Origin of the sequence: Bradyrhizobium sp. WU425 (assembly GCF_021052305.1) — a bacterium.
Lineage (GTDB): Bacteria > Pseudomonadota > Alphaproteobacteria > Rhizobiales > Xanthobacteraceae > Bradyrhizobium > Bradyrhizobium canariense_D.
In genome coordinates this window covers 4,539,842-4,761,920 of the sequence record NZ_CP088089.1, presented here as the reverse complement: position 1 = coordinate 4,761,920, position 222,079 = coordinate 4,539,842, and the positions used below count along the sequence as shown (strand labels likewise).

225 protein-coding genes and 3 pseudogenes (2 of these 228 cut by a window edge) are annotated in these 222,079 nt (G+C 63.7%); 118 read left to right on the top strand and 110 right to left on the bottom strand.

The window, feature by feature from the left end; genetic code table 11:
- The 4 genes from ppx to BcanWU425_RS23175 all read right to left on the bottom strand — a co-directional run.
- On the bottom strand, positions 1-278 hold the start of the coding sequence (ppx, locus tag BcanWU425_RS23190) for an exopolyphosphatase (protein ID WP_018456273.1). 1,225 nt of this gene lie to the left of the window's left edge; only the first 278 of its 1,503 coding nucleotides appear in the window; its start codon is at positions 276-278; the stop codon falls past the left edge of the window.
- Between the two features lie 15 nt (positions 279-293).
- A complete protein-coding gene (locus BcanWU425_RS23185) occupies positions 294-2,486 on the bottom strand; it encodes an RNA degradosome polyphosphate kinase (protein ID WP_026233127.1) in 2,193 nt (730 codons plus the stop codon).
- A gap of 128 nt (positions 2,487-2,614) precedes the next feature.
- Entirely contained in the window at positions 2,615-3,292 is a 678-nt protein-coding gene (locus tag BcanWU425_RS23180; RefSeq protein ID WP_026233128.1) for a DnaA ATPase domain-containing protein, read from the bottom strand.
- A 92-nt stretch (positions 3,293-3,384) separates the two neighbouring features.
- Complete coding sequence (locus BcanWU425_RS23175; RefSeq protein ID WP_026233129.1) at positions 3,385-3,927, bottom strand: CDP-alcohol phosphatidyltransferase family protein; 543 nt, start codon at positions 3,925-3,927, stop codon at positions 3,385-3,387.
- A 155-nt stretch (positions 3,928-4,082) separates the two neighbouring features.
- Here BcanWU425_RS23175 and purM point away from each other — a divergent pair, with 155 nt between their 5' ends.
- Complete coding sequence (gene purM, locus BcanWU425_RS23170) at positions 4,083-5,156, top strand: phosphoribosylformylglycinamidine cyclo-ligase (RefSeq protein WP_085352944.1); 1,074 nt, start codon at positions 4,083-4,085, stop codon at positions 5,154-5,156.
- Between the two features lie 14 nt (positions 5,157-5,170).
- Complete coding sequence (gene purN, locus BcanWU425_RS23165) at positions 5,171-5,824, top strand: phosphoribosylglycinamide formyltransferase (protein ID WP_204511004.1); 654 nt, start codon at positions 5,171-5,173, stop codon at positions 5,822-5,824.
- 96 nt (positions 5,825-5,920) lie between these two features.
- Here the strand turns inward: purN and BcanWU425_RS23160 are convergent, their stop codons facing one another.
- A complete protein-coding gene (locus BcanWU425_RS23160; protein WP_007591938.1) occupies positions 5,921-6,127 on the bottom strand; it encodes a cold-shock protein in 207 nt (68 codons plus the stop codon).
- A gap of 378 nt (positions 6,128-6,505) precedes the next feature.
- Here BcanWU425_RS23160 and BcanWU425_RS23155 point away from each other — a divergent pair, with 378 nt between their 5' ends.
- Positions 6,506-7,666, top strand: a complete 1,161-nt coding sequence (locus tag BcanWU425_RS23155) for an autotransporter outer membrane beta-barrel domain-containing protein (protein ID WP_204511005.1) — start codon at positions 6,506-6,508, stop codon at positions 7,664-7,666.
- 78 nt (positions 7,667-7,744) lie between these two features.
- Here the strand turns inward: BcanWU425_RS23155 and BcanWU425_RS23150 are convergent, their stop codons facing one another.
- Positions 7,745-8,785, bottom strand: coding sequence for a LysR family transcriptional regulator (locus BcanWU425_RS23150; RefSeq protein ID WP_018456281.1), 1,041 nt, complete (start codon positions 8,783-8,785; stop codon positions 7,745-7,747).
- 71 nt (positions 8,786-8,856) lie between these two features.
- Between BcanWU425_RS23150 and BcanWU425_RS23145 the strand changes: the two genes are divergently transcribed.
- The 5 genes from BcanWU425_RS23145 (at position 8,857) to BcanWU425_RS23125 (ending at position 12,412) form a co-directional block, all read left to right on the top strand.
- Entirely contained in the window at positions 8,857-9,474 is a 618-nt protein-coding gene (locus BcanWU425_RS23145) for a hypothetical protein (RefSeq protein WP_026233132.1), read from the top strand.
- Positions 9,461-10,081: a GNAT family N-acetyltransferase gene (locus BcanWU425_RS23140; RefSeq protein WP_018456283.1), complete on the top strand. Its 621-nt coding sequence runs from the start codon at positions 9,461-9,463 to the stop codon at positions 10,079-10,081. Before BcanWU425_RS23145 ends, BcanWU425_RS23140 begins: the two co-directional genes overlap by 14 nt.
- A 25-nt stretch (positions 10,082-10,106) precedes the next feature.
- Positions 10,107-10,670: an isochorismatase family protein gene (locus BcanWU425_RS23135; protein WP_018456284.1), complete on the top strand. Its 564-nt coding sequence runs from the start codon at positions 10,107-10,109 to the stop codon at positions 10,668-10,670.
- A gap of 30 nt (positions 10,671-10,700) precedes the next feature.
- A complete protein-coding gene (locus tag BcanWU425_RS23130) occupies positions 10,701-10,871 on the top strand; it encodes a hypothetical protein (protein ID WP_007609402.1) in 171 nt (56 codons plus the stop codon).
- Between the two features lie 158 nt (positions 10,872-11,029).
- A complete protein-coding gene (locus tag BcanWU425_RS23125; protein WP_018456285.1) occupies positions 11,030-12,412 on the top strand; it encodes an aspartate aminotransferase family protein in 1,383 nt (460 codons plus the stop codon).
- Positions 12,413-12,519: 107 nt separating this feature from the next.
- On the opposite strand, the gene rnd is transcribed toward BcanWU425_RS23125, so the two are convergent.
- Positions 12,520-13,671 carry a ribonuclease D gene (gene rnd / locus BcanWU425_RS23120; RefSeq protein WP_018456286.1) on the bottom strand — a complete coding sequence of 384 codons (1,152 nt, stop codon included), beginning with the start codon at positions 13,669-13,671 and terminating at the stop codon, positions 12,520-12,522.
- 374 nt (positions 13,672-14,045) lie between these two features.
- On the bottom strand, positions 14,046-14,945 hold the full coding sequence (locus BcanWU425_RS23115; protein ID WP_018456288.1) for a LysR family transcriptional regulator: 900 nt from the start codon (positions 14,943-14,945) through the stop codon (positions 14,046-14,048).
- A gap of 103 nt (positions 14,946-15,048) precedes the next feature.
- Between BcanWU425_RS23115 and BcanWU425_RS23110 the strand changes: the two genes are divergently transcribed.
- Positions 15,049-16,038: a zinc-dependent alcohol dehydrogenase family protein gene (locus BcanWU425_RS23110; protein WP_204511006.1), complete on the top strand. Its 990-nt coding sequence runs from the start codon at positions 15,049-15,051 to the stop codon at positions 16,036-16,038.
- Positions 16,039-16,124: 86 nt separating this feature from the next.
- Here BcanWU425_RS23110 and BcanWU425_RS23105 read toward each other — a convergent pair whose 3' ends face one another.
- Entirely contained in the window at positions 16,125-17,600 is a 1,476-nt protein-coding gene (locus tag BcanWU425_RS23105) for a protein adenylyltransferase SelO (RefSeq protein ID WP_204511007.1), read from the bottom strand.
- A gap of 194 nt (positions 17,601-17,794) precedes the next feature.
- Here BcanWU425_RS23105 and aspS point away from each other — a divergent pair, with 194 nt between their 5' ends.
- Entirely contained in the window at positions 17,795-19,567 is a 1,773-nt protein-coding gene (gene aspS / locus BcanWU425_RS23100; RefSeq protein WP_018456291.1) for an aspartate--tRNA ligase, read from the top strand.
- A 145-nt stretch (positions 19,568-19,712) separates the two neighbouring features.
- Here aspS and BcanWU425_RS23095 read toward each other — a convergent pair whose 3' ends face one another.
- On the bottom strand, positions 19,713-21,662 hold the full coding sequence (locus BcanWU425_RS23095; protein ID WP_204511008.1) for a hypothetical protein: 1,950 nt from the start codon (positions 21,660-21,662) through the stop codon (positions 19,713-19,715).
- A 245-nt stretch (positions 21,663-21,907) separates the two neighbouring features.
- Here BcanWU425_RS23095 and BcanWU425_RS23090 point away from each other — a divergent pair, with 245 nt between their 5' ends.
- Together BcanWU425_RS23090 and BcanWU425_RS23085 are read left to right on the top strand one after the other, a co-directional pair.
- Complete coding sequence (locus BcanWU425_RS23090; RefSeq protein WP_018456292.1) at positions 21,908-24,217, top strand: NADP-dependent malic enzyme; 2,310 nt, start codon at positions 21,908-21,910, stop codon at positions 24,215-24,217.
- Between the two features lie 296 nt (positions 24,218-24,513).
- Entirely contained in the window at positions 24,514-24,966 is a 453-nt protein-coding gene (locus tag BcanWU425_RS23085) for a DoxX family protein (protein ID WP_204511009.1), read from the top strand.
- An 11-nt stretch (positions 24,967-24,977) separates the two neighbouring features.
- Here BcanWU425_RS23085 and BcanWU425_RS23080 read toward each other — a convergent pair whose 3' ends face one another.
- From BcanWU425_RS23080 to BcanWU425_RS23065, 4 genes are all read right to left on the bottom strand, one after another.
- Positions 24,978-25,529: a dihydrofolate reductase gene (locus tag BcanWU425_RS23080; protein ID WP_204511010.1), complete on the bottom strand. Its 552-nt coding sequence runs from the start codon at positions 25,527-25,529 to the stop codon at positions 24,978-24,980.
- Between the two features lie 8 nt (positions 25,530-25,537).
- The gene (locus BcanWU425_RS23075) at positions 25,538-26,563 is read right to left on the bottom strand and encodes a polysaccharide deacetylase family protein (RefSeq protein WP_204511011.1); all 1,026 of its coding nucleotides are present in this window, start codon (positions 26,561-26,563) and stop codon (positions 25,538-25,540) included.
- Between the two features lie 165 nt (positions 26,564-26,728).
- Positions 26,729-27,298, bottom strand: coding sequence for a glutathione peroxidase (locus BcanWU425_RS23070; RefSeq protein WP_204511012.1), 570 nt, complete (start codon positions 27,296-27,298; stop codon positions 26,729-26,731).
- Between the two features lie 92 nt (positions 27,299-27,390).
- Positions 27,391-28,974 (bottom strand): L,D-transpeptidase, encoded by a 1,584-nt coding sequence (locus BcanWU425_RS23065; RefSeq protein ID WP_204511013.1) that lies wholly within the window; start codon positions 28,972-28,974, stop codon positions 27,391-27,393.
- Positions 28,975-29,182: 208 nt separating this feature from the next.
- Between BcanWU425_RS23065 and BcanWU425_RS23060 the strand changes: the two genes are divergently transcribed.
- The gene (locus BcanWU425_RS23060) at positions 29,183-29,731 is read left to right on the top strand and encodes a CreA family protein (RefSeq protein WP_085352963.1); all 549 of its coding nucleotides are present in this window, start codon (positions 29,183-29,185) and stop codon (positions 29,729-29,731) included.
- A 55-nt stretch (positions 29,732-29,786) separates the two neighbouring features.
- On the opposite strand, the gene BcanWU425_RS23055 is transcribed toward BcanWU425_RS23060, so the two are convergent.
- On the bottom strand, positions 29,787-29,996 hold the full coding sequence (locus tag BcanWU425_RS23055) for a hypothetical protein (protein ID WP_204511014.1): 210 nt from the start codon (positions 29,994-29,996) through the stop codon (positions 29,787-29,789).
- Positions 29,997-30,402: 406 nt separating this feature from the next.
- Here BcanWU425_RS23055 and BcanWU425_RS23050 point away from each other — a divergent pair, with 406 nt between their 5' ends.
- The gene (locus tag BcanWU425_RS23050; RefSeq protein WP_018456302.1) at positions 30,403-30,567 is read left to right on the top strand and encodes a hypothetical protein; all 165 of its coding nucleotides are present in this window, start codon (positions 30,403-30,405) and stop codon (positions 30,565-30,567) included.
- Positions 30,568-30,602: 35 nt separating this feature from the next.
- Positions 30,603-30,965 (top strand): hypothetical protein, encoded by a 363-nt coding sequence (locus BcanWU425_RS23045; RefSeq protein ID WP_085352965.1) that lies wholly within the window; start codon positions 30,603-30,605, stop codon positions 30,963-30,965.
- 3 nt (positions 30,966-30,968) lie between these two features.
- On the opposite strand, the gene BcanWU425_RS23040 is transcribed toward BcanWU425_RS23045, so the two are convergent.
- Together BcanWU425_RS23040 and pdxR are read right to left on the bottom strand one after the other, a co-directional pair.
- Positions 30,969-31,217 carry a DUF6719 family protein gene (locus BcanWU425_RS23040; protein WP_085352966.1) on the bottom strand — a complete coding sequence of 83 codons (249 nt, stop codon included), beginning with the start codon at positions 31,215-31,217 and terminating at the stop codon, positions 30,969-30,971.
- Positions 31,218-31,283: 66 nt separating this feature from the next.
- Positions 31,284-32,756, bottom strand: a complete 1,473-nt coding sequence (pdxR, locus tag BcanWU425_RS23035) for a MocR-like pyridoxine biosynthesis transcription factor PdxR (protein ID WP_204511015.1) — start codon at positions 32,754-32,756, stop codon at positions 31,284-31,286.
- Positions 32,757-32,830: 74 nt separating this feature from the next.
- Here pdxR and BcanWU425_RS23030 point away from each other — a divergent pair, with 74 nt between their 5' ends.
- From BcanWU425_RS23030 to BcanWU425_RS23000, 7 genes are all read left to right on the top strand, one after another.
- Positions 32,831-33,556 (top strand): pyridoxamine 5'-phosphate oxidase family protein, encoded by a 726-nt coding sequence (locus BcanWU425_RS23030; RefSeq protein WP_085352969.1) that lies wholly within the window; start codon positions 32,831-32,833, stop codon positions 33,554-33,556.
- A gap of 54 nt (positions 33,557-33,610) precedes the next feature.
- Positions 33,611-34,888, top strand: a complete 1,278-nt coding sequence (locus BcanWU425_RS23025) for an ArgE/DapE family deacylase (protein ID WP_204511016.1) — start codon at positions 33,611-33,613, stop codon at positions 34,886-34,888.
- A 216-nt stretch (positions 34,889-35,104) separates the two neighbouring features.
- Positions 35,105-35,914 carry an alpha/beta hydrolase gene (locus BcanWU425_RS23020; RefSeq protein ID WP_204511017.1) on the top strand — a complete coding sequence of 270 codons (810 nt, stop codon included), beginning with the start codon at positions 35,105-35,107 and terminating at the stop codon, positions 35,912-35,914.
- A 33-nt stretch (positions 35,915-35,947) separates the two neighbouring features.
- Positions 35,948-36,787 (top strand): tryptophan 2,3-dioxygenase, encoded by an 840-nt coding sequence (kynA, locus tag BcanWU425_RS23015; RefSeq protein ID WP_018456311.1) that lies wholly within the window; start codon positions 35,948-35,950, stop codon positions 36,785-36,787.
- Between the two features lie 8 nt (positions 36,788-36,795).
- Complete coding sequence (gene kynU, locus BcanWU425_RS23010) at positions 36,796-37,998, top strand: kynureninase (RefSeq protein ID WP_204511018.1); 1,203 nt, start codon at positions 36,796-36,798, stop codon at positions 37,996-37,998.
- Positions 37,999-38,169: 171 nt separating this feature from the next.
- A complete protein-coding gene (locus BcanWU425_RS23005) occupies positions 38,170-38,571 on the top strand; it encodes a PaaI family thioesterase (protein WP_204511019.1) in 402 nt (133 codons plus the stop codon).
- A 149-nt stretch (positions 38,572-38,720) separates the two neighbouring features.
- A complete protein-coding gene (locus BcanWU425_RS23000) occupies positions 38,721-39,350 on the top strand; it encodes a GNAT family N-acetyltransferase (RefSeq protein WP_204511020.1) in 630 nt (209 codons plus the stop codon).
- An 80-nt stretch (positions 39,351-39,430) separates the two neighbouring features.
- On the opposite strand, the gene BcanWU425_RS22995 is transcribed toward BcanWU425_RS23000, so the two are convergent.
- Positions 39,431-39,736, bottom strand: coding sequence for a hypothetical protein (locus tag BcanWU425_RS22995; RefSeq protein WP_204511021.1), 306 nt, complete (start codon positions 39,734-39,736; stop codon positions 39,431-39,433).
- Positions 39,737-39,832: 96 nt separating this feature from the next.
- Positions 39,833-40,519 carry a DUF2161 domain-containing phosphodiesterase gene (locus tag BcanWU425_RS22990; RefSeq protein WP_204511022.1) on the bottom strand — a complete coding sequence of 229 codons (687 nt, stop codon included), beginning with the start codon at positions 40,517-40,519 and terminating at the stop codon, positions 39,833-39,835.
- Positions 40,520-40,662: 143 nt separating this feature from the next.
- Between BcanWU425_RS22990 and BcanWU425_RS22985 the strand changes: the two genes are divergently transcribed.
- Positions 40,663-41,010: a GrlR family regulatory protein gene (locus BcanWU425_RS22985; protein WP_018456317.1), complete on the top strand. Its 348-nt coding sequence runs from the start codon at positions 40,663-40,665 to the stop codon at positions 41,008-41,010.
- Here BcanWU425_RS22985 and BcanWU425_RS22980 read toward each other — a convergent pair whose 3' ends face one another.
- From BcanWU425_RS22980 to BcanWU425_RS22970, 3 genes are all read right to left on the bottom strand, one after another.
- Complete coding sequence (locus BcanWU425_RS22980) at positions 41,011-41,691, bottom strand: SDR family oxidoreductase (protein ID WP_026233139.1); 681 nt, start codon at positions 41,689-41,691, stop codon at positions 41,011-41,013. It lies immediately after the preceding gene.
- 40 nt (positions 41,692-41,731) lie between these two features.
- A complete protein-coding gene (locus BcanWU425_RS22975; protein ID WP_204511023.1) occupies positions 41,732-42,475 on the bottom strand; it encodes a tyrosine-protein phosphatase in 744 nt (247 codons plus the stop codon).
- 168 nt (positions 42,476-42,643) lie between these two features.
- Positions 42,644-42,844, bottom strand: a complete 201-nt coding sequence (locus BcanWU425_RS22970; RefSeq protein ID WP_371261365.1) for a DUF2735 domain-containing protein — start codon at positions 42,842-42,844, stop codon at positions 42,644-42,646.
- Positions 42,845-43,386: 542 nt separating this feature from the next.
- Here BcanWU425_RS22970 and BcanWU425_RS22965 point away from each other — a divergent pair.
- The 5 genes from BcanWU425_RS22965 (at position 43,387) to BcanWU425_RS22945 (ending at position 47,977) form a co-directional block, all read left to right on the top strand.
- Positions 43,387-44,421 (top strand): glutamine synthetase beta-grasp domain-containing protein, encoded by a 1,035-nt coding sequence (locus tag BcanWU425_RS22965; protein WP_018456321.1) that lies wholly within the window; start codon positions 43,387-43,389, stop codon positions 44,419-44,421.
- A gap of 194 nt (positions 44,422-44,615) precedes the next feature.
- Positions 44,616-45,317, top strand: coding sequence for a GrlR family regulatory protein (locus tag BcanWU425_RS22960; RefSeq protein ID WP_085352980.1), 702 nt, complete (start codon positions 44,616-44,618; stop codon positions 45,315-45,317).
- Positions 45,318-45,335: 18 nt separating this feature from the next.
- Complete coding sequence (locus BcanWU425_RS22955; protein ID WP_085384882.1) at positions 45,336-46,019, top strand: substrate-binding domain-containing protein; 684 nt, start codon at positions 45,336-45,338, stop codon at positions 46,017-46,019.
- Positions 46,020-46,051: 32 nt separating this feature from the next.
- On the top strand, positions 46,052-46,873 hold the full coding sequence (locus BcanWU425_RS22950; protein ID WP_231188583.1) for a tetratricopeptide repeat protein: 822 nt from the start codon (positions 46,052-46,054) through the stop codon (positions 46,871-46,873).
- Positions 46,874-47,272: 399 nt separating this feature from the next.
- Positions 47,273-47,977: a GrlR family regulatory protein gene (locus BcanWU425_RS22945; RefSeq protein ID WP_018456325.1), complete on the top strand. Its 705-nt coding sequence runs from the start codon at positions 47,273-47,275 to the stop codon at positions 47,975-47,977.
- A gap of 150 nt (positions 47,978-48,127) precedes the next feature.
- Here BcanWU425_RS22945 and BcanWU425_RS22940 read toward each other — a convergent pair whose 3' ends face one another.
- Entirely contained in the window at positions 48,128-49,387 is a 1,260-nt protein-coding gene (locus tag BcanWU425_RS22940) for a hypothetical protein (protein ID WP_231188581.1), read from the bottom strand.
- A gap of 552 nt (positions 49,388-49,939) precedes the next feature.
- On the opposite strand from BcanWU425_RS22940, the gene BcanWU425_RS22935 reads away from it, so the two are divergent.
- Entirely contained in the window at positions 49,940-50,758 is an 819-nt protein-coding gene (locus BcanWU425_RS22935; RefSeq protein WP_204511025.1) for a methyltransferase domain-containing protein, read from the top strand.
- A 411-nt stretch (positions 50,759-51,169) separates the two neighbouring features.
- On the opposite strand, the pseudogene BcanWU425_RS22930 reads toward BcanWU425_RS22935, so the two are convergent.
- A pseudogene (locus BcanWU425_RS22930) lies at positions 51,170-51,885 on the bottom strand (DUF418 domain-containing protein).
- Between the two features lie 612 nt (positions 51,886-52,497).
- Here BcanWU425_RS22930 and BcanWU425_RS22925 point away from each other — a divergent pair.
- From BcanWU425_RS22925 to BcanWU425_RS22905, 6 genes are all read left to right on the top strand, one after another.
- Entirely contained in the window at positions 52,498-53,112 is a 615-nt protein-coding gene (locus tag BcanWU425_RS22925; RefSeq protein ID WP_231188579.1) for a hypothetical protein, read from the top strand.
- A gap of 31 nt (positions 53,113-53,143) precedes the next feature.
- Complete coding sequence (locus BcanWU425_RS22920; protein WP_026233144.1) at positions 53,144-54,127, top strand: alpha/beta hydrolase family protein; 984 nt, start codon at positions 53,144-53,146, stop codon at positions 54,125-54,127.
- 10 nt (positions 54,128-54,137) lie between these two features.
- Positions 54,138-54,260 (top strand): hypothetical protein, encoded by a 123-nt coding sequence (locus tag BcanWU425_RS37435; protein ID WP_018456331.1) that lies wholly within the window; start codon positions 54,138-54,140, stop codon positions 54,258-54,260.
- Positions 54,261-54,473: 213 nt separating this feature from the next.
- The gene (locus tag BcanWU425_RS22915) at positions 54,474-54,791 is read left to right on the top strand and encodes an ArsR/SmtB family transcription factor (RefSeq protein WP_018456332.1); all 318 of its coding nucleotides are present in this window, start codon (positions 54,474-54,476) and stop codon (positions 54,789-54,791) included.
- Positions 54,788-55,273: an SRPBCC family protein gene (locus tag BcanWU425_RS22910; protein ID WP_204511026.1), complete on the top strand. Its 486-nt coding sequence runs from the start codon at positions 54,788-54,790 to the stop codon at positions 55,271-55,273. The genes BcanWU425_RS22915 and BcanWU425_RS22910 overlap by 4 nt, the downstream gene beginning before the upstream one ends.
- Before the next feature lie 45 nt (positions 55,274-55,318).
- Positions 55,319-55,732 (top strand): MAPEG family protein, encoded by a 414-nt coding sequence (locus BcanWU425_RS22905; RefSeq protein WP_204511027.1) that lies wholly within the window; start codon positions 55,319-55,321, stop codon positions 55,730-55,732.
- Between the two features lie 104 nt (positions 55,733-55,836).
- Here BcanWU425_RS22905 and BcanWU425_RS22900 read toward each other — a convergent pair whose 3' ends face one another.
- Both BcanWU425_RS22900 and BcanWU425_RS22890 read right to left on the bottom strand, forming a co-directional pair.
- Positions 55,837-56,460 carry a class I SAM-dependent methyltransferase gene (locus BcanWU425_RS22900; protein WP_204511028.1) on the bottom strand — a complete coding sequence of 208 codons (624 nt, stop codon included), beginning with the start codon at positions 56,458-56,460 and terminating at the stop codon, positions 55,837-55,839.
- A gap of 1,223 nt (positions 56,461-57,683) precedes the next feature.
- Positions 57,684-58,481, bottom strand: coding sequence for a helix-turn-helix transcriptional regulator (locus BcanWU425_RS22890; protein WP_204511029.1), 798 nt, complete (start codon positions 58,479-58,481; stop codon positions 57,684-57,686).
- A gap of 424 nt (positions 58,482-58,905) precedes the next feature.
- On the opposite strand from BcanWU425_RS22890, the gene BcanWU425_RS22885 reads away from it, so the two are divergent.
- The 3 genes from BcanWU425_RS22885 to BcanWU425_RS22875 all read left to right on the top strand — a co-directional run bounded on the left by BcanWU425_RS22885 (position 58,906) and on the right by BcanWU425_RS22875 (position 62,365).
- A complete protein-coding gene (locus BcanWU425_RS22885) occupies positions 58,906-59,088 on the top strand; it encodes a hypothetical protein (protein ID WP_204511030.1) in 183 nt (60 codons plus the stop codon).
- Positions 59,089-59,627: 539 nt separating this feature from the next.
- The gene (locus tag BcanWU425_RS22880) at positions 59,628-60,542 is read left to right on the top strand and encodes a hypothetical protein (RefSeq protein ID WP_204511031.1); all 915 of its coding nucleotides are present in this window, start codon (positions 59,628-59,630) and stop codon (positions 60,540-60,542) included.
- Positions 60,539-62,365: an autotransporter domain-containing protein gene (locus BcanWU425_RS22875; protein WP_204511032.1), complete on the top strand. Its 1,827-nt coding sequence runs from the start codon at positions 60,539-60,541 to the stop codon at positions 62,363-62,365. The genes BcanWU425_RS22880 and BcanWU425_RS22875 overlap by 4 nt, the downstream gene beginning before the upstream one ends.
- A gap of 117 nt (positions 62,366-62,482) precedes the next feature.
- On the opposite strand, the gene BcanWU425_RS22870 is transcribed toward BcanWU425_RS22875, so the two are convergent.
- The 3 genes from BcanWU425_RS22870 to BcanWU425_RS22860 are packed head-to-tail and all read right to left on the bottom strand — an operon-like array spanning position 62,483 to position 66,401.
- Positions 62,483-63,100, bottom strand: a complete 618-nt coding sequence (locus tag BcanWU425_RS22870; protein WP_018456341.1) for a hypothetical protein — start codon at positions 63,098-63,100, stop codon at positions 62,483-62,485.
- Between the two features lie 8 nt (positions 63,101-63,108).
- Positions 63,109-63,633 carry a (2Fe-2S)-binding protein gene (locus tag BcanWU425_RS22865; RefSeq protein ID WP_204511033.1) on the bottom strand — a complete coding sequence of 175 codons (525 nt, stop codon included), beginning with the start codon at positions 63,631-63,633 and terminating at the stop codon, positions 63,109-63,111.
- Positions 63,630-66,401 carry a xanthine dehydrogenase family protein molybdopterin-binding subunit gene (locus BcanWU425_RS22860; protein ID WP_204511034.1) on the bottom strand — a complete coding sequence of 924 codons (2,772 nt, stop codon included), beginning with the start codon at positions 66,399-66,401 and terminating at the stop codon, positions 63,630-63,632. Before BcanWU425_RS22860 ends, BcanWU425_RS22865 begins: the two co-directional genes overlap by 4 nt.
- Before the next feature lie 232 nt (positions 66,402-66,633).
- On the opposite strand from BcanWU425_RS22860, the gene BcanWU425_RS22855 reads away from it, so the two are divergent.
- A complete protein-coding gene (locus tag BcanWU425_RS22855; RefSeq protein WP_231188572.1) occupies positions 66,634-68,241 on the top strand; it encodes a multicopper oxidase family protein in 1,608 nt (535 codons plus the stop codon).
- A gap of 19 nt (positions 68,242-68,260) precedes the next feature.
- On the opposite strand, the gene BcanWU425_RS22850 is transcribed toward BcanWU425_RS22855, so the two are convergent.
- Complete coding sequence (locus tag BcanWU425_RS22850; protein WP_051112997.1) at positions 68,261-70,174, bottom strand: autotransporter family protein; 1,914 nt, start codon at positions 70,172-70,174, stop codon at positions 68,261-68,263.
- Between BcanWU425_RS22850 and BcanWU425_RS22845 the strand changes: the two genes are divergently transcribed.
- The 3 genes from BcanWU425_RS22845 to BcanWU425_RS22835 all read left to right on the top strand — a co-directional run bounded on the left by BcanWU425_RS22845 (position 70,173) and on the right by BcanWU425_RS22835 (position 73,042).
- Complete coding sequence (locus BcanWU425_RS22845; RefSeq protein WP_157642966.1) at positions 70,173-70,640, top strand: hypothetical protein; 468 nt, start codon at positions 70,173-70,175, stop codon at positions 70,638-70,640. The genes BcanWU425_RS22850 and BcanWU425_RS22845 overlap by 2 nt on opposite strands.
- Before the next feature lie 261 nt (positions 70,641-70,901).
- On the top strand, positions 70,902-71,243 hold the full coding sequence (locus BcanWU425_RS22840) for a hypothetical protein (protein WP_157642967.1): 342 nt from the start codon (positions 70,902-70,904) through the stop codon (positions 71,241-71,243).
- A gap of 176 nt (positions 71,244-71,419) precedes the next feature.
- On the top strand, positions 71,420-73,042 hold the full coding sequence (locus BcanWU425_RS22835) for an ABC-F family ATP-binding cassette domain-containing protein (RefSeq protein ID WP_204511036.1): 1,623 nt from the start codon (positions 71,420-71,422) through the stop codon (positions 73,040-73,042).
- 163 nt (positions 73,043-73,205) lie between these two features.
- Here the strand turns inward: BcanWU425_RS22835 and BcanWU425_RS22830 are convergent, their stop codons facing one another.
- Positions 73,206-73,739, bottom strand: coding sequence for an REP-associated tyrosine transposase (locus tag BcanWU425_RS22830; RefSeq protein ID WP_026233149.1), 534 nt, complete (start codon positions 73,737-73,739; stop codon positions 73,206-73,208).
- A 133-nt stretch (positions 73,740-73,872) separates the two neighbouring features.
- On the opposite strand from BcanWU425_RS22830, the gene BcanWU425_RS22825 reads away from it, so the two are divergent.
- Positions 73,873-74,748: an MBL fold metallo-hydrolase gene (locus BcanWU425_RS22825; RefSeq protein WP_018456348.1), complete on the top strand. Its 876-nt coding sequence runs from the start codon at positions 73,873-73,875 to the stop codon at positions 74,746-74,748.
- A 128-nt stretch (positions 74,749-74,876) separates the two neighbouring features.
- Here BcanWU425_RS22825 and BcanWU425_RS22820 read toward each other — a convergent pair whose 3' ends face one another.
- The gene (locus BcanWU425_RS22820; RefSeq protein WP_026233150.1) at positions 74,877-75,968 is read right to left on the bottom strand and encodes a type II asparaginase; all 1,092 of its coding nucleotides are present in this window, start codon (positions 75,966-75,968) and stop codon (positions 74,877-74,879) included.
- A gap of 223 nt (positions 75,969-76,191) precedes the next feature.
- The gene (locus BcanWU425_RS22815; RefSeq protein WP_018456350.1) at positions 76,192-76,440 is read right to left on the bottom strand and encodes a hypothetical protein; all 249 of its coding nucleotides are present in this window, start codon (positions 76,438-76,440) and stop codon (positions 76,192-76,194) included.
- A gap of 203 nt (positions 76,441-76,643) precedes the next feature.
- Here BcanWU425_RS22815 and BcanWU425_RS22810 point away from each other — a divergent pair, with 203 nt between their 5' ends.
- Positions 76,644-77,114, top strand: a complete 471-nt coding sequence (locus BcanWU425_RS22810; RefSeq protein ID WP_018456351.1) for a cupin domain-containing protein — start codon at positions 76,644-76,646, stop codon at positions 77,112-77,114.
- A 15-nt stretch (positions 77,115-77,129) separates the two neighbouring features.
- Here BcanWU425_RS22810 and BcanWU425_RS22805 read toward each other — a convergent pair whose 3' ends face one another.
- Positions 77,130-77,693, bottom strand: a complete 564-nt coding sequence (locus tag BcanWU425_RS22805; RefSeq protein ID WP_018456352.1) for a TetR/AcrR family transcriptional regulator — start codon at positions 77,691-77,693, stop codon at positions 77,130-77,132.
- A 100-nt stretch (positions 77,694-77,793) separates the two neighbouring features.
- On the opposite strand from BcanWU425_RS22805, the gene BcanWU425_RS22800 reads away from it, so the two are divergent.
- Positions 77,794-78,165: a nuclear transport factor 2 family protein gene (locus BcanWU425_RS22800; protein ID WP_018456353.1), complete on the top strand. Its 372-nt coding sequence runs from the start codon at positions 77,794-77,796 to the stop codon at positions 78,163-78,165.
- A gap of 46 nt (positions 78,166-78,211) precedes the next feature.
- Here the strand turns inward: BcanWU425_RS22800 and BcanWU425_RS22795 are convergent, their stop codons facing one another.
- Positions 78,212-79,174 (bottom strand): alpha/beta hydrolase, encoded by a 963-nt coding sequence (locus BcanWU425_RS22795; protein WP_026233151.1) that lies wholly within the window; start codon positions 79,172-79,174, stop codon positions 78,212-78,214.
- Positions 79,175-79,302: 128 nt separating this feature from the next.
- On the opposite strand from BcanWU425_RS22795, the gene BcanWU425_RS22790 reads away from it, so the two are divergent.
- Both BcanWU425_RS22790 and BcanWU425_RS22785 read left to right on the top strand, forming a co-directional pair.
- Complete coding sequence (locus BcanWU425_RS22790; RefSeq protein ID WP_026233152.1) at positions 79,303-79,980, top strand: nitroreductase; 678 nt, start codon at positions 79,303-79,305, stop codon at positions 79,978-79,980.
- 131 nt (positions 79,981-80,111) lie between these two features.
- Complete coding sequence (locus tag BcanWU425_RS22785; protein WP_018456356.1) at positions 80,112-80,315, top strand: hypothetical protein; 204 nt, start codon at positions 80,112-80,114, stop codon at positions 80,313-80,315.
- A 26-nt stretch (positions 80,316-80,341) separates the two neighbouring features.
- On the opposite strand, the gene BcanWU425_RS22780 is transcribed toward BcanWU425_RS22785, so the two are convergent.
- The 3 genes from BcanWU425_RS22780 to BcanWU425_RS22770 are packed head-to-tail and all read right to left on the bottom strand — an operon-like array spanning position 80,342 to position 82,928.
- Positions 80,342-81,463 (bottom strand): HD-GYP domain-containing protein, encoded by a 1,122-nt coding sequence (locus tag BcanWU425_RS22780; protein ID WP_085353014.1) that lies wholly within the window; start codon positions 81,461-81,463, stop codon positions 80,342-80,344.
- Positions 81,464-81,513: 50 nt separating this feature from the next.
- Complete coding sequence (locus BcanWU425_RS22775; RefSeq protein WP_018456358.1) at positions 81,514-81,834, bottom strand: PilZ domain-containing protein; 321 nt, start codon at positions 81,832-81,834, stop codon at positions 81,514-81,516.
- Positions 81,831-82,928 (bottom strand): DUF2336 domain-containing protein, encoded by a 1,098-nt coding sequence (locus BcanWU425_RS22770; protein ID WP_204511037.1) that lies wholly within the window; start codon positions 82,926-82,928, stop codon positions 81,831-81,833. The genes BcanWU425_RS22775 and BcanWU425_RS22770 overlap by 4 nt, the downstream gene beginning before the upstream one ends.
- A 296-nt stretch (positions 82,929-83,224) precedes the next feature.
- Here BcanWU425_RS22770 and BcanWU425_RS22765 point away from each other — a divergent pair, with 296 nt between their 5' ends.
- Together BcanWU425_RS22765 and BcanWU425_RS22760 are read left to right on the top strand one after the other, a co-directional pair.
- On the top strand, positions 83,225-84,172 hold the full coding sequence (locus BcanWU425_RS22765) for an AraC family transcriptional regulator (RefSeq protein WP_231188566.1): 948 nt from the start codon (positions 83,225-83,227) through the stop codon (positions 84,170-84,172).
- A 51-nt stretch (positions 84,173-84,223) separates the two neighbouring features.
- Positions 84,224-84,814 carry an NADPH-dependent FMN reductase gene (locus BcanWU425_RS22760; protein WP_085353019.1) on the top strand — a complete coding sequence of 197 codons (591 nt, stop codon included), beginning with the start codon at positions 84,224-84,226 and terminating at the stop codon, positions 84,812-84,814.
- A 4-nt stretch (positions 84,815-84,818) separates the two neighbouring features.
- Here BcanWU425_RS22760 and BcanWU425_RS22755 read toward each other — a convergent pair whose 3' ends face one another.
- Together BcanWU425_RS22755 and BcanWU425_RS22750 are read right to left on the bottom strand one after the other, a co-directional pair.
- Complete coding sequence (locus BcanWU425_RS22755; protein ID WP_204511039.1) at positions 84,819-86,900, bottom strand: methyl-accepting chemotaxis protein; 2,082 nt, start codon at positions 86,898-86,900, stop codon at positions 84,819-84,821.
- 87 nt (positions 86,901-86,987) lie between these two features.
- Entirely contained in the window at positions 86,988-87,428 is a 441-nt protein-coding gene (locus tag BcanWU425_RS22750; RefSeq protein WP_204511040.1) for a DUF1810 domain-containing protein, read from the bottom strand.
- Between the two features lie 212 nt (positions 87,429-87,640).
- On the opposite strand from BcanWU425_RS22750, the gene BcanWU425_RS22745 reads away from it, so the two are divergent.
- The 3 genes from BcanWU425_RS22745 (at position 87,641) to BcanWU425_RS22735 (ending at position 90,174) form a co-directional block, all read left to right on the top strand.
- Complete coding sequence (locus tag BcanWU425_RS22745) at positions 87,641-88,591, top strand: DUF2778 domain-containing protein (RefSeq protein ID WP_204511041.1); 951 nt, start codon at positions 87,641-87,643, stop codon at positions 88,589-88,591.
- Positions 88,592-88,670: 79 nt separating this feature from the next.
- Positions 88,671-88,928 (top strand): hypothetical protein, encoded by a 258-nt coding sequence (locus BcanWU425_RS22740; protein WP_007609546.1) that lies wholly within the window; start codon positions 88,671-88,673, stop codon positions 88,926-88,928.
- Between the two features lie 154 nt (positions 88,929-89,082).
- A complete protein-coding gene (locus BcanWU425_RS22735) occupies positions 89,083-90,174 on the top strand; it encodes a TRAP transporter substrate-binding protein (protein WP_018454553.1) in 1,092 nt (363 codons plus the stop codon).
- A gap of 155 nt (positions 90,175-90,329) precedes the next feature.
- Here BcanWU425_RS22735 and BcanWU425_RS22730 read toward each other — a convergent pair whose 3' ends face one another.
- The 6 genes from BcanWU425_RS22730 to BcanWU425_RS22705 form a co-directional block, all read right to left on the bottom strand.
- Entirely contained in the window at positions 90,330-91,112 is a 783-nt protein-coding gene (locus BcanWU425_RS22730) for an ABC transporter ATP-binding protein (RefSeq protein ID WP_018454552.1), read from the bottom strand.
- Positions 91,100-92,155 carry a dihydrodipicolinate synthase family protein gene (locus tag BcanWU425_RS22725; protein WP_018454551.1) on the bottom strand — a complete coding sequence of 352 codons (1,056 nt, stop codon included), beginning with the start codon at positions 92,153-92,155 and terminating at the stop codon, positions 91,100-91,102. The genes BcanWU425_RS22730 and BcanWU425_RS22725 overlap by 13 nt, the downstream gene beginning before the upstream one ends.
- Before the next feature lie 6 nt (positions 92,156-92,161).
- The gene (locus BcanWU425_RS22720; protein WP_018454550.1) at positions 92,162-92,983 is read right to left on the bottom strand and encodes a GNAT family N-acetyltransferase; all 822 of its coding nucleotides are present in this window, start codon (positions 92,981-92,983) and stop codon (positions 92,162-92,164) included.
- Complete coding sequence (locus tag BcanWU425_RS22715) at positions 92,970-94,007, bottom strand: NAD-dependent epimerase/dehydratase family protein (protein WP_018454549.1); 1,038 nt, start codon at positions 94,005-94,007, stop codon at positions 92,970-92,972. Before BcanWU425_RS22715 ends, BcanWU425_RS22720 begins: the two co-directional genes overlap by 14 nt.
- A gap of 18 nt (positions 94,008-94,025) precedes the next feature.
- Complete coding sequence (locus BcanWU425_RS22710) at positions 94,026-94,796, bottom strand: ABC transporter permease (RefSeq protein ID WP_026232760.1); 771 nt, start codon at positions 94,794-94,796, stop codon at positions 94,026-94,028.
- A gap of 84 nt (positions 94,797-94,880) precedes the next feature.
- Positions 94,881-95,528, bottom strand: coding sequence for a TetR/AcrR family transcriptional regulator (locus tag BcanWU425_RS22705; protein ID WP_018454547.1), 648 nt, complete (start codon positions 95,526-95,528; stop codon positions 94,881-94,883).
- A 100-nt stretch (positions 95,529-95,628) separates the two neighbouring features.
- Here BcanWU425_RS22705 and BcanWU425_RS22700 point away from each other — a divergent pair, with 100 nt between their 5' ends.
- From BcanWU425_RS22700 to BcanWU425_RS22680, 5 genes are all read left to right on the top strand, one after another.
- Positions 95,629-96,645 (top strand): ABC transporter substrate-binding protein, encoded by a 1,017-nt coding sequence (locus tag BcanWU425_RS22700; protein ID WP_018454546.1) that lies wholly within the window; start codon positions 95,629-95,631, stop codon positions 96,643-96,645.
- A 273-nt stretch (positions 96,646-96,918) separates the two neighbouring features.
- The gene (minC, locus tag BcanWU425_RS22695) at positions 96,919-97,617 is read left to right on the top strand and encodes a septum site-determining protein MinC (protein ID WP_026232759.1); all 699 of its coding nucleotides are present in this window, start codon (positions 96,919-96,921) and stop codon (positions 97,615-97,617) included.
- Positions 97,618-97,636: 19 nt separating this feature from the next.
- The gene (gene minD / locus BcanWU425_RS22690) at positions 97,637-98,452 is read left to right on the top strand and encodes a septum site-determining protein MinD (protein ID WP_007591740.1); all 816 of its coding nucleotides are present in this window, start codon (positions 97,637-97,639) and stop codon (positions 98,450-98,452) included.
- Positions 98,449-98,730 carry a cell division topological specificity factor MinE gene (gene minE, locus BcanWU425_RS22685; RefSeq protein ID WP_007591739.1) on the top strand — a complete coding sequence of 94 codons (282 nt, stop codon included), beginning with the start codon at positions 98,449-98,451 and terminating at the stop codon, positions 98,728-98,730. The genes minD and minE overlap by 4 nt, the downstream gene beginning before the upstream one ends.
- 174 nt (positions 98,731-98,904) lie before the next feature.
- Positions 98,905-99,090, top strand: coding sequence for a hypothetical protein (locus BcanWU425_RS22680; protein ID WP_231188565.1), 186 nt, complete (start codon positions 98,905-98,907; stop codon positions 99,088-99,090).
- 13 nt (positions 99,091-99,103) lie between these two features.
- On the opposite strand, the gene BcanWU425_RS22675 is transcribed toward BcanWU425_RS22680, so the two are convergent.
- The 4 genes from BcanWU425_RS22675 to BcanWU425_RS22660 all read right to left on the bottom strand — a co-directional run bounded on the left by BcanWU425_RS22675 (position 99,104) and on the right by BcanWU425_RS22660 (position 101,577).
- Positions 99,104-99,355 (bottom strand): hypothetical protein, encoded by a 252-nt coding sequence (locus BcanWU425_RS22675; protein WP_018454543.1) that lies wholly within the window; start codon positions 99,353-99,355, stop codon positions 99,104-99,106.
- A gap of 109 nt (positions 99,356-99,464) precedes the next feature.
- Positions 99,465-99,854: a hypothetical protein gene (locus BcanWU425_RS22670; RefSeq protein ID WP_204511042.1), complete on the bottom strand. Its 390-nt coding sequence runs from the start codon at positions 99,852-99,854 to the stop codon at positions 99,465-99,467.
- A gap of 92 nt (positions 99,855-99,946) precedes the next feature.
- Complete coding sequence (locus tag BcanWU425_RS22665; RefSeq protein WP_007591727.1) at positions 99,947-100,177, bottom strand: DUF6894 family protein; 231 nt, start codon at positions 100,175-100,177, stop codon at positions 99,947-99,949.
- Between the two features lie 377 nt (positions 100,178-100,554).
- On the bottom strand, positions 100,555-101,577 hold the full coding sequence (locus BcanWU425_RS22660) for a hypothetical protein (protein WP_204511043.1): 1,023 nt from the start codon (positions 101,575-101,577) through the stop codon (positions 100,555-100,557).
- A 366-nt stretch (positions 101,578-101,943) separates the two neighbouring features.
- Between BcanWU425_RS22660 and BcanWU425_RS22655 the strand changes: the two genes are divergently transcribed.
- Positions 101,944-102,561, top strand: coding sequence for a L,D-transpeptidase (locus BcanWU425_RS22655; RefSeq protein WP_018454540.1), 618 nt, complete (start codon positions 101,944-101,946; stop codon positions 102,559-102,561).
- Between the two features lie 7 nt (positions 102,562-102,568).
- On the opposite strand, the gene BcanWU425_RS22650 is transcribed toward BcanWU425_RS22655, so the two are convergent.
- Complete coding sequence (locus BcanWU425_RS22650; protein ID WP_018454539.1) at positions 102,569-102,997, bottom strand: COG4315 family predicted lipoprotein; 429 nt, start codon at positions 102,995-102,997, stop codon at positions 102,569-102,571.
- A 179-nt stretch (positions 102,998-103,176) separates the two neighbouring features.
- Positions 103,177-103,641: a MarR family winged helix-turn-helix transcriptional regulator gene (locus BcanWU425_RS22645; RefSeq protein WP_085353562.1), complete on the bottom strand. Its 465-nt coding sequence runs from the start codon at positions 103,639-103,641 to the stop codon at positions 103,177-103,179.
- A gap of 103 nt (positions 103,642-103,744) precedes the next feature.
- Here BcanWU425_RS22645 and BcanWU425_RS22640 point away from each other — a divergent pair, with 103 nt between their 5' ends.
- From BcanWU425_RS22640 to BcanWU425_RS22630, 3 genes are all read left to right on the top strand, one after another.
- Positions 103,745-105,667, top strand: coding sequence for an FAD-binding monooxygenase (locus BcanWU425_RS22640; protein ID WP_204511044.1), 1,923 nt, complete (start codon positions 103,745-103,747; stop codon positions 105,665-105,667).
- A 168-nt stretch (positions 105,668-105,835) separates the two neighbouring features.
- Positions 105,836-106,822 (top strand): SH3 domain-containing protein, encoded by a 987-nt coding sequence (locus tag BcanWU425_RS22635; protein ID WP_085353596.1) that lies wholly within the window; start codon positions 105,836-105,838, stop codon positions 106,820-106,822.
- 174 nt (positions 106,823-106,996) lie between these two features.
- The gene (locus BcanWU425_RS22630) at positions 106,997-107,275 is read left to right on the top strand and encodes a hypothetical protein (RefSeq protein ID WP_026232756.1); all 279 of its coding nucleotides are present in this window, start codon (positions 106,997-106,999) and stop codon (positions 107,273-107,275) included.
- 54 nt (positions 107,276-107,329) lie between these two features.
- Here BcanWU425_RS22630 and BcanWU425_RS22625 read toward each other — a convergent pair whose 3' ends face one another.
- Positions 107,330-107,572, bottom strand: a complete 243-nt coding sequence (locus BcanWU425_RS22625; protein WP_231188564.1) for a DUF3551 domain-containing protein — start codon at positions 107,570-107,572, stop codon at positions 107,330-107,332.
- A gap of 139 nt (positions 107,573-107,711) precedes the next feature.
- Between BcanWU425_RS22625 and BcanWU425_RS22620 the strand changes: the two genes are divergently transcribed.
- Positions 107,712-107,891, top strand: coding sequence for a hypothetical protein (locus tag BcanWU425_RS22620; RefSeq protein WP_026232755.1), 180 nt, complete (start codon positions 107,712-107,714; stop codon positions 107,889-107,891).
- An 83-nt stretch (positions 107,892-107,974) separates the two neighbouring features.
- Entirely contained in the window at positions 107,975-108,289 is a 315-nt protein-coding gene (locus tag BcanWU425_RS22615; RefSeq protein ID WP_085353560.1) for a hypothetical protein, read from the top strand.
- A gap of 254 nt (positions 108,290-108,543) precedes the next feature.
- On the opposite strand, the gene BcanWU425_RS22610 is transcribed toward BcanWU425_RS22615, so the two are convergent.
- Positions 108,544-109,278 carry an O-methyltransferase gene (locus tag BcanWU425_RS22610; RefSeq protein ID WP_231188563.1) on the bottom strand — a complete coding sequence of 245 codons (735 nt, stop codon included), beginning with the start codon at positions 109,276-109,278 and terminating at the stop codon, positions 108,544-108,546.
- Between the two features lie 27 nt (positions 109,279-109,305).
- On the opposite strand from BcanWU425_RS22610, the gene BcanWU425_RS22605 reads away from it, so the two are divergent.
- The 3 genes from BcanWU425_RS22605 (at position 109,306) to pdxY (ending at position 111,546) form a co-directional block, all read left to right on the top strand.
- On the top strand, positions 109,306-109,950 hold the full coding sequence (locus BcanWU425_RS22605) for a TetR family transcriptional regulator (protein WP_026232754.1): 645 nt from the start codon (positions 109,306-109,308) through the stop codon (positions 109,948-109,950).
- A 92-nt stretch (positions 109,951-110,042) separates the two neighbouring features.
- Positions 110,043-110,684, top strand: a complete 642-nt coding sequence (locus BcanWU425_RS22600; RefSeq protein ID WP_204511045.1) for an FMN-binding negative transcriptional regulator — start codon at positions 110,043-110,045, stop codon at positions 110,682-110,684.
- Positions 110,685-110,733: 49 nt separating this feature from the next.
- The gene (gene pdxY, locus BcanWU425_RS22595) at positions 110,734-111,546 is read left to right on the top strand and encodes a pyridoxal kinase (protein WP_204511046.1); all 813 of its coding nucleotides are present in this window, start codon (positions 110,734-110,736) and stop codon (positions 111,544-111,546) included.
- A gap of 10 nt (positions 111,547-111,556) precedes the next feature.
- Here pdxY and BcanWU425_RS22590 read toward each other — a convergent pair whose 3' ends face one another.
- Positions 111,557-112,867 (bottom strand): hypothetical protein, encoded by a 1,311-nt coding sequence (locus BcanWU425_RS22590; RefSeq protein WP_204511047.1) that lies wholly within the window; start codon positions 112,865-112,867, stop codon positions 111,557-111,559.
- Between the two features lie 329 nt (positions 112,868-113,196).
- Between BcanWU425_RS22590 and BcanWU425_RS22585 the strand changes: the two genes are divergently transcribed.
- The 4 genes from BcanWU425_RS22585 to BcanWU425_RS22570 all read left to right on the top strand — a co-directional run bounded on the left by BcanWU425_RS22585 (position 113,197) and on the right by BcanWU425_RS22570 (position 115,228).
- On the top strand, positions 113,197-113,400 hold the full coding sequence (locus tag BcanWU425_RS22585; RefSeq protein ID WP_085353556.1) for a hypothetical protein: 204 nt from the start codon (positions 113,197-113,199) through the stop codon (positions 113,398-113,400).
- A gap of 174 nt (positions 113,401-113,574) precedes the next feature.
- Positions 113,575-113,829 carry a hypothetical protein gene (locus BcanWU425_RS22580; protein ID WP_204511048.1) on the top strand — a complete coding sequence of 85 codons (255 nt, stop codon included), beginning with the start codon at positions 113,575-113,577 and terminating at the stop codon, positions 113,827-113,829.
- A 247-nt stretch (positions 113,830-114,076) separates the two neighbouring features.
- Positions 114,077-114,223: a hypothetical protein gene (locus BcanWU425_RS22575; protein WP_018454523.1), complete on the top strand. Its 147-nt coding sequence runs from the start codon at positions 114,077-114,079 to the stop codon at positions 114,221-114,223.
- A gap of 90 nt (positions 114,224-114,313) precedes the next feature.
- Complete coding sequence (locus BcanWU425_RS22570; RefSeq protein WP_204511049.1) at positions 114,314-115,228, top strand: DMT family transporter; 915 nt, start codon at positions 114,314-114,316, stop codon at positions 115,226-115,228.
- A 123-nt stretch (positions 115,229-115,351) separates the two neighbouring features.
- On the opposite strand, the gene BcanWU425_RS22565 is transcribed toward BcanWU425_RS22570, so the two are convergent.
- A complete protein-coding gene (locus tag BcanWU425_RS22565; RefSeq protein WP_018454521.1) occupies positions 115,352-115,702 on the bottom strand; it encodes a zinc ribbon domain-containing protein YjdM in 351 nt (116 codons plus the stop codon).
- A gap of 191 nt (positions 115,703-115,893) precedes the next feature.
- Between BcanWU425_RS22565 and BcanWU425_RS22560 the strand changes: the two genes are divergently transcribed.
- The 3 genes from BcanWU425_RS22560 (at position 115,894) to BcanWU425_RS22550 (ending at position 117,724) form a co-directional block, all read left to right on the top strand.
- A complete protein-coding gene (locus BcanWU425_RS22560) occupies positions 115,894-116,430 on the top strand; it encodes a helix-turn-helix domain-containing protein (RefSeq protein WP_026232752.1) in 537 nt (178 codons plus the stop codon).
- Between the two features lie 221 nt (positions 116,431-116,651).
- Entirely contained in the window at positions 116,652-117,302 is a 651-nt protein-coding gene (locus BcanWU425_RS22555; RefSeq protein ID WP_018454519.1) for a hypothetical protein, read from the top strand.
- Positions 117,303-117,448: 146 nt separating this feature from the next.
- The gene (locus BcanWU425_RS22550; RefSeq protein WP_027517656.1) at positions 117,449-117,724 is read left to right on the top strand and encodes a hypothetical protein; all 276 of its coding nucleotides are present in this window, start codon (positions 117,449-117,451) and stop codon (positions 117,722-117,724) included.
- A 119-nt stretch (positions 117,725-117,843) separates the two neighbouring features.
- On the opposite strand, the gene BcanWU425_RS22545 is transcribed toward BcanWU425_RS22550, so the two are convergent.
- Positions 117,844-118,641: a transglycosylase SLT domain-containing protein gene (locus tag BcanWU425_RS22545; RefSeq protein ID WP_026232751.1), complete on the bottom strand. Its 798-nt coding sequence runs from the start codon at positions 118,639-118,641 to the stop codon at positions 117,844-117,846.
- Between the two features lie 205 nt (positions 118,642-118,846).
- Here BcanWU425_RS22545 and BcanWU425_RS22540 point away from each other — a divergent pair, with 205 nt between their 5' ends.
- Together BcanWU425_RS22540 and BcanWU425_RS22535 are read left to right on the top strand one after the other, a co-directional pair.
- Positions 118,847-119,854: an acyl-CoA desaturase gene (locus tag BcanWU425_RS22540; protein WP_018454517.1), complete on the top strand. Its 1,008-nt coding sequence runs from the start codon at positions 118,847-118,849 to the stop codon at positions 119,852-119,854.
- A gap of 123 nt (positions 119,855-119,977) precedes the next feature.
- Complete coding sequence (locus tag BcanWU425_RS22535) at positions 119,978-120,448, top strand: SMI1/KNR4 family protein (protein ID WP_018454516.1); 471 nt, start codon at positions 119,978-119,980, stop codon at positions 120,446-120,448.
- A gap of 125 nt (positions 120,449-120,573) precedes the next feature.
- Here the strand turns inward: BcanWU425_RS22535 and BcanWU425_RS22530 are convergent, their stop codons facing one another.
- Positions 120,574-121,308, bottom strand: a complete 735-nt coding sequence (locus tag BcanWU425_RS22530) for a DUF1236 domain-containing protein (RefSeq protein WP_018454515.1) — start codon at positions 121,306-121,308, stop codon at positions 120,574-120,576.
- A gap of 375 nt (positions 121,309-121,683) precedes the next feature.
- Here BcanWU425_RS22530 and BcanWU425_RS22525 point away from each other — a divergent pair, with 375 nt between their 5' ends.
- From BcanWU425_RS22525 to BcanWU425_RS22515, 3 genes are all read left to right on the top strand, one after another.
- The gene (locus BcanWU425_RS22525) at positions 121,684-121,881 is read left to right on the top strand and encodes a hypothetical protein (protein WP_204511050.1); all 198 of its coding nucleotides are present in this window, start codon (positions 121,684-121,686) and stop codon (positions 121,879-121,881) included.
- The gene (locus BcanWU425_RS22520) at positions 121,878-122,183 is read left to right on the top strand and encodes a GlsB/YeaQ/YmgE family stress response membrane protein (RefSeq protein WP_085353548.1); all 306 of its coding nucleotides are present in this window, start codon (positions 121,878-121,880) and stop codon (positions 122,181-122,183) included. The genes BcanWU425_RS22525 and BcanWU425_RS22520 overlap by 4 nt, the downstream gene beginning before the upstream one ends.
- Before the next feature lie 81 nt (positions 122,184-122,264).
- Positions 122,265-122,483 (top strand): hypothetical protein, encoded by a 219-nt coding sequence (locus BcanWU425_RS22515; RefSeq protein WP_007609614.1) that lies wholly within the window; start codon positions 122,265-122,267, stop codon positions 122,481-122,483.
- A 429-nt stretch (positions 122,484-122,912) separates the two neighbouring features.
- Here BcanWU425_RS22515 and BcanWU425_RS22510 read toward each other — a convergent pair whose 3' ends face one another.
- Positions 122,913-123,944 (bottom strand): hypothetical protein, encoded by a 1,032-nt coding sequence (locus BcanWU425_RS22510; RefSeq protein WP_204513928.1) that lies wholly within the window; start codon positions 123,942-123,944, stop codon positions 122,913-122,915.
- 223 nt (positions 123,945-124,167) lie between these two features.
- Between BcanWU425_RS22510 and BcanWU425_RS22505 the strand changes: the two genes are divergently transcribed.
- The 3 genes from BcanWU425_RS22505 (at position 124,168) to BcanWU425_RS22495 (ending at position 125,962) form a co-directional block, all read left to right on the top strand.
- The gene (locus tag BcanWU425_RS22505) at positions 124,168-124,464 is read left to right on the top strand and encodes an HdeA/HdeB family chaperone (RefSeq protein ID WP_231188562.1); all 297 of its coding nucleotides are present in this window, start codon (positions 124,168-124,170) and stop codon (positions 124,462-124,464) included.
- A 335-nt stretch (positions 124,465-124,799) separates the two neighbouring features.
- Positions 124,800-125,090 carry a hypothetical protein gene (locus BcanWU425_RS22500; protein ID WP_204511052.1) on the top strand — a complete coding sequence of 97 codons (291 nt, stop codon included), beginning with the start codon at positions 124,800-124,802 and terminating at the stop codon, positions 125,088-125,090.
- Between the two features lie 365 nt (positions 125,091-125,455).
- Positions 125,456-125,962 carry a hypothetical protein gene (locus BcanWU425_RS22495; RefSeq protein ID WP_026232748.1) on the top strand — a complete coding sequence of 169 codons (507 nt, stop codon included), beginning with the start codon at positions 125,456-125,458 and terminating at the stop codon, positions 125,960-125,962.
- Between the two features lie 142 nt (positions 125,963-126,104).
- On the opposite strand, the gene BcanWU425_RS22490 is transcribed toward BcanWU425_RS22495, so the two are convergent.
- The 6 genes from BcanWU425_RS22490 to BcanWU425_RS22465 form a co-directional block, all read right to left on the bottom strand.
- A complete protein-coding gene (locus BcanWU425_RS22490) occupies positions 126,105-126,620 on the bottom strand; it encodes a ParB N-terminal domain-containing protein (protein ID WP_204511053.1) in 516 nt (171 codons plus the stop codon).
- A gap of 434 nt (positions 126,621-127,054) precedes the next feature.
- Positions 127,055-127,753, bottom strand: a complete 699-nt coding sequence (locus BcanWU425_RS22485) for a hypothetical protein (RefSeq protein ID WP_204511054.1) — start codon at positions 127,751-127,753, stop codon at positions 127,055-127,057.
- Between the two features lie 126 nt (positions 127,754-127,879).
- A complete protein-coding gene (locus tag BcanWU425_RS22480) occupies positions 127,880-128,485 on the bottom strand; it encodes a hypothetical protein (protein WP_204511055.1) in 606 nt (201 codons plus the stop codon).
- 77 nt (positions 128,486-128,562) lie between these two features.
- Positions 128,563-129,372 (bottom strand): hypothetical protein, encoded by an 810-nt coding sequence (locus BcanWU425_RS22475; RefSeq protein WP_204511056.1) that lies wholly within the window; start codon positions 129,370-129,372, stop codon positions 128,563-128,565.
- Between the two features lie 121 nt (positions 129,373-129,493).
- Positions 129,494-133,258 carry a vitamin B12-dependent ribonucleotide reductase gene (locus BcanWU425_RS22470; RefSeq protein WP_204511065.1) on the bottom strand — a complete coding sequence of 1,255 codons (3,765 nt, stop codon included), beginning with the start codon at positions 133,256-133,258 and terminating at the stop codon, positions 129,494-129,496.
- 61 nt (positions 133,259-133,319) lie between these two features.
- Complete coding sequence (locus tag BcanWU425_RS22465) at positions 133,320-133,508, bottom strand: hypothetical protein (protein WP_231188561.1); 189 nt, start codon at positions 133,506-133,508, stop codon at positions 133,320-133,322.
- 510 nt (positions 133,509-134,018) lie between these two features.
- Here BcanWU425_RS22465 and BcanWU425_RS22460 point away from each other — a divergent pair.
- Complete coding sequence (locus BcanWU425_RS22460) at positions 134,019-134,915, top strand: DMT family transporter (protein WP_085353541.1); 897 nt, start codon at positions 134,019-134,021, stop codon at positions 134,913-134,915.
- Positions 134,916-135,039: 124 nt separating this feature from the next.
- Here the strand turns inward: BcanWU425_RS22460 and BcanWU425_RS22455 are convergent, their stop codons facing one another.
- Together BcanWU425_RS22455 and BcanWU425_RS22450 are read right to left on the bottom strand one after the other, a co-directional pair.
- Complete coding sequence (locus BcanWU425_RS22455) at positions 135,040-135,477, bottom strand: hypothetical protein (protein ID WP_231188560.1); 438 nt, start codon at positions 135,475-135,477, stop codon at positions 135,040-135,042.
- 761 nt (positions 135,478-136,238) lie between these two features.
- Positions 136,239-136,808, bottom strand: coding sequence for a bifunctional transcriptional activator/DNA repair enzyme AdaA (locus BcanWU425_RS22450; RefSeq protein ID WP_085353539.1), 570 nt, complete (start codon positions 136,806-136,808; stop codon positions 136,239-136,241).
- 130 nt (positions 136,809-136,938) lie between these two features.
- Here BcanWU425_RS22450 and BcanWU425_RS22445 point away from each other — a divergent pair, with 130 nt between their 5' ends.
- Positions 136,939-137,358 (top strand): nuclear transport factor 2 family protein, encoded by a 420-nt coding sequence (locus tag BcanWU425_RS22445; RefSeq protein ID WP_204511067.1) that lies wholly within the window; start codon positions 136,939-136,941, stop codon positions 137,356-137,358.
- Between the two features lie 173 nt (positions 137,359-137,531).
- On the opposite strand, the gene BcanWU425_RS22440 is transcribed toward BcanWU425_RS22445, so the two are convergent.
- The gene (locus tag BcanWU425_RS22440; protein ID WP_085353537.1) at positions 137,532-138,995 is read right to left on the bottom strand and encodes an adenylate/guanylate cyclase domain-containing protein; all 1,464 of its coding nucleotides are present in this window, start codon (positions 138,993-138,995) and stop codon (positions 137,532-137,534) included.
- Between the two features lie 358 nt (positions 138,996-139,353).
- Between BcanWU425_RS22440 and BcanWU425_RS22435 the strand changes: the two genes are divergently transcribed.
- Positions 139,354-139,818, top strand: a complete 465-nt coding sequence (locus tag BcanWU425_RS22435) for a GrpB family protein (RefSeq protein ID WP_204511068.1) — start codon at positions 139,354-139,356, stop codon at positions 139,816-139,818.
- Between the two features lie 178 nt (positions 139,819-139,996).
- Here BcanWU425_RS22435 and BcanWU425_RS22430 read toward each other — a convergent pair whose 3' ends face one another.
- The 3 genes from BcanWU425_RS22430 to BcanWU425_RS22420 all read right to left on the bottom strand — a co-directional run bounded on the left by BcanWU425_RS22430 (position 139,997) and on the right by BcanWU425_RS22420 (position 140,857).
- Positions 139,997-140,191, bottom strand: a complete 195-nt coding sequence (locus BcanWU425_RS22430; protein ID WP_018454499.1) for a hypothetical protein — start codon at positions 140,189-140,191, stop codon at positions 139,997-139,999.
- 123 nt (positions 140,192-140,314) lie between these two features.
- Complete coding sequence (locus tag BcanWU425_RS22425; protein WP_204511069.1) at positions 140,315-140,473, bottom strand: hypothetical protein; 159 nt, start codon at positions 140,471-140,473, stop codon at positions 140,315-140,317.
- Between the two features lie 156 nt (positions 140,474-140,629).
- The gene (locus BcanWU425_RS22420) at positions 140,630-140,857 is read right to left on the bottom strand and encodes a hypothetical protein (protein WP_085353535.1); all 228 of its coding nucleotides are present in this window, start codon (positions 140,855-140,857) and stop codon (positions 140,630-140,632) included.
- Between the two features lie 334 nt (positions 140,858-141,191).
- On the opposite strand from BcanWU425_RS22420, the gene BcanWU425_RS22415 reads away from it, so the two are divergent.
- A complete protein-coding gene (locus BcanWU425_RS22415; RefSeq protein ID WP_204511070.1) occupies positions 141,192-142,115 on the top strand; it encodes an arginase family protein in 924 nt (307 codons plus the stop codon).
- Here the strand turns inward: BcanWU425_RS22415 and BcanWU425_RS22410 are convergent.
- The 3 genes from BcanWU425_RS22410 to BcanWU425_RS22400 form a co-directional block, all read right to left on the bottom strand.
- On the bottom strand, positions 142,112-144,364 hold the full coding sequence (locus BcanWU425_RS22410; RefSeq protein WP_204511071.1) for a CHASE3 domain-containing protein: 2,253 nt from the start codon (positions 144,362-144,364) through the stop codon (positions 142,112-142,114). The two genes, BcanWU425_RS22415 and BcanWU425_RS22410, sit on opposite strands and share 4 nt — an antisense overlap.
- On the bottom strand, positions 144,361-144,783 hold the full coding sequence (locus tag BcanWU425_RS22405; protein ID WP_085353532.1) for a response regulator: 423 nt from the start codon (positions 144,781-144,783) through the stop codon (positions 144,361-144,363). Before BcanWU425_RS22405 ends, BcanWU425_RS22410 begins: the two co-directional genes overlap by 4 nt.
- A gap of 240 nt (positions 144,784-145,023) precedes the next feature.
- Positions 145,024-145,704: a BA14K family protein gene (locus tag BcanWU425_RS22400; RefSeq protein ID WP_204511072.1), complete on the bottom strand. Its 681-nt coding sequence runs from the start codon at positions 145,702-145,704 to the stop codon at positions 145,024-145,026.
- Between the two features lie 246 nt (positions 145,705-145,950).
- On the opposite strand from BcanWU425_RS22400, the gene BcanWU425_RS22395 reads away from it, so the two are divergent.
- Positions 145,951-146,358, top strand: a complete 408-nt coding sequence (locus tag BcanWU425_RS22395) for an NADH:ubiquinone oxidoreductase subunit NDUFA12 (protein WP_026232746.1) — start codon at positions 145,951-145,953, stop codon at positions 146,356-146,358.
- A gap of 420 nt (positions 146,359-146,778) precedes the next feature.
- Here the strand turns inward: BcanWU425_RS22395 and BcanWU425_RS22390 are convergent, their stop codons facing one another.
- A complete protein-coding gene (locus BcanWU425_RS22390) occupies positions 146,779-147,465 on the bottom strand; it encodes a DJ-1/PfpI family protein (protein WP_204511073.1) in 687 nt (228 codons plus the stop codon).
- A 91-nt stretch (positions 147,466-147,556) separates the two neighbouring features.
- Between BcanWU425_RS22390 and BcanWU425_RS22385 the strand changes: the two genes are divergently transcribed.
- Together BcanWU425_RS22385 and BcanWU425_RS22380 are read left to right on the top strand one after the other, a co-directional pair.
- Complete coding sequence (locus BcanWU425_RS22385) at positions 147,557-148,498, top strand: GlxA family transcriptional regulator (RefSeq protein ID WP_204511074.1); 942 nt, start codon at positions 147,557-147,559, stop codon at positions 148,496-148,498.
- Between the two features lie 182 nt (positions 148,499-148,680).
- Positions 148,681-148,857, top strand: coding sequence for a hypothetical protein (locus BcanWU425_RS22380; protein WP_018454491.1), 177 nt, complete (start codon positions 148,681-148,683; stop codon positions 148,855-148,857).
- Between the two features lie 79 nt (positions 148,858-148,936).
- On the opposite strand, the gene BcanWU425_RS22375 is transcribed toward BcanWU425_RS22380, so the two are convergent.
- Complete coding sequence (locus tag BcanWU425_RS22375) at positions 148,937-149,953, bottom strand: Na+-dependent transporter (RefSeq protein ID WP_204511075.1); 1,017 nt, start codon at positions 149,951-149,953, stop codon at positions 148,937-148,939.
- Between the two features lie 13 nt (positions 149,954-149,966).
- Positions 149,967-150,914 (bottom strand): alpha/beta hydrolase, encoded by a 948-nt coding sequence (locus BcanWU425_RS22370; protein WP_204511076.1) that lies wholly within the window; start codon positions 150,912-150,914, stop codon positions 149,967-149,969.
- Between the two features lie 202 nt (positions 150,915-151,116).
- On the opposite strand from BcanWU425_RS22370, the pseudogene BcanWU425_RS37430 reads away from it, so the two are divergent.
- Positions 151,117-152,165: pseudogene (locus tag BcanWU425_RS37430) on the top strand (DUF2155 domain-containing protein).
- Positions 152,166-152,198: 33 nt separating this feature from the next.
- On the opposite strand, the gene aat reads toward BcanWU425_RS37430, so the two are convergent.
- The 10 genes from aat to BcanWU425_RS22310 all read right to left on the bottom strand — a co-directional run bounded on the left by aat (position 152,199) and on the right by BcanWU425_RS22310 (position 162,160).
- Complete coding sequence (aat, locus tag BcanWU425_RS22355) at positions 152,199-152,879, bottom strand: leucyl/phenylalanyl-tRNA--protein transferase (RefSeq protein ID WP_204511077.1); 681 nt, start codon at positions 152,877-152,879, stop codon at positions 152,199-152,201.
- A 50-nt stretch (positions 152,880-152,929) separates the two neighbouring features.
- Complete coding sequence (locus BcanWU425_RS22350) at positions 152,930-154,033, bottom strand: sensor histidine kinase (protein ID WP_231188558.1); 1,104 nt, start codon at positions 154,031-154,033, stop codon at positions 152,930-152,932.
- Positions 154,030-154,470, bottom strand: coding sequence for a response regulator (locus tag BcanWU425_RS22345; protein ID WP_018454485.1), 441 nt, complete (start codon positions 154,468-154,470; stop codon positions 154,030-154,032). Before BcanWU425_RS22345 ends, BcanWU425_RS22350 begins: the two co-directional genes overlap by 4 nt.
- The gene (locus BcanWU425_RS22340; protein ID WP_204511079.1) at positions 154,467-155,984 is read right to left on the bottom strand and encodes a sensor histidine kinase; all 1,518 of its coding nucleotides are present in this window, start codon (positions 155,982-155,984) and stop codon (positions 154,467-154,469) included. Before BcanWU425_RS22340 ends, BcanWU425_RS22345 begins: the two co-directional genes overlap by 4 nt.
- 106 nt (positions 155,985-156,090) lie before the next feature.
- Entirely contained in the window at positions 156,091-157,449 is a 1,359-nt protein-coding gene (gene accC / locus BcanWU425_RS22335) for an acetyl-CoA carboxylase biotin carboxylase subunit (RefSeq protein ID WP_085353525.1), read from the bottom strand.
- A gap of 60 nt (positions 157,450-157,509) precedes the next feature.
- A complete protein-coding gene (accB, locus tag BcanWU425_RS22330) occupies positions 157,510-157,998 on the bottom strand; it encodes an acetyl-CoA carboxylase biotin carboxyl carrier protein (protein WP_204511080.1) in 489 nt (162 codons plus the stop codon).
- Positions 157,999-158,034: 36 nt separating this feature from the next.
- Complete coding sequence (gene aroQ / locus BcanWU425_RS22325; RefSeq protein ID WP_007591609.1) at positions 158,035-158,502, bottom strand: type II 3-dehydroquinate dehydratase; 468 nt, start codon at positions 158,500-158,502, stop codon at positions 158,035-158,037.
- Positions 158,503-158,730: 228 nt separating this feature from the next.
- A complete protein-coding gene (locus BcanWU425_RS22320) occupies positions 158,731-159,630 on the bottom strand; it encodes a DUF1236 domain-containing protein (RefSeq protein ID WP_085353522.1) in 900 nt (299 codons plus the stop codon).
- Between the two features lie 232 nt (positions 159,631-159,862).
- Positions 159,863-160,630 (bottom strand): DsbA family protein, encoded by a 768-nt coding sequence (locus tag BcanWU425_RS22315; RefSeq protein WP_018454480.1) that lies wholly within the window; start codon positions 160,628-160,630, stop codon positions 159,863-159,865.
- 126 nt (positions 160,631-160,756) lie between these two features.
- Positions 160,757-162,160 (bottom strand): M48 family metalloprotease, encoded by a 1,404-nt coding sequence (locus BcanWU425_RS22310; protein WP_018454479.1) that lies wholly within the window; start codon positions 162,158-162,160, stop codon positions 160,757-160,759.
- Positions 162,161-162,380: 220 nt separating this feature from the next.
- Between BcanWU425_RS22310 and BcanWU425_RS22305 the strand changes: the two genes are divergently transcribed.
- The 3 genes from BcanWU425_RS22305 (at position 162,381) to BcanWU425_RS22295 (ending at position 165,629) form a co-directional block, all read left to right on the top strand.
- Positions 162,381-163,568 (top strand): pyridoxal phosphate-dependent aminotransferase, encoded by a 1,188-nt coding sequence (locus BcanWU425_RS22305; RefSeq protein WP_204511081.1) that lies wholly within the window; start codon positions 162,381-162,383, stop codon positions 163,566-163,568.
- A gap of 87 nt (positions 163,569-163,655) precedes the next feature.
- The gene (locus BcanWU425_RS22300; protein WP_204513929.1) at positions 163,656-164,210 is read left to right on the top strand and encodes a biotin transporter BioY; all 555 of its coding nucleotides are present in this window, start codon (positions 163,656-163,658) and stop codon (positions 164,208-164,210) included.
- 84 nt (positions 164,211-164,294) lie between these two features.
- Positions 164,295-165,629, top strand: a complete 1,335-nt coding sequence (locus BcanWU425_RS22295) for a dicarboxylate/amino acid:cation symporter (RefSeq protein WP_018454476.1) — start codon at positions 164,295-164,297, stop codon at positions 165,627-165,629.
- 92 nt (positions 165,630-165,721) lie between these two features.
- On the opposite strand, the gene BcanWU425_RS22290 is transcribed toward BcanWU425_RS22295, so the two are convergent.
- Both BcanWU425_RS22290 and BcanWU425_RS22285 read right to left on the bottom strand, forming a co-directional pair.
- Positions 165,722-166,954 carry an NAD(P)/FAD-dependent oxidoreductase gene (locus tag BcanWU425_RS22290; protein ID WP_204511082.1) on the bottom strand — a complete coding sequence of 411 codons (1,233 nt, stop codon included), beginning with the start codon at positions 166,952-166,954 and terminating at the stop codon, positions 165,722-165,724.
- Between the two features lie 64 nt (positions 166,955-167,018).
- Entirely contained in the window at positions 167,019-169,496 is a 2,478-nt protein-coding gene (locus tag BcanWU425_RS22285) for an Rne/Rng family ribonuclease (RefSeq protein ID WP_326951097.1), read from the bottom strand.
- Here BcanWU425_RS22285 and BcanWU425_RS37560 point away from each other — a divergent pair.
- The 8 genes from BcanWU425_RS37560 to BcanWU425_RS22250 all read left to right on the top strand — a co-directional run bounded on the left by BcanWU425_RS37560 (position 169,443) and on the right by BcanWU425_RS22250 (position 180,217).
- A complete protein-coding gene (locus BcanWU425_RS37560) occupies positions 169,443-170,180 on the top strand; it encodes a hypothetical protein (RefSeq protein ID WP_311979546.1) in 738 nt (245 codons plus the stop codon). The genes BcanWU425_RS22285 and BcanWU425_RS37560 overlap by 54 nt on opposite strands.
- 616 nt (positions 170,181-170,796) lie before the next feature.
- Positions 170,797-172,089, top strand: a complete 1,293-nt coding sequence (locus tag BcanWU425_RS22280) for an N-acetylmuramoyl-L-alanine amidase (RefSeq protein WP_204511084.1) — start codon at positions 170,797-170,799, stop codon at positions 172,087-172,089.
- Positions 172,090-172,362: 273 nt separating this feature from the next.
- Positions 172,363-174,870 carry a penicillin-binding protein 1A gene (locus BcanWU425_RS22275; RefSeq protein ID WP_018454472.1) on the top strand — a complete coding sequence of 836 codons (2,508 nt, stop codon included), beginning with the start codon at positions 172,363-172,365 and terminating at the stop codon, positions 174,868-174,870.
- A 111-nt stretch (positions 174,871-174,981) separates the two neighbouring features.
- A protein-coding gene (gene prfB, locus BcanWU425_RS22270) for a peptide chain release factor 2 (RefSeq protein WP_143273426.1) occupies positions 174,982-176,113 on the top strand; the annotation gives its coding sequence in 2 pieces (ribosomal slippage) (positions 174,982-175,050 and positions 175,052-176,113; 1,131 coding nt in all).
- Positions 176,113-176,994: an NAD(P)-dependent oxidoreductase gene (locus BcanWU425_RS22265; protein ID WP_085353511.1), complete on the top strand. Its 882-nt coding sequence runs from the start codon at positions 176,113-176,115 to the stop codon at positions 176,992-176,994. Before prfB ends, BcanWU425_RS22265 begins: the two co-directional genes overlap by 1 nt.
- A gap of 13 nt (positions 176,995-177,007) precedes the next feature.
- Positions 177,008-177,883, top strand: a complete 876-nt coding sequence (locus tag BcanWU425_RS22260; protein ID WP_204511085.1) for a DMT family transporter — start codon at positions 177,008-177,010, stop codon at positions 177,881-177,883.
- Positions 177,884-177,963: 80 nt separating this feature from the next.
- Complete coding sequence (locus BcanWU425_RS22255; RefSeq protein WP_204511086.1) at positions 177,964-178,875, top strand: DMT family transporter; 912 nt, start codon at positions 177,964-177,966, stop codon at positions 178,873-178,875.
- 106 nt (positions 178,876-178,981) lie between these two features.
- Entirely contained in the window at positions 178,982-180,217 is a 1,236-nt protein-coding gene (locus tag BcanWU425_RS22250) for an ABC transporter substrate-binding protein (protein ID WP_018454467.1), read from the top strand.
- Between the two features lie 117 nt (positions 180,218-180,334).
- On the opposite strand, the gene BcanWU425_RS22245 is transcribed toward BcanWU425_RS22250, so the two are convergent.
- From BcanWU425_RS22245 to BcanWU425_RS22235, 3 genes are all read right to left on the bottom strand, one after another.
- A complete protein-coding gene (locus BcanWU425_RS22245; protein ID WP_204511087.1) occupies positions 180,335-180,820 on the bottom strand; it encodes a low affinity iron permease family protein in 486 nt (161 codons plus the stop codon).
- A 99-nt stretch (positions 180,821-180,919) separates the two neighbouring features.
- A complete protein-coding gene (locus BcanWU425_RS22240; RefSeq protein WP_198957644.1) occupies positions 180,920-182,278 on the bottom strand; it encodes a M23 family metallopeptidase in 1,359 nt (452 codons plus the stop codon).
- Positions 182,279-182,388: 110 nt separating this feature from the next.
- Positions 182,389-183,081, bottom strand: coding sequence for a peroxiredoxin (locus BcanWU425_RS22235; RefSeq protein ID WP_204513930.1), 693 nt, complete (start codon positions 183,079-183,081; stop codon positions 182,389-182,391).
- A gap of 204 nt (positions 183,082-183,285) precedes the next feature.
- On the opposite strand from BcanWU425_RS22235, the gene BcanWU425_RS22230 reads away from it, so the two are divergent.
- Positions 183,286-187,083, top strand: a complete 3,798-nt coding sequence (locus BcanWU425_RS22230) for a YhdP family protein (protein WP_204513931.1) — start codon at positions 183,286-183,288, stop codon at positions 187,081-187,083.
- A 32-nt stretch (positions 187,084-187,115) separates the two neighbouring features.
- Here the strand turns inward: BcanWU425_RS22230 and BcanWU425_RS22225 are convergent, their stop codons facing one another.
- From BcanWU425_RS22225 to tyrS, 4 genes are all read right to left on the bottom strand, one after another.
- Positions 187,116-188,810 (bottom strand): methyl-accepting chemotaxis protein, encoded by a 1,695-nt coding sequence (locus BcanWU425_RS22225; RefSeq protein WP_204511088.1) that lies wholly within the window; start codon positions 188,808-188,810, stop codon positions 187,116-187,118.
- A gap of 383 nt (positions 188,811-189,193) precedes the next feature.
- Entirely contained in the window at positions 189,194-189,598 is a 405-nt protein-coding gene (locus BcanWU425_RS22220) for a DoxX family protein (RefSeq protein WP_018454461.1), read from the bottom strand.
- Between the two features lie 219 nt (positions 189,599-189,817).
- Complete coding sequence (locus BcanWU425_RS22215; protein ID WP_204511089.1) at positions 189,818-191,089, bottom strand: MFS transporter; 1,272 nt, start codon at positions 191,087-191,089, stop codon at positions 189,818-189,820.
- A 57-nt stretch (positions 191,090-191,146) separates the two neighbouring features.
- On the bottom strand, positions 191,147-192,400 hold the full coding sequence (gene tyrS, locus BcanWU425_RS22210; protein WP_018454459.1) for a tyrosine--tRNA ligase: 1,254 nt from the start codon (positions 192,398-192,400) through the stop codon (positions 191,147-191,149).
- Positions 192,401-192,564: 164 nt separating this feature from the next.
- Here tyrS and BcanWU425_RS22205 point away from each other — a divergent pair, with 164 nt between their 5' ends.
- The 3 genes from BcanWU425_RS22205 to BcanWU425_RS22195 all read left to right on the top strand — a co-directional run bounded on the left by BcanWU425_RS22205 (position 192,565) and on the right by BcanWU425_RS22195 (position 194,778).
- Complete coding sequence (locus BcanWU425_RS22205) at positions 192,565-193,668, top strand: anhydro-N-acetylmuramic acid kinase (RefSeq protein WP_204511090.1); 1,104 nt, start codon at positions 192,565-192,567, stop codon at positions 193,666-193,668.
- Positions 193,669-193,766: 98 nt separating this feature from the next.
- On the top strand, positions 193,767-194,444 hold the full coding sequence (locus BcanWU425_RS22200; RefSeq protein WP_204511091.1) for a glutathione S-transferase family protein: 678 nt from the start codon (positions 193,767-193,769) through the stop codon (positions 194,442-194,444).
- Between the two features lie 10 nt (positions 194,445-194,454).
- The gene (locus BcanWU425_RS22195) at positions 194,455-194,778 is read left to right on the top strand and encodes a DMT family transporter (protein ID WP_039799056.1); all 324 of its coding nucleotides are present in this window, start codon (positions 194,455-194,457) and stop codon (positions 194,776-194,778) included.
- Here BcanWU425_RS22195 and BcanWU425_RS22190 read toward each other — a convergent pair.
- A complete protein-coding gene (locus tag BcanWU425_RS22190) occupies positions 194,775-195,287 on the bottom strand; it encodes a DUF1697 domain-containing protein (protein ID WP_085358775.1) in 513 nt (170 codons plus the stop codon). The two genes, BcanWU425_RS22195 and BcanWU425_RS22190, sit on opposite strands and share 4 nt — an antisense overlap.
- A 7-nt stretch (positions 195,288-195,294) precedes the next feature.
- On the bottom strand, positions 195,295-195,942 hold the full coding sequence (locus BcanWU425_RS22185; protein ID WP_007591562.1) for an alpha/beta hydrolase: 648 nt from the start codon (positions 195,940-195,942) through the stop codon (positions 195,295-195,297).
- A 344-nt stretch (positions 195,943-196,286) separates the two neighbouring features.
- Here BcanWU425_RS22185 and BcanWU425_RS22180 point away from each other — a divergent pair, with 344 nt between their 5' ends.
- The 8 genes from BcanWU425_RS22180 (at position 196,287) to BcanWU425_RS22145 (ending at position 203,889) form a co-directional block, all read left to right on the top strand.
- Positions 196,287-197,426, top strand: coding sequence for a cysteine desulfurase family protein (locus tag BcanWU425_RS22180; protein ID WP_204511092.1), 1,140 nt, complete (start codon positions 196,287-196,289; stop codon positions 197,424-197,426).
- Between the two features lie 116 nt (positions 197,427-197,542).
- Positions 197,543-199,039, top strand: a complete 1,497-nt coding sequence (gene sufB / locus BcanWU425_RS22175) for a Fe-S cluster assembly protein SufB (protein WP_007609805.1) — start codon at positions 197,543-197,545, stop codon at positions 199,037-199,039.
- Between the two features lie 62 nt (positions 199,040-199,101).
- On the top strand, positions 199,102-199,854 hold the full coding sequence (sufC, locus tag BcanWU425_RS22170) for a Fe-S cluster assembly ATPase SufC (RefSeq protein WP_007609807.1): 753 nt from the start codon (positions 199,102-199,104) through the stop codon (positions 199,852-199,854).
- Between the two features lie 11 nt (positions 199,855-199,865).
- Positions 199,866-201,170: a Fe-S cluster assembly protein SufD gene (sufD, locus tag BcanWU425_RS22165; RefSeq protein ID WP_204511093.1), complete on the top strand. Its 1,305-nt coding sequence runs from the start codon at positions 199,866-199,868 to the stop codon at positions 201,168-201,170.
- Positions 201,167-202,414 carry a cysteine desulfurase gene (locus BcanWU425_RS22160; RefSeq protein ID WP_204511094.1) on the top strand — a complete coding sequence of 416 codons (1,248 nt, stop codon included), beginning with the start codon at positions 201,167-201,169 and terminating at the stop codon, positions 202,412-202,414. Before sufD ends, BcanWU425_RS22160 begins: the two co-directional genes overlap by 4 nt.
- Positions 202,411-202,782: an SUF system Fe-S cluster assembly protein gene (locus tag BcanWU425_RS22155; protein WP_007591551.1), complete on the top strand. Its 372-nt coding sequence runs from the start codon at positions 202,411-202,413 to the stop codon at positions 202,780-202,782. The genes BcanWU425_RS22160 and BcanWU425_RS22155 overlap by 4 nt, the downstream gene beginning before the upstream one ends.
- A gap of 74 nt (positions 202,783-202,856) precedes the next feature.
- Positions 202,857-203,267: a HesB/IscA family protein gene (locus tag BcanWU425_RS22150; protein ID WP_007609828.1), complete on the top strand. Its 411-nt coding sequence runs from the start codon at positions 202,857-202,859 to the stop codon at positions 203,265-203,267.
- 181 nt (positions 203,268-203,448) lie between these two features.
- Positions 203,449-203,889, top strand: coding sequence for a TfoX/Sxy family protein (locus BcanWU425_RS22145; protein WP_204511095.1), 441 nt, complete (start codon positions 203,449-203,451; stop codon positions 203,887-203,889).
- 60 nt (positions 203,890-203,949) lie between these two features.
- Here BcanWU425_RS22145 and fabA read toward each other — a convergent pair.
- From fabA to BcanWU425_RS22125, 4 genes and pseudogenes are all read right to left on the bottom strand, one after another.
- A pseudogene (gene fabA, locus BcanWU425_RS22140) lies at positions 203,950-204,480 on the bottom strand (bifunctional 3-hydroxydecanoyl-ACP dehydratase/trans-2-decenoyl-ACP isomerase).
- A gap of 105 nt (positions 204,481-204,585) precedes the next feature.
- A complete protein-coding gene (locus BcanWU425_RS22135; RefSeq protein WP_204511096.1) occupies positions 204,586-205,653 on the bottom strand; it encodes a GGDEF domain-containing protein in 1,068 nt (355 codons plus the stop codon).
- Between the two features lie 166 nt (positions 205,654-205,819).
- Positions 205,820-207,388 (bottom strand): DEAD/DEAH box helicase, encoded by a 1,569-nt coding sequence (locus BcanWU425_RS22130; protein ID WP_204511097.1) that lies wholly within the window; start codon positions 207,386-207,388, stop codon positions 205,820-205,822.
- 299 nt (positions 207,389-207,687) lie between these two features.
- A complete protein-coding gene (locus BcanWU425_RS22125; protein ID WP_204513932.1) occupies positions 207,688-208,653 on the bottom strand; it encodes a helix-turn-helix transcriptional regulator in 966 nt (321 codons plus the stop codon).
- A 208-nt stretch (positions 208,654-208,861) separates the two neighbouring features.
- Between BcanWU425_RS22125 and BcanWU425_RS22120 the strand changes: the two genes are divergently transcribed.
- Positions 208,862-210,376, top strand: a complete 1,515-nt coding sequence (locus BcanWU425_RS22120; RefSeq protein WP_204511098.1) for a caspase family protein — start codon at positions 208,862-208,864, stop codon at positions 210,374-210,376.
- Positions 210,377-210,511: 135 nt separating this feature from the next.
- On the opposite strand, the gene BcanWU425_RS37425 is transcribed toward BcanWU425_RS22120, so the two are convergent.
- A complete protein-coding gene (locus BcanWU425_RS37425; RefSeq protein WP_007591544.1) occupies positions 210,512-210,646 on the bottom strand; it encodes a hypothetical protein in 135 nt (44 codons plus the stop codon).
- A gap of 119 nt (positions 210,647-210,765) precedes the next feature.
- On the opposite strand from BcanWU425_RS37425, the gene BcanWU425_RS22115 reads away from it, so the two are divergent.
- Both BcanWU425_RS22115 and BcanWU425_RS22110 read left to right on the top strand, forming a co-directional pair.
- The gene (locus tag BcanWU425_RS22115) at positions 210,766-212,022 is read left to right on the top strand and encodes an FAD-dependent oxidoreductase (protein ID WP_083926369.1); all 1,257 of its coding nucleotides are present in this window, start codon (positions 210,766-210,768) and stop codon (positions 212,020-212,022) included.
- A gap of 179 nt (positions 212,023-212,201) precedes the next feature.
- On the top strand, positions 212,202-212,972 hold the full coding sequence (locus BcanWU425_RS22110) for an outer membrane protein (protein WP_204511099.1): 771 nt from the start codon (positions 212,202-212,204) through the stop codon (positions 212,970-212,972).
- A 107-nt stretch (positions 212,973-213,079) separates the two neighbouring features.
- Here the strand turns inward: BcanWU425_RS22110 and BcanWU425_RS22105 are convergent, their stop codons facing one another.
- The 4 genes from BcanWU425_RS22105 to parE all read right to left on the bottom strand — a co-directional run bounded on the left by BcanWU425_RS22105 (position 213,080) and on the right by parE (position 217,559).
- Complete coding sequence (locus tag BcanWU425_RS22105; protein WP_018454440.1) at positions 213,080-213,850, bottom strand: SDR family NAD(P)-dependent oxidoreductase; 771 nt, start codon at positions 213,848-213,850, stop codon at positions 213,080-213,082.
- A 20-nt stretch (positions 213,851-213,870) separates the two neighbouring features.
- The gene (locus BcanWU425_RS22100) at positions 213,871-214,056 is read right to left on the bottom strand and encodes a hypothetical protein (protein WP_007609848.1); all 186 of its coding nucleotides are present in this window, start codon (positions 214,054-214,056) and stop codon (positions 213,871-213,873) included.
- Positions 214,057-214,277: 221 nt separating this feature from the next.
- Complete coding sequence (locus BcanWU425_RS22095; protein WP_018454438.1) at positions 214,278-215,060, bottom strand: outer membrane protein; 783 nt, start codon at positions 215,058-215,060, stop codon at positions 214,278-214,280.
- A 456-nt stretch (positions 215,061-215,516) separates the two neighbouring features.
- The gene (gene parE, locus BcanWU425_RS22090; protein WP_204511100.1) at positions 215,517-217,559 is read right to left on the bottom strand and encodes a DNA topoisomerase IV subunit B; all 2,043 of its coding nucleotides are present in this window, start codon (positions 217,557-217,559) and stop codon (positions 215,517-215,519) included.
- Positions 217,560-217,832: 273 nt separating this feature from the next.
- Between parE and BcanWU425_RS22085 the strand changes: the two genes are divergently transcribed.
- The 3 genes from BcanWU425_RS22085 to argC all read left to right on the top strand — a co-directional run bounded on the left by BcanWU425_RS22085 (position 217,833) and on the right by argC (position 220,235).
- Positions 217,833-218,363, top strand: a complete 531-nt coding sequence (locus BcanWU425_RS22085; RefSeq protein WP_018454436.1) for a DedA family protein — start codon at positions 217,833-217,835, stop codon at positions 218,361-218,363.
- A gap of 223 nt (positions 218,364-218,586) precedes the next feature.
- Positions 218,587-219,255, top strand: coding sequence for an FMN-binding negative transcriptional regulator (locus tag BcanWU425_RS22080; RefSeq protein WP_085353489.1), 669 nt, complete (start codon positions 218,587-218,589; stop codon positions 219,253-219,255).
- A complete protein-coding gene (argC, locus tag BcanWU425_RS22075; protein ID WP_204511101.1) occupies positions 219,252-220,235 on the top strand; it encodes an N-acetyl-gamma-glutamyl-phosphate reductase in 984 nt (327 codons plus the stop codon). Before BcanWU425_RS22080 ends, argC begins: the two co-directional genes overlap by 4 nt.
- Before the next feature lie 65 nt (positions 220,236-220,300).
- On the opposite strand, the gene BcanWU425_RS22070 is transcribed toward argC, so the two are convergent.
- The 3 genes from BcanWU425_RS22070 to BcanWU425_RS22060 form a co-directional block, all read right to left on the bottom strand.
- Complete coding sequence (locus BcanWU425_RS22070; protein ID WP_204511102.1) at positions 220,301-221,068, bottom strand: outer membrane protein; 768 nt, start codon at positions 221,066-221,068, stop codon at positions 220,301-220,303.
- Positions 221,069-221,250: 182 nt separating this feature from the next.
- On the bottom strand, positions 221,251-221,649 hold the full coding sequence (locus tag BcanWU425_RS22065) for an MAPEG family protein (protein WP_018454432.1): 399 nt from the start codon (positions 221,647-221,649) through the stop codon (positions 221,251-221,253).
- Between the two features lie 65 nt (positions 221,650-221,714).
- Positions 221,715-222,079: the 3' portion of a PHA/PHB synthase family protein gene (locus BcanWU425_RS22060; RefSeq protein WP_204511103.1), read on the bottom strand. Its footprint extends 1,444 nt past the window's final position; the window shows 365 of its 1,809 coding nt (coding positions 1,445-1,809); its start codon lies beyond the right edge, outside the window — the gene reads right to left on this strand; the stop codon is at positions 221,715-221,717.

Here is a 222,079-nt window from a genome sequence, read left to right as displayed (position 1 = left end):
GCATCACGGCAGGCGGCGGTCGCAATCGCAAACACCCGCCCAACCTGCATGACCCGGCACAGCGCATGGAAGCGCTTGAGCGAGGTCAGCGCCTTGTCGACGGCGTCGGGCGCAAGCAGTCCCGTGCTCTGCACTTCGCGCCCGAGGCCGCACAGCGTCTTCTCGTTGAAGATGGGAATGAGGCTCCGCGTCAGTCCCTCGTAGACGACGAGACGGACCGAGTTGGAGCCGATGTCGATGACCGCGACGCTCGAGCCGCGCTTGCGCGGCCGCTTCACGTCGACGATCCCGGATCAGGATTGATGACGTTCATTACGGCGCGTGAGGCGGCGCGGCGAGGATTCCTTGAGCGACTTACCACGGCCAGACAGACTCGGATTTGTCATGAAGTAGTTGTGGACGTTGAAAGGCTCCTCGCCCTTCGCGGTCTTCATACGCGTTGAGGACCCGTCCGGCAACAATTGCCAGCTCTGTTCATTGTCCTTGAGATTCGCGACCATGATCTGTTCGAGAACCTGCTGATGCACCGTGGGATTCTGCAGCGGACACAGCACCTCGACGCGGCGGTCGAGGTTGCGCGGCATCATGTCGGCTGAGGAGATATATACAGCCGCTTTCGCGCTCGGCAGGCCCTGGCCCATGCCGAAGCAGTAAATTCGGCCGTGTTCGAGGAATCGTCCGATGATCGACTTGACGCGGATGTTCTCCGACAGGCCGGGAATACCGGGCCTGAGGCAGCATATACCGCGCACCACGAGCTCGACCTGCACGCCGGCCTGGGAGGCCTCGTAGAGCGCGTCGATGATATCGGGGTCGACCAGCGCGTTCATTTTCATCCAGATCGCAGCAGGCCGGCCGTGCCGCGCATGCGCGGTCTCGCCCTGGATGTGCTCGATGATGCGCTTGCGCAAGGTCAGCGGAGACACCGCCATCTTTTCCAGATCGCTCGGCGCAGCGTAGCCGGTGATGAAGTTGAACACGCGCGCGGCGTCGCGGCCGATGGTCGGCTCCGAGGTGAAGTAGGAGAGGTCGGTGTAGATGCGCGCGGTCACCGGGTGGTAATTGCCGGTGCCGGTGTGGACGTAGGTCGTGAGGCTGCCGCCCTCGCGCCGCACCACCATCGAGAGTTTCGCGTGGGTCTTCAGTTCGAGGAAGCCGTAGACGACCTGCACGCCGGCGCGTTCGAGGTCGCGCGCCCAGCGGATGTTGGCCTCCTCGTCGAAGCGGGCCTTCAGCTCGATCAGCGCGGTGACGGATTTGCCGGCTTCGGCGGCTTCCACGAGCGCGCGCACGATCGGCGAGTTGCTGGAGGTGCGGTAGAGCGTCTGCTTGATGGCGACGACGTCGGGGTCGCGCGTCGCCTGCTGGAGAAACTGCACCACGACGTCGAAGGATTCGTAGGGGTGATGGACGACGAGGTCCTTCTGCCGGATCGCAGCGAAGATGTCGCCGCCTTGCTCGCGCACGCGCTCGGGATGGCGCGGCACGTAAGGGGTGAATTCGAGATCGGGCCGGTCAAGGCGGGTGAGCTGCGAGAGCTCGTTCATGGCGAGCACGCCATCGACCAGGAACACCTCGTCGTCGGCCGTCGACAGCGCGTGCTGCACGAAACTGCGCAGCTGCTCCGGCATCTTGGCGTCGATCTCGAGTCGGATCACCGAACCGCGGCGGCGGCGCTTCAGCGCGGTCTCGAACAGGCGGACGAGATCCTCGGCCTCTTCCTCGATTTCGAGTTCGGAGTCGCGGAGGACGCGGAAGGCGCCCTGGCCGTGAAGATTGTAGCCGGGGAACAGGCGGTTGATGAACAGCGCGGTGGCCTGCTCCAGCGAGATCAGCCGGACGACCTTGCCGTCAGCCGGCAGACGGATGAAGCGGTCGATCTTGCCGGGCATGCGGATCAGCGCGTTCATCTGCTTGCCGTCGGCGGCGCGCGTGAGCTGGAGCGCGATGGTGAAGCCGAGGCTCGGAATGAACGGGAAGGGGTGGGCCGGGTCGATCGCGAGCGGCGTCAGCAGCGGGAACACGTTGCTGAGGAAGTAGTCCTCGACCCAGGTTCGTTCCGCCTTGGTGACCTCCTTGCCCTCGACCAGCACGATACCCTCGTCGGCGAGCGTGCCGCGCAGGTCGCGCCAGATTGCCTGCTGGTCGGAGGCAAGCTGCGAGACGGTCCGGTTGATGAGCGCGAGCTGCTCGGACGGGGTCAGACCGTCGGGGCTGCGCTCAGCAATACCCTCGCGCACCTGGGCCTTGATGCCGGCGACGCGGACCATGAAGAACTCGTCGAGGTTATTCGCTGAAATCGACAGGAATCGCACCCTCTCCAGCATGGGGTGGCTGGGATTGACCGATTCCTCCAGGACGCGGCGGTTGAAGTGCAGCCAGGAAAGCTCGCGATTGATGAACCGCTCGGGGCTCGATGCGATCGCCGGCGGGCCTTCGGCTTCCGGGGCTTTTTCTTTAACTTCAACAGCTTGCGCAGAATCCATCAGAAGTCGGTCCATCCAGTTCGCCCCAATTTGCGACTTACGCGCAAAACCCGCGGGAGCATGTGTTAGAGCGATGACGTTTCGATGACATTGATGTTCCGCCGCCCGGCCGCGTCAACCCGCCTTGGTCAGACATCCCGGAGCAGCTCGGCCGCCAGGGCCCGGGTGACGGGGCGGCCGAGGCGCAAGGCCTCGCTGTCCAGCAGGTCCACAGCCCGTCGGGCGGCGGCCGAGGACCGCTCCAGGCGAGTGGCGAGGTAGCTGACCACGCTCTCGTCCACCGCGAGCTGGCGGTCGGCGCAGAACTTGACGATCAGGCCGCGGAAGAGCTGGTCGTCGGGCGGCAGCAGCGAGACAACGGGGACGGCGCGGAGCCGCGAGCGCAGGTCGGCGAGCTCGATCTCGAGAGACGCGGGCACCTCGCGTCCGGTGAAGAGGACGTAGGCGCCGTCCTCGCGGGCCAGATTCATCAGATGGAACAGGGCGCGCTCGTCGAATTCCCTGGCTTTGGGATCCTCGACCACCAGAGCGCCGGTGGCGAGCGCAGCCGGGACGGCCTCGGCGGTCAGCCCATTGGCCGTGGTCGAGCGGGCGCCTGAAGCCTCGGCCCAGATCGCGGCGAGATGGCTCTTGCCGCTTCCTTCCGGGCCGGCCAGCCACATGATTCGGTTCGGCCATTCCGGCCAGGCGTCGATGAGGGCAAGACCGGCGGCGTTGACGGGGCCTTCGAGGAAATTGTCCCGGCTCAGGCTCTCCGCATGCGGAAGCGAAAACGCCAACTGTCGGGGATGAACGCGGCTTGGCACGCTTGCTTTGCTCCGTGCCGGCGTGCCGGCTTCGTTTGACGAGATGCGACCTAATCGAGCGGGAGTTGGCCTTTTACGGGGCCGCTCCCAACTCACTTGGCCTCGATCGTGCTCATGTGCCGCAACCATTCGACAAGATAGAGCGACACGGAGGAGAGCGTGAAGACCGTGACGAGGCCCATCAGGATTATATCATAAGGACCGGGTTTGAAGCCGAAGGCGAGGGCGGCCAGCACCAGCGCCGCGAACGCCACTTGGGCCACAGTGTTGAGCTTGGATACCTTTGAGGGCTTCATCTCCACAGGTCGGTCGAACAGCCACGATATGATCACGGCGGCGACGATCATGATGTCGCGCGAGACCACCAGGATGACGATCCAGCGCGGAATCGCGCCCCAGATGCCGAGCGCCATGTAGATCGAGACCAGCAGCGCCTTGTCGGCGAGCGGGTCGAGCAAGGCGCCGAGCTCGCTCGTCATGTTGAAGCGCTTGGCAAGGAAGCCGTCGACCGCGTCGCTGATACCGGCGATCAGGAATACGGCGAACGCCACCTCCATTTGGCTCGACACGATGGCCCAGACGATGATCGGGACCAGCATGATGCGGCCCAAAGTAATGATGTTCGGTATACTCACACGGCGCTTCCCGGCACCCGGCCTGACCTCGAATTCGGCCCTTTGGAGGCTGAACCGGTTGATATCTCTACATAGTATACGGCGGCGCGCCATGCGAGCCATTGCGCGTCCCCGGAATTCGACGTAACCAGCCGCAAACCCACTGGAAATCGGGCATGACCGACCGCAAAAACGGCCTCACTTACGCCGATTCAGGCGTCGATATCGATGCGGGCAACCGCTTGGTCGACCTGATCAAGCCGATGGTGCGCGCCACCGCACGGCCCGGCGCCGACGCCGAAATCGGCGGATTCGGCGGCCTGTTCGATCTCAAGGCGGCCGGTTTCAAGGATCCCATCCTGGTGGCCGCGACCGATGGCGTCGGCACCAAGGTCAAGATCGCGATCGAGACCGGCCTGCATGGCGGGATCGGCATCGACCTCGTCGCCATGAGTGTCAACGACCTCGTGGTGCAGGGCGCCGAGCCGCTGTTCTTCCTCGACTATTTTGCCTGCGGGAAGCTCGATCCGGAGGCGACCGCGTCGATCGTCGCCGGTGTCGCCGAAGGCTGCCGCGAATCCGGCTGCGCCCTGATCGGTGGCGAGACGGCCGAGATGCCCGGCCTCTACAAAGACGGCGACTACGACCTCGGCGGCTTTGCCGTCGGCGCCGCGGAGCGGGGCACGCTCTTGCCGCGCAAGGACATCGCCGCCGGCGATGCCGTGATCGGGCTCGCTTCGTCGGGCGTGCACTCCAACGGTTTCTCGCTGGTGCGCAAGATCGTGGAACAATCCGGCCTCGGCTTCGGGGCGCAGGCGCCGTTTGCGCCCGTCATGACGCTCGGCGGCGCGTTGCTGACGCCGACGCGTCTCTACGTCAAATCCTGCCTGCGCGCGATCCGCGAGACCGGCGCGGTGAAGGGGCTTGCCCACATCACCGGCGGCGGCTTCACCGACAACATTCCGCGCGTGCTGCCGAAGCATCTCGGCGTCGGTATCGATCTGGCGCGCCTGCCAGTGCTGCCGGTGTTCAAATGGCTGGCCGCGCAGGCCGGCATCGCCGAGCTCGAAATGCTGCGGACCTTCAATTGTGGGATCGGCATGATCGCGATTGTCGAGCCGGACAAGGTCGAAGAGGTCGTGGAGATCTTCACTGACGCCGGTGAGACCGTGGCACAGCTCGGCAGCGTGATCCCGGCCGAGGGCGAGCACCGCGTCGTCTATAACGGCCATCTCGACCTGGCGCTGTAATGACCGGCGCTGTAATGAAACGCCGCGTCGCCATCCTGATTTCCGGCCGTGGCTCCAACATGGCTGCGCTGATCAAGGGCGCGGCCGCGCCGGATTTTCCGGCGGAGATTTCGCTCGTCATCTCGAACAAGGCCGATGCGCTGGGGCTGGAAAGGGCCAAAGCGAGCGGCGTGAAGACGCTGGTGATCGAAAGCAAGCCGTTCGGCAAGGACCGCGCCGGCTTCGAGAAGGTGCTGCAAGCAGCACTCGATCAGCACGGCATCGAGCTGATTTGCCTCGGCGGCTTCATGCGCCTGTTCACGGCCGAATTCACCAAGGCGTGGTACGGGCGGATGCTCAACATTCATCCCTCGCTGCTGCCGTCCTTCCCCGGTCTCGACCCGCACGGCCAGGCCTTGCGCGCCGGCGTCAAGCTGTCCGGCGCGACGGTGCACTTCGTGATCCCCGAGACCGACGCCGGCCCAATCGTGATGCAGGGCGCGGTTCCCGTCAGCGACCACGACACGGCGGACACGCTGTCGGAGCGTATCCTTGAAGTCGAGCACCGCATCTATCCCGCAGCACTGAGCCTGCTCGCGACCGGCAAGGTCCAGATCGAGGGCGATGTGTGCAAGACCGCGGGCAGCGGGCCGTCGGAGAATTTTCTGGTTTCGCCGTTGGTGCGGTGAAGCGCCGTCGCACTCGGAATACTTCTCATTCCAAACAAAAACCCCCGGCAGAGCCGGGGGCAACGTCATGATCTCTTGCGCAGACCGCGAGAGAAATCAGGAAACCTTGAGGTTCTCCGCGGATGCCTTGCCGCGGTTCTCCACGAGATCGTATTCAACCACCTGATTTTCATTGAGGGTCGAGAGTCCGGCGCGCTCGACGGCGGAGATGTGGACGAAGACGTCCTTGTCACTGCCGTTCGGCTTGATGAACCCATAGCCCTTGGTCGGGTTGAACCATTTGACGGTGCCCTTTTGCGGCATCCTCAGTCTCCTCCGCTAGATACAAAAACGACGCGGCCGCTTTTCGCGTGCCACGCCACAAACGGGCTTCCGGTAGTCTGTTCGAGTCTTGAGTCTCAATGTCGCGAAACGCACAGTCGAGCGGCCAATTCCGATTGTGTCTGATATTGCAACATGAAAATCGCCCGTTAGCAAGCCGCGCGCGAATTTCAAGACTTCGACCCGAGTGCCCGTCCGCAATTTGCGACCTGTGGCCGCGGAACCACAATCGGAAGCAATGCCTTTGCCGGGACGCGCCAGCCGGTTGACCCTCAGTAACAGTTCGGCACAAATCGCGGCACGCGTGCGCCGCTCCTGTTGCTTTTTTGCGCGCCGCCCTTTGCTTCAGGATTTGTCGCCATGTGCTGCATTTCGCAGCCCTCAGAGACACGGCAGGCGATCAGGCTGAACCGCGTCCGCTGGATCGCGGCTGCCGTGGCGTTTGCTCTCATCATGGTACTGTCGACGAAATCAGGCTTTGCGCAGAGTCCCACGCCCACGCCGACCCCGACACCCACGCCGTCACCGACGCCGATTCCGATGCCAATTCCGATGCCGACCGCGACCAATTACGACCAGTCGGCCGGCAACAGCTCGCTCAATCTCGGCTCGAATTTCCTGGAGCGGCTCGGAAACCAGGCATCTGGCGGCGTCAACCGGGCGTTTCGGACCAATCCCGGCGGCGGCGGCGCGTCGGCGAGCACGGAAGACCCGCGCTACCGCACCTGGTTCGAGGGTTATGGCATCTCGGTCCGGACGGATGCGCAAGGAGACTTTGTCGGCGACAAGCGCAAGACGTTTGGCGGTGTCGCAGGCTTTGGCGCGCGGCTCGCGCCGGGTGTCAATCTCGGCTTCTCCGTCGACCAGAGCCACACCGATATCGACGTGCCGCTCGCACTTCAGTCCGCCACGCTGGATCTGACGCAACTCGGCTTCAGCGGCTCGGTCGACAAGGGCCCCTGGACCTGGGCCTTCGCGGTGGTGCACGGCTTTGGCAAGGTCCGCTCCAGCCGGGATACTGGCCTGGGACTTGCGACCGCGGGTTATCGCGCCGCAATCGACGGCGCGCTGACCGAGATCAGCTATTACTGGACCAAGGACCAGATGCGCATCGTGCCCAAGGGCGCACTGGAATATGTCCGCGCCACCAGCGTCGCGTTCCAGGAGGTTGGCGGCCTCGATCCACTCAATGTCGGCTCGACGGCGCTCTCGCGCGCGCGCGTCATGATCGGAGCCGAGATCGGGCGCTACTTCATCTTCGACCAGAAGATCCTGGACCTGTCCGCCTACGGCAAGTTCGTCGACAATTTCTATCAGAACCTGGGATCGGTGCAGGTCAGCCTCGGGACCCAGAGCATCGTCGTGCCCGGCATCGGCGAGAGCCGCTACGGTACGGATGCAGGCGCCTCGGCCTCGCTCAGCCTGACCAACACGGCGCGGCTCTACGTCAACTACGACGGCAAGTTCCGCAACGAGCTGACGTCGCACCAGGGCACGGTCGGCTTCGAATATCGGTGGTGAAGCGAAGCCTGCCCGCGTCGGCCAGAGGAGGATCCGGAAAACTGCGAAGCGGTTTTACGAAAGCATCATGCTCGAGCTTTAAGTCGGCATTGCCGCGACATAACCCGTCAATCCAAAGGCCGCGCGCGCGGCCGTCATCATCGGCGCCAGCGCGTTCGGGTGGATGAACTCGTCGCGGAAACAGGGATGGATCTTGGGATCGAAGATTTTCTTCAGCCAATCGACCACGATCTTGTGGCGCTCGGAGGCGCGGAACTCCTTATGATAGGTGAGCCAGAGATCGGCGTGGTGGCTGACGCCGAGATCGACGGCAACCAGCGGGGCGCCGAGCGCGATCGAAACCGTCGGCAGGAATCCGATGCCGGCGCCGCGCTCCACCGCATAGAGCACGCCGACCGAGGAGTTGGTCTTGATCCCGACGATGCCCTCGAGCGACTTCAGTCCGAGCACGCGGGCGTAGGCGCCGTCGTCGACCTGCGGAGCGCTCTGCTTGATGATGCGGTGGTTCTTCAGCTCGGCCAGGGTCGCGGGCACGCCGTAGAGGTTTTCGTACTCCTTGGAGACGAAGGGATAGATGTGCAGGCGGCCGAGCTTGGCGACGATCAGATCGGGATTGGTCGGCGGCTCGAGCTGGATCGCGATATCGGATTCGAGCCGCGCGACGTCGGCCTGTTCCATCGCGCAGCGCAGGTCGACGGTGATCTTGCGATAGGTTTTCTGGAAATCGATCAGTCGCGGCAGAATCCAGAAATTTCCGGGGCCTTCCGTCACCGCGACGCGCACGGTGCCTGACATATCGTTCGACGATCGCGAAGCACGCCGGAACACATTGAAGGCATGACGCTCCATGTGCGCGACGTCGGCGATCATCGCGCTGCCTTCGTCGCTGAGCGTGAGCCCGCTCTGGTCGCGCAGGAACAGCTTGCAGTCGATGCTCTCTTCGAGCCGGTCGATCCTGCGCATCAGGGTGGTGGAGGTGAGCCCGAGCTCCTCGGCGGCGTTGCGGAAGCTTTTATATTTTGCGCAAGCTAAAAACAGTTTCAAATCGTCCCAGGACATGTCCAGGGTTTCTTCACGGTGCTGCATCACCGCAGCACCCCGGTGCAATAACTGCTGCATACGCCTGATCCCCAGCCGCTAAGCTCATCGCCATAGCGGGGCACGAAAGCCGCGAACGATAGAGGGGCGACATGAGTATGGAAAGGGGCTCGTTTGCCGCAAGGCATGATTTCGACGCGCTGCCGCTCAGTCCGGATGTCGACGTCCGTCGCGCCAAATTTTCCGAAATCGCCGCGCTTTCGCAGTTGGCGCACCGGCTGGTGCCGGGCGTTCGGATCGGGGCGACTGAGCTTGCAAAATATTTCGCCTTCGATCCCGAGAGCATCCTGACTTTCAGCCGGAAGGGCAACCTTGTCGGCGGCATGGCCTTCCTGTTTCTCAACGATCGCGGGCATGATGCGTTGCTGCTCGACGAGATCTGCCTCACCGCGCCGGAGACGCGCTATCTCGCGTCCGCGAAGGAAGACGTTTCCGCTATCTACATCTGGGCGATCGCGGCGACGGGGCGCGGCGTCGCCGGTCTCGGCAAGGCCGCGGCTCATCTTAGACAGCTAAGGTTTCGCAACGCGGATTGCTATGCGCAGCCGTCAACCGTGGCCGGCCGCGACATCATGAAAGCGACAGGCTTCGAGCCTGTTCCAAGCTTCCAACCCGACCTCTGGTGCTACGAGCGGCCCTGGCATCGGCAGCCGATGCGCATGCCGAGCGCGATCATCCAAGCAAGGAGTTTTGCAGATGCACGGTACTAGGATTCCTCTCGCCAAGCCCGATTCCCGCGCCATCACCATTCGCCTCGCGCGCGATCTCACCGATCTCATGCTGGTCACCTCGATCCGCTCAGCCGTCTATCTCGCCGAGCAGGATTGCCCGTTCGATGAAGAGTTCGACGGCAACGACATGGTTGCCGCGCATTTCATCGGCTATGTCGGCAACGAGCCTGCGGGCTGTCTGCGGGTGCGGTTCTTCGGCGATTTCGCCAAGGTGGAACGGCTTGCGGTGCGGCACCAATACCGGCGGTCGCGCGTCTCGTTCAAGCTGGTACAAGCGAGCGTCGACTATGTGAAGCGCAAGGGCTTTCGCAAGATCTACGGCCAGGCGCAGGACCGGCTGGTCGATTTCTGGGCCCATTTCGGCGCCAAGCCGCTTGGTCACAATCGCAAGATCACATTTTCCGACTTCTCCTACACAGAAATGCTGCTGGAGATCGAACCGGGTCCGGATGCCATTACGCTGGACAGCGATCCTTACGTGATCATCCGCCCCGAGGGCGATTGGGACCGGCCGGGCGTGCTCGACGCCTCGGCAGGACGGGCTGTGACGTCGCCGCTGCGGGACGTCGCGCTCGCTGGCCGTTGAAACTGGTGCAGCTGCGCGCAAAACCATGCTGGTTTCCATCACAGACGATCCGCCGATCCTGGTCTGCGCGGATCTCCAGGTCGAATATCTGACCCCCGGACGTCGCCACGTCATCCTCGACGGCGATGCCGCAACGGCGCGCTGCGTGGAACTGCTGACGTTCTGGCGCGACAATCTCTGGCCGGTGATGCATCTGAAGCGCATCGCGCAGGCGGCCTGGTTCAATCCGGCATCCAAGCTGACCGATTGGATCGCGAAGGCGAAGCCGCGGCCGGGAGAAATGACCTTCGAGCACCCGCTGCCGTCGGCCTACAGTTCGGCGCGGTTTGTGGACTACATGTCCAATATCCGCAATGTCCGTTGCGTGCTCGCGGGCTTTTCCCTGGACGAAACCGTCCTGGCCACCGCTATTGACGGGTTTCACCGCAGTCATCGCTTCCAGGTGGTGGCCGACGCGGTGGCCTGCCGGCAGCCGGGGACTGGCGATGCTGCCGCCTACAAGCATGCGGTAGTGAATGTGATCGGGAATTTTGCTACAATCCAGTCCAGCGCCGAACTGATCAGAACCAGCGGCGCCGTTGCGGTGTAGGCGGCCGCGATCGACGGATGGAGTGGGACATTGTCACGGGGAGATCAGCTCGAGGAGCTGGCAAGCGACCTGTCGCGTGCCGCCGAGGCGGCACGCCGTCTTGGTCTGCCAACGACGGTGTATCTGCTCTCGATGGCGCTGGTGGAGGTGCGGGAGGCCGCTGCCGCCGATAGCGATGGGAATGACGACGGTGCGGCGTGACAGCTGCCCGATGTGCGGCTTTGTGCAACGCAGCTGAGCGCTTCCTGCCGACGAATTGACGTTGCAAGTTTTGCGCGGTGGCAATAGCCAAGGAGCTGGATCATCGAGTGATGACGCTGGCCGCGCCGGCGACGTGACGCTTTCAAGGATTCCTGCAAATGTCCATGCTGCCCAATTCGCAAGAGGCCCGGGATGTGGCCTACCAGCTCCATCCCTACACCAACGCGCGCGCCCATCAGCAGGCCGGTCCCCTGGTGATCGAACGCGGCGAGGGGCCTTACGTGTTCGATGCGTCAGGCAAGCGCTATTTCGAGGCGATGGCAGGCCTGTGGAGCGTCGGACTCGGCTTCAACGAGAAGCGGCTGGTCGACGCCGCGCACAAGCAGATGCTGGCGCTGCCGTTCTATCACACGTTCTCCGCCAAATCGCACGGGCCCTCGATCGATCTCGCCGAGAAGCTGGTCGCGCTCGCGCCTGTTACGATGAGCAAGGTGTTCTTCACCAATTCCGGCTCGGAGGCCAACGACACTGTTCTGAAGTTGATTGCCTATCGTTCCAATGCGCTCGGCCAGCCACAGCGCAAGAAGGTGATCAGCCGGATGCGCGCCTATCACGGCGTCACCATCGCGTCCGCCAGCCTCACCGGGCTGCCGAACAACCACCGCTCTTTCGACTTGCCGCTCCCGAACATCCTGCACACGGGCTCGCCGCATTTCTACAAGGATGGCGCGCCCGGGGAGAGCGAGGAAGCGTTCGCGACGCGGCGGGCCGAGGAACTCGATGCGCTGATCCAGAAGGAAGGCCCGGACACGATCGCTGCGTTCTTCGGCGAGCCGGTGATGGGCGCGGGCGGCGTCATCGTGCCGCCGGCGACCTATTGGGACAAGATCCAGAAGGTGCTGAACAAGTACGACATCCTGTTGGTCGCCGACGAGGTCATCTGCGGCTTCGGCCGCACCGGCAAGATGTTCGGCTGCGAAACCTACGGCATCAAGCCCGACGCCATCGTGGTCTCCAAGCAGATCACCTCGAGCTATTTCCCGCTGTCGGCCATCATGATGAACGATCGCATGTTCGAACCGATCGCCGACGAGAGCAACAAGATCGGCGTGCTCGGCCACGGCTTCACCGCGGGCGGCCATCCGGTCGGCTCGGCGATTGCGCTCGAGAATTTGAAGATCATCGAGGAGCGGGGCCTGGTTGCGCACGCCGCCGAGCTCGGTGGCTACATGCAAGGCAAGCTGCGTGAACTCACCAGCCATCCACTGGTGGGCGAGGTCCGCGGTGTCGGCATGATCGCTGCGATCGAACTGGTGCTGGACAAGGCGCGCAAGACCGCAGCGGCAACGCCGGGCGCCGTCGGCGGCATGGCCAGCCGCATGCTGCAGGAGCGCGGCGTTATCTCGCGCAACATGCTCGATGCCATTGCCATCTGCCCGCCGCTGATCGTCACCAAGACTCAGATCGACGAGCTGGTCGCGGCGATTTCAGGTGTGCTGGACGACATGAAGCCGGAAGTGGCGAAGCTGACGCCGGCGTAGGAACGGCGCTTCACGCGTGAGCGTAGCGCTCTATCACACCCCCGGTGTCGTCCTGGCCTAGTGCGCAATTGCGCACTAGGCCAGGACGACATCGGGAGGCATCGGGGCTATTCCGCTCGCTGAACCCCGATCACGCGGCCTTTCTCGACCGCCAGCGCCAGCTCGCCGCGCTTCAGTTTCAGGGCGGCCTCGCCGAACAGCTCGCGGCGCCAGCCGCGTAGCGCCGGCACGTCGGCCTCGTCGTCGGCCGCAATCTCCTCGAGATCGTCGACGGTCGCAATCACCTTGCTGGCGACCGCATGGCGCTCCGCGGTCATGCGCAGCAACACCTTCAACAGTTCGACGATCGCGGCGCCATTGTTATTGTTGCGCGGCTTTTCCAGCTTCGGCAGCGTGGCGTGATCGCGCGCCAGCCCGCGCTCGACAGCGGCGACGATGTCGGCGCCCCATTTGGATTTCTCAAAACCCTTCGGCACGGAGCGCAGGTTTGCGAGCTTCTCGATCGTGTTCGGCGCATGGGTCGCGATGTCGCTGACGGCCTCGTCGCGCAGCACGCGGCCTCGCGGCACGTCGCGGCTCTGCGCCTCCTGCTCGCGCCAGGCGGCGACCTCCATTAGGACCGCAAGGTCCTTGGGCTTGCGCACCCGCGTCTTGAGCCGTTCCCAGGCGCGCTCGGGATGGAAGTCGTAGGTCTTGGGCGAGGTCAGGACTTCCATCTCGATCGAGACCCATTCGCTGCGCCGGCGCTTTTTAAGGTCGGCATCGAGCGCTGCGAACACGTCGCGCAGATGCGTGACGTCGGACACGGCGTAGTGCATCTGCTCCTTGGTCAGCGGCCGGCGCGACCAGTCGGTGAAGCGGTGGGTCTTGTCCGGGCGGTGTCCGGTGACCTTCTCGACCAGGGCGTCGTAGGCGATGCTGTCGCCGTAGCCGAGCACCATGGCCGCGACCTGGGTATCGAACACCGGGTGCGGGATGATACCCGCCTGGTGCCAGATGATCTCGATGTCCTGGCGGGCGGCGTGGAACACCTTCAACACGCCCTCGTTGCCCATCAGCTCGAAGAACGGCTTGAGGTCGATGCCCTCGGCCAGGGTGTCGATGACGATTGCTTCCTCGGCGCTGGCCATCTGCACCACGCACAGCAGCGGGTAATAGGTGGTCTCGCGCAGGAACTCGGTATCGACGGTAATGACGGGGTGCTTGGCCAGCCGGCTGCAGGCAGCCGCAAGGTCAGCGGTGGTGGTAATCAAATCCATGAACGGCCCATGACAAGTCCATCAGCCGTTCTGCCGAAAGCGCTGTGATGTCAAGGGGCTCGAAGCGAATTCGAGCCTTGCATTTGGACCGGAATCGCATTTTCCGACGAAAATCCTATTCGTAGCGGACCCGCCGGGAGGGTTTGCGCGCGCAGGGCAGTGCCACCACGACCACGCACATGGCGACCAGCGCCAGCCCCAGGAACTCGAAAACCAACAGATCCACGGCAAAATCCCCCAGCAACATTGCTAAACTTGTCGGGGGCGAATTGAGGGTCTGTTAATTCTCGTGGTTACCGGCGGCGGGTCGGGCCGGATGGTGGACGGGGGGTTAACGGCCGCGGCATGCTATGCAGGCGTCACGGCATCCGGCGTCAGGTCATGAGCTTCGGCAGGGCGGTCGCCAAGGCGTCCACGGCGGCGCGAACTTTCGGCGGCATCCGGGACGAGCGTGGCCAGAGCGCGTGACAGTCGTAGAGAAATCCCGGCTGACCGCTCAACAGAGTGACGAGTCTACCGGCGCGCAGGCGTTCGCGGACTAGCCAGTATGGCAGCCAGGCCAGTCCCATCCCCTGTGACGCGGCGTCCGCGATCGCGTCGAGATCGTCGAGCCTGAGCCTTCCCGCCGGCACGATTTCGCTCGGAGGCTGGCCCTCGCGGGGAAACAGCCACGGCCGGACGCGTCCGGAGCGGCGATAGATGATCGCCTGATGCTGGGCAAGATCGTCGAGCGATTTCGGCTTGCCGTTGGCGCGCAAGTACGAGCGCGTGCCGCACACCACCATGCGCTGGCTTGCGATGCGCCGCGTCATCAGGCCGGATTGATCGTGTAGATCGCCGGTCCGGATCGCAAGATCATAGCGGCCCTCGATGATGTCAGCGATCGGGTCGCCGAACGAGAGATCGAGCTCCAGATGGGGATATCGTCGCGCGAGCTTCATCAGCAAGGGGGCGATGCAGTGCCGGCCCAGCAGGGCGGGCATGGTCACGCGGAGCCGGCCACGCGGCTCGGACAATTCATCGGAAGCGACGGCGTCGGCGGCCACGGCTTCAGCGAGCACAGTGCGGCAGCGCTCGTAGTAGGCTTGGCCAGTCTCGGTCAGGCTCTGGCGCCGTGTGGTGCGGTTGAGGAGGCGGACGCCCAGGCGCTCCTCGAGGAAACGAACGTGCTTGCCGACCATTGGCCCCGACATTTCGAGCGCATCGGCGGCAGCGGCGAACGAGCCCACATCCACCGCCTTGACGAAGACGGCCATGCTGGTCAGGCGGTCCATGATTGCAAACTCCTGGTTTCGACTGTTCACCTCTCCGCACGCTTTATCCGGCGCCGCCCGGTTGGCATAGGTCCATTGAATTCAATTATTTTGGAGTGTGTTCATGGCGCGCGTCGTTCGCTTCCACAGACATGGTGGCCCCGAGGTGCTGCGCATCGAGACCGTCGACGTCGCGCCGCCAGGGAGGCGCGAGGTGCAGATCAGGGTCAAGGCCCTCGGGCTCAATCGCGCGGAAGCGCTCTTGCGGAAGGGGACCTATATCGAGACCGCGACCTTTCCGTCCGGCCTCGGTCTCGAGGCCGCCGGCATCGTCGAGGCGATCGGCGAAGGCGTGAGCGGCTTCTCGCCGGGCGAGGTCGTCAGCATCGTGCCGCCCGTGTCGATGGTGCGATGGCCGGCTTATGGCGAGCTCGTCACGTTTCCGGCGGAGTTCGTCGTGAAGCACCCGCCCGAGCTCGGCTTCGACGCCGCGGCCGCGGTATGGATGCAATATCTGACGGCGTTCGGCGCTCTGGTCGATATTGCTGGGCTGGAGCGAGGGGAGTCCGTAGTCATCACCGCGGCGTCGAGTAGCGTCGGGCTTGCAGCGATTCAGATCGCGAACCGGATCGGTGCGATCCCGATTGCAGTGACGCGAACCTCGATCAAGCGGCAGGCCCTGCGCGATGCTGGCGCCGCCGACGTCATCGCCTCCGTGGAAGAGGACATCCGGTCACGGCTGCAGGACATTGTCGGCTCAAACGGCGTTCGCGTGGTGTTCGACGCGGTCGGCGGTCCCATATTTGGGCCGCTCACCGCCGCGATGTCGCCGGGTGGCGTTCTCATCGAATATGGCGGCCTGAGCCCAGAGCCAACGCCGTTTCCGCTGGTCAACGTACTGACCAAGAGCCTGACGCTGCGCGGCTATCTCGTGCACGAGATCATCCGCGACCCCGCGCGGCTTGCTAAGGCGAAGACCTTCATCCTCGACGGGCTGCGGGACGGCGCATTGCAACCGATCATCGCCAAAACGTTTCAGTTTGAGGAGATCGTCGAAGCGCATCGCTTTCTGGAGTCAAACGAGCAGTTCGGCAAGATCGTGGTAACGATCTGAGCGAATGATCGTCTTGAACAAACGATTTCGGCACCCCCGCATCTGGATTATGCCTTCGGCTCGTCCACGTGCGCACCGAGCTTGCCTCACGTCCCGCAGAACGTCTGCAGCACCCGCTGCTCCGGCAGCGGCGGATCGGCGTAGGCTGCATAGTCCGGCTGGCCCTCGAACGGTTTAGCCAGCACCATCACGAATTCCTCGAACGGCGTGTAGTCGTCATCGTTGACCGCGGCCTGGATCACGGCCTCGACGCGGTGGTTGCGCGGGATGAACATCGGGTTGACGGCGTGCATGGCGGCTTGCCGTTCGGCTGCGGTTTGCGGCTCCAGCGCCGTGCGCTCGTGCCAGCGCCTGGCCCACTCGTCGAACGCCGCGGGGTCCATGAATTGCGCGCGTGCATCGTCAGCAGCCGGATCGCCAGCGGCGTCGCCGAGTTTGCGGAAGGTGAGGGTGAAGTCGGCCTGGTTCTTGGCCATGGCGTCCAGCAGGTCCTGGATCAGCGCGTCGTCGCCGTCGCGCTCCGTGAACAGGCCGATTTTCTTGCGCAGGCCCGCCTGATAGGCGTCGCTGAACGTGTCGGAGAAGGCGCCAAGAATGTCCTGGGCCTCGGCGACCGCCTTTTCCTGATCGTCGGAAAACAGCGGCAGCAGGCATTCGGCAAGCCGGGTCAGATTCCACAGCGCGATGCGCGGCTGGTTGGCATAGGCGTAGCGGCCCATCTCGTCGATCGAGGAAAACACTTGCGACGGATTGTAGGCGTCCATGAAGGCGCACGGACCGTAATCGATGGTCTCGCCTGATATCGATGAGTTGTCGGTGTTCATCACGCCGTGGATGAAGCCGACTAGCAGCCAGCGTGCGACCAGATCGGCCTGGCGTGCGACGACGCCACCGAGCAGCGCGTGATAGGGCCGCTCGGCGCCGAGCACCTCCGGATAGTGCCTGGCGATGACGTGGTCGGCGAGCCGGCGAATGGCATCGGTGTCGCGGCGGACGGCGAAGAACTGGAAGGTGCCGACGCGGATATGGCTCGAGGCGACGCGGGTCAGCACCGCGCCGGGCAGCGCGGTCTCGCGGATGACGTGCTCGCCGGTGACGACGGCAGCGAGTGAGCGCGTGGTGGGGATGCCCAATGCGAACATCGCCTCGCTGACGATGTATTCGCGCAGCACCGGCCCGAGCGCGGCACGGCCGTCGCCGCGGCGGGAGAATGGGGTGGGACCGGAGCCCTTGAGCTGGATGTCGCGGCGGATGCCGTCCTTGTCGATGACCTCGCCGAGCAGGACCGCCCGTCCGTCGCCCAGCTGCGGAACGAATTGCCCGAACTGGTGGCCGGCATAGGCCATGGCGATCGGATCGGCGCCGGCGGGAACCGTCTTGCCGGCCAGGATTTCGGCGCCCTCAGGGGTTTCCAGCACATCAGGATCCAGCCCGAGCTGGACCGCCAGCGGCCGGTTCAGCTTGATCAGCCGGGGCGCTGCCACCGGCGTCGGTGCGACCCGGGCGAAAAAGCTGTCCGGCAGCGCCGAATAGGAGTTCTGGAACGGGAAATGGACTGTCATGGCCTCAAGATAGGCGTGGAACGCCTGATGGCAAAGGCTTGAGCCGAGATTGGGCAAAAATGGCCACTTCCAGCCGAAAACGGGCCGTTCCCTTGGTTGCCGCCCCCGTCCTGCCGAGGTAAACCCTGCCGCAACTTTGAACCTGCCGTTTCGGCGGTTCGATTCGATCCTCCGACATTGAATTTGGGACGACCATGCATCGCTACCGGTCACATACATGCGGCGCGCTCCGCGAGAGCAACATCGGCGAGACGGTCCGCCTTTCAGGCTGGGTCCATCGCGTTCGCGACCATGGCGGCGTGCTGTTCATCGACCTGCGCGACCATTACGGCCTGACCCAGTGCGTGGTCGATCCGGACTCGCCGGCGTTCTCGCAGGCCGAAAAGCTGCGTTCGGAATTCGTGGTGCGGATGGACGGTAAGGCCCGTCGCCGCCCCGAAGGCACCGACAATGACGATCTGCCGACTGGCAAGATCGAGATCTATGTCAGCGAGATCGAGGTGCTGGGCCCGGCCGGCGACCTGCCGCTGCCGGTGTTCGGCGACCAGGAATATCCTGAAGACGTCCGTCTGAAGTACCGCTTCCTCGATCTGCGTCGCGAGAAGCTGCACCAGAACATCATGACGCGCGTCGAAATCATCAAGTCGATGCGTCGGCGCATGGAGGGGCAGGGCTTCTTCGAGTTCAACACGCCGATCCTGACCGCGTCCTCGCCGGAGGGCGCGCGCGACTTCCTGGTGCCGTCGCGCATTCATCCCGGCAAGTTCTATGCCCTGCCGCAGGCGCCGCAGCAGTACAAGCAGCTCTTGATGATGTCGGGCTTCGATCGCTACTTCCAGATCGCGCCCTGCTTCCGCGACGAGGATCCACGCGCGGATCGTCTGCCGGGCGAGTTCTACCAGCTCGACGTCGAGATGAGCTTTGTCACGCAGGACGATGTCTTCGCCGCGATGGAGCCTGTCATCACGGGTGTGTTCGAGGAGTTTGCCAAGGGCAAGCCGGTGACCAAGGGCTGGCGCCGGATTCCGTTCGCGGAAGCCTTGCGCAAATACGGCAGCGACAAGCCGGACCTGCGCAACCCGATCGAGATGCAGGACGTCTCCGAACACTTCCGCGGCTCCGGCTTCAAGGTGTTCGCGCGCATGTTGGAGGACCCCAAGAACCAGGTCTGGGCGATCCCGGCGCCGGGTGGCGGCTCGCGCGCCTTCTGCGACCGCATGAACTCCTGGGCGCAGGGCGAAGGTCAGCCCGGCCTCGGCTACATCATGTGGCGCGAGGGCGGCGAAGGTGCCGGTCCGCTTGCCAACAACATCGGTGCTGAGCGCACCGCCGCGATCCGCGCGCAGATCGGCGTGAAGGAAGGCGACGCCGCCTTCTTCGTCGCCGGCGATCCCGACAAGTTCTGGAAATTTTCAGGGTTGGCCCGCAACAAGGTCGGCGAGGAGTTGAACCTCACCGACAAGGAGCGGTTCGAGCTGGCCTGGATCGTCGACTTCCCGATGTACGAGTACAACGACGAGGACAAGAAGGTCGACTTCTCGCACAACCCGTTCTCGATGCCGCAGGGCGGTCTCGATACCTTGAAGGGCCAGGACCCGCTGACCATCAAGGCGTTCCAGTACGACATCACCTGCAACGGCTACGAGATCGCCTCGGGTGGCATCCGCAACCACGTGCCGGAAGCGATGGTGAAGGCGTTCGAGATCGCGGGCTATGGCGAGCAGGAAGTCGTCGATCGCTTCGGCGGCATGTACCGCGCCTTCCAGTACGGCGCCCCGCCGCATGGCGGCATGGCCGCCGGTGTCGACCGCATCGTCATGCTCTTGTGCGGCACCAACAATCTGCGCGAGGTCTCGCTGTTCCCGATGAACCAGCAGGCCATGGACCTCCTGATGGGCGCACCGTCGGAGCCCAGCCCCAAGCAGCTCCGCGAGCTGCACGTGAAGGTGAGCCTGCCGCAGAAGTGAGGCTGTCTCCACAGCGTCATTGCGAGCGAAGCGAAGCAATCCAGAATCTTTCCGCGGAGTGACTCTGGATTGCTTCGCTTCGCTCGCAATGACGGGGAGGGATTTTCGCCGGTCCAACTGCCATCCCCGCGCGCAGCGTCGTTCCCTACAGCCCCGTCGACGCCTCGATCCTGAACTGCGCAAGCGCGCTCTGTGGGTCGGTTTGCAAGAGCTGCATCAATTGCATCAGCGGTGCCTTGGCGCGCGGGGACAGCTTGATGGAAAGCGTCTGGCCCGGCGTCTCGACGAAGCGGGCGATCGCGTCCGCGGCCGCGTTCGCATCCGGATTGGCGGAAGCAACTTGCTCGCGTTTAGCCTTGATGCTCTCGACGAGCGCCTGGCGTGCGGTATCGCGGCTGACATTCTGCATGCGCGCGAACTGCGCCGCGACGAGATCGATGACGCCGCTGTCGCGCAATGAGAATTCGAGCGTGCCCGCCTCGATCCGGGCCGCCTGGCCCATGAGCTGGGCCGGATCGGCCGAAAACACCTCGCGTGGTACGTTGCCGAGCGCCATACGCAGTTGCGCTCTTGCGATGCCTCCGATGTCGAGGGTCGCGGGCGTCAGAGCGAAGCTGTTGGACTGTTCGGTCCAGGCAGCGCCGAGATCGAGGTCGATCGCGAGCTTGTCGATCCCGCTGGCAATCAATGGAAGCTGTTTTGGACCGGATGGATCGGCTGGCGTGACAAATTTGGCAACCACATGCGCCTTGCTCGGGATCGAGCCGACCAGCTGCCCCCAGTCCAGGCTCAGTGTGTCGATCATGACCAGCTTATTGGTGGTCTTGAACGGCGCCGTCACGCCCTTGATCTCCGCGCCTGCGAGCACGCCGAACCGCCCGAGCATCTGATCCGGCGAGGGCGCCCGCCCGGCAGTGGTGAGGCTTGCTGCCCAGCGCATCAAACTCGCCGTGCTGAAGGACTTCAGCGCAAAGCGCTCCATCTTGAACTGTCCCTGCGGAGACGGCGCGTCGACGCCTTCGACCGCGAACTCGCCGTCGCGAAATCGGATGGCACCAACCGTGGCCGTTCCTTGCGGCGTGCCGACCGACATCTTGCCGATTTCGGCCTTACCGATGCGAAGACCCTCATAAACTCCGGCGAGCTTCTCCAGCAGCTCGCGGGCCTGCGCCGGAGTCGGCGGGGCCGATTGATCCCGTGGCAGCGCGGCAAATATCTCGGCCAGCCGGAATTTCGACGGCTGGACGGCGATGTCTTCCATGGTGAACCCGTCGACATCCACTCGCATCCCCTGTGCCGATTTGAGCGCATAGGGGGCCGTCGAGACCTGCCGATAGACCCGGCGATAGCTGTCGTCGCTGGCCGTCTGCGGATCGAGCGCGGCGATGATCGCGGTCGCGTCGAAATCGTTGACGATGATGTTCGACGATTCACCCGTCAGCTTGTCCGTCTTGCCGGGTTGCTTCACGTCGACCGAGATCACGGCGCGGTCCGACTTCATCCCGTCAATCTTGCCGTGCTTTAGGTTCTGGATCGCCAGTCCGGAATAGGTGACCTCGCCGCTGCCGGCGGCGCGGGAATCGAAGCTGATCGTGAGGGTCGGAGCCGTGAGCGACGATGCAGCGACACTCGCATATTGGCCGAGCACGTAGCGGTACATATCGACCAGCGAGCTGTCCGCCGGCACCTGACCCGCCTGAACAGGACCGGCATAGTCGCGCATGACCAGGTGCGGGATCTTGTACGCGACCTTCAGCTTGGCAGCGCCGATCTGGTCCAGCGTAACCTCGAGCCCGGTGATGTCGACGGCGTCGGCCGAGATCCTTGTTTCGTCGATCTGGCGAACGCCCGTGATCCTGATCTGCGCCTGCGGTGCCTTGCCCGGCGTAACCGCGATGTCCTCGATCGTGATGGTGCGCGTGGGCAGATCGAAGGCGATCTTGCCGTAGCTAGCCTTGCCGCCTTGCTTGCGGATTTGCTCGAACGCGGTCTCCACCTCGGCGGTGACGCGATGTTTTGCGTAGAAGCTGAAGCCCAACCATCCGCCCGCGGCCACCACGGCCACGACGATGAAGCCGATCAGGATTCGCTTCATTCCCAGCTCCAGTTGCTCGCGTTGCAGCACGCAACCTGCCATATTCGCAAAGCAACGCGCGGTCCAGGGAAAGCGAGCGCTATCAGATATTTGACCGCGCGCCCTGTTGATGGGGCCGCAATCGGATGTTGCCACCGGGCCGCCCGACGTGCTTCATCCCGTTTCCATGACCCGGAAATACCACCCGAAGGCGGGCCGGTCAGGACAACGTAGTTTGAGGCCGGTAACGCGAGGCAAGACACCGCATGTCGTCCTATTCTGATGATCTCCACCAGGCGGCGCTGGCCTATCATCGGCTGCCGCGCCCCGGAAAGCTCGAGATCCAGGCGAGCAAGCCGCTCGCCAACCAGCGCGACCTCGCGCTGGCCTATTCCCCCGGCGTCGCCGCCGCCTGCATGGAGATCGCCAAGAACCCCGCGGAAGCGGCGACGCTGACGATACGCTCCAATCTGGTTGCCGTGGTTTCGAACGGCACCGCCGTGCTCGGCCTCGGCAATATCGGCCCGCTGGCCTCGAAGCCGGTGATGGAGGGCAAGGCGGTCCTGTTCAAGAAATTCGCCGGCATTGACGTGTTCGACATTGAGATCGCGGCCGACACCATCGAACGCGTGGTCGAGACCGTGGCCGCGCTCGAGCCGACCTTCGGCGGCATCAATCTCGAGGACATCCGCGGACCGGAATGCTTCGAGATCGAGGCGCAGCTCAAGGAGCGCATGAAGATCCCGGTCTTTCACGACGACCAGCACGGCACCGCGATCATCGTCGCCGCCGCGATCACCAACGGTCTGCGCCTGAACGGCAAGAACCTGTCGGACGTCAAGATCGTGGCATCGGGGGCAGGGGCCGCAGCGCTTGCGACACTGAACCTGCTGGTGTCGATGGGGGCGCAGCGCAAGAACATCTGGGTCTGCGACATCGACGGCCTTGTTCACGAAGGCCGCAACACCACGATGGACCGCTGGAAGGCGGTCTATGCGCAGAAGACCGACAAGCGCACGCTCGCCGACGTCATCGGCGGCGCCGACATCTTTATCGGCCTCTCCGCACCGGGCGTGCTCAAGCCCGAGATGGCCAAGGCGATGGGCGACAAGCCGCTCATCATGGCGCTCGCGAATCCGACGCCGGAGATCATGCCGGAGGAGGCGCGCAAAGCCCGTCCCGACGCCATGATCTGCACTGGCCGCTCCGACTATCCGAACCAGGTCAACAACGTCCTGTGCTTTCCCTTCATCTTCCGTGGCGCGCTCGATGTCGGCGCCACCGCGATCAACGAGGAGATGAAGCACGCCGCCGTCGAGGCCATCGCGCAGCTCGCGCGCGAGGCGCCGTCCGATGCGGTCGCGCAAGGCTTCGATACCGGCGAGACGCAAGGTTTTGGCCCGGGCTCGCTGATCCCGAGTCCCTTTGATCCGAGATTGATCCTGCGCATCGCGCCGGCGGTGGCGAAGGCCGCGATGGAATCGGGCGTTGCGACCCGGCCCATCACCAATTTCGACGAGTACACCGCGTTGCTCGAGCGCTTCGCCTTCCGCTCCGGCCTCGTCATGAAGCCGATGTTCGCCAAGGCCAAGACCCAACCGGTGCGCGTGATCTACGCCGAAGGCGAGGATGAGCGCGTGCTGCGCGCCACCCAGGTGGTGCTGGAAGAGAAGCTGGCGATGCCGATCCTGGTCGGACGTCCGTCGGTGGTCGAGGCCCGCATCGAGCGCTTCGGCCTGTCTATCAAGGCCGGCAGGGACTTCGACCTGGTCAATCCCGAGGACGATCCGCGCTACCGCTCCTACGTGCAGTCCTATGGCGAGGTCGCCGGCCGCCGCGGCGTGACGCCGGATGCGGCGCGCACGGTGGTGCGCACCAACAACACCGTCATCGCGGCGCTCGCGGTGGTGCGCGGAGAGGCGGACGCCATGCTCTGCGGTGTCGAGGGCCGCTACATGAGCCATCTGCGCCATGTTCGCGAGATCGTCGGGTTCACCCCGGGAATCAGCGACTATGCGGCGCTGGCGCTGCTGATCACGAGCAAGGGCGCCTTCTTCATCGCCGACACCCAGGTGCGGCCCAATCCGAGCGCCGAAGAGCTCGCCGAGATCGCCTCGCTCGCGGCGGTCCACGTCCAACGCTTCAACATCAAGCCGAAGATCGCCTTCGTCTCGCATTCGGATTTCGGCAGCTACGACACGGAATCCTCGCGCAAGATGCGCCGGGCGACCCAGCTCCTGAAGGAGAAGCATCCGGAACTCGAGGCCGACGGCGAGATGCAAGGCGACACCGCGCTCTCGGCCGCCGCGCGCAAAATGGTGCTGCCGCACTCCAAGCTCGAGGGCGAAGCCAACATCATGATCATGCCAAGCCTCGACACCGCCAACGTCGCCTATCAGATGATCAAGTCGCTGGCGGACGCGCTCCCCGTCGGGCCGATCCTGATCGGCCCGGCGCGCCCGGCTCACATCCTCACCCCGTCGGTAACGGCGCGCGGCATCCTCAACATGACCGCAGTGGCTGTGGTGGAAGCGCAGGAGCGCGCGTCGCGGCAGCAGCCGACGTTGTTTACGTAGGCCGCTGCGTGGCCTTCCCCTCTCCCCTTGTGAGAGAGGGTGGCTCGCCGCGGAGCGGCGAGACGGGTGAGGGGTTGCTTCCGCGCGCACATTTCTCACGGTTGAATTGCAGAGCGCGACCCCTCATCCGGCGCTTCGCGCCACCTTCTCCCGCGAGGAGAGAAGGTGCAGTGCCGGGCCACCAACTTTGAATTGCTCGCAGTTAGCCATTTCCCCGTTTGTAAACCGGCGAATGTATCTTCATAATCGCGAAGTGCTTTCGCGAGAATTCAAAAGCCTGAGCAAAGAGGCCGATCATGCCAGCGTTCGTGACTTTCGGGCGGATCCTGTTCGCCGTGCTGTTCATCTACACGGGTGCGGCAAGACTGTTTGCCATGCAGGCGACCGTTGATTTCATCGCCGCCAAGGTCGTGACGCCCGACATGATCGCGCCTTACGCCAAGCAGATCGAGACGGCGACGGCCATGACCACGCCGCAACTGCTGGCGATCGCAGTCGGCGTGCTCGAGATCATCGCAGGCGTGATGATCGCGCTGAATTTCGGCGCGCGCTTCTTCGCGATGCTGATGATTATCTATGTCGCGGTCGCGACCTTCCTGTTCTACGACTTCTGGAACCAGGTGCCGCCTGACAACGGCAAGATGCTGGTCGACGCGCTCAAGAACCTGTCGATCATCGGCGCCCTGTTCATGATCATGGGCTACGGGCGCGCCACGCGTCCGGCCGAAGCGGCCTACGGGGACGTATAAAGGTTAAGCCACTACGTCCTGCGCCATGGCGTCACCGTCACGTCATGCGCGGCGTCGAGCAGATACGGCGCGCCCGGCTTCATCCCGTGTGAGGCCAGCACCTCCTGAGGCGTGCGCCCCGGTACTTCGACAAAACAGCCCTCGCCGCCGGGCAGCCGAAGGTGCGGGGCTTCCGACAGCCAGAACGTATCGTAGCGATCCATGAACATGTCGAACACGACGGGGCCGCCGATGATTGCGACGGTGCCGGAAGCGACATCGGCGAACGCAAAGGCGTCCTCAAAGCTGGCGTGAGCCGGATTCCACAAGGTCGCGTTCGGCATCTCGGGATCGACGGTCAGAGTCTGGATCTTGCGGGTCAGGATCAGGCGCTTGCGCTTGGGTGAATTCGGCTGCTGCTCATGCGAGTGACGGCCGTGCACGATCAGCGCGGCGCGATCGAGCGCCTGCTCGAAGAACAGCTTGTCGCCTTCGAACTTCAGGCTGTCGGGCATGACATGCTCCGCGTCGGCGAGCATGCCGTCCGCGGAGACGATGACGTAGCCTTCGATGCGAAAGGACAATGGCGCGGCTATTCGGAGACCGTCGTCACGACGCTGTTGACTGGCCGGTTGCTCACCGTCGGCAGCTTGACGTCCTTGAGCAGCTCCTGGTCGTATTCCGGCAGCGTCGAGGCCGGGAACTTGGCGCGCATCGCCACCACCTTGTAACCGCCGGCCTTCAGGCGCTTGAGCAATTCGGGCAGGGCTTCCGCAGTGTGCTTCTGGAAGTCGTGCATCAGGATGATGCCCTTGCCCTTGCTGTCGAGCTTCTTCATGACGGTCTCGATCACCTTCTCGGGCTTCGAGGCCTTGAAGTCGAAGGAGTCGATGTCGCAGGAGAAGATCGCTGTGTTGCGGTTGCCGAGATAGGTGACCATCTCCGGCGGATGCTGGAGCGCCGGGAAGCGGAAGAAAGGCGAGGGCGAAATGCCGCCGAGCGCCCATTTCACCGCGGAAAGACCCTTCTCGATCTCTTCCTTGCGCTGCGCTTCCGTGAGCTTCTTGTTGTTGAGGTTGGCGTGCGACCAGGTGTGGGTGCCCACGGTATGGCCGGCCGCGTAGACCTGCTTCAGGATCTCCGGCTCGTAGGTCGCGTGCTTGCCGATCGAGAAGAAGATGCCGGTGGTGCACTCGTCGGCGAGCGCCTTCAGCACCGCGGGCGTGTTCTTGGGCCAGGGGCCGTCGTCGAAGGTCAGCACCACTTCGTGGTCGCGCAGGAAATCGAGTTCCTTAAAATGCTCGAAGCCGAAGCCAGGACCGCCCGTGGTATCGATCTCGACGGTGCGGGCGACCCCAAGCGCGCCCGGCGTGTTGCAGGCTGCGCGGGCGGGCTGCGGCGGCTGTTTAGGCGGGGGAGGATTGACGAAGCCCGCCGGCGCGGCGGCTGCTGCAGGAGCGGGTGCCGGAGCCGCAGCGGACGCAGCCGCTGCCGGTGTTGCCGCCGGTGCGGCCTGCGTCGCGGCAGCGGGCTTCGCAGCCGGGGTCTGCGACCATGCCGCGCCCGTCATCGCCAGAGACATCGCGCTTGCCAAAATCAGTCCTGCCGCCACACGCATGGTGTTATCCTCGAGATTGATCCCGTTGTTCCGCCGCGGCTTTTCGCATCCGGCAAAACCATCCTGCCCCTAACGATCCTAGCCTAGATGGTGGGCCCTCGCCATTGCAACGGCTGTTTGGCGCGCCAGCCCAATTGTGCCCAACCGGGTTGGGGACGCGTGGCGTCAAGTGTCGGCCAGCGCCTTGGCGATCGCCGTCTTGATCCGCGTGTCGGCCGGTTCGACCGCGGATGCAAAGACATCGGCGATATAGCCGTCCCGGCCGATCAGATATTTGTAGAAGTTCCAGCGCGGAACTTCTCGCGGGCGCGCCTCTGCCGCCCATTTGTAGAATGGATGCGCCTTCGCACCGACCACGACGGCCTTGGCCGTGATCGGGAAGGTCACGCCGTATTGGTGGTGGGCGGTTTCCGAGATTTCGCTGGTGCCGCCGGGCTCCTGTCCGCCGAAATCGTTGGAGGGCACGCCAATGACGGTGAGGCCGCGTTCGCGAAACTCGCCCCAGATGTCTTGCAGGCCGGCATATTGCGGCGTGTAACCGCAGAGCGAAGCGGTGTTCACCACCAGCAGCGGCCTGCCAGTGAAGGCCGCAAGGCGGATGTCGTCGCCTGACAATGCCGGGAAAGAGAAGGCGTAGGCGGAAATTCGGCTCATGCCGCCATCCGCCAGTGCACGCGTCGCCGGCGCCAGCGTGCCTGCAAAGGCGGCGATGAGTATGGTCCTGCGGTTCATCATGACGGCGTCCCCCGAAATGATCCGGGGCGCATGTTACCCCGTCGGTGCGAGCGGCGTCGTCAACACGGCGTTATCTGCCGCGATGAGGCGCGTTAGTACAGCCGGACGATGAAATCGGTGCCTTCGCCAGTCTCGCCCTGGTTGATGCCCTGGTCGGAGACGATGATCGAGCCGCCCGATGTCAGCATTTCGTTGATCCTCGCGATCGTGTCGGCCGGGATCGAGACGCGGTCCAGGGCCTCGGCTGGACTGTCCGGCGGGACCACAGGCTTTACGGCGACGGGAATCACCGCCGCGCCACGTTGGCGGCCTGTCACGCGGCCGTCATCTTCGCGCGCGGCAGAGCGGACCGACACTGGCAAGGACACCACCGACCAATGCAGCGCATTGGAATCGGCCTTGTCGATTTCGGCGGTAAAGACATGCGTGCCGAGCGGCCGATCACTCGCGGCGATCGTGACAGGCACCTCGAACAGCGGCGCAAAGTTCTGCCGCACGTAGAGCTTGGAATCCTTGCGGCTGATGAAGACCGCGATCTGGCCCGCTCGCTTGGGCGCTTCAGGTTTTGCCACGGGCGCCGGATCGGCAACGCGGGTTTCGTCCTTCTTGACGTCGGTCGTGGCCGCCTGCGCTGGCGCCGCGGCCGGTGCATCGGATGTCTTCGCGAGTTCGGACTTCGGCGTCTCCGCGGCGTCGACAGGCTTCGCTTCAGTGTTCGCGGGCTGCGCGGCGTCTCCGGCCTCTGGCTTGGCCGCGTCCGTCGCCTCAGCGGTCTTGGTCTCGGGCTCTGCCGTTGTCTCGGTGTTGTCGGCCGATGCCGAGGCCTCCTCGCGGGCGGGGGCATATCCGGTGGTCACGTCCGACATCACGGTGTGGCCGACCGACGAGCGCAGCTCGGGCACGCCGTCGGCGCTGGCGGTTTTCGTTTCAACCGGCTTTGCTTCGATGGCCGCGGTATTGGCCGTGCCCTTGTCGGCTTTGTCGCCGGCATTGGTCTGCGGCTCGAGGCTGGCCGCGGGTTGCGGTGGCACGCGCACCGAGGCAAGCAGCGGATGTGAGAACTTCTGCGGCGACATCTGACCGGGCGAAACGATCACGCGCGCGCCCATCCTGGTCCAGTTCCACATCTTCACCGCGAACGCCATCGGCATGCGGATGCAGCCGTGCGAGGCCGGATAGCCCGGCAGCACGCCGGCATGCATGGCAACGCCCGACCAGGTGATCCGCTGCATGTACGGCATTGGCGCGCCGCTATAGATGTTGGAGTGGTGGAATTTGTGCTTCTGGATGACGCTGAACACACCCATCGGCGTCGAATGGCCCTTCATGCCCGTCGACACCGGGGATTCCGCGAACACGCCTTTGCTGTCGTAGACCGTGACCTTCTGCCGGTCGATCGAGACGACGATGACGAGAGGACCTTGCGGTTTCGTGCCCGCTTCTTTTTCGGCAACAAGGTCTTTTTTGCCGACCGCACCGCGCTTCTGCGGTTTCTGGCGCGGGACGTCGAGATGGCGCTCCTGGCGCCCGTAGGACCCGTCGGAATAGTCCGTCCAGTAATAAAACGCTGCGTCCGCCTGGCTTGCCGTGCCGATCGCACCCGCCGCCGCCAAAATGGCGACCTGCCAAAGCCGCGTCGGCTTGGCAGAAAAACCGGCCCCGTTCACGCTGTTCATCCTCGAATCCATAATCCAAATCAGATGTTAGTCTCTCAGAGGGGATACGCGTTCACCAGCATGGCGGTTCTGCCATCAGCTACATTTGTCCAAAGCGTAGCAAAAAAGCCTCACGGAGCGGTAAACGGCGGCCGTGTCGGCTTGCCGGTCGTCTTCCTGATCGGTCGCCTCATCCCTACATTGCTGGAAGTTGTTACCGGAGAGGTTCATGTCATCTCGTTTCCCCAGTCTTTCCAGCATCCGCTTGAAAGGCCTCGCTTTATTCCTCATGGCGTTGACCGTGCCGGCAGCGTCCGCCTTCGCCGCCGACGAGCCGGATCTGATCTTTCGCCGCTCGACCGTGTTCAAATGGATGAGCCCGAACGACAAGCTTGCGACCTACGGCCTCGACGATCCTGAAGTCGAGGGCGTGGCCTGTCATTTTACGGTGCCGGAGAAGGGCGGCTTCAAGGGCTGGCTGGGCCTTGCCGAGGAAGTCTCGGACATTTCGCTCGCCTGCCGTCAGGTCGGCCCGATCAAGTTCAAGAACAAGATGGAGCAGGGCGACGACATGTTCCGCCAGCGCCGCTCGCTGTTCTTCAAGAAGATGCAGATCGTGCGCGGCTGTGACGCGAAGCGCAACGTGCTGGTCTACATGGTCTATTCGGACAGGCTGATCGAGGGTTCGCCGAAGAACTCGACCTCGACCGTGCCGGTCATGCCGTGGGGACCGGCGGACGCCAACGTCCAGAAGTGCGGAGAGTTCTTCACTCAGTGACGCTCTTGCGTTCACTCAGTGACGCTCTCGCGTGCACTCAGTGAGGGGTTTGCGTTCACTCGATGATGTCAGCGCGGATGGCGCGCGGTTTTGCAAGATGCGAGCCGGTCAGCCGCACGAATGACTGCGGCGTGGCCTCAAAGCCCCGGCTCGATTGTAGCGCCATTTCGCCAGGCGAATGGGCACTGCTGTGAACAGGTCGTTGCTCCCGGCGGTCCGTTCGTTGGTCCGCATCGCGCGTCGTTGCGCGATTCTGCGCGGTCATGATGGCTGTTCCTCACATGAACGCGCTCGGCGATGCTCGGGCGTCCTCGGTCTCGATAGCTTGGGTCGCAGTCGAAGCGCCCCCGGTTCGACAGGACCCAGCCTTCGTTCGGCTTCTCTTCAGCAGAAAAACGTAAAACGCATGTGAAGGGTGTGAGGCGGGATCATGACGGCGCCGGCGTTCCGAGCTCGCCGGAACCTGCCAGGCTACATTGGGTGACCGCACGACCCATCTGAAAAGATTGAGATTTTCCATGGAATATGTCGTCGCCTCGAGCGGGACGAAACAATTCTCACGGAGACGAAACCATTTTCCGGCTTTGGCGCATCACGCGCGAAACCGCCCATGGTTATCAACCTCACAACGACGACGGCGCACGCCGGCCACCGAATTCGGAGAGAACTTCATGCGCACGCTCAGCCTCATCCTTGCTTTCGGTTTCGTGCTCGCCGGCTCCTCGTTCGCAGGCTCGCCGGACGGCAATGTCCCGGGTATCGGTACTTTCCAGTACAGCGGCTCGCCGATCATGATCCCGGCACCGCAGCCGATCGTGGTTGCTGCGCGCTTCTGATCGCCAACAAGAAAAATCAGCCAATAAAGGCCATCATGCTTGCTCGTTCCTGCGCCGCGGCGTTCATATCCCTTCTGACGATCAGTGCCGTTCAGGCGCAAGTGCGCTCTCCCTCCAGATTACCCGATCCCCGTACCGAGTTCGTGAGGCAATGCGCGCCGCGCATGCTCGGGCGATGGGAGCATCCGGAAGAGGTCTGCGGCTGCCTGCACGATCATGCTGCCGCCGTCGTCGAGGATCGCGATCTTCGCGAGGCCCTGCTGCGCGGCATCAGCGAGACCGGGGTGCCGACGATCGAGACCGACTGGGTGCCGGCCGCAAAGCAGACCGAAATCGGCCCGACCTTCACCAAGATCGCCAAGCCGACCCTGCAATGCATGTTCGATCCGGCGAAGTAGCGCTCATCGCTTTGATTTCGGACCAAATCGCGACACGCAGATGCTCGTCCGTGCGACGCCCTTGTCGGTCATTTTGGCGCCGCGCACTTCCTTGACCTGTCCGGCGGGGCAGGTTCCGTCGTCCACTTGCACGCGCTGGCCGAGCTTGAGATCGACGATGTCCTGCTCGCGTCCGACCGAGCCTGCGCGCGCCGTCGCGGCGAGTGCGATGAAGATCAGGAGCGAAAGGCAAGTCGCGCGGCGTAGCAGCATGGGGTGAGCTCCGGCATCGGTGCCGCAATGTAGGGAGCGGCAGCCGATTCTCATAGTGAACGTTCGTCACGCCCGCCGGGCCGGCTTGCGCCTCGCGCGCAAGGCCACTCGCGATTCCCGCGCGAGCCGCTCGGCGGATGCGACGAGCTTCGGAACCGCGTGGCCGGAAAATCCCAGCACGAAACCGGGTAGAGGGCGTGAGCGTGAATAAGTGTCGGCCAACAGCCAGCCTTCGGCGCCGGCGGCCTGCTTGGCTTCTGCCGCCACCAGCAGATCGACCGAGGGATCGAACCGGGCGACAAGATGCAGGCCCTGTGATGGGACCGGCACCGACAGCAGGCCGTCGGATGCGGCTTCGAGCGTCCCGGCCAATGCGTCGCGCGCCTCGCGGTAAAGCTTGCGCACGCGCTTCAGGTTCGCCGCGAACGCGCCGGAATTGAGCATGTCGGCCACCGCGCCCTCCATCAGCGTGCCGGGAAAGCGGTCGAGGGCGGCCCGCGCCGCGGCGACATCCGCAATCAAGCGCTCGGGCAGGGCGCAATAGCCGATGCGCAGGCCCGGAAACAACGTCTTGGCGAACGTGCCCATGTAGATCACACGCTGGAGGTGATCGATGCCGGCCAGCGACATCAGAGGCGCGCCGTCATAGCGGAACTCGCTGTCGTAATCGTCTTCCAGCACGAAGGCGCCGGCCTGCCTGGCCCAGTCGAGCAGCTCGAGCCGCCGCGGCATCGACATCTGCACACCCAGCGGAAACTGGTGCGACGGGGTCACATAGGCTGCGCGCGCGGACGGCGCCGCTGCGCGGCCTTTGGCGACACGCATGCCATGCGCGTCGACGGGAACGGACACGGCACGATAGCCGCAATGCGCGATGGTTTTCCGCGCAGCGGGGTAGCCGGGGTCTTCGCACCAGACCTGGTCGTTGGGCTTCAGGATCGCGCTCAGCACGATGCGCAGCGCGTGCAGCGTGCCCGACGTCAGCATGATCTGATCGGGATCGCAGCGCAGGCCCCGCGCCGACAACAGATGATCGGCGATCGCCGCACGCAGCTCGCGGCTGCCACGGGGATCGCCATAGTGCAGATGCTCAGCGCCGAAGGCGCGCATGCGACGGCCGACAAAGGCGCGGAAACGCTGCACGGCGCGCGCGTCGATATGGGTGCAGCCGAGCGAAAACGCGCCTTGCCCGGGCGTTTCGACGCTGATCTTCGGCCGCTTCGGCTCAGCCGCGCGCGCGGGGATGCGCGCGGCGACGAAGGTGCCGGAGCCGACGGTGGCGTCGGCAAAGCCGTCGGCAATCAGCCGCTCATAGGCGGTGACGACGGCATTGCGCCGAAAGCCGGTCTGTTTGGCCAGCGTGCGCGACGGCGGCAGCGGCTCGCCGGGTTTCACCAGACCGCCGACGATCATCTCGCACAGTGCCTGATACAGCCGGTGCGCCGACGAGGCGCCAGCCGTGATGTGCGGGCCTGCGAGGTCGAGCGGCAGCTCGGCTTTGGCCGGCGAGGGGACAGAATTGGTCGGAATTTTTCGCATGGAATTGGCACTATCGCAGACCAAATCCACGGATACAACTGCTCTGGAATTGTTCAAATCCGACAGGAGCGGCCGTGAGCCAGACCGAGAACCAAAATTCCTATCCGACATCCGCGCGCAATCAGGTGAAGCGCCGTCACGACCGCGGCTTCTACGATCACGACACCGTTCATCGCATCCTGGATTCCTCGATGCTCTGCCACGTCTCCTACGCCATCGACGGCCAACCCTATTGCACGCCGACTTTCTTCTGGCGCGAAGGGACGAAACTGTACTGGCACGGCTCGAGCGCCAGCCGCATGCTGCGCAACCAGACCCGGGGCGAGCGCGTGTGCCTGACGGTCGCACATCTCGACAGCCTGGTGCTGGCGCGCTGCGGGTTCAATCACTCGGCCGATTACCGCGCCGTGATGGCATTCGGCACCGCCTATCTCGTCACCGATCCCGAGGAGAAAGAACGCGCGGTGATCGCGATGGTCGACCGCTTCTTCCCGGATCGCACCGCCAGCCTGCGGGCGAGCAACACGCAGGAGATCAAGGCGACCTCCTTTATCGCGATGGAGATCGAGGAAGCCTCCGCGAAAATCCGGGCCAAGGGTGTCGCCGACGACGACGAGGACTATGAATTGCCGATCTATGCCGAGCGCATCCCGGTGCGCACCGTGCTCGGTGCGCCGGAACCTTGCCCGCGGCTGCTCGACGGCGTGAGCCGGCCGGCGACACTGAATGGCTATTCGGAGGGCCGGCTGCTCGAAGACGCATTGCGGGATGCCTATTTTGCAGAGTACCCGAACGGCTGAAATCGGTTAGCTTACGCTCCATCGATGATCTCAATGCCCGATTGGAGTTGCCTGATGAATGCCGAAACGCAGCAGAGGATTCTTGACGCCGTTGATGCCGGCTTCGAAGCCCAGCTCGCGACCACACGCGATTTCGTCGCGATCCCCTCGACGCGCGGTGCGGAGGGGCCATGCCAGGACATGATGGGCGACCTCATGCGCGCGCGCGGCTACGAGGTCGACGACTGGCACATCAATGTCGACGACCTCAAGGATCTGCGCGGCTTCGGGCCCATCGAGCACGATTTTTCGAAGGCGCGCACTGTGGTCGGCACGTACCGGCCCAAAACCGAGGCGGGCAAATCGCTGATCTTGCAGGGCCATTGCGACGTGGTCCCCGCAGGGCCGCTCGAACTGTGGGACACCCCGCCATTCTCGCCCGTCATCAAGGACGGCAAGATGTTCGGTCGCGGTGCCTGCGACATGAAGTCGGGCACCATCGCAGCGCTCTCCGCGCTCGATGCGATCAGGGCCGCGGGCCTGAGGCCGACGGCGCGGATTCACTTCCAGTCTGTGATCGAGGAGGAGAGCACCGGCGTCGGGGCGCTCTCGACGCTTCAACGAGGCTATCGTGCGGATGCCTGCTTCATTCCTGAGCCGACCGGCGGCAAGATGGTGCGCTCGCAGGTGGGCGTGATCTGGTTCCGCCTGCGCGTGAAGGGCCATCCGACCCATGTCGCCTTCGCCGGCTCCGGCGCGAATGCAATCATGGCGGCCTATCATTTGATCCAGGCGCTGCAAAAACTCGAGATCGAGTGGAACGAGCGCGCGAAAGCCGATCGTCACTTCAAGACGCTGAACCATCCCATCAACTTCAACCCCGGCATCATCAAGGGCGGCGACTGGGCTTCCAGCGTGCCGGCCTGGTGCGATGTCGATTGCCGGATTGCCGTGTTGCCGGGCTGGTCGATCGCCGATCACCAGAAGGAGATTCTTGCGTGTGTCGCCGCCGCCGCACGCAACCACCGCTTCCTCGCCAACAATCCGCCGGAGATCGAATGGTCGGGCTTTTTGTCGGAAGGCTATGAGCTGACCGATGCGGCCGCGCCTGAGGCGGCGTTCGGCAAGGCCTTCAGCACCGTCTATGGCGGCCAAATCGAAGACCTCGTCTTCACCGCGCTAACCGACACCCGCTTCTACGGCCTCAATCACGGCATCCCGAGCCTGTGCTTCGGCGCGAGTGGCGGCGAGATGCACGGCTTCAATGAATATGTCGATCTGGACTCGCTGAAAAAGACGACCAAGGCATTGGCGCTGTTCATCGCGGATTGGTGCGGGGTGGAGCAGGGGTAGGGGCCTTCCCCCGTCATTGCGAGGAGCCCTTGCGACGAAGCAATCCAGACTGCCACCGCGGAGGCAGACTGGATTGCTTCGCTGCGCTCGCAATGACGGGGGCTGCCCAATCCACCCGCGTCCCAAAATCCTTTAAGCTTAAAATAAAGACTAGGATGGCGGCCGCGCCGGTGGCAGACTAAGGCCCGGTCCGCAGGACAGTCCGAGGAAGGCACGATGCGCGATTGGGATGACGCCTACGCCAATTCGGCCCATATCCCGGGCTCGGACAAGATACCGGCGCTGTGGGCGGAGCGCGCGGCGGCTTATCGCGCCGGGCTGAAGGAGTTTCGCGCTGACATCGCCTATGGCCCCGCCGAGCGCCAGCGCCTCGACCTCGTCCTGCCCGACGGCGACAGCAAGGGCCTCGTCGTGTTCGTCCACGGCGGCTACTGGATGCGCTTCGACAAGTCGACATGGACTGATCTCGCCGAAGGCGCGCGCCATCACGGCTGGACGGTGGCACTGCCAAGCTACACGCTGACGCCGGCCGCGCGCATCTCCGACATTACGGCGGAAATCACCACAGCGATTGCCAAGGCGGCCTCGCTGGTCGCGGGCCCGATCCGGCTCGCCGGCCATTCCGCCGGCGGGCATCTCGTTACGCGTATGCTGTGCGACGACAGCCGGCTGGAGCCCGCCGTCTACAACCGCGTCGCCGGCACGCTGTCCATCAGCGGCCTGCATGATCTGCGTCCGCTGCTCAAGACCAGGATGAACGACACCCTGCGCATGACGATGGAGGAGGCGACGCTGGAAAGCGCGGCGCTGCATCTGCCGCGCGGGCCTTCGCCGGTGACCGCCTGGGTCGGTGGCAACGAGCGGCCCGAATTCATCCGCCAGTCCGATCTGATGGCCAATGTCTGGACTGGTTTCGATGTGCCGACGCGTCTTGTCGTCGATCCCGGGCTGAACCATTTCACCGTGATCGACGCCCTCAAGGACCCGTCGTCGCCCATCACCGCGCGCCTGATCGGCCTCGACTGACGAGGCCTTGAAGATCGATCGAAAGGGCCTGCCATGACGTCCAGCCAATACGATCCCGCAAGCGAAGGCGCTGAGACCGATTTCGCCCGGCGCATGTCCTATGGACACTATCTGGCGCTGGACGCGATCCTCGGCGCGCAGCATCCCCTGTCGGAAGCCCATGACGAGATGCTGTTCATCATCCAGCATCAGACCACCGAGCTGTGGATGCGGCTCGCCATCCACGAGCTCAGCGCCGCACGCCGTTCGATCGCGAAGGATGAGGTGCAGCCTGCAATGAAGATGCTGGCACGGATGTCGCGCATCTTCGAGCAGCTCAACGGCGCCTGGGACGTGCTGCGCACCATGACGCCCAGCGAGTATACGCGCTTCCGCTCGCAGCTTGGCCAGTCCTCAGGCTTCCAGTCGCGGCAATACCGGCAGATCGAATTCCTGCTCGGCAACCGCAACCACGCCATGCTCAAGCCGCACGCGCACGATCTGGAAACAACGCAGCTGCTCGAAGCCGAGCTCGCAACGCCAAGCCTCTATGACGAGGTGCTGCGGCTCGCCGACCGCAACGGGCTCAAGATGCCTGCGGCCGTGCTGGCGCGCGATGTTCGCGAGACTCATAGCTTCAATGAAGGTGTGCTGCAGGCTTGGCGTATCGTCTACGAGGCGCCGGAAACGCACTGGATGCTCTACGAGCTCGCCGAGAAGCTGGTCGATTTCGAGGACTATTTCCGGCGCTGGCGCTTCAACCATGTGACGACGGTCGAGCGCGTCATCGGCTTCAAGCGCGGCACCGGTGGCACTGGCGGCGTCAGCTACCTCAAGCGCATGCTGGAGGTCGAGCTGTTTCCGGAACTCTGGCGCGTGCGCACGATCCTGTAGAGAATTCCATGACCAAGCTTCGCGTCTACGACGACACCAAAGCGCTGTTCCATATGCCGGACGGTGTGATCTATCTCGACGGCAATTCGCTCGGCGCGTTGCCGCTTGGCGTTGCCGAGCGCGTCAGCCGCGTCATCACCGCCGAGTGGGGCGATGACTTGATCCGCGCCTGGAATACGGCTGGCTGGTATGCCCAGCCGCGCCATGTCGGCGATCGCATCGCGCGCCTGATCGGTGCGGAAGCCGGCTCCGTCATGGTCGGAGATACGCTGTCGCTCAAGGTCTATCAGGCGCTCGCCGCCGCGCTCGACATGAACGCGTCGCGCAAGGTCGTTCTATCGGACACCGGCAACTTTCCGACCGACCTCTACATGGCCGAAGGCCTGATCGCGACCCTTGGCCGTGGCCATCAATTGCGCCTGGTGGCGCCGGAGGAGATCGAGGCTTCGTTGTCGGAGGAGATCGCGGTGCTCTACATCACCGAGGTCGATTACCGCACCGGACGGCGCCACGACATGGCGAAGCTGACTGCAAGAGCGCATGCGCTCGGCATCGTCACGGTCTGGGACCTCGCGCATTCGGCCGGCGCGCTGCCAGTTGACCTTGCAGGCACCGCCGCGGATTTCGCCGCTGGATGCACCTACAAATACATCAACGCCGGGCCCGGCGCGCCGGCCTTCCTCTACGTTGCGCCGCGCCACGCCGACAGCGTGCGCGCCGCTTTGTCGGGGTGGATGGGACACGCAAAGCCGTTCGCGTTCGAGCTTGCCTATGCGGCCGCCGGCGGCGTCGAGCGCATGCGCGTCGGAACGCCGCCGGTGCTGGCAATGGCGGCATTGGAAGCTTCGCTCGACATCTGGGACCGCGTCGATATCGCCGAGGTCCGGGCCCGCTCGCTGGCCCTCGGCGATCTCCTGATTGCCGAGGTCGAACGCCGCTGTCCGTCCTTGAAGCTTGTTACACCGCGCACGCATGAGCGCCGCGGCTCTCAGGTCTCCTTCGCCTTCGACGGCGGCTATGCCGCGATGCAAGCCCTCATCGCCCGTGGCGTGATCGGCGATTTCCGCGCGCCAGACATCATGAGGTTTGGCATCACGCCGCTGTATATCGGCGAGAGCGAGATCGTGCGCGCTGCCGAGTTCATCGAGGAGGTGATCGCGGGCGAGATTTGGCGACGGCCGGAGTATGAGGTGGTGAATGCGGTGACGTGAGGTACGAACGCTGTCTCCCCGTCATTGCGAGCGCAGCGAAGCAATCCAGAAATGTATCCGCAGAAAAATTCTGGATTGCTTCGCTGCGCTCGCAATGACGACCTCGGACGTCATTGCTTTGCCGCGAAGAGCAATTCACCCTGTGAGCAGAATGATTTGGGAGGAGATCCGATGACGCCGCTCGAGAAACTTAAAGCAATGAAGATGCCGTTTGCCGAACTCAAGGGCGTCGAGTTCGTCGAGGCCGAGAAGGATCGCGTGGTAGCGCGGATGACGGTCAGGCCCGATCTCTGCACGTTTCATCACACCATTCACGGCGGCGCGGTGATGGCGCTGGCCGATTCCGTCGGCGCGGCGGCCACCGTGATCAATCTGCCGGAGGACGCCAAGGGCACGACCACGCTCGAGAGCAAGACCAACTTCATCGGCGGGGCCAAGGAGGGAACCACGGTAATCGCGACCGCCACCCCAATCCACAGAGGCCGGCGGACCCAGGTCTGGACCACCCGGCTGGAGACCCAGGACGGCAAGCTGGTTGCCGTGGTGACGCAGACCCAGCTGGTCCTGGTGTGAATACGGGGGCTTGATTCCATTAACGAATTAGTCGCCCCCGTGCCCGAAACTTGGGCAGGTTCCGGTCTTGAAAAGTTTGTTGCGATGCACAATATTGGAGGCCTAGGGATTCGAACGCCTCCTCGAGGGACACCAAGAGGAGTTTTGACTTGTCACTCGCAGCAGATTTTGGACTTGAAGTAACCAACCGCCCGAAGTCCGTTCAGGGCTACGTGCGGACCTTGAGCCAGCAGGAAGAATTGCCGCTTTTGCGCGATCACCTGCTGAGGCTCGATGCCGAAAGCCGGCACGACCGCTTCAACGGTTTTCTCGACGACAGTTTTATCGAGCGTTACGCCGCCCGCTGTGCCGAGGACGGCACCGTGATCGTCGCCTATATCGTCGATGGCGTGGTCCGCGGTGCGGCCGAGCTGCATCCGCCCGAGGGCGATTCGCTGCCCGAGGTCGCCTTCAGCGTGGAAGCTTCGGCGCGGCGCCAGAACGTCGGCACCGTGCTGTTCAGCCGCCTGATCGCGGAAGCGCGCTGGAAAGGCTACAAGCGCCTGCGCATCACCACCGGCGCCGAGAATCACCCGATGCGCGCGCTCGCCAGAAAGTTCGGGGCGCATCTGCAATTCCGTCATGGCGAATCGACCGGCACGATCGATCTCGCCAAGGCGCCTGAGGACGAACTCGCTGATCTCGCGGCCTCGCCATTCAGGGCCGGCCGCGCTCTTCTCAGCTTCAACTCGACCTGCTGGAAGATCATCTCCAGCATCTACGGCAATCGCGCCGCCTGACCTGAAAAATCCGATTGGAATCAAAAAAGCGGACCGGTAAAACCGGTCCGCTTTTGTATTGTATGTAGGGAACTAGGCCGTCAGGTGCCGGTGCGCTTGTGGTTGCCGAAGCGGCGCACGACACGGCGTTCGACCACCACCGAGCGCTGCGCACCCTGTTCGCCGGCGATCACGCGGGTCGAGGTGATGCGGCTGTTGGTGCGAACCTGCTTCTTGACCTCGGCCTGGACGACATCGAGCGGCATGCCCATCAAGGCTGCGGCGATCTCGGCCTGCTGCTCCTGATCATCGGTGATGCCGACGGCGGCGAAGATCGCCTCGTCTAAGGTCGGCGGATCGTGGCGCACGCGCCGCGTGCCATATTTGGTATTCCAGTCTGCGTTCATAACGGCCTCGGTTTCGATGCCGGGATACCTAGTGCCGTCTATGTTGCATTGCAATATGAAATCGGTGTGGCATCTCAGCTATGCACCGGTTGGGTGTCAGGGTGGTGACGGGAGACCGGCAACATCCGCAACCCGCTGTTGTGGCCAGCGTTTCAGCGCCGCCTGGCCAGCTTCCGTCAGCCCGTAAATTCCCCGCTCGGTGCGTTCAAACCAGCCATACACATTGTTAAGCATGATCTTGCCGGCATCGGGACAGCGCTGGCGCAATTCGCTCACCCGCCGCGGGCCTGCCGCGAGCTCCGAGGCGCAGGCCAGTGCCTGCTGCCGATAGGCCGTCATGATCGGCGCGCGCGTGCTGCCGCCCAGCGCCGGATCGCCCTGGCGGCGCTGATGCTCTGCGACCAGGCGCGAACGGACCTTCGGCTCCCGGCGTGGGGCTGCCGTCGGCGGCTTCACCAGCACCTCGACCTGACCGCGGTCGGTCACCCCGAGCATGCCGAAGCCGAGGCGGCGACAGAGATTGCGATAGCGTGCGTCGGTCTCGCGTCCCTTGCCGCGCGCTGACATCTTTGCCGCAATCCAGACCTCGTCGCCGGCCGGTGCACGATCGACCGCCTGAAGGATCAGCTCGAGATTGAAGGTCAGCTTGAGCTCGCCGATCACCACCACCGGAGGATCGCCGGCGCTGAGGCCCACGAGATCGCAGCCGCCGATCTCGCCCTTGACCGTGAAGCCGAGCTCTTCGAGGAAGCGTTTGACAGGCAGATAGAGCGTGGTTTCCAAAGGAAGCTTCCGAATGTCACGTTCGATCGGAGAATCAGTCTGCGGCAGTTTAGCCCCGGAGTGGACTTAGAGCTCTGCGCCATTTGATCGGGAACAGATGATCCGGCTATCCTGCGGGTGGGACAATCGGGCGCTTCACGAAGATGACCATCAGGAATGGGCTCTATCATATCCGCATCGAAATGCTGGATGCCGTTCAGGGCGGCAACCAAGGCGTCATGGTGATGCGCGACGGCACCATGCGGGGCGGGGACTCATTCTTCTTCGCCTACGGCAGCTACACCTCGGCCAACGGCAAGTGGAAGGGCGAGCTGACCAACGAGGAGCATTCCCCCTCGTTCGACGAGCGCCCGGTGTGGGGCCGCAAGGTCGTGACCATCGGCTTCAGTGGCACTTACAATGGCGAGACCGCGTACGGCGAGGGCATCGCGCTCGCCGGCAAGCAGAGCATCCGTTTCAGAGGCAATCTCCGGCTCTTGGTGCCGGATTGATTACACCCGCCCGCCAACCGGGATCAGCGCGCCGGTGACGCCGCTGGCGGCATCGCTGGCGAGGAACAGAATGACTTCGGCGAGTTCCTGCGGTGTCACCCATTTGGCGAAGTCGGCCTTCGGCATGTCGGCGCGGTTGGCCTTGGTGTCGATGATCGAGGGCAGCACCGCGTTCACGGTCACCTTGCCTTTCCACTCGCTCGCCAGCGCCTCGGTGAGCCGGTGGACGCCGGCTTTCGACGCCGCATAGGGGCCCATGCCGGAGCCGGCCTGAAGCGCGCCCATGGCCCCGATATTGACGATGCGGCCGGCCTTGGACGCGGCCAGATGCGGCAGGGCCGCCTGCGAGGCGTTGAGTGCCGTCAGCACGTTGAGCGCATGCATGCGCTGCCATGTCTTGACGTCGCCGTCGCCGACGGTCTCGAAGGCGAAGCCACCGGCGATGTTTACCAACACGTCGAGCCCGCCAAAGTGTCTCGCCGCTGCCTCGACCGCCGTCTTTGCTTGTGCTGCGTCGGACAGATCGACGCCGCCGATCTCGATGCGCTCAGGCATCGCGGAGATTTGCGATGGCGCATGGTCGATGCCGGCCACGCGCGCGCCGCGTGCCAGCGCGGTCTCGGCGACCACCTTGCCGAGCGCGCCGAGTGCGCCGGTCACGATCAGAACCTTGCCTTGCATCATTGTTCTCCCGGCACGGCCGCTTAAGATTTACGGCCGCCTACGATTGCAGATAGCGCGCCTTCAGTGCGATCCGCTCCGGTGTGCCGAGCTCGAGACCGTCGCGCAAGTAGGTTTCGAGATCGCCATACTCGCTACCGACGGCCTCGAAAGCAGCCGCAAGATACGAGGCCTCGACGTTGCCGATCGCGTCGAGAACATCGGCGGGAAGATCGGAGACGTTTGATGCGTCGCGCTTGTAGTGCTGGTTGGTCAGCAGATAATCCTCGGCAATGACGTCATCAGATACGCCGAGCGCATGCAGGATCAGCGCGCTGGCAAAGCCGGTGCGGTCCTTGCCGGCGGTGCAGTGGATCACGAGCGGCGCGCGGTCCTCCAGGAGATGCCCGAACAGGTTGCGAAAACTGGCCGTGTTGTGGCGTACATAGTTGCGATAGGATTCGCGCATGAGTTCGAGCGCGACCGGCGCGGTCAACCTGCCCCTGCCGAGCTCGGCGCGCAGCGCAGCCACGACTGTCGGCTCGATCGGCAGCGAATGCACGGCGATCTCGTTGACCACGCAGACACCCGCCGCGCGTTCCTCGACGCCGCGAAAATCGAAGGCGCTGCGCACGCCCAACGCGCGGACGATCTCGATATCGGCAACAGTGAGCTGGCCGAGATGGTTGGAGCGGAAGATCTGCCGCCATCGCGTAATACGGCCATCTGCGGTCGGATAGCCGCCGAGGTCGCGAAAATTGCTGGCGCCTTGCAGGGCGAGATGGCGGGCAGGGAAGTCTTTCATGGAGGTGTCTTGTCAGGCATCTGAAACGGTCTGTGATCACCTGCGCGACCATATAATCCCGCAATCAAGTCCGGAATGGAAAAGGGCCGAAACACCGTTGTTTCGACCCTTTTTCGAACTGACGCCGGGCATCGAGAGACCGCGGCGGTATTGAACCGAACGCAGGCATCAGCGATCCCATTTCGGCTTGGCTTCATCGACTGCTTCCTGATGGTACCAGCTGCCGCTGCAAATCGTCTCGTTCACGGGGAGCGAGGCGTGGTTGGCGGGAAGGCGGGTCTCACCGTTGCGGCGCCCCCCGAGAGCCGAGCGGCCCCCGACAGGGAATTGGTAGATCTGTGCAGATCCGTGACTCAGTCCATTGTTCATCATTGCGGTATCTCCCGAGATCGCAGCGCTGGGCTTCCATGGTGCGCCCGACTCGTTGGCTTGTGGTTACTGGAATCCCCATATCGGCCGTGCATTCCGAAATGCAAAGTGCTGAAAAGGAAATCACCCTTGGCCTATTTTGTAGGCAGACTGCATTCTGCTTCCTCTAAGGCAGCGCTCAGGTGGCTAACGCGTGGGCCGTTGCGAAGGTTGCGGGCGACGGTCGCAGTCTTGGCGAATATTGCCGGACGTTGATGCGCGTTTAGCCGGCAACCTTAGACCCGGGCCGGCCTGCTTCAGAATCGGGCGATTTCCGCGGGATTTTTGCGATGCAGCTTCACGCAAAGGTGCGCCGCTATGACGCATGGCGCACGGGCCGATCCGCCGGGAGGGAGAGGGGGGCCGGCGGCGGTGGAAAACCTCCCGCGCTGCGGCCTTTTGGCACGTTAAATGCTTGGAAAGGGTCGGCCGATGTTGGCCGGGTAAACAATCGTGCGGGGGCCTGCGGCCCCCACCTTTCGCATCATCTACAGAGAGGCTCAATGACCAAGTATAAGCTCGAGTACATCTGGCTCGACGGATATACGCCGACTCCGAACTTGCGCGGCAAAACTCAGATCAAGGAATTCGCGTCGTTCCCGACGCTCGAGCAGCTTCCGCTCTGGGGCTTCGATGGCTCCTCCACCCAGCAGGCTGAAGGCCACAGCTCCGATTGCGTGCTGAAGCCGGTCGCGGTGTTCCCGGATGGCGCCCGCACCAACGGCGTGCTCGTGATGTGCGAAGTCATGATGCCCGACGGCAAGACCCCGCACCCGACCAACAAGCGCGCCACCATCCTTGACGATTCCGGCGCCTGGTTCGGCTTCGAGCAGGAATACTTCTTCTACAAGGACGGCCGTCCGCTCGGCTTCCCGGCCTCGGGCTATCCGGCGCCCCAGGGTCCGTACTACACCGGCGTCGGCTTCTCGAACGTCGGCGACGTCGCCCGCAAGATCGTCGAAGAGCATCTCGACCTCTGCCTGGCTGCCGGCATCAACCATGAAGGCATCAACGCGGAAGTCGCGAAGGGCCAGTGGGAATTCCAGATCTTCGGCAAAGGCTCCAAGAAGGCCGCTGACGAAATGTGGATGGCCCGCTACCTGATGCTGCGCCTGACCGAGAAGTACGGCATCGACATCGAGTTCCACTGCAAGCCGCTCGGCGACACCGACTGGAACGGCTCCGGCATGCACGCCAACTTCTCGACCGAGTACATGCGTACGGTCGGCGGCAAGGAGTACTTCGAGGCGCTGATGGCGGCCTTCGACAAGAACCTGATGGACCACATCGCCGTCTACGGCCCGGACAACGACAAGCGTCTGACCGGCAAGCACGAGACCGCGCCCTGGAACAAGTTCAGCTACGGCATTGCCGATCGCGGTGCTTCGATCCGCGTGCCGCACTCCTTCGTCAACAATGGTTACAAGGGCTATCTGGAAGACCGTCGTCCGAATTCGCAGGGCGACCCATACCAGATCGCTTCGCAGATCCTGAAGACGATCGCCTCCGTGCCGGCCGACAAGAAGGCCGCCGCCTAAGATCCTCCCGGCCCGGGCTGGGGGGCTGGCCCGGGTTGGACTTCGATCCGCCGAAGCCGAAAGGCTTCGGCGGATTTTTCATTTTGCTGACAGCCGTTGCGGAGACTCATCGGACCTCATGGCCGGAAACTTGTCCATCGCCGCCGAAAGCGGGATAGAGTGCGTCTGGGTGCGCGCAGGGCCGGGGACGGCTGGTGTTTGAAGGCTTCTACAAGGTGAGATTTCAGCTCGGCGACCGGGTCGGCCGGAGCGTGATGCATGCCGGCAACGGCAAGATGCTCGGCGGCAATTCGGCCTTCGCCCATATCGGCACCTACGTGAAGACCGAAGCCGGCGTCGACGTCGTGATCAACACCGTCCGCCACAACCCCGATCCGAACTATCGCGCCATGGCGGGCACGGACGATGCGACGTTGCTTGCCAAGGGCTGGGCCGACGGCGATCTCTATCGCTTCAAGGGCGAGCTCAAGGAGCTGCCCGGCGTACCCTTTCAGTCGTTGATGACACCGATCACCGAAGACGAGATGCCGATCGCCGGCGGTGTCGGCGAGGCCGGTATCGCCGACGGGCTCTACTCGGTGCATCTGCGCATGCTCGATGGCGTCGACGGCGGTCTCACCGGCGTGATGCTGCTCAACAAGGGCCGCATCCTCGGCGGCGATGCATCGTTCTATTATCTCGGCAGCTACACCGCCGCCAACGGGCGCTGGAAGGGCCAGATCCTCAATCAGGAGCACACGCCGGCCAAGGACGATCCGATCTTCGGCGGCCACGAGGTCGGCATCGGCTTCTCCGGCACCTATGATGCCGAAGAGGCGGTGGTGGAGGCAACGGCGCTCGCCGGCAAGCGCAGCCTGCGCCTGACCGCCGCGCTCAAGCTGATGCACCGCGCCTGATCGTCACGGGAATCGCTGATGGAAACAATTCGCATGCTCTCGACGCTCGGCCTGATGGGCGCGATGCGCAGCCTCTCCTCCGCGTACGAGACCGCGACCGGCGTCCACATCGATGCCGATTTCGCGCCGACGCTGGCGCTGCTCAAACGGTTGCGCGACGGCGAGGCCGCCGATCTCGTCATCCTCACCCGCGAAGGGCTCGACGAGATGATCGGCGAGGGCCGTGTGATCGCCGAGAGCGCTGCCGATCTCGCGCGCTCCTTCGTCGGCATCGCGGTGCGGGCAGGGCAGGCACATCCCGACATCGCCACGGCATCCGCACTGCGCAACACGCTGCTCGCGGCGCGGTCGGTGGCCTATTCGCGACTGGGGGCGAGCGGGGTCTATTTCGCCCGGTTGATCGCGCAGATGGGGATCGCGGAAGAGATCAACGCCAAGGCCACCATCGTCGAGCAGGGCTTTACCGCGGAGCGGCTCGTGAGCGGCGAGGCCGACCTCGCGGTGCAGCAGATCAGCGAGCTGAAGCAGGTCGAAGGCATCGAGGTGGTCGGCCCGATCCCGCACGATCTGCAAACGCCGGCCGTGTTCTCCGCCGGTCGGATGACAAACGCCGAGAACGCCGACGCCGCTGACCGGCTGCTGCGCTATCTGGCATCGCCCGAGGTGGTCCCCGTGCTGCGCCAATCGGGACTCGAGCCTTGAATTTGCCGAGACTGCGACGCAACCTGGCGTCCATGCGGACTTTCCTCGTTGCCATCCTTCTCACGCTTGCGGTGCCGTTGTCGGGGCATGGGCAATCGGCCGACCTCGTGCTGTGCGACCGGGTCGCGGCCGATCCCAGCGATCCCGACAAGCCGGCCGACGTCAGGGGCGCGACCGAGATTGCGGCCTCCGACGTTGCGACCGCCATCAAGTTCTGCAAGCAGGCCGCGCCGTCGTCGCGGCGCGCGATGTTCGCGCTCGGCCGCGCCTATGCGGCCAACCGGCAACCGGCGGACGCGATGGCAGCCTGGCGCAAAGCTGCCGACAAGGGATCGAGTGCGGCGATGGTCGAGCTCGGCGTGGCCTACGGTACCGGCTCCGGCGTCGCCAGGGACGAAGCGCAGGCGCGGAAATTGTTCGAGAAGGCGGCGCAGGCCGGCAATCCCCGCGGCATCAGCAATCTCGCCGCGCTCGGCGGCAGCGGCGGTGCCGCGCCGGCCGATCCCGCACAGGCGCGCGCATTGCTGGGCAAGGCCGCCGAGACCAACGCGGAGGCGCAGTACCAGCTCGGCATGATGCTCTCCGAAGGCAGGGGCGGGGCGAAGGACGACGCCGCGGCGCGCGCGCTGTTCGAAAAGGCTGCCGCGCAAAACCATCCCGGCGCGCTGGAGCGGATGGGCGCCTTCGCGCAGGAGGGCCGCGGCGGGCCAAAGGACAAGGACGCCGCGAAATCCTACTACGAGCGCGCCGCAGCGCTCGGCGACGAGGATGCCAAGCAGGCGCTGGAGCGGCTGCGCTGTCCCTATGCGATCAAGGACAAGCAGGGCAAGCTCGTCACCACGCTGTGCTTCTAAAGCCCGATGAACGCGCTGTAGATTTATTTGTGAGCATGATCTTTTCGGGAAACCGCTGCGCATTTTTCCGGATCATGCCGTAGCACCTCGGCCGGCGGGTTCGAAGCCGGCTTTGGTGAGTGCGCAAGGACCGTTCGCGACCGGCCAAACAAAAAAACTCGAAAAACAACCCCATGCACAGTAGCCAAGTGGTTGAAATCACAGGCCTGCAAATGGTGTGAAATCGCCATATGCGGAATTGCCGAAATTGCTTGCGCCGTCGGGCAAAACAGGCGCATGATGGCATCATGGCAGGGCGTGGCTTCGCGAATGGCCCTGCGCGAAAAAGCCCGATGGTCTTGATGCGATGGCAGTGCTAGGTAGCGCGTGCTTTCCTTATGATTTTGCGGGTCACTTGCGTTGCTGGACGGGCTCTACAAGGTTGAATACGGCGTCAACGATGCCTTCGGCCGCAGCATCATGTGCATGCATGATGGCAAGCTGCTGGGCGGAAATTCGGCCTTCGCGCATCTCGGAAGCTATTTCGAGCGCGACGGCGAGATCATCGCCGAAGTCATCACCGAACGGCACAACGACGATCCCAACTACAAGCCGCTGATGGGGGCTGATGTCGCCGCGATCGGCGCGCGCGGCCGACTCGTCGGCAACCAGATCCGTCTCGCGGGCAGCGCGGACACGATGCCGGGCGCCGGTTTCTGGGCCAATCTCACGCGGCTCGATGACGAGGGGCTGCCGCCGCAGGGGACGATCGGTCCAGGCGGGGTGGTGAACGGGCTCTATGCGATCCATCTGCGCGCGCTCGACGGTGTCGATGCCGGGCTCTCCGGCGTCATGCTGCTGATGGACGGCCGCATCCTCGGCGGAGATGCGTTCTTCTACTATCTCGGCTCCTATTCCTCGGCTGACGGCCGCTGGAAGGGCGAGATCCTCAACCAGGAGCACACGCCGGCGAAAGGCGAGAACCCCGTGTTCGGCGGTTATGAGGTCGGGATCGGCTTCTCCGGTACCTGCACGGCGGACAGCGGCGAGCTCGAAGGCATCGCGCTCGCCGGCAAGCGCAGCCTGCGGCTTGCGGCTTCGCTCAAGCTGATGCGAAGGGCGTAGGGCAGGTTACTCAAAGCTTTGGGATCTCCGCTCGAGAGGCTCAACAGGCCTGACGTCCGAGCCGCGGCAATGTCGGCAGGTGACCCCCAAGCGGACATATCGAAATCAAGACAGATCGAAACGGCCGAGACGAGAAGCACTGCGGCTCAGCTAGGGAAGTCCTTTTGTCATCGTAAAGGGATTGAACCCACGTTCCGCAAGGGCAGCCCACGAAGCTGCGCCAAGATGTGACAATCGGAAATAGTTTCGCGGCTTGGTCGGGTCGGTGTCCAACACGAACCCCGTCGGTAACGCGCGGACAGTCGTGGCATAGAACCCACCATCGGGCGACCTCTGGGATTCGATGACAGCGATCAGCGATTCTGCCCTCTTCGTCTTGCCGAGCAATTTCATCAAGAGAGCCATTTGGCTCGTCCCTTCGGTCCACACACCGTCTCGGTCTTCACCGTAAGAAAAGCCTCCGCCGACACTCATTCGCTGTTCGGCGGTCGTCATTGCCGATGCAAATTTCCCGGCCGCTCCGTGAAGCGCTGTTAAAGGCCAGATCTGGGCATCCAGAGCCAAAATCGGATTATGCGTGACACCGTCTTCAGCGGTTCCTGCGGCGAAACAGACGCACCCCGGATCCCACATCGTATTTACAAAGTACTCGGCAACCGTTGCCTTATCGCGCCAGCGCGAATCGCCTGTGCGGATCGCAAGAAGGCCAAACGCGGCGGCGAGGTCAGTATTATGTTCAGTCGATTTCCACGTCCGCACTTCCGGCGTCGGTTCGTGCCCAAACGTACCTCCCGTGAAACCGCCAGTACCGCGCGTATCGGCCCATTGCGCGACCCAAGCGCCAAGCCGCGCTGCACCATCGCGAAACGGGGAGCCGGTGTTCACATCATCAATCGACAGCAACGCCAACATGGCCCATGCCATGTTACCAACATCGCTTCCCACCTGATATCGATCCTCCAACCATTCGTTCCGATTATTGTCCCACCAACCCGGAAGTTTGGCGGAGCCATTCGCCACCACACCCGCGGCGTAAGCGTTTCGGAGCCGTCCATCATGCCAGGTCCGGTCATTATCGACGGCCCAGAGGATCGCCGCGCCCATCCGACTTGCTTTGTCTCGCTCACCGCAACCGACCAACGCGATGACGGCCACCGCATTGTCATAGAGGTATGCGGCGCCATGGAGAGGCCCCGATTCCACGGTCGGATAGCTGGGCAAAAACAACGGCCCTGGCTGCGCCTTATCAATTTGACTAGCGAGGTACCCGCATGCAGACGCTTCCGGTGTTGCCAAAGCCCGTAGTGGAGCGGTGGCTAAAATGATTATGAAGGTCGTTACGATCCATACGAAGGTTTCTATTCGGGCCACTTGGCCGTTCTCCAGGGTGGACGATGATTCTATACCCATCGGCGAAGTCTGGAAGTGGCCCCATCGCAATCGCGCTTGCGGTGCCCGCTCATGTCCGAAGTTAAGGGTAGACCGCCCGTCCTAACTGCCCACGGCCGAAACCGGCGCTATTGACCCACCGCGGACTCCGACGCATCGAGCTCCCCCTGAGGGAGTGGACGGTCGGGTTCCGATACTCGGAACTAATCGGGATCGCAACGGGATTCACATGCCTTAATGAAGCCGCGCACGACCGCTGCTTTAATTCGCGGTTCGGTAGCGAACTTGAGTAATGGGGGCGATCATGCAGGACTTTCAAGCTGAGCTGGCCTCTCGGCTCAACGAACTCTATTGCCGGCTCTCAGAACTGGAAAATCTTCGACTTCAGATCGAAGATGCGGAGCGATGCCATCGGGTTGTGATTGCACCGCCGCCCCTCGCAACTATTTCGCCGTCAAGCTCGAAAAGAGCCTGCACTTCGCTGAGGGAGCGGACGCGCTTTTGACCACCCGTGGCGGACATCGCTGTGTTGAGCTATAAGCGCAGTAGCGAACGTCCTTTTGGCATCATCTGATGGAGCAGCAAGGTCAGTGGCAGGTCGCTGGTAGTGCGCCCGAAGTGTACGAACGGGAGTTGGTCCCGGCTGTGTTTGGGCCATGGGCCCCCGTCCTGATAGAGCTCGCTCGGCCGAAGCTGGGCGAACGCGTAGTCGATATTGCTTGCGGCACTGGAATAGTGGCGCGCCTTGCGGCGGTGAAGGTGGGCCCTACCGGGATCGTGACGGGCATCGATCTCAATCCTGGCATGTTGAACGTGGCACGATCGCTCGGGATGGCCGATGACGCTGCCTCGGTTCAATGGCAGGAGGCCAGTGCAGACAAACTGCCGTCCGCTGACAGCGCGTTTGATATTGCGTACTGCCAACTCGGCCTCCAGTTCTTCGCCGACAGACCAGCTGCTTTGCGCGAAATGCGCAGAGTTCTATCTTCAAGGGGAAGGCTCGCCCTCATGGTGTGGTGCGGCATCGATCAAAGTCCCGGGTTTGAATCTTTAGCCAAAATACTGGAGCGCCACGTCGGTCCAGCGGCGGCCACAATCATGCGAGCTCCATTTGGACTCGCCGATGCCGATGAGCTGAGCCGACTTGTCGCTGCTGCGAACTTTCAGGATATCACGGTTCAACGGAGGGTCGGTGCCATCGAGTTTCCATCCGTCGAACGATTTGTATCTAGCTATCTTGCGGGTTCGCCACTGGCCAGTCATGTATCGCAAGCAAGCGAGGTGGCTCGCGAACACCTGGCCGAAGATACCAAGTTGGAGTTGGGAAAATACGTGGGTAGTAGCGGGTTATCGTTCCCGATAGCAGCTCACCTACTCACCGCAACCGCTTGATACGTCCGCTGATGGCATGGCCCTTAGCGGACCGCTGGCCTAGCCGCGCGGCCCCCGAGGGAGTGGATGATCCGCCGGTTTGCACGGGAACTTTTGTGCACTTTTGCACTTATCAGTCCTGCCGCGATGGTCGCGCTGATCAAGCGCTCCATCGAACTCCTCCAAGCTTCAGCTCCTAAAGTTCAAAGCCGAATGCCATCCGGTCGTCGACCTCCGAGCGATGCACCGTCCTGAGGGGAGTGAACTTCATCCATCCGTGCACGATGAGGCTTGAGCGGGGGGCTCATTTGGCGATGCCCGCTTCTGGCCCGTGGCTGACCTCAGCCCAGAGCGCGGCGATGTCCGCTTCGTGCAAGTGACCCGACCAAGGTTATGCTGGCTGAAGAGGGCAGCCTTTGACCCCTGGCAGACCTAGGCTGGGCGCTTGCTCGAGCTGGTCAGACGATCATGAGACATCGGCTGCAGTATGCCGTACATCAGTGTCCGCCATAACCATTCGACCGGGCCGTACCTGTACCGGTCTAACCACCAACCGCTGAGAAATACCTGGCAGACGTAGACGAAAAGCCCGATAGCCAGTGCTTCGCCGCCCCGAGCTGCCCAAATAGCCCGAGGCCGTATCCGTAGAAAATCCAGCCAAAGATCATGGACTGAGCGAGGTAATTCGTGAATGCCATGCGCCCTAGCGGCGCAGCCCAGCCCAGCAATCGCTTGCCGTTCGCCAGATCGGCGACGGCGATGATCATTGCACCGTAGCCGAAAGCCAGCAGGATCGTGCCGGTGGGAGTGGCCAGTGCGCCGAGACCGACGCCCGCTACGACGCCGCTTACTCTTAGGAGGATCAAGACTGCGCCTAGCCCAGTACAGCTGATTGCTGTCAAGAACAGGAGTGGACGATCTCGCTTCCTCAAGGCATTGCTGCGCCAGACGAGGGCACCAATCAAAAATAGCCCTATCGTCCGCGGGAATACGTAGATGTGGAGAGGAACGATCACGGGGATTTCGCTGACCCGGAACGCCAGCACCTGCCCGAAGCTGCCCCCTGCATAGACCTGATTGGCTTCAAGCACATGGCCTTGCAACGAAGCCAAGCTGGGAAACAATCCAGGAGGGGACCACACCTGCATGGCCAAATACAGCGCCAGGAATGTCGCCGCGCCGCATGAAAGCAGCCAGCGGGGGCCAAACAGGAATGGTAGGACGACTAACCCTGCGATCGCATATTCGGTAAGAATGTCACCATTCCAGATCAGGAAAAGGTGAATCAGTCCAAACGTCAGCAAGGCGATCAGACGGCGAAACAACAGAAGCGCGCGATGCGGGTTCGTCGAGAGGTGCTCATATTGAATGGCAAGTCCAACTCCGAATAACAGTGAGAACAGGGCAAATGCCTTCATATCGACCGCGAGCATCAAGACTGTCTCGACCGCGCGGTCAAACGGAGGTGCCGGTCGCCCGGCGGGTAAGAACTGCTCGAAGATTGAGACGCGGAATTCAGTGACGACGTTAATAGCAAGGACGCCGAGCAACGCCAGGCCGCGAAGCACATCGATAGTTTCGATGCGCTGCCTTGGGTTCACAGGGCCGGAGCGGCTCTCACAGCTTATGGCGACCATGCGCGAGCACTATAGGTTGGGGGAGGAGATTGGGCCAGTTCAGTTCTGGTATTGGCCGGCCTGCAGCGGACTTCGGTGCATCGGTACTAGAGAGCCTATGGTCGTCTATTCCGGGAGGAGAGCTTGAAGAACATTCAGATTATAGATCGCGCGGTCAACGCGACGTTCAGCTTGTTTCAAGCGACCGATGATGAGTTCGCTGCTATCTTTCCCGGCCCGGGCCAAGACATGGAGTTGATTGAGGACTTTACCGAACGCGCTGGGGAAGAGCAGGCTTTGCGAATATTGTCGCCCGTATGGGGGCGCCCCATTTTGAAGCGCGATGCGCAAGGTGTCCACGGGACGCTGTACTTCGAGTATGCCGACCGGAGGCAATCTCTTCCGGAATCTAAGAGAGAGGTCGATTGGCCCGATTCTTACGTTAATCTTGCGCAGCGCAAGCTGTTTGCCAGTATCTGGCCCTGCGACTCGCGGCGATGTCGGCTTGTAACCCGTTGCAGACGTTCGGACGACCAGCCAGATTATAATTGTGAACAACGTCACAGAGCCGAAGCTTGCCTTTTGGCAAGCTCTACCTACGCTGCGCACATGTTGTTCGGGGCTGCGATGGGCGCGTTTCCCTGCGTTTTATTGGTCTTTTCATCTTGCTTGCTTGCGGCTCAGCGGGAGGCGGACCGACGTGCAAGCTGCGCGAGGCTGGTAGCGGCAGTCAATGCGGCACAGTTCGGCCAAGTTTGATCCGAGAGTTCGCTGGCGAATGGGGGCACTGATGGCCAAACTGTATTGGATCTGTGCTGCCGTACTCGGCTGCTTGATGTCGCCTGTGCAAGCTGCCGGTGTTCAGCTTCTGGATACCGATCCAAATCTGGCTGGCGCTATATGGTACCCTTGCGCAGCAGCGGCGCAACGAGTGCCCCTCGGCAAACTCACTGTCCAATTCATTGAATCGATTGAAGGTACGAAGGACTGTCCCGTCACAGGAACGAACTTGCCACTCGTGATCGTCTCGCACGGACGCGGCGGTTGGTTCGGACAACACGATGACACGGTGCAGGCCCTGGCAAACGCTGGATTTGTCGTCGCCTCGATCAACCTTCCGGGTGACAATGGAAACGATTCCTCGCAACGAGACAGCCTTTCCATTCTGGCAACCCGGCCCGCCAGCATTATCCGATTGCTTGATTTCATCTTGAATGACTGGAAAGACCGGGCTGCGATTGATTCCTCCAGGATCGGCTTCTTTGGGTTTTCGCTCGGCGCCTATACCGGATTGGTGTTGGCGGGCGGCAATCCCGATCTCCGGAGATTTGCGCTCTACTGCTCGGACGCGAACCGAACGCGGGCATGCGAGCAACTCCGTAGCGGCGACATACCAAGCAGCTTGCCTCACGAACCTCGTATCCGAGCCGCAGTGCTCGCCGATACGGCAATTAACTTTGCCTTTCCCGCTGACCGCTTGGCAGACATCACAATCCCGCTGCTGATCTGGCGATCAGAGTTTGGCGGCGCAGGCGTAGACCCGAAAAACTCAGCGCTCGTTGCTCAGTCGCTGCCCGGCAAAAAGGAAGTGCGCGTGGTGCCTGCCGGTCATTTTGCTTTCCTGTCGCCATGCACGGCAGAGTTCGCGGAGAAGCTTCCTCGCTTCTGTACTGACCCGCCGGGTTTCGACAGGACGGCATTCCATCGCGAGTTCAACGCCAGCATCATCAATTTCTTTCGAGAGACTCTCGTTCGCCAGGGCGAGAGCCGTTAGCAGCCGATCTATGAGCGCGATGGACGGCCGCATCCTGGGCGGCGATGCGTTCTTCTACTATCTCGCGGCGAGCTCGAAGGCATCGCACTCGCTGGGAAGCGCAGCCTGCGATTGGCGGCATCGCTCAAGCTGATGAGGCGGGCCCAGAACGGTTACTCAGAGATCTCGGATGTCTGCCGAGAGGGTAACGCAGGCCTGACGTGCGACCGCGGCGAGGTCGGCAAGTGAGCCCAAGCTGACGTCTGGCCCAATATCAGCACGTTTTGACGAGATCATTAGTTTATGCTTATCATTAGTTATGGCTAATGATAGATCCGCTACCGTAACGGCAACCCTTCGGCGAAGCATGGCTAAAGACAGCGTGCAACTGGCCGCTCTGGGCGATTCGACCCGCAGACGAATATTCGCATTGCTGGGCGCGCGGCCGCGCACTGTCGTTGAACTCACCCGTGAACTGACTGTCTCCCAGTCAGCCGTCTCTCAGCATCTGAAGGTGCTGCGCGAATCTCATTTGGTTCGTGCCGAGCCGAAGGGAGCCAGCAACATTTATCACATCGATCCAGCGGGGCTCAGCCAGATGCGCGCCTGGCTTGACCGGTTCTGGAGCAGCACACTGGCTGCGTACAAAGTGGCCGTAGAAAAATCAGTGGAGGACCAGAAATGAGCATCCGTGTATCGGCGGCACCCATCAAACAATCGATCGTGGTTGAGGCGCCTATCGAGCGCGCGTTTAAGGTCTTTACGGAAGACTTCGGCAGCTTCAAACCACGCGAGCACAATCTGCTCTCCGTGCCCATCGCAGAGACCGTGTTCGAGCCCCGGGTCGGCGGTCACATCTATGATCGAGGTGTCGACGGCAGCGAATGCCGCTGGGCGCGTGTGTTGGCTTTTGAGCCGCCGAATCGCGTGCTTCTAAGCTGGGACATCAGCCCGCGCTGGCAAATCGAAACCGATCCAGACAAGACCAGTGAATGGGAGGTGCGGTTCATTGCCGAGACGCCAAGCCGGACTCGATTGGAACTTGAGCACCGTCACCTCGAACGTCATGGCCAAGGTTGGGAAGGCGTGAGCGAAGGCGTTGAAGGCGATCAGGGTTGGCCGCTCTACCTGAAACGGTTCGCCGAGCGGATAGCCCGCGAGGCTTGATATCCGCGTAACCTATGCGACGTGATCGCATTTGCGGAGGTCCTTATGACAGCCTACTGGCTTAGCATTGTCGGGGTGCTTGCCCTTTGCCTCCTGTCAATTTTGCTGGCGGTCTATTCAGGATTCTCCAAAGGCAGGGCCGGGGCACTCTCCGGACCTGTCTTGCCGTTGGATGACGATAACCTGCTGTACCGGATCGATCGCGTCCACATGAACGCAGTGGAGGCGCTGCCGCCTTTTGTCGTCCCGACAGTCCTGGCTACGTTGGCAGGGGTAAGACCCGTCACGCTTGCAACGCTTGTATGGGTCTATGTCGCAATTCGTCTGATCCACGTTGCGGTCTATTTGCGCGGCGGTAACGCGGCCAAAGGCGGCAGCGTCAGAACCATTCTCTATGTTTCAGGTGCCCTCGTAACGGTCATCCTCATTGTCGTAACCGCCCTGGCAGCCATCCACTAGGGTATCAACGCTGGCCGCCTGACGACAGCGGCTTTTGGCCCGAAGCGAGCGATCTGTGCAATTCGCAAGTTGTGGCCCTGCAGACGTGGGCTGCAGCGTGAAATTCAGCATGATCTGATGAAGCTGCTGAACTGGAAATTCTGTACCGATTGCCACGGCGTCGCGTGCTTATGACGCCGATGATCCGTCAATGTGAAGCCGGCGCCGAGCAGTGCGGTGATGCTGTCAGCGGTGTGACGTGTCACGGGCAAGCCGCTGCATTTCTCCGGACCATCGATTGCGAATGTGCCGATGATGACATGACCGCCAATTTTTACGGTTCTTCGGACGCACGCGACATAAGCCGCTTGTTCTTCCGGCGCGGTGAGAAAATGGAACGCTGCACGGTCGTGCCAGATGTCATAATGGCGCGCTGGCTGCCACGTCGTCACATCGGCGACGATCCAATGCACGGCGTCGCCAGCGGCACCGAGCCGTGCACGCGAGGCCGCGAGCGCCGCGTCGGACAGATCAAGGACGGTCAGATCTGCATATCCAGCCGCCAGCAGCGCATCGACGAGCCGAGCCGCCCCACCGCCGATGTCAGCAATCGGTGAGGTAAGCTCTGCGGCGGCCAGTGCGATCAATTCGAGCGAAGGCGACGGGCTCTCCTGGAACCAGCTTAACTCGCGTTCGCCCTTGCTCTCGTATACGTTCTCCCAATGGGCCGCCCGGCCTGAAATCGTCATGAAACCCGATCCCTTCCATGCTGACCCCGCCAATACTCGACCGCAAGCATTACTCCATCCCTTCAGTGTTCTCGCCCTCGGCGCTCCGGCGTGAAGCGCGGCGACAGCGCGGCCTGCCACGGCAGGATGTCCGGAGGTCTGCATTCTAGACCCGGACGGCGATCTCGTCAGGTGACCCAAGGCGGACCATGACCTGCAAATTCCGAGCTGGCGATCACTTCTAAGATTGCCTCGTTGAGCCGGTTTCCCACGCTACCGGCCCAAATTGATTTAGAAGTGGCCCAAATTCGTTCCTGTATCTGGAACTGAGTATCTGGTTTAGAGTCTCGTGATCGCCGCCCGGTCCTTGGCTTTTATCGGTGACAGAGAGTCCTGCACGCTCCCGCCTTTGACAATCGCGGTGAGCTATGTGTGAGAAATGTGACGAGATCGACCAGCGCATTGCGCGGTACAAGTACATAGCATCGCGTATCACCGACCGAATTACGCTCGTTGGCATAACTGAATTAATCGAAGCTGCGCCTGCCAAGAAGGCCGCTTTCCATTGCAAACCCGAGCAACAGTGAGGCCGCGTTGAACCTAAACGCCGGCGGTCCCGACCAATGTCTACTGGAGGATTGCGGTTTCCAGTTCCAACGTGGCGCCACTGAGCATTATTGGGCTTGGTGGCGTTTTCGTTTAGGGGGAATTTCGAAACTCAGAGCGGCCTATTTCGGCCTCGATAGGGCGCTGGCCTGTTTCCCACCTCAGTGGCCCGGTTTGATTTTAGCCCCGTCCTGCCTTTCTTTGTCGCAATCGCTCAGCTTGTCCAAGGCATCAGTGGCTTAACCCACATATAGGGCGTAGACTCAGCCGATCACCGCCCCGCCATCGGCATCTATCGGTGACTGAGAGTATCGCGCTCCCGCCTCCTACCCGGAGAGCACCATGCGCACCAAAGCCGTACAACCCAAATTGTCGTTGCAGAATAGGCTTATGCTCGAGGCCAACCGCCTCGAGGGCGATGCAAACAGGCTGCCCCATGGCCCCCTTCGGGAAGCCATGATCCGCGCAGCGGGACTAACCGAAAGTGCGCATCGAATCGAGAATTGGCTGTCCTCGGCAAGTCTACGAGCGCCAACGTGACCAACGATCGCTGTCGTATTCGTCTTCCTGCATCTCAGCGAGGTCCGAGACGAGCCAGAAGGGGAAGGGCATCCAGGGCAGCCCTGCGGCTTCAGCCGTTATCGCAGCCTGCCGAGCCACAGCGCGGCGAGGGACTGGCGACTGCGCACGGCGAACTTGGCGTAGATCGACTTGACGTGGAAATGCGTGGTGTTCGGACTTTGCTCGAGCTTCTGCGCGATCTGCCTTTCCGTGTCCCCGGCGAGCAGTCCGAGCAACACGCGGCGTTCAGCGGGTGTGAGGGGCGCGTTGGCGATGAGCAGTCCGTGGCTGAGCAATTGTTGACGGTGAAACCATCTCAAGGCGCGCATCACGAAGCCCAGACGCTGGCCGTCCTGTGCCGTAAAGCGGGGTTGCTGCGCATCACGAAATACGAACAGGCGAATCCTCAAATCGTCATTGAGCGCAATGCGCACGGAGATGCTGTCGGCGAAGCCGACGTCCAGATAGTGGCGCCGATAGTGCTTCCCCTTGAACCATTCCGGCGGCAGCGTTTCGAACAGCAGGCGGACGCGGAACGGCTCGTCGCCCGACATTGACAAGATCTGGGACAGGTCGACGTCGTCGGACCAGAGCGTATCGTACTGCTTCTGCACGGATGCCGCCACCGCCGGTATCGGGTCCAGCACCCTGACGAGACGCGGACGCCAGCCGAGCAGGGGATCGGTCCGCTTCGGCGAAGGCAATCGCACGACCACGCCCCACAGCACATTGCGTGCCGACAACATGGTGCGCAGTGCGGACAGCAGGTGGGTCAGCGCGGCGTCACTGTCGGCGACCGAGAAGTCGGCCAGCTGATCCCAGAGCGCATAGACGTCTTGATTTAGCGGATCGATGGGATCCGTGGAGAGATGCATGTCATTTCCAGATTGTGCCGGTCGCCGAGCTCAGAGGCGACCCCAGAGGCCTTCGACCTGCGCGAGCATACATAAAGTACAGCGAACCACCTTTCCAGGTAGTTCTCAGATGCACCAAATGGCGCGATATCGGCACGGTTACCGGGAATACAGATTCTCTCAGCGTAACGACATTGGGAGATCGACGATGCGTACGACGACGGGCGCGCGCCGGCCTCCAAGGCCTGGCGAAGGCCGGACGGAGAGGCGATGGCGGCGCGGTTTTTTCCTCGCCCTGTCATCCGCGGTGCTGATTACACTCTCAGCCTTTGCGCAGCAGCCACCGGCAAGGGTGTCGATCCGCCCCGGGCGTTAGCGTTCCCTGATCAAGCCGCTTTTGCACGCGTTTCCGTCGCTCTCGGAAGTTGATTGGCATGGAAATCTCATGATCCGGCCAGCCTGCCGGGTTTCTGATCGGCTCGTCGAGTCAGAAGAGCACGGCATCGTCGCTTTCATCATCTCGGCACTGCATGCGTCGCGGCGCCGCCTGGCAAGCCGCGTCATACGCCAATGTGAGCATTTGCTCGGAAACGAAGCCCAAAAAACGTCCGGAGAACAAGAATGGTGACGAGCAGAGTGACGCAAACAAGATTGGCGGCCCGATCCCATGCCCACAATGAAACGGGCTGGCTGCTGGCAGTCGCCGCCGCATTCCTCATCGTGCACGCCGCCGCCTGGATCATCTGCGGACATGTTTCGAGCAACGAGGGCGCGCATTCCCAACCTGAGCCGATATGCCTGTCGTGCGATTGACGGCGCTCCTGGATTGCAAACCGATCCGCGGAGTCGATGCGCCGGCGCTCATAAATCGCAGCGAACCACCTTTCTAGGTAGTTCTCAGACCCCTCGTGTGACGCGATATTCGGCGCGGTGACTGGGAAGACGGATTCTCTCTGCGTAACGACATAGTTGAGCGGGCCTCCGCAGAACTTAAGCGCGTGCAGAACACGTTGCCGATATACCACCCCGCCTCGCAATCGTCGCGCCGTGACGATTGTTTGCCGTTTTCAAGGATCCAGCCATGCAACGCTTTTCTGTTTCGTGCTCCGGTCGCGAGACATTCCCGGTCGTCGACACGGCAAACAAGAGCGTTTCTGGAGTTACGTCATGAAGGTCAAGCTCGGTTCGACGACGCGGCTGCAAAACAGCAGCAGCATTCACAACAAGATGTCAGGTGGGGCAATGTCGGGCTTTGGACGGTTTTCGAACGGACGGGCCGCGCTGCTGGCTTTGGCATCAACCGGATTGGTCGGGATCGCGGTCCCGGCGTTGGGACAGGATGCGACCTGGCTGGCCAACCCTGGCACTGCCGACTACAACACCGCCGCAAACTGGGCCCCGGCGACGGTGCCAGTCGGCACCGCATTGTTTGGCAGCTCGAACACGACCGCGCTGACGCTCTCGGCCGACACCACGGTCGGCGGTTGGACCTTCAGTCCAGGCGCCTCGAACTATGTTCTCGACAACCACAACTTCCTTCAAACTCTCACTTTCAGCGGTGCCGGCATTAGCGTTCAGGGCGGCAGCGCTACGATCACCAACAGCGGCTTCCGGAGCTCCATCGCTTTCAACGGCAGCAGCTCGGCGGGCGGCGCCACCATCACTAACACTGCAAACGGCATCACGATCGGTTTCAACGACAGCAGCACGGCCGGCAGCGCCACCATCACCAACAGCTTCAGCAGCACCATCAGTTTCGCTAACAGCAGCACGGCCGGCAGCGCCGCCATTACCAACGGTGGCGGTTCGACTTCCTGGACGCCAGCACCGCCGGCAGCGCCACCATCATCAACAACAACGGGCTGCAATTCGCTGACACCAGCACAGGCGGCAGCGCCACCATCATCAACAACGGCAGCCTGGAATTCGCTAACTTCGCGACGGGCGGCAACGCCGCCATCACCAACGGCGCTTCGAGCGTTACGGATTTCAGCGACTCGACAGGGCCCAACAATGATCACAAGCTCAGCGCCGGCTCGATCAATGGCGCCGGGCTCTTCAGCCTTGGTCAGAACGAATTGACGGTCGGCGGCAACAACCTCTCCACCAACGTCACCGGTGTCATTGCCGACGGTGGCGCTGTCGGCGGCACCGGCGCCTCACTCGTCAAGGTTGGTACCGGCACGATGACGCTGTCCGCTATCAACACATACACCGGCGCGACCACCGTGAACGGCGGCACGCTGGCGGTCAACGGCGATATCACCTCGGCAAGCGGCGTCATCGTCAACGCCGGCGGCACGCTCGGCGGCATCGGCACGGTCGGCAACACCAACGTCAACGGCGGCACGCTGGCGCCTGGCAATTCGATCGGCACGCTGACGGTCAGCGGCAGCCTGACATTGACGGCGGCATCGACCTATCTGGTGCAGATATCGGGCGCATCGAGCGACATGACGGTTGTGACCGGCACCGCCAACCTTGCGGGCAAGGTCACGGTCGATCCGCTGGCGCGCATCAGCGCAACCACCACCTACACCATCATGATCGCGGGCACCGTCAACGGCGCCTTCGACACGGCAGGCGTTCTCGCCGGCAACAGTTTCGCCCGCAATGCGCGGGTGAGTTATGTCGGCAACGAGGTATTACTGACGGTCGATCCCGGCCTGCTGTCGCCCAACCTGCCCGCCAACGCCAATATCAACCAGAAGAACGTCGCGGCCGGAATCGACAATGCGCTCCTGGCCGGCGCCAACATGCCGGCGGGCTTCAACGCGCTGTTCGCTCTGACCGGCTCCGGTCTCGCCAACGCCCTGACGCAGGTCTCCGGCGAAACCGCGACCGGGTCGCAGCAGTCCACCTTCAATGCGATGAACCAGTTCATGGGGGTGATGACCGATCCGTTCATCGCCGGGCGCGGTGACGGTGCAACCGCCGGCGGCAACGCAACCGGTTACGCCGACGAGCAAGCGCTGGCCTATGCCGCGAGGAAGCGCAGCCCGAACGACGCGCTGGCGGCGATCTATACCAAGGCACCAGCTGCGGTGCCGTTCCAGCAGCGCTGGAGCGTGTGGGCGGCCGGCTTCGGCGGCTCGCAGAAGACCGACGGCAACTCGATCGCCGGCTCGAACAACACCAGCAGCAGCCTCTATGGCACCGCTGTCGGCGCCGACTATCGCATCTCGCGCGACACGCTGGTCGGCTTTGCACTTGCCGGCGGCGGCACCAATTTCAGCGTCGTCAACGGTGGCGGCGGACGCTCCGACCTGTTCCAGGCCGGCGCCTTCGTGCGCCACACGCTCGGCGCGGCTTATCTGTCCGGCGCGCTCGCCTATGGCTGGCAGGACGTCACCACCGATCGCACCGTCACCATCGCCGGCATCGATCGCCTGCGCGCACAGTTCAATGCCAATGCCTATTCGGGTCGCGCCGAGGGCGGTTATCGCTTCGTCGCGCCCGTGATCGGCGGGATTGGCTTCACGCCGTACGCCGCAGGCCAGTTCACCACCTTCGACCTGCCGGCCTATGCGGAAGGTGTCGTCTCGGGCGCCAACACCTTTGCACTCGCTTATAATGCGAAGAGCGTGACCGACGCGCGCAGCGAACTCGGCGTCCGCGCCGACAAATCCTTTGCCATGCAGAGCGCGATGCTGACGCTGCGCGGCCGCGTGGCCTGGGCGCATGATTTCAATCCCGACCGCGGCATCGGTGCGACGTTCCAGACGCTGCCGGGCGCCAGCTTCTTCGTCAACGGCGCGGCGCAGGCTTTCGACTCCGCGCTGGTCACGGCATCCGCCGAAACCAGATGGATGAACGGCTGGTCGACCGCCGCGACATTCGAAGGCGAGTTCTCCAGCGTGACGCGCAGCTACGCCGGCAAGGGCGTGGTGCGATATGCGTGGTGAACCCCTCGGGTGGCAGCGGTGCCGTTGGAAACGATCAAGCAGTGCCATGACTTGATGACGCTCGGCGTGAACTACAAGTTCGACTGAACTCCGTTCGCGGGACGGACCGCTTCGACGTCACGGCGCCGGGCAGGCCGCTCCGGTCTTCACCCAGGCCTCGACCAGCGCGCCGGCCTGCTGTTGCGTGCCCGGCACGGGCGAGCGGCCGAAGCCGGGCTTCCAGGCCCAGCCGACGAGGGTGTCCTTGCCGATATGGTCGATCAGGTCTTCCACCTTGCGCCCGCCATTGCGCGCGGGATCCCTGATCTGCTCGCAGATCTCGCCGACGGTCTTGCCCTCCCAGGCCATCTCGCGCGGGGCGAGATGCCATTCGGGATGGCCGGGTATGCGGCCGGGCTCGAAATTGGCCTTCTGGTGGCAGGTGTTGCAGCGCATCGCCTCGAGCCCGTGGCCGTCAGCGCCGCGCGTCACCGGCGGCTGATGCAGGCGGGCATTGTCGCCCTGGTGCGGCCTGTCGCCGGCCGGATGGCAATTGGTGCAACGCGGATGCGTCAGCACCTTGCCGAGCTCGGTGAAGATTGCGGCCGAGCGCTTCTCTGTGTCGCCGATCGAGGCAAAGCTCTCGGGCGAGGCGAGGGCGTGACCTGCCGTCTCCGACGCCGCGTAGCCTGCACCGAAACTGCCGGCGAGGGCGGCGACCACGGCAATCATCTTGAACCGCACGTCGGAGATCATGATGCGCGTCACTTGGTGGCCATGAGGTAGCGCTTCGAGTCGGCGAGGATCACGTCGCGCACCGCCTCGTGATATTTGACGTAGCCGGTGCAGCGACAGAGATGACCGTCGAGCGCACCCGCGATGGTCTGCTCCAGCGCCTCGCGCGCGACCGGTGTCCGCGACAGGCGCTCCAGCAGGACCTGGCCCTCATTGAGGAAGCCGGCGGTGCAATAGCCGCACTGAAAGGCGAAATGCTCGATGAAGGCCTTTTGCAGGGTCGAGAGCTCGCCGTCCCGCGCGTGCCCCTCGACGGTGCGGATCGACTTGCCGTCGAAATTCACGGCCGGCGCGACGCAGGTCGGGCTGGTGGTGCTGGTGCCGTCGGGCGCATCGATGATGACGGCGCAGCTCAGGCATTGCGCGGCGCCGCAGCCGAACTTGGTGCCGGTCATTCCCAGCATCTCGCGCAGAAAATCGTTCATCGAGAGATCGTCGCGGACGTCCATCGGGCCGTGCTTCTGGCCGTTGATGGTGAGGCTGAGGGTCGTCACGCGAGCACTCCCTTCAACAGGCTTGCGGTGACCGGCAGCGCACGGAAGCGATGGCCGGTGGCGTCGTGGATGGCGTTGATCAGCGCCGGCACGATCGGGATCATCACGACCTCCGCCATGCCCTTCGGCGCTTCGTCTGGTACTAGCGGCTTCAGCATCTCGATCTCGAGATCGCGGAGCGGCAGGTCGGAGCCGCGTGCGACCAGATAGCGCCCGAGATTCCATTCGCCGTTGCCGGGGCCGCCCTCGAACGGTGGGAGGGTTTCGAGCAGCGCGTAGCCGACGCCCATGGCGAAGCCGCCCTCGGCCTGGCCCATCACGACCTCGGGCACGAGCGCGGTGCCGCATTCGAACACACTGTAGGCCTTGGCGATGCGCAAGCTCCCGGTTGCGCGCTCGATCTCGACGCGGACGACCGTGCCGCACATCGAGGTGTAGGCGGTGCCAATCCGGTTGTTGTCGGTCGGCGGAAACTTGACGCTGGTGCGGTTGATCCGCTCGAACTTGCCGTTGCCTTTGCGGATCGCCAGCGCATCGATCTCGGCGCGGTATTGCTCGCCGGACACCGGGAAGCGTGCCCGCGACCACGCCCAGCGCGAGAAGCTGTGCGCAACCGCACCGGTGACGAAGCCGCGCGCGTGAGCTGTTGCGGCCAGTACCGGCAGCGCCAGCGGTTCGAGGCCGGGCATGGTGAGCTGGCCGTTCTGCCAGCTTGCGGCGTCCCATTGCCCCGCGCGCCGATCGGTCTTTGCGACGCGCCACAGCTCAAGCGCCGCGGGCCACAGGCCGAAGCGGAAAATCACGCGGGCGGCTTCCGCGGCCGAATGCGTGCCGACATGCGCGCCGATCGAGGAGCTCGTCGGCGAGCTGATCGCGGGCACCCAGCGCGGATTTTTCTCCGCGGCGTCCTGGGTCTTCTGGTCCATGGTGGAGGGATCGCCTGATGTGACCAGCCCGAGCATGTCATAGCTGTCGACGCGAGCGACCGAGACCTCGTCGGCGATGGCGCCGAGATGGCCGGCGACCCGGTTGGCCAGCGCCGTCCCGATGCCGTTGCCCATCTCGACGTGATCGCAATAGATGACGATCCTGCCGTCGGGGGCGAGCTCAACGCGTCCGAGCGAGCCGTCCGCACCGGAGCCATAGTCTTTCGTCACGCAGGCAACGCCGGTGCCGACCAGCCGATCCGACGAGGTCTGCTTGAACTGTGCCCGCTGCTGCCAGATCGGGTGCTTCTCGAGCTTGTCGAGGATTTCGGGCGTGCGCACCGAGACGATGTAGGGATTGCCCGTCATGGTCCGACCGTTCTGCGGCAGCGCGTTACGCCGCCGGAATTCGATCGGGTCGCGCTTGAGCTCGGAGGCGGCTTCGTCGATCAGGACCTCCAGCGCCGTCATGGCTTGCAGGATGCCGTAGCCCCGCATCGAGCCTGCGCTCACGCCGCGCGAGTGCACCGCGACGGTCCTGACGTCGACCTTCGGAATGTCGTAGATGCCGATCGCGCCGGTGGCTGCGACGACGGCGACGCTGGCCGAGAAATGGGCGAGCCCGCCGCCGTCGAGCACGTGATCGGCAGCGAACCCCTTGATCTTGCCGGTCGCGCGATCGATGCCGATGCGCGAGCGCATCTTGATCGCGTGGCGTTTGATGCCGGCCTGAAACTGCTGGTAACGGTCATGCGCCAGCCGCACCGGCTTGCCGGGAAAGCAGACCGCCGCGAGCGCCACATACAGAATGAAAGGCGTGTGATCGCGGCCACCAAAGCCGCCGCCGACATGGGCGAACTGCGCGTTGATGTGTGCCGGCTTGTAGGGCGCGCGGGCCTTGCCGAAGAGATGCGCGATCGACTCCGCCGCTTCGTAGGGCGACTGGACGCCGAGCAGCAGTTCGAGATTGCCGCCCTTGCCGTCGTACCAGGCGAGCCCGCATTCCGGCTCCAGGAACATCGGGTCGACCGATTGCGTCTCGAACTCGCGGTCGAGCACCAGCATGGATGGGTCATCCGCTGCAAGCTCGGCGCGGATCTGCTCGCCATATTTCGCCGCCTTGGCGTAATCCGCCGGCGTGTCCTTCGCGAGCGGCGACCACACCGGCAGCGCCGCGCTCTGCACCTTCTTGGGCGAGACCCAGCCGGCCTGGAGCGGCGAATAGACGTCCGGTTGGTCAGGCGAGGGACCTGCCACGCGGGTGAAGCGGAAGGCCCCGTAATCGGGCACCACGACAGGCCCGGTCTCCTCGCCGAATTGGACGAACGTGCCGTCGCGGAGCGCGAGACGCGCCTGGTCGAAGGCATCGAACTTTTCGAAGATCAAAAGCGCGACCGGCTGCCCGAGATAAAGCGGCGTCTTGCCGATCGGACAGAACAGGTCGCCCGCATAGAATTCCGGCACCTGCGTCCCGATCCGATCGAGATCGGCGGCTGTCACTACCACCGACGGCTTGAGCGCGCCGCCGAGGCGGCCGAGGTCCAGCCCGGTATAGACATGCGTGGCGTCATTGGCGCGGACCAGGATGGCGTGCGAGGTGGCTTGCGGCCAGCCCGGCAGGTCGTTGGCGCGGAAGTCGGACGCGTAAAGCTTCGCACCGGTGACCTTGGCGACGCCGTCGACACGGCCGGCGCCCGTTGTCGCGGGATTGAACTTGCCGCGTCCAGGCAGCGTTTCGTGCGCTGCGAAGGGAACGCCCGCCGCGGACGCCAGATGTGACAGGCTGACCGAGATGCCTCCCGCCGATAACCACTTCACGAACTCACGTCGCGAAGGCGTCATGATCAGATCCTTGGACAGAGTTTCGAGAACATCGGGATGCTGGCAGCATTCGATGTACGCAGGCCACGGACCCGCGCGAGCGCCGAATCCGTTACGATTCATTGACGATAGAACGGGCGAGGAGGTTTACAACCAATGAATGTGATACGCTTACGGCTCGAATTGCGGTTTCGAGCTTGCTTTAAAATCGAATCGAACGGAAGACCGTCAGGCAACAGGGGGCGAAATGCAAATGCAGCACGATTCGAACGGTGCAGCTTCAGTCACCAGCGTGACAGGGACTATGACATTGTCGCGCCGCCAGTTGCTCGATTGCGGTCTCAAAGCCGGCGCGTTGTCGCTGTTCGCAGGTGCCGCGAACGCCCAGCACGCCGTGCACGACCATGCTGGCATGTCCCACACCGCGGACATGTCGCCGACCATGGGGATGGTCGCTGAAACGCCCGTTCCTGCCATGGACCAGGCGCTGGTCGAGCCCGAGGTGCGGCGGTCCGTCAATGGCGTGCTGAGCACGACGTTGCGGGTCGGCTACGCCTATCGCCAGATCGGCGGCGTCCGGCTCTATGTCAGATCCTATGACGGCGGCAGCCCCGGCCCGACCTTGCGCATGAAGCCCGGCGAAACCCTGCGCATCAAGATGATCAACGATTTGCCACCGAACCGCGATGGATTGCCGGCCGACATCAGCCATCCGCACCAGTTCAACAACACCAATTTCCACTTCCACGGCGCGCATACCAGCCCGAGCGGGATTTCCGACAACGTCATGCGCTCAATGGCGCCGGGCCGCAGCTACAACATCGAAATCACCCTGCCGGCCGACCACACCAGGGGCACCTACTGGTATCACCCGCATCACCACGGCAGCGCCGACATCCAGATGTCCTCCGGCATGGTCGGCGCCGTCGTCATCGAGGGCGATTTCGCCGACGTCCCCGAGATCGCGACAGCCCGCGAACGCCTCATGGTGCTGACCCAGGTGGTCTACGATGCCAACGGCATGGTCGAAAATTTCGAGACGCTGTTTCCCGAGACTGCGACGCGCTTTCTCGCCATCAACGGCCAGCGCCGGCCAATGATCGAGATGCGGCCCGGCGAGGTGCAGCGTTGGCGCATCCTCAACGCCGCCTATCAGGACGACATGCTGCTCGACCTCGAAAAGCACGATCTGCATGCGATCGCCTATGACGGCATCCAGCTCGGTGCCATGCAGCCGCTCAAGCAGGTCCTGATCGCGCCGGGGCAGCGCGCCGACATTCTGGTGAAAGCAGGCAGCCCCGGCACCTACGCCTTCAACGCGGCGCCCTACGACCAGGGGCATCCTTCGCCGGTGGGGCCTCTGGCGCGGGTCGTGGTGTCAGGCGCGCCGATGGACATGCAGCTGCCGCGCGCCCTGCCACCAGCGCCGCTCGCGACCATCAAGGACTCCGAGATCACCAACCGCCGCAAGGTGGTGCTGTCGGCCACCGCGCCGGAGGCCGATGCCGCCGGCCATTGGCAGGAATTCGAGTTCTTCGTCGACGGCAAGAAGTTCGACCCCGGCCGCATCGATCAGCGGGTCAAGCTGGGCGCGGTCGAGGAGTGGACCATCGTCAATACGCATGAGCATGACGACCACGTCTTCCACATCCACACCAACCCGTTCCAGGTGATCTCGGCCAACGGCAAGGCGCTGGCGGTGCCGGAATGGCGGGATTCCGTGATCGTGGAGCGCAAGGGCGGCGTGGTCGTGTTCCGCTCGCGCTTTATCGATTTCACCGGTGTCTACATGCTCCACTGCCACATGATGAACCACGAGGAGATGGGCATGATGCAGACGGTCGAGGTCTACAAGCCGTAAGCTTCTGGGAGGACGCCTCTCACCAGGCGTATCTGACCACGCCCTTGCCGGCGTAGGAGCGCGTGACCTCGGAGAACTCGCCCTCGAAGGTGCCTGCCGCAGACCAGCCGTTCATCCATTTCATTTCGAGGGACGCCGTCGTCAGCGCGGACTCGCTGGCCTGCCTTGCGCCGTTGACGGTGAAGCTGGCGCCGGGCAGCGCCTGGAAGGTGGAGTTGATGGCGTGGTCCGGGTTGAAGTCGTGCGCCCAGGCCGCACGGCCTCGCAGCGAGAGGATCGCGTTCGGCATCGCCCAGGATCTGTCGGCGCGGACGCCGAGTTCGCTTCGGGTGTCGGTGACGCTCTTCGAGCCGTAGGCCAGCGCAAAGGTGTTGGTGCCGGAGACGACGGACTCGGCGTAGGCCGGCAGGTCGAAGGTGGTGAACTGCCCGGCCGCATAGGGCGTGAGGCCGACGCCGCCGATCCACGGCGTCACGAAGCGGTAGCCGCCTTCGAGGCGTCCCGACCAGGCGTTCGCATTGAACTGCGCGCGCAGGTGATCGACGCCGGCAATCGTCACGGTGCGGTCAGTGGTGACATCCTGCCAGCCATAGGCCAGCGCGCCCGAGACGTAGGCCGCGCCGAGCGTGTGGCGCACGAAGGCGCCGGCCTGGAACAGGTCGGAGCGACCGCTGCCGCCATTGACGACGTTGAAACTGCTGCCGCCACCGGCGAGCGCAAAGCCTGCGACGGTGTTGGGTGAAAGGATATAGTCGGCACCGGCCGCCATGCCGAAGATGCGGCTGGTGCTGGTGTTGGAGCCTGCCGCGAGGTTGCCATCGGTGGTTTGCGCGCCGCCGAAGCCGGCCGCCCACACGCTCCAGCGCGGATCGTAATTGCTCCGCAGCGGCGCCTTGCTGTAGATCGCGGCATAAGCGTCGCGCTCGTTCTTGCTGCGCGGCTTGCCTGACGAGGCGTAGGCGTTGGCGGCAACATTATCCTCGGCATAGGCCGGCGCATGGACGCCGTCGCCGCGTCCGGGCGTGAACGGATCGGTCATGATGCTCATGAACTGGGTCATGGCGTTGAAAGTGGTCTGCTGCGACCCCGTCGCGGTCTCGCCCGAGGCCTGGGTCAGGCCGGCCGGTGTCAGCCCGCTATAGACCAGCGGAATGCCGCCATTGGTGTTGAAGTAGCCGACGATGGCATTGCCGACCCCGTTCTGGTTGCCAGTCAAACTGCCGCCTGGCGGGACGAAGTTCAGGACCAGGTTCAGATAGGCGTGGGTGGGATCATAGCTCAGCGTCGTATGGAAGTTCGTGGGCAGGTTGGTGTCGACCACCGCTCCGAACGTGCCGCTGACGCTGCCTGCTGTGAGGATCGTGTACTGCGTGGCGACGTAGCTGCCATTGGCGTAGGTCGCGTTCACCGTGGCGCCGCCGAGCGTGGCCGAACCCGTCACGCCGATGAAGCTCGAAGTCGTCGGATTGATCTGCACCATGTAGATGGCGCCGGACTGAAGGGCGAGACTGCCGGTTACGTTCAGCGACGTGCCTGCGGCGCCGTTGCCCGCCGCCAGGGTGCCGCCGGTGTTGATAACCGTATTGCCGACGGTGCCGACGCCCGACAGCGTGGCGCCGCTGCTGACGGCGGTCAGCACCGACGATGCGATCGAGCCGTTCACCACAAGCTCGCCTGCGTTGACAGTCGTGCCGCCGGTGTAGGTGTTGGTGCCCGACAGTGTCAGCGTGCCGGTGCCCTGCTTGGAGACCAATCCGCTGCCGCCGATGGCGCTGCCAAAGGTGACCGCATCCGAGCGGTTGAAAATTAGCGCCGCGTTGTTGGTGATGTTGCCGAGGACCGAGCCTGTGGTGCCGCCGTTGCCGATCTGCAAGGTTCCAGCGGAAATCGTGGTGCCGCCAGCGTAGGTGTTGGTGCCCGACAGCGTCAGCATGCCGGTGCCGGTCTTGACCAGCGCACCGCCGATTCCTTGGATCGTACCAGCAACTGTGGTCGACTGGTTGTTGCCGCCAACCGTGATCGTTTTTGTGCCAAAGTTGAACGTGCCCGTGCCACTGATCGAGCCGGCAGTCGTCCCCGCGGATGTTAGGGTCGAGAAATCAACGACACTGCCCGCAAAAGTCCTCAGAGTGGCATTGCCGCCACTGCTCGTATCGAAAAACTGGACCAATTGCAGGGTGACATCGGCGCTGCTGGCTGTGCTGTTATTGAAGAATTGCAGAACGCCACTGCCGTTGAATGCGGCGCTGCCGGCGCTGCTCGCGTTGCTGAACGTGGCGGTGCTGTTCACCAAGATCCTTGCAGTGCCGGCTGAGCTGGTGTCCTTGAACACCACAGCGGGGCTGCCGCTGAAGGCGTTGATTTGCGCGTTCCCGGCCGTGCTAGAATTGTTGAAATAGATCCTGTTGGCAGCGCCACCGCCGCCTAAGCTAATGCGGGAATTACCGGCCGTGCTGGTGTCGTAAAAGTTGACGCTGCCGCCGTTCTGGATGTCAAATTGAGTTGCAGGAGCAGCTCCTGCGCCGGCCGTGCTGCTGTTGTAGAAATTCAGAGCATTTGTGTCGTTGCGTATAAAGACTTGGCCGCCCTGGGCATTGATACCAGCGTCGATGAAGGAAAGAGACCGGCTATTGGTGAAGTGGTAAGTCGACGCGCCGCTGTTGAAGGTCCAGCCGCCGAAGCTGGCGTCGGCCGAGAATGAAACTGCCGTCGTGCTGGAGGTGCCAAAGAACGCGGTGCCAGTTGGCACCACGGCCGGGCTCCAATTGGCGGCGGTGTTGAAGTCGCCCGTGCCTGGGCTGGTCGACCAGGTCGAATCTGCGGCCTGCGCCGCCGCCGTACCGGCCAGCGTCGCCGCCAAGGCAGTCGAAGCCAGCCACGCTGCCCGCTTGGTTGAAATCCGCCGAAATCCCGACACTTGCCCACCTGACGTCTTGTTGACTGCCAGGCCATTGGCGGCACGACATGGCGACGCTATCGGAGTGGAACCCCTGGAACAATGAACCGTTGTTCGCAGCCGAGGCCATTGCTGGCGGCGTGCGTCATTTCAGCCACAGGCAGCAACTTCGGCGTGCGGCCAAGGTTCTCTCCGAGCAGACAACACGGGCTCGGCCAGGCTTCCCCTGGCGGCCTGCATGGCCTATGACGCTGCAACGCAACAATCCCCCAAAAAGACCTCATGATCCGCCTCGACAACGTCAGCAAGCAAGCCGGCCACCAGATCCTGTTCATCGAAGCGTCCGCCGCCCTCAACAAGGGCGAGAAGATCGGGCTCGTCGGCCCGAACGGCGCGGGCAAGACCACGCTGTTCCGGATGATCGCCGGCGAGGAACTGCCCGATGAGGGGCAGGTCTCGACCGATCGCGGCATCACCATCGGCTATTTCAACCAGGATGTCGGCGAGATGGCCGGCCGCAGCGCCGTGGCCGAGGTCATGGACGGGGCGGGACCGGTGAGTGCGGTGGCCGCCGAGCTGCGCGAGCTCGAGACCGCGATGGCCGATCCCGACAAGGCCGACCAGATGGACGAGATCATCGCGCGGTACGGCGAGGTGCAGCACGCGTTCGAGGAGCTCGACGGCTACGCGCTCGACGGCCGTGCGCGCGAGGCGCTATCCGGCCTCGGCTTCAGCCAGGAGATGATGGACGGCGACGTCGGAAAACTCTCCGGCGGCTGGAAGATGCGCGTGGCGCTGGCGCGTATTCTCTTGATGCGTCCCGACGTCATGCTGCTCGACGAACCCAGCAACCATCTCGATCTAGAAAGCCTGATCTGGCTGGAGAAGTTCTTGCACGACTACGAAGGCACGCTGCTGATGACCTCGCACGACCGCGAGTTTATCAACCGCGTGATCTCGAAAGTGGTCGAGATCGATTCCGGCTCGCTTACGACCTACGCCGGCAATTACGAATTCTACGAGCAGCAGCGGGCGTTGAGCGAGAAGCAGCAACAGGCGCAGTTCGAGCGCCAGCAGGCCATGCTCGCCAAGGAGATCAAATTCATCGAGCGGTTCAAGGCGCGCGCATCTCATGCGGCGCAGGTTCAGAGCCGGGTGAAGAAGCTCGACAAGATCGAGCGGGTGGAGCCGCCGCGCCGCCGCCAGACGGTGGCGTTCGACTTCCCACCGGCGCCGCGCTCGGGCGAGGACGTCGTTGCGCTCAAAAAGGTCTTCAAGGGCTACGGCAGCAAGCGGATCTATGACGGGCTCGATTTCATGATCCGCCGCAGGGAGCGCTGGTGCGTGATGGGCGTCAACGGCGCCGGCAAATCGACGCTACTCAAGCTCGTCGCCGGTGCGAGCGAGCCGGACGAGGGCACCGTTGCAGTCGGCGGCAGCGTCAAAATGGGCTATTTCGCGCAGCACGCGATGGATTTGCTCGACGGCGAGCAGACGGTGTTCGAGTCACTCGAATATGCGTTTCCGACCGCGGGGCAGGGCTCCCTGCGCGCGCTCGCCGGCTGCTTCGGCTTCTCCGGCGACGACGTCGAGAAGCGCTGCCGCGTGCTCTCGGGCGGCGAGAAGGCGCGCCTGGTGATGGCCAAGATGCTGTTCGATCCCCCGAACTTCCTGGTGCTGGACGAGCCGACCAACCATCTCGACCTCGCCACCAAGGAGATGCTGATTACGGCGCTGTCGGATTTCGAGGGCACCATGCTGTTCGTCTCGCATGACCGGCATTTTCTCAGCGTCCTGTCGAACCGCGTGCTGGAGCTGACGCCCGAAGGCATCCACCAGTTCGGCGGCGGCTACACCGAATATGTCGCGCGCACGGGGCAGGAAGCGCCGGGGTTGCGGTCGTAGTGATCGGCGGTAGCCCGGATGGAGCGAAGCGTAATCCGGGTTTCGTGCCGCGTGGCTAGTCGTGCGCTGCGGATGGTCCGGCCCCGGATGTCGCTTCGCTCATCCGGGCGACAGGAGTCCGTGGAAATCTCGTAGCCCGGATGGAGCGTAAGCGTAATCCGGGTCAGTCTTCGCGTTCGCCGAAGCTACCAACTATCTCTCCAGCTCCTCCCCAATCGGGCGGAAGCACGCCTTCGCGGACGTAGCGGTGAAGCGATGAATGCGGCCAGTCTGCCGGCGAAGAGACATACCCGTGCTTGGCCGGGTTAAAGTGGATGTAGTCGGCGCAGCGTTCGAAATCGGCGTCGTCACGAATCGTGTGCTCCCAAAACCGCCTTTGCCACAGAGAGAACTCCCCCCGACGATTGCGGGAGATGGGGGCACCTGAAACAGCCAGTTGATGCGTGAAGGAGCTCTTGATCCGCCGCCATCGGCCGGAAAAATCAGCGTCATTGTCCGGCAGCGTCATGATGACGTGCAGATGATCAGGGAGGACCACGATTGCTTCGATCGTGAATGGCCTTTCAGCGCGCGCCACCCGGAATGCGTGGCGCAGCTTGTCCACATGATCGACCAACACGGATGATCTTCGATCATCCAGCGTCACGGTGAAAAAGAAGGTCCCACCAGGGAGAAGATTGCGCCGATAGCGAACCACGCGAGCACCTTCCCGGATTACGCTTCGCTCCATCCGGGCTACAACCAGATCGAGAGATTTGCAATCCATTCGCTTGCTTGCACGTTTCAGGGGCTCTCGCTACGCTGTTTCAAAAAAGCGGAGCGAAATAGCCATGAAGCAACTCCGGATCGGCGACATCACCATCGATGCGGTGATCGAGCGGGAGGGGCCGTGGCGGCGGCCGCAGGATTTTTTCCCGGCTTATGACGAGGGTGTGTTCAGGCACCATCTGCCGACCATGGAGCCGGAGGTGTTCGATGCCGCGCGCGGCATGATGGTCATCACCTATCAGACCTTCGTGGTGCGCACGCCGCGCTATACCATCCTGGTCGACACCTGCACCGGCGAGGACAAGGGCCATCCGCCGCCGTTCGATTTTCCCGGCAAGGAACGCTGGCGCAACGAGCTGTTCGCGCTCGGCATCGGCTTCGAGCAGATCGACTACGTGTTCTGCACGCATCTTCATATCGACCACACCGGCTGGAACACGACCTTGCGCGATGGCCGTTGGGTGCCGACGTTTCCGAATGCGAAATACGTCTTCCACAAGGGTGAATATGCGGCCTGGGAGGCCGAGCATGCCAAGGGCCGCAACCCGCCCGGCACCGTGTTTCGCGACAATTGCCTGCCGATCGTCGAGGCAGGCCAAGCGCTGCTGGTCGATGACGATTACGCGCTCGACGACACCGTCACGCTGACGCCGACGCCGGGGCATTCGCCCTGCCATTGCTGCGTGAACATCTTTTCGAAGGGGCGCCGCGCGGTGGTCGCCGGCGACCTCATGCATCATCAGATCCAGTGCCGCGAGCCGGACTGGTCGGCCAAGCCGGATTGGGATGCGAAGCAGTCCGCGGTGTCGCGGCGAAAGTTTTTTGCTTCCGTCGCCGACACCGACACGCTGATCCTGCCGATTCATTTCCCGGCGCCGACGGTCGGGCTGATCAGGCCGCTCGGCGCCGCCTTTGATTATCGTTTCAAGCGGGATTGACCACTGGGTCGCCGTCATGGCCGGGCTTGTCCCGGCCATCCACGACCATGGCTGCACGAAACAAAAACGTGGATGCCCGGGACAAGCCGGGCAAGACGAGTTCGTGGAGCGCCCGCGCGTCGAACGCTTTAGTACGTATAGAACATCCGCTGGATTTCCTTGGTGTCGGTCGTCTTGGTCAGCGCCAGCATCAGCAGAATGCGCGCCTTTTGAGGATTGAGCGTATCCGAGACGACGAAGTCGTGCTCGTCGTCCTTGGCCTCGCCGTTGCGCGCGACGATGCCGTTGCCGACCCGGCTGCTGCGCACGATCACGACACCCTTCTTGCGGGCCTCGTCGAGGGCTGGCTCGACCGCGGGGCGAGCCAGGCTGCCGTCACCGACGCCGGCATGCACGATCCCCTTGGCCCGGGCGGCGACAAACGCGTCGATCGCGACCCGGTTCATGTTGGCGTAGCCGTACACGATGTCGACTTGCGGCAGGACATCGAGGCTGGAGACGTCGAATTCGGAGTCCGCCGTGTGCCGGCGCGTCGATTGACGATAGAAGTACGGCTTGTTGCCCTGCATGTAGCCGAGAAAGCCGAGTTCCGGGGCACGGAAGGTGTCCGCCGTCGAGGTGTTGTTCTTGGTGACATCGCGAGCCGCGTTGATCTGATCGTTGAGAGCAACGAGCACGCCCTTGCCGACGGCCTCGTCACTGCCTGCGAGGATCACCGCATTGAAGAGGTTGATCGGTCCATCCGCGCTGATCGCCGTCGACGGCCGCATCGCGCCGACGACGACGACAGGTTTCTTGCTCTTGACGACGAGGTCCAGAAAATAACTGGTTTCTTCGATCGTATCGGTCCCGTGCGTGATCACAATGCCATCGACGTCGTCCTGCGCGAGCAGCGTGTTGACGCGCTTGGCAAGCTTGAGCCAGTAGTCATTGTTCATGTTCTCGCTGGCGATCTGGAAAACCTGCTCGCCCTTGACGTTAGCCACCGTTTTCAGTTCGGGGACGGCATTCAGGAGCGTCTCAATGCCCACCGTGGCGGCGGTGTAGCCGACCACGGTGGTGCTGCTCGCCCCGCTGCCGGCGATCGTGCCGCCGGTTGCGAGCACCATGACATTGGGCAGTCCCGGGCCCCGCGCGTTCGCGGCTTCAAGTCCGATGAGCAGCGCGAAGAGCAAGCTCATTGCCGCGATGAAGTGATGACGCACTCGAGGTTGCCACATCTTGACGTTCCCTTTGCTAGAAAGCCTTGTCGATGCGCCCCGTTTCGCTCAGCACCGCATGATCGGTCAGTCGAGAGCTCCTGTCTAGGGCGACGCTGCTTTCGGATGATTTGGTCTGGAAGCCGGCACACGGAAACACACACGCGAATGGCCGGGACAAGCCCGGCCATGTGGCAGTTCGTCTGGCGATTGCTCGCTAAAGCAGCAGCGAATTTGCGGCGCCTTACGCGCCCATCTCGCACTTCTTCATAAAGCTGTTCTTGGCGGCGCCGGCGAGCGGCTTGCCCTCGGCGCTGACGGCCTTGGGCGCGCAGGCTTCGGCTTTGCACTTCTTCATGAACGAGGTCTTGGCGGCGCCAGCCAGGGCCTTGCCGTCCTTGCCGACCGCCTTGCTTTCGCAGGTGTCCTCCGCGAGGGCCGAACCCGCTGCGAACGTGGCAACGATCGCAGCCAGGAAAATCCGCTTCATCATGATTGTCTCCCTAAACCAGAAATGGCACGCGGATTGGAGCCGGAAATCGTGGCGCAATCAAGCTGGATGAGCGCCTGCCGCCCGGTCTTGCTGGCGATTTCCGACCGCGGGTACGAAAGGGCCGACGCCTGCTGCACTGCTCGCTGACCGGGACGGGCGATCCTGCTAGCTTCAGGCGAGTTTAGCCGAAAGGGAGCATCGTAATGGAGACCCTGATTGCGAACATGCCGGATGCCGCTTCTGACCGGCATTCTCACCTGGTTCGGCCGCAAGAGATGGAATGGCAGAAGACGCGCTTTCCCGGCTGCGAGGCCAAGACGCTGCTGTTCGATCGCAGCAGCGGTCTGATGACGGCCTTGATGCGCTTTGCGCCGGGATCGGTGCTGCCCGATCACGAGCATGTCGGCGTCGAGCAGAGTTATGTCATCGAGGGCGCTCTCGTCGACAACGAGGGACCGGCCAAGGGGATTACCTGCAAGGCCGGCGAATTCATCTGGCGCGAGGCGGGCAGCCGGCATGCCGCCTGGTGCCCGGAGGGCGCCCTGATCCTGGCGATCTTCCAGGTGCCGAACAAGTTCTTCGAAGCCGACGGCCGCGTCGTCGATGCCGCCGGTCAGGATTGGGACCAAACTTGGGGGCACACCGACGCGCAGCGGGCGGGGAAGGCGCGGTAGGCGGCTCTTCGAAGCTCAAGTGCCGTCATTGATGCTTCTGACGAGCGTGGTGACCTGAACGGCGATCAGCCGCCGCATCTCCTTGCCGTTCCTGGCGGTTTCGCGCAGTCCCCGCATGCCGAACACCAGGCATCGCGCCAGCACCTCCGGCTCGACCGCTATCCCGGCGGCATTCACCTGATCGCGGATGAGGTCGGCGACCAAACACTGGAAGTTGTCGTAGACCTTCCGAACTGCGGGGAAACGGAGGTCGAACAGATCTGCCGAATCGGGATGCGCCTCGATCAGGTCGAAGCCATGCGATCCCCAGGATTTACAGGCGTGGAGCAGCCTGGCGTGAAGGCCGTCGAGGCGCGCGATTGCGGCCCTGATCTCCCGATGCTTCTGCTCGTCCATTCGCTGGATCACCGCCGCGAACACGGCGTCCTTGTCGGGGAAGAGCAAATACAGCGCCGGCCGCGACATTCCCGCCCTGGCGGCGATGTCGCCCATCGTCGTGCGGGCATGGCCGTAGCGGGAGAAGACCTCCGTCGCAGCCTCGACGGCGAGCTCTTCTTTCGAAATGCTGGAACGAGCCATGAGCCTCACAAGCGTCGGAACTGAACGTCGGGTCATATTGACAAAGTATCAATAATTGTCAATATGACCGAAAGCGGCATGAAGCGAGAGGTTCTGCGAGATGAACGATGAAGCGCGACTGAAGACCTGGAACACCTATCAGGCGGCGTGGGGACCCATCGATGAGGACGAGCGGCGTCGGCTGCTCGAGCAAAGCGTGGTCGCGGACTGCGTGTATACCGATCCGGGCTCGCAGGTTGAGGGACGCGACGCCTTGATGGCGCGCATCGGTCAAACCCAGCTCAAGTTTCCTGGCGCGCATTTCAGGAATGACAGCTTCCTCGAGCACCATGATCAAGGGCTTTTTCGCTGGACGATGTATGACGGCGCCGGTCGCGTGTTCGTCACGGGCGAGAGCTTCGGCCGTTTCGGCGACGATGGCCGCCTCGTTCAGGCGACGGGCTTCTTCGAGGTGCCCGCTGCCAAGTCCTGAACGCCGGCCGGCGCGGCGGTCGATCCTGCCGCTCCGGATATCGCCCTCAGGCGCCGCGCGCGAGAAGCGCCTTGAAGTCCGCGCGTGCGCGCTGCGCTTCGGCTCGCGCCACCTCGGAGGCGTCGCCGAGGCCGAAATAGCCGTGGATCAGGCCGGGGCCTTCATGATGCTTCACCGGCACACCGGCTGCCTCCAGCGCCCGTGCGTAGGCTGCACCTTCGTCGCGCAGGGGATCGAACCAGGCGGTGGTGACGATCGCGGGCGCGACGCCGGCGAGCGAAGCCGCGCGCAGCGGTGAAACGCGCCAGTCGGTCGCATGAGAGGGATCGGCGAGATAATGACCGCAAAACCACTCCATCACGGCGCGCGAGAGGAAGTAGCCTTCGGCATTCTCGGCGCGCGAGGGGAAGCGTGCGTTCTCGCGCGCGTCCGCATAACTCCCGAGGACGTCGGTCACGGGGTAGACCAGGAGTTGCGCCGCGAGCTTGATGCCGGCGTCGCGGCAGGCGATCGCGGTGGTGGCGGCGAGATTGCCGCCGGCGCTGTCGCCGGCAACGCCGAAGCGTTTTGCATCGCCGCCAAATTCCGCGACGCGGCCAAACACGTCGCTGACCGCGGCAAAGGCGTCCTCGAACGCGCCGGGAAAACGCGTTTCGGGCGGACGGCGATAATCGACGGAGACGACGACCGCGCCCGTCTCGATCGCAAGGTTGCGTGCCTGCCGGTCGTGGGTCTCGAGGTCGCCCGCGACCCAGCCGCCACCATGGAAGAACACCACGGTCGGCGCCGGCGTGGTGCCGACGCGGTAGACCCGTGCATCCAGCGGACCGGCGCCGCCTTTCACCTTGATATCCGCGATGATGTCGACCGGTGGTGGCGCTATGGCCGCGCGTGAGGCAGCCAGTGCACGCAAGGAATCGCGGGCGCTCTGTGGCGTCATCGTCGTGGCATCGCGCATTGGCAGCAGCGGAATGATCTGGGCGATGACGGGATCGAGCGGTGCAGCCATGTTGGCTTTCATGGGATCCTCACAGGGTTCTTGGTCTTGCTTGCGGGTTAGCATAGATATTGCGCGCCGCATCGGCAACCGCTCGCGTGTTGGCGCGCCAGGGGATGAACGGGCAGGGAGGTCTTGAGGTGGAATTCGAAACGCTGGTCCAGTCGCGCCGCAGCGTGCGCGGCTTCAGGAACGAGCCGGTGCCGCGCGCGGTGATCGAAGCGATCATCGACAGCGCCAAGCGTGCGCCCTCGTCGATGAACACCCAGCCCTGGCACGTCCACGTGCTCACGGGCGGTCCGCTGGAACGGCTGCGCCGACGCAACATGGAGGAGATGGTTGGCGGCGCCAAGGTGAAGCGCGACATCGTCAGTCACGGCGAGTATCAGGGCGTGCACCGGACCCGGCAAGTCGACGTCGCCAAGAAACTGTTCGGCGCGATGGGGATCGCGCGCGACGACAAGCCGATGCGGCAGGACTGGGTGCTGCGCGGCTTCCGCCAGTTCGATGCGCCGGTGTCGCTGGTCTTGACCTATGACCGCGTGCTCGATCCCGGCGCGGTCTGCCATTTCGACCTGGGCGCGCTCTGCTACGGCATCGTGCTCGCGGCCTGGGACCGCGGTCTCGGTTCGGTGATCAACGGGCAGGGCATCATGCGCTCTGACATCGTGCGCGAGGTCGTAAACATTCCGGAGGACGAGGTGATCATGACCTGCGTCGCGATGGGCTATCCTGACGACAACTTTGCCGCGAACGCGGTGCGCTCCGATCGCGAGGGCAACGACGATTTCGTGCGCTACGTCGGATTCGCCGAGTAGTGCGGGCAGAGGAGATTATTCTCTCGCCGAAATTTTTGGTGCGGACCGCTTGGCGGCCTCTTGCAATCTCGATCGTGCAGGAGGAACAATGTGCGGACTGAAAGGTTTGATGCTGGCGCGAGGGAATTGACATGCGGCGGCTCGCTAGCCTGGTTCGACGGTTCTTCGGCCCGCGAGTGCGGCGTCCGATCGATGATGATCCAAGTCTTCCTTTCACACCCGAAGAGTTCGGCCGGCTGATCCGCAGCGGCCGGCACGAGGACATGAAGCTGCTGGCCGAAGGGCTCGCCTGCCGGACCGTTCCGCGCCGCACCAGACATCGCGCCGCGCACTAGACTGGGGTCGAGACGGGTTGCTGCGCTTACCTCGTGAGAGCGACCTGCCTGAACGCGGTCAGCAGCGCCTTCTCCAACTTTCCGCTCATCCCGCATAGGATGTCATAGGCTTCGCTGCGTGGCAGCGTCGGCTTGTAGTGCCGATACTCGATCAGGGCCGCGAAGATGTCCGAGATCGTGAGAATCCGCACGATGTCGCCAATACTCTCGGCCCCGAGTGCATCCGGATAGCCGCTGCCGTCAAGAAATTCGTGATGATGCCGCACGGCATCGAGGATCTCCGGTGAGATATTGTCGTGGTCTTTCAGGAAATCGTAACCCGCAATCGGGTGAGTCTCGATCATGGCACGTTCGGCCGGATCGAGACGGCCGGGCTTGTCGAGGATGGCAAGCGGGATCCGGGCCTTGCCGAGGTCGTGGAACATGGCCGCCGAATACAGCCGCTCGAGGTCGGCGCGGCCCACACCGAGACTCAGTCCGAAGTCGATCGCAACGCCGGTCACGAGCAGGCAGTGCTGGTAGGTTCCCTCGTGGTGGCGCCGCACAGTGGTGAGCCACTCGGACAAGCCATGCTGGGTGATGCGATCAGCGATCTTGCGGCCGGCTTCCTTCGTGCCGTCGACATCGATGGGCTCGCCGAGCGCGACGGCCGTGAACATCGACGCGATCGCCGTCGCCGCGGCCTCGACGGCATTGTCCTGCTGCGGCGCCTGACCTGAGGAAGCAGACGCCTCTTCGGCGGAATCAGCCAGCGCTGCCAGCAGCTTGATCTTGTCGATCGTCCCGGGAAGGACGAGCGTGGCCCCGAGCGCGTAGGCCTGCGAGATACTCATGTGAGAGGGGTGCTCGACCAGGAAGATGCGCTTCGTTGCCTTTGCGAACTTTATGGCTCGTTTCTTGATGGCCGCGATGGTGTGGACGTCACGCAATTCCGCACGGATGACGATCGCGAACGGCATCTGGGACAGCTTGGCTTCTGCGTCGAGCCGTTCGCCTGCGACGGCAAACCGTTGCTCGAGAATCGAACAGACGCTCGACAATTTTTCCGAGGAGTCAGCCAGCACATGCACGAATGGGCGTGCCGCTTCCTTCTCTCGGATGCCGCCGTCGCCTTTGACGGGGCGGGATATAGTTCGCGCGTTCTGCACGGTTGACCTGAATCATGCTGGAGTTGGATCGGGCTGATGAATCCTTGGGCCTATTTGTTCTGAGCGGCAGCCTGCACAGAGGCTGCCGGTTTCTTCTTGCCGTCTGCGGTGACGAAGTGCACGCCGGCCGTGGTGCCGTCGATCCAGACCAGTTCGCAGCGCCGGTAGGCGAGCCCCGTCGAGGACAGCAGCAGGAAGAATTCCTTGGCCTGGAGCACGTCGAGCGTGCCCTCGACCTCGATCTTGGCACCGCTTTGCGATATGTCGAGCAAAACGCAACTGCGCCGCCAAGTGCCGTCCGAGCCCATTAGATTGACAGGCTGCTTGTGATCCATTTTTACGCGCATCGCTTTGCGACCGTCGAACTTCATCGGCTAACCCCCATCTTCGGGCTGCAATTTCCCGGGTCGCCTGTGCTGGCGTTTGCTACTATTTGCCCCCATCGCACTGTCCATTGGCTGGTGGACAGAAGCAGCGTCTCGAAGATCCGTTGCGCGCGCTCGCGCTCGGAATAGGAGAGCCTTTTTCCGCTGCGGTTGCTCAGGATGGTAAGGGTGGTCTGCCAGTTTAGCCGCGACGCCCGGCACGCCATGACCAGCCCCTCGCAATCGTCATCGCTCGCGACATGCTCGATAATTTCGAGCGGCGCCCCTGAAAGCACCGACAGCGCCGTGAACAAATTGGCCGTCTCGCCGCGGATCGCAAAGCGGTTCACCGTGGAATCGTTGAGCTTGCCGACGCGGTTGAGGGCGACGATCTCCGGCCTCGCGCCCGCGTAGTCGGCCCGGCAAGGCCGCTTTGGCGGAGCCGGCTCCGCTTCCGGCACCGGCGCTGCGGCGGACGGGGCGGGTGCCTTCCGGGCTAGTGGGGCGGAGAGCAGCTTGCGCACGACCAGATCGGGCGTGCCGGGCCGGAGCACCAGCGCCTTCGCGATCTCGCCGTCCTGGTCGGCCTTGGCAATTAGCGCTGCATAGGCTGCGTCGGAGAATTTCGTTCCCTGGTTCTTGATCAGGTCAAGGCAGATCGGGCCGCCGTGCTTGATCAGCGCCTCAGTCACCGTCGGCGCGATGTCGCTGCGCGCGGCGATCGCGCGTCGATGCCACTCGCCACGGGAGTCAATGACAGCCTCGAGATCGGCTGCGGAAAGTGCACGCGACTTGAGCAACACAGGACATGCCACGTCCGGACTATCGTGCGAGGCGAGACGCCACAATGTTTCGGGAGGCGCGATGTCAAGTTCCGCGAGCGCCGTGCTGAGCTGAACCAGTGCGCTGGCCTCGACCCGTTCCGTCAATCGCAGCAGAACACCGTCGACCACGTTGACGAGCAATTCCCGGCACTGGCCGCGGCTGCCAGTGAGCAACTGCACCATGCCGGCGAGAATGCGTGCGCAACGGTGCGGTGGGTAGGTTGCGACCACCTCTTCCAATTCAGCAAGAATATCAGCAGGCGAATTTGCCATCATGGCAGGGGCCTGACCTAAAATTAATTTGGACTATCGAACTGCACCTATTCCGCCCGACAGACGTTAATTTGAAGTTTGGATTTTGCTCGTCTAGGTATATCTGCACCGCTGGCCACACGGAAAACGCTATCGAAAATTGGCGAGATTTGATGCGCCGCCTTGTCCTTGGACTTCGACGCTCGCCAACTGGTCGGCATAGTTCGAAGTGATTCTTTCAGACTTAAGGCACACGGAGCGCAGAAGCGGGCCGGCATCGTCGCCGGACGCGTGTGTTGCGACGCGAAGTTCACATTGCCATGAATAGAAGTGATGATCCGCCGACGCTGGCGCCAAAGGTATTTCGCTTCACCGACGTCGATGAATTTCGAAACGCCATACGAGGGCTCGACTTCGAGTTCACGCCTTTTGTACGGAGGATTTCGGCCGAGCAGAGTATTCTGTCGCTACCCGGCTGCGACGTGAATTTGACGCGGGCATTTCCGCGGGTCGTCGACGCACAGCTCGTCGAGAATTGTACCGCGATCGGATTCACGATGGACGATTTGGACGTGACCGTTCGATTCAACGGCGCGCGGCGTATACGACCCGTTATCGTCATCGGCAGCGGCGGCGCGGCTTACACCATCATCGAGGAGGTGCAGCGGCAAATCGCCTCGGTGGTGTTCAGGCCGGAGGTGACGGATCGCGGCTGGCCACAAGCAACCCTCTGCTTCAAAATCTTCGAAACGACCGCTGCGGGCTTGAGCCGGCTTCGCGGTGTGGTCCGGGAAGTCTTGGAAGCCGCGTCGGAGCCCGTCGCCTCGCCCGACTTGCCGCTGAAGGCGGCCGGCATGAAGGAGACCCTGCTCGGCGCTGTGGACGCAATTTTCGAAAGTATCGTTCCCGCGCGATGGACCCTGCGCCCCAATGACGAGCGCAACTTCAAAGTCTTTCAGGACATCCGCGCGCTGCTTTCCGACGACCTCTCGCTGCCCATCTACAGCGACGAGATCGCGCGCAAACTCGGCTTGTCCGTTCGCACCATGCACGACGTCGCCCGCCGCTATCGTGGAATGAGCCTGCACCGCTACTTGCGCCTGCGGCGGCTGTGGCTGGTGCGTCAGCGGCTGCTCGCGGGTGCCGATAGTGTCAAGGCCGTCGCGCTGGCGTTCGGCTTCTGGCATCTCGGCGACTTCTCCAGAAGCTATCGCGACCAGTTCGGCGAGACACCGTCGCAAACGCTTGAATCCGGACGGCGAACTTAGCGCGTCAAAACGTTGAGGGCCGGCCTGATGATCCGTGCTAGACTGCTGCCCATGAGCAATCGCATTCTCGTCCTCTACGGTTCCTACCGTTCCGACCGCATGGGCATACGCCTGGCGAATTTCGTCATCGATCGCCTGCGCGCCCGCGGCGACGACGTCGTGTTTATCGACGCCAAGGCGATCGGCCTGCCGATGCTCGATCGCATGTACAAGGAATACCCCAAGGGCTCCGCACCCGAGGCGCTGGAGAAGCTCGCCGGAGAGATCCGCGGCGCCGATGGTTTCGTCTTCGTCACTGGCGAATACAATTGGGGCATCCAGCCGGGCCTGAAGAATCTTACCGACCACTTCCTCGAGGAGTGGTTCTGGCGCCCAGCCGCGATCGTGAGCTACTCGGCCGGCCGCCTGTCCGGCGCGCGTGCCTCGACCGCCTGGCATGGCACGTTGTCGGAGATGGGCATGGTGGTGGTGTCGAGCACCATCGGCGTCGGCCCGATCGCACAGACGCTGTCGGAAGCGGGTGAACCGATCGGCGAGGGCGGCAAAGCGCTGGAACGCTCGTTCCCGCGCTTCGCCGACGATCTCGCATGGTGGATCGAGGCGGCCAAGGCGCAGCGGGCGCGCAAGGCGCCGCCGTACTAAGCCCTTACGCCGACCTGACCTCACCGAGGAAGCGGTCGAACTGTCCGGCGAGATCGCGTGACTGGGACGAGAGCTGCTCGGCTGCGCCCAGCACCTCCCGCGCGGCCGTACCGGTGTCGTCGGCGGCGCGCTGCACGCCTGAAATGTTGGTGTTGACCTCCTGGGTGCCGCGCGCGGCTTCCTGGACGCTGCGGGCGATCTCCTTGGTCGCCGAGCCCTGTTCCTCGATCGCGGCCGCGATCGCGGTGCCGATCTGGTCGATCTCGCCGATGACGTCGGCGACGTTGCGGATCGCGGTGACGGTCTCGTCGCTCGCGGCCTGGATCGCCGAAATCTGCTCGGAGATTTCGGTGGTGGCCTTGGCGGTCTGGCCCGCCAGCGATTTCACCTCGGCAGCAACTACCGCGAAGCCGCGGCCGGCGTCGCCGGCGCGGGCGGCCTCGATGGTCGCGTTCAACGCCAGCAAATTGGTCTGCTCGGCGATGCTCTGGATCAGCGTGACGACGTCGCCGATCTTCTGCGCGCCCTCGGCCAGCGCACGGGCGGTGTCGCCGGTGCGGCGGGCGTTGTCGACGGCGCGGGCCGCGATCTCGGTGGACTGGGCCACTTGACGGCCGATCTCCGAAATCGAAGAGGTCAGCTCCTCGGTGGCGCTCGCGACCGTCTGCACGTTGCTCGATGTCTGCTGTGAGGCGGCGGCGACGACGGCGGCCTGGCTGTTGGTCTGGGCAGCCGTCGAGGTCATCGACTGCGCCGTGCTTTCCATGGTGGCTGAAGCGCGGGACAAGCCGCCGACGAGCTCGGTGACCTTGGCTTCGAACGCGCGGGTGATCCCGTCGAGCGCCTGTGCGCGGCGCATCTTGCCGTCGTTCTCGGCCTGCTTCTCCGCCGCGAGGCTGTCGGCCCGGATCATGTTGTCCTTGAAGACCCGGACCGCCGCGGCCATGGCACCGATTTCGTCGGAACGCTCGGCGCCGGGAATCTCTTCCGTGACCTCGCCTTCGGCAAGCCGCGACATCCGCGTCGTCAGGTTGACGATCGGGGCGCAGACGCGGCGGCGGACCGTGACGATGAGGCCGGCGCTGGCGATCAGCACGGCGAGGAGGCCCGCGAGTGCGATGGTGAAGCTGGTGTGGGCCGCAGTGGAGGCACCGGCGAGAATCTGCTCGGCGTTGTCGTAGAAGGCGTCGCGGACCTCGATAATGGTGCTGAGGCCGCGCTGCGTGGCGGTGTAATAGGTGTCCATGTCGTGTTCGTACTTGCCGCTGACCGCACCCTCCTTCACCAGCTTGAGCTCGCGGCCGAACTCTTCGATGTAGATCGCGTTGAATTTCTCCAGCGCGGCGGCGACGTTCGCCGGCGTTGCGGGATTGCCGCGCAACTCCAGCAGCGACATCACGATCTGATCGTTGCGGCCCTGCGAGCGGCTGATCTCGGCCTTCTCGGCATCGGTCGCCGGTTTCTTGCCGCCGACGAGATTCTTGTGCAGGCTGGAGTTGAAGCCGCCCACGTCGCGCAATGTCATCGCGATGTTGGCGTAGCTTGCCTGCCGGTAGGCATCGCCGTTGAGGATCGCCATGCGGCGAACCTGCTCGTTGAGCAGCGCGGTCACGCCGGCGTTGAGCACGGCGTTGTCGGCGACGATCTTCTTGGCGGCATCCTTGCGCGCCTCCGGCGGGCCTGCCATCGCCTTGTCGATGGCTTCGCGCAGCGCCGTGAACTTCGAATTGATGGCGTCGATGTTGCCGCCGGTGGTGTTGCCGTCATCGAACGGGCCGGGCAGGTCCTTGCGCAGCGCGTTCATCCTTTCGCGGGCGGCATCGGTCTGCTTGCGCAGCTTGTCCTGCTCGGCAAGCAGCGCCGGGTCGACCGCGGGAGGGCCGTAGAGGATGTTGGTGGAAAAGCCGCGCTCGGGATTGAGGTAGCGCGGGATGTCGCTGACGGCGCGGACGATCGCCAGCCGCCCCTGCGCTTCGGTGATCCGTTCCATCGTCTGGTATTTCGTCACGGCGACGTAGACGGCGAGGCCGCCGCCCACTGTCGAGAGCGAGACGATGGCGGTGGTCAGGAGCGTACCGATTTTCATGATTCTGTCCGGCAACTGGCGCGGGAAATTATTTGCACGGACAATAGGCAGGCGATGTTAATCCCGGGTTTACGCTGGTGGCTGCGGTCACTTGGGCTGTCGCTCAAGGGCCGCGAGGATATCGAGCGTTGCCTGATCGCGCTTGCCCGAAAAATACCGGGCGAGCGCCTCGTCGAAAACGGGCTCGTCGGACACCGCGTCGAACAGCGTCATCGACGAGCGGAATTTGGCATCATCGGGCGCGCCGAGGATGGCGTTGATGGTCCGGCCCTCGACGGCGAGCACGAGCCGCGTGCATTCGATCAGGCGCGGACCGAGGATGGGGTGGGCGAGGTAGGCCTGGGCCTCGGCGCGGGAGGTGATGGCGTAGCGCTGGGACATGGCGCTGAAGCCGAGACCGGCGACCTGCGGGAAGACGAACCACATCCAGTGGCTCTGCTTTCGGCCCCGGGTCAGCTCCCCCTGGACGTCGCCATAGACCGGGTCCTGGGCCCGGACAAAGCGCTCTAGATCGAACGGATCGGTCATAAGATACCTCGGGATACCCTGGAATGGCTTGCCGGGGCCCTTGCCGGCCGCGATTATGCCTAACTTTTGGCTCCCAATGTGGTAGCTGGTAGAGAATCTCCGGGTGGGGGTGGGTCCCCTCGGGGGTCGATTTTGGGGATCTGATGGTTTCCGACCGGGCACGAGCCGAGGGGCTATTGTCGCGCCGCCGTATTGGGCGAGCCGAGACGATATTGCTGTCTCTGGCCGCCGTCGCGCTGGCACTGGGCGCTGCCGCCTGGGTCGCGGATATCGGCGGTTCGGCCTCGCTGGTCACCGCCGCACTGCCGCCGGCCAATGCGCCTTCGTTCGATGATCGATTCGCTTCGGCTTCCAGCAGTCCGCCCGCCCGCGAGCTCGGCCTGCGAACGCTGGAGCGCTCCGCGGTCAATGCAGTCCAGCTCAAATTGCGCGATGCCAAGGCGATGCTCGCCCAGAAGCTCCAGGGCGACGACTGGCGCTCGACCCTGACCGATGACGACCGGCATATGTCCGAGGAGACGAGACAATCGCAGCGTGCTGACGCCATCCCGATGCCGCGCTCGCGCCCGCCCCAGGCGGACATCTCCGCCCAGATTGCCTCAAGCCAGGCTTATGCCGAGACCAACCCCCGTGTCGACAACCGCAATTTCTTCGAAAAATTCACCGACAAGATCAGGCTGGCCTCGCTGACGCCCGACAGCGGCCTGTTCGGCAAGGCGCCGGATCTCGCCGCGCTTGGCTACGATTCGCGCACCGCGGTCTACGACATCTCGGCCAAGGCGCTTTACCTGCCGAGCGGCATCGCGCTGGAAGCGCATTCCGGCATGGGCGCGCTGATGGACGACCCGGAGCACGTCGACCAGCGCATGGTTGGCGCGACCCCGCCTGCGACCTACGACCTGAAGCCGCGCGAAAAACTGTTTCACGGCGTCCGCGCACTGCGCTTGACGCCCACCGAGGGCACCAGCGCGCTCGGCCGCGTCGGCCTGCTCACCCACAATTACATGCTCGGGCCTCGTGGCGACTCCAACGGCTGCGTTTCGATCAAGGACTATGATCGATTCATGAAAGCCTACGACAACGGTGAGTTCAACCGTCTGGTCGTGGTGCCGAGGCTGACCCCATCGGCGACCGCCTCGCAGCGCGCGAGCACCGAGTCCTGATATCTGCTCCGGATATTGGCCTGCTACGGCGGGGCTGCCGTTTTCCTTTCGTTAAGCCGTCATCGTCCAGAAGCAGCCCATGAGTGATCCGCAAAGTTCCGAGACCCCGCTGCGCACGACGTTCAAGATCAAGCTGAACGGCGACACGCTGGCGATCGCGACCGTAGGCCAGGCCTATCAATTCCTCACCAATTTCAAATCGGTCGAGTGGATGGAATTCCGCTCGCTGCATGAAGACGCGGTCGCGGCGCTCGAAGGCGCCGCCGAGAACGCCATGCTCGTGGTGCAGGCGACCAACGCCGTGCGCGCGCTGTTTGTGAGCGCCAAGCTGCTCTGAGAGCGACACGGGAAATTTGGGAAGATTCCCGGATTGCGCCGCGCTCCATCCGGGCTACCGCTCACTAGTTGAACTCCGCTATAGCAACAGGCCATGGTCTGCGAAGATCGCGCTCAAGCCGATACGTTGAAACATAGTTCAGGGAGAGACCATCATGAAACGCCGTACATTCCTCAAGGGCGGCGCGGTTGCCGGCGCGACGACGCTGGTTGCCGCACCTGCGATCGCGCAAAGCGCGCCCGAGATCAAATGGCGCCTGACCTCGAGCTTCCCGAAGTCGCTGGACACTATCTACGGCACCGCTCAGACTTTTGCGAAATATGTTGCCGAGGCCACCGACAACAAATTCCAGATCCAGACCTTCGCGGCCGGCGAGCTCGTTCCCGGCCTGCAGGCGCTCGATGCGGTCAGCACCGCTTCTGTCGACATGGCGCAGACCCCGCTCTATTTCTACATCGGCAAGGAGCCGGCGCTGGCCTATGCCACCGGCGCGCCGTTCGGCATGAACCATCGCCATCAGGAATCCTGGTGGCATTTCGGCGGCGGCGCCGACCTCACCAATGAGGCGCTGAAGCCGTTCAAGGCGCATGCCATCCTCTGCGGCAATTCCGGCACCCAGATGGGCGGCTGGTTCCGCAAGGAGATCAAGACCGTCGACGATCTCAAGGGCCTGAAATTCCGCATCGCCGGGATGGGTGGTCATGTGCTGGCGCGGCTCGGCGTGGTCCCGCAGCAGATCGCGGGCGGCGACATCTATCCGGCGCTGGAGAAGGGCACGATCGACGCAGTCGAATTCGTCGGCCCCTATGACGACGAGAAGCTCGGCTTCCAGAAGGTCGCCAAATATTACTACTTCCCCGGCTGGTGGGAAGGCGGCGCCATGCTGCACATGATCGTCAACGACGAGAAGTGGGCGTCGCTGCCGAAGCAGTACCAGGCGATCGTCAACCAGGCCGCGTCGGCCGCGGGCGCCTGGATGCTCGAGAAATACGACAGCGTGAATCCGGCGGCGCTGAAGCGGCTGATCGCCAACGGCGCGGAGCTGAAGGCGTTTCCGCAGCCGGTGCTGGAGGCCTGCTACACCGCGACCCAGGACCATCTGAACGAGCTCGCCATCAAGAGCGACCTGTTCAAGCGCACCAAGGAAAGCCACGACGCCTATATGAAGGAGCTGCTGTTCTACACGCAGATCGCGGAGAATTTTTACGACAATTATCTGCTCGGCAAGATGCGCAACAAGGCTTGATCGCGCAAACTCCCGTAGGGTGGGCAAAGGCGCACTTGCGCCGTGCCCACCACTGCTTGCTTGCCTCGCCATGGTGGGCACGCTTCCTCCTTCGCTCTTCGAGCTACGGCGGACAAGTCGCTTTGCCCACCCTACAGCATCTATCGTGCGGTGAATTAAGCCGCGCCCAAACCCAGCTTCTCGTAAATCCGCCGCGCATAGGCGCCGAACGCGTCCGTCGTTTTCAGCGGCAGAGCCCGTGGGAAGGGCAGGTCGATGGGGAAATAATCGGCCATCTTCGCAGGTCCGGCCGTCAGCACGGCGCAGTGCGAGGACAGGAACACGGCCTCCTGGATCGAGTGCGTGATGAAGATGATGGTCTTGCCGCTCTCGCGCCAGATCCGCAGCATCTCCAGATTCATCTGCTCGCGCGTCAAGGCGTCGAGCGCGCCGAACGGCTCGTCCATCAGGATCAGTTTCGGGTCGTGAATGAAGGCGCGCGCGATGGCGGTGCGCTGCTGCATGCCGCCGGACAGCTCGCGCGGATATTTCTGCTCGTACCCGGCAAGACCCACCAGATTGAGCAGATCGCGCGCCCGCTCGCGCGCGGCCTTCATCGGAAGACCGACGATCTCTGCCGGCAGCAGCACGTTGTCCAGGATGGTCCGCCATTTCAGCAGCAACGCCTGCTGGAACACCATGCCAATGTCGCGGGTCGGATCGAACGGGCTTTTGGCGTTGCCGATCTTCACCGTGCCGCCGTCGGCGTCGTGCAAGCCGGCCAAAATCTTCATCACGGTGGTCTTGCCGCAGCCGGACGGGCCGACCAGCGAGACCAGCTCACCCTCCTGCACGTCCATGGTGACGTCGGACACCGCGAGGAATTCGGCGCCGCCGCTGCGATAGACCTTGCGGACGCCGTGCAGGCTGATGAAGGGGCTTGAGCTCATGCCAGCCATTTATCCAAGTTTGCGGCCACGAACGCGTCGTCGCTGAGGTCGGAATGCTCGCGGTACACGCGCTCGATCTCGTCCTTCTGGCCGGGGCTCAGGCCCTCGTTCGGATCGAGGCACCACAGGCCCTGCATCAGGCCCTGCCGTCGCAGCACCTCATGGCAGCCGGCGATGCAGCCGTGAAAATCGTTGGCGACGTCGAAGAAGGCGCTGTTGCAATCGGTGACGCGGGCATCGAGCGCGAGCAAATCGGCCGGCACGCTGTCCTTGTGCCGTGCCGCTTTGCAGCGCTCGAACTGTTTGATCGCGCTCGCCGTCCACACCGACCAGTGGCCGAGCAGGCCGCCTTTGAAATAAGTGCGCGTGGTGACGCCGTTGTCGCGGAGGTCGAACGGCAGCATCAAATCGAGCAGGATGTGGTCATCATTGCCGGTATAGAGCGCAACGCGGTCGAGCGCGCCGGCTGCTGCGACGCCGCGCAAAACATCAAGGGTCCGGTAGCGGTTGAACGGCGCGATCTTGATCGCGATGACATTGTCGATCGAGGCAAAGCGCTGCCAGAACCGGCTCGACAGGACCACGCCGCCGACCGCCGGCTGAAGATAGAAGCCGACCAGCGGAATTTCGGCTGCGACCGCTGCGCAATGCGCGATGATCTCGTCCTCCGACGCCCTCTTCATCGCAGCGAGACTGAGGAGCCCTGCGTGATAGCCGATGTCGCGCGCGGTGCGGGCTTCAGCGGTGGCCTGCCTAGTCGGACCGGCGATGCCCGCGACCAGCGCCAGCGGACGCTTGGTCCAGTTCGCCGCCGTCTCGGCGGCGAGCTCCAGCACGGGACGATAGAGGCCGACGTCACGGATCGCGAACTGCGTGGTGTGCACGCCGACCGCAAGGCCGCCGGAGCCGGCTTCGATGTAATAGCGCGTCAGCGCGCGCTGATGCTTTTTGTCGAGCTGGCGTTCGGCGGTGAGCGCGAGGGGATGCGCCGGCAGCACGGTGCCGTCGGCGATCAGCTTGCGGATCTCGCTGTTGATCTGGCTGTGGTGCATGATGTCCTATCCGAATTCAGGGCCGGCGACGGCGAATGGCATGTCTTCACCCGCGGTCTTAGCGGGGCCGAACCGCATGCGCTGGAACGGGCGCTCGATGATCCAGCCGGATGCGGTCAATCCTTCAGGGAACGCGGCTTGCGACGCGACGGCATCGAGCAGCAGCGGTCCGGTCTCCGATCGCGCGATGGCATCGACCAGGGTCAGCGCGGCTGCCGCGTCGTCGGCAAGCAGCGGGCCGATATGGCGCGCGGTACGTCCGTCGCGAACCAGCGCGATGGCGCCGTTCGCGGCGACGATGCGCGAGCCGGAACGCTGCGCGAAGTTGGAGAGCAGGGCGGTTCGATCGAGGCCCGTGGCGCGCCGGTCGCGCGCGCGGAGCGCGTCGAGCGTCGCGGACGAAGGTGCCTGCCCGGACGCGGATGCCGATTTCACCAGCTTGAGCCGGCGCAATTGCAGGGTCGGCGTGAACCCGAGCGGCCCATAGACGGCAGCACCGTCCGGGGTTGCGTCGAGCCAGCTCGTCAGGCCGCGTTCGCGCGCCATCGCCAGGCAGGCGTCGACGAGCCGCGTGGCGAGACCGCGTCGGCGATGGCTTGCCGTCACCAGCACCATGCTGATCCAGGCGTTGTCGCCGGGGTAGGGCAGGAGTGCTGCGGTCGCGACCAGTTGCGCGCCATCACGGATGCCGAACGCGACGCCGTCGCTCAAGAAAAACCGCCAGTCGTCTTCATTCTGGTTCCAGTGCGCCTCTGTCGAGAGCGCGAGGCCCGCCGCAGCATCCTCGACGCCAAGCTGGATGATGCGCGGATCGTCAGTAGCGTCCATCGCGCACCTCGTATTTGGTGGGCTTGCCGAGGCTCGGCATGGCGCGCGACACCCAATCCGCCGTCCAGGCGATCAGCTGCTCGGTGTCGACGACCGGCAGGCCGAAAAGCTCGACTGCCTTGGACGTGTCGGTCAGCCACGCGGTCGGCTCTTCGTTTCCTGTCAGCACCGGCATACGGCCGAACCTGGCGCCGAATCTTGCTGCGAGGTCGCGCACCGCCAAAATCTCGTGGCCGCTGACATTGATCGGCGAGGTCGGCGCTGTGCAATGCGCGAGGCAGCGCAGCGCCTGCGATGAGGCATCGCCCTGCCAGATGAAATTGACATGACCGATGCTGAGGTCGATCGGCGTGCCCGTGAGCACTTTCAAGGCGATGTCGTGCAGCACGCCATAGCGCATGTCGATCGCGTAGTTGAGGCGGAATAGCCGCCCGGGCGTTCCGAACTTGCGCGAAAAATACTCGAACATGCGCTCGCGGCCCACGCAGGACTGGGCGTACTCGCCGGGCGGGTTCGGCGCCATGTCCTCGCCCGATCCTTTGCCGTCGACGGGGACGAACGGATAGATGCAGCCGGTCGAGAACGCCACGATCCGCGACGAGGGGAAGGCCTGCGCGATCAGTGCCGGCACGTGCGCATTCATCGCCCAGGTCAGCGAGAGATCGCCCTCAGCGCCGAATTTGCGGCCGGCCATGAAGACAATGTTGGGCGCCTTCGGCAGCGCCTGAATCGCGGTCTCGTCCATTAGGTCGCAATTGATAGTCTCGACGCCACGCGCGTGCAGCCAGTCCTTGACGCCGGCGTCGCTGAAGCGGGCGACGCCGATGACACGGCGATCGGGCGCTGCGGCCTTGGCAAGCCCCGCAAGCGTCGGCCCCATCTTGCCGGCGACGCCGAGGATCATGATGTCGCCGTCGACCCGGGCGAGGTCGTCGATCAATGCCTGGGTCGGCCGGCACAGGAGATCGTCGAGCGCAGCGATATCAGGGATGGTCTTCGGCAGGTTGTGGCGGGTGAGGAGCATGGTTTTGGTCCTTGATCTTCAAGTTTGTCTTGCGTCGCCGACGACGAAGATGCGTTCGAGGACGAGCACGAAGCCGTAAAGCGCGACGCCGAGCAGGGTGAGCAGCACGACGGCCATCACCATCGCGGGCGTGTCGAGCGACGACTGCACCTGGATCATGAGGTAGCCGAGCCCGCGCTCGGAGGCGATGAACTCGCCGACTATGGCGCCGGCGACCGCGAGGATGGCGCCGACCTTCATTCCGGAGAAGATGTAAGGCAGCGATCCCGGCAGCTGGATCTTGCGGAACAGCGTCCAGCGCGAGCCGCGCAGCGATTTGACGAGGTCGAGCAGATCCGGCTCGACCTCGCGCAAGCCCCGCGCGGTGGTGAGCAGGATCGGGAAGAAGCAGATGCTGAAGGCGATCAGGATGTTCGGCACGATGCCGTAGGAGAACCAGACGATGAGGAGCGGACCAAGCGCGACCTTCGGGATCATGTTCAGCGTCACGAACAGCGGCAGCAGCACGAGGCTGATCAGCGGCGCCCAGCTGAAGATGACGGCCAGCGTCACGCCGACGAAGGCGCCGAGCGCAAAGCCGCCGAGGATCTCGATCGCCGTCACCAGCGTGTTGGCGCCCCAGGCGTAGCTCGCGGTTCCCAGCGTCTGGATTGTCGCGAGCGGCGAGGGCAGGATGAACTTCGGGACGTGGAAGGCATCGACCAGCACCTGCCAGAGCACCAGCACGGCGAAGTGCACGATTAGGACGATCGCAAAGCTGCGCGTATTGCGGGCGCCGTCTCCTGTCACCGGTTACCCCCTGCTGTCAGCGGCCACCTTGCCGCTGGTCGCAAGCCTAGCCGTCCCGGAGGGAAGTTTCAACCAGTTGGTTGATTATGGCCGGAGCGAATGCAGCACGAGATCGGCGACGTGCCGGCGGCGGGCGCGGCGCGCGGCCCGGCTCGACAGGTCCTTGCCGAAGATCGCCGACAGCGTCGGCGTGTTGGAGAGATAGAAATAGCTGAGGCCCGCGATGGAGATATAGAGCTGGATCGGGTCGATCCCCTTGCGGAACATGCCGGCGCGGACGCCTTCGTGAAGGATGTGGGACACGCTCTTCACCAGCGGCGAATGCATCGCCTCCAGCCGCGTCGAGCCGCGGACGTGGCGGGCACCGCCGCGGTTCTCGTCGTTCAGAAGCACGATGAAATCGGGGTTCGTCGCGAGGTAATCGAACGAGGCCTCGATCAGTTTCCGGATCGCCTTTCCCGGCGGCAGGCCTTCGAGATTGAGCTGACGTTCCTGCTCGCGGATATCGGCGTAAACCCATTCGAGCACGGCGAGATAGAGCGCGTCCTTGTCGCCGAAATAGTGGTAGACGAGCTGCTTGTTGACACCGGCGCGCTCTGCGATCTCGTCGACGCGGGCGCCGGCAAAGCCGTGCCGGGCGAACTCCTCGCGCGCCGCGGTGAGCAGCTTCTTGCGTGTGGCGACCGGGTCGCGCCGCTGCGGCACGGTGTCGCCTGAACGTTTTGCGGGCATTTCCAACCAAACAGTTGACAAGTTGAGGGCGGCCTTGTTGCATTGGTATCCTCACGGGGGGAGAGCGACAAGCCGGTCGCGGGCAACGAGGAGAGATGCGATGAAGCGTTTGCAGGCGGCGGGCTCGGCCCTGGCGGTGGCCCTGATGCTCGGATCACCAGTCGTGCCCGCGAACGCGGGCGAGGCGGTCAATCTGATTCTGAACTGGGCGCCGACGGCCGATCACTCGCCCTATTATTACGCCAAGGCGCAAGGCTGGTACGAGAAAGCGGGCATCGATCTGACCATCGAGGTCGGCAAGGGCTCCGGCGTCTCCGCCGCCAAGGTCGGCTCCGGCGGCTCGCCCTTCGGCGTCGCCGATCTCGCCACCATGCTGGTGGCGAAGAGCAAGGGGGCTGACGCTGTTGCCGTGATGAGCGTCTACGCCAACACCGGCCAGACCTTCTACTGGTTGAAGAGCTACGGCGTGAACGGGGTGAAGGATTTTGCCGGCCACAAGATCGGCAATCCGCCCGGGGACGCCTCGCGTGTGATGTGGCCGGCCTTCGCCAAGGCTGCAGGGCTTGCGCCCGACTCCGTCGGCTTCGTCAATGTCGGGCCGACGGCGAAGATCGCCGCGCTCAAGAGCCATACGGTCGACATCATCAGCGACTTCTACAACGAGCACGATTTGAAGGTGATCGAGTTCGGAAGCGATCTCGGCTACGTCAATTGGAAGGACATCGGGCTCAACCCTTACGGCAATTCGCTGATCGTCAACGGCGGCTATCTGCAGAAGAACCCGAAGCTGGTCGAGGCGTTCGTGCGGGTCACGCAAAAGGCCTTCGCGACCTGCGTCGCCGACGCCGCGCCCTGCCTGAAGGCGCTGCTCGATCAGGTCTCCGGTCTCGACAAGGAGAACCAGGAGCGCCAGTGGGAGCGCATCAAGTCCCTGATGACGGACGAATTCACGACGACGAAGGCACTCGGCTGGATCGACGGCGAGCGGATGAAGAAGGACTACGATCTGGTCCAGACCTATCTCGGCATGGAGAAGCCGTTCGACGTCACGACGGCGTTCACGACCAAGATGCTGGACCCCGCCATCAAGATGGATGCGAGCAAGGTGAAGAAGTAGGGGGCTGGTCGCCGCGCCGGCCCCACATTCCGCTGTCATGCCCCGGCTTGACCGGGGCATCCAGTACGCCGCAGCCTTTCGGCTGACCCGCAACCGTCTCGGAGTACTGGATCGCCCGCCTTCGCGGGCGATGACCGTTGTGCGGGGCGAGAGCGCCTGCTCAACGCCCTTGGTGCGCTTCCATGCCACGTAACCCCACGGAGAAATTAACCGGCCATTAACCATATCGGCGGCATCGTTAACCATTCAATAACAGGGGACGAGTCGGCCGCTATGGAGGCTGCAGTAAAACCTCAACGCCAAATGGTTCGCCTGCGCGGGCGCTCCTATGTGGCCTTCGTCTTCGTGCCGACGGTTCCCATCCAGGACTGGCTGCAGGAGATCGACACCACCATCGCGCGCTCGCCGGGCTTCTTCGCCGGCCGCCCCGTGGTGATCGACCTGTCCTCGGTCGATCTCAGCCAGTCCGGCATCGGCCATCTGCTCACCAGCCTTCAGGACCGCAACATCCGCGTGCTCGGGATCGAGGGCGTGGAGGAGGGCCGGTTGAACCCCATGATGCCGCCGCTGCTTTCGGGCGGGCGCAGCTGCGTGGTCGAGCCGAGTGCGCCCAAGAAGGTCGAGGCAAAGGTCGAGACCAAGCCGACCTCGCTGCTGCTCGAAAGCCCCGTGCGGTCGGGCCAGACCGTGATCTTCCCCGAGGGTGACGTCACCATTTTGGGCTCTGTCGGCTCCGGCGCCGAGGTCGTTGCCGGCGGCTCCATTCACATTTACGGCGCGCTACGCGGTCGCGCCATGGCGGGCGTGAACGGTCACACGAGCGCGCGCATCTATTGTCAGAAGATCGAGGCCGAACTGCTTGCAATCGATGGTTTTTACCAGACCGCCGACGATATCGACGCGGCCCTGCGCGGCAAGCCGGCCCAGGCCTGGCTGCAGGGCAACACCATGCGAATTACTGCGCTGAACTGACCAGAAGGAGATTTGAGAGATGGCCAAGGTACTGGTCGTGACGTCAGGCAAGGGGGGCGTCGGAAAGACCACGACGACCGCCGCACTGGGGGCTGCGCTCGCGCAGCGCGGCGAAAAAGTCGTCGTCGTCGATTTCGACGTCGGCTTGCGCAACCTCGACCTCGTGATGGGCGCCGAACGCCGCGTCGTGTTCGACCTCATCAACGTGGTGCAGGGCGTCGCAAAGCTGCCGCAGGCCCTGATCAAGGACAAGCGGCTGGAGAACCTCTGGCTGCTGCCGGCCTCGCAAACCCGCGACAAGGACGCGCTGACCGAAGAGGGCGTGGGCAAGGTCATCGACGATCTGCGCAGCCGTTTCGACTGGGTGATCTGCGACAGTCCGGCCGGCATCGAGCGCGGCGCCTCCATGGCGATGCGCTTTGCCGACGAAGCCGTGATCGTCACCAATCCCGAAGTCTCCTCGGTGCGCGATTCCGATCGCATCATCGGCATGCTCGATTCCAAGACGGTGCGGGCCGAGAAGGGCGAGCGGGTCGAGAAGCACATTCTCATCACCCGCTATGATCCCTCGCGCGCCGCGCGCGGCGAGATGCTGACCATCGAGGACATCCTCGAAATTCTTGCAACACCTTTGCTCGGCATCATCCCCGAGAGCCAGGACGTGCTGCGCGCCTCCAACGTCGGCACGCCCGTGACGCTGTCGAACGCGGAAGGCGCCCCGGCGCGGGCCTATATCGATGCGGCGCGGCGGCTGTGCGGCGACACCGTGCCGATGCAGGTGCCGACCGAGCGCAAAGGCTTCATGGACCGCCTGCTGCGACGGAGGGCCGCATGAGCATGGGTCTGCTTCGGCTTCTCCGCGGCAACAAGGCCTCTGCACCCGTCGCGCGCGAACGGTTGCAGATCCTGCTTGCCCATGAACGCGGACTGCGCGGCCAGCCCGATCTGCTCGGTGTGCTGCGTGAGGAAATTCTCGCGGTCGTCTCCAGGCACGTCACGCTGGACCCGACCAAGGTCATTGTCCGGCTCGATCGCGGCGACGAGGTCTCGACCCTCGAGGTCGATATCGAGGTGCCCAACGATTTCGAGCGCAAGCGCGCGGCGGCCGGCTAGGGACCTCAGCCGCGACGCTTCAAATTGGGGTGGGTGAAAAGGCGGTCCGCTGGGCATAGCGGGCCGCCTTTGCGCGCCGACATGAACGCTACGGAACGAGGTCCGGGGCTCAATCGTTGTGAAAAACCCGCGGCGGCGCGATGCACCGCGGTTTCGTCAAACGGGAGAACGCCCATGATGACCGAGGTCCAGGTCCACACCGTCGCGCGCCAGATGCTGGAACAGCATGGTTTTGCTGCGATCGCGAAGGCCGCCGAACAGGCCAGGGCTTGTGAGGGCCGCGGCGAGGCCGACGAGGCCAAAGAGTGGCGTCACATCGCGGACGCGATGAAGATCATCCGCGGTCCGCACCAGAACTGACACTCCCCCGCGTTCAACGCTCCCCGCGGTCAGCGCCCTGCGGCGAAGTGCGATTCTGTGTCTGCGGCTGGGAGCGCTCGCCCGTCTCCTTGCAGGGGAGCGGCTCCCACGAGCCATCCGGCGCCTGCTGATAAGCGCTACACGACGAAGACGAGGTCGATTTGTCCTCGCCCTTCTGGGCATTGGAATTCTTCGCCAGCACGGGCGCAGTCAGCATCGGTGCGACGGCAAACGCGACCGCGAGAAGGACATGGTTGATCCGCATGGGGCTCCCCTGTTCGAGTTCGAAAAGAGCCGCATGCTGGCGAGAAATGTGACGATTATTGGCCGAACCAAAAATTCCGGCGCGGTGTGCTTAACGCCGCACGATCACGCTAGCCGCCCTTGCTGCGGATCAGGCCGGCGAGGTTGGTCTTCTGGGCCTCGCACCAGCCGGGCATGCCGAGGCGGCGTTGGTTGAGGTCGGTCGCCTGGGTGGCCACCGCGACCTCGGCCATCAGATCGTCGTCCTGCTTCTCACCCATCTTGCCGCCCGTGTGCATCCAGGCGATCGCCTTGCGGACCTTCTCGGTGGTTCCTTCGGGCAGCTGCATCTGCTCCGCCTTCTGCACCAGATCCTGGTAGACGATATCGGTGCCCGGACATTCGACCTTGGCGGCGAAGGCCTGCAAGACCAACGTGACATAGGTCGAACGTGGATGGTCGGCCGCTTGGGCCGGCGCGGCCAGCAGCAACAGGGCCGTCATCAGAAAACCAGCGCGCATCCTTGGTACCTCCCCGAATTTTCGGGAAGGCTAGCGGCTGCCGCGCCGCTCCGCAATGGGGATGGCGTGCGCCCGCGAAGCCGGCCGGCGAGCTAGCGCCGCCAGGCCGGCACCGGATCCAGCGGCGTGCGATAGACCTCTTTGTGATCGCGGTCGGTGACGCGCACAGCGCAACCCTTGCTTTGCAGCTCGGGCTTCACCTGCGACAGCTCGGTAGCCAGTTGAACGGCGCGATCGGAGGCGACCTCGATGTCTTCGAGGATGATACCGCCCTGGTTCTTGAACTCTTCACCAACCACGAGATCGAAGGAATAGTAGGGCATCCGAATTCCCCGGTGTGACGAATTGAGCTTCGGGTGGACGTTTCAACACATGACCGATGGTACCACTGAGTCGATGTTTATCGAATGAACGGCGCGCGCAATCTCTATGCTTATGGCGCAGAAATGATGTGCAGCATTCAAGCGTGTTAAGATTTTATTAAATATGTCGGCGTGATCATGAGGCATGGAATTGCAGCAGAACCGGGCTCCGGGAACCGGCAGCTGCAAGAGAAGGCCGCCGGCATAGATCCCGACGGCCTTTTCTCTTGATGGAAAACGATCGAAGCTCGCTTCCCGTAGTCATCCGGATTCAACGCATCACATCGACTCGGGCAGCATCGCTGGCGCGACGCTTCGTGTCGTCGCGTGACGATCGTTCAGCGCAGCGGCATAGGCGGGCGCACGACAGGTCCATCGTCGTCGGCAACGGCTTGCGTCGTCATGGCAGCGGGCGGTGGGGCTGCGGCAGCCTGCGAGGCCGGCGGCGGCGGAGCGAGCGGCGCCGGCGAATAAGCCGGCATGTAGGTGTGCGACACGACCGGCTTCGGTTTGCGAACCGGCGGCGCCGCGGGCCGCGGCGGTAGCGCGGACATTTGCGCGCGCGGATCGACGCGCGGCTTCGCATCGGCCACCGGCTTCGGCGCGGGCGGCTTCGCCATCTCGCGTGCCATCTGCTCCTGCCCGGCCTTCAACTCGGCGATGTTGGTCTTGAGCTGCTCGATCTGTTGCGCCATCGCGGTGAGATCGCGCGTCATCGACTGCACCGATTGTACAGGATCGGGTTGTGTTGCCGGGAGCACTGCTGCTGCAAGCTGGGTTGCAGGCGGAGCCGCAGATTGATCGGCCGCTTGATCCGTTGTGGCTTGATCCGTTGCGGCCTGGTCCGCAGGCGGCGCAGCCTGTGCGGCGGCGAGCGGTGCGGTCTGCGAGGTCGAAGGCAGCAGCGACGCCAATGCCGGGGTCCATTCGGCGAGCATCTGTCTTGCGGTGTCGCCATGTTTCTCCCAGGCGACAGTAGCGGCCGCGCTTCCGCCCGCAAACAGCATCGTGACGAACGCGCCGCGCAGCCATTTGCCAGCGGAGGAGCGCTTCTGCCGGCTGAGACCATCACCGGCCGCAACGCGCACGGCGGTGTCGACCGAGGGCGCTGCCGTCTGCGGCTCCGCGACGGGACTGAACTTCGGCTCCGGATTCATTCTGGACTTCAGCGTGAACGCCGGATCTATTTTGGGTTCGGGACGGGCCGTGATCTCAGGCGCGAGCGCGGGCGCAACGCTGAGAGGGCGCGAGGCCAGCAAAATGTCAGGCGAAATCTGCACCGCGTCGTGCGGGTCGTTGTTCGTGACCGTGTCCTTCACGATCTCATCGACGATTTGCCGAGAGTTCAGCGTCGCGAGCATCGCAGCTCCTTTGAAGCCTGGGTGTTTTGAAGCCCCAGGTGTTGAGTATTGAGGTATCGGTCGTTCGCATTGGCGCGAGCAGATCCGTTGAGGTGGGCCCATCCAAATCCCCAAATCCGATGAGGCCCAAGCACCATGACCCACGAGTCCAGCCGGGTTTGACCAAAGCAAGGCGAGGGGATGGAGACTGTGCGACGCTCTTGCGCCGTTTGTGGTGATGGAACCCGCCTCAGACAACACGCGTAATTGTTCCACAATGCCTTGTTTTCAGCACGATTTTGGCAGCATCTGGTGTTGCTGGGGGCGCTGCTATCGCTATTGGGGCCGGCGGTGCCAAGATCCTTATTCGTTCTACTCGTCCTTGCCATGCTTCCGTTGGGCGGCTGCATGCAGACGACGCTTTCGCCATCGACGGACGCGAGCATGACGACCCGCGACCGGCAGTTGCTGGCGCATACGCCTTACGCGCAAGCAAACGTGCCCGAGCAATATCTCCGTCATATCGTCGATTATCCGCGCAAGGAGCAGCCGGGCACGATCCTGGTCGATACCGATGCGCGCTATCTCTATTTCGTGCTGCCCGAAGGCAAGGCGATCCGCTACGGCGTCGCGGTCGGCGAGGAGGCCATGGCGTTCTCCGGAGTCGCGCGGGTCGGTCGTCTAGCGGAATGGCCGGATTGGGTTCCGACGGCGGACATCCAGGCGCGGCTCGGGCCCTATCCGGCGCGGGTGCCCGGAGGCCCCGCCAATCCGCTGGGCGCGCGGGGCATCTATCTCTATGCCGGCAACAAGGACACGCTCTACCGCATCCACGGCACCAACCAGCCGGAATATATCGGGCAGGCGATCTCGTCCGGATGCATCCGGATGCGCAACGAGGACGTGATCGATCTCTATGACCGGGTGAAGCTCAACTCAATGGTCGTGGTGCTGCCGCCCGGACAGAACGCGCAAGTCGAGGCGCGGCCCAGCTGGCGCGGGTGAGGTCGCCCTAGTTCTCGGGACGGGCGACGCGCCATTGCAGCGTCGTGGCATTGCCATTGGCCTCGCCCGGCGCCTTGTCGGCCGGCGAGGTGTAGAGCGGACGATAGCGATAGGCCCACATCTTGCTGCCGTCGTTACGGTTGATCACGGTGAAGTCGCCGACCGCTTTGGCATCGGCCGTTGCGGGCAGCGGCACCCAGCTCTCGACGCATTTGCCGTTGCAGTTCGACGTCTTGCCGGTGGTATCGCGCTCGTAATAGTAGAGCGTCATGCCGTTGAGGTCCACGAGCGTGGGGCCCTGCTTGGTCAGGATGACTTTCGCCGGTGACGTCGCGGGCTTCGGCGGCGGAGGGGCATCGCCGCCGCCATGGCCATTCGCGAGCGCCGGAGCGGTCGAGAGCGCGATCGCCGCCGCCGCAATGAGGAACCTGAACATCCGAAACTCCAGACCGGCAAAGTTAATCGCGCGTTAAACGCCGAATGCCGTCGACCGTAACAGCCGAAGGTTAGTTCCTGGTTTCGCGATACTGCGACAATGAGGGGTAGAATTACGGGGCTTTCTGTCTTGGCACGTTTTCTTGACGCGAAGCGGTATCCACCTCGCTCGAAAACGCTCTATGCCTGCACTCCGCGCAGCGGGGCGCGGCTGAGCTCGTTGCCGGCGGCGATGGCCTTGTGCAGAAGGCGCATCAGATCCTCACTTTCTTTCGCGCTGAGGCCGCGCAGCATGATGCGTTGCGCGGATTCCACGGCCGGCGTGATCTTGCGCAGCGTGCGGCGGCCTTCGTCGGTGATCTCGAGCTCGCGGGCACGGCGGTCGCGGCGCGAGGCGCGGCGCTCCGCGAGCCCCTTCTGCACGAGCCGGTCGACCACGCCGGTGATGGTGGTGCGGTCGTAGGCGATCAATCCTGCGAGCGTCACCTGGTCGAGCCCCGGATTGGCCTTGATGGTCGCGAGCGCGGCGTATTGCACCGGCGTGAGGTCGAAGCCGGCATCCCCGACCTCGGCCAGAAACACCGCGACCGCGATTTGCTGGAACCGGCGCGCCAGATGTCCGGGCATGTCGTTGTTGTCTTTCACCGAATTTCTCCGTTGGGGCAGAACGGCCGGGGTCGTTGACAAGTATACTGATAGTCAGCATACTGAGCAATATCCAAACAGAACATCGGCGGGAGAGGTGCTCATGCAATTCCATCTCAATGGATTTCAGCCGGGCGACCCCGAAATCGCCGATCCCGCCGCGCGCATTCAGCCTTCTGGCGCAACGGGGGGCGTGCCCGAAGAGGTCGATGTCCTCATCGTCGGCTGTGGCCCTGCGGGCCTGACGCTTGCGGCCCAGCTTGCGCAGTTTGCCGACATCAAGACCTGCATCGTCGAGCAGAAGCCGGGCCGCTTGCTGGTCGGGCAGGCCGACGGCATCGCATGCCGCACCATGGAGATGTTCCACGCCTTCGGATTCAGCGAGCGCGTCCTGAAGGAAGCCTGTTGGGTGAACGAGACGACATTCTGGAAGCCGGACGAGCGGGTGCCGGAACATATCGTCCGCAGCGGCCGGGTGCAGGACGTCGAGGACGGTTTGTCGGAATTCCCGCACGTTATTCTCAACCAGGCGCGCATCCATGACGGCTTTCTCGACGTCATGCGCAAGGCGCCGGGCAGGCTCGAGCCCCATTACAGTCGGCGCCTGCTCGACCTTCAGGTCGATCCGGCCGCGGGTCCCGCCGACCATGCCGTGACAGCGCGGCTCGAACGGGTCGATGCCGAGAACGAGGGCAAGGTCGAGACCATCAAGGCGCGCTATGTCGTCGGCTGCGACGGCGCCCGCAGCACGGTGCGCAAATCGATCGGTCGCGAGTTGCTCGGCGATTCCGCCAATCATGCCTGGGGCGTGATGGACGTGCTGGCGGTGACCGATTTTCCCGACATCCGCTTCAAGGCTCTGATTCAGTCGGCGAAGGACGGTAGCCTGCTGATCATTCCGCGCGAGGGCGGCTACATGGTCCGCCTCTATGTCGAGCTCGCCAAGCTCGACATCGGCGAGCGCGTCGCCAATCGCAATATCACCGCCGACGACGTGATCGCGAAAGCGCAGCGGATCCTCAAGCCGCATACGCTCGATGTGAAGGAGATCGCGTGGTGGTCGGTCTACGAGATCGGCCAGCGCCTGACCGACAAGTTCGACGACGTGCCGGAGACCGAGACGGCTACGCGTCTGCCGCGGATATTCATCGCCGGCGATGCCTGCCACACCCACAGCCCGAAGGCGGGGCAGGGCATGAACGTCTCGATGCAGGACGCTTTCAATCTCGGCTGGAAGCTCGCTGCCGTTTTGCGGAAGCAGTCTGCGCCGAGCCTGCTGCATTCCTATTCGGACGAGCGCCAGGCGGTTGCCAAAGAGCTGATCGATTTCGACCGGGAATGGGCGGGGATTCTTGCGTCCGCCGCCAAGGCCGGCGGCGCCGACGCCGCCAGGACGCAGGACTATTTCGTGAGGCACGGTCGCTACACCGCGGGCACGGCGACGCATTACCGCCCGTCGGTTCTGACGGGAGCGACGTCCCACCAGCATCTCGCGCAAGGCCTCGTCATCGGCACGCGATTTCATTCCGCACCGGTGATCCGGCTTGCGGATGCCAAGCCGGTGCATCTCGGTCACGCTGCGCAGGCGGATGGCCGCTTCCGCATCTACGCTTTCTCCGGCGCTGAGGATCCCGCAGCAACCGGATCGGCCGTTCGCGCCTTGTGCAATTTTCTCTCCGATGCGCGGGAGTCGCCGGTCCGGCGTTACACCCCCGCGGTCGCCGACATCGATAGCGTGATCGACCTGCGGGCGGTCTTCCAGCAGGATCATCGCGAGCTCGCTCTCGAGGCGATGCCTGCGCTGCTGCTGCCGCGCAAGGGCCGCTACGGCCTGATCGACTACGAGAAGATGTTCTGTCCGGACCTCAAGAATGGTCAGGACGTTTTCACCATGCGCGGCATTGACCGCAAGGCGGGCTGCATGGTCGTGGTGCGGCCGGATCAGTATGTCGCGACCGTGCTGCCGCTCGATGATTTTGCTGCGCTTGCTGCGTACTTCGACGGCTTCATGCTGCAAGTGAACTGACGGGCCGGCGGCGCACACGTAGGCTCTCTCTGCGCGCGGTGTCGATGAACGGCGAATGAATATTGAACCGCGCGCGGCATCCGTCTCGATCTTTTGGCGGATGAGACCTTCGTACGCGGAACGCCCGTTCCGCTGGCGCGTTCCGACTCGAAAGAGGAGGACTACGCCATGAAATTCCGAAGCGTGTTGTTAGCCGCATTGCTGCTCGCCCCGACGGCCGCGCTGGCCGCACCGGGCATGGTCACCGTCTCGACCGGCCTGCGCGCCGGGCCGGGTTCGGGCTTTCCCCTGGTCGATCGCATCCCCGAGGGCGCCCGCGTCGATATCCATGGTTGCCTGCGCGGCAACGCCTGGTGCGACGTGAGCTTCTCGGATGACCGTGGCTGGGTGTCGTCGCAATACCTCGAATATCTCTACCGCAATCACTACGTCTATCTCCCCGACTATGTCGACGAGATCGACGTGCCAATCGTCCCCTTCGTGCTGACCTCGTACTGGTCGAGCTATTATCAGGGGCGGCCCTGGTATCGGCGGCATGCCCACTGGAATAGCTACTGGACTTCGCATCAGCGCGACGCGATGCGGATGACGATCGATCCGCGCGCGGCTCGCATCGGCCGCGCGGCAACGCGCGATGCGGCGGTCGCACTCGGGCGCAACGGTGCGAATGTCAAGGAAAGTGTCAAGGGCGCGGCCGCGGTCTCCGGTCGCGATGCCATAACTTCACGGCGCGACGCCGCGATGGCGAGGCACGAGACTGCGGTGACGGCGGACCGGAGCCGTGCGGGACGAAGCGACCGCATCGCGCATGAGCGGACCAATCTCCAGGGCCGCAATCCGCGCGATGCACAAGCGCGCATCATGCACGAGCAGGCCGCACACCGCGCGGCTGTGCGTGCGCAGCCGATGGCGCGCCCGCATGAGGTGCCGCGTGTATCAGCGGCGCCGGCGAGCCGGCCCGCGATGCCGCATGTGGCCCAACCCAACTTGAGCCACGGCTCGCCGATGAACGCTCATGCCCAAATGCCTGCGCCGCGCGCGGCTGCGCCTGCGATGCCTCACGGCGGTGGCGGCGGCGCACCTCACATCAACGCCGCGCCGCACGGCGGCGGTGCCCCGGCCGGCGGTCCCGGTGGCGGGCACCAAAAGCACTAAAGTTGCCAACGAAAGCCCGGCCCTCGCGCCGGGCTTTCTGTTTGGGCCGGAACGGGTTCCCTGCCCATACAATTTAAGAAGCTTCTTCGCGGGCAGATTTCATCGATCGTAATATGTCTACTCAAAGCTGTAAGCATTCCACTCGGGGCAGCGGGGCACGGGAGGATGACGACGATGAGACAGAACCAGGCGGAGACGCGCCGCCACAATGTCGCCAAGCGGTCGATGACCAAGGAAGCCAAGCAGCTGTCCGGCCTGATTGCCGGATTGCGCCAATCTCTCGAGGTGATTCAAAAGGAGCGATCGAGCACCAAACTCTCCGGCGCCGAGATGGGCCTTCTCGACGAACGCCGCAACAATTTGTTGCTGACCATCGCAGCTCTCGACGACCGCCTCTCGGCGGTGCAGGGGCTGATCGATCTTGGCCGTCCCCATATCATTCGCGTCCACTGATCGGAGCGCTGACCTGATGCTATCGGCTTCGTCGCGGCGGCGACGGAACCGGGCTCAGCTGTCTGCTCCGCGTGGCATAGGATTGGCGTAGCACTGGGCGGACTGCCCGGAGGCGGTCGCGGCGCACTGCGCGATCGTCGCAAAACTGCAATCGATGCTGCGGCCGTCGATCGTGTAGATCTCGATGCAGACGGGATGGCGCGGAGCGTAGGTCTGGGCGGCTGTCGGCGGCACGCCGAGCAGGCCCGCACCAAACAAGCCCGCGACAAGCAGAATCGCATTGATGAAGCGGCGCACGATCGATCTCCTTCGCTCAGCCGGAACAAAGCACAATGCTGCCGCGGATGGCACCAAATTGCCACGCTCCCGGCGAATTGCCGCCAAAGCCCGCTGCCACGACGAGAGCAGGTGCAGGGGCAACGCAAGGGGATGCGCATTGGCCTACAAGATGGTCGCAGAACGCGACAACGAGAAGTGCAGTTTTGCCCGCGAGAGCCGTTTGCTCATCGTGGCGAAGGCGAAGGTTTGGGCGAGCGAGGGGTGGAAGGTCGTCATCACCGACCAGGACGGCAAGGCCTACGCGCCGCCCGACTTCGATCAGCTATTGGCGGCCTGACCGCAAGACCGGGCAGGACGACATTGATCTCGTACTTTCGACCGGGGCGCGATCTGATCGCGCCCCTGATGACTCTTCCAACGATGACTCTTGCAGCCGCGGCCGTTCTGACGGCGACATTTGCCGCCGCGCAAAATCTCGATGCCGGCAAGTCGCCGCAAAAGCTCTTCGCCGATGGTTGCACGACGTGCCATCGCAGCCCCCGCGGCCTTGCCAAAGGGCGCTTCAACCTGACGCTGTCCTGGTTCCTGAAAGACCATTACGCAACCAGTTCGGATACAGCCAAGGCACTTGCCGCCTATCTGGAATCGGTCGATGCGGCGCCGCCGCGAGTTGCGGCCAAGCCTGGCGCGAAGCGATCCAGGCCGCATCCTCCCAAGCCGTCGCAAAGCCAATAGCGTGAGCCGGCTGCGAGACGGCGTCGCGAAGCTGAAGGCCTTGCCGGCATCAATGCACCGTGGCCGCCGAGAACAGGTTGATGACCACCACTCCGGACACGATCAGCGCGATGCCGACGAAGGCGGCAGCGACATTGCCGGGTCCAACTATCACGCGTCAGTGACGAACCTGCGACACGGCGGAGCGCAGCACGAAACCGCCGCGCGATGGTTCGCGCGGCGGCTCATTGGTGTCGCGCCGATTCGACGTGGCGTTAGTTGATCCGCACGGAGAGTTCGACGTCCTCGGCAAAGGCCGTGGACATGTAGCCGCTTCCGGGGCTGCGCATGCGCGCCAGATAGTCGGGGCTGTCGTCGGCGTTGTCGGCGACGATGATCGCGCCCGGCCGGAGATGGCCTTCGACCAGATCCAGGATATCGGGGTAGAGCGCCTTGGCGCCGTCGAGCAGCACGAGATCGATCGTGTCGGGCAGGTCGACTTGAAGCATCTTCAGCGCGTCGCCTTCGCGGATTTCGACGAGGTCCAGCAGCCCGCCGGCCGCGAGGTTCTCGCGCGCCCGGGCCACCTTGGACGGTTCGAATTCGCTGGTGATGAGGCGGCCGCCGCCATTGTCGCGTAAGCCCGCGGCAAGGTGCAGGGTCGAGATGCCGAACGAGGTGCCGAACTCGACGATCGCTTTGGCGCGGGAGCTGCGTGCGAGCATGTAAAGCAGTTGACCGGTCTCGCGGGAGACCGCGAGCGGTGCGTCCTTCAGCCGCCCGTAGAGGTCGCGGTAAGCGGTCTTGCTCCGCATCATCCGTGCGCGGTCGGCGTCGGTCACATCGGCGAAGGCGGCTCGCATCGCGCCGCGCGCCGCTTCGTCCTGGTCGAACAGACGATCGAGCAGTGGCGCAAGTGATGTGATGGTCGGGTGGTCATGTGTAGTCTCCAGATGTCGCCGTGCTGCGAGTGCTTGCGTGAGAATTGAAATACGACTAATTCGTCGCATTCGCTATTCGCGTTGCCCGAGGGTGCCATGGCAGATCGCCGAAGCCATTCAGTTTCCTCACGAAAACAGCCACAGCAGGCCCGCTCGAACGAGCTGGTGGCGGCCATTCTGGACGCGGCTGTTCAGGTCTTGGCCAAGGAGGGGGCGCAGCGTTTCACGACGGCGCGAGTGGCCGAGCGGGCCGGGGTGAGCGTCGGGTCGCTCTATCAATATTTTCCGAACAAGGCGTCGATCCTGTTCCGCCTCCAGAGCGACGAGTGGCGGCGCACGAGCGAGCTCCTGCGCGGCATCCTGGCGGACCGGGCGAAACCGCCACTGGTACGGCTGCGCGCGCTCGTCCACGCCTTCATTCGTTCCGAGTGCGAGGAGGCTGCGATCCGCACGGCGCTCAGCGACGCCGCGCCGCTCTATCGCGATGCGCCCGAAGCACACGACGCGCGGGCCGCCGGTAAGGGCATCGTCGCGGCCTTCATGCGGGAGGCCCTGCCCAGGGCGCCGGATGCGACGCGGGCGCTTGCCGGCGAGTTGATCAAGACGACGCTGAGCGAGGTTGGCAAGCAGTTCTCGGAGACACCGCGCAACGAGGCGGAGATCGCGCGTCACGCCGACGCAATGGCCGACATGTTCTGCGCCTATATCGATGAGCTGGCACGACTCCGGGATCATTCCTGACATCCGCGTTTGCGGGCCAATACCCCTTCTGACTTGACTGGATCATGAGTTAGCCTCGGTTTGTCCTTCAGCCAGTCAACGAGCGCCCCGCCATGCATGTCATCCGCCCCCAATTCCGCATCGAGGAGCAGCAAGCGCTGGAATTCGCAAGCCAGCGCGGCTTCGGCACGATCGTCGCGGCGGATGAGCGCGGTCCACGCGCCTCGCATGTGCCCTTCGTGCTGGAGCAGCGCGACGGGCACACGATCGTGCAAATCCATTTCACCGCCAGGAATCCGCTCGTCCCGCTCGCGGACAGCACACGGCGCTTCCTGCTGATCGTTGCCGGCGACGACGCCTACATCTCCAATGACTGGTATTCTTCGCGCGACAACGTCTCGACCTGGCTTTACGAGGCCGTGCACCTGTCGGGCGTGGCGCATCTGCGCGGGCTCGACGAGAACCGCGGGCACGGCGATGCACTACTCGCGGTCTCGGAAGCGCGCTTGCCAAAAGCACCTTGGGATCTCGCACGGATGGAGCCCGGCAAGCGCGAGAGCATGCTGGCTGCGATCCGTGTCGTCGATCTCGTGGTGGATACCGTCGAAGGGCAGGCCAAGCTCAACCAGCACAAAAGCGATGTGGATCATGTCGCGGTCGTGGACCGGCTGGCGCGGTCGGAGGAGAGCGGGCATCGGCGGCTGGCGCGGAAGATGCAAGCGCTGCGGCCGAGACTTGGATATGATTTTTCGTGATCCGGGCGACCCTTCTCTCGCTAGACAATTACTCCTACGGACCTCCCTCATGCTCGTCATCTCCATTCAAAGCCAGGTGGTCCACGGCCATGTCGGCAACAGCGCCGCCGCCTATGCGATGCAGGCGGAAGGGGTGAATGTCGCGGCGGTGCCGACAACGCTGCTGTCGAACCATCCCCGCTATCCGACCTTGCGCGGGCGGGTGCTGGAGACAGAGCTCGTTGCAGATCTGCTGAGAGGCGTCGAAGAGCGCGATCTCGTCGACGAGGCTGCGGTCCTCGTTACCGGTTATCTCGGTTCGCCGGGCAATGCCGCTGTCATCGCCGATTTCGTCGAGCGGGCGCTGACCCGCAATTCGCAGCTGGTCTATCTCTGCGACCCTGTGATCGGCGATGACGGCCGGGCCTATGTCGCTGACGGCATCCTGGACGTGGTCCGGCACCGGCTGCTGCCGGCCGCCAATCTGACCACGCCGAACCAGTTCGAACTCGGGCTGCTCGCAGGCCTCGACATCGCGGATGCGCAGGGCCTGCGCGCGGCGTGCGCGGCGCTGGCCGGGACTGGGCGCATCGACGTGGTCGCCACCGGTTGCACGCTCACTGATACGGCGGAAGGGCAGGTGGAAACGATTCTGTGCGCCGGCGGTCAGTTGTCGCGCTTTGCGACGCCGCGCCTTTCGATCCGCCCCTCAGGCACCGGCGATCTTCTCACCGGCCTGATCGCGGCGCATCTGGCCAAGGGCACAGCGACCGAGGCGGCGGTGCGGCTCGCAGTCGAAACCATCTATGCGGTGCTGGTGCGCACGCAGGAAGCAGGCACCGCGGAGATGCGGCTTGTGCCGTTGCCGACGCCGCGACGATAAGCCGTCAAACTCAGGTCGCGCGCTTCGTGGCTGATTGCGCTGATTTCTGCGGCTTCGCGGGGACCTTCTGCTCGCGCGTCGCCTGTGCCTTCGCCTTCGGCGGCTTTGCGCTTGCCACGGCCCGCGCTTTTCTCGGCTTGGCGTTGGCTTCCTTGCGGTCCGACGTGCCTCGGCGCGAGACGTATTCCGTACCATCGACCGGGCCGACATGCGGGGGATCGCGGCCGAGATAGGGGCGGCCGATGCCGAGCGCCTTGCCATTGGCGTCGACCCACTTCCACAGCACCTCGGTCGAGACCCAGCGCTGCGCGCGGTTGTCGCCCTTGGTGCTGACGATGTCGGCCGCCATGCCGTGCCCGTAGCCGCCGCGCGTGCTGCCGCCGTGATAGGAACGGTCGGAGGCGGCCTTCAGGCCACTCGCGATCGACTGGCGATAGTCGTCGCGGAACGCGCTGGTGATGCCCGGCGAAAGCCCGGCAGCCTCAGCCGCGAGCAGTGTGCGAAACAGCTTTTTCTTGAAACTCTTGTCCATGCCGCCGATGACGTAGTCCATCATCGACATGCCGGCGCGGTCGGCCGCCTTCGGATCCTTCCAGCCAAAGTCCTCGTCAACCAGCTTCGTGAAGCTGCGCATCACTGTGACCATCTTGCCCTTGCGCTTGACGGTGACGGCCCGGCGATCTGTGACCTTGATCGAGTCTTCCTTGGCCGTGCGCTGGTAGAGCGCCCAGAGATAGCGGTCGATGCAGGCTTCCATCACGTAGCATTCGTCGAGGACCGCGGTCGTGTCCGCAGACGGCGAGGCCTTGCTCGCCACGGGCGCGGGGCCGGTCGCGATTGTCGCGGGCGACAGCGCCTCCGTCGTCACGATCTCAGTGGGATCGGCGGATGCGAGCTTTACCAAGGGCTCCGGCGCCGGAGCCGGAGCAACCTCGCTGGCGACTGGTGTCGGGTCAGGCGACATCTGCGGCGCGAGCGGCGCTTCGGTCGGCAAGATCAGCACTGGGTCGGCCGAGGCGAGCTTGATGGCCGGAGCTGGCGCCTCGGGCGCTGCCGCTTCAGCATTGACCAATTCTGGTGTCGCAGCGATAGCGGCCGCGATATCGGAGGTCAGGGCAACGCCGTCCTCGATGGCCGCAGCGTGCGGGATGTCGGCGAGGTCAAGTCGGCTGAGATCCTTCGCGCGCGAGACGGCGGAAGCATTGGCGCCGCTGTTCTCGATGAGGGCCGGGGCATAGGCGGACAGAGAGAGCGCCAGCCAGCCGGCGAGAACCGCCGAGGGGCAGGAGACCGCCACCAGAAGAGACCGCCGATCATTCATGATCCCTGCCTCCAAACGGTTCTGTTGAACCTCGTCTTCTCCGAATAGTCTGACCAGACAGTCTTGGCCAAACAGTCTTGCACGAAAAGGCACGCCGCGCGTCGATTGTTCTGGGGAGGGTGTGGCGGCGCAATGGCGCAATTCGGCGAAAGCGGGCTTTTCGAGCAGGTGTTGCGCGGCGGCAACGCGGGTTCCATTGCGGTTCCAGGGGCGCTTGCTCGCCAGCGTTGTGCAAAAATTCGATAAGGCGAATATTTTGGCGCGGGCCGCGTGGCGGTGTTTCGCAGGCACGTTGGGCAACCTTGTAACGGCTAGCGCGTTAGGCGCGCATGACGCATTCGTCGCTTCGTCCGATGGACGCCTTCGATCCCACCGAGCCCGCCATCCTGCACGACCAACTCTCCGATACGATCATCACCTGGACTGCTGAGCAGGCCGACGATTTCAGGCGTGCCAGCCGGCCGGGCCAAGACGGAACCGTGATTTGGAAAGGCTACGTTTTCGACGGCTGGGGCCACGTGCTCGGCGGCTGACCGCTGCTCGTTAGAGTGTCATTTCGCGCCGGGGCGGTGATTTTGCCAAGACATTGCGCGCATTAAACATATTGCCATGCATCCGGCGCGTTGTTGCGTTGCAACAGCGCATATCGCAATGCAGCAAAATGCGCTTAAGTGTGCTCCGAATCTTCCACTGAAGGAGCATCACCCATGAACAAGAAGACTCTGTCGATCGCCGCCGCCATCCTGACGGTCGCGGGCAGCACCGCGGCTTTCGCCGCCGAACTGCCGACTTATGAGGCGAACGGCTTTCCGGTCTCCCCGATGCAGGTGCGCGTGCTCGGTGCCGCGCATGTCGAGCAGCAGGCCTCGGCGCCCACCAACGTTGCTTCGGTCCACCAGGCCCGCGTTCTGTCGCCGCGCAAGGTGAAGACCGCTGATGTTACGACGGGTAGCGCCCGCTGATCTGGGGGCGCCACAAGCCAACGTCAAGCCAATGTGATGCAGGCTCGCTTTCTCCGAGTCTGCCCGGACCGCGTTCCCTTTCGGGAGCGCGGTCTTTTTTTGGCGCAGCGAGTCATGATCACGTGCCGGTTGTGTACGGCCGTTCAAAGCGAGTGTGATCTCTTTAATAGTTGCTTTCCGGATCGCGGCGCTTGATGCGGGCGCCGCATATTGAGCAGCCAAGAATCATTTTCATAATGGAGTAGTCATGCCCGTTGCACAGAAAGCCGTTGTTGCAAGCGTCTCGCCCCGCGCGTTCATTCTCAAGCATCTCGCCTTGTTCGCAGCCGCCGCGCTGTTCGTGTTCGTGCTCAGCCTGACGTATGGGCTCGATCTCAGCCCCGGTTTTTTCTGAGCGATGGCGCGCTGGCGTCTCTCGCTTGCGTGCCAGCCTTGCAGGCACATGGGTTGAGCGACGGCCTCTGTCGGCGTACCGCTTTGTCCCATGGATCAGCGGACGAGCGGCGCTCGCATTCGGAAGAACGATCAAGCGCCGGCGCTTGTCGGCGTGCTCTGCGGCCTCGCCGCGGCGCTGTTCTGGGCGCTCGGCTTTGCCGGCACGCGGCATGGCCTTAAGCTCGGCTTCACGCCGGTCGATCTGCTCGTGCATCGCTATGTCTGGTCCGGCATCGCGTTCCTGCCGCTGGTGATACGCGGCGGAATCTCCGATCTCTGCGGCATCGGCTGGGGCAGGGGCCTTGCGCTGATGGTGCTCGGCGGCCCCGTGATGTCGCTGATCTCCTACACTGGATTTCTGTTCGTGCCGCTCGGTCATGGCAGCGTAATCCAGCCCTCCTGCGCGACGCTCGGCGGCCTGCTGCTCGCGGCCTTGTTCCTGAAAGAGCAGGTCTCCGCGTCGCGCATCGCCGGCGCCTTTGTCATCGTCGGCGGACTTGGCGTAATCGGCGCGGAATCGATCGGCCATATCGGGGCCGACGGCGTGCTGGGCGATCTGACCTTCGTGCTGACCGGATTGATGTTCGCAGGTTTCGGCGCGCTGGTGCGCCACTGGCGTGTCTCAGCCCTATCGGCTGCGCTCGTCATCAATGTGCTGTCGCTGTTGCTGCTGCCGATCTACCTCATGACCGGCGGACTCGCGCGGATCGCGTCGATCGGGTTCAGTGAGAACGCTATCCAGGCGCTGGCACAGGGCGTGCTCGCCGGCCCGGCTGCGCTTTATCTGTTCGCCGTCTCGGTCCAACGCCTCGGCGTCGCCCGCGCCGCCGTTGTCCCCGCCTGCGTGCCCGCGCTGACGGTGCTCACCGGCTGGCTCCTGCTCGGCGAGCCGCCGACACTATTGCAGACGGCGGGATTGGTGACCGTGCTGTGCGGATTCTATCTGGCGCAGAGACAGCGATAGATCGCAGCCTCCAGACGGCGCTTACCATTCGATGGTGGTAAACTTGACGCCGCGGCAGGTCAGCTCCCGCCCCAGCCGTTCGGCGCGCTCGCTGGCGGATTTGCCGCGAGTCCGGGGCCTCGGCTACGCCTTCCTCACGAACTCCGATTTCAGGTTCATCGCGCCGATGCCGTCGATCTTGCAGGCGATGTTGTGGCCGTCGGTGGCGTCCTGCAGGCGGATGTTGCGGACCTTGGTGCCACCCTTGACCACGGAGGAGGAGCCCTTGACCTTGAGATCCTTCATCACGATGACGCTGTCGCCGTCGGCGAGCGCATTGCCGTTGGCATCGCGCACGCCGGCCTCTTGCGCGGCGTCCGCGACGGCCTCTGCCGTGCCGCTCCATTCATGGCCGCATTCCGGGCAGACCCAGAGGCCGCGATCCTGATAGGCGTGCTCGGAGTTGCAGGTCGGGCATTTCATCGCGTCGGTCATCATTCGCCTCGTCGCCCGTCACGGGCGCGCCGCACGCTGTCCGCCGGATAAAGATGGATTGGGAGCAAATCCTTTACCATGGCTTTCAGTCCTGGTCGAACCCTTGGAAATTTAGGAGTTCAGGAAAAACTCTGCGGTATCGAGGTCCGGAATTTGCGGCTGCGACGTCGCCGCGCAAGGAGCGTCCCGTCATGAGCGAGCACCGCGCCGCCGTCAGACATCACATTTTGCGGACCGGCATTGTCGAGTTCGACAACGGCACCGGCAAGGTCATCAGCGCGCCCTGCACGATCCGCGATGTCTCCGGCACCGGCGCGCGCCTCGGCCTCAACGCCTCGCTCTGGGTCGCCGAGCAGTTCACGCTGGTCTTCAGCAGCGGACTGCGAAAGGACTGCCGGGTCGCCTGGCGCAAGGGGAGGCTGATCGGCAGCGCGTTCGCGGACGGCTATGCCAGCGCGGACGAGCAGGCCGTGATGATGACCGCGGACGAGCAGTCCCGGCACCGGCTCGGGATCGGTGCGCGCGTGAGAAGCGCGCGCGAGAGGCGCGGCTACACGCAAACGCAGCTCGCAGAGCTGATCGGCGCCACGCCGGTCTTCGTGTCGCTGGCCGAGCAGGGTGAGGCGGACATTCCGCTCTACCAGCTCATGCACATCGCCGATCTCCTGATGGTCGGCCTCGACGGGCTCGTCGCGGGGCCGGCGCCTGAGGATGTCGACGCAGCGTAGGTGGCGAGCCGTCAAAACAAAAACGTCGAAAACAACCCCATGCACAGTAGAAATCTCGAGGGATTTCAGTGTGTTGGAAATCCGAAAACGTTGGTATTGGGCCTACGCGCCCCGCATCGACTTCGGCGATACCGAATCGAATTTGACTCGTCGGGCAAAACAGGGGCAGTATGGCATGATGGCGCCGCAGGAAGCTGGTGGCTTGCCAGCTGCGGAGCGACATGCCGAAAAAAGCAAAACCAAAAAGAAAACTCAAGACCTACCAGACCTCGCTCGGTTTCTACGACCAGGCGATCGCCGCGCCCTCGATGAAGGCAGCACTGGACGCCTGGGGCGCCAGGTCCAATCTGTTCCATCAGGGCGCCGCGAAGGAGACCGACGACCCCGACATCGTCGCGGCAACGATGGAGAAGCCGGGCGTGGTGCTCCGGCGTCCGGTCGGCTCGGACGGCCCGTTCACCGAGCATTCCGAGTTGCCGACCGATCTCGCTGACGACGAGGCCAAGCCAAAAAAGCCCAAAGCGAAGTCCAAGCCGAGAAAGCTTCCGGCGAAGGCTGCAAAGCAACCATCCCGCAAGGTCGACGATCAACAGGCGCGCAAGGCCGCCGCGGCGTTCGAGAAGGAAGAGCGGCGGCGGGAAGCCGAGCGCCGCAAGGAGGAGGCCGCTCGCGCCAAGGAGCGCGCGCGCCGCGACAAGGCAGTCGCGAACGCGCAGGCGGCGCTGGACGACGCGAGGCGGCAGCACGAATCGCGGGCGGAGGCGATCGAAGCTGAGCGCGCGGCGCTCGAGGAGCGTGCCGAGACGGAGCAGAGCCGGTGGGACAAGCAGAGGATGAAGCTGACGGAGGCGGTGCGGCGCGCGCGGGAGTAGGGGCCGCGGTCGACAGTCTGGATTGCTCCGCTCCGCTCGCAATGACGGCGGGGCGGCCGGCATCGGTCATTCCGGCAAAGCTTGATCGCAAATTCGCTTGCCTTGCTTGACGTCCTTTTGCACTCTTGGGGGAAGGAGACCAACGCATGAAGATCATGACTGTCGCGTGTGCGCTCGGAACCGCCCTGGTGCTGTGCAATCTCGGGATATCGGATGCCGAAGCCCGGGCGCGGAAGGCGCGAGTGGTGGATGAACAACGGCTGAGGGTGGATGTCCCCGTGCTCCGGCCGACGCCGTGGGATTACAATATCGTTCCACGCTATCGTTATCGCCCGGAAGACGACCGGGTCGATCCCTACGGCCCGCCCTTGGTATCGTCATATGTCCGCTACGAGGGATGGCGCTGGCCGTACTGGTGGTGAAGGCCACCGACGGACGCGGAATTGATTGGCTCCTGTAGCCCGGATGAGCGAAGCGATATCCGGGACGTTGCCGCAGCATTCCCGGATGTCGCTTCGCTCATCCGGGCTACGCTCCTTTGCTAGTCGCCGTCCTCCGCGGCGAGCCGCACAAACTGCCGCTTCATCGCGTTGACCCTGGCGACATAGCTCGCGACGAGGTGATCGCCGCAGCGTTCGTCGGCGGCCATTTGAAACTTGCGGCGTGCGAAGGCCGTTGCGGGGCCTGCGCCGCAGAGATGGATGAAGGCGGCGAGATCCTGCCTCTCGCGTGCACTCGCCTTCACATCGCCCGCGCGGGCGAGAACATCGGCGAGATTGCGGTCGAGATACACCGATGCCAGCTCGATGGCGTGGCTCGGAATCGCGCGGCTATAGAGGAAGGTCGAGCCGCAGCCGGCCTCCGTGACCGCGTTGCCACGAACGCAGAACCGCGCGGCGTCAGCAAAGGCTGCGTCCAGCATCTGGAAGAGGCCGACGGCGCTCGATGCGGGCCGATAGATCGCGAGCGGATTGAAGCTCCATCGCCAGCGCCAGTAGGTGCGCGCGAGCGGATTGCCCGATGTCTCGACCTGCGCCAGCGCGGCCAGCAATTCCGGCGTGATCGTCGCGGTGGAATGCTTGCGGAACAGCGGCCCGTATTGCCGCCACGTGTCCGATGGCTCCTTGTCGAGCGCATGGCCGACTAGGACGAACAGCTCGGTCGGCTTGCGCACCGTTTGATAGGCGATGTTCACGAGGACGAGGACCGCAAGCAGCATCGCCGCGCCGCCCGCGATCCGAACCATCCGCGGTGCGCGGGCGAAGGTCTTTCGCATCGATCGCGCGCTACGCCGGAGCTTGCGAAGGCGAGGGAGGGGGCGCTTGCTTTGTCCTGGCATCGGTCTTCTGGGAGTGCATTGCGGAGGCTTTGTACCTGGTTAACGCTGTCACCAGGCCTTGAAATCCGGCTTCTTTTTCCTCTGGTCGCCTGTTTTCAAGTCGCCGCTCCGTACTCCCACGGCAGCTCGAATCCTTGATGGAAATAACCCGAGGTTGTACTGTGCGCCGCAGCAGGGTTAATTTTGTGTGAATGGATCGGCTGGAATGACCGTAATCGAAAGCGTGGTGCCAGCGGAAGCTGCGGAGCGGAAAATGCCGCCGGGCGTACTGGTCGAAGGTCCCGTGGTCGACGCCAAGTTTCGCGATTCCTACATCTCCTTCGTCATCATGATCGGTGGGTCGATCGCGGCGCTGGTCTGGGCCTTCTGGCAAGGCATCGGCTGGGTGGAGGTTTCGGTCTTCGCCGGCACGTTCGCGCTGTCCACGGTCGGCATCGGCTTCATGCACCGCTACTTCGTGCACCGCAGCTTCCGCTGCGGTCCGGTGATGCGGACGCTGTTCGCGGCCATCGCCACCATGGCGGTGCAGGGCTCGATCCTGAAATGGGTGAGCAATCATCGCCGGCATCATCTTCACTCCGACAAGCCCGGCGACGTCCACAGCCCTTACTATGACGGCGACGGCAACCCCTATGTCACCTTCGCCAAGGGGATGATGCATGCGCAAGGCGGCTGGGTGTGGGACCAGGCCACCACGGATGCCGAATACTACGCCAAGGATATCCTGGCCGATCCGATCGCCATGTTCTTCACCAGGACGCGCTGGTACTGGTACGCGCTCTCGGCAGTGATTATTCCGGGCGCGATCGGCTACGCGTTTGGCGGCGTGCACACGATGACCGGCTGCATCCTGTTCTCCGGCCTGTTCCGCAGCTACCTCATGACCATGGCGACATCACTGGTCAACTCGGTCTGCCACAGCGACGGCCGCTACGGCTACCGCCGCTTCGATCTCGACGACGGCACCACCAACGAGTTCGTGACCACGATCCTCACTTTCGGTGAAGGCCTGCACAACAACCATCACCGGTTTCCGCGCGACGCCTACATTTCGCACGCCTGGTACGAGATCGACATCAACGGCCTGATCATTTTGGGACTCGGCAAGCTCGGATTGGTGCAGGACATTTTCTCTGCCGGAAGCCGGACGCTTCGCTCGGGAGATCCGGACGGCGGAAAGCGTCCAGTGGCAGATACCGAAGCGATGGTCTGAAGCCTACGGGCTCAGTGCTCCACCACGCCAAGGGATTCGGCCACACCAAATCGGCGGCGTGGTGAGGCGGTTGGCTCACTGGCGCGGGCGCTTTGATGACCCACGGGACACAAAGTTAGGCCGATGAACTATCTGGATCTCATGGACGACCGACGGCCACCGGCGCCCTCCAACGCCATCCGCGCGCTGGAGCAACACATCGGTGCGCCGTTGCCCGCGCCCTACAAGGAGCTGCTGGCGCAATCGGACGGCGGCGGCTTCGACCGCTGCGGCGTCGAGCTGCCTTGGCGCAACGACCGCACCGTCTTGGACGTGCTGTTCACGACGCATCCGACCGACAGCTACGGCGTCATCGACAATTACGATGTGTATCGGGGCATGAATCGAATCCCCCGACTGAGCTGCCCCTTCGCTCCCGATCCCGGCGGCGACCTGTTCCTGCTGAGTCTGGAGGAGGACAGTTATGGCCAGGTCTTCTACTGGGATCACGAGCATGAACCGGTGGACGGTGGCGACATGTTCGCCGATTTCCCGAACACAAATGAACTCGCGCCCGATCTTGAGACCTTCATTCTCGGCTTGGGAGAGGGGTGAATGGATATGCAGCCGTTCGGGCGGATTGAGCCCTTGCGAAACCCATCATGATCGCGTGGGGCCGAACGACAAAAGGGCGGCCATAAGCCGCCCTTTCGGTTTGCGCGTCATCCGTCGGATTTCGCTTAGCCCTCGATGATATAGACGATCTCGTGGGTGTGCGGACGAAGAATGACGTACCTGCCGTGCACCAGAATGAACTCGTATCCGCGCCACTCCGGATAGATTTCGACGATGCGGCTCGGGATCGCATGATAACGAACGCCTGCCGGGACGGTGGTGCCGATCGAGATGTTGAAGTTCACGTTGGTGACTTCCTCGACCTTCTCCTGCTTGATGGCCGAAGTGATCTGGGTACGCTTTTCGGCGGGAGGCGCCGCGACCGCCGTGGTAGCGGCATTGCCGGTCGTCTTGCCCTCGGGCGCCGAAGGCTTGCTCTCGGCGGTCGGGGTCTTCACGTCCTTCGACGTGGTGGCCGAATCGGGCGCCTTGGTCATCCCATTCGCCTTCATCTCGCCGGGCGTCTTGCTGTCGGCAGTCGGCTTCGAAGTGGTGGCCGGGGCCATTGTTTCCGTGGTCTTCGCCTTGCCATCGGCTTTGACGTCGCCGGAGTGCTTTGCGTCAGGCGCGCCCTGTGCGTGCTGCGGCGTTGCCGCTGCCGGCGAGCCGTGCGGTGCCGCGGTGGGGGCGTCCTTTGCTGTGGGCGCATTCATCGGTGCCGCGGTTTCGGCTTTCGGCGAAACGGCAGCGGGGGACTCCGCACCCTTGGCGCCGCCCTGATTGACGCCTTGAGCCATTGCAGTGCCGGTCGCAGCGAACAACGCCACAACGGCGACGGAAGCCAGCAAAGTATGTTTCATCTGATCTCTTTCAATTCATTTGAATATGATGCCGACGAACGTCAGCCATGGGAACGAACGGTCTCGACGGGCTGCAGTTCCGATTCTATTTCTGGTTTAACGACGATTGATGCCTCGACATCCGAACAAGCTGCAAAATAGATGAGTCGGCGATAACAAGAGCTTTGCATCCCGCGTTGGCTTGGACGCGACCAATGAATTTCAAACATAAGTTGTGATCGGAAGGAACTCTTGCTCGATGGGGCTGTTGTGTCAGTGATCCCCGAGCGTTGCGAGATCGAACCTCCGATCCTCGCCTGAGTTAAAGACCGCAGTCGCGTTGTGAGTGCGACTCGGCGCGAAGCGTCCTCCGTGCGTATCAACCGGAAAACCTTCATGAACAACCCCGATGTTCGCAATGCCATTCAGATCGACCGCGGCTCCAGCCTGGCGATCTCTCATGAAATAGCAGACCGCCTTCGGATCAGGCTTCGGGGTGAGCACGACCCATTACCGCGACATCTGACGGCCCTGGTCGACCGGATTGCGCAGATCAGCAGCCATTTGAACCAAGTGATCGAGGTCACAAAATGAGAATGTCCGGCGAAAGCCTTTTGGTGATCTTGTTTGTCGGTCTCGTCGCCGGCTGGCTGGCGGGCCAGATCGTCCGCGGGACCGGCTTTGGGATCATCGGCGATATCATCATCGGAATCCTGGGCGCGTTTGTCGGCAGCTGGTTGTTGCCTCAGCTCGGCGTGCATCTCGGCAGCGGCATGATCAGCGCGATCGTCAACGCGACCGTAGGCGCGGTCCTGCTGCTCCTCGTCGTCCGGCTGGTGCGCGGTGGTGGTGGATGGGGAAGCAGCTGGCGCGGCAGCTGGGGCCGGCGTTGGTGACCCTTGCTCCGCAGCCGCATCAGGCGCCGGTGAGACGCCCGCGGCAAAGACGCTCGTGATGACCTCCGGATCGGATCCAGCATGTTAGACTTTTCGAATGCATCTTTTACGCCTGAAACCATCGGCATCATGAAAACTGCGCTGGACACGGCGGTGGCGTCACTGCCGGCCCCGGTCAGCTCCGCGCATGTCCGGTCGATCGCGGAAACAATCCTTCGCACAGCGAAGGAGGGCGAGCGAGACCCCGCTGTCCTGGAGCGCATGGCGTTGATGGAGCTTCAGATCTCGCCGCGTGATTGATGCCGGTCCGCGAGCGTGCGTGCCGGCGCAGAAGGGCTCGCGTTCATTGCCGTTCCCTGATGTTTCGATGGAACTCTGGGGCGGCGGAAGCATTCATCTCTGCCGCTATCACGCGGCTCCTGGAGAATCCCCAACATGATACGTCATTTGTTGATCGGCGTTGCCGCGTGCGCAATCGCGGCAATGTCGACATTTTCCGCTTCTGCCATGCCCCGCGTTGCGGCTGAGACGTTGGTCTCTGGCTCCGACAGTCCGGTGATTCTCGCGCGCGGTGGCCATGGACACGGTCACATGGGACGTGGCGGCCGCGGTCATCACTACGGCTGGAGCAGGGGCCGTCATCGCGGTTGGCGCTAGCCGCACCAACGCAACATCCGGGGCCGCCTTCGATTGGCGGCTCCGTAACGTCAGCTCATCCGCCCCGCGGGCTCACCAATCCGGATCCCCATAGTAGGGATCGACCATATAGGGCGGGGGCATCCAGGGCCCTCGCGACGGCCGGGGTCGCCGAGGTGCGGCCGCTTGCACGTGCGGCCGTGCGGGCGCAGCGGTCTCGTTGGTGATCACGCTCCGCGCGGCGGGTTTCGCGGATGCCGATGCGGATGACGTCGTCAGCTCCTTTTGCAGCGCCTGGACCTGTGCGGCGAGGCGCGCATTGGCCGCCGCATCCTTCTCCTGCGCCGCCTTGAGCTGCTGAATGGTGTCGGCCTGCTCGCGCAGCGTCTGCTCGTTGCGGCTTTTCAGTTGCTCGAGCTTTCCGTTCATGCTCGCAAGCTCGCTGGTGATGGTCTTGAGCGATTGCGCGAGATCGGACGACGAGGGGTCGGGAGCCGGGGCGGTAGTTCTTGAAGCGTCGGGTCTTGAAGCGTCGAACCCCGCATTGCTCTCCGTGTCCTTGCCGGCGGGCGGCGCGGGCACCGTGCCGGGCTCATCCGCGGCAGCCAGCTGCACGGCCGGCGGTTGCGCCGGACTTTCAACCGCGGACGCATGCGGAGGCTCAGTCGCGGCCGGCGGAGCCCATCGCGCCATGATCGACTTGGTCATAGACCTGGCCTCATCGCGATATTGCGAAGCGAAGGCGGCACCGAGAATGCCGATCGCCAGCACGAGGCCGACCAGAGCGCGCAGCATGGGCCGGTCTCCCATGAGGCCTTGATTACGAACCCTGCTATCCGGCGCCGGCGCCGCGGCCTTGGGGGTCTTGTCTTCGGGAATCTTGTCCTTGGGAGTCTGGACGGTCTCCGCACCGGCGCTTGCTCGCGAGACCCGCGGGCCTTCGTTGCCGCGTTCCATTCCGGAAACCAGCCGGTCCAGCCGCGCCAGGTCTTGCTCTGCGCTCTTGATCCGGTCGTAGGCCCGCGCCAGCCCGCCGTCGGCGCGCTCTGCCTCCGGCTTGGGGGCGTCAGGCTTGGGCGCGTCTGGCTTGTGGTCGTCAGGTTTGGGGTCGTTCGTCTCGGGCACCGATGCGCTCTCGATCCAGTCGGGCGTCAATGGGAGTGCGGCAGTCTGATCGTCGGAACGATAGGTCTCGCCGTCATCCAACACAACGCGCGTCCGAAGGAAAAATTATGGCGAGGCCTCGGGGTGGGGCGGTCGTGGGGGTATGCAACGGGCGCCCTTGATCTGGATCAAGCATGCGGCGCCCGACCGTCCCCACCATGCAGACATTCATCGGAAGGAACACATGGTTCAGACAAGAGCGATCGTCCTTGGTGCCTTCGCGGCCCTGCTGCTGGCCGTGCCGGCCAAGGCCCAGGTGCTGGTCGACGTTTCCAAGATCAGCTGCGACCAGTACATCACCCAGCGCATCACCCACATGCAGACCGTGAACGTCTGGCTCGCCGGGTTCTACGCCGGCCGCCGCAACAATCCCGTCGTGGATACGCAAGCGCTGAACAAGAACGGCAACAAGCTCTCGCGCTTCTGCGAGTCGCATCGCGAGATGCCGCTGCTGGAGGTGGTTGAGGCCGATACGAAGTAGGGGCGGGGCCGCCCAGCCTCGGAGTGCGGCAGTCCTATCGCCGGAAGGAGAGGTTGCGCCGCTGTCCCCCCAACGCGCGTGCGAACGAGAAATTATCGCGGGCACGGGGGTGGGGCGTGGCATTGCCGAACCGGCATGCGTCGCGAGCGTCAGGTACATGACCGAAAGCGGTGTGGCTCCCGCTGATGCCCTATGTAGGTAAAGCGTGACACTTTCGCTGTCTCGTTATGAACCCGGCCGCCAGATCGCAAGGGCCCGCATTGTTCTAAATCAACAAACCCGCTCACTAGCGAATTGCGCTGACGCACCGTCCCAATCCAGGAAGGAGAGTGGACATGTCGCGCCGAACCATCGTTTCACTTACCGCATCCGCAATCATTGGCATCGCCTGCATCGTGACTGTTTCGACTGACGCCTTCGCCTATCGAAGAGGCGTCGGGGTTGGTCGGGTTGGTGTTCATCACGGCGGTGTCTATCGCGGTGGCGTCTATCGTGGTGCAGCCGTGCGCCGCGGAGTTGCCGTGGGCGTCGGAGTTGCTGCGGCTGGTGCGGCAGCTTACGGGGCTTACGGAGCCTACGGCGGCTATCGCCGCTGCGGCTACGAACCTTACCCGCCTTGCTACTAGCCGGTCTTTGCGCAGCGGCCAGAGCACCGTCGGTCGGCTGTGCGCGGAGCACCTCTCTCCGAGTGGGGAGAGGTGATCCGAGTTCCGGGCCCGCACACACGCGATCCGAGCTGTGCTCGCTTCACCGTGCGTATTGGCGCGTCTGTTGCTCGACAGGTCGACTTCTAGCGAGGCGCACGTGCCATCTTCGCCGGCCGCGACCAGGAGAGGTTGAACGCCGATAAATCTATCCATGCGTGCAATTGGGCAATCGGGAAAAAGCGGCAAAACTGCGGCTGTCAAGGATACATCAGAGTAGAACGGAGCTTATCCCCGTAATAAACCCGATGCTGTTAAGGGTTCGGGGTGCGTATGGGAGATCAATAATGGCAAATGTCGAACAATTGCGCAGGCGGGACGGAGTAAACTTGGTCCAGCTCGAGGAGGACATTGCATCGATACGCTCGGGAAGCTCTCTTGCTTCCATTGCTCTGCCTGATTACGTCGAGCACACCGCGGGCGTGACGCGCGTCGGCGCGCTCAGTGCAGAGGCGGTCGTTCGGGACTATGAGTCCGCTGCAAAAGAGATCGAGGCCATGGGCACCGAGTTGATCGACGCCGCGCAAAAATGCGAGGCGCTGACTGCCCAGGTCCATGATGCGATCGCCTTCATGCGAGAAACGGCGGCGGAGTATCGTGAAGAGGGTCGGAAGATCTTCAAGCGCATCGAAGAATGCGCGCTGTTCACCGAAGACGTCCGCAAGACATGCGAACAGGTCAAGCGCAGGATGGTCGACGTCTCGCTAGGCTCATCGTCCAACGAGGAGTTCGCACCGCAACAGCCCGAGTTGAGCGGGATCGCCGCCAAGGTGTCGATGAGCGAGATACGGTGAGGCGGGCGTAGATAGCGCGTAGGCTGGGTTGAGCTCTAGGTCGTAGGATGGGTTGAGCCCTTACGAAACCCTTCATCTCTCGCCGATCGAGCGGTGATGGGTATCGCTTCGCTCCACCCATCCTACGAGCTGGAGCCAACAATCAATAGCGACCGCCGTGGCCCTTTTGCTGCGTGATCCAGTCCGACAATGTTTTCGGTGTCGATTTCGCAGTCCGGCCCGGTGATGCCTTCGGATTGTCGCGAACGCCTTTCGTCGGACGGGTGCGCGGCGCTTCCGTTCCGTTGACGCTCTTCGAGCCATCCATAGATGCTTCCGCAGCTTCCTTCTCGAGGCGCAGCTGTTTCAATCGCGCCATTTTGATGCGCTCTGCCTCGACTGCGGGTCCTTCGGACAGCAGCGGCCTGTGTTGAGCGACCTCCGCCGGGACGATGACACCGATAATGGTTGTCTCGCCGAGCGCCTTGCAGGCTTCGAGCCGATGCAGTCCCTCGACCAGAACGAGGCGGTCTCCGTCGAGCCGGACGGAAATGGGTTCCTGTTGTCCGATGTCCAGCATACTTTCAGCGATCTCCCCGACGATCTCGGGCTTGATGGCTTTCTTCTGCTTCGTGGGAACGAAGATCTTCTCGATCGGGAAGCTTTCCGGTTTGGGCATAACTTGACTCCGCTTCTACCGGGCGCGCCGGAACCGATGCCGGGGGTGGTCGGAGTTTAGGAGGGAAGGGCTCGACCGCAAAGGTAATTTCGGCGGCGGGGTGTCAATGACTCGTAGGATGGGAAACCCATCCTTCTGTGGATTTGGCGGAGATGGGTATCGCTTCGCTCCACCCATCCGACGAGCTGGACGCGGTCGACGCCAATACGAAATAGGGGTGGGGCCACCCAGCCCTGTTCTATTCAGGAGACCAGTCGATCCAGCCGCGCAGGGCCTGCTCTGCGCTCTCGATCCAGTCGGGCGTCGCTGGGAGTGCGGCAGTCCGATCGTTGGAACGACGGGTCGCGCCGCTGTTCCACACAACGCGCATGTGAAGGAGAATTTATGGCGAGCTCTGGGTGGGGCGGATCAAGGCCGGACACCGAACTGTGCTCCTACAAGCCTGGACGCCTACGCAACAGCCTGCAACGAGCTATAAGCAGTCTCGCGCTGCTATCAAACGAGTTGATATGGTCCACGCGCACACCAAAGAAATTGAGATTGTCCTCCGCAAACGTAAATTTGAAAATCGAATAGGGCTCCATCGGCAGGCCCGACTCAGCTACTGGAAGAAAGTATCGATTGGTACTTGTGCGCTTCGTCTTCGTGCCGCCGTGTACAAACGCGCCCGTGCCAAAATCAAACGCGAGCTCGACAAGAGAAGGCTGATCTGGTTCGTGAATAAACTGCGAAAGAATGATGCGGGTCCGACTCAAATCGGGCCCTCGCTCCCAGTACTCGCCCAGCCTCAAAGTCACACTCTCAGTGCTTACGCCGTCGTCAGGAATCCGAAAATCGGACAGCTCACTAGTTGGAACGAGCGGTTCTACTGACTTATCTCCTGTCGCGGCCGGGCCGCTCATGTTTGATCCTAGTTGCTCGAGCTTTTTCGATAGTCGATGGTTGAAAAACCATATGACGGACACGGTAGTTATTGCGGGAAAAAGGATGATCGGCCACACCTTCAGAAGGCCTGCAACCCCGTGTTGCACGGGAAGTTGCGGTAACGCCACGTAGATACCAAAGAGCAGCGCTACAAAGGCGATCGCCGCTTGTATAATCTGGCCCCGATTAGCAAACCACTTTCCTGCCATTGATCCTCACATATTACTCCAGCTAGCTTGTGGCTGCGAACCCGTCATTCGCGCTGTGTCATCGACAAACATCGCTTCTCTCCAGACAGTCCTACGAACTGCGCCCGTAGTTCGCGCTCGTGCGGGTTAGGCTTGCTGCTCCGGGGCGCGACGAGACACCGTATTAAGCTTTTCCGGCAGAGGTGGCCTATCAGGAAGCACCACGGTCTCTTTGCGGCCGCCTGGAAAGATGAGTGTACCGCGGCCAATAAGCCAAAGATTGAGGCCTGATCCGAACGACCAATAATCGCGAATGGAGTCCGCGATCGCCCTAATTTCTGGCAAGCTCAGGTGGACAAAACTCCAAACGTTAGGCTTGCTTCGAGACCCTTTCCCGAAAGTAAGATGAGATTGCTCAGGGTTGTTCAAGATGGAATGAGAGTGCGCCAGAAAATTTCTATTCCATTCAAGGACTTCGAATCCTTTCAGGAAGTGCAGCACAGATTCTCGCGCAGTTTCATCTTCTTCTTTCGTCTGTGCAGCTTCTCGTATTAGATCGCAAGTATTGTAATTTGAGAGGAGTCCAAAAATTTTTTGGGCAGCCTCGGGGTCCGTTACCACGTACTTTGCGAAGAACGTCAGCAGCACAAATTCTAGTTGATTGTATGCAGAAGTGATCACGCCGAGTGCATGCAGATGATCAAGCTGTCCGATGTGCCAGTTGGGATCAGGCCAATCAGCTTTGCTTGTCATGCGAGGAAACCTCCAGAGATTGATTGCTTGGCTTGCAGATATAGCTGCGCTCATCCGCGCTACGCTTGCAATCGACGTCAGGTGCTGTCGATTGGTGGATCTATTCCAATCACAAATGCTCCACCATCGATAACGGTCCTCATGAGAATCCCCTCGATGGATATGCCGGAAAGACGGTGTGAGAAGGGGCCAGTTTCGAGGCGCGTTTTTATGAATGCGTCAGACTGTCCCCTACGGCGTAGGTGGTCCACTTCGTTCTTTATCTGTCGTATGACCTCTTGTCTTTCGCTAACGATTAGCTCTTCCGGAGAGGTCCTCGTCAGAGAATTTTCCAAGAAAAACATTCGCTCTTGCACGTCCGCTAGGAAGCGATCTCGAGGGTCCTCGCTTCGTCGCATTCGAAAACTGGCATTTGCTTGAGTAATAGGATTGCTGACTTTGTAGTCAGCAGCCCTTATCGCTCTGGCCGCGTCTGCCAGACGGCTTCGGGCGGCTTCAGTACTGTGCCAATCCATCAAATCAACGAAGATCGTTCGATGAGAAATGTTGTCAAATGGTAAAGCTGTGCCCAGCTTGGCCATATGTATCGTGGGTTTCTCTGTTGAGTGCCTAATCCCCAACTCATAAAAGGCATTGGGATTCAGATCAGTAAGATCGGCAACCACGAGATCGGAGTTTATTATGTCGCTTACGACGCGATCGCCGATCATGCCGGGGTCAGCATCCTCGTCGGCGCGCTTGACTTTGTAGTTGAACTCCCCCGATTCGAGCACATGCCTTATTACTGAGTGCAGAAGCAAGTCAGCGTGTTTTCTCTCGGACGTGCCATCCCTGCCGATCGGGCCGATAACAAAACATAGGGGACACTGCTTCGACTTTTCGGGCAAAAGGTTTCTCCTGAAAGCCAAACCTTAGATGGCACGTCTTCTGGTTGCAAACAGAAAGGCGGCCTCGCGGCCGCCTTTCCGTCAATGTATAGTCAGGTAAGCCCGGTCGCGACCGGACCCCTCACGAACACCCCGTCGTCGAGCCGCACGTATCGCACTTCATACACGTGCCATTCCGTACCAGCGTGAAGTTGCCGCACTCGCTGCACATTTCGCCTTCGTAGCCCTTGGCTTTCGCTTCCGCGCGGCGCTCGGCCTTGCTGGGCACTGCGACTTGGGCGCTGCCGGCCTTGCTCCATTGCAGGGCCTCTAACTTCTCGGTGGGCGAGAGGTCGTGGGCCACTTCCTGCTTCAGCGCGACCGCGCCTTCCAGGACGTCGCCGGCACGGCCTGCGCCGTGCGAGGCGAGCGAGGTGACCTTGCTGCCGCCGGCCGGTGCGCTGTCGTTGCCCTGCGCGACCGCGGTCGAGCCGCCGCGCATCACCACGAGGTTGTCGGTGCGGGAGCGGGTGAGGCCGCGCGACACCAGCTTGGAGGCGCGCTGGCCGTGATCATCCGGCTCCTTGCCTTCCTCGACGCCCTTGCCGAGCACGTCGAACCCGGTCTCGCTGGGATCGACATGGGCAAGGTCGAAGCGGCTGAGATAGCTCACAGCCAGTTCGCGGAAGACGTAGTCGAGGATCGAGGTCGCGTACTTGATGCTGTCGTTGCCCTGCACGGGGCCCGCCGGCTCAAAGCGGGTGAAGGTGAAGGCGTCGACATATTCGTCGAGCGGCACGCCGTACTGCAGACCCAGCGACACCGCGATGGCGAAGTTGTTGATGAAGGAGCGCAGTGCCGCGCCTTCCTTGTGCATGTCGATGAAGATCTCGCCGATGCGGCCGTCGTCATATTCGCCGGTGCGCAGATAGACCTTATGTCCGCCGACGACCGCCTTCTGGGTGTAGCCCTTGCGGCGATCCGGCATCTTCTCGCGCTCGCGCATCACGATGATGCGCTCGACCAGCTTCTCGACGATCTTTTCCGAGACCTGGGCGGTGCGCGCCGCCATCGGCTTGTCGTAGAGGCTCTCGACCGCATCGTCCTCGTCCTCATCGTCGGCGATGAGCTGCGAGTTGAGCGGCTGGCTGAGCTTGGAGCCGTCGCGATAGAGCGCGTTGGCCTTGAGCGCCAGCTTCCACGACAGCATGTAGGCGGACTTGCAGTCCTCCACGGTGGCGTCGTTCGGCATGTTGATGGTCTTGGAGATCGCACCCGAGATGAAGGGCTGCGCCGCCGACATCATGCGGATGTGGCTCTCGACCGAGAGATAGCGCTTGCCGACCTTGCCGCAAGGGTTGGCGCAGTCGAACACCGGATAGTGCTCGGCCTTGAGGTGCGGGGCACCTTCCACCGTCATCGCGCCGCAGATGTGGACGTTGGCCGCCTCGATCTCGCGCTTGGTGAAGCCGACGGCCTGGAGCAGGTCGAAGCCGGGGGCCGCGATGGCCTCGGCACCGATGCCGAGCTGGTCGCGGATGAAGTCCTCGCCAAAGGTCCATTTGTTGAAGGCGAACTTGATGTCGAACGCGGTCGGCAGCGCCTTCTCGACCTTGGCGATGGCTTCGTCGGTGAAGCCCTTGGCCTTCAAGGTCGAGGCGTTGATGCCGGGCGCGTTGGAGAGCGAGCCGTGGCCGACGGCGTAGGCTTCGATCTCCGCGATCTCGCTCTCGCGATAGCCCAGCGCGCGCAGTGCTGCGGGGACCGCACGGTTGATGATCTTGAAGTAGCCGCCGCCGGCGAGCTTCTTGAACTTCACCAGGGCGAAGTCGGGCTCGATGCCGGTGGTGTCGCAATCCATGACGAGGCCGATCGTGCCGGTCGGCGCGATCACCGTGGTCTGGGCGTTGCGATAGCCGTGCTTCTCGCCGAGCTCGAGCGCCGCATCCCAGGCCGCTTGCGCATGGGTGACGAGGTCGGTCTGCGGGCACGACACCAGGTCCATCGGCACCGGGTTGACGCTGAGCCCCTCGTAGCCGTTGGACTGGCCATGGGCGGCGCGGCGGTGGTTGCGGATCACGCGCAGCATGTGCGCGGCGTTCTTCTTGTAGCCGGGAAAGGTGCCGAGCTCGGCCGCCATCTCGGCCGAGGTCTTGTAGGTGATGCCGGTCATGATCGCGGTCAGCGCGCCGGCGATGGCGCGGCCTTCCTTGCTGTCATAGGACAGACCCATGGTCATCAAGAGGCCGCCGATATTGGCGTAGCCGAGGCCGAGCGTGCGGAACTCGTAGGAGAGCTCGGCAATCGACTTCGACGGGAACTGCGCCATCATCACCGAGATTTCGAGCACGATGGTCCAGAGCCGGCAGAGATGCTCGTAGCCTTCGACGTCGAAACGCTTGGAGGGGATGTCGTAGAACGTCAGCAGATTGGCGGAGGCGAGGTTGCACGCCGTGTCGTCCAGGAACATGTATTCCGAGCACGGATTGGAGGCGCGGATGTCGCCGGACGCCTTGCAGGTGTGCCAGTCATTCATGGTGGTGTTGAAGTGCAGGCCCGGGTCGGCCGACGCCCAGGCGGCGTAGCCGATTTTTTCCCAGAGGTCGCGCGCCTTCAGCGTCTTGGTGATCTTCTTCGTGGTGCGTCCCACGAGATTCCAGTCGCCGTCGGTCTCGACCGCGCGCAGGAAGTCGTCCTTCAGCGACACCGAATTGTTGGAGTTCTGCCCCGAAACCGTGAGATAGGCTTCCGAATCCCAGTCGGTGTCATAGACGTCGAACTGGATGTCCTTGTAGCCCTGTTTTGCAAATTGGATGACCCGCTTGATGTAGTTGTCGGGTACGAGGCTGCGGCGCGCCAGCTTGATCTCGCGGCGCAGCGCCGGGTTCTTCTCGGGATCGAAGCAATCGTCGCCCGAGCCTTCGCAATTGACGCAGGCCTTCAGCACCGCCTTGAGGTGCTTCTGGTTGATCTTGGATCCGGTGACGAGAGCGGCGACCTTCTGCTCCTCCTTCACCTTCCAGTCGATATAGGTCTCGATGTCGGGGTGATCGACGTCGACGACGACCATCTTGGCGGCGCGGCGCGTGGTGCCGCCCGACTTGATCGCGCCCGCGGCGCGGTCGCCGATCTTGAGGAAGCTCATCAGGCCGGACGAGCGGCCGCCGCCGGAGAGGCGTTCGCCTTCGCCGCGCAGGCGCGAGAAGTTGGAGCCGGTGCCGGAGCCGTATTTGAACAGGCGCGCTTCGCGGACCCAGAGGTCCATGATGCCGCCCTCGTTGACGAGGTCGTCACCGACGCCCTGGATGAAGCAGGCGTGCGGCTGCGGATGCTCGTAGGAGGATTTCGACCGGGTCAGCTTGCCGGTGAAGGGGTCGACGTAATAATGGCCCTGGCCGGGACCGTCGATGCCGTAGGCCCAGTGCAGACCGGTGTTGAACCATTGCGGCGAGTTCGGCGCGACCATCTGCATGGTCAGCATGTAGCGGAGCTCGTCGTAGAAGGTCTGGGCGTCCTCGTCGGAGGAGAAGTACTTGCCCTTCCAGCCCCAATAGGTCCAGCAGCCGGCGAGACGGTCGAACACCTGCTTGGCCGAGAGCTCGCTGACATAGCGCTCTTTCTCGGGCAGGAGGGCGAGCGCCTCGGTGTCGGGAACGGAACGCCACAGGAAGGAGGGGACGGACTCTTCCTCGACCTTCTTCAGGCGCGCGGCAACGCCGGCCTTGCGGAAGTACTTCTGGGCGAGGACGTCGGAGGCGACCTGCGACCACGCGGTCGGCACCTCGACATTGTCGAGCTTGAACACGACCGAGCCGTCGGGATTCCTGATCTCCGACGTGGTCAGCCGGAAATCGATGCCGGCGTAAGGTGACTGTCCCGAAGTGGTGTGGCGCCGCTCAATCCGCATGGTCTTGCCCCGTCCTATCTTTGACCGGACCGCCTCCGTTCAGGCGTGCCGGGTCATCATTTCATTTCGCGGTGCTCGAGGCCGCCTGGCCCTTGGCATCGCAGCTCAGCCGGTAGACCCGGCCCGTTTTCTCCCGACGCGATTGCTCGATGCGCGCACCGATCATCCGCCGGCACGTCCAGACCCATCCGCCCCAAAGGGATGAGCCCGACATGCGTTCAACGCCCCACAACGTCACGTCTTCAACCATTGCCATCCGGGCCTGTTTCCAGCCCGTTCAGGCGCCCGAAAAGTCCGCTCTCGCCGGGCAGACAAGCCCGTATCCCGCTGCCCTTGTCTGGCTTGGCGGAGTGCTGTTTTGCAGACCCTTTGGGGGAGTGCCGGCGGGACGCAAACACACTCGCGCCGAACGGATCGAAAACTAGGACTCTCCGTTACGCCCGTCAAGAACTAGTGCGAGTTCCTGAATCAAATACTAAATATGGTGGATTATGGGGGATAACAGGGGGCAGGCCCGCGCCTGTTGTTGAGCCAAGTATCAGTGAGTCCTCAGGGATTCCCAACCGAAAAAATTTGCATCTTGGGGTGCCGCTGAGGCTTCACCCCGCTGTTCACAGGGCAGGTATATTTTTGAATCGCGGGCTTGCCTCGGGGGGACTCACGTAGGGCTACGGAAGGTGAGGGCAGGCATGCCCGCCGGGGTGGTGGTGGGAGGCGCGAATCCGCGCCAAGCTGCCCTCGATTTTGCCGGACTACCCACATGCTTGATTCGACTCGGCCGGTGCTGCGAGCGCGCATCGCCCCGGCCGGCCTGATATTCCTCGCCATCACCTCGGTGGGCTGGGGTTTCAATTGGCCGGTGACGAAATTCCTGCTCTCCGAGCTGCCGCCGCTGACCTTGCGCGGGGCGACGGGCGTGCTCGGCGCGGTGCTGCTGGCGGCGCTGGCACTGATCCGCGCTGACAGCCTCAGCGTCCCGCGCGCGATCTGGCCGCGCCTCGTGACCGCCGCGATCCTCAACGTCACCGGCTGGATGGTGCTGATGGGTCTGGCACTGCTGTGGCTGCCGGCGAGCGAAGCGGCGCTGATCGCCTACACCATGCCGGTCTGGGCCTCGCTGATCGCCTGGCCGGTGCTCGGCGAGCGGCCGACCTTGTTGCGCACCATCGCGCTGGTGATGGCCTTTGCCGGCCTGGCCTCGATCATGGGCGGCAACGGCTTTGCCGCCACTGCGGACAAGCTGCCGGGCATCGTTATGGCGCTGTGCGGCGCGCTCGGCTTCGCCGCCGGCACGGTGTTTTCGAAGAAGTACCCGATCCGCCTGCCGCCGATCACCGCCGCGGCCTGGCAGATCGGGATCGGCTGCCTGCCGATCACTATCATCGGCCTCGCCATCGAGACCACGCATCTGGAACTGGTGACGCCGGTCGGCTGGTGGCTCCTGGTCTATTCGACCGTGGTGCAGTTCTGCATCGCCTATGTCAGCTGGTTCGCTGCCCTTGCGCGCCTGCCGGCTTCCGTCGCCGCGATCGGCACCATGGCGGTGCCCGTCATCGGCGTCGTGGCGTCCGCGATCGCGCTCCACGAGCCGCTGGGGGCAGGGCAGATTGCCGCGCTGGTGTTCACGCTGGCGGCCGTGGTGCTGGCGACGCGGTAGGGCGTATATTCATGAGCGGCTGGCCGCCTGGACTTCCGGTTCATCGTCAACATCGGCCGGAGAGCGGAAGGTCTCCGAGCTCGCAGATGCGCCAAGAGCCGACCTGCCTTGCGGGGGATTGTCTCTACCCAAATCGGTTGGCGAACTCTACGACCGCTGCTGCAACATCTTTACGCCTGGCGTCCGTGCGTGTGAATCCCAGCGGTCCTGTGAACCTGATAACCACCTTTTCAGGATTGGATTTCGGCCGAGCATCGGTCGTCCAAGATAGCTCTCCGGCCCGGACCTTGACAACATCGCGACTGGTGCACGCGGACTCGATCGATGAGAATATCTGCTTTGCTTCATCGACCGAAAGCTTCATCGATTGACACTCACCAGCGCCGACCGACACAAGGGTCAAACCAGACCGTTCGACGCGGAAGTACAGCCCATTGGTCAGCGTGACTTTTTCCTTAGGTCCCAACTCGGCGCCAATACGGGCCAGCGCTTGAGACCCAACTCGCGACAGGAGCCGTCCCAACACTTCAAAAAAGACTTTGATCTTTCGGTGATCATTCATGGGTCGGGCGCCATCGTACGTGGTCCGATGGGGGACCAAAGCACCTCGCCATTGGCAAACAGTACAACATCCACTTCGGGTCAGCATACGAAGAACTCAACTGAGCAAATCTGGTCCGCCATGCTTCGGGGAGCGACCTCCTGGAGGGCTGCCGCCATCTGCAAACCTTCTCAGAAATACTACGTCTTTTCTTTCTACCCCGGGAGCGAGGTTTCGGAGAGCGTTCGTAGCGAGATATATCTCAAGCCCGACCAGAAGCGGTATTCCCGCGCCCCAAATGTAGATCAGGCCACGCATTGTTGCCTCCGTCAGGATAATTTTGAGCCGCTGCTTCGGGCAGTCTTCCAGGCCAAGGAAGCGGCCACGACAAACGACACGAAACAGAACGCGATCACCCCCAAAGCGCGGACATCGCGGCGCGGCTCGTTGAGCCACACGAGAGCCGCCAGGCAAAGGAGCGCCGGGACCGCGCAGGCTTGTGTTGCGATATACCGACGCCTCAGCGCCAACGGCGCGCGGTCCCCCCAGATAAACGCCTCAACCTGAAACTTGCGAGAAATTGCGTCCGTCCGGGGGAGGCACGACCTATCTAGCTCTGCCACGATGGATTGAAATCCCCATCCGGCAATGCCCAGCAGTGAAAGTCCAAAAAAAGAGTAAGAACAGCGACACTTCACGTGTCTAGCAGCTTCAACACAACCGCGCGAGACCAGTTAGTCCGCAATGGGTCCAACAGCGGACCAACGTTGGGATGCCCGACCTCAGGCGAATACTCTGCGGCGGTGGCGAATGCTGGAGGGCGAGCGCCCATAGAGTTCGCGAAAGACGGCGTTGAACCGGCGCACGCTGCCAAAGCCAGCTCGGTAGGCGATCTGGGCCAGTGGTTCAGTCGTCTCGTCAAGTAGGCGCTTCGCCCTCTGTACACGCCTGGTCTTCGCGACCTGTTGGGGGCTGGCCCCGACGTACCGTTCGAACAGACGCGCAAGGTGGCGCGAGCTTACCCCGAGCCGATCGGCCAGTGCGGCAACCGAAGCGTCATCCAAGGCGCCACCATCGATCAATTTCAAGGCCCGCGCGACTGTCGAACGCGTGCCATTCCAGGCAGCACAGAAGGGCGCGGTCTCCGGACGGCAACGCAGGCAAGGTCGGTACCCCGCGGCCTCGGCGGCCGCTGCAGTTTGATAGTAGGTCACGTTACGGGTCAACGGCTGCTTCACCGGGCAAACCGGGCGGCAGTAGATTCCCGTGGTCTTCACTGCCGTGTAGAAACGGCCGTCATAGCGGGGATCGCGCTGCAAGCGCGCGGTGTTGCATACCTCAAAACTGAGCATGACTCATTTTACCGCAGGCCGCAGCCAGAAGAATAGCCCTGAGATGATCAGGTCCGATTCCGGCCAGCGATATCGGTGCGCCCTTCTTATAGAGAAGGTCCAACTTCGCTGAGCACTTGGAGAAGCAAAAATGAACAGCACGAATCCTAAAGAGATCGTCATCAATGCCTGGAAGACTTTTAAAATCCGTGATGCGCAGTTGATCGCGGAGCTGTTTACTCCCGATGCCGAATGGATCGCACCGGCTGGAAATGCCACGGCGGTCGCTCTCAAACACACCGACCACATGATTGGACCGGACCAAATCGCACAGTTTATTGCCTCGGAAATGCATCATCTGTTCTCGAACGTCGACATCTCGTTTCGGGGCATTCATGCCGATGGCGATACTGTGATCGTCGAGGAGCGAATGCGAGCCACTCTTCCTGGAGGCAAGCCCTACGAGAATGACTATTGCTTCGCTTTTGTCCTTTCCGGCGAGCGGATCAAGCTGGTTCGCGAATACATGGACACCCGAAAGGGCTGGCAGATGATTTTCGAGCCGCTTTAAAGGCTGCTTTGGGTCACAAGCGGTCCTCGACCGGCTGCGCAGGGCAGGTCAGCTCTGGGCCACGAACAGACTCCTTTGCTCTTGCCGTGTCCAAGAAAAGCCGCCTCGCGGCGGCCAGATGTCGGAAATACATTTCGATCACTACGCTAGTGCGGACTGCCGCAGAGCCTAGGCTACAATCGGCCGGTGACCCGGTAGACTCGCGCCTCGCCTTCGACGCCGCGCAGCGGCGCCTCGAACTCCTCGACATGGTGGCCCGCCAGCAGCTGGCGAACAGCGGGCGCGGTGTAGAGTGCTTCAGTGAGACAGATTTCGCCGGCGTCGGCGAATGATTGCACCCGCGCGGCAATATTCACGGTCTGGCCGAAATAGTCGAGATTCTCGTTGAGGGTCACGGCGATGGAAGGACCGCAATGTGCCCCCATTTTGAGAACGACGGCGGGCTGGCCGTGCTTGGAGTTGAACTCTCCGATGTCCCGCAGAATGTGCAGCGCTGCCTCCACGGCATCCACCGGCCGGAAAAACGCAGCCATGACGGCGTCGCCGATGGTCTTCACGATGGCACCGGCATGCCGATGGGCAATTGCGTCGAGGAGAGCGAAATGTTCGCGGACGAGAGCATAGGCATTAAGATCCCCGAGGCGCTCGTAGAGCGCGGTCGAACCCTTCAGGTCCGTGAACAGGAACGTCACCTGCCGAACGCCGAGGCCCTCCTCCTCATCTACGCGCTCTGAGCGGAAGAGCTTGCGGAACGTCTGACGCGTCAGCAGCATCCCGCCCGAGACGTAGGGATCGAATTCGAGGGTCGGCTTCTCTGGCATTTCCAAGATTTCAGGTGGCCAGTTGATCAGGAGCAGCGAACCGCGCTTAGGGCCGGTGTTGCTGATCTCGAAGATCACAGGCCCCGACGGCACGGCCGAAACGGCGGGCGTGAACCGCTGCCCGTCATAGGTGGCACGAACGATCGTCGGAGTATTCGGCATCTGCACGGCAGTGGGATCGAGCGCGACCGGGAGCGTAAAGCCCGCCTGGGTCTGGACGTTGACGCCTGAGACCGCGCCCGGCCCAATATCGGTCTGCAGCGTCGTTGTCAGACCGGACGGCAGATAAGTCATTCCGCGAACGAAACCGCGCAAGACATCGACAAATCGAGTCTGTCCGCCGGGCAGCCGTCCGCTGTTGGCGAACTTGAGCTTCCAGTGCAGATCTTCGATCGAGAGATTGTCGACGTCATACAAGGCGAGGTGCCGAATTTGCGGCGAGACGGAGAAGGACACTTCGATGAAGTCGTCGAGTTCGGTGTGACCCTCGATATCGCAAAGCCCGCAGACGAAATGGCTCCGGAGCGCACGGAGCCTCCCGAAGCTTTCCAGCACCAGACCCGAGTGGGGGCAGAGAATGTCCCAATGCATGTCGACCAGCCCGGCGCGAGCGGCATGGAGAAACAGATCGATCGACTCCGGCTCAGCCACACTGCGATCACGGGCGAACGCCAGCGGATTGGCGCGGTACAGGCTGACCTCGTCACCACTGCGAATCAGCGTTTCGAACTTGGAGATTACGCGCGGGCTCCAAGTGCGGGCCTGCTCGATCTGCGTCATCTTGCTTTCGAGAAGACGCTCGTCAATGGATGTCATCGATCAGCTCCTGACGATGGCAATCTATCAGCTTCGCCCGGTCCTCGCGAGCCATCCGATGCCGCACGGACTATTGCACTGCAAGGATTTTCAATCCACCCATGTCGCTTATGGGTCAAAGTGCGAAGAACTCAACCTGAGCAAATCTACTCCGCCATGCCTCGCTGGATGGACCTCAATATGGTGCGCCCACGACGTCGCTGAAGCCCCAAAAGCTGACCCGTATATCGGGAGATGCCGCGCATTGCAGTGAGTCCGATCACATGCAGGAACGGTGATCTGCTCCAACAGGGCCGTTTGAGAAGGGTAGCTTCCAGCGAGGGGACAGAATGGAGAAGTATGGAGGGGCGCCATCGAGGTGCGTGACTATGACCCCGACTGGCCGGTTCGTTTCCAGCAGGAGTGCCGTCGCTTGCGATTTGTGGTCGGTCCGGCGCTCAAGATCGAACACATGGGCAGTACGTCTGTGTCCGGCCTCTCGGCCAAACCGATTATGGACATCTTGGTCGGCCTCCCGAACTTGTTGCGCGCGAAGTCCACGTTTGTGAGGCCATTCGCGCAACTCGGATACACCTACATCCCCGAGTACGAAGCATGGTTACCTGGTGAACTGTTTTTTCGGAAGAGGATGCCTGGACCCTGGACACACCATCTTCACATCATGGAGCAATGCAATCCACGCTGGAGAGATTTCCTGCTGTTTCGCGACTACTTGCGCTTACACCCGGAAATCGCTGCCGCGTACGGAAGCCAAAAGAAATCGCTCGCGGATGAATTTGGCAAGAACATCGAGGGCTTTCGCAAAACAAAACATCGGTTGTGAGGGAGATAACCGACAAGGCGCTATCAGCATTCGGGAAGTATTGTTTGCGCTGCCACAGCGACGGGATATGCCGTGCGGCGCTGCTAAGATGTCCGCTTCGGGTCCACAAGCGGGAATGCCAACGAGCAGCTCCTTGCTCGAGCCTCACAGCGCAAGGCACGGGTGGAGTTCTCTCCCTTCAGGCGCTTGGCAGGGACCGAGTAAGGAGCTGCCGGCGAGCCTTCTTCAGATCGGTCGCCAGTTTTATTTTCTCTCTCAAAACGAGGATTTCGGAATATTCCTTTTGGATCTCTGGGCGGGTGCGAAGTGCTTCAAGCTGCTGGGCGGTCAGTTTCAGTATCGCGGCAATATGCGTACTCTGGATGTGGTGCATGGCAATCAAATCCGCTGTTGGAAAAAAACGGAACGGCACGATACAGCGAACTGCGGTGCGGCGTCGCTGGAAATAAACAGCCAGCCTTACTGTCGTTTTTTTTGCAGCGCGTCACTGCCCTCATCAGGTGGGGGGCTGCCGTCTGCTCATAATGAATTTCTTGACCGCATGAATCGTGCGAGCAAGCTGTCGCGGCCGGCGACTACGCGGCGGCGTGACTAACACAACGAAGAGCAGGTTCAGCAGCAGCCAGCAGCCGACCGCGATGAAAATGTACTTCATAACTCCTCAAGGGTGCCCTCGGAAGAGCACTGCAAGAAGAGCGGCAGCAACAATCGCGAGCCAGATCATCGAAACAACGAAGCTGGCGAAATGCCAATCTACGTCGCGGCGCCTGGTCTGCATTGTGTCTCCTTCCGGAGGCCGTGTGTGGTCGTCTCAGCGGCCTCTATCGTCCTTGCCGTTGGGGCTGCCGTCTCCGCCGCCGTTGCCCCAGCCGTTGTTGCCGTGATGGTGATGGTCGTCGTGGACCGCGCCTGCGCCCGACTTCGCGATCGCATCCGATGTAAGGGATGTCGACAGGAGTAGGGTGATGGCTGGAGGTGTCACCGCCGCGAACTTTCCGCAGGTTCTTAAGAACTCGCGACGGTCGTCCTGATCTGGCATGCGTTTCTCCGTCCAGAGATAAGCCTAAAAATTAAATCACAATAACTGAATTAAATCAATTTAATTTCGTTCCAGAAGAAAGCGGCCGCCCACTCGTCAACTCCCTCAGGGGAAGCTCGACGCGCTGGAGTCCGCTGTGGTCACAAGCCGCCGACCACGCCGAAGGTGAGAGCTTCCGCTTTGCCTTGGTAAGCCGACGTTTATGAGGTCACGTCCTCGGCGAGAGCGGCTTCGACCGCTCGGCTCGGCGGCAGGCCAAGAGCAGGTCAGGAACTCGCGGAGGCGTTGCGGATTGGCTCTGTCGGCCGGACTGAGTGCCTCCAGCGAGACGGCTATGGCGAGCGACCGCAACACATTCCTCGGCGTCGCGGCGTGCGACCTTGCCCAGCCTCTAGGCGAAGCCGACATCGTCATCTTCGGAGCTGCCGACGCCACGCCGCATGTGAGGGGCAGGACCAGCCATGCCGCGAATGGCCCAGCGGCCATTCGCAATGCTTTGCGCGTTTATCAGACCGACCTTGCTAGGTGGGATTTCGACCAAGACGGAATCCTGCTCGACCCGGAGCAAATCCGGGTCGTCGATGGCGGCGATCTTGCCACGTCACCCGAGGCCCCCGAGCAAAACCGGAATGCAATCAGGACCGCCACCAGGAAGATCCTGAAGTCCGGCGCGGTACCCATGCTGCTCGGCGGAGATGATTCTGTCCCCATACCGTTCTTCGAGGCGTTCGAAGACATGGGCAAGCTGACGATCCTGCAGATCGACGCGCATCTGGATTGGAAGGACCAGCGCGACGGCTCAGCACATACGTTTTCCAGCACGATGCGGCGCGCTAGCGAGTTGCCTTGGGTCGAACGCATTGTGCAGGTCGGTTTAAGGGGTATCGGCGGCTCGGGCCTGCAGGAGCTCAGTTGCGCGCGGAATTGGGGCTCCAGGATTTTTACGGCACGAGAGCTCAAAAGCCGGGGCGTTCAAGCCGTCCTCAGTGCAATCGAGGACAGCGCGAACTGCCTGATCACGATCGATTGCGACGGCCTGGATCCGTCCGTCATTCCCGGCGTGCTGCTGCCGCAGCCCGGCGGCTTGTCCTATTTCGACGTCATAGACCTGATCGCGGGCGTCGCCTCGAAGGCCAGAATTGTCGGTCTTGATCTGGTCGAATTGGTGCCGGAGCGTGATCTGCAGAATATTGGGGCGATCTGCGCAGCGCGGATCATCTGCAACGCCATTGGACATATCGCCAAGCAGAAACGCTAGCCGGTGGGCATGTGTCCGAGCGCCTTGCGGATCATCGCGGCGAGCTGGTTGCGGCGGTAGGGTTTTGTCAGCAGCATGACGCCGTCGTCGAGCTTGCCGTGGTGGACGATGGCGTTGTCGGTATAGCCGGAAGTGTAGAGCACCTTCACGCCGGGGCGGATCGTCGCCACCTTGTCGGCGAGGTCGCGTCCGCTCATGCCGCCGGGGATGACGACGTCGGTGAACAGCAGATCGAACGGCTGGCCGGCCCGGATCAACTCCAGCGCGGCCTTGCCGTCGGGTGCGGCGACAGTCTGGTAGCCGAGGCTCTGGAGCTGCACGGTGACGAAGTTGCGCACCAGTGGATCATCCTCGACCACAAAAATGGTCTCGGCGCCACCCTGGGCCGGCGGTGCGGCAGAGGTGACTGGCTCGGTCATGCCTTCGCCCGGCGGCAGATAGAGCTTGATCGTGGTGCCGTGGCCTTCCTCGCTGTAGATCTTGATGTGGCCGCCGGATTGCTTGACGAAGCCGTAGACCATGGAAAGGCCGAGGCCGCTTCCCTTGCCGACCTCCTTGGTGGTGAAGAACGGCTCGAACGCCTGCTGTTGCACCTCGGCCGGCATGCCGGTGCCGGTGTCGCTGACGGCGAGCATCACGTAAGGGCCGGGCCGCACGTCGGGATTGCTTTGCGCATAGGCCTGGTCGAGCACGACGCGGTGGGCCTCGAGCAGCAGCTTGCCGCCGTTCGGCATGGCGTCGCGGGCGTTGATGGCCATGTTGAGCAGGGCATTGGTGAGGCGGGACGGATCGATGTGCGCGGTCATCTGACCCTGTTCGAGCACGGTCTCGATCTCGATCTGCTCGCCGAGGGTGGGGCGCAGGAGTTTCGCGATGTCCGCGACCGCGGCGTTGATCTCGACGTTGCGCGGCTGCAGCGGCTGCCTGCGCGCGAAGGCGAGCAGATGCTGGATCAGCTCGGCGCAGCGTTCGGCGGCCTCGTCGATCAGGCGCGCCACGCGCTGGAGCTCGGGCTGCTGCTTCAGGCTTGCCACCAGCGTCTCGGTATTGCCGGAGATCACGGTCAGCATGTTGTTGAAGTCGTGCGCGACGCCGCCGGTGAGCTTGCCGATGGCATCCAGCTTCTGCGACTGGTACAACTGCCGCTCGGTCTCGCGCGAGGTGGTCGCGTCGTGATAGACCAGCACCGCGCCGGAGACGTTGCCTTTCCCGTCCAGCATCGGCCGGCCGCTGATCATGAGATGACGGGGAGCATTGCCGCTGTGCGGGCGGACGATCATCTCCATGTTCTCGAACGGCTCGCCGCGCAGCACGCGTGCCGACGGCAGCTCGTCGGGCTTGAGCGGGGTGAGGCCGTCGCCGTGAAGCACGGTGGACATCGCGCGCAGATTGCGCAGGTTCATGCCGGTCCGGTGCAGCAGCATGCGCTCGGCGGCGGGATTGGACAGAAGGACATTGCCCTCGGCATCGATGACCAGCACCGCCTCCGCCATGCTGTGAAAGGTGCTCTGGAGCACGTTGACCGAGAGGCGCAGCTCGTCATGCGCGGTGACCAGATGCTCGGTGCGCTCGGCCACGGCGGCCTCGAGCTGCTGCTTGGCGGCCGTGGTCTCCATTAGCGTGCTCTTGAGTGCGCCCTCGCTGCGCCGGCTCTCGCGCATCATCATCACGACCAGCAGCAGGATCACCAGTGCGCCGGCGACGTCGATGCCGAGCAGCACGATGCCGGTGCGGCGCGAATCCTGGGAGCGCGCCGCGAGCAATCGTTCTTCCTCTGCGCTCAAATGATCGAAATTGCCCATCACCGTGTCCATGAGGCCACGGCCCTCGCCCTTGCCCTGGACTGCTGCAATGCCGGCCTGATCGTTTCCGGCGCGCAGGCGCATCACTTCGGCGGCGATCTCGATCCGGCGCAGCGCCAGCGGCTCGGTGCCCTCGAGCAGCGCGACATGTTCGGGAGTGTCGCGCACGCTGCGCTTGAGATCGGCGAGTGCCGGTGCGATCCGGGCGTGCACCGCCTGGAATTCTTCGCTGAAGCTCGGGTTGCGATAGATCTCGTAGCCACGTGCGGCGCTCTCGGCACTGCGCATCAGCACGCGCAGGTCGGAGATCTTCTTCAGCACCTCGACGGTGTGATTGACCCAGGCCGCATCGGACCGTGACTTGACGTCGAGGCCGATCGAGGCTGCGGTGATGATCAGGAGGATGGCAAGTCCAGCACCGAGAATGACGCGCTGCGTTGGGATCAAGGGACTTCTTTCTTGTCCTTCGGCTGCGAGCCATCGCCCGGCACGGCGATGCATTCCCGGATCGTGGTCAGCAGCGTGTCCGGCGTGAACGGCTTGCGCAGGCAGCGGGTCGCGCCAAGCTCCAGCGCCATCCGGAGGAAGTCGGGAGAGGGCGAGGCGGATGATGCGAAGGCGTAGCCGGACATCGCAATTAGCGGAACCGCCGGCGCGCGCTCGTGAAAGATGCGAATGGACTCGAAGCCGCGCATGTGCGGCATGAAGATGTCGACCAGCATCACGTCGAAATTCTGTGTTTCGAGCGCAGCCAAACCCGTTTCTCCGCCGTCAGTCAACGTGACGTCGAAGCCCTGACGTTGGAGGAGGACCTCGATGGTCGCGCCGACCATCGGATCGTCATCAACCACGAGAATGCGCGGCATGACACTTCCCAGTCATCGAAGTCCCCACAGCCAAGTTGATACAGGGGAATCGCGCGTCGGGTCAATTTGGGATTGGATAAGGGTAGATATGCACGGCGCGGTGAATAAAGGTCCGCTCGCATCGATTGTACGCGACACTTGCCGATGACGAATACGAGGCGAGCGAAACAGGTGAGGCGCCTGAATGAAAAAGGCGCCGCATCGCTGCGACGCCTTCTTCTTCAAGTGTTTCAGGTCGTGTTACGGGCAGGGATGACGCTGGCCGTCATAGCCCAGATAGGTGCCGGACGCCGGATCGTAGGACTTGTAGCGCTGCGCGCAGTAGGCCGCGGAGTCGCCGCCGCCATCGGGGACCACGGCCACTGTCGGTTCATCATAGTAGCTGTCGCCGTAATAGTAGGGGTCGTCGTAATACCCGCCGCCGTAATAGGCGTACGAGCCGAGGCCGCCGATCGCAGCGCCGGCCGCGAACCCGGGCCAAAAGCCGCCGCCGTGACGATGATGCCAGTGACGACCACTCCAATTGCCGCCACCGCCCTGCCAGTTGCCCGCAGTCGCGACGCTGCGTGTACCGCTGTAGGACGGCGAGAAGGCCTGTCGGCTCACCGTGCCGGCTGCGAAGCTGCCACCGCCCGGACGTACTGCTGCGCCGGCCGCGAAATTGCCGCCGCCGCCGCCGATCCGCGCGCCGCCGAAGTTGCCGCCGCCCATGCGGGCGCCGCCGCCACCGAAATGTGCCCCGCCGCCGCCGCCACCGAAGTGTGCTCCGCCGCCGCCACCGAAGTGTGCTCCGCCGCCGCCACCAAAGTGTGCTCCGCCGCCGCCGACCGCTGCGGCCCGACTTTGGGCAAAGCTCGGCGTCGCCAACGGGATAACCAATGCCACTGCCGCAGCCGTGCTCAAGACTTTCAGACTTTTCATGATCAAAACTCCTTTTCCCGGAAGCAAACCCCATGAAAGGGCCGGAGTTCCTGGGATCACGGGGGTTTGCGTGCGACGAAAAGTTCTCATGGCGACGCTGTATCCGGCATGAACGGATCGCGTCCGATTTGCGGCAGCGTTCCGTGCCGGGGACTGCATCTGCAGCGCGGCATTGCTGCCCGCGCCGAACTGGACATTTCGCCGTCCGGATGGCATCAGGACCCGACGAAGCAGGGCCCTTGCCGCATGAAACAGTTCTTCCTCAAGTTTTTCACCTGGTGGAATGGCCAGACGTTTGGCACCCAACTCTGGACCAAGCGCTACGGCGAGCTGGTCGGCCAGGACGAGCAGGGCAACCTCTATTATCGCACCCGCGGCGGGGCGATCGACCCGGTGCTCGGCTTCGAGCGCCGCTGGGTGGTCTATAACGGCTACGCCGAGGCCAGCCGTATCCCGCCGTCCTGGCACGGCTGGATGCATCACACCGTCGACGTGCCGCCGACGCAGGACAACTACCAGCCGCGCGAATGGGAAAAGCCGCACCAGCCCAATCTCACCGGCACGGCCAACGCCTACCGTCCCGCGGGCTCGACGCTCGCCAGCGGCAAGCGGCCGAAGGCGACCGGCGACTATCAGCCCTGGACGCCGAGCTAGCCTTCCGATTCCCGTCTCAACCCTTGTCGTGGGGGTGGATGCACCCGCATCCGCCTCGCTTTGCTGTGGACAACGGGAACAGCGGGGATGAGTGCTGCGCGGGCATTGCAGCCACGCGGGCGATGCGGCTCAATGGTCGCATCTTACGGAGATGGGAGACCATCGCGTTCGGTTCGGGCAACAGTTCGCGACTGTCCCGAAATGCAGCGGCCGCCGACCAGGACTCGATCGGGAGATAGGCCCCCGGTCTGGAAGCTCCGAAATCGCCCGATGAAATGTGCAGCCGCCGTAAGACAGGAAAGGCCGCTCGGGAAACCGGGCGGCCTTTTTCTTTGATAGAGGGACGACTGATTTCGCGTGCCCCGGACGCTGCGCGGCACCGCTACGCGATGCATCGCGTCCGGGACACGAGAGTGGAGACTAGGTCATCCGCTCGGCCGCACGCTTCACCGCCTCTAGCCGGCGCGCCTGACCCTGCGCGCCGCGCTCTTTTAGTAATGCCAGCACCTCCGCCGGCGCGGTATCCGGCGAGCCTGCATTGAACGGCGGGGCCGGATTGTATTCGAGCTGAAGCTGGATCGCCTCCGCGGTGGTGCGATCGACCATGATCGACACCAGGGTCAGCGCGAAATCGATTCCCGCGGTGACGCCGCCGCCGGTGATGCGGTTGCGGTCGACGCAGACGCGCGTCTTGGTCGGCGTCGCGCCGAACTGAGCGAGCATCTCCATCGCGCTCCAATGCGTGGCGGCGCGATAGCCCTTCAAGAGGCCGGCGGCGCCGAGCGCCAGCGATCCCGTGCAGACCGAGGTGACGTATTTGGCACCCTCGGCCTGCCGGCGCAGGAAACCGAGCACCTCCTCGTCATTGAGCAGATCGTTGGTGCCGCCGCCGCCGGGCACGCAGATCACGTCGAGCTGCGGGCAGTCGGCGAATGTCGTGGTCGGCGTCAGCGTCAGCACGGAATCGCTCGGCACCGGCTCGACCCGTTTCCAGATCAAATGCAGTTTTGCGCCCGGCACAGAGGAGAACACCTGCAGGGGACCCGTAAAATCGAGCTGGGTGACGCGCGGAAACACCAAGAAACCGATCTGGAGCGGGGACGACATGAGAGCCTCCAATTATGAGCTTGACGGAAGCAGCCTCTCATGATGCCTTTCCGTCCAGAATGGCGTATTTCCCTCGCTTTCGGACATAACCATGATCGGCATCCTGATCTTCCCGGACTTCCAGTTGCTCGATGCGGCCGGCCCGATCTCCGTGTTCGAGATCGCGGCGCGCTGCACGGGCAAGACGACGACCGGGATCCGCGTGCTGGCGGTGAACGCGGGGCCGGTGCGCAGTTCGTCCGGCGTTGAGATGATGGCGCGCGAATTCAAGTCGGCCAATGCGATCACGACGCTGGTCGTGGCGGGAGGTGCGGGCGTGACGGATGCCGCGCGCTGCGAAGTCACGCGCGCCTTCGTGCAGCGGCTGGCGCGGCGGGGCGTGCGGGTCGCGAGCGTCTGCTCGGGCGCCTATGTGCTCGCCGAAGCAGGCCTGCTCGACGGCCGCCGCGCCACCACGCATTGGGGACGCACGCGGGATTTCGTCGCGCGCTATCCCAAGGTGAAGTTCGAGCCGGACCAGATTTTCACCCGCGACGGCAATGTGTGGACGTCGGCCGGCATCACGGCCGGCATCGACCTTGCGCTCGCGATGGTGACGGAGGATCACGGTGAGCAGATCGCGCAGGACACGGCGCGGCAGCTCGTGCTGTATCATCGCCGCAGCGGCGGCCAGTCGCAATTCTCGTCACTTCTGGAATTGAAGACGCCGAACGGCCGCTTCGGCGCGCTGCTGTCCTGGGCGCGCGAGAACCTCGACGCTCGCTTGACTGTCGAAGATCTCGCCGACCGCGCCGGCATGAGCGCGCGGCATTTTGCCCGCGCCTTTGCCGCCGAGACCGGCACGACGCCCTCGAAGGCCATCGAGCGCTTGCGCATCGAGGTCGCGCGCGAGCGCGTGCAGTCCTCGCGCGAGGCGATCGAACTCGTCGCGGAGACGACCGGTTTCCGCGATCCCGAGCGCATGCGGCGCGCCTTCATTCGCGCCTTCGGCCAGCCGCCGCAAGCGCTGCGGCGCGCGGCAAGGGCCGGGTAGGGAGAATTGATCGAGTTGGAGAGCCCGCTTGAGCGGGTGAGCACACTTGGATATTTGAGCAGACTTGCATATTGCGCGGCATTTCCCCTTTTGGAGCCGGAACGGACCTCGTCAAGCGAATGCACCCGTTGTAGACGATGTGTACAACACGTACCGTCGCCGATCCGATGCAAGGAACCCCAATGACCGATCGAGAAAAGATTCTGATTGCCCTTCGCGAAAAACCTCTGAAGACCTTCGAAGTCATGAAGCGCGTGAACATCAAGAATCAGGACGACTGCCAATCGCTCCTGTTGAAGATGCGTGACGAAGGCGCCGTGAAATTCGACATTCACAAGGGACATTGGCGCGCTGCGTGACGACATTCGCCTGGTCACCAGCGGCCTCGCGACGGCAGAGCGGACATGACTTGCGTGTTGGCAAGGCTTGCGGATTGGTTCAGCCCGATGCGGCCTTGCCGCCGGTCGCCGCGGCGCCCGAGGCCTGTGCGCGCGCCGTCAAGCGCCGCGCGATCGGCATCAGCATGTAGGGCGCCAGGTGAATGGGAAACTGCGTCATCGCGAAATAGAGCCAGGTGGTGGGCGGCAGCGCGCCGGCAGTCGCGGCGAGCATCAGGCCCAGATTGCGCTGTGACACCATCAGCCCGAGCGCCAGCGCGCGCTCATAGCCGATGCGGCGGAACAGCAGCGTGGTGACGGCGAGCAGCGTGAAATAGATCGCGAAGGCGAGAGCTGCGAAGCCGATGGTGGAGACCGGCCGGGCGACGAGATCGCTCGCGACGTCGCCCATGATTGCGGTCGCGAAGACCAGCAGGATGACGATGTTGAAGCCGTCGATCGGCTGCCTGTGGCGCTGGATCGCGGCCGCGCCGAAGATCTGTCGGATCACGGTGGCGGCCAGCAGCGATGCGGCGAGGATGCCGAGCAGCTTCAAGCCCAGCGCAGGCGGCGAGATGCTGAGCATGCCGTCGAGGAACAGGCTTGCGAACAGCGATGCCGTGAACGGTACCAGCGCCGTCGCGCTCACCAGCGTGACCAGCACCAGCGTGGCGTCGAGGCCCATCAGCGCCGCCAGCGCCGGTGCGGCCATCATCGGCGAGGCCATGCTCTGCAGCATCAACGCCAGGGCAAGGTCGGGCGCGCGCGCCGTGAGCCCGGTGACATGGACGATCAGCCCGATGATCACAGGCACGCCGATCATGGTCCAGACGGTCGCGGTCGCGACCAGCGCCGGCCGGCGCAGATGGCCGGTGAGCGCGGCGAGATCGACCCGCATGAAGGAGATGCAAAGCAGAACGAAGATCGCCTCGGTGACGTAGGGGCGCAACAACGCCCCGAGCGGCGGTACCGCGAGCGCGATGAACACGCCGGCGGCCACCGCGCGGGTGCCCTGGCCGCCAAGCCATGTCAGCCCGCGCAGGGGGAGGGCGAATATGTTTTGAAGAACGGGCGGCATCGGGAACGGCGTTTCAGGCCAATCCTTTCAGCCACGCGCCGATCTCGCTCACGGCGACATTGGCCTCTCGCAGCAATTTCCCCATCGTGAAGAAGCCGTGGAACTGGCCGGGATAATGCTTGGTAGCCACGGCCACGCCGGCCTGCCTCAGCCGCTCGGCATATTCGTCGCCTTCGTCGCGCAGGGGATCGGCACCGGCGGTCAGCACATAGGCCGGCGGCAGGCCGGCCAGGTTTGTCGCCCGTGCCGGCGAGGCGCGCCAGTCGTGGATATCGGCGGCGCCGTTGAGATAATGGTCGCGGAACCAGCGGATCACCGAATGCGTCAGCAGCACGCTCGTCTCGGGTTCGCGGTGAGAGCCGTGCGTCATGGCGAAATCGGTCGCCGGGTAGATCAGCAATTGGCCCGCGATCGCAGGACCATTGCCGTCGCGCGCGGCGAGCGCGACCACTGCGGCGAGATTGCCGCCCGCGCTATCGCCGCCGATCGAAAGCCGGGAGGCGTCGATGCCGAGCTCGCGCGCGTTGGCGGCGACCCATTTGGTCGCGGCGATCGCGTCATCGATGGCGGCGGGAAATTTGTGCTCTGGCGCGAGGCGGTAGTCCACCGAGATCACGATCAGCGCGCCGGCGTCGGCGAGCTGGCCGCAGACGACGTCATGGGAGTCGAGATCGCCGATCACCCAGCCGCCGCCGTGGAAGAACACCAGCGCCGGGGACAAGCCATCATACCGCCGCGGCTCTTTCGGAACATAGAGGCGCGCGGGAATGGCGCCGTGCGGTGCCGGGATCGACAGCGGCGTGACGCGCGCGAGGTCAGGTGGCTCGGGATTGGTCGCAAAGCGCGCCTGCGCGTAATAGGCCCGCGCTTCCGGTGCGGTCAGGGTCTCATAGGCGGGCCGGCCGGCCTCCTGAAAGGCCTTGTAGACGGCGGCGGCATCGGGATCGAGCACAACGGGCATGGGGAGCGACCTCTGGGTTTCCAGTTATCGTTGGAGTTCTTTTCGGGGGCGGGCCGCCTCGGCCGCCGGGAAGCGTGCTCGACTATTCCATCCGGGGGCCGATCTGGCCAGACCGGGCCGGGAAGGGCAGGGATGCCGCCCTTCCCCCGCCGTATTCGCCGTGTTAACCGGATGGCCTGCGAGCGGCGGTAGCCCCTGTAGAATGTCCTCCAGCAAGCCCGATTCGCTGTTGAAGCCGCGCGAGATATGTTTCGAACATTTACCCTGACAGGTCTTGCGGCGCTTCTGGCCGCCACCGCACTGACGGCTGCGACGCCGGCGCAGGCGCAGATCGGCACGATCTTCTCCGATCCGCCGCCGCTGCGGCCGCCCGGCACCATTCCGCGTGGCCAGCCCCAGCCGCAGCCGCAGATCCCCGATGACGACGAAGAGGTGCCGGAGCTGCCGCCGCAGGGCCGTGTGCTGCCGTCACGTCCGATGGCGCCACCGCCGGGCCGGCAGGGCAATGTGATGCCGGGGCCGGTCGAGACCCAACCTCTGGCGCCGCCGCCCGGTTCTAGCGCCGCTCCGCCAAACCAGCCGCCGCCCGTCGCGGTCGCTCCGCCCAATCCGCAAGGCGCCCCGGGTGCGCCCGGTCAGCGCCAGCCACAGCAGAAGGGCGGACCGGGCGGCGCTGTCCCGCAGACGCCGGCGAGCCTTCAGCCGGGCGACGAAGTCGTCACCGAGCCGCCGGCCCAGAAGATCGTGAACAAGAAAGCGACCTTCTCCGGCCTCGACAAGATCACCGGGCGCATCATCAACTTCGACGAGGAGATCGGCGAGACCGTGCAATTCGGGGCGCTGCGCGTCAAAACCGACGCCTGCTACACGCGGCCGGCGACCGAGGCCGCCAACACCGACGCCTTCGTCGAGGTCGACGAGATCACCTTGCAGGGTGAGGTGAAGCGCATCTTCTCGGGCTGGATGTACGCGGCAAGTCCGGGCCTGCACGGCGTCGAGCACCCGATCTACGATATCTGGCTCACCGACTGCAAAGAGCCGCAGCAAACGATTGCGACCGCGGCACCGGATCCCGGCACCAAGCCGGCACCGCCGCCGCCCGCGCAGAAGAAGGCCGCGCCCAAGCAGGTGCAGCAGCGTCCGCCGCAGCCGTTACCGCCGATCCAGCAGCAGCAGCCGGCACCGCCGCCACCTCCTCCGCCGCCCGAGCAGCGGCCGGGTCTGTTCGGTTTCCCCGGGTTTGGCCGCTAGGCCAAATCCCGCGGGGTTTGGTCGATAATCCGGTTATTGCCGCGCGGCGATGATCTCGAGCGCGCGCGCGCCCGGGATCGCTTCGCCGGCCGAGAGCCTCAGGAAATCGCCAGGCCCGCCCGCGAGCGCCTTGTCGAGCAGCGCGGTGTAGCGCCGCCGCGAAATCTCGGCCGCGCCAAAACTCTTCAGGTGTTCGGTGACATATTGGGTGTCGAGCAGCTCGAAGCCGCCATGGATGAGCCGCGCGACCAGATGCACCAATGCGACCTTGGAGGCATCGCGTGCGGTGTGGAACATGCTTTCGCCGAAAAAAGCCCGGCCCAGGCTGACGCCGTAAAGGCCGCCGACGAGGTCCTCGCCCTGCCAGGCCTCGACGCTGTGGCAATGGCCGAGCTCGTACAGCCCGCCATAGAGGTCGCGGATGCGCTTGTTGATCCAGGTGTCCTCGCGCCCGGCTTGGGGTGCGGCGCAGCCGGCGATCGTGGCCTTGAAGGCGGTATTAACGGTGACGCGGAATGAATCCGAACGCACGGTGCGCGCGAGCCGCGAGGCCACGCGAAATCCGTCGAGCGGGATGACCCCGCGCAACTCCGGCTCGACCCAGAACAGGGTCGGATCATCGGCGCTTTCAGCCATCGGAAAGATGCCGCAGGCATAGGCGCGCAGCAGCACGGCTGGCGTGATTTCAGACGGGGCAGAGTCGCGCGAAGTCATGGCGCGTCATAATAGCAGGATCGCAAGGCGGTTGCGATGGGCGGTGCGGATCAGTTCGCTGCGGCAGCAGCCGGCTTGCCGGCGGCAGCCGGGACACGGCGGAACATCAACATGACGCGGGTTCCGGAATGGTTGGGGTCGCGCTCGACCGAAGCGTCGAGCTTGCTGGCCATGGCTGCGACGATACGCTGGCCCATGCCGGTGGAGCGCGGATCGGCCTTGACGTTGTCGCCGACGCCATCGTCGCTGATCGACAGCAGGAGATCGTCGCCCCGCGAGGTCAGCTCCACATGGATCGGGCCGGCGCCGTCAGGGTAGGCGTATTTTACCGCGTTCATCACCAGCTCGTTGACGATGATGCCGACGGCGACTGCACGGTCCGGATCGATCTCGATCGGTTCGGCCTTCAGCGTCAGGCGCGACATCCGGTTGCCCTCGGCCGAGCGGCGCAGATCCTCGAGCAGCGAGTCCAGATACTGGTTCAGGACCACGCTCTTCAGGTCTTGCGAGGTGTAGAGGCGGCGGTGCACTTGCGCGACTGCGGCCACGCGGCCCATCGCATTGGTCAACGCAGCCTTGACCTCGTCCTGCGCGGCGGAGCTGGCCTGCAGGTGCAGGAGGGAGGCGATGATCTGCAGCGAGTTGCCGACGCGGTGGTTGACCTCGCGCAATAGCAGCTCGCGTTCGGCTGCAAGAGCAGCGTAGCGGTCGCGCGAGGCATGGATCTCGGCTTCGGCTTCCTCGCGCGCCTTCTGCAATTCGGCTTGGCGCAGCGCGCCATCGGCCGCGACGTGAAGCAGGGGAATGAAGTCGCCCTTGACGTCCTTGACGAGATAATCGGCCGCGCCCGCCTTCAGCGCCGTCACCGCGATGCTGGAATCCTGCGAGGCCGTGACGAAGACCACCGGCGGCGCGCCCGGGATCGCCATGATCTGCTCCAGCGTTTCCAGTCCGTCGAGGCCGGGCATGTATTGGTCGAGCGCCACCACGTCGATACCGCCGGTCGTGGCCGCGCGGCGGATGTGCTCGAGGCCTTCCTCGCCGCTTGCGGCGTGAACGACCTTGTAGCCGCGCCGTGTCAGGCCGCGATCGACCAAGCGCGCCAGCGCCCCGTCATCGTCGATGTAGAGCAGTGTGGGCGTACGTTGATTCATGGGGCGGCGGGCGGGACCTGGATGACCGAGAAGAACAAGCCGAGCTGCCGGATGGCATTGGCGAAATTCTCGTAGTTCACGGGCTTGGTGATGTAGACGTTGCAGCCGAGCTCGTAGCAGCGTTTGATTTCCTGGGAATCGTCGGTGGTGGTCAGCACCACCACGGGCGAGGCCTTCAGGTATTTGTTCTCCTTGATCTGCTTTAAAATGTCGATCCCGGTCATGTCGGGGAGGTTGAGATCGAGCAGGATCAGGAGCGCATTGCCTTTTTGCACGAGCCCGCTGCCGTCGGGCCCGAACAGGTGCTTCATCGCCTCAGTGCCGTTGGCAAAGGAGATGATCTCGTTGTTGACGCCGGACCTCCGGATGTTCCGCTCGATCAGCCGCGCGTGGCCCTCGTCGTCCTCGATCATGATGATGGTGACGGGTTGAGTCATTGATCCGCGTTCCGGTTGCTGGCGTTCCAGGTGATGGGCAGCGTGATGGTGAACGTGCTGCCCGTATTCAGTTCCGATGATACCGACATGGTGCCGCCGAGGCGACGCACAAGTGCACGCACATGCGCAAGACCGATGCCCTGACCGGGCTTGTCCTGGGTTCCGGCGCGGCGAAACAGGTCGAAGATCCGCTGGTGGTCCTTGGCGTCGATGCCGCGGCCGTTATCGCTGATCTCGAAGATAGCGTAGCCGAGCTTGGTGCGCCCGCGGATTCTGATCTCGCCGGGGACGCCGGGCTTGAGATATTTGATGGCGTTGTCGATCAGATTGGAGAAGATCTGCTCCAGCGCCAGGCGGTCGCTGACGAGATCCGGCAGCGGGGCGATGTGGATCTCGGCCTGCGCATCGGCGGCCTGATGCGCCAGCGTCGACACGATGGCTTCGATCAGCTCGCGCGTGTCGATCTTTTCCGGCTGGAACTCGCGCCGGCCCTCGCGGGTGAGATTGAGGATCGCCGAGATCAGGCGGTCCATCTTGGCGATCGACGACTTGATGAAGCCCAGCGCTTCGGAAAAATCCTCTGACAGCTGCTTGTCCGGACCTTCGAGTGCGATCTCGCCGTCCGGCAACGGCGGCCCGTCGGCCGGGACATGGGTGAGGCTGCCGATACGGCGGAAAATGTCGCCGCCGAGCTCTTCGAGCTCACTGGTGAAGCCCATGATGTTGACGAGTGGCGAGCGCAGATCGTGGCTGACGATATAGGCAAAGCGCTGGATCTCGTTGTTGGCTTCGCGCAGATCGGCCGTGCGTTCGTCGACCACGCCCTCCAGATTGACATTGGCATCGCGCAGGCGCGCCTCGGCATCGTCGCGGGCAAGGGCCGAGCGCCGCACCAGCCAGATCGAGATCAGGGCCAGCAGCACGACGAGGCCGGAGCCGATGCCGGTCATCGACGCGGCCAGGGTCTGGCTGCGGTCCGAATTGATCGTTCGCAGCCGGAACAGCCGTTCCTCCTCCTGAATCATCCCGGTCGCGACATTGGCGATCGCGGCCGTGGTGTCCGTGGAGGCGATCTCACGGACCAGCGCTGCGGCCTTCTCCGGCTCGCCGCGCCGGATGAAGTCCATCTCCTGCACGAACTGGCCGAGCCTAGTCTCGATCGCCGCGCTCAGCTTCTCGATGCTTTGGCGTTGCTCCGGATTGTCGCCGATCAGGCGCGTGAGCCTGTCGAGAGCCGGGACGATGGCCGCCACGGCCTTGTCATGGTCGACCTTGAAATCCTCGCCTTGTGTCAGAAGGTAACCCCGGGCGGTGCTCTCGGCGCGGCGGATTTCCAGCAGGAGGGCGTTGATCTGGTTCTCCGCCTCGATCGTGTGAATCACCCATTTGCTGTCGTCTCTCGCCTTGTTGACGAGGTAGACGGAGCCGGCGCTGATCACGGTCAGCACCAGGAGACCGGCCGCGAACAGCAGGATCTGCCAGAATCTACGCCGCCGCTGCGCGTCAGCGATCACGACGGTCTCGCTCGATCAGGCTTGCCGGACTTCAAAACGCCCCCTCGGAACTGTCCCCATCGTGCCAAACGCGATTAGGGCCAAAGGGTTCCACGGGAAAGGACGGCTACTTCGGGGCGGGTTCCGCCTTGTTGGCGAGATATTGTTCCAGCCAGTGGATGTGATAGTCGCCGTTGATGATGTCGTCTTCGCGCACCAGAGCGCGGAACAGCGGCAGGGTCGTCTCGATGCCCTCGACCACCATCTCGTCCAGCGCCCGGCGCAGCCGCATCAGGCACTCGCCGCGGGTCTTGCCGTGCACGATCAGCTTGCCGACCAGCGAGTCGTAATAAGGCGGGATCGTATAGCCCTGATAGACTGCGGAATCGATCCGCACGCCGAGCCCCCCGGGCGGGTGATATTGCGTGATGCGGCCGGGCGAAGGACGAAAGGTCTGCGGATTCTCGGCGTTGATGCGGCACTCGATCGCGTGGCCGATGACCTGGACCTCGTCCTGCCTCGCCGGCAGGTCGCCGCCGGCGGCGATGCGGATCTGCTCCAGCACGAGGTCGATGTCGGTGATGCTCTCGGTGACGGGATGCTCGACCTGGATGCGGGTGTTCATCTCGATGAAGTAGAACTCGCCGTCCTCGAACAGGAACTCGATCGTGCCGACGCCGAGATATTTCATCTCGCGCATCGCCTTGGCGCAGGTCTCGCCGATCTTGGCGCGCGCAGCCGCGGTCAGCACGGGCGAGGGGCCTTCCTCCCAGACCTTTTGGTGGCGTCGCTGCAGCGAGCAGTCGCGTTCGCCAAGATGAATCGCGCCGCCGCGGCCGTCGCCGAGGATCTGGATCTCGATGTGACGCGGCTTCTGCAGATATTTCTCGAGGTAGACGGAAGCATCGCCGAAGGCGGATTTGGCCTCGTTGGCGGCCGTCGACAGCGCGACCTGAAGATCGGCCTCGCTCTCGGCCACCTTCATGCCGCGGCCGCCGCCGCCCGCCGCGGCTTTGACCAGCACGGGGAAGCCGATCTTCCTGGCGATCGCCATCGCGTCGTCGTTGTGGCCGACCCCTCCGTCGGAGCCGGGCACCACGGGAATGCCGAGCTTCTTGGCGGTCCTCTTGGCCTCGATTTTGTCGCCCATCAGGCGGATGTGCTCGGCCTTCGGGCCGATGAAATGCAGATTATGCTCAGCGAGGATTTCGGCGAAGCGCGCGTTCTCCGACAGGAAGCCGTAGCCGGGATGCACGGCATCGGCCCCGGTGATCTCGCAGGCCGCGAGCAGCGCGGGCACGTTGAGATAGCTGTCCTTGGAGGCCGGCGGCCCGATGCACACGCTCTCGTCCGACAGGCGCACATGCATGGCATCGGCGTCGGCGGTGGAGTGCACGGCGACGGTCGCGATCCCGAGCTCCTTGCAGGCCCTGAGGATGCGAAGGGCGATCTCGCCGCGATTGGCTATGAGGATCTTGTCGAACATGGTGTCCTTATTGGACTGACGCGCGGAAAGCGGCGAGGGCGATGAGACCGCCCTCGAACGTCACTCAATGATCACGAGCGGCTCGCCGTACTCGACCGGCTGGCCGTCCTCGATCACGATCTGCGTCACCGTGCCGGCGCGCGGCGAGGGGATCTGGTTCATGGTCTTCATGGCTTCGATGATCAGCAGCGTCTGGCCGACCGAGACCTTGCTGCCGACCTCGATGAACGGCTTGGCGCCGGGCTCCGGCGCCCAATAGGCGGTGCCGACCATCGGCGAGGTTACGGCGCCGGGATGCTTCGACAGGTCGGCAGCGGCAGGCGCGGCGGCAGCTGCGACCGCCGGGAGCGCGGCGGGGGCAGCTGCCATCTGCATCGGCATGGTCGCGGCGACGCTGATATTGCGGGCGACGCGCAGGCGCAGGCCGGCACGCTCGATCTCGATTTCGGTGAGGCTGGTCTCATCGAGCAGCAAGGCGAGCTCGCGGACGAGGGCGGAATCCTCGCTGGAAAACTTTGCGGCTGCTTTGTCGTCTGGCTGGCGCGCCATGTTGTTTGATCCGAATGTTCTGTGTGAAGGGGAGCGTCAGGCTTTGGGCTTGATGCCGAGCTTGGCGGCAAGGCCCTGGATGGCGAGGCGGTAGCCCTCGATGCCGAAACCGCAGAGGGAGGCGAAGGCCGCGCGCGCGGTGTAGGAGTGATGTCGGAAATTCTCGCGGGCGTGAATGTTGGTGACGTGCACTTCGACCGTCGGGATCTGCACCGCGAGCAGCGCGTCGTGCAGCGCGATCGACGTGTGCGAATAGCCGCCGGCATTGATGATGATGCCCTTCATCTTGCGGGCGTGTGCCTCGTGGATGAAGTCGATCAGCTCGCCTTCGCGGTTGGACTGCCGGCAGTCGGCCTTGAGGCCGAACGTCGCCGCAGTCTCCCGGCACAGCGCCTCGACGTCGGCCAGCGACGCATGCCCGTACTTCTCGGGCTCGCGCGTCCCCAACATGTTGAGGTTCGGCCCGTTCAGGACAAGGATCGTGTCGGTTGCTGGTTCGGCCATTCCAATCCCGCAAGAGCTGCTTCAGCGTGGCGGGGGTTATAGGTAACAAAGCGCGTGAGGGGAAGCCTTGAAGGACCTCCGAGGTGGCTTCAGATACCTCATCCGGGGTGCAAAAATCTGTGTGGAAGCTACGGAAATTGCTCGTTAACCAGTCCGAAGCATGGCTGCCGGCCGAACGGCAAAGGGGCGGGCATTGCTGCCCGCCCCCGATGGTTGCCGGGTATCGTCTTACGTGTTCAGGACAGCCACGATCTCATAGGTGTCCGGATTCACGATCACGATCTCATCCTTGACCAGGACGTAGCGATAGGTCCGCCATTCCGGATAGATCGTCACGACGCGGGACGGCAGGGTATGCAGCTCAATACCCTCGCGCGGAATGCGGGTGCCGACCGAGATCGAGAAGTTCACGTTGGTCACCGGACGCACGTGCTCCTCGCGGATCACCGAGGTGATCTGCGTGCGTTGCTCGGTCGAGAGCTTGGCGCCCGCGCCGGCCTGACCGACCGTCGTGTTGGTGCTGCTCTGACCCTGCGCGTTCTGGTTGGAGCTGGTGCCGGTCTGACCCTGCGCGTTCTGGTTGGTGCTGGTGCCGGTCTGGCCCTGAGCGTTCTGGTTGGTGCGCGTCTCGGTACCCTTCTGGTTCTCGGCATTGTTGGTGCTGCTGGTGCCGCTCTTGGCGCCCTCAGCCTTCATGTCCTTCTGGTCCTTGGCGCCGGACTTGCTCGTGTCCTGACTCATGCTCTTGGACTTGTCCTGCTGACCCTGCGCGCGTTCGTCGGTGTGCTGGCCCTTGGTGGCGCCGGACTTGTCCTCAGCCGCGTTCTTGTTCATCTCGCGGCCGGAGTGCTCGTCCTTTGTTGCGCCGGAGGATTTGTCCTCGGCGGACGTGCCGGACTTCATGCTGCTGGAGCCGCCGGCCTGGCCGACGGTGCCCTTCTCATGGGCGGATTCCTTACCCATCGAGCCGCCGCGTTCGGCGGCGCCGCCGGAGGGCTGCGAATGCTGCGTCTGCGCACCACCGGCGCCGCCACCGCTGTCGCGGTTCATGGTGCCCTGTGCGTTCGCCAGACCGGTGCCCGCGACGAGCGCGAGTGTGGCAACCGAGATCATAAAGCGGTTAGACATGGAATTCTCCTCACGGGTTCATTTGCGTCATTGCCCGCGCCGACAACGAAAGGAGATTTGAGTTGTTCCGGAACTTCGGTGGTTCCGAGGCTTTTGTTTGTTGAATGCCAGATGAATGCGCGCGCCAAATTTCGGCGCAATGAAAAGGCCGGCTTTTCAGCCGGCCTTTTCATGCGTGAAGTTGTAGAGCAGATCGCTGATCAGCAAGTCGCCTTGTTAGCAGGTCGCCTTTTTAACAGGTCGCCTTGCCGCAGCGGGCCACAGCGATCTTTTCCTTCAGGCTATCGACACCGACGGCGCCGACAACGATCTGCTTGCCGATCACGTAGCTCGGCGTGCCGTTCATGCCCATTGCTTCGGCGAGCTTGAAGTTCTCCTCAATGGTGCTGCGCACCTCGGCGCTGCCGATGTCCTTCTCGATTCGAGCGGTGTCGAGGCCAGCTTCCTTGGCCGCCTGAAGTGCGCGCGCCTTGTCGGCCGCGCCACGACCGCCGAGCAGCTTCTGGTGGAAGTCGAGGTACTTCTTGCCGGAGGGATCCTGCATGCGCACCGCGACGGCGACCTGGGCCGCTTCGACCGAGCCCTGGCTCAGTACCGGAAACTCCTTCAGCACCACCTTCAGCTTCGGATCGGCCTTCATGAGGGTGAGCATGTCGTCCATCGCGCGCTTGCAGTAGCCGCAATTGTAGTCGAAGAACTCGACGAAGGTGACGTCGCCGTCCTTGTTGCCGAGCACGACCTGGCGCGGAGAGTTGAAGATCGCATCGGAATTCTGAGCGACGCTGGCCTCGTGTTTCTGCGTCTCCGCCGCGGCCTGGCGCTTGGTGAGCTCGGTCATCGCTTCCTCGAGCACCTCGGGATGGGTGACGAGATAGTTCTTGATGATCGCCTCGATGTCCGTGCGCTGGGCATCGGAGAAGCTGTCGGCCGACGCGGGCGCGGCTGCGCCGAACATGGCGAGCGCAAACAGCGCGGGAGCAAGCAGGCGCAGCGAAGGCATAGGCAAATCCTCTTATCCAAAGCAGGTTTCGGAAAACGTCCCGGCGGACTTAAGCTCGGTGTCGTGACGTCGTTTCGTAAGGCGTCGTGGCGTAAGGCGTCGTCTTGTAAGATCGTCTTGGTCTTGTCAGTTGCGCGGCGGTTTCGACGCCACGATGTCGTCGGCCTTGACCCATCCGGGCGTGCCGACGGCGAAACGGGTTTTCGCGCGCGTCGCAAGCTCGCGGGCGGTCTTGTTGTCGCCGCGCAGATAGGCGGCCTGCGCCGACGCCAGATCCGCCTCGGCATAGTCGCCTTTCCGGCCATACGCCATCGCGAGCTGCATGTAGCCGAGCACGGCCTCCGGTTCCCGTGCGACCGCGGCCCGGAGAATCCGAACGGCGTCATCGGTGTAGGCCTTATTATCGGACCCAACCAGAGCCTGCCCAAGTAACATCTCGATGAGGGGCGCGTTGTTCGAAAGTGCGACAGCCTTGCGCAGGGCCGGGATCGCCTCCGCCGGCTTGCCGCCCTCCAGCAGGGCCTGGCCGCGCACCTCGTAAAAATACGCGTTGTTGGGCTGGACCTGGATCAGCGCGTCGATCTGGGTGAGCGCGCTGCGCAAATCCCCGTGCAGATAGGTGCTGATGGCGCGGGCATAGCGCGCCGGCATGCTGTCGTTGGTCAGGGGATAGCGGCGGTACACCGTTTCCGGCCGCTCCATGAAGGCGGAGATCTTGGCGCGCACCATGTCGTGGCGCAGCTGGAGCGCGGGATCGTCCTTTTTGTCCCAATAAGGGCTGGCGCTGGCGAACTCCTGCAGTGAAGCGACGCGCTCGGCGGGCATCGGGTGCGACTGGAGATAGGGATCGGCGCCGCGAGCCGCGAACAGGCTCTCGCTGGTGAAGCGCTTGAAGGTCTCGTACATGCCCTTCGGCGACTGCTGGGTCGCAGTCAGGAATTTCACGCCGGCGCGGTCGGCGTTCTCCTCCTGCTGGCGCTGATAGGACAGCAAGGTCCGGCGGATCATCTCCTGCGGGCCGGCGAGGGCGGCGGCTCCTGCATTGGCAAGGCCATTGTTGCCGGCGCTGCCGCTGCCGCGGGTGCTGCCGACCGCCATCGCGCCAGCACCGAGCAGCATGGCGATGATCATCTGGGTCTGGGCGTTGGCGAGCTGCTCGCGCAGCTTGGACAGATGACCGCCGGCCAGATGCCCGGTCTCGTGCGCGAGCACGCCGATGATCTGGTTCGGCGTTTCCGACTGGAGGATCGCGCCGTAATTGACGAAGATGCGGCGGCCATCGGCGACGAACGCGTTGAACGAGCCCTCGTTGACGATCACCATCTGGATGTTCTGCTTCTCCAGGCCGGCGACGCGCAGGATCGGGCGGGTGTATTCGCGCAGCAGCTGCTCGGTTTCGGTGTCGCGCAGGACCGGCGGCCCCTTGGCCTGCGCATGCGCGGCCGAGAACGGCGTCAGCGCGATCGCAGCCGCCGCGAGGAGGGAGATGAGGGCGGTGGCCTTCTTGCGCAATGCGATCTGGAACAACATCAAGCGGTCTGGGTCAAAGGGTCTTACCAGCAGGCTGGTCAAGCATTCTTGGTCGAGCAGTTTCGTGATTGGTTTTGGCGATTGGCGGCGGACCGGATACGCGATATGCCCTTTTGAGCCGTTCCCCTTATGAGCCGTACAATGCGGCCAGTCTGGGGCGCAAGCACCCCGTTTTTCCCGGGTCGGACGGATCGGCCCCGCCAGCGAATAGCAGAAATCGATGCACGATGGGACCTTGAGGAACCGGTTGGGGCAGTGGCTCGCGCCCTCCCGCCGCAGCGATGTTCCCCCGTTCATGGTGATGGACGTGATGGCCGCGGCGGCCCGAATCGAGGCGGCCGGGGGCCATGTCATCCACATGGAGGTTGGCCAGCCCGCCGCCGGCGCGCCTAAGACCGCGATTGCAGCCGCCCATGCGGCGCTCGAGGCCGGGCGGATCGACTATACCTCAGCGCTCGGCATCCCCTCCTTGCGCGAGCGCATCGCGCGGCATTATCGCGATGCCTATGGCTGTGACGTCAGCCCCGAGCGGGTCGTAGTGACCACCGGCTCCTCCGGCGGGTTCATTCTGGCTTTCCTGGCGATGTTTGAGCCGGGCGACCGCGTTGCCGTGACGGTGCCGGGTTATCCGCCGTACCGTCATATCCTTACCGCGCTCGGCTGCGAGCCGGTGCTGATCGAGACCACGAACGAGACCCGCCATGCGCTGACGGGCGAGGCGCTGCTGGCCGCCCATCGCAAGGCGCCGCTGAAGGGCGTGCTGGTCGGCAGTCCCGCCAATCCGACCGGGACGATGATGTCCCGCGAGGCGCTCGCCGGCCTGATCGCTGCGGCGGAAGACGCCGGCATCCGTTTCATCTCGGACGAGATCTATCACGGGCTCGACTACGCGTTTCCCGCCGTGACGGCTGCGGCGCTGTCGGACCACGCGCTCGTGATCAACTCGTTCTCGAAGTATTTCTGCATGACGGGCTGGCGCGTCGGCTGGATGGTCCTGCCCGAGATTCTGGTGCGGCCGATCGAGCGGCTGCAGCAGAACCTGTCGATCTCGGTGCCGTCGCTGTCGCAGATCGCGGCCGAAGCGGCCTTCGACGGCGCGGCCGAGATGGAGGAGATCAAGCACGGCTATCAGGAAAACCGGCGCATCCTGATCGAGGGATTGCCCAAGGCCGGCCTGACCAGATTTCTGCCGGCCGACGGCGCGTTCTATCTCTATGCGGACGTCTCGGATTTCACCTCCGACAGTTTCGAGTTCGCCAAGCAGATGCTCGAACAGGCCCATGTCGCGGTCACGCCGGGCCTCGACTTCGATCCCATCCATGGTCGTTCATTCATACGGCTCTCTTATGCGCGTTCGGCTGCGGAGATGCGGGAAGCAGTTGACCGGATCGCTCACTGGCTTAAATAGCCGCCAGTTTTCGCCCGCCTTCTGGAGTGCAACTTGTCTGACCGTTCCGTCCCCTCTACCACCACGCATTCTCCTCTCGCCGCATTGATGTGGCCGATCCGGCCGGGTGAAACCGTCGGCGCCTTGCGCGCTGTCGTGCTGATTGCGCTCGGCACCGTCTTGATGGCGCTGTCAGCCAAGGTGAACCTGCCGCTGCCTTACGTCCCCATGACGTTGCAGACGCTGGTCGTGTTGATGATCGGCGCCGCCTATGGCTGGCGGCTTGGCAGCGCAACCATGATCGCCTACCTCGCCGAGGGCGCGATGGGCCTGCCGGTGTTTGCCGGCCCTGTCGGTGGGATTGCACCGCTGGTGGGCCCGACCGCGGGTTACCTGTTCGGCTTCATTGGCGCCGCCTTCGTCACCGGCTGGCTCGCCGAGCGCGGCTGGGATCGCAGCGTAACGCTGCTGTTTGCGGCCATGGCGGCCGGCCACATCCTCATTCTGGCCGCGGGCTTTGGCTGGCTGGCCTTCGGTCTCGGCCTGGGCGCCGCAAAGGCGTGGCAGGTCGGCCTGATGCCGTTCGTTGCGGCGTCGCTGGTCAAGAACGCGCTGGGCGCGACGTTGATGCCGGCGATACGCCGGGTGGTCGATCGCGGGTAAAGCGCGCAATATCGAGCAGTTCCGATTGACAGGGCCGGCCAAGTTGATCTTGGCTGGCCTGGCGTTTTGAGGGGGAGTGAAACAATGACGACGACAACGATGGTGGGGGCGCCGGTCGCGCCGCCCGCCGCCAAGCCGTGGTACAAGGTACTTTATATCCAGGTGCTGATCGCGATCGTGCTCGGCGCCATCGTCGGCTGGCTCTGGCCGTCGGTCGCCACCAATGAGTGGATCAAGGCACTCGGCGACGGCTTCATCAAGCTGATCAAGATGGTGATCGCGCCGATCATCTTCTGCACCGTTGTCTCGGGCATCGCCCATATCCAGGACGCCAAGAAGGTCGGCCGCATCGGCGTCAAGGCGCTGGTCTATTTCGAGATCGTCTCGACCTTCGCACTGGTGATCGGCCTAGTCATCGGCAATCTGGTGAAGCCGGGTGCGGGCTTCGGCGGTGCCGCCGCCAATGCGCAGGCCGTCGCCAACTACGCCAAGCAGGCCGAAGGCCAGAAGTCGGTCGACTTCGTGCTGCACATCATTCCGGACACCGTCGTCGGCGCCTTCGCGCAAGGCGAGATCCTGCAGGTGCTGCTGTTCTCGGTGCTGTTCGGCTTCGCCATCATGGGGCTCGGCGAACGCGGCCACACCATCCGCTCGTTCATCGACGACGCCGCGCATGCGGTGTTCGGCGTCATCTCCATCGTGATGCGCGCAGCCCCGATCGGTGCATTCGGCGCGATGGCCTACACCATCGGCAAGTTCGGCACCGGGGCGATCCTCAACCTGGTCGGCCTGATCGCGACGTTCTACCTGACCGCGGCGCTGTTCGTATTCGTCGTGCTCGGAATCATCGCGCGCTTCGCCGGCTTCTCCATCTTCAAGTTCCTCGCCTACATCAAGGACGAGCTGCTGATTGTGCTCGGCACCTCGTCCTCGGAAAGCGCGTTGCCGTCCTTGATGGAAAAGCTCGAGCGCCTCGGCTGCTCCAAGTCGGTGGTCGGCCTCGTGGTGCCCACGGGCTATTCGTTCAATCTTGACGGCACCAACATCTACATGACGCTGGCGACGCTGTTCATCGCGCAGGCGCTGGGCTTCGATCTCACCTTCGGCCAGCAGCTCACCATCCTGGTGGTGGCGATGCTGACCTCGAAGGGCGCCTCCGGCATCACGGGCGCGGGCTTCATCACGCTGGCGGCGACGCTCGCCGTGGTCGATCCGCGCCTCGTGCCGGGCATGGCGATCGTGCTCGGCATCGACAAGTTCATGAGCGAGTGTCGCGCGCTGACCAATCTGTGCGGCAACGGCGTTGCCTGCGTGATCGTCGCCTGGTGGGAGGGCGAACTCGATCGCGACAAGCTCAACGCCAACCTCGCCCGGCAGATCGATCCGACCGACATGGAAACGGCGGTCACGACGGACTGATCTGCATGTGGCGGTGCCGAGCGCCGTCAGATGTTGAAATAATAGGGCTGGTCGAGATCCTCGATCAGCCCTTTTTCTTTCGCTGCGAGGGCTTAGAACCGCTCCGGCCGGTACGGCGTGGGATCGATCGCGGGCGTTTCGCCGCTCATCATCTCCGCGAGCAGGCGCCCGGTCGCGGGTCCCAGCGTAAAGCCCTGGTGGCCGTGGCCGAAGTTCATCCAGAGGCCGGGATGGCGTGGGGCGGGGCCGAGCACCGGCAGCATGTCGGGCGTGCAGGGGCGGGTGCCGAACCATGGGTCGGGCTCGACCCGCTTGCCGAGGTCGATCAGCTCGCGCGCGGAAGCTTCCGCGCTGGCGAGCTGCACGGGCGTTGCCAGCGCGTCCAGGCCGGTCAGCTCCGCGCCGGTGGTGATGCGGAGACCCTTCGCCATCGGACCCATGGCGTAGCCACCGGCCTTGTCGACCAGCGGCAGATCGAGCGAGGCGCCGCCGCTGTAATGCATGTGGTAGCCGCGCTTGCGCACCAGCGGGATGCGATAGCCGAATTTGAGCAGGAGATCGGGCGACCACGGCCCGAGCGTCACGACGGCGTGGGCGGCGTCGACGCGCCCATGGTCTGTCTTGACCGACCAGCCGGTGGCGGTCTGCTGCAGGCTTTGGGCATCACCGAGCACGATGGTGCCGCCGAGGCGCTCGAACAGATCGGCATAGGCCGTGACCAGCGCGCCGGGATCGGACACGGTCCAGGTGTCGAGCCAATGGATCGCGCCGGGCAGGTCGTCGCGCAGGACAGGTTCGGCCTTGGCGAGCTCGGCGCCCGAGAGCGCACGAAACCTCACGCCGAATTCGCGCTGGTCTTCTTCCGCCGCCTTGACGGCGAGATCGAACGAAGCTGCGTCGCGATGCAGGTGCCGGTATCCCGCGCGGCGGATCAGATTGTCGGCGTGGGCTTCGCGAATGAGGATGTCGTGCTCCGCCGTCGCGTAGGCGATCAGCCGCGCCCAGGCGTCGATCGCCTCACGATGCCGCTTCGGCGCCGAATGCCACCAATAGCGAAGCAGGGGCTCGATATGGAGATGAAGCGAAGACAGGCTGTAACGCACGTCATTGGTGCGGCCGGTCGCGATCTTCAGGAGCGTGGCGAGGTCGCGCGGCATCGGGTAGGGGCGCACCGCTTCCGCCTGGATCATGCCGGCATTGCCGTAGCTGGTCTCTCGGCCCGGCTCTCTGCGGTCGATCAGCGTGACGGACCAGCCACGCTGCTGCAGGTGCAGCGCCGCGCTGACGCCGATCATGCCGCCGCCGAGGACGATCGCGCTTTGCATTGAGCTGACCTCGCCAAATCAAAACCGCCCGGTTTGGCCGGGCGGTTTCAACTATCTTGTTGCTCTATTCGCCGCCGCCGAAGCGGCGGGACCACCAGCCGGCACGACGCGGTGCGGGCGAGGTTTCGCTTGCCGCTGAGGGCGCGGGCTCCGGAGCGGGTGTGGGCGGGGCAACCGGCTCGGCCGCCTGTGCAACCGGTGCCGGTTCACTCTGGCTGCTCGACAGGAAGCTCACCTTTTCCCGAACCGTCGAACGGCGTCGTGCAGCCTTGTCGTCCGCGTGCTCCTCGTCCGCGGCCGAAGGAGCCGGCTCAGGCTGGGCCGTTGCTTCAATCCGTGCTTCGGCCCGCGGCTCAGGCTGGGTGACCTGAGGTTCTGACGTGTGCTCGGCCTGCGCGATCGAGGGCGCTGCCTCGCCGCCAAAACTGTCGAAATCGGCGACTGCGTTGGTGGCTTCCGACGGCGCATTGGCACTAAGCTCGTCGCTGATGGAGCCGGCGAGACCTTCCTCGCCAGGACCGCGACGGCGGCGGCCACCACGGCGACCACGCCGGCGACGGCGATCGGCGCTGCCCTGCTGCTCGCCACGGGCTGCCTGTTCCTCGCCTTCCTCGCCTTCCGGTTCGGCCTCGGCATCCTCTTCGCCTTCGCCGGCCGCCATGGCCGTCTCGGAAATAGCGGGCGCGCCATCCTCGCGCGTCTCCTCGTCCCGCGGACCACCGCGACCGCGGCGGCGACGGCGACGCTTGCGGCGCTGGCTGTCCTGCTCGGTAGCGGCGTCGCCTGCGGTCTGCTCCTCGATGAGACCTTCGGTCTCCTCGGTCTCGACCTCGGATTCGCTCTCCGGATCGAACTCCTCGTCGTCATAGGCCTCTTCGACCAGGGGCGGCGGGCTTGCGGCCGCCTGGGCCGCCAGCAGAGCCTTGGCGGCTTCCAGCGTATGCACCTGCTCGCCGCGGTCGATGACATAGGCCTGCGGTCCGCTGACGCTCGGGTCGGCGATGACCGACAGCGTGACCTTGAAGCCGTTCTCAAGGTCGCGCAGATGGCCGCGCTTGTGGTTCAGCACATAGAGCGCGACGTCGGTGCGGGTGCGGACCACGAGGTTGTGGGTTGCGCCCTTCATCAGGATCTCTTCGAGGCCGCGCAGCAATTGGAGCGCAACCGAGGACACCGAGCGGACATGGCCGGTGCCGCCGCAATGCGTGCAGGGATCGGTTGAGGATTCCAGCACGCTAGCGCGGATGCGCTGGCGTGACATCTCGAGCAGGCCGAAATGCGAGATGCGTCCGACCTGGATCCGCGCGCGGTCCTGCCGGAGGCAATCGGACAGCTTGCGTTCGACCGCGCGGTTGTTGCGCTTCTCGTCCATGTCGATGAAGTCGATGACGATCAGGCCGGCGAGGTCGCGCAACCGAAGCTGACGCGCAACCTCCTCGGAGGCCTCGAGATTGGTCTTGAGCGCGGTATCTTCGATATGATGCTCGCGCGTCGAACGGCCGGAGTTGACGTCGATCGAGACCAGCGCTTCGGTCTGGTTGATCACGATGTAGCCGCCGGAGCGCAACTGTACGGTCGGCGAGAACATCGCATCCAGCTGGCTTTCGACGCCCATCCGCGAGAACAGCGGCTGGCCGTCGCGATACTGCCTCACCGCGCTCACATTGGCGGGCATCAACATCTTCATGAAGTCGCGCGCTTCGCGATAGCCGGCATCGCCCGCCACCTGGATCTCGTCGATCTCCTTATTGTAGAGGTCGCGCAGCGAGCGCTTGATCAGCGAGCCTTCCTCGTAGACGAGGGTCGGGGCCTGCGACTTCAGCGTCATGTCGCGCACCGTCTCCCACATGCGGATCAGGTACTCGAAATCGCGCTTGATCTCGGGCTTGGTGCGGGCGGCACCCGCCGTGCGCAGAATGATCCCCATGCCCTCGGGCACGTCGAGATCCTGCACCACTTCCTTCAGGCGCGAACGGTCCTGCGCGCTCGTGATCTTGCGGCTGATGCCGCCGCCGCGCGCGGTGTTCGGCATCAAGACGGCATAACGGCCGGCGAGTGAGAGGTAGGTCGTCAGCGCCGCGCCCTTGTTGCCGCGCTCTTCCTTGACGACCTGCACCAGCATCACCTGGCGACGCTTGATGACTTCCTGGATCTTGTACTGGCGGCGGGGACGGAAGGTGCGCTCCGGCACTTCCTCCAGCACATCGTCGCCGCCGACGGATTCAACGACGTCCTCTTCGGCTTCCTCGTCGTCCTCGTCTTCGTCGTCATCCTCGGCCGTCGCTTCAGAGTCGTGATGCGGAGCCTGCGCACTCTCGCCCGCGGCGTACACGGCGTCGGCAGGCTCAGCAGCCGATGTCACGGCCTCGGCAAGATCGTCGGCGTGTGCGTCGGAGGCAAACTCCTGCGGCTCGGCAACGGCCTCGGTGGCGACCGCGGGCTCGGCGCCGATCGCTGCGACAGGCGCCGGTGTCTCGTCGGAATGATCATGGTCGTGATGATCGTGCTCGCCATCATGATCGTGGTCGTGATGTTCGTGCACGTGATGATCGTCACCATGGGCATGATGATGGTCGTCGTGGTCATGCCCTTCGTGGTCATGTGCTTCGTGGCCGTGATGATCGTGGCCTTCGTGCTCGCCGTGATGCTCTGCGTCGGCGTGCAGGTGCTCGCCCTCGTGCGAAGCGCCCTCAGGCAGGGCCTCGCCCTGGACCTGCCGGGCCGCGGGATCGCCTTCGACGACCTCGCTGCGGACGCGCTCGCCATGGCTACGGCGGCGGGAATTGCGGTGGCGGGAGCGGCGGCGGCCCTGGGAGCGGTTCTCGCTCTCTTCCTCGGCCTCGCGATGGGCCTGCTCCTCGGCTTCGATCAGCGCCTGCCGGTCGGCAACCGGGATCTGGTAGTAGTCGGGATGGATTTCGCTGAAGGCGAGGAAGCCGTGGCGGTTGCCGCCATATTCGACGAAAGCGGCCTGGAGCGAGGGTTCGACCCTTGTGACCTTGGCGAGGTAGATATTCCCGCGCAGTTGCTTGCGTTGCGCGGTCTCGAAATCAAACTCTTCGACGCGATTGCCGCGGACCACGACGACCCGGGTCTCTTCCGGGTGGGTGGCATCGATCAACATCTTGTTGGGCATGTCTTAACTCTTGGCGGCGGCGGGCGCGATTCACCGTGGGCGCCATCAGCGCTGCCGGGTGACGCGACGGTCCACCTGATTCGGGGGTGAGGGGAAGGCCGAAACACCGTCTCTCGCGCCTTGCCGAACCGAAAGCCGGAGGACCGAAGCGGCGCGCGGAATTGTCACTCCGCAGCGTCGCGAATGGTCCTTCAGAATTGGTCGGCACAGTCTGGCGCATCAAGCGTCGGCCCGTATGAAACATTGGGCGGCGGGGCCGCCCCTCAATCAGTTGCTGTTGGCCAGGCATGGCGCGAGCGCGCTCGCCTTGGGGTATTACGAACCGCTCCCTTGGGATTAAGGGACCGGGTAACGGGTTGCGCCGCTGTCAGAACCGTCCCGGAAACGTGTTGGTAACCGAGGACCGTTCCGCCGCCGGGGCTTGCCCCGCTCCACCTTGCTGCCGCGCACCGCGCTGGACTTAGAGGGGAACGGAAAAACGCTGGAATTCCCAAACCTTGAGAGTTCCGGCGCTGCACCGGGAGGCTGAATGCGACACAACCGGAAATATCGGCCGTCAGCATTCCGTACATACGTGGATTGGGCCATCCGTGCAAGGAGCGTCGCACGGCGGTCACAGTCAGCGAGTTTCGCGTGTCTGTCATTAAGGATCGTTTAACCCTGTGGTTCTATTGCGTTAAAGAGGCTGCTCGGAGGCACGGAATCGGTGGCGAGCCGCGCAAATCAAAGGATCCTGCTGGGATGCGTGCTGCTCTGCGCGGCGGCATTGCCGTGTGCTGATTCCTCGCGCCTGAAGGCCGCGGAAAGTCAGCCTCAACTCCCTGTTGCATCAGCGAATTTCCCAACGGCCTCGGCCGCCCGACTGGCCGGGGACGGCAGGCAGACTCGCTTTGTCCTCGACATCGATCAGACCGTTAGCTTCCGCGCAGTCACTCTGGCCGACCCGTATCGGGTGGTGGTTGACGTTCCCCAGGTCAATTTTCAACTTCCCGCCGGGACCGGGTCCGGCGGACGCGGACTGGTCAAGGCCTTCCGCTATGGGCTGGTGATGCCCGGCGGCTCCCGAATCGTGTTCGACCTGACGGGCCCGGCCAAGATCGCCAATTCCTACGTGGTGGAGGCTGCCAACGGCCAGCCGGCGCGGCTGGTGCTCGAAATGGAGGAGGTCGAGCGCACCGCCTTCGTGCCGTCGCTGGCTCCGGAAAACCGTCCTGAGCTGCGGCCGGCTATTGCCGATCCGCCGCCCGCGACGGTTCCCGCATCTGCCCACCCTGAAGCCGGCCAGAAGGCCGATGGCCGCGCGGTGGTCGTCATCGATCCCGGCCATGGCGGCATCGACAACGGCACGCAGTCGAGCGGCGAGAGCGAGAAGAATCTGGTGCTGGCCTTTGGCCTGGCGCTGCGCGAACGGCTGGAAAAGACCGGCAAATATCGCGTGGTGATGACACGTGACGACGACACCTTCATCCCGCTCAACGACCGGGTCAAAGTCGCCCGCAACCTCAAGGCGGCGTTGTTCGTCTCGATCCATGCCGACGCGCTGCCGCGCGCCGAGGGCGATGCGCAGGGCGCGACCATCTACACGTTGTCCGACAAGGCCTCCGACGCCGAGGCGCAGCGGCTGGCGGATGCGGAAAACCGGGCGGACGCCATTGCCGGCTTCAACCTCGCGGAGGAGCCGACCGATGTCGCCGACATCCTGATCGATCTCACCCAGCGGGAAACCCGTACCTTTTCAAGCCGTTTTGCCCGCCTGTTGATGGGCGAAATGAAGTCGACGGTGCGGATGCACAAGCATCCCCTGAAGTCAGCCGGCTTCCGGGTGCTGAAGGCCCCCGACGTGCCGTCGGTCCTGGTGGAGATCGGCTATGTCTCCAACAAGGGCGACCTCGAGCATCTGGTCTCCGAGGGATGGCGGTCGCGTGCCGTGGGCTCGATGGCGCAGGCGATCGATGGATTTTTGGCCAAACGGATGGCCACGGCCGGATCGTCGAATTGACGACCGGGGGATCGTCATATTGACGACCCGGGGATCGTCGAATTGAGAGTGATTTTCCGTCCCGCCGCAAAAGCCCTAGTTTGGCCACAGCGGGCGCTTTATAAAAACGCCGCAGGGGGTTCCGGAATCGGCGAGAATCCCGCTCGGCAAGCGCCTTGAGTCCGGCACTAATAGTATTGAGTAAAGCCGGTGAATTCGCGATGGTTTGGTGCCTGTTTCTGGTGCCAGGGCTGATCTTTGGGCTGATCCAGAGTTTGAACGGATAAACAGATAATGCGCTTGCTGGTGCGGTTCATGGGCTTCCTGTTCGCCGCGGGAACGGTGTTGTTCCTTGTCGGGGTCGGTGCCGTCGCAGGCCTGATCTGGCATTTCTCCAAGGACTTGCCGGACTACTCTCAGCTTCAGGATTACGAGCCGCCGGTGATGACCCGCGTGCACGCGACCGACGGCTCGCTGCTCGGCGAATACGCCAAGGAGCGGCGGCTGTACCTGCCGATCCAGGCGGTGCCGAAACTCGTGATCAACGCCTTCCTTGCGGCCGAGGACAAGAATTTCTACGAGCATGGCGGCATCGACTACACCGGCATGGCGCGGGCCGGCGTGGTCTACATCCAGAACTACGGCTCCAACCGCCGTCCGCAGGGCGCTTCCACGATCACCCAGCAGGTCGCCAAGAACTTCCTTCTGACCAACGAGGTCTCCTTCGCGCGCAAGATCAAGGAAGCCTTGCTGGCGATGCGGATCGAGAAGACCTACTCGAAGGACAAGATCCTCGAGCTGTATTTGAATGAAATCTATCTGGGCTTAGGTGCCTACGGAATCGCGGCTGCGTCGCTGGTTTATTTCGACAAGTCGGTGAACGAGCTGACCGTGGCGGAAGCGTCCTATCTCGCGGCGCTGCCGAAGATGCCCGCGACGCTGCATCCTGTCCGCAACCGCGACCGCGCCATCGAGCGCCGCAATTACGTGATCGATCGTCTGGTTGAGAACGGCTGGGTCAAGCAGGCCGATGCCGACAAGGCGCGCAAGGAGCCGCTGGCCGTTACCAGCCGTTCCAACGGCGCCCACACCTTCGCCGGCGAATATTTCGCCGAGGAAGTGCGCCGTGACATCTTCGAGCGTTATGGCGAGAAGAAGTTATACGAGGGCGGTCTCTCGGTCCGCACCACACTCGATCCCAAGATTCAGGTCATGGCGCGCAAGACCATGGTCGCCGGTCTCGTCAACTATGACGAGCAGCAGGGCTATCGCGGCGCCATCAGCAAGCTCGACATTTCTGGCGACTGGGGCGTGAAGCTCGCCGAGATCAAGTCTCTGTCCGATATCTCGCCATGGCGCATGGCCGTGGTGCTGGAGACCAGCGACCAGTCGGCGCGCATCGGCTTCCAGCCGAGCCGCGAACTCGGCGGCGCCATCAGCAAGCAGCGCGAGACCGGCCTCATCACGCTCGACGGCATCAAATGGGCAAGAGCGGCCTCTGGGGCTGCGAAGGGCAGGGCGGCGAGCGCGGTGTCGCAGGTGCTCCAGCCCGGTGACGTGATCTACGCCGATCCGCTCTACAAGGACGCCCAACCTGTCGAAGGCCAATACCGCCTGCGCCAGATCCCCGAAGTCTCCGGCGCGATGGTGGTGATGGACCCCTGGACCGGCCGCGTGCTGGCGATGGTCGGCGGCTTCTCCTTCGACCAGAGCCAGTTCAACCGCGCCACGCAGGCCTATCGGCAGCCCGGTTCGTCGTTCAAGCCGATCGTCTATTCGGCTGCGCTCGACAACGGCTATACGCCTTCGACTGTCGTGCTCGACGCCCCGATCGAAATCGATCAAGGCCAGGGCGCGGGCGTGTGGCGGCCTGAAAACTTCTCCTCGGGCAAATTCCAGGGGCCGGTGACGCTGCGCAACGCATTGCGGCAGTCGCTCAACACGGTGACGGTGCGCCTCGCCCAGGACATCGGCATGCCCTTGATCGGCGAATATGCCCGCCGCTTCGGTGTCTATGACGAACTGCCGAACTATCTGTCCTACGCGCTCGGCGCCGGCGAGACCACGGCGATGCGCATGGTCACGGCCTATTCGATGCTCGCCAATGGCGGCCGCCGGGTGAAGCCGACCCTGATCGACCGCATCCAGGATCGCTACGGCCACACCATCTTCAAGCACGACCAGCGCGAATGCCGTGGCTGTGACGCGCCCGGCGGCTGGAAGAACCAGAACGAGCCGCAGCTGATCGACCGCCGCGAGCAGGTGCTGGATTCCATGACCGCCTATCAGATCACCGAGCTGATGGAAGGCGTGGTCCAGGCCGGTACCGCGACCGTGGTCAAGCAGGTCGGCAAGCCGATCGCCGGCAAGACCGGCACCACCAACGAGGCCAAGGACGCCTGGTTCGTCGGCTTCTCGCCCGACGTCGCCGTTGCCATCTATATGGGCTATGACAAACCGCGTCCGCTCGGCAAGGGCAACGCCGCGACCGGCGGCCATCTCGCAGCTCCCATCGCACGCGACTTCCTCCAGCTCGCGCTCGCCGACAAGCCCGCGGTCCCGTTCAAGGTGCCGGCCGGCATCAAGCTGGTGCGGGTCGTCGCCAAGTCCGGCATGCGCGCCGGTCCGGGCGAGACCGGCGGAACCATTCTCGAAGCCTTCAAGCCGGGCACGGCGCCGCCGGATAACTACTCCGTCATCGGCGTTGCCGATGCCGATGGGCGAGGCGGCGTGCCGGCGTCGCAGCAGCAGCAGCCGGATTCCGGTTTCTTCATGCGGCCGGGCACCGGCGGGCTGTACTAAGGCTTAGGACAAGACAGACGTTCGTCGCCGCGGCGGTTGCGCTTTGCAGCCGCCGCCGCTACATCCCGTTGTCATTAGACGCGGAAAAATTCCGCGAGACCAGAGAACCACATGCGCGCCGAAATCGAACGGTTGGTAGAAGAGATCAAGCAGTCTGTCGGGCTGCTGAGGAGGCATCTTTGACGTCGAGAAATCGACGGCGCGCCTCGCTGAGCTGAACAAGCTCGCAGAAGATCCCAATCTCTGGAACGATCCCCAGAAAGCCCAGAAATTGATGCAGGAGCGCACCTCGCTTGAGGATGCGCTCTCCGGCATCGGCAAGGTCGAGCAGGAGCTCGAAGACGACATCGGCATGATCGAGCTCGGCGAAGCCGAGGGCGATGAGGGCGTTGTCAAGGAAGCCGAAGCCGCGCTCAAGACCCTCAAGAAGGAAGTCGCCCGGCGCGAGCTCGAGGCGTTGCTGTCGGGCGAGGCGGATAGTTTCGATTCCTATCTCGAAGTGCATGCCGGCGCCGGTGGCACCGAAAGCCAGGACTGGGCCCAGATGCTGCTTCGCATGTACTCGCGCTGGGCCGAAACCCACGGCTTCAAGGTCGAGGTGCTGGAAGAGTCCGAGGGCGAAGAGGCCGGCATCAAGTCCGCGACCATCCAGGTCTCCGGCCACAATGCCTATGGCTGGCTGAAGACCGAGGCGGGCGTGCATCGCCTGGTGCGGATCTCGCCGTTCGATTCCAACGCGCGGCGGCACACCTCGTTCTCGTCCGTCGCTGTGTTTCCGGTGATCGACGACACCATCAAGATCGACATCAAGGAATCCGACGTCCGCGTCGACACCATGCGCTCCGGTGGTGCCGGCGGCCAGCACGTCAACAAGACCGAGTCCGCGGTGCGGCTGACGCATATCCCGACCGGTGTCGCCGTGGTCTGCCAGGCCGGCCGCTCGCAGCACAAGAACAAGGCGCAGGCCTGGGACATGCTCCGCGCGCGGCTTTACCAGATCGAGCTGAAGCGGCGCGAAGAGAAGGCCGCCGCCGACCAGGCCGCCAAAACCGACATCGGCTGGGGCCACCAGATCCGCTCCTACGTGCTCCAGCCCTACCAGATGGTGAAGGACCTGCGCACGGGTGTGCAGACCTCCGACACATCAGGCGTGCTCGGTGGCGATCTCGACGACTTCATGGCCGCGACCCTGGCGCAGCGCGCCTTCGGCACTCCCGGCGCCGACATCGAGGACGTCGACTGATGCCCCGGATCGCCTTCATCGGGCTTGGGCGGATGGGCCATGGCATGGCCGGCCGCTATCTCGATGCTGGCTTCACGGTGACGCTGTGGAATCGCAGTAAAACAAAAGCGGAAGACCTGATCGCGCGCGGCGCGCTCTGGGCGACCTCGCCTGAGGACGCGGCGATCGACGCCGACGCCGTCGTGACCATGGTCGCCGATGATGAGGCCTCGCGTGCGGTCTGGCTCGGGCCCGAGGGCGCAGCCAAGACCGCGAAGGCCGGCACCATTGCGATCGAATGCTCCACCGTCTCCTATGACCATGCGCGCGAGATGGGCCGCGAGATGAACGCTCGCGGGCTGATCTATATCGATTGCCCCGTGACGGGATTGCCGGATGCGGCCGCGAGCGGAAAGCTGACGTTGCTCGTTGGTGCCGATGCCGCCGATCTCGAACGCGCGCGGCCTTATCTGACGCCGATCGGCTCGACCATCCGCCATTTCGGCGCGGTCGGTTCCGGCACGGTCTACAAGCTGATCAACAATCTGATGGGCGCGATCCAGATCGCCGGCCTCGCCGAGGGGCTTGCCATTGCCGAGCAGGCCGGGCTCGACATGAACCTCGTGCTGGAGTCGATTCAGGCTGGCGTGGCCGCGAGCCCGCAGGTGCAGCGTCATTCCAAGCGCATGGTCTCCCGCGATTTCTCCGGCGCGACATTCACGGCAGCGCTGCGGCACAAGGATGCCGCCTACGCGGTGAAGCTCGCCGAGAGCCTGCTGGCCGACAAGCCGCTGGTCGCGCGCGCCGCGGTGGAAGCCTACGCGCAAGCGAAGGCCGCGATGCCTGACGACGACGAAGGCAAGATGATCGAACTGGTGTCGCGGCCGAAGAAACCGTCCTAGCGGCCGCATCGACATGGGGCAGCCTCGTTCGGAACGCGGTCTCGGCATTGCCCTCGTCATATCAGCTGCGATTGCCTGGAGCACGGCGCCGTTCTTCACACGTCTGTTGCCGTTCGATCCCTGGACCATTCTGTTCTGGCGCGGCGTGTTCGGCGGCAGTCTGATCTCGGTGTTTCTCGTCGTGATGCAGGGACGCGGCGCGCTGCGGCAATTGGTGGCGCCGGGACGCGGCGGCTTGCTCGTCGCCTCATTGTCCACGCTCGGCATGGTTTCCTTCATCCCCGCGCTCCAGATGACCAAGGTGATGAATGTGGCTGTGCTGATCTCCACGCAGCCGTTCGTGGCCGCGGCGCTGGCGTGGCTGTGGCTTGGCGAAGCCGTAACATGGCGTACCCTGATCGCGAGCCTCGTTGCCTTTGGCGGCGTCGCCATCACGGTCGGAGGCATCGAAGCCGGGGCTGATGTTGGAGGCGTGGCGCTGAGTTGCCTCATGGTACTCGCCATCTCGGCGATGACGGTTGTGATCCGACGCTACCAGGAGACATCGATGGTGGCAGCGGCGGCGTTGTCGAATTTCCTGGGAAGCCTCGTCAGCCTTCCGTTTGCGCACGACCTCGTCCATATCGACAGCGCCAACCTCGCGATCCTCGCGATGTTCGGCTGCTTTCAGGTGGCGCTGGGGCTGACATTCTACATGCTCGGCTCGCGCCTCCTGCCGTCGAGCCAGGCTTCCCTGATTGCGACGCTGGAAACGCCGCTGATGCCGTTCTGGATCTGGATTGCCTTTCGCGAGATACCTGCTGTCCACGCCCTTGTTGGCGGTGCCCTGGTCATTGGGGCGGTGGTTGCGGATATCGCGGTTGACGCGCGAAGTCGCGATCGATCCTGAATCTCGCCCTTTACCCAGAAATCGGGTGGCAATTCTGGTCGCGCAGTCCTAGCAGATCGGACCATCGCTGTGAGACGCCCATGTCCCCGAACGACAACCGTATCGACGCGCGCGACTGGTCGCTGCTCACGGTGCTCTCGGTGCTCTGGGGCGGCTCGTTCTTTTTCAACGGCGCGGCGCTGCGGGAATTGCCGCCGCTCACGCTGGTGCTTTTGCGCGTTGCACTTGGCGCCGCCATTCTGCTACCGCTGCTCCGTATCCAGGGTATTGGCTTTCCCAAGGGCATCGCCGGCTGGAAGCCGTTCGTCGCGATTGGGCTCCTCAACAACGTCATTCCGTTCTCGCTGATAGTGGTCGGCCAGACCTTCATTCCGAGCGGGCTGGCGTCGATCCTGAATGCCACCACGCCACTCTTCACGGTCATCGTGATGGCGGCGGCAGGCGAAGAGGCTTTGCGGCTGCGGCGCGTCGTCGGCGTGGCACTGGGTCTCGCCGGCGTGATCATCCTGCGCGGATGGGGCGTCGAGACACGGGCGGGGCAGGGGCTCGGCATCCTGCTCTGTCTCGGTGGCGCCTTGAGCTATGGCTTTGCCGCGCTGGCGGCGCGGCGGTTGTTGAAGGACGCAGCCCCGCTGGGGACGGCCGCGTTTCAACTGATGGCTTCCACGGTGATGATGGCGATCGTCGCTGGCGCAATGGAGCAGCCGTGGCGTTTCCCAATGCCGGGCGTGACGATTTGGCTGGCGGTGCTTGGCCTTGCCGGGTTGTCGACGGCGCTCGCCTATATCGTCTTCTTCCAGATCCTGCGGCGGTCGGGCGCGACCAATGTGATGCTGGTGACACTGCTCATTCCCGTCACCGCCATTCTTCTGGGATGGCTTGTGCTGGGCGAGCCGATCTGGATGCGAGAGATCGCGGGCGCGATCGTGATCGGCAGCGCATTGCTGGTGATCGACGGGCGCGTTCTGGACCTGCTGCGGCGCGGCACATAGTTCTGGAGCGCTCGTTTCATCTCACGGAAAATCGCGGCGCTTGCCAGCCGTAAGCGAGCTTGCGACACTCTCGGCAAAACAAGACTACAAAACAGGGGAGAGAACGATGCTGGGTCGTCGCAATAACCTTGCTGCCCTCGCCATTCTTGCTGCCGGCGTGCTCGTCACGACGCCGGCCCTGGCGCAGAAGAAATACGATCCCGGCGCCACCGACACCGAAATCAAGCTCGGCAACATCATGCCCTATAGCGGGCCGGCGTCGTCCTATGGCGTGATCGGCAAGACCGAGGCCGCGTTCTTCAAGATGATCAACGACCAGGGCGGCATCAACGGTCGCAAGATCAATTTCATCAGCTATGACGACGCATATTCGCCGCCAAAGGCGATCGAGCAGGCGCGCAAGCTGGTCGAGAGCGACGAGGTGTTGCTGATCTTCCAGCCGCTCGGCACGCCTTCGAACTCCGCCATCATGAAATACATGAACGCCAAGAAGGTGCCGCAGCTCTTCGTCGCCTCCGGCGGCACCAAATTCGGCGACCCCAAGAATTTCCCTTGGACCATGGGCTTCCAGCCGAACTACCAGAGCGAGGGGCGGATCTACGCGAAGTATATCCGCGACAACTTCCCCAACAGCAAGATCGCAGTTCTTTGGCAAAACGACGATGCTGGCAAGGACCAGTTCAAGGGCCTGAAGGACGGACTCGGTGACAAGGCCGATATGATCATCGCCGACAAATCCTATGAGGTCAGCGATCCCTCGATCGACTCGCAGATCGTTGCGCTTCACGATTCCGGCGCCGACATCTTCTTCTCATGGGCCGCGCCGAAAGGCTCGGCACAGGCGATCCGGAAGGTCGGCGAGCTCGGCTGGAAGCCAAAATTCTTCCTCGCCAATACGGCTACCTCGATCGCCTCGGTGCTCAAGCCCGCCGGGCTCGACTATGCCAAGGATATCATCTCGACAGCATATTTGAAGGATCCGACCGACCCGACCTGGGACAAGGATCCGGCGGTCGTCGCGTGGCGCACCTTCATGGATAAGTACTATCCCGAAGGGGACAAGACCAACGCCAACAACCTTTATGGCTACGTCCAGGCGGAGGCGATGGCGCAGGTGCTGAGGCAGTGCGGCGACAATCTCACCCGTGACAACGTGATGAAGCAGGCCACCAGCCTGAAGGATTTTCACACCGACCTGATGCTGCCCGGGATCATGGTCAACACTTCGGCCGACGATTATTTTCCGATCGAGCAGATGCAGCTGATGCGCTTCAACGGCCAGGCTTGGGAGTTGTTCGGCGACGTCATCACCGGTGAGGTCGGCCACGAGCGCGGCCAATAGTCAGGGCTGGCTCCGCGGCGGGCCAGTTGCCTGGTGTGATGAAGACGGGGCGAGCCTGCCGAAGCGTTGCGATTGCGAACGAAGCTGCGCACCTCGTCGTTCCCGGCATCCGTCCGCTTATTCGGTGACGAGATCGGCGGCGCGTTTCGCCTTCTTGCCGGTATTCTTGACTGTCTCGTCTCCGACCTTTTCGGCCTTGGCGCGAAGCTCACATTTGGTGCGGATCTCGTCGAGCTCGTCGTCGGTCAAATGCTCAATTCCCACGAAGGAATTTTGCACCGCGCTCACCCGGATCAGTTCGTCGAGCTTCACCTGAATGGCCGCGCTATCGCGATTCTGGGAATTCTGAATCAGGAAGACCATCAGGAATGTCACGATGGTGGTGCCGGTGTTGATCACCAACTGCCATGTGTCGGAGTAATGGAAGATGGGACCGGTGACCGCCCAAACCAGGATGATGCCGGCTGCAATCATGAATGTCAGCGCTCGCCCGGCCGCTTGAGATGTTCGGTTAGCAATATCGCTGAAGAGTTGAGCCGCGTTGTTACGTGGCTGGTCCGCTTTGCCCTTGGCCGGACGAGCTTTCGTATGGGTCTGTTGCATCAGAAGATCGCGCCATTGAGGACCTGCGACCTAACGCGAAGGGAACTCCGAAGTTCCGCCATGTAAACCTGGGACGAGACGAGCGCGCTCTCAACGAGCCTAGCCCGCGCTGAGTCGCACGCCGGCGCGCAAGAACTTCTGCGGATCGACCGCTTCGCCGTCGATCCGGGTTTCATAGTGCAGATGCGGCCCGGTGGAACGGCCGGTCGACCCGACGAGACCAACGACCTGGCCGATTCTCACGATCTCGCCGACCCGGACATTGATCTCGGAGAGATGGCCATAGCGCGTCGCAAGGCCATTGCCGTGATCGACCTCGATCATGCGGCCGTAGCCGCCGGACCAGCCGGCCGAGACGACCTTGCCGTTGGCGGTGACGCGAACGGGATCGCCGCTCGCGGCGCGGAAGTCGAGCCCGGTATGCATCGCGGGCCGGCCGAGGAACGGATCGCTGCGCACGCCGAAGCCGGAGGTGAACTCGACCTCGCCGATGACGGGCTTGCGATAGGGCACGAGCGCGAGCGTGCGATTGAGCCGGTCCATCTCGGCTCGGGTGTTGTTGATGCGATAGAGCTGCTTCTCGAACGGCCCCGAACTGGCGGTGATTTTAACAGGCACGAACGGCCCGCCCATCGCGGTGCGCGGCACGGCGGCTTCGAGATTTGCGAGGTTCAGGCCGAGATCGCTGACGACGCCGCGCATCCGGCGCATGCGCGAATCCATGCCTTCCTCGACGGCGTTGAGCGCCGCCATCTGGCGACGCTCGACCTGGTCCAGCGAGGTCGTGAGCCGAACGACGACGTTGTCGAACCCCTGGTTCTTGGCGAATTGATTGACGGGCGGAGCTGCGAGGGTCGGCGCGCGCGATTCGAGCCGCGCTTCGCGATCCGGCGGCGCCACGAAGATCACGGTGTCGCTGATCGGCGAGGGCTTTGGCGTGCCCTGCGTCGTCTGGCTGGCATCGCCACGCTGCGGGGTGGAACGTGGAATCGATCCGGTCACGTCCGGCATGGACCCGAGCGCCGTGGCACGGGACTCCAGCGCCGTCTGGCGCTTCATGATCTGGTCGAGCTTCTGGTCGAACTGCTCCTGGTCGAGCAGCTGCCGGCTGGTGGTGCGGTCGACCTTGGCGCGCAGCTCGGCGATGCGGTCCTCATAGGCGTATTGCATCTCGGCCTGCCGGGCGATCAGCCGGGTGAGGACGTCGTCGCGGAAGGCGAAATAGGTCGCGGTTGCGGCCGACCAGAGCCCGAGCAACACGACAGTGCCGACCACGATCCAGAACACCACAGGTCCCAGGCGAACCTGCTTGCCGTGATGCACGATGGTGTAGGCGTCGTCGGTGTCCGGAAGGGGAAGCGCGGTTGCCACTGCGGCGGCACGGCGATGAAAGGCCCGTCCATGGTCGTGCGGGTGATGTTGGGGGTACTGCGAGAGTTGGGCAGAACTTTTCGACATCGGCACTCCCGCGCCGATCGGATGAGTCCGTGCGGCCTAATTGCCGCGGCAATCTGGGCCGGTCATGGTTAATTTTCCGGAAACGGAACCCCTTGAATTTAAATGATTGGTTAAAGGCGCCTTGCGGCTTCCAGCACCTCGTCGGCGTGGCCTTCGACCCGGACATTGCGCCAGATCCGCGCGATCTTGCCGTCGGCGCCAAGCAGCATCGTGGTGCGAAGAATTCCCAGGAAGCTCTTGCCATACATGGACTTTTCGCCCCAGGCGCCGTAGGCCTCCAGCATCTCGTGCGTCTCGTCCGAGATGAGGGGCACGCCGAGACCGTGCTTGTCCCGGAACTTGTCCTGAGCCTTGACCGGATCGGCGGAGATACCGAGCACGGCGGTGCCAGCCTTGGCGAAGGCGCCGGTGAGCCGGGTGAAATCGATGGCCTCCGTGGTGCAGCCCGGCGTGTCGGCGCGGGGGTAGAAGAACAGGACCAGCTTCTGGCCGGTATAATCCGACAGCGCGACGACGCCGCCGCCGTCGCGGGGCAGGCGGAAGGCGGGAGCCTTCTGCCCCTCAGCCAAGCCGGCCTTCGCCGCCGTTTCAGGCGCGGATGCCGATTTGGAAGAATTTAACCGTTTCGATGCGGCCTTATGCGATGCTGTCTTTGCTATGGTCCCAGTTGATTTGCTCGCCGGTGTCCGCTGTGTTTTCGCGAGCTTGGTTTGAGTCGCAGCCCGCGCTTTCACGGGCGTCTTTTTAGCCGTCGGAGTGACGGAGGGCGTTTTGGACGATTTCTTTCGGGATTTCTTGGACATACGCCTTCCTTTCGTCGCTTTCGGCGGGTCAACCAAAGCGGTATTGCAGCCCTTTTCCGCTATGCCGGAATCGTGCCCTCGGCGGGGCGAGTCTGACGACGCCGGAGTCTGGTTACAAGGAATTCCACGCACCACCCCACTGCTCGTTGAACGCGCTCCCGGGGCGACATGACGAACAGAAGGAATATTCGAGGTATGGCGGCAATGCCGGCGCGGGAAGCTTCGCTTCCCGTCGACGGCTGCGGCCCCGGCGGCGCTCAATCCCACGACGGGCGCCTGTATCGAGAGGCAATGGCAAGGAATACGTCGCCCCAGGATTACAATCGGGATTTGGATCGACGCGGCAGCCAACCAGAGCAGCAGCAATGGGACGACGCCGACTGGGATCCGGATCAGGAAGCGGCGGCGGGCCATCGGGCGCGCCGGCTGTTGTCGCGTTCCAATTCGGGCTTCCATCGCTTCGCTGACGGGTTTGGGCCGTTGCGCCGCTGGTTGGGCGGCGGTCGCTGGCTGAAGCGCGTGGCCGTGGTCGTCGGTGTCCTGGTCGTCATCTTCGTCGGCTGTTTCGGCGCGCTGTGGTGGCGGCTCGGCGCCGGTCCCATCAATCTCGACATTGCGACGCCGTGGCTCGCGGCCGCGATCGAGGACAATATCGGTCACGGCAACACCGTGGAGGTCGGCGGCACGCAGATCGAGCGGGCCGGGCGGATCCGCATCGCCGTGCGCATCCGTGATATCGTCGTGCGCGACCACGATCACGTCATTGTCGCCACCGCGCCGAAGGCCGAGGTGAAGCTGTCGGGTGCGGGCCTGCTGATGGGGCATCTGCGCGCCGAAAGCCTCAACCTCGTCGATGCCGAGCTCGCAATCCGGATCGCGCCTGACGGCACCGTCACGGTGTCGGCCGGCGACACCGCAAAGCCGCTCGCAACCGGCGTCGCCTCCAAAAGGGACGCGGGACTGCCGCCGACTTTCCCGCGCAACGGTGTGCCACCGCCGCCATTCGCCACCGAGCCTGCGACCTCCGACGCACCGCAAGCCGCGCCCCAGGCCACGTCCCCGACTGGCATTCTTCAGGGCCTCGACTGGCTCGACAGTCTGAGCATGACCGGCCTCGACGGCCAGAATCTCAACGAGATCGGCCTGAAGAACGGCAATCTGATCGTCGACGACCAGCAGCGCGGCAGCAAATGGACGTTTGAGAACATCACGCTCAGCCTGCGCCGACCGAGCCGTGGCGGCGTCGCGCTCAGCCTCGGTGAAGAGGGCGCGCGTCCGTGGTCGTTGCGTGCCACGATCGGCCCCACCGAGAACGGCGTGCGCTCGGTCGATATCCGCGCCGACAAGGTCTCGACCGCCAACATCCTGCTGGCGCTGCGGGTGAAGGACCTCACCTACACCGCCGACCTGCCGCTGACCGGCGAGCTCAAGGGCGAGCTCGGCCGCGACGGCGTGCCGACTTTCTTTCGCGGCAAGATCACGGTCGGTGCGGGCAACATCATCGACACCGATACGCCCGATTATCCGATGGCGATCGACTCGGCCGAGATCAATGTCGAGTGGGACGCCAATCGGCGGGTGCTGGTCGCTCCGTTCAAGGTCCTCTCGGGCGCGAACCGTCTGACGCTTCTGGCTCATGTCGAGCCGCCCAACGGCACCGTGAATGACTGGCAGCTCGGTTTCAGCGGCGGTTCGATCCTGCTCGGCGGCATCGACAACGAGCCGCCGCTGGTCTTCAACCGTATTGCGATCGGCTTCCGCTTCGACACCGACCACAAGAGGCTGCTGTTGACGCAGGCCGATATCTCCAACGGAGAGATCGGCGTCGCCGGCACCGGTGCCATCGACTATTCGGGCGAGCCGCGGCTGACATTGGGTTTCGCGGGAACGCCGATGTCGGCCTCCGCGCTCAAGCGGATGTGGCCGACCCTTGTCGTTCCCGAGTTGCGCGAATGGGTGATCGAGCGGATCGAGCGTGGAACGCTCCAGCGCATCGAGATCGGTGTTAATTCACCGACGAAGAATCTTCCGCGCAAGGGCCCACCCATTCCCGACGACGGCTTGTCGGTCAATATCGTGGCGAGCGGTGTCACGGTTCGCCCCGTCGATGGCCTGCCCGTGGTGCACGATGCCGATTTGAAGGCGCGCGTGACCGGCCGCACCGCGACGGTGAATATCGGGCAGGGCATTGCCGATACGCCGGCGGGCCGCAAGGTCACGATTTCCGACTTTGTTTTCGAGGTGCCCGATATGGCACCCAAGCCGTCGCCGTCGCGGACGAGGTTTCGTGTCGAAGGTCCGGTGCCTGCGGCCGCCGAAATGCTTTCCAACGATCGCTTGAGCGATCTGTCGTCGACCGTCATCGATCCCAATACTAGCAAGGGGACGTTCTCGGCGAACGTCCAGCTTGGGCTGCCGGTCAAGGGCGAGCTGACCAAAGCCGACACCACCTACAGCGTTACGGCCGATCTCAACGGTTTTGGTGCCGACAAGCTGGTGATGAACCAAAAGCTGGAGGCCAACAACCTCAAGATCGTCGCGAGCAACCAGGGCTATCAGGTCAAGGGCGACGTCAAGATCAACGGGCAGGCGGCCTCGCTCGATTACCGCAAGCCGGCCGAGGGCGATGCGGACGTCAAACTGCAGACCACGCTGGACGATGCGAGCCGCGCGCGCCTCGGATTCGATCTGGGTCCCGCCGTCAGCGGATCGGTGCCGATCAGGCTGTCGGGCAAGATCGCCGGGGGACCCGACCAGACGACGAAGCTCGGCATCGAGGCCGACCTGACCTCGGTCAAGCTCGACAACATCCTGCCCGGCTGGGTCAAGCTGCCGGGCAGAGCGGGCAAGGCCAGCTTCAAGGTGGTGCCGACGGCGCAATCGACGCGTCTGGAGGACATCGTCATCGAAGGCGGCGGCGCCTCGATCAAGGGGGCGCTCGAGGTCGATGCCAACGGCGAGCTCATGAACGCGAACTTCCCGACCTACGCGCCATCCGACGGCGACAAGGCCTCACTGAAAGTGGAGCGCAGCCAGGACGGCGTGCTCAAGGGTACGATGCGCGGCGACGTATTCGACGGCCGCGGCTTCCTGAAGTCGGCGATCTCAGGCAATTCCAAGGACGATGCCAAGAGCAAGACGAAGAACCTCGATTTCGACATCGACGTGAAGCTCGGCGCCGTCATGGGTTTCAACGGCGAGGCGATGCGCAGCGTCGACGCCAAGATGTCGCGGCGCAATGGTGCGGTCAAAGCCTTCACGCTGAGCGGCAGGATCGGAAAAGACACGCCCGTGGCAGCCGACCTGCGCGGCGGCCGCGCCCAGGGCAACCGCGAGGTCATCTATCTCCAGACCAGCGATGCCGGCAACTTCCTGCGCTTCACAGACACCACCAACAAGGTCTTCGGCGGCCAGATGGTGGTGGCCATGGAGCCGCCGACGTCGGAGCCTACGACACGGGAAGGCCTGATCAACGTGCGCGACTTCTCGGTCAAGGGAATGGAGCAACTCGATCGCGTCGCGGCGGGGGCTCCCAACGGCGCCCAGAACGGCGTAGCCTTCACGGCGATGCGCGCGGAGTTCACGCGGCAGAACGGCGCGCTCACGATCCGCGACGGCGTGGTCAAGGGGCCGATGATCGGCGCCACCATCGAGGGCTCAATCGACTTTCCCGGCAACCAGGTTTGTATGAGCGGCACCTTCGTCCCGATGTACGGCGTCAACAACATCTTCGGCCAGATCCCGTTGTTCGGCATCTTCCTCGGCGGCGGCAACAATGAAGGATTGATCGGCGTGACCTACGAGGTCGTCGGCACGCCGGCAGCGCCCGTAATGCGCGTCAACCCGATTTCGGCGATGGCCCCCGGTCTGTTCCGCAAGATCTTCGAATTCAACACCGGCAAACAGAACTCGCCGTTCGAGGAATTCCCGTCGCAGTCGAACGATGGCTCGACCGGGTCGACGCGCCAGCTATCGAGCGGCTGCACCCTCGCGCGACGTTAGTGGCGAGGCTACACCTTGGTTTCCGCGCCGCCTTACGCCGCGCGCACGCCCGCAAGGAAGGTCCCGACTTCGCCAGAGAGCTGCTCGGCCTGCTTGGAGAGGTTCGAGGCTGCTGCGAGCACCATGCCTGCGGCATTGCCGGTCTCGTTCGCTGCCGTGCTGACGCCCCCGATATTGGTGGTGACTTCCAGGGTGGCCTCCGCGGTCTGCGAGACGCTGCGGGCGATCTCGGCGGTGGCGGCGCCTTGCTCCTCGATCGCGGCGCCGATCGAGGTGGCGATCCGGCTGACCTCCTCGATGGTGGCGGTGATGCCGCCGATGGCGTCCACCGCTTCCTTGGTCGCGCCCTGGATCTGGGCGATCTTGTCGCCGATCTCGCGGGTGGCTTCGGCAGTCTGGCTCGCCAGCGATTTCACCTCCGAAGCGACGACAGCAAAGCCGCGGCCGGCTTCACCGGCGCGTGCGGCCTCGATGGTGGCATTGAGCGCGAGCAGATTGGTCTGCGCCGCGATGCTGGAAATCAGCTCGGCGACGTGCTCGATCTGCTGGGCGCCGTCCGAGAGAGCGCGCACGATGGTGTCGGTGCGGCGTGCGCTGTCCACGGCGCGGCCGGTGACCACGGCGGACTGCGCGACCTGACGGCTGATCTCGGTGATGGAGGAGGAGAGCTCCTCGGCGGCGGCCGCGACCGTCTGGACGCGCTGGCTGGCTTCGGTGGCGGCCGAGCCGACGACGGCGGCGCGGCGGTTGGTGCCTTCCGCGGTCGACGACATCGACTTGGCGGTGACCTCCAGCTCGCCGGAGCCCGAGGCCATCAGGCCGACGAGCTGGCCGACGGATGCATCGAACCGGTCGGCAAGCGAGATCAGCGCGTCGCGCTTCTCCTGTTCGCTGCGGGTCTTGGTGGCGACCTGCTCCGCCTCCAGCTTGCGGGCCGTCAGCGCGGTCTGCCTGAGCACTTCGAGGGTCTCGGCCATGCGGCCGATCTCGTCGCCGCGACCGGTCTCCTCGACCGCCGTGTCGATGGCGCCTTCGGAAATGGCCTGCATGCGGTTCTTCTGGCGATCGAGCGCGCCGAGCACGTCGCGGGCGATCAGCCAGGACAGTGTCGCCATCAGCAGCATCAAGCCGATGCCAATCGCCCCCAGCTCCAGCGTCAAGGCTCGCACGTCGGCGTCGATGTCGTCGACATAGAGGCCGTAGCTGATCGTCGCGTTCCAGGGCGCGAATTTGCGCGCGAAAACGGTCTTGCGGACGGGCTCCGTCTGGCCGGGGCGGGGGTAGAGATATGAGGTTACGCCGCCCTGAGCAGCCTGGTTGCCGGCCGTTACGATCGCATCTGCGATGAGGACACCGTTGGAGTCCTTGGCGCCCGTGATCTTGCCTTCGAGCTGCTGGTTCGCGCCATTGATCAGGATCGAGGTATCGGCGTTATAGACCACCGGATAGCCTTGGCCGCCATTGAAGCTCATGCGGCGGCCGCGCAGATGGAACTGGATTTTCGCTTCCGCCTGCGTCAGCTTGCCGGCGCCGACCTCCTCTTCGAGTGATTGGGCGAGGTTGTGGAGCATGTCGACCGCGGTCCGCATCTGCTGAACGCGATCCTCCAGCATGCGGCTCTTGCTGAGCACGGACGACACCCCGATGATGGCCGTGACCGTGAGTGCCGAAAGACAGACCATGCTGGCGAGCTTGGTGCGGATCTTGAGGTGACTCAGCAGCTTCATCACGGCCTCGACGGAATGGTTATTGTTGCTCGCGTCGGTAGCATGAAATTCTTACCAATCATGAATGGACGCGTGCGACGGCTGCCGCGCAAGCGGCGTGCGCAGCCGCGTGCGCAAACATGCAGGTCGCCATGCGCTTCTCGGGCGCATGGCGCGTCAACTCGGAGAAAAATCGTGTGGGTCTTTAGTCGCGACCTAATCCGTTGGGAGCGGCAATGAACCGATTCGTTCACCGCCTCATCATGTCGATGCTGCTGGTCGCGGTCCTCGTCCTGGTCTGGAACGTGCTGGGCTCGCGCTGAGATGGCACCCGTGAACATACGGATGCCATCTCTTCATTCGCGAATCAATCGCTGACGCCTCAGCGCCGCGCGAACGCGCCGCTAGTCCTTGCCCATCGCCGCATCGGCGCTGACCGAGCCGCCGCCGGCTGCCGAGAGGTAGAGGCAGGCGAAGCAGAACAGGATCGCCGCGGTGCCACCATTGAGCAGCGGCAGGAACACCGGCGTTTCGCCCTTGAACATGTGCCCCATGAAATAGGCGAAGGCCATCTCACCCGAGAGGATGAATGCCGCGAGGCGGGTGAACAGGCCGATCATCAGCAACGCGCCAAGCACGAGCTCAAGCGTACCGGCTGCGTAGATGATCGGCGGGATGTTTGCGAAGTAGGGAAGCACCGGAAACTTGAACAGCTTGGCGACACCGTACTGGAACAGCAGCAGGCCGGTGATGAAGCGAAACAGGCTCAAGAGAACCGGTTGAAAGCGAACGAGATAGGGAAAGTTCATTGGTTTGTGCCCTCCATCCAATGCTGCGACTAGGACCGCATTCAGTTCCGCCCTGCAAGCCGCCCAAGGGCAATTTGCGCTGACATTTTTGTCATGTCGGACAAAACACCGCAGGAAGGACTTTTAGCCGCGTGCGATCCACATCTTCGTAGCTGTTCGCGTCGTGCCCATCCGTAATTTCCCGGTGACGCGAATGCGCTCAAGTTACCTTCAGGAGACCTACCGCCGCAAGGCGGGCACGACCAGGAACGGGATCATCCCGAGCACCACGCTCGCGAGTGCGAAGGCGAGCAGCGCGTTGTAGCCATGGGTCGCGTCATGGATCAGGCCGCCGCTCCAGGAGCCGAAAGCCGAGCCGAGCCCGCTGCCGATCGAGATGGTGCCGTAGATGGTGCCGATGCGCTTGCCCCCAAAGATCTTCATCGCGGTCGCCGTGATCAGCGGTCCACGTGAGCCCATCATGCTGCCGAAGCAGACCACGAATCCGGTGAGCAGGAGGAAATTGGCGGAGTATTGCAACAGCCACAGCAGGAAGATGCCGAGGATCGAGATCGCGTAGCTGAGCAGCACCGACGGCCGGCGACCGATCAGGCCGTCGAGCGCGGACACGCCTAGCATGCCAAACACCAGCACGATGCCGGAGAAGCCCCAGGCCGTGGCGGCCTGCAGCGGTGGAAAGCCGGCATCGATCAAATAGGCCACGATCTGGGCGGCGATCGCATACATGCCGACCGCGGTGAAGAAGAATGTCGAGAAAAGCGCCCAGAAGGCGTGATGGCGCATCGCGCTCGGAAGGGTCCAGCCGTGATCGACGAAATCCGGATCGGTCTTCTTCGCGATCTGCGGCGAGCCCGAGGCGAACAGCCGCCATGGCAGCAGCATGAGCGGCACCAGCAGGCCGAGCGCGGCGAAGCCGAACAGCTGGTAGGTTTCGCGCCACCCCAGATGATCGATCAAAAGCTGCGAGGCCGGCAGCAGCGCCAGCACGCCGCCACCCATGGCCGAGTAGACCACCGCCATCGCGGTCGGGAGTTTTGGGCCGAACCAGCGGCCCAGCAGGATCGAGTTCGGCACATTGCCGATGAAGGCGACGCCAATGCCGACGCAGAGTCCGATCGAGAGCTGGAACTGCCAGAGTGACTGCGCGTGGCTTGCGATCAGGAAGGCCGAGCCGAGCAGCAAAAGGCCCAGTGCATAGACGATGCGCGGTCCGGAATGATCGAACAGGCGCCCGACCAACGGCGCCGTCAGTCCGCTGACGAGCCACGTCAGCGAATAGATCGAGACCACTTGGGCGCGATCCCAGCCAAAGTTTTCCGAGATCGGCTTCAGGAAGACGGTGAAGCTTTCGCTGAGGCCGCGGCCGAGCACGGCGAGTGTGAAGCAGAGCGCGAGCACCACCAGCGCGGTGCGCACGACGCCCTGCGGCGTCGCCGTGACGCGTTCCCTGGTCGCTTGCTTGGACTGTTCCTCTAGCGTGTTCTGGTCCATTGCCGATCAGGGAGCGCGCTTCAGCGCGCCCTGACAAGCAGCGAAAAGCTCATACGCCTATGCAGGCCTTAGGAGGATGTGCTTCTTCTTGCCGAACGACAGCTTGACCACGCCTTCCGGCGTCAGGTCGGCCGCCGACAACGCCATCTTCTCGTCGGTGACGGGCTCGTCATTGACGCGCAGGCCGCCGCCCTTGATCTGGCGCCGTGCTTCGCCGTTGGAGGCAACGAGGCCCGCCTTGACGAAGGCGTTGAGCACGCCGAGGCCGGCGTCGAACTCGCCGCGCGGAATTTCCACGGTCGGCAGGCTCTCGGCCAGCGCGCCTTCCTCGAAGGTGCGGCGCGCGGTCTCGGCCGCCTCGTTCGCTGCGTCGCGGCCATGCAGGAGCGCGGTCGCCTCGGTGGCGAGCACCTTCTTGGCCTCGTTGATCTCGGAGCCTCCGAGCGCCTCGAGCTTCCTGATCTCGGTCATTGGCAGCGTCGTGAACAGCTTGAGGAACTTGCCGACGTCGGCGTCTTCGGTGTTGCGCCAGTACTGCCAGAAATCATACGGCGAGAACTGGTCGGCGTTGAGCCAGACCGCGCCCTGAGCGGTCTTGCCCATCTTGGCCCCCGACGCCGTCGTCAGCAGCGGCGTCGTCAGGGCGAACAGCTGATGCGTGCCCATGCGGCGGCCGAGATCGACGCCCATGATGATGTTGCCCCACTGGTCGGAGCCGCCCATCTGCAAGTTGCAGCCGGTCCGCCTGGCGAGCTCGACGAAGTCGTAGGCCTGGCAGATCATGTAGTTGAACTCGATGAAGCTCATCTCCTGCTCGCGCTCGAGGCGCAGGCGCACGGAGTCCATGGTCAGCATGCGGTTGACCGAGAAATGCCGCCCGACGTCGCGCAGCATCTCGATGTAGTTGAGCTTTGTCAGCCACTCGGCATTGTCGAGCATGATGGCGTCGCTCTTGCCCCCGCCATAGCGCAGCACCTTTGCGAACACGCCGCGGATCGATTCCTTGTTGGCCTCGATCTCGGCGACGGTGCGGATCGCGCGCGTCTCGTCCTTGCCGGAGGGATCGCCGACCATGGTTGTGCCGCCGCCCATCAGCGTGATCGGCTTGTTGCCGGACTGCTGCAGCCAGTGCAGCATCATCATGGTCAGGTAGTTGCCGATGTGCAGCGAGCGGGCGGTGCAATCGTAACCGACATAAGCCGTCGCCTCGCCCTTGGCGGCGAGGGCGTCCAGCCCCTCGAAATCGGAGCATTGGTGGATGAATCCACGTTCCTGCAACGTGTTGAGGAAATCCGATTTGAATGCAGTCATTTGTCGGCGCGCCTGACAATTCTTGGTTTACTGTTTTGGGAGCAATTTAAGGGTCTTCCGTGGGAACTCGGTTGCTGCCCGCCACTTTGGCCTGTGGCATTATAAGATGTGTCCCTCTGGCACAAGATCGGCATGCCGGAAGGGTCGCTTGAGGACGCTGATCCATGATGTTGACGGCACTCGGTTTGATGAGCGGCACCTCGCTGGACGGGGTGGATGTCGCGCTGATCGAAACCGACGGAAAGCAGGTGAAGGCATTCGGGCCCTCCGGTTACCGGCCCTACACTCCGGCCGAGCGCAACCTGCTGCGGCAGGCGCTGAGCGAGGCCGTGCACCTGGCCCAACGCGATGCTAGGCCGGGAGTTCTGGCCGAGGCCGAACGCGCAGTGACGCTCGCGCATGCCGAGGCGGTGGCCGCCTTCGTCGCCCAGAACCGGATGAAGCCGGAAGACATCGACATCGTCGGCTTCCACGGCCAGACCGTGCTGCACCGCCCCGAGAAGCGGCTGACGGTGCAGATCGGCGACGCGCCGGCGCTGGCCAGGGCGATCCATATCCCCGTGATGCATGATTTTCGCGCCGCCGACGTCGAGGCCGGCGGGCAGGGCGCGCCATTAGTGCCGGTTTATCACCGCGCGCTCGCCCATTCGCTGGAGCGCGAAGGGCCAATCATCGTGGTCAATATCGGCGGCGTCTCCAACATCACCTATATCGACGGCAACGACACGCTGATCGCCTGCGACACCGGACCCGGCAACGCGTTGCTCGACGATTTCATGTACCGCACCATGAATCAGGCGTTCGACGCGGACGGAAAGCTCGCAGCCCTCGGCAAGGCGGACGAGGCCTGGATCGCGCGGGCGCTGCAGCTGCCGTTCTTCGCAAGCCCGCCGCCGAAATCGCTCGACCGCAACGATTTTGCCGCGCTGAAGCTCGGCGATGTCCTGCCGGCCGACGGCGCCGCAACGCTGACCGCCTTCACCGCGGCGGCCATTGCCCGCGTCATCCCGCTGCTGCCACGCAGGCCGCGGAGCTGGATCGTCTGCGGCGGCGGCGCCCGCAACCGGACCATGCTCCAGATGCTGCGGGAGCGCGTTGGGTCCGCCACTGTCGAGGCCGCGGAGGCAGTCGGCTGGGCCTCCGACGCCATCGAGGCGCAGGCCTTCGGCTTCCTCGCCGCGCGCGGCCTGAAGGGCCTGCCGCTGTCGTATCCCGGGACCACGGGCGTGCCGATGCCGATGACGGGCGGGGTGATCGCGCGGCCTTGAGATCATAGGCGGGATGATGCAGATGCATTGATCTTGACAGGTAGATGCATATGCATCTATCTTTGATGCAGTTGCATCTAACCGTCGGGATTCTCGCCATGACCGCTTCACTGAAACTGATCAGCCACAAGCTTTGCCCCTATGTGCAGCGCGCGGTGATCGCGCTCAACGAGACGGGCGTGCCGTTCGAGCGGGTCGACATCGATCTCGCCAATAAGCCCGACTGGTTTCTCAAACTGTCGCCGCTCGGCAAGGTGCCGGTGCTGGTCGTGACGAGCGAGAAGGGCGAGGTCGCGCTGTTCGAGAGTAACGTGATCTGCGAGTACATCGAGGAGACGCAAGGCGGCGTGAGACTGCATCCGGCGGATGCCTTGGAGCGTGCCGAGCACCGGGCGTGGATGGAGTTCGGTTCAGCAGTGCTCGCCGATCTCTGGGGCCTAGAGACCACGACCGATGCGGCGACGTTCGAGAGCAAGCGCCAGGCGCTGATGGTGAAGTTCGCCCGGGTCGAAGCGGCGCTCGGTGCCGGTCCTTATTTTGCTGGCGAAGCGTTCAGTCTCGTCGACGCCGTATTCGCCCCCGTCTTCCGCTACTTCGATCTGTTCGACGAGCTGACCGACCACGGCATTTTCCGCGATGTGCCGAAGGTCCGCGCATGGCGCGCCGAACTGGCGAAGCGTCCGAGCGTCCGTACTGCGGTGGGCGCGGACTATCCGCAATTGCTGCGCGCCTTCCTCGTGCGCCACGAGGCGCATCTGCTCAAGCTTGCGGCCTGAGCCCACGCCGATGTCGCAATCCATGGCCTGGCTGATGCTGGTGATCGCAGGCGCACTCGATGTTGGCTGGGCGATCTCGATGAAATATGCGGAAGGCTACACGCGCGCTGGCTGGAGCGTCGTTTCGCTCGTGCTGCTCGTAGCCTTCGTTGTCCTGCTCGGGCGTGCTTTGAAGGTGCTCGAGGTCGGCGTCGCCTATTCGGTCTGGACCGGCATCGGCGCCGCCGGCACCGTCGTCATGGGTGTGGTGCTGTTCGGCGAGGCGCTGAGCGCGATGAAGATCGCGGGGATCCTGCTGGTGCTGACGGGGATCGCGGCGCTCAAGCTGGCCTAGAGCTCTGCGGCCATTTTCGCGAGCGTCGCGATCGTTTTCATGTTGCGCGCGGTGCCGGTCTTGGCGGCGGGGATGACCAGCTTCGACGTGCCCATGCCGTCGCCGTAATGCACGTAGATCTCGCGGCGGCCGAGGCGGATCTCCTCCTTGTTCTGGCCGCGAATGCCGGCGAGCGCATCCGCCGGCGGCGCCTTGTCGAGGAAGATCGCGACGGTACGGTTGGGGGCGGCCTTTGGAAACGGATTATCGGCCAAGACCTGCGCCATCTCGGTGGCGCTGCGCACGAGCACGCCGACCGGCGCGCCGGCATAGGCGTGCAACCGCTTTTCGAGTGCGGTCTTGATCGCAGATTGCGACTTGCGGCTTGTGAAGACGACGTTGCCGCTTGCAATATAGGTGCGCACGGCGGCGTAGCCGAGCTCCTCGCACATGGCCTTGAGTTCGCTCATCGGCAATTTGCCGGTGCCGCCGACATTCACGGCACGCAGCAATGCGATGAACGCACCCACGGAAAGCTCAGCGCACGTTGGCGAGGCGCATGTCGAGATAGGCGGTGATGGTTTCCATCAGCGGCTCGAGCTTGGCGTCGAAGAAGTGGTTGGCGCCCGGGATGACCTGCTGGTCGATCACGATGCCCTTCTGGGTCTTCAGCTTCTCGACCAGCGTGTTGACGTCCTTGGGCGGCACCACCGCGTCCTTCTCGCCATGCACGATCAGCCCCGAGGACGGGCAGGGTGCGAGGAACGAGAAGTCGTAGAGGTTGGCGGGCGGCGCGATCGAGATGAAGCCCTCGACCTCGGGGCGGCGCATCAGCAGCTGCATGCCGATCCAGGCGCCGAAGGAGAAGCCGGCAACCCAGCAGGCGCGCGCTTCGGGATTGATGGTCTGCGCCCAGTCGAGCGCCGCGGCCGCGTCCGACAATTCGCCGGTGCCGTGGTCGAACGAGCCCTGGCTGCGGCCGACGCCACGGAAATTGAAACGCAGCACCGAGAAGCCGCGATGCGCGAACGCATAGTAGCACTGGTAGATGATCTGATGATTCATCGTGCCGTGGAACTGCGGATGCGGATGCAGGACCATCGCGATTGGCGCGTTCTTCTGCTTGGCCGGATGGTAGCGGCCTTCGAGGCGGCCGGCGGGGCCGGTGAAAATAACTTCAGGCATGATGATCTCTTGATTGATCCCTTGAAGACGCTCTTCAACAATCAACCGATTGTGCGGATTTCATCGGCTGCTGGGCCGATCAAGCCGCGAATGGAAGGGTGGAGCGGCGCCCTCGGATGATGCGCGAGCGGCGCGCGGCGAACTGACGCGCGCGTTCTAACATGAGGCGAGGGTCAAAAAGCAAGCATCTTGAACATCCCGCAATCGGCTCAAGGCGTTAGCGTGTCATGGCCGTCATCGCGCGAAGGCGATTGGGAATCGAGATTGCCAAGCGCTGCCCGGGGGCCCATGTCGGGTACCAGTGCGGGCGAAGCAGCCTGGTCCGAATGGTAACATAATACGTCATGCCGAGCCGTGTTTATCTCGACTGGAACGCGACCACGCCGCTTCGCTCCGAGGCGCGAGGCGCAATGCTCGCAGCCTACGAGCTGATCGGCAATCCGTCCTCTGTTCACGCCGAGGGGCGCGAGGCGCGACGGCTTGTCGAGGGGGCGCGGGCCATCCTTGCGACCGCAGTAGGCGCGCTGCCGCGGAACGTCGTCTTCACCTCCACGGGAACCGAAGCCAACGCGCTGGCGCTTTCACCGGGGCTTCGGGGGCCGTCTGGGGGGCCTGTCGAGCGGCTTCTGGTCTCGGCCGTCGAGCATGCTTCGGTACTGGCAGGCGGCCGGTTCCCGGCAGATGAGATCGGTCAGATCAGGGTCACACGCTCCGGCGTGATCGACCTCGATCATTTGAAGGCGCTGCTCAGAGAGGGCCCGCCGGCGCTGGTCTCTATCATGGCGGCCAACAACGAGACGGGCGCGCTGCAGCCTATCGCCGAGGCCGCGGGAATCGTTCACGGGGCCGGCGGCCTCCTGCACGTCGACGCAATCCAGGCGCTTGGGAAAATCCCCTTCGATATCAAGGTGATCGGTGCGGACCTTGCGACCTTTTCTGCGCACAAGATCGGCGGCCCCAAGGGGGTCGGCGCGCTGGTCGTGGCCGAGGGCGTGGCCGGACTTGAGCCGGTGCTGCGGGGCGGCGGGCAGGAGCTGAACCGGCGTGCCGGAACCGAGAATGTCGCCGGCATTGCCGGCTTCGGGGCATCCGTGCGGGCTGCCCTTCAGGCTTTGCCGGAGGATGCGGAACGGATGGCAACCCTCAGAGATCGCTTGGAAAATGGCATTCGCTCCATGGCCGGCGCAACGGTCTTCTCAGATGACGCCAGGCGGTTGCCAAATACCGTTCTTTTCACGGCTCCCGGCTTGAAAGCCGAGACCGCGGTGATCGGTTTCGACCTCGAAGGTGTCGCGGTGTCCTCGGGCTCTGCCTGTTCCTCGGGCAAGGTACAGCCGTCCCACGTGCTGTCGGCGATGGGGTATGATCCCACCGTCGCCCAAGGAGCGGTGCGTCTCAGTCTGGGCTGGTCCACGGAGCCGGATGACATCAACAGGGCGTTAGAGGCTTGGCGAAAGCTCGGTAATACCCTACTTAAGGGATAAGCGATGAAACACGGCTTGAACGGTTCTAAGCGCGTGCGTCCCGCCAAGAAACATCGTAATAGTCGTCCGAATTTGATGATCCACCGCGGTCCTTGAAACCGCGAGCGGAGGATAGAATGCCAGCCGTGCAAGAGACGGTCGAGCGCGTGAAGCGCATCGACGTCGATCAGTATCGTTATGGGTTTGAGACCCTGATCGAGTCCGACAAGGCCCCAAAGGGGCTGTCGGAAGAAACCGTCAAGTTCATCTCCGAGAAGAAGAACGAACCCGCCTGGATGCTCCAGTGGCGGCTCGAGGCCTATCGGCGCTGGCTGACCATGACCGAGCCGACCTGGGCCCGCGTCGACTATCCCAAGATCGACTTTCAGGACCTCTATTATTATTCGGCTCCCAAGCCGAAGAAGACGATCACCTCGCTCGACGAGATCGATCCCGAGATTCTGAAGACCTACGAGAAGCTCGGCATTCCCTTGCGGGAAGTCGCCATGCTCGAAGGCGTCGAGCCGAAGCCCGGCGAGGAAGACCCCAACAGGCGCAAGATCGCGGTCGACGCGGTGTTCGATTCGGTCTCGGTTGCGACCACCTTCAAGGCCGAGCTGAAGAAGGCCGGCGTGATCTTCATGCCGATCTCGGAGGCGATCCGCGAGCATCCCGAGCTGGTGCAGAAATATCTGGGATCCGTGGTGCCGACGTCGGACAATTTCTACGCAACGCTGAACTCGGCGGTGTTCTCGGACGGCTCGTTCGTTTACGTGCCGCCGGGCGTGCGCTGCCCGATGGAACTGTCCACCTACTTCCGCATCAACGAGCGCAACACTGGCCAGTTCGAGCGCACGCTGATCATTGCCGACAAGGGCTCCTACGTCTCTTATCTCGAGGGCTGCACCGCGCCGCAGCGCGACGAGAACCAGCTGCACGCGGCCGTGGTCGAACTCGTCACGCACGACGACGCCGAGATCAAATATTCGACGGTGCAGAACTGGTATCCCGGCAATTCGGAAGGCAAAGGCGGCATCTACAATTTCGTCACCAAGCGTGGTGACTGCCGCGGCAACAATTCCAAGATCTCCTGGACCCAGGTCGAGACAGGTTCGGCGATCACCTGGAAGTATCCGAGCTGCATCCTGCGGGGCGACAATTCGCGTGGTGAATTCTATTCGATCGCGATCTCGAATGGCTATCAGCAGGTCGACAGCGGCACCAAGATGATCCATCTCGGCAAGAACACGTCGAGCCGTATCATCTCCAAGGGCATCGCCGCCGGCAGATCGCAGAACACCTATCGCGGCCTCGTGACGGCGCATCGCAAGGCGACCGGCGCGCGCAACTTCACCGCCTGCGATTCGCTGTTGATCGGCGACAAATGCGGCGCGCACACCGTGCCCTACATCGAAGCCAAGAACTCGTCGGCGACGTTCGAGCACGAGGCCACCACGTCCAAGATCTCCGAGGACGTGCTGTTCTACTGCATCCAGCGCGGCCTCACGCAGGAGGAGGCGGTCGGCCTCGTCGTCAACGGCTTCGTCAAGGACGTGCTGCAGCAACTGCCGATGGAATTCGCGGTGGAAGCGCAGAAGCTGATCTCGATCTCGCTTGAAGGATCGGTCGGCTAGCGCCGGCCCTCGCGGCGCGCGTCGCGCGCCCTATGCATCATTTGAATAAACTGGACACCAAGATGGCTTTGCTTGAAGTGAAAGACCTCAAGGTTCGTGTCGAGGAGCGTGAGATCCTCCATGGGTTGACGCTGACCGTGAACGAGGGCGAGATCCACGCGATCATGGGGCCGAACGGCTCCGGCAAATCGACGCTGTCCCACGTCATCGCCGGCAAGCCTGGTTACGAGGTCACCGACGGCGAGATCCTGTTCAAGGGCGAAGACCTGCTCGCGATGGCGCCCAACGAACGGGCCGCCAAGGGCGTGTTCCTGGCGTTCCAGTATCCGGTCGAGATCCCCGGCGTCTCCACCATGAATTTCCTGCGCACCGCGCTGAACGCGCAGCGCAAGGCGCGCGGCGAGGGCGAATATTCGACGCCCGACTTTTTGAAGAAAGTCCGCGAAGTCTCGAAGTCGCTGAACATCCCGCAGGACATGCTCAAGCGCGGTGTCAATGTCGGCTTCTCCGGCGGCGAGAAGAAGCGCAATGAGGTGCTGCAGATGGCGCTGTTCGAGCCGAGCCTGTGCATCCTCGACGAGATGGATTCCGGCCTCGACATCGACGCGCTGCGCATTGCAGCCGACGGCGTCAACGCGCTGCATTCGCCCAAGCGCGCGATGGTCGTCATCACCCATTATCAGCGGCTGCTGAACTATATCGTGCCTGACGTCGTGCACGTGATGTCAAAAGGCCGTGTCGTGAAGAGCGGTGGCAAGGAACTGGCGCTGGAGCTGGAAGCGTCCGGCTACGCCCAGTTCGAGGACGCCGCGTAAGGAATTTTGAGATGAACGTTGCTGTGGCAAAGACCGGAAACGGCCGCGCGGTGAGCGATCTCTTCGCCAGCGCCGAAAGCCGGCTGCCGGGTTCGCCTTCCGTGATCGCGGTACGCCGCGAGGCGTTCGAGACCTATGAGCGTCTCGGCCTGCCGCACCGCCGGATCGAGGAGTGGAAGTACACCGATCTGCGCGCGCTGGTCGGCGAGGTACTGCCGCTCGCGGCTGCGCCCGATGCGACTGCGTTGAAGCGCGCCGCGGACGCGGTGAAAGCACATGCGATCGCCGGCGCCCGCAAGCTGGTGCTGGTCGACGGTGTGTTCGCTCCCGATCTCTCCGACGTCAAGGCGCTCGCCTCCGAGGCGAGCTTTAAGACGTTGCGGGAGACGCTGGAGAAGGATTCCGGTCTGTTAAGGACCGCGGCCATCGATGCGGTGATCGCGCTGAACGCGGCGATGGCGACCGACGGTGTCGTGCTTGATATCGCCGACGGCACGCAGCTGTCCGCGCCGATCCAGATCATCCACATCGCGGTTGCATCTTCCGCGTCGGCTTTCACCCGCTCGCAGGTTGCGGTCGGGAAGGGCGCTCGTGCCACCATCATCGAGAGCTTTGTCGCGGCCGGCGCCAAGGCTTACCAGGTCAACGATGCCGTCATCCTCTCGGTTGACGATAATGCCGACATCGCGCATATCCGTCTGATGGACGATTCGCCGGATGCGGTGAACATCACCTCGGAGTTCGTCACGGTCGGTGCGAATACAAAGCTCAACTTCTTCAACATGACGACCGGCGCGGCAGTCAGCCGCCTGCAAGGCTTCATCACGCTGGCAGGCGAGGGCAGCGAGCTCTCGGTCAACGGCGTGAACCTGTTGCAGAAGACCGAACACGGCGACACCACGCTGGTGGTCGACCATGCCGTGCCGAACTGCGTCAGCCGAGAAGTTTTCCGCGCCGTGATCGACGATCGCGCCCATTCGGTGTTCCAGGGCCGCATCATCGTTCGTCCCGATGCGCAGAAGACCGACGGCAAGATGATGATCCGCGCGCTGCTGCTCTCGGATGAGGCGGAAGCCGACAACAAGCCCGAGCTCGAGATCTTTGCGGACGACGTCTCCTGCGGTCACGGCGCCACCGCCGGTGCGCTGGACGACAGTCTGCTGTTCTATCTGAAGGCGCGCGGCCTGCCGGAGAAGCAGGCCCAGGCGCTGCTGATCCAGGCCTTCGTCGGCGAGGCGATCGAGCAGATCGCCGACGATGATCTGCGCGAGCACGTGATCGGCATTGCCGAGCGCTGGCTGGAGCGGCGCCAATGAGCACGCATCCGGCAGTCAAGAACGGCTCTTACGACGTTGCGCGCGTGCGCCAGGATTTTCCGGCGCTGGCCATGCAGATCTACGGCAAGCCGCTGGTCTATCTCGACAACGCCGCATCTGCGCAGAAGCCGAGCGCCGTGCTCGATCGCATGACGCAGGCCTACACCTCCGAATATGCCAACGTGCACCGCGGCCTGCATTATCTCGCCAACGCCGCGACCGAAGCCTATGAGGGCGGCCGCACCAAGGTGGCGCAGTTCATCAACGCGCCGCGGACCGAGGAAGTGATCTTCACCCGCAACGCGACCGAGGCGATCAACCTCGTCGCCTCGTCCTGGGGCGAGCCGAACATCAAAGCAGGCGACGAGATCGTCATTTCGATCATGGAGCACCACTCCAACATCGTGCCCTGGCATTTCCTCAGGGAACGCCATGGTGCCGTGATCAAATGGGCGCCGGTCGACGACGAGGGCAATTTCCTCATCGACGAATTCGAAAAGCTGCTGACGTCGAAGACCAAGCTGGTCGCGATCACGCAGATGTCGAACGCGCTTGGCACCATCGTCCCGGTCAAGGACGTCGTGAAGATCGCCCACGCCCGCGGCATTCCCGTGCTGGTCGACGGCAGCCAGGGCGCGGTGCATATCCCAGTCGACGTCCAGGACCTCGGCTGCGACTTCTATGTCTTCACCGGCCACAAGGTCTACGGGCCGACCGGCATCGGCGTGCTCTGGGCCAACTACGACCACCTGGTCGCGATGCGCCCCTATAACGGCGGCGGCGAAATGATCCGCGAGGTCTCGCGCGACATCGTCACCTACGGCGATCCCCCGCACAAATTCGAGGCCGGCACGCCGGCGATCGTCGAGGCCGTCGGGCTCGGCGCCGCGATCGACTACGTCAATTCGATCGGCAAGGAGCGCATCGCCGCGCACGAGCACGATCTCGTCACCTACGCCCAGGATAAGCTGCGCGAGATCAACTCGCTGCGGCTGATCGGCACGGCGCGGGGCAAGGGCCCGGTGATCTCCTTCGAACTCAAGGGCGCGCACGCCCACGACGTCGCCACCGTGATCGACCGCCAGGGCATCGCGGTGCGCGCCGGCACCCATTGCGTGATGCCGCTTTTAGAGCGGTTCAACGTCACAGCCACATGCCGGGCGTCGTTCGGCATGTATAATACGCGGGAAGAAGTCGATCATCTGGCACAGGCGCTGTTGAAGGCGCGGGATTTGTTCGCATGAGTGACACGGCCGAAATCAAAGCCAATCCGATGGAAACCCAGTCGGCGCTGCCGCCTGAGGAGACCGAGCGTCTCACCACCGAGATCATCGCCGGGCTCAAGACCGTGTTCGACCCGGAAATCCCGGCTGATATCTACGAGCTCGGCCTGATCTACAAGGTCGAGATCAAGGACGATCGTTCCGTCGATGTGCAAATGACGCTGACGACACCGAATTGCCCGGCCGCCGGCGAGCTGCCGACCATGGTCGAGAACGCGGTCGCCAGCGTCCCCGGCGTCGGCGTGGTCGACGTCAAGGTGGTCTGGGAGCCGGCCTGGACGCCGGAACGCATGAGCGACGAGGCCCGCCTCGTGCTCAACATGTGGTGACGCGTAACCTCGGCTTTAGATCCTTGTTAGATCCTTGGCATTGAATTCGCTCGGCAACGGACCACATCATTGACATGACACAGATATCGTCGGGCTCGACACCAGCATCCACTCCAAAGCCGAGGCGGCCCCGCCCGCAGGTCATGCGGCTGACGGACGCTGCCGCCCAGCGCATCAGCGAGCTGACCCAGCGGGCCGATTCCGAGATCGTTGGCCTGCGCGTCGGCGTCAAGAACGGCGGCTGTGCCGGACAGTCCTACACCGTCGAATACGCCCATGATGTCCGGCCGACCGACGAGGTCGTCGAGGACAAGGGCGTCAAGATCCTGGTCGATCCCAAGGCCGTGCTGTTCCTGCTCGGCACCGAGATGGACTACAAGGCCGACAAGATGCAGGCCCAGTTCGTTTTCAATAACCCCAACCAGATCTCCGCCTGCGGCTGTGGCGAGTCGGTCGAGCTGCGTCCGGCGCAGATCGACGGGTAGTCCGTTTCTCGCAAATCACTCCGCTGTCGTCCTGGCGAAGGCCAGGATCCATACCGCGTGATCTCGCGGTGATCGTCGGTGCCAATACCGACGCTGGCACGACTGGCAGTCTTCGCTAAACTCCCTCCCGTGGAATGGGTCCTGGCTTTCGCCAGGACGACCGTGCGGAAATAGTTCAGCCATGGACCGCGAATTTCTGATCGACCTGTTCGCCGATTTCGGCCCCGTCGCCATCCGGAAAATGTTCTCCGGCTACGGCATCTCCGCCGACGGCGTCAACTTCGCGCTGGCCTTGCGCGCCGGCCTGTTTTTTCGCGCTGACGAGATGACCATCCCGGATTTTGAGGCGGAAGGCTCGAAGCCGTTCCAATACTCGACCCGCGCCAAGACCGTGGTGGTGAACTCCTATTGGGAGCTGCCGGCCCGCCTGTTCGACGATTCCGCGGAACTCGCGCAATGGGCGAGGGCCGCGCTTGCTGCTGCCCAGCGCGCCAAGGTGAAGAAGCCGCCCAAGGTGAAGAAGGCGGCGAAGAAGGTTGCGAAGAAGCCCGTTGCAACGAAGCGGCCGACCAAGAAGAAAACAATGCGCAGGGCGGGCAAAGCGAAGCGTGCCCTCCGCTGAGGTGCTGGTGTGGGAGATGATGGGCATGGCGCTGAGCGCCTTTGCCCACCCGATGGGACTTCACTCCACGGCCTTGGTCAGACCAACCCGCATGTCCCTGGCGGTGAAGACGCAGACGCCGTCGGCCAGCACGCGACCGTCGGCAATTCCGAGCACCAGCTTGCCGCGCCGGACCATCCTCATGGAGACCTCGTAGCGCACGCGTTGCGCGTTCGGTGTGACCTCGCCCGTGCACGCGACTTCGCCGACGCCGATGGCGCGGCCCTTGCCCGGCGAGCCCGACCATCCCAGCCAGTAGCCGACCATCTGCCACATGGCATCCAAACCCAGAGACGCTGGCATCGTGGCATCGCCGTGATAGTGGCAATCGAAGAACTAATGGCCCGGCGCGATGTCGAGCTCGCCGACGATATGGCCCTTGCCGAACTCTCCGCCATCCAGGCTGATCTCCGTGATGCGGTCCATCATCAGCATCGGCGGCGCTGGCAATTGCGCATTGCCCGGCCCGAAATAGCCGCCCTCGCTCGATCTCAGCAGCTCGTCCCTGGTGTAGGACGGTTGCGGTGAGTGAAAATCATGCGGATTGGGCAAGACGACAAGTCCTCCGGATCTTCGCAGTCGGACGCCTCAAGACGGCGAGGGAGATGTCGTTCGTCGGGTCAGAATGTCAAGCGCTGGCGGTGCGCGGCTTCGGCGTCACGCCACCCGGTTATGGGTCTCGACCGTGAATTCCGGATCGGCCTCGCAGATCACGCGGTTGCGGCCGTTGCGTTTGGCGGCGTAGAGGCAGGCATCCGCGCGTTCGATCAGCGCATCGGTGTCGTCACCCTGCTTGAGCATGGAGACGCCGACGGAGATGGTGACCCGGCCAAGGATTTCGCCGGTGGACTTCTTCTTTAGTTCCTTCGCCATCACCGCGCGGCGGATGTGATCGGCCACCGTGAGGGCCTGGCGCAGCGCGGTGTTGGGCAGCACGACCGCGAATTCCTCGCCGCCATAGCGGGCGGTGATGTCCTGGCCCTTGATGGTCTGCTTCAGCGACAGGCCGACCAGCCGCAGCACCTGGTCGCCGGTGAGATGGCCGTAGGAATCGTTGAACGACTTGAAATGATCGATGTCGACCAGCAGCAGCGACAGCGGCTCGCCGGAGGCGAGCGCGCCTTGCACGGCCATGTCGATCATGCGATCGAAATATTTGCGGTTGCCGAGCCCCGTCAGCGGATCGGTCAGGCTCTCGGCGCGGATCGCCTCCAGGCTCTGCTGGAGGTTGCTGATCTCGCTCCTCGAGAGCGTCAGCCGGTCTTCCAGCGCCTTGTTGGTCTCGCGCATCTCGCTGGTCGAATGCAGCAGCGTCTCGACGATCGACTTGATCTGCTCGCGGCTTTCGGCCGATGACAGCTTTTTGGTCGCGTCCGACAGGCTCGCATCGTAGGAGCCGGTCATCGCGAGCGCGTCGCCGAGAACCTTTATGACGTCGTCGATCTCGCCGATGACGCGCGCGCCGACCTTGTCGATGCGCTCGGTGGTCTTGATGTGGGAGAGGTAGGTCTCGTAGATGTGATCGAGATCGGCTTCGGTCAGCTTGCCGCTTCGCGCCAGCGTCTCGTTGATGATCTTGTTGAGCGGGGCGTTGTAGCCGGTGGCGTAGACGTACCAGATCTCGTAATTGCGGGGAATTGCCGTCTGCCGTAGCGATCGGATCTGACCGAGCGCTACCTGGGCGAACGCCATCGTGCGTTCGTGTTCGTCGAGCAACTTGACCACGGAACATACCCCACAGCGATCGGCGTGCCGACGACCGCAGCAATACTTAAATTATGTTCGTAGGCTAACGGACGATCGTGAACGCCCCGTAAATATACGTCCACGAATGCATCCGAAAAAGTGCGCGCCGGCTTGGTTTCAACCAAAGCCGGGCGCGCATCGTGCTTCAGGCGCCGGCGGGGGAGCGAACCGGACGCAGCAGAAATGCCGGCAGATGCGAGTGGTCACCCGGCTCGCTGTCGGCTTCGCGTTGGCGGCGCGGCTCGGGACGGCCGATCGACGGCACATGCGACGGATTGGCCTGCTGGCGCGCACCGTCACGCGGCTCGGATGATGGCTTGGCTTCGCGCGGCGGCCTGGCTTCACGCGAAGGTCTTGCTTCACGCGGAGGCCTTGCCTCGCGCGCGGGCCTTGCTTCGGAAGCGGGCCTTGCTTCGGAAGCGGGCCTTGCTTCGGTCGAAGGCTGTGCCTCGCCACGCGGTTCGCGCGGCTCGTGGCTGCGCTCACGATCGCGGCCGCGCTGCGGCTTGCCGCGTCCGCCGCGTGACCGTTCACGGCCGCGCTGCTCGCGCGGACGCTCGCTCGCGTCGGAAGCATCGGTGCGGACTTCGAAATCGCCCTCCGCGCGTGGAATGCTCTGGCCGATCAGCTTCTCGATCGCCACCATCGATTTCTGGTCGAGCGGCGTGACGAGCGAGATCGCCATGCCGGACCGGCCTGCGCGACCGGTGCGGCCGACGCGGTGGACATAATCGTCGGGATGGTGGGGAACGTCGAAATTGAAGACGTGGCTGACCTCGGGGATGTCGAGGCCGCGGGCGGCGACGTCGGATGCGACCAGCAGGGGCAGCTCGCCCTTGCGGAACTGCTCGAGTGCCGCCGTGCGGGCCGACTGGTCCATGTCGCCGTGCAGCGCGCCGACGCTGAAGCCGTGCTTTTGCAGCGATTTGTGAACGACGGCGACCTCGCGCTTGCGATTGCAGAAGATGATCGCGTTCTGGAGATCCTTGGCCTCGCGCAGCAATCGGCGAAGCAGCTCGCGCTTCTCGTGCGCCTCGCGCCCGGCCGGGACCTGACACTGCGTAACGGTGACAGCGGTGGTGGCGGGCTTCGATACCTCGATCTTCTGCGGATTGTGCAGGAAGGTTTCGGTGATGCGCCGGATCTCCGGCGGCATGGTCGCGGTGAAGAACAGGGTCTGCCGCGTGAACGGGACGAGCTTGCAGACGCGCTCGATGTCGGGAATGAAGCCCATGTCCAGCATGCGGTCGGCTTCGTCGATGACGAGCAGCTCGACGCCGGTGAGCAGCAGGCCGCCGCGCTCCGTGTGGTCGAGCAGGCGGCCGGGAGTGGCGATCAGCACGTCGACGCCGCGCGTCAGCTTGGCATCCTGGTCGCCGAAGGAAACGCCGCCGATCAGGAGGGCGACGTTGAGTTTCTGACCCGCGCCGTAGCGGTCGAAGTTTTCCTTCACCTGCGCCGCGAGTTCGCGGGTCGGCTCAAGGATCAGGGTGCGCGGCATGCGCGCCCGGGCGCGACCCTTTTCAAGGATGGTAAGCATCGGCAGCACGAAGGCCGCGGTCTTGCCGGTGCCGGTCTGGGCGATGCCGAGCACGTCCTTGCGAGCGAGGACGTGAGGGATCGCCTGTTCCTGAATGGGGGTGGGGGTGGTGTAACCGGTGGCCGCCACTGCGGCGAGGACTTTTTCGGATAGTCCGAGATGGGTAAAAGACATTGAGCCTCTGGTCGAAACCGCCGTTCGGATTCGAGGGTAATAAGGCTGTCGCGTTCCACCCCAAAACGGCGCGCTCTCAAAGAAGCTGGGGGTGCTGACTCACGCGAACAAAGCGCCAAGCTCAGGAATCGCTCTTCGATACCGAGCCGCGTCGACCCGGAACATAGGCGGGAATCGGCCAAAGTCAATGGAGCGGGCGCGGGAAGGCCCTAAAAAACCTGAGGTTTTCGCCCAAATAGCGGGCGCGGCTGCGGTTTTCCGCCCAATCAGGTGATCGGCCGGAGCTGCTCAAACGCCGGCTAACGCCCGTCCGGCCCTCGGGCGCGAAAGTCGCCGGGGGCCATCCCGTAGGCGGCGTTGAAGACCCGGTAATAGGTCGCGAGGCTGTCGAAACCGCAGGCGGCCGCGATGTCGGCGATCAACCGGTCCGGGGCTTCGCGCATCAGGCGGCGGCTCTGGTTCAGGCGTTCGTCCGTCACGGTTTGCGAGAAACTCCTGGCGGTACTTTCGAACAGCATATGCAGGTGACGCACGGAGACGCCGAGCAGGTCGGCCACCATGGTTGGCGCGAGATTTGGGTCTTGCAGGTGACGCGCGATCAGGCGCCGTGCCTGCGAGAGCCGGGCGGTCCGCAACGCTGCCTGCCCGAGGCGGCTGCCGGGCCGCAGGATGCCGCGCTCGACCAGCGCCAGATGGGCTAACGCCTGGACGAGGGTAGCGGCATCGGCGGCGCCGTCATCACCCGGGGCAACCGTACCGAGATCGGCGAAGCAGGCGTCGAGCAGGGGCTTCAAGCCGGGATCGTCGAACGTCCGGGGCGCAAGCTCGCGCATGCGCTTGTCCTGCGTGGAGAGGCCGCTCAGCGGGACTTTCAGGATCCGCAGGTGGAAGCCCCCCGTGCTCAGCGGCGCGGCGCGATAGGGCTGGTCGGTATGGCTGGTGGCGAAGCTGCCATTGGCGATCGTGAATTCGCTGCCGCGCATGCCGCCGAACCAGCCGCCGCTGCCGAGCTGCTGGTAGACGCAGAGGCTGTCGCCCGGCGCGTCTGCGATGTCGGTCACGCTGCGCTCGACCGTGTAATGGGAGGCCTTCAGGTCGACGAAGCCGGCTCCGCCGAGCTGGCGCAGCGAGAATTCGCCGAAGAAGTCCGCGCGGCGTTCGCGCTCGAGTTCGACGGTGATGCCGAACAGGCCCTTGGCGCGCACCTCGCGCCAAAAGTCGAATCGGTCGTGCGGCTCGACCTCGTCGGTGCACCAGCGATACACGGCGGCCCCCACTCCAGCGGAATTGCCCACAAGAATTGACCGAGAAAAAGCAAATTCCGGTGGCATCTACCATAGGCTAGACGACAGACCTGAGTCCTCAGGGCTGTTGAACCAGCGATGTGGCTGGGCCGACTATCACATCAACGACGCGGTTCCCATGAACCGCTGTTCGAAGGAACCGGCATTGGCCGTTCTTGAGGGATTTTCGATGACGCGTCGGCTTTTCAGGGTCCTGGCAGCGCTTGGCCTCGCGGCCAGCCTTAGCGGTTTCGCGCTTCCCGCCTGTGCCGAGAAGCGCGTCGCGCTCGTCGTCGGCAACAACGACTACAGGAACGTTCCGAAGCTGCTCAAGGCGGTCAACGACGCCCGCACCATGGGCGATACGCTGAAGCAGCTCGGATTCTCGGTGATGGTCGCCGAAAACCAGAGCCGGCAGCAGTTTTCGGAGACGCTGCTCGCGTTCGATCGGACGATCGAGCCCGGCGACACCGCGTTCTTCTTCTATGCCGGCCACGGCTTCGAAATCGCAGGCCAGAACTATCTGCTGCCCACGGACGTGCCGGCGGCGACGGAAGGGCAGGAAGAGCTGGTGCGTGACGCCTCAATTCTGGCCGATCGCATCGTCGAGCGCCTCCAGAACAAGAAGGCGCGAACCTCGATCCTGGTGTTCGATGCCTGCCGCAACAACCCGTTCGAGCGCAAGGGTACCCGCGCCGTCTCCGGTGGCGGCGGGCTTGCCCCGATGGTACAGCTGCCCGAAGGCGTGTTCTCGGTCTTCTCGGCGGGCCCGCGCCAGACCGCGCTCGATCGCCTCTCCAACGATGACGCCAATCCCAATTCGGTGTTCACGCGCACCTTCGCCAAGGAGCTGCTCCAGCCCGGTGAGAACCTGGTGCAAGTGGCGCAGCGTACGCGCCGTCTCGTGAGCGAGATGGCCGACACTGTCAAGCACAGGCAGGTGCCGGTCTATTTCGATCAGATGGTCGATGACGTCTTCCTCAGCGGCATCGCCAAGGATGCCACCGCGCGCCCGGCCGATCCGCCGGCGCAGAAGCTCGCGGCGCTGCCACCGGTGTCGGTGCCGCGCGTGCCGAAGGAGGAGACCACCAACGCGCCGATCGCGAGCTTCTCGCGTCACAATGGCGGCTGGAGCGTGGTGTTCTCCTTTGCCGATCCGACCCTCGGCGTTTCCTGGCGCATGGCCGGCAACGGCGACTTCCGCGAAACCGGCTTCATCGATACGCTCGACCCGCGCACGCGCAAGAGGATGCCGAACCCGTCGATCGAATTGCCGCCGGACGCGCAGGCCGGCACCATCGAGGTTCGCTATGTCGACCAATCCGGTGACATGCAGGGGCCGTTCCCGATCAGGTTCGATCCCGAAGCCGCGCTGATCCGTGACCAGCGCAAGATCCTGGACATGACCGCGACGAGCTGGCTGTCATTCCGCGAGTTCAACGGGCTGCTGGTCTACTACACGCACCTCGTGTCCTACCGCTGCGCCATCCGCGAGGTGCGCATCGGCATCGATACCGCCGTTCCGAACCAGGTGTTGAAGATGCCGGGCTGCGACATGCGCGATCCCAGTGCGATCAGCGCCGGCATGCCGCTCTCCATGAAGCTCGCGCCGGCAACGCAGTTCATCTCGGTGGAGCTGACCTATCGCGACGGCAGCGTGTCGGAGATCAAGAGCTTCCGCAGCGCGAACCGCAGCAACAACTGAGGTGTCGAGCAGGCCGCGTAGCTATTCGCGGCGCTTCCGGATGAAGCGTTTGAGGGCCTCGATCAAGGACGGGGTCAGCGGGAAGAAAGCGCCCATCGCGATCGAGATGATGACTTGGCGCGGCAGGAGCTTGACCTACTCCTCGTACGGATAACCGTTCTGTTCGATGCGCACCGGCGCAAGCGGCGGCCTGCGCGGTGCGATCATGATCAAGACGAAAAGCACGTTGATCAGGATCCAGACGCCGAGCAGTATGAGGATTGTCTGCACTGCAATTTCCCGAATGAGTCGGAATTGGAGGCAAGGCTAACGGCCATTCACAACCGCAGCAAATGAATCTTGCTTGCTGCACTGCACAGAATGCTTGGCTCGTGAGGGAGGACCCGACCGTGAAACCCGATACGTTGCAGCGTCCCCAGGGCTCCCCGCTGAAGGTGCGGTGTTGCATCGTCGGCGGCGGACCGGCGGGCATGATGCTCGGCTATCTCCTCGGGCGCGCCGGCATCGATGTCGTGGTGCTGGAGAAGCATGCGGATTTCTTCCGCGACTTCCGCGGCGACACCGTGCATCCTTCGACGCTCCAGGTGATGGACGAGCTCGGCCTGATCGACGGATTCCTGAAGCTGCCGCATCAGCGCTTGCAAAAGCTGGACGGCCTGTTCGGCAGTACCCCCGTTCGCATCGCCGATCTCAGCCGCCTCCGCACCAAGTACCCCTTCATCGCCTTCATGCCGCAATGGGATTTCCTGAATTTCCTGCGCGAGGCCGGCCAGCGCTTCGCCTCGCTGCAGGTGATGATGAACACGGAGGCCGTCGATCTGATCCGCCGCGGCGAGACCATCGCCGGCGTGCGGGCGAATACGCCTGACGGTATCGTGGACATCGAAGCTGATCTCACCATCGCATGTGACGGCCGGCATTCGACCGTGCGCCAGCATTCCGGCCTCGAGGTCGAGGAGATCGGCGCGCCAATGGACGTGCTGTGGTTCCGCGTCGGACGCAAGGCGAACGAGACCGAGAACCTGTTCGCGCGCGTCGAGCCCGGCAAGATGATGATCACCTTCGACCGCGGCGACTATTGGCAGTGCGCCTATGTCATCGCCAAGGGACAATACGACGCGGTGAAGGCGAGGGGATTGCAGGCGCTGCTCGACGACGTCGTTCGCATGGCGCCGGTCCTGAAGAGCGGCATAGCCGAGGTGAAGAACTTCGACGATGTCAAGCTGCTCACCGTCGCGATCAACCGCCTGCCGCGCTGGACGCGGCCGGGCCTGCTTCTGATCGGCGACGCCGCACATGCGATGTCGCCGGTCGGCGGTGTCGGCGTCAATCTCGCCGTCCAGGATGCGGTCGCGACCGCAAACCTGCTGGCGGACGAGCTGCAGCGCGGCTGCCCGTCGGAGGACGAACTCGATGCCGTGCGCCGTCGCCGCGAATTCCCGGTGAAGATGACGCAGCGGATGCAGATGATCGTGCAGAACAACATCATCAGCGGCGCCTTGCAGGGCGGCGACCGGCCGCTGAAAGTGCCGCTGGTCCTGCGCCTCATCACCGCGCTGCCGTGGCTCCAGGGCATTCCGGCGCGCCTGCTCGCGCTTGGCGTCCGGCCCGAGCACGTGCAGTCGAAGGCTACGCCGGCACGGTAGCGCAAGGGCCCGGTAGGGATAACGCGGCGTTAAATCGCGCTCGACGCGTTGCCTGCGTGCAACAGCGCAAACGGATTGAAGGCGCGCTGCTTGCCAATCCGACGTCTTAACTGTCTTGATTCAAATTTGAGTAAGACCTGCGTGTGAGCGTGCACCCATCAAAGGACACGGGGTGTACCATGCGTAACAAGTTGATTGCCGCCTTCGCCTGCACGACCGCTCTGATTTCGACCGGCGCCGCTTCCGCCGCCGATCTCGGTGCTCGGCCCTACACAAAGGCGCCGGCCTATATGGAGTCGATGTTCAACTGGACCGGCTTCTATGTCGGCGGCCACATCGGCGGTGCATGGACCAACGAGCAGTTCATCAACAACGGGACCGGCGCACCGTTTGGCGATCTGACCCCGGGGCAGGGCTACCGTCAGCGCAACTCCGGCATCCTGGGCGGCGCCCAGATCGGCTACAATTGGCAGGCCAACAACTACGTGTTCGGTATGGAAGGCACGATCTCGGGCCTCGACAACAAGGGCTCGTTCTTGAACACCGCGTTCGGCGCGGGTGACGACGTGTTCTCCTGGCGCACCAATGTGCTTGCCACCGTCGTCGGTCGCGCGGGCTTCGCCGTGCAGAACAACCTGTTCTACATCAAGGGCGGCTATGCCGGCGTGAACAACCGTCTGTCGGTCACCGATACGGTCGGTCCGGCCACCGGTTCCGGCGGTCAGACCCATTGGGCCAACGGCTGGACCGTCGGTGCCGGCTGGGAATACGGCATCACCCGCAACTGGATCGTCGGCCTCGAGTACAACTACGCAGCCTTCGCCAGCCAGACCTATCAACTCGGCGGCACCTCCGGCAATTACAGCTTCGATGCCAAGCCGCGCGACCTGCAGTGGGCCGTCGTGCGCGCCAGCTACAAGTTCGACGCGCCGGTCATCGCCCGCTACTAAGTGGGTCAACGAACGACCAAGCAGCCATAAAGACGATCACTGCCCAAATTCAAAAGCCCCGGCATTGTCCGGGGCTTCTTTTTTGTGTGCAGATTTATTGGTGCGGCCTACGCCATCACCGAGAACCCGCCATCGACGGGGATCGCGGTGCCGGTGACGAAGTTGGAGGCGGATGAGGCGAGGAACACGGTGATGCCGGCGAAGTCGTCGATGTCGCCCCACCGCCCCGCAGGCGTGCGTGCCAGCACCCGCTCGTGCAATCCCGATACCTGCTGCCGCGCACCGCGGGTCAGGTCGGTGTCGATCCAGCCCGGCAGGATGGCATTGACCTGGATGTTGTCGGGCGCCCACGCATTGGCGCAGGCGCGCGTGTACTGAACGATGCCGCCCTTGCTCGCCGCATAGGCCGTCGCGAAGCTCGCGCCGAAGATCGACATCATCGAGCCGATGTTGATCACCTTGCCGTTGCCGGACGCCTTCAGCGCCGGATAAGCCAGCTTCGAGCACAGGAAGGCGCTGGTGAGATTGGTGTTGATCACCGTGTTCCACTCGTCGAGCTCGAGCTCGTGCGGCGGCTTGCGGATGCTCATGCCGGCATTGTTGATGAGGATGTCGATCCGGCCGAAATCCCTGACGACGCGATCGATCATCGCGGCGATGGCCGCCTTGTCGGTGACGTCGGTGGCAACACTGATCGCCTTCACGCCGCGCTGGCTGAGATCAGCGACGGCGGCGGCGGATTTGGTTTCGTTGCGCCCGACCACGGCGATGTTGGCGCCGGCATCGGCGAGGCCACGGGCCATTCCGAGCCCGATGCCGCCATTGCCTCCCGTGACAATCGCGACCTTGCCGCGGAGATCGAACCGACTGGTTGTCATGCTGCTATTCCCTGGTTCTTCTATTGGTTGCTCTGCCAGATCAGCACCAGCCCGAAGCCGGCCATGGCTGCGCCATAGCCGGCCCATTGCAGCTGGTTGACCATGAAGCTCGATCGCGGCCACGCGACGGTGCCCGTACCCTGTCCGATCCAGAGCAGCCCGACGGCAAGGGCAAACAGGCCTGCTATCAGCAGAAATCTGCGCATGCATTCCTCCCCGGCGGTTTGCTTCTGTCGTGACGCGACATGACGATTGCCGCGGCCCGAAAACTTGCCGGGAGACTAGCCGTAGCCGTGGTCGGGATACAATGGCCGCTGATGCAGGCCGCAGGGCGGATGCATGTCCATACGCAAGGTCCGCTGAAGCACCGTACAACGAAAAAGCCCCGGACGATGCCGGGGCTTTGACGTCTGAACTTGCGTTCGGATCAGTACTTCGCGACGACCGGACCGGTCCAGTTGAAGCGGTAAACCAGCGAAGTCGAGATCGTCTGGTTCCAGCTGTTGGCGCGAATGCTCTGACCGACCGGGAGGTTACCGGCATCGAACAGGATGTCCTGGGTCTTGGCATTGTAGAAGGCCGAACGGTACTCGGTCTTCATGAACCAGCCGGGCGACTGGATGCCGAAGATGTTCAGGTTGTTCTCAACGCCGCCGCCGATGAACCAGCCATTGCGGTTGTAGCCGTTGAGGTGAACGCCGGCCGGAGCGCCAGCCAAGGTCATGAAGTTGGTGCTGCCGAAGTGGGCGCCGGAGTAACCGCCGTTGACGTAGGAGAGAACGTTCGGAGCGACCAGCCAGCCGAGGCGCACACCAGCGGCCCAGGAGTCTTCCAGCTTCTGGTTGCCGGTGATGCCGAGCAGGGGATCTTGAATGGTAGCACGGATGCTGCCGAACTGACCGTCAGCGAACACGCCGGCGACCCAGGTGCCACTGAACTGCCAGTCGTAGCCGAGACCGACGGTGCCGAACCAGCCCGAGCCACCCTGGCGCTGATCGATCGTCAGGGGAACTGCGCCAACCGTGGTCTGGACGCGCTGGTCAGAGGCCGAGAGGCCGCCGCCGGCGCCGCCGAAGATGTAGAAGCCGGTCCAGTTGGCGACGGGAGCCGCCATCGGGGCCTTCGCGTAGGGACGGGCGCCAAGGTCAGCGGCCGAAGCCGAAGCGGTCATGGCAGCAACCGCGGTCAGTGCGAGCAAAATCTTCTTCATCTTAAAAATCCCCAAGCTTTGGTCTGTCTGGCAGGCGCGAGCGCACTGAAGTCCGTGTGATCTGATGTCCTGGACTATACCTGCTTCTCTCCGAAATGCTGTTGCAGAGCAGGCACAGTCGCCGGGAAACGCCGCACGGCAGGGATTCTGGGTGCCGTCGTGGAAATGTGAAATAAGTACGCATTATCAATGCAGTACGTCGAATTTTGCGATTTGCGTTTTGGTAGATTCTCGTTAGCGAATCCGGCTTTGTCCGAAATGGAGGCAGTCCTGCATCAGTCATGGCTCGGTGAGTCGTTGGCCGAGTCGCGGCGCGATGAGGCCGGGAATCAACGAAATCGAGGCGGACGTTGGCGGGATTGGCGGGAAAGAGCGGTTGTCATCTCCCAAAAAACAAAAGAGCCCCGGGCATCATGCCGGGGCTCTGGATGGATACGACCGGGCAGCGCCTGCGGATCAGACGTCCAGCAGGTCGTCATTGGCGAATTCGGCCTTGTCCGAGATGAAGGCGAAGCGGGCTTCGGCCTTGGTGCCCATCAGGCGTTCCACCGAATCCGCCGTGGTGTCGCGGTCGTCGGCGAGCAGAACCACCTTCAGCATGGTCCGCTTGGCCGGATCCATGGTGGTTTCCTTGAGCTGCGCCGGCATCATTTCGCCGAGGCCTTTGAAGCGATTGACCTCGACCTTGGCGTTGGCGTTGAACTCGCTCTTGATCAGCGCCGCCTTGTGCGCGTCATCGCGGGCGTAGACCGACTTCGTGCCGTTGGTCAGCTTGTAGAGCGGCGGCACGGCGAGGAAGAGATGGCCTTCGTCGATCAGCCGCGGCATCTGCCTGTAGAAGAAGGTGATCAGCAGCGACGCGATGTGGGCGCCGTCGACATCGGCGTCGGTCATGATGATGATGCGCTGGTAGCGCAGATCCTCTTCGCGATACTGTGCGAGCATGCCGCAGCCGATCGCCTGCACGAGGTCGGCGAGCTGCGTGTTCGCCGTCAGCTTGTCCTTGCCGGCGGACGCGACGTTGAGGATCTTGCCGCGCAGCGGCAGCACGGCCTGGGTCTTGCGGTCACGCGCCTGCTTGGCGCTGCCGCCGGCCGAGTCACCCTCGACGATGAAGAGTTCTGAGCCTTCCAAGCCTGCATCGCTGCAATCGGCGAGCTTGCCGGGGAGGCGCAGCTTCTTGCCGGCGGTCTTGCGCGCGGTCTCCTTCTCCTGGCGGCGGCGCAGCCGCTCCTCGGCGCGGTCGACCACGAAGTCGAGCAGCCTGTTGGCCTGGTTCGGATTGCCCGACAGCCAATGGTCGAACGGGTCCTTCATCGCCTGTTCGACGATGCGCTGCGCTTCGGCAGTGGCGAGACGGTCCTTGGTCTGGCCCTGGAATTCAGGCTCGCGCACGAACACCGAAAGCATCACGGCTGCACCCACCATCACGTCTTCTGACGTAATGGACGACGCGCGCTTGCCCTGGCCGACGCGTTCGGCGTGGTCCTTGAGGCCGCGCAGCAGCGCGCTGCGCAGCCCGGATTCGTGCGTGCCGCCGTCGGGCGTCGGCACAGTGTTGGTGTAGGAAGACAGGAAGCCGTCGGCATCCGCGGTCCAGGCCACCGCCCATTCGCAGGCGCCATGCGCGCCGTTGCGGCCCGACTTGCCGGAGAAGATGTCGGGATGCACCAGCGTGTCGGCATGGATCGCGGCGGCCAGATAGTCCTTGAGGCCACCGGGGAAGTGGAACGTCGCTTCCGCCGGCACGTCGTCGACGCCCTTGAGCAGTTCGGGCGCGCAATTCCAGCGGATCTCGACGCCGCCGAACAGATACGCCTTCGAACGCGTCATCTTGAACAGGCGCTGCGGCTTGAACGCTGCCTTGGCACCGAAGATGTCGGTGTCCGGCTTGAAGCGCACGCGGGTTCCGCGGCGGTTGTTGATCTTGCCGAGATCCTCGAGCTTGCCCTTCGGGTGGCCGCGCTCGAACGTCATGCGATAGAGTTTCTGGCTGCGCGCGACCTCGACCTCGAGCAGCGAGGAGAGGGCGTTCACCACGGAGATGCCGACGCCGTGCAGGCCGCCCGAGGTCTCGTAGACCTTGGAGTCGAACTTGCCGCCCGAGTGCAGCGTGCACATGATGACTTCGAGCGCCGACTTCTTCGGGAATTTTGGATGCGGATCGACCGGGATGCCGCGGCCGTTGTCCGTGACGGTCAAAAAGCCGTCCGCGCTCAATTCGACTCCGATGAATGTCGCATGCCCCGCGAGCGCCTCGTCCATCGAGTTGTCGATGACTTCGGCGAAGAGGTGATGCAGCGCCTTCTCGTCGGTGCCGCCGATATACATGCCGGGCCGGCGGCGCACCGGTTCCAGACCTTCGAGGACCTCGATGTCGGCTGCGGTGTAGTCGGCCTCGGCACCGCCCGCGCGCGGGGCGGCCTTGGCGGCGCGGGGCTTGGGCTCATCGCCGCCGAAAAAATTGTCTTTTGCTTTGGGCTTCAACTGCTTGGACATATATCTTTATGCGTTTTGAGGGCCGCATGAGCGGCGAATCGGTTGGGCCGACTATGCCACTTCTCGCCTGGAAAGGTTATCGCGGGGCGGGCCGGGCGGTGTGGTTGGGAGCCAATCCCGGCGATTTTACGCCGCATCCCCATCAATTCCCGGCAATGTGACGGTCCGGTCCGGCTGGACCTGGCTTTGTGACTTGATGTCACACAAGTCATTGGCTTACCAGTCCTTTTCATCGAGCAGCACCTTCGGGCAGGACGGAAAGGCTATTTTTGAATGGAGCAGTTTGCGCACGGGCTCGCCGATTTCGTGCGCGCTCACCAGACGTGGGCAGCTCCCATCGTGTTCGTGCTCGCCTTCGGGGAGTCGCTCGCCTTCATCTCGCTGCTGATCCCGGCCTGGGGCGCGTTGGTCGCTATCGGCGCGCTGATCGGCGCGAGTGGCATCAGCTTCTATCCGGTCTGGATCGCCGGTGGCATCGGGGCGGCGCTGGGCGACTGGGTCTCTTACTGGTTCGGCTATCGCTACAAGGAGCAGGTCGCGCAGATGTGGCCGCTCTCGCGTTATCCGGAACTCCTGCCCAGAGGCGAGGCCTTCGTGCGCAGCTGGGGCGTGCCGAGCATCTTCATCGGCCGCTTCTTCGGCCCCTTGCGTGCCTCCGTGCCGCTTGCAGCCGGCATTTTCGAGATGCCCTATTGGAGCTTCCAGGCCGCCAATTTCGTCTCGGCACTGATCTGGTCGGCGGCGCTGCTGCTGTTCGGAGATGTGATCGCCAAGATCATGGAATGGATCTGGGGCGTGGTGTGACGTCGGAACCTTGACGGCGACCGCAGCTGGCCTTATAGCACCGCGCCATGATCAACGCCGCGACCATCCTGTTCGCCCGTCGCCGCCGCCGCTCTTTAGCGGTTTGGGCCGTCGATCGCGTTTGAGATCATCGTCTTTGCCGCTGGATCCGATCCGCGGCATTCTCTCTCCTGTCAGTGCGATCTGATCCGGCGGCCACCAAGGAGGCCAGCAGGAGACTACGATGTATACGCCACCCTTTTTCAAGCAGGACCGCGCCGCGAGCCTGAAATTCGCCGACACGCGCGGCTTCGGCACCATGTGCGCCTTCGACGGCCACAAGCCGATCGCCTCGCCGCTGCCGTTCTATTTGACCTATGCCGCGGACGGCACGCCGCAGGCCGCGTTTCATGTCGCCCGTCACAATCCGCTGCTAAAGCTTGCGGACGGGACGACCTCCTGGCTCCTCGCGGTCAACGGCCCCGATGCCTACGTGTCGCCGGACTGGTACGTCTCGCCGGATCAGGTGCCGACCTGGCTGTACCAGTCGGTCCATCTGACCGGGCCGGTGCGGTTGTTGTCGGATGGTGAACTGGCCGTGCAAATCGATACGCTCAGTAACAAGTTCGAAAACTGGCTGTTGCCGAAGAAGCCGTGGACGTCGGGCAAGATGACGGCCGGGCGGCTCGAGGCGATGAAGAAGGCGATCGTGGGTCTGGTCATGACGGTTGAGGAGGTCGAAGCCAGCTTCAAGCTCAACCAGCACAAGTCCGACGCCGATTATATGGCGATCGCCAATGCGCTTGGCGCGCAAGCCCATGCCGACGCCAGGGAGATCGCGCAACTGATGCAGGACGTAAGGCCGGAGGCCTTCGCATCCGAAACCAACATGCTCGAAAGGAGCGCGCCATGAGCCTCACTGAAACGACGAAAGCACCGACCACTGGCGCTGCGACAAAGCCGGCCACCGTCTTCGTCGACGGCGGCTCCGGCACCACCGGGCTTGGCATCAACGAGCGGCTGAAGCTGCAGAGCGACGTGGTCGTGAAGACGATTGCCGACGACAAGCGCAAGGATCCCGCGGCCAAGAAGGCGCTGATGGAGAAGGTTGATCTGGTCATCCTCTGTCTGCCCGACGATGCTGCCAGGGAAACGGTTGCGCTCATCGACAGCATGGGGCCGTCGGGCCCGAAGGTGCTGGATGCCTCGACCGCGTACCGGGTCGCGCCCGACTGGGCCTATGGCTTTCCGGAACTGACGCCGGATCAGGCTGGCAAGATCAATGCTGCGAAGAAGGTGTCCAATCCCGGCTGCTATCCGACCGGCGCGATCGCGCTGCTGCGACCGATCGTCGATGCCGGCCTGCTGCCGCGCGACTATCCCGTCACCATCAATGCGGTGAGCGGCTATTCCGGCGGCGGCAAGTCGATGATCGCGAGTTTCGAGGACGGCAGCGCGCCGTCCTTCGAACTCTACGGCCTCGGCTTCGAGCACAAGCATCTGCCGGAGATGCAGCTCTATTCGAACCTGACGCGGCGGCCGATCTTCATCCCGTCGGTCGGCAACTACCGGCAGGGCATGCTGGTGTCGGTGCCGCTCCAGCTCGACACGCTGCCCGGCAAGCCCAGCGGCGCCGATCTCCAGGCCGCGCTGGCAAAGCGTTACGCCGGCTCGAAATACGTCTCGGTGATGCCGCTGCAGAACGAGACGACCAAGGGTGGCAAGCTCGAGCCGGAAGGGCTCAACGAGACCAACACGCTCGAACTCTACGTCTTCGCCAGCGACAAGTACCATCAGGCGGTGCTGGTCGCGCGGCTCGACAATCTCGGCAAGGGCGCGTCCGGCGCGGCCGTGCAGAACATGCGACTAATGCTGGGATTGCCGGAGGCGTAGGAGCAACATTCGCTGCTCGTCATGACCGGGCTGGTCCCGGGCATGACGGCCGCGAGGGGCGCTTCTCAGTACTTCGCGATGATCGGGCCGCCGAACCTGTAGTTGATGCGGGCCGTGATCAAGTCGACGTCCTGGCCAATGCGGTCGGTACGTGAGAACGTGCCGACGGGTGCCAGCACGCCGTTTGCCGTGAGGGTAACGTCGCGCCGGCCCATGAACAGATGGTCGTATTCGAGGCCGACCGACCAGTTCGGCGCAAAGCCGTATTCGATGCCGACGCCGACCGTGCCGCCCCAGCGGGTGTCGTCGGCACCGTCGAACTCGGCTCCGGCCAGACCGCCGGTTCCGATGCCGCGGTAGCGATTGCGGGTGACGGCGGCGCCGCCCTTTGCGTAAAGCAGTGCGCTGTTCCAGGCGTAGCCGATCTGGCCGGTGAACAGGCCGAAAGCATCGACACGGGTGCGGTTCGCGACGCCGAGCACGGTGCTGGCGTTCCGGCCGGAGAGGTCCGCCCAGTCGCCCTGCGCTTCGAGGCCGAATACGAAGGCGCTGCTCTGCCAGCGATAACCGATCTGGCCGCCGGCGACGCCGCCCGTCGCGTCATGGCAGCCTTCCGCAACGCCGGCCGCGAAACCAACCGTCTGGTCCCAGCAATTGCGTGACGAGCCATAGCCGCCGTTGGCGCCGATGTAGAAGCCGCTCCAATCATAGATCGCGGCGATCATCGGCGGCGCCTTGGTGTAGGGACGGGCGGCGAGATCTGCGGCGTTAGCCTGGGTCGCGACGGCAACGAGCGACAACGCGCCGACGGCGGATGCAATCTTCCAATTCATGTCTGCCCCGAATCAATCAATTGCGATGGGCAAATATACCTCTGGATGTGCGATCCATCGTGTCAGCCCAAGAGGGCATTGCTGCTTTTTTCCGCACTGTCGTCATTCGGCAACACCGGCAGCCGCGATAGGCCTTCGAGATTTCACCCGTTCGTTGCAGGCGCCAACCCAACCGGGGCCGATCAGAGCACCTTGAAGATCGCGAGCGCCAGCACGGCTTGGGCGAGAAAACCGACGGTGAAGGCGAGGGTGCGGAAGACGGGAATACCCATCGCATAGACGATCAGATGCGCAACGCGCGACCAGAAATAGACGGCGCAGGCAAGCACCGTCCACTTCGAGGAGTAGTCGATCGCATTCAGGATCAGCACCAGCGGCGCGAACAGCACGAGGTTCTCGACGGCGTTGTCATGCGCGAACATCAGGCGGTTCGCCCATTCCGACTGCGGCTTGTCGGTGCGCGAGGGATTGGCCATCGCACCACCAAGCCCGCGAATCTGGCAGCGGTTGATGGTGTAGGGAATCCAGAGGATTCCAGTCAGGACCACCGTCAGTGTCAGCCAGAACAATTCACGCGTCATAACCCGGTCCCCTCATCAATTTCTGCTGCAGGCATGGAGCTTATACGAAAGCGCGAAAGATTCTGCTATGCGCGAACCCTGACATAGCTGCCGGGTGCGTCCTCGATCGGGGGAAACGCCTCGCTGCCGACCGTGCGGGCCGGGACTTCCTCGGGATCGAGTGCGCCCAGCCATTGCCGCCAGTCCGGCCACCAGGAGCCCTTGTGCTCGACCGCGCCCTTCATCCACTCGGCGACGTTGGCGGACTTCACGTTGTCGTTGGTCCAGTACTGGTATTTGTTCGAGGCGGGCGGATTGACCACGCCGGCGATGTGGCCCGAGCCGGACAGCACGTATTTCACCGGGCCGCCGAAGAACTGGGAGCCGTACAGCACCGATTCAGCCGGCGCGATATGGTCCTCGCGGGTTGCGAGATTGTAGATCGGCACCA

Coding starts and splice junctions, on each gene's coding strand:
- BcanWU425_RS22680 (WP_231188565.1), top strand. CDS start 98,905: ATGATGACCGAGGTCCAGGTCCACACCGTCGCGCGCCAGATGCTGGAA.
- BcanWU425_RS22600 (WP_204511045.1), top strand. CDS start 110,043: ATGCATGTCATCCGCCCCCAATTCCGCATCGAGGAGCAGCAAGCGCTG.
- BcanWU425_RS22505 (WP_231188562.1), top strand. CDS start 124,168: ATGGTTCAGACAAGAGCGATCGTCCTTGGTGCCTTCGCGGCCCTGCTG.
- BcanWU425_RS22375 (WP_204511075.1), bottom strand. CDS start 149,953: ATGCCGCCCGTTCTTCAAAACATATTCGCCCTCCCCCTGCGCGGGCTG.
- purM (WP_085352944.1), top strand. CDS start 4,083: ATGACCGACCGCAAAAACGGCCTCACTTACGCCGATTCAGGCGTCGAT.
- BcanWU425_RS23105 (WP_204511007.1), bottom strand. CDS start 17,600: ATGACAGTCCATTTCCCGTTCCAGAACTCCTATTCGGCGCTGCCGGAC.
- BcanWU425_RS22540 (WP_018454517.1), top strand. CDS start 118,847: ATGACCGTAATCGAAAGCGTGGTGCCAGCGGAAGCTGCGGAGCGGAAA.
- BcanWU425_RS22570 (WP_204511049.1), top strand. CDS start 114,314: ATGGATCAGCGGACGAGCGGCGCTCGCATTCGGAAGAACGATCAAGCG.
- BcanWU425_RS22610 (WP_231188563.1), bottom strand. CDS start 109,278: ATGCGACGAATTAGTCGTATTTCAATTCTCACGCAAGCACTCGCAGCA.
- BcanWU425_RS22850 (WP_051112997.1), bottom strand. CDS start 70,174: ATGCTGACGCTGTCGGGCACCAACACCTACGCTGGCGGCACCACGATT.
- BcanWU425_RS23140 (WP_018456283.1), top strand. CDS start 9,461: ATGCACGGTACTAGGATTCCTCTCGCCAAGCCCGATTCCCGCGCCATC.
- minD (WP_007591740.1), top strand. CDS start 97,637: ATGGCCAAGGTACTGGTCGTGACGTCAGGCAAGGGGGGCGTCGGAAAG.
- BcanWU425_RS22615 (WP_085353560.1), top strand. CDS start 107,975: ATGACTCTTGCAGCCGCGGCCGTTCTGACGGCGACATTTGCCGCCGCG.
- BcanWU425_RS22405 (WP_085353532.1), bottom strand. CDS start 144,783: ATGCCGCGCATTCTCGTGGTTGATGACGATCCGATGGTCGGCGCGACC.
- BcanWU425_RS22205 (WP_204511090.1), top strand. CDS start 192,565: ATGATGTTGACGGCACTCGGTTTGATGAGCGGCACCTCGCTGGACGGG.
- sufC (WP_007609807.1), top strand. CDS start 199,102: ATGGCTTTGCTTGAAGTGAAAGACCTCAAGGTTCGTGTCGAGGAGCGT.
- BcanWU425_RS22545 (WP_026232751.1), bottom strand. CDS start 118,641: ATGCCAGGACAAAGCAAGCGCCCCCTCCCTCGCCTTCGCAAGCTCCGG.
- BcanWU425_RS22400 (WP_204511072.1), bottom strand. CDS start 145,704: ATGAAAAGTCTGAAAGTCTTGAGCACGGCTGCGGCAGTGGCATTGGTT.
- BcanWU425_RS23090 (WP_018456292.1), top strand. CDS start 21,908: ATGTCGTCCTATTCTGATGATCTCCACCAGGCGGCGCTGGCCTATCAT.
- BcanWU425_RS22120 (WP_204511098.1), top strand. CDS start 208,862: ATGACGCGTCGGCTTTTCAGGGTCCTGGCAGCGCTTGGCCTCGCGGCC.
- BcanWU425_RS22955 (WP_085384882.1), top strand. CDS start 45,336: ATGGAAACAATTCGCATGCTCTCGACGCTCGGCCTGATGGGCGCGATG.
- BcanWU425_RS22650 (WP_018454539.1), bottom strand. CDS start 102,997: ATGTTCAGGTTCCTCATTGCGGCGGCGGCGATCGCGCTCTCGACCGCT.
- BcanWU425_RS22640 (WP_204511044.1), top strand. CDS start 103,745: ATGCAATTCCATCTCAATGGATTTCAGCCGGGCGACCCCGAAATCGCC.
- BcanWU425_RS22550 (WP_027517656.1), top strand. CDS start 117,449: ATGAAGATCATGACTGTCGCGTGTGCGCTCGGAACCGCCCTGGTGCTG.
- BcanWU425_RS22855 (WP_231188572.1), top strand. CDS start 66,634: ATGCAGCACGATTCGAACGGTGCAGCTTCAGTCACCAGCGTGACAGGG.
- BcanWU425_RS22560 (WP_026232752.1), top strand. CDS start 115,894: ATGAGCGAGCACCGCGCCGCCGTCAGACATCACATTTTGCGGACCGGC.
- BcanWU425_RS23025 (WP_204511016.1), top strand. CDS start 33,611: ATGAATGCCGAAACGCAGCAGAGGATTCTTGACGCCGTTGATGCCGGC.
- BcanWU425_RS22950 (WP_231188583.1), top strand. CDS start 46,052: ATGCGGACTTTCCTCGTTGCCATCCTTCTCACGCTTGCGGTGCCGTTG.
- BcanWU425_RS22350 (WP_231188558.1), bottom strand. CDS start 154,033: ATGAATCAACGTACGCCCACACTGCTCTACATCGACGATGACGGGGCG.
- BcanWU425_RS22920 (WP_026233144.1), top strand. CDS start 53,144: ATGGCCAAACTGTATTGGATCTGTGCTGCCGTACTCGGCTGCTTGATG.
- minE (WP_007591739.1), top strand. CDS start 98,449: ATGAGCATGGGTCTGCTTCGGCTTCTCCGCGGCAACAAGGCCTCTGCA.
- BcanWU425_RS23150 (WP_018456281.1), bottom strand. CDS start 8,785: ATGCAGCAGTTATTGCACCGGGGTGCTGCGGTGATGCAGCACCGTGAA.
- BcanWU425_RS22890 (WP_204511029.1), bottom strand. CDS start 58,481: ATGCATCTCTCCACGGATCCCATCGATCCGCTAAATCAAGACGTCTAT.
- BcanWU425_RS22110 (WP_204511099.1), top strand. CDS start 212,202: ATGCGTAACAAGTTGATTGCCGCCTTCGCCTGCACGACCGCTCTGATT.
- minC (WP_026232759.1), top strand. CDS start 96,919: ATGGAGGCTGCAGTAAAACCTCAACGCCAAATGGTTCGCCTGCGCGGG.
- BcanWU425_RS22995 (WP_204511021.1), bottom strand. CDS start 39,736: ATGAACGCAGACTGGAATACCAAATATGGCACGCGGCGCGTGCGCCAC.
- BcanWU425_RS22750 (WP_204511040.1), bottom strand. CDS start 87,428: ATGACCGATCCGTTCGATCTAGAGCGCTTTGTCCGGGCCCAGGACCCG.
- BcanWU425_RS22740 (WP_007609546.1), top strand. CDS start 88,671: ATGAGTGATCCGCAAAGTTCCGAGACCCCGCTGCGCACGACGTTCAAG.
- BcanWU425_RS22450 (WP_085353539.1), bottom strand. CDS start 136,808: ATGCTCAGTTTTGAGGTATGCAACACCGCGCGCTTGCAGCGCGATCCC.
- BcanWU425_RS22870 (WP_018456341.1), bottom strand. CDS start 63,100: ATGATCTCCGACGTGCGGTTCAAGATGATTGCCGTGGTCGCCGCCCTC.
- BcanWU425_RS22515 (WP_007609614.1), top strand. CDS start 122,265: ATGTTAGACTTTTCGAATGCATCTTTTACGCCTGAAACCATCGGCATC.
- BcanWU425_RS22080 (WP_085353489.1), top strand. CDS start 218,587: ATGTATACGCCACCCTTTTTCAAGCAGGACCGCGCCGCGAGCCTGAAA.
- BcanWU425_RS22585 (WP_085353556.1), top strand. CDS start 113,197: ATGACGCATTCGTCGCTTCGTCCGATGGACGCCTTCGATCCCACCGAG.
- BcanWU425_RS22915 (WP_018456332.1), top strand. CDS start 54,474: ATGGCTAAAGACAGCGTGCAACTGGCCGCTCTGGGCGATTCGACCCGC.
- BcanWU425_RS22345 (WP_018454485.1), bottom strand. CDS start 154,470: ATGACTCAACCCGTCACCATCATCATGATCGAGGACGACGAGGGCCAC.
- BcanWU425_RS22660 (WP_204511043.1), bottom strand. CDS start 101,577: ATGCTCGCGACGCTGAACTCTCGGCAAATCGTCGATGAGATCGTGAAG.
- BcanWU425_RS22230 (WP_204513931.1), top strand. CDS start 183,286: ATGCCGGCGCGGGAAGCTTCGCTTCCCGTCGACGGCTGCGGCCCCGGC.
- BcanWU425_RS22095 (WP_018454438.1), bottom strand. CDS start 215,060: ATGAAGAAGATTTTGCTCGCACTGACCGCGGTTGCTGCCATGACCGCT.
- BcanWU425_RS22130 (WP_204511097.1), bottom strand. CDS start 207,388: ATGTCTTTTACCCATCTCGGACTATCCGAAAAAGTCCTCGCCGCAGTG.
- BcanWU425_RS22440 (WP_085353537.1), bottom strand. CDS start 138,995: ATGACATCCATTGACGAGCGTCTTCTCGAAAGCAAGATGACGCAGATC.
- BcanWU425_RS22215 (WP_204511089.1), bottom strand. CDS start 191,089: ATGGACCAGAACACGCTAGAGGAACAGTCCAAGCAAGCGACCAGGGAA.
- BcanWU425_RS22565 (WP_018454521.1), bottom strand. CDS start 115,702: ATGACCGACGCGATGAAATGCCCGACCTGCAACTCCGAGCACGCCTAT.
- BcanWU425_RS22225 (WP_204511088.1), bottom strand. CDS start 188,810: ATGAAGCTGCTGAGTCACCTCAAGATCCGCACCAAGCTCGCCAGCATG.
- BcanWU425_RS22755 (WP_204511039.1), bottom strand. CDS start 86,900: ATGAAAATCGGTACGCTCCTGACCACCGCCATCGTCTCGCTCTCGACA.
- BcanWU425_RS22735 (WP_018454553.1), top strand. CDS start 89,083: ATGAAACGCCGTACATTCCTCAAGGGCGGCGCGGTTGCCGGCGCGACG.
- BcanWU425_RS23185 (WP_026233127.1), bottom strand. CDS start 2,486: ATGGATTCTGCGCAAGCTGTTGAAGTTAAAGAAAAAGCCCCGGAAGCC.
- BcanWU425_RS22100 (WP_007609848.1), bottom strand. CDS start 214,056: ATGCGCAGATTTCTGCTGATAGCAGGCCTGTTTGCCCTTGCCGTCGGG.
- BcanWU425_RS22420 (WP_085353535.1), bottom strand. CDS start 140,857: ATGCCAGATCAGGACGACCGTCGCGAGTTCTTAAGAACCTGCGGAAAG.
- BcanWU425_RS22465 (WP_231188561.1), bottom strand. CDS start 133,508: ATGGTTGAAGACGTGACGTTGTGGGGCGTTGAACGCATGTCGGGCTCA.
- BcanWU425_RS22305 (WP_204511081.1), top strand. CDS start 162,381: ATGCACGATGGGACCTTGAGGAACCGGTTGGGGCAGTGGCTCGCGCCC.
- BcanWU425_RS22810 (WP_018456351.1), top strand. CDS start 76,644: ATGGAGACCCTGATTGCGAACATGCCGGATGCCGCTTCTGACCGGCAT.
- BcanWU425_RS22590 (WP_204511047.1), bottom strand. CDS start 112,867: ATGAATGATCGGCGGTCTCTTCTGGTGGCGGTCTCCTGCCCCTCGGCG.
- parE (WP_204511100.1), bottom strand. CDS start 217,559: ATGTCCAAGCAGTTGAAGCCCAAAGCAAAAGACAATTTTTTCGGCGGC.
- BcanWU425_RS22605 (WP_026232754.1), top strand. CDS start 109,306: ATGGCAGATCGCCGAAGCCATTCAGTTTCCTCACGAAAACAGCCACAG.
- BcanWU425_RS22730 (WP_018454552.1), bottom strand. CDS start 91,112: ATGGCTGGCATGAGCTCAAGCCCCTTCATCAGCCTGCACGGCGTCCGC.
- BcanWU425_RS22415 (WP_204511070.1), top strand. CDS start 141,192: ATGGCGAGCGACCGCAACACATTCCTCGGCGTCGCGGCGTGCGACCTT.
- BcanWU425_RS22295 (WP_018454476.1), top strand. CDS start 164,295: ATGACGACGACAACGATGGTGGGGGCGCCGGTCGCGCCGCCCGCCGCC.
- BcanWU425_RS22370 (WP_204511076.1), bottom strand. CDS start 150,914: ATGCCCGTTGTGCTCGATCCCGATGCCGCCGCCGTCTACAAGGCCTTT.
- BcanWU425_RS22635 (WP_085353596.1), top strand. CDS start 105,836: ATGAAATTCCGAAGCGTGTTGTTAGCCGCATTGCTGCTCGCCCCGACG.
- BcanWU425_RS22535 (WP_018454516.1), top strand. CDS start 119,978: ATGAACTATCTGGATCTCATGGACGACCGACGGCCACCGGCGCCCTCC.
- BcanWU425_RS37560 (WP_311979546.1), top strand. CDS start 169,443: ATGGTCGTGATGATCGTGCTCGCCATCATGATCGTGGTCGTGATGTTC.
- BcanWU425_RS22470 (WP_204511065.1), bottom strand. CDS start 133,258: ATGCGGATTGAGCGGCGCCACACCACTTCGGGACAGTCACCTTACGCC.
- BcanWU425_RS22885 (WP_204511030.1), top strand. CDS start 58,906: ATGATCCGGCCAGCCTGCCGGGTTTCTGATCGGCTCGTCGAGTCAGAA.
- BcanWU425_RS22725 (WP_018454551.1), bottom strand. CDS start 92,155: ATGCACCACAGCCAGATCAACAGCGAGATCCGCAAGCTGATCGCCGAC.
- BcanWU425_RS22555 (WP_018454519.1), top strand. CDS start 116,652: ATGCCGAAAAAAGCAAAACCAAAAAGAAAACTCAAGACCTACCAGACC.
- BcanWU425_RS22720 (WP_018454550.1), bottom strand. CDS start 92,983: ATGGACGCTACTGACGATCCGCGCATCATCCAGCTTGGCGTCGAGGAT.
- BcanWU425_RS23145 (WP_026233132.1), top strand. CDS start 8,857: ATGAGTATGGAAAGGGGCTCGTTTGCCGCAAGGCATGATTTCGACGCG.
- BcanWU425_RS22155 (WP_007591551.1), top strand. CDS start 202,411: ATGAGTGACACGGCCGAAATCAAAGCCAATCCGATGGAAACCCAGTCG.
- BcanWU425_RS22860 (WP_204511034.1), bottom strand. CDS start 66,401: ATGACGCCTTCGCGACGTGAGTTCGTGAAGTGGTTATCGGCGGGAGGC.
- BcanWU425_RS22235 (WP_204513930.1), bottom strand. CDS start 183,081: ATGTCCAAGAAATCCCGAAAGAAATCGTCCAAAACGCCCTCCGTCACT.
- aspS (WP_018456291.1), top strand. CDS start 17,795: ATGCATCGCTACCGGTCACATACATGCGGCGCGCTCCGCGAGAGCAAC.
- BcanWU425_RS22240 (WP_198957644.1), bottom strand. CDS start 182,278: ATGTCGAAAAGTTCTGCCCAACTCTCGCAGTACCCCCAACATCACCCG.
- BcanWU425_RS23135 (WP_018456284.1), top strand. CDS start 10,107: ATGCTGGTTTCCATCACAGACGATCCGCCGATCCTGGTCTGCGCGGAT.
- purN (WP_204511004.1), top strand. CDS start 5,171: ATGAAACGCCGCGTCGCCATCCTGATTTCCGGCCGTGGCTCCAACATG.
- BcanWU425_RS23110 (WP_204511006.1), top strand. CDS start 15,049: ATGGCGCGCGTCGTTCGCTTCCACAGACATGGTGGCCCCGAGGTGCTG.
- sufD (WP_204511093.1), top strand. CDS start 199,866: ATGAACGTTGCTGTGGCAAAGACCGGAAACGGCCGCGCGGTGAGCGAT.
- BcanWU425_RS22105 (WP_018454440.1), bottom strand. CDS start 213,850: ATGACAACCAGTCGGTTCGATCTCCGCGGCAAGGTCGCGATTGTCACG.
- BcanWU425_RS22455 (WP_231188560.1), bottom strand. CDS start 135,477: ATGAATGATCACCGAAAGATCAAAGTCTTTTTTGAAGTGTTGGGACGG.
- BcanWU425_RS22160 (WP_204511094.1), top strand. CDS start 201,167: ATGAGCACGCATCCGGCAGTCAAGAACGGCTCTTACGACGTTGCGCGC.
- BcanWU425_RS22425 (WP_204511069.1), bottom strand. CDS start 140,473: ATGAAGTACATTTTCATCGCGGTCGGCTGCTGGCTGCTGCTGAACCTG.
- pdxR (WP_204511015.1), bottom strand. CDS start 32,756: ATGCGAAAAATTCCGACCAATTCTGTCCCCTCGCCGGCCAAAGCCGAG.
- pdxY (WP_204511046.1), top strand. CDS start 110,734: ATGCTCGTCATCTCCATTCAAAGCCAGGTGGTCCACGGCCATGTCGGC.
- BcanWU425_RS22520 (WP_085353548.1), top strand. CDS start 121,878: ATGAGAATGTCCGGCGAAAGCCTTTTGGTGATCTTGTTTGTCGGTCTC.
- BcanWU425_RS22705 (WP_018454547.1), bottom strand. CDS start 95,528: ATGCCCGCAAAACGTTCAGGCGACACCGTGCCGCAGCGGCGCGACCCG.
- BcanWU425_RS22970 (WP_371261365.1), bottom strand. CDS start 42,844: ATGAACAATGGACTGAGTCACGGATCTGCACAGATCTACCAATTCCCT.
- tyrS (WP_018454459.1), bottom strand. CDS start 192,400: ATGACTGCATTCAAATCGGATTTCCTCAACACGTTGCAGGAACGTGGA.
- BcanWU425_RS22805 (WP_018456352.1), bottom strand. CDS start 77,693: ATGGCTCGTTCCAGCATTTCGAAAGAAGAGCTCGCCGTCGAGGCTGCG.
- BcanWU425_RS22900 (WP_204511028.1), bottom strand. CDS start 56,460: ATGACGATTTCAGGCCGGGCGGCCCATTGGGAGAACGTATACGAGAGC.
- BcanWU425_RS22785 (WP_018456356.1), top strand. CDS start 80,112: ATGCGGCGGCTCGCTAGCCTGGTTCGACGGTTCTTCGGCCCGCGAGTG.
- accC (WP_085353525.1), bottom strand. CDS start 157,449: ATGTTCGACAAGATCCTCATAGCCAATCGCGGCGAGATCGCCCTTCGC.
- BcanWU425_RS23045 (WP_085352965.1), top strand. CDS start 30,603: ATGCTTGCTCGTTCCTGCGCCGCGGCGTTCATATCCCTTCTGACGATC.
- BcanWU425_RS23070 (WP_204511012.1), bottom strand. CDS start 27,298: ATGATGAACCGCAGGACCATACTCATCGCCGCCTTTGCAGGCACGCTG.
- aat (WP_204511077.1), bottom strand. CDS start 152,879: ATGACTTCGCGCGACTCTGCCCCGTCTGAAATCACGCCAGCCGTGCTG.
- BcanWU425_RS23055 (WP_204511014.1), bottom strand. CDS start 29,996: ATGACCGCGCAGAATCGCGCAACGACGCGCGATGCGGACCAACGAACG.
- argC (WP_204511101.1), top strand. CDS start 219,252: ATGAGCCTCACTGAAACGACGAAAGCACCGACCACTGGCGCTGCGACA.
- BcanWU425_RS22835 (WP_204511036.1), top strand. CDS start 71,420: ATGATCCGCCTCGACAACGTCAGCAAGCAAGCCGGCCACCAGATCCTG.
- BcanWU425_RS23160 (WP_007591938.1), bottom strand. CDS start 6,127: ATGCCGCAAAAGGGCACCGTCAAATGGTTCAACCCGACCAAGGGCTAT.
- BcanWU425_RS23005 (WP_204511019.1), top strand. CDS start 38,170: ATGACGCCGCTCGAGAAACTTAAAGCAATGAAGATGCCGTTTGCCGAA.
- BcanWU425_RS22255 (WP_204511086.1), top strand. CDS start 177,964: ATGTCCCCGAACGACAACCGTATCGACGCGCGCGACTGGTCGCTGCTC.
- rnd (WP_018456286.1), bottom strand. CDS start 13,671: ATGGATTTGATTACCACCACCGCTGACCTTGCGGCTGCCTGCAGCCGG.
- BcanWU425_RS23115 (WP_018456288.1), bottom strand. CDS start 14,945: ATGGACCGCCTGACCAGCATGGCCGTCTTCGTCAAGGCGGTGGATGTG.
- BcanWU425_RS22065 (WP_018454432.1), bottom strand. CDS start 221,649: ATGACGCGTGAATTGTTCTGGCTGACACTGACGGTGGTCCTGACTGGA.
- BcanWU425_RS22715 (WP_018454549.1), bottom strand. CDS start 94,007: ATGCTCCTCACCCGCCACAACCTGCCGAAGACCATCCCTGATATCGCT.
- BcanWU425_RS22980 (WP_026233139.1), bottom strand. CDS start 41,691: ATGCAAGGCAAGGTTCTGATCGTGACCGGCGCACTCGGCGCGCTCGGC.
- BcanWU425_RS22525 (WP_204511050.1), top strand. CDS start 121,684: ATGAACAACCCCGATGTTCGCAATGCCATTCAGATCGACCGCGGCTCC.
- BcanWU425_RS22675 (WP_018454543.1), bottom strand. CDS start 99,355: ATGCGGATCAACCATGTCCTTCTCGCGGTCGCGTTTGCCGTCGCACCG.
- BcanWU425_RS22070 (WP_204511102.1), bottom strand. CDS start 221,068: ATGAATTGGAAGATTGCATCCGCCGTCGGCGCGTTGTCGCTCGTTGCC.
- BcanWU425_RS23075 (WP_204511011.1), bottom strand. CDS start 26,563: ATGCGTGTGGCGGCAGGACTGATTTTGGCAAGCGCGATGTCTCTGGCG.
- BcanWU425_RS22265 (WP_085353511.1), top strand. CDS start 176,113: ATGCCCCGGATCGCCTTCATCGGGCTTGGGCGGATGGGCCATGGCATG.
- BcanWU425_RS22185 (WP_007591562.1), bottom strand. CDS start 195,942: ATGCCTGAAGTTATTTTCACCGGCCCCGCCGGCCGCCTCGAAGGCCGC.
- BcanWU425_RS22145 (WP_204511095.1), top strand. CDS start 203,449: ATGGACCGCGAATTTCTGATCGACCTGTTCGCCGATTTCGGCCCCGTC.
- BcanWU425_RS22200 (WP_204511091.1), top strand. CDS start 193,767: ATGACCGCTTCACTGAAACTGATCAGCCACAAGCTTTGCCCCTATGTG.
- BcanWU425_RS22310 (WP_018454479.1), bottom strand. CDS start 162,160: ATGTTGTTCCAGATCGCATTGCGCAAGAAGGCCACCGCCCTCATCTCC.
- BcanWU425_RS22150 (WP_007609828.1), top strand. CDS start 202,857: ATGACACAGATATCGTCGGGCTCGACACCAGCATCCACTCCAAAGCCG.
- BcanWU425_RS22880 (WP_204511031.1), top strand. CDS start 59,628: ATGAAGGTCAAGCTCGGTTCGACGACGCGGCTGCAAAACAGCAGCAGC.
- BcanWU425_RS22800 (WP_018456353.1), top strand. CDS start 77,794: ATGAACGATGAAGCGCGACTGAAGACCTGGAACACCTATCAGGCGGCG.
- BcanWU425_RS22935 (WP_204511025.1), top strand. CDS start 49,940: ATGGAGCAGCAAGGTCAGTGGCAGGTCGCTGGTAGTGCGCCCGAAGTG.
- BcanWU425_RS22390 (WP_204511073.1), bottom strand. CDS start 147,465: ATGTCGTCCCCGCTCCAGATCGGTTTCTTGGTGTTTCCGCGCGTCACC.
- BcanWU425_RS23155 (WP_204511005.1), top strand. CDS start 6,506: ATGTGCTGCATTTCGCAGCCCTCAGAGACACGGCAGGCGATCAGGCTG.
- BcanWU425_RS23060 (WP_085352963.1), top strand. CDS start 29,183: ATGTCATCTCGTTTCCCCAGTCTTTCCAGCATCCGCTTGAAAGGCCTC.
- BcanWU425_RS22655 (WP_018454540.1), top strand. CDS start 101,944: ATGCTTCCGTTGGGCGGCTGCATGCAGACGACGCTTTCGCCATCGACG.
- BcanWU425_RS22965 (WP_018456321.1), top strand. CDS start 43,387: ATGACCAAGTATAAGCTCGAGTACATCTGGCTCGACGGATATACGCCG.
- kynU (WP_204511018.1), top strand. CDS start 36,796: ATGACCAAGCTTCGCGTCTACGACGACACCAAAGCGCTGTTCCATATG.
- BcanWU425_RS22490 (WP_204511053.1), bottom strand. CDS start 126,620: ATGCCCAAACCGGAAAGCTTCCCGATCGAGAAGATCTTCGTTCCCACG.
- BcanWU425_RS22180 (WP_204511092.1), top strand. CDS start 196,287: ATGCCGAGCCGTGTTTATCTCGACTGGAACGCGACCACGCCGCTTCGC.
- BcanWU425_RS23095 (WP_204511008.1), bottom strand. CDS start 21,662: ATGAAGCGAATCCTGATCGGCTTCATCGTCGTGGCCGTGGTGGCCGCG.
- BcanWU425_RS22940 (WP_231188581.1), bottom strand. CDS start 49,387: ATGGGTATAGAATCATCGTCCACCCTGGAGAACGGCCAAGTGGCCCGA.
- kynA (WP_018456311.1), top strand. CDS start 35,948: ATGACGTCCAGCCAATACGATCCCGCAAGCGAAGGCGCTGAGACCGAT.
- BcanWU425_RS22985 (WP_018456317.1), top strand. CDS start 40,663: ATGACCATCAGGAATGGGCTCTATCATATCCGCATCGAAATGCTGGAT.
- BcanWU425_RS23040 (WP_085352966.1), bottom strand. CDS start 31,217: ATGCTGCTACGCCGCGCGACTTGCCTTTCGCTCCTGATCTTCATCGCA.
- BcanWU425_RS23085 (WP_204511009.1), top strand. CDS start 24,514: ATGCCAGCGTTCGTGACTTTCGGGCGGATCCTGTTCGCCGTGCTGTTC.
- BcanWU425_RS22395 (WP_026232746.1), top strand. CDS start 145,951: ATGAAACAGTTCTTCCTCAAGTTTTTCACCTGGTGGAATGGCCAGACG.
- BcanWU425_RS22380 (WP_018454491.1), top strand. CDS start 148,681: ATGACCGATCGAGAAAAGATTCTGATTGCCCTTCGCGAAAAACCTCTG.
- BcanWU425_RS22975 (WP_204511023.1), bottom strand. CDS start 42,475: ATGAAAGACTTCCCTGCCCGCCATCTCGCCCTGCAAGGCGCCAGCAAT.
- BcanWU425_RS22485 (WP_204511054.1), bottom strand. CDS start 127,753: ATGGCAGGAAAGTGGTTTGCTAATCGGGGCCAGATTATACAAGCGGCG.
- BcanWU425_RS22670 (WP_204511042.1), bottom strand. CDS start 99,854: ATGCGCGCTGGTTTTCTGATGACGGCCCTGTTGCTGCTGGCCGCGCCG.
- BcanWU425_RS22385 (WP_204511074.1), top strand. CDS start 147,557: ATGATCGGCATCCTGATCTTCCCGGACTTCCAGTTGCTCGATGCGGCC.
- BcanWU425_RS22905 (WP_204511027.1), top strand. CDS start 55,319: ATGACAGCCTACTGGCTTAGCATTGTCGGGGTGCTTGCCCTTTGCCTC.
- BcanWU425_RS22430 (WP_018454499.1), bottom strand. CDS start 140,191: ATGCACCACATCCAGAGTACGCATATTGCCGCGATACTGAAACTGACC.
- BcanWU425_RS22220 (WP_018454461.1), bottom strand. CDS start 189,598: ATGAACTTTCCCTATCTCGTTCGCTTTCAACCGGTTCTCTTGAGCCTG.
- BcanWU425_RS22845 (WP_157642966.1), top strand. CDS start 70,173: ATGCCGGTGCCGGTCTTGACCAGCGCACCGCCGATTCCTTGGATCGTA.
- BcanWU425_RS22580 (WP_204511048.1), top strand. CDS start 113,575: ATGAACAAGAAGACTCTGTCGATCGCCGCCGCCATCCTGACGGTCGCG.
- BcanWU425_RS22820 (WP_026233150.1), bottom strand. CDS start 75,968: ATGTGGCAACCTCGAGTGCGTCATCACTTCATCGCGGCAATGAGCTTG.
- BcanWU425_RS22085 (WP_018454436.1), top strand. CDS start 217,833: ATGGAGCAGTTTGCGCACGGGCTCGCCGATTTCGTGCGCGCTCACCAG.
- BcanWU425_RS22700 (WP_018454546.1), top strand. CDS start 95,629: ATGAAGCGTTTGCAGGCGGCGGGCTCGGCCCTGGCGGTGGCCCTGATG.
- BcanWU425_RS22445 (WP_204511067.1), top strand. CDS start 136,939: ATGAACAGCACGAATCCTAAAGAGATCGTCATCAATGCCTGGAAGACT.
- BcanWU425_RS22765 (WP_231188566.1), top strand. CDS start 83,225: ATGAATAGAAGTGATGATCCGCCGACGCTGGCGCCAAAGGTATTTCGC.
- BcanWU425_RS22245 (WP_204511087.1), bottom strand. CDS start 180,820: ATGCAACAGACCCATACGAAAGCTCGTCCGGCCAAGGGCAAAGCGGAC.
- BcanWU425_RS23125 (WP_018456285.1), top strand. CDS start 11,030: ATGTCCATGCTGCCCAATTCGCAAGAGGCCCGGGATGTGGCCTACCAG.
- BcanWU425_RS22770 (WP_204511037.1), bottom strand. CDS start 82,928: ATGATGGCAAATTCGCCTGCTGATATTCTTGCTGAATTGGAAGAGGTG.
- BcanWU425_RS22815 (WP_018456350.1), bottom strand. CDS start 76,440: ATGATGAAGCGGATTTTCCTGGCTGCGATCGTTGCCACGTTCGCAGCG.
- BcanWU425_RS22500 (WP_204511052.1), top strand. CDS start 124,800: ATGTCGCGCCGAACCATCGTTTCACTTACCGCATCCGCAATCATTGGC.
- BcanWU425_RS23020 (WP_204511017.1), top strand. CDS start 35,105: ATGCGCGATTGGGATGACGCCTACGCCAATTCGGCCCATATCCCGGGC.
- BcanWU425_RS22300 (WP_204513929.1), top strand. CDS start 163,656: ATGTGGCCGATCCGGCCGGGTGAAACCGTCGGCGCCTTGCGCGCTGTC.
- BcanWU425_RS22665 (WP_007591727.1), bottom strand. CDS start 100,177: ATGCCCTACTATTCCTTCGATCTCGTGGTTGGTGAAGAGTTCAAGAAC.
- BcanWU425_RS22480 (WP_204511055.1), bottom strand. CDS start 128,485: ATGACAAGCAAAGCTGATTGGCCTGATCCCAACTGGCACATCGGACAG.
- BcanWU425_RS22290 (WP_204511082.1), bottom strand. CDS start 166,954: ATGCAAAGCGCGATCGTCCTCGGCGGCGGCATGATCGGCGTCAGCGCG.
- BcanWU425_RS37435 (WP_018456331.1), top strand. CDS start 54,138: ATGAGCGCGATGGACGGCCGCATCCTGGGCGGCGATGCGTTCTTCTAC.
- accB (WP_204511080.1), bottom strand. CDS start 157,998: ATGGCGCGCCAGCCAGACGACAAAGCAGCCGCAAAGTTTTCCAGCGAG.
- BcanWU425_RS22495 (WP_026232748.1), top strand. CDS start 125,456: ATGGCAAATGTCGAACAATTGCGCAGGCGGGACGGAGTAAACTTGGTC.
- BcanWU425_RS22630 (WP_026232756.1), top strand. CDS start 106,997: ATGAGACAGAACCAGGCGGAGACGCGCCGCCACAATGTCGCCAAGCGG.
- BcanWU425_RS22315 (WP_018454480.1), bottom strand. CDS start 160,630: ATGCCTTCGCTGCGCCTGCTTGCTCCCGCGCTGTTTGCGCTCGCCATG.
- BcanWU425_RS22775 (WP_018456358.1), bottom strand. CDS start 81,834: ATGAAGTTCGACGGTCGCAAAGCGATGCGCGTAAAAATGGATCACAAG.
- sufB (WP_007609805.1), top strand. CDS start 197,543: ATGCCAGCCGTGCAAGAGACGGTCGAGCGCGTGAAGCGCATCGACGTC.
- BcanWU425_RS22530 (WP_018454515.1), bottom strand. CDS start 121,308: ATGAAACATACTTTGCTGGCTTCCGTCGCCGTTGTGGCGTTGTTCGCT.
- BcanWU425_RS23050 (WP_018456302.1), top strand. CDS start 30,403: ATGCGCACGCTCAGCCTCATCCTTGCTTTCGGTTTCGTGCTCGCCGGC.
- BcanWU425_RS22275 (WP_018454472.1), top strand. CDS start 172,363: ATGCGCTTGCTGGTGCGGTTCATGGGCTTCCTGTTCGCCGCGGGAACG.
- BcanWU425_RS22825 (WP_018456348.1), top strand. CDS start 73,873: ATGAAGCAACTCCGGATCGGCGACATCACCATCGATGCGGTGATCGAG.
- aroQ (WP_007591609.1), bottom strand. CDS start 158,502: ATGGCCGAACCAGCAACCGACACGATCCTTGTCCTGAACGGGCCGAAC.
- BcanWU425_RS23065 (WP_204511013.1), bottom strand. CDS start 28,974: ATGAACAGCGTGAACGGGGCCGGTTTTTCTGCCAAGCCGACGCGGCTT.
- BcanWU425_RS22795 (WP_026233151.1), bottom strand. CDS start 79,174: ATGGCTGCACCGCTCGATCCCGTCATCGCCCAGATCATTCCGCTGCTG.
- BcanWU425_RS22760 (WP_085353019.1), top strand. CDS start 84,224: ATGAGCAATCGCATTCTCGTCCTCTACGGTTCCTACCGTTCCGACCGC.
- BcanWU425_RS22195 (WP_039799056.1), top strand. CDS start 194,455: ATGTCGCAATCCATGGCCTGGCTGATGCTGGTGATCGCAGGCGCACTC.
- BcanWU425_RS22260 (WP_204511085.1), top strand. CDS start 177,008: ATGGGGCAGCCTCGTTCGGAACGCGGTCTCGGCATTGCCCTCGTCATA.
- BcanWU425_RS22460 (WP_085353541.1), top strand. CDS start 134,019: ATGCTTGATTCGACTCGGCCGGTGCTGCGAGCGCGCATCGCCCCGGCC.
- BcanWU425_RS22250 (WP_018454467.1), top strand. CDS start 178,982: ATGCTGGGTCGTCGCAATAACCTTGCTGCCCTCGCCATTCTTGCTGCC.
- BcanWU425_RS22320 (WP_085353522.1), bottom strand. CDS start 159,630: ATGTCTAACCGCTTTATGATCTCGGTTGCCACACTCGCGCTCGTCGCG.
- BcanWU425_RS22575 (WP_018454523.1), top strand. CDS start 114,077: ATGCCCGTTGCACAGAAAGCCGTTGTTGCAAGCGTCTCGCCCCGCGCG.
- BcanWU425_RS22910 (WP_204511026.1), top strand. CDS start 54,788: ATGAGCATCCGTGTATCGGCGGCACCCATCAAACAATCGATCGTGGTT.